Below are 228174 nucleotides of genomic sequence, written 5' to 3' on the forward strand. Positions count from 1 at the left end.
CGCCCTCGCCAGCGCCGCCGATGCCCAGAAGGCCGCCTGGACCAGCTTCTGCGCCAAGCCCGATGCCGCCGGCGTGCCGGCCCTGAAGGCGGCCTATGGCAAGACCGCGGATGCCTGGAACGCGGTGGAGTTCATCACCTTCGGCCCCATCAGCCAGAACCTGCGGGCCGACCGCTTCAGCTTCTTCCCAGACCGTCGCAACGGCATCGCCCGCGGCATGGCGGACGTGATCGCCGATGCCGACGCCGGCCGCCTCTCCCCCGAGCGCTTCGACCAGACCAGCGCCGCGGTGCAGGGCCTGCCGGCGCTGGAGCGGCTGCTGTTCGACAAGGAGGCGGAGACGGCGCTGGTGTCCGGCGCCGAGGCCGAGCGGCGCTGCGCCTTCGGCCGTGCCATCGCCACCAACCTGTCCACCATCGCCCATGATGTGCGGGGCGCCTGGGGTGATCGCAGCACCGGCCTGCTGGCCGCCCTGGCCGCCGGCAAGGGCGACCCGGCCCTGTTCCCCGATGCGGCGGCGCTGCCGGGCATGATCCTCACCGATCTCTCCGGCGCCTTCCAGCGGGTCACCGACACCAAGCTGCTGCCGGTTCTGGGCGCCGGGCCCGATGCGGCCAAGCCGGCCCTGGCCGACAGCTGGCGCTCCGGCCGCTCCGGCCGGGTGGTGGCCAACATGGTCAAGAGCGCCGACGATCTCCTGCGCGCCGTCGCCACCCAGATGCCGAGCCGACCGCAATATGTGGTGAACAAAGCCGCCGGTGCCGCCGACGCGGCCGCCGACAAGCTGCCGGCCGACCTCGGCACCGCCGCCGAGACCGCCGCCGGCGCCGCCGCCCTGCAGGCCGACATCAAGACCTTCAAGGCCGCCCAGCTCACCGTCTACCGGCCGATGGCCTCCTACTTCGGCATTTCCCTCGGCTTCAACGCCCTGGATGGCGACTGAGCCGATGCCGACGCGCCGGCACCATGATCCGCACCGGGCCGATTGACCCGCACCCCCTCGCCCTGCGGGAGACCCGTTCATGAGCCTTCTTTCTCGACGCAGCTTCACCCTCGGTGCCCTGCTCACCCTGCCGGCGTGGACACAGCTGGGCGCCGCCGAGGCGCGCGGCCCCACCGGCGGCTGGCTCTCCACCGCCGGCATCGACGACGGCTTCGCCGCCGTCTGCGTGGATGCCGCGAACACCGCCGATGTCCGCGCCCCGGCGCCGGCCCGCCTGCACGGGGTGGAAGCCAGCCCCACCGGTCCGCTGGCGGTGGCGGTGGGGCGGCGGCCCGGCCACGTGGCGGTGGTGTTCCGCTGGGACCAGGGCGGCGCCCCCGTCTCCACCTTCACCCCCGGCGCCGGGCGGGTGTTCTCCGGCCATGGCCGCTTCACGCCCGATGGGCGTTTCTTCCTGACCAACGAGATCGAGCGGCCGCAGGACGCGGACGGGCGGCGCACCATGGGCCGGGGCATCATCGCCCGGCGCGACGTGGCCGGAGGCTTCGCCATCATCGAGGAATGGCCGACCCAGGGCGACGGACCGCACGACCTGCTGCGCTCCGGCGACATGCTGGTGGTGGCCAATGGCGGCATCGAGCCTCACACGCCCGAAGCGCGGGCTGCGGAGGTCACCGGCTCCTCCATCACCGTGCTCGACCCCGCCTCCGGCGGCCAGCGCGGCGAGGGCCGCCTGTCGGACGACCTTGCCAGCCTGTCCCTGCGCCATCTGGCGCGCGACGGCGCGCGGAGCACGGTGGTGGCGGCGCAGGACCTGCTCAATGACGGCGTCGCCCGGCCGCTGCTGTTCGGCATCTATGCCGATGGCGCGCTGCGGCCCTTCGATGCCCCGGAGACCGCCTGGCGGGAGCTGCGCGGCTATGTGGGCTCGGTGGCCTATGATGCCTCGGGGCGCTATGTCGCCTGTTCCTCGCCGCGGGGCGGCCGGGTGGGGGTGTGGCGCGCCGACGGACGCTACATCGGCATGGTGCCGCTGGTGGACGGCTGCAGCCTCGCGTCCACCTATGAGGCCGGCACCTTCATCGCCGCCAGCGGCTATGGCGAGGTCATCCGCATCGCCGCCCATGACGACGGCGTCGGCATCACCGGCCGGCGCACCGGCGGCCCGCGGTTCGACAATCACATGGTGCGGATCGGCTGACCCGGCCCCGCGTGCAATCTGCAGACGCCTGACATGACCGCGGCTTTGTGCTCATGTTCCGTGTCGGCATCATGCCGGCGTGAGAGACAAGAGGTCGAACCATGAAATGGGTCGTTCTGGTGGGCAGCGTGCGCAAGGGATCCTTCAACGCGGCCGTCGCCCGCGCGCTCGCCGGCATCGCGCCCGAGGGCGTGAGCGTGGAGCTGCTGCCCTCCATCGCACAACTGCCCATCTATGACGGCGACATCGAAGCCGCCGGCATTCCCGACAGCGTCGCCCAGCTCGCCACCACCGTCGCCGCCGCTGATGCGCTGGTGATCGTCACACCTGAGTATAACTACTCGATTCCCGGCGGCCTCAAGAACGCCATCGACTGGCTGTCGCGGGTGCCCACCAAGCCGCTGAAGGGCAAGCCGGCCCTCATCCAGTCCGCCTCCATGGGCGTCATCGGCGGCGCCCGGGCCCAGTATCACCTGCGCCAGGTGTTGGTATGCCTCGACATGGCGGTGATGAACGTGCCCGAGGTGATGGTGGGCGGCGTCCACACCAAGGTCACCGACGGCGTGCTCACCGATCAGGGCACCTTGTCCTTCATCGAGGGGCAGCTGGCGGCATTCCACGACTTCGTGCGCAAGCACAAGCTGGCTGAAGGGGCCTGAGGCCCCCGTCCCGCGCCCACGGGGGATTGCAATCCCCCGTGGGCTCCGCCAGCATGCGTTCCCGAAAAGCGAGGCCGGTGCCAGCCGGAACCTCCATGCGCCGCAACCAAGACGGCGCCCCCGGGAAGGACATGCCGAATGCAGGGATTCGACCGGCGCGACGGGACTGTCGCGCCCGCTCATGGCCACGCCCCGGCCACCGCTTATGATGGGGCCGGCCTTCAGACCACCCCATCGACCGCCCCACCCGCCGCCAGCCTCCATTCCAGCGCCGCGCCCCCCTGGCAGGGCCCGCCGACGGCCCTGACGCGCCTCGCCGGCCGCATGGAGACCGTGCTCGGCCGCATGGTGGAGATCCCGGTGGCGCTGCTGGTGGCGGCGGAGATCGTCATCCTGTTCGCCGGCGTGCTGTCCCGCTACGTCTGGCACAGCCCGCTGATCTGGTCCGACGAGCTCGCCTCCATCCTGTTCCTGTGGCTCGCCATGCTGGGCGCGGCGGTGGCGTTCCGCCGCGGCGAGCACATGCGCATGAACATCGTCGCCGGCATGGTGGGACCGCAGGGCCGCGCCCTGCTGGAGGTGTGCGCGATCACCTTCGCCTTCGCCTTCTGCCTCATGGTGCTGCCCCATGCGCTGGACTATGCGGAGGAGGAAGCCTTCATCCGCACCCCGGCCCTGGACCTTGAGAATTCCTGGCGGGCCAGCGCCCTCGCCACCGGCCTCGCGCTGATGGTGGCGTTCGCGGTGCTCAAGCTCGTGAAGCTGGGCCGGCCGCTGCTGGTGGCGCAGGCGCTGCTCGTCACCTGTGCCATCATCGCCGGCTTCTGGCTGCTGGGGCCGAGCCTGAAAGGGCTTGGCAACTACAACCTCCTCATCTTCTTCGTCGGCGTGGTGGCGGTGTGCGTGCTCGCCGGGGTGCCCATCGCCTTCTCTTTCGGCCTGGCCACCTTCGGCTATCTGGCGCTCACCACCCGCACCCCCATGCTGACCCTGGTGGGCCGTATGGACGAGGGCATGAGCCACCTCATTCTGCTGGCGGTGCCGCTGTTCGTGTTCCTCGGCCAGCTCATCGAGATGACCGGCATGGCCAAGGCCATGGTGGCCTTTCTCGCCAGCCTGCTGGGCCATGTGCGCGGCGGCCTGCATTATGTGCTGGTGGGGGCCATGTATCTGGTCTCCGGCATCTCCGGCGCCAAGGCGGCGGACATGGCGGCGGTGGCCCCGGTGCTGTTCCCGGAAATGAAGGCGCGCGGCGCCAAGGAGGGCGACCTGGTGGCCCTGCTCTCGGCCACCGGCGCCCAGACCGAGACCATTCCCCCCTCCATCGTGCTCATCACCATCGGCTCGGTCACCGGCGTCTCCATCGCCGCTCTGTTCACCGGCGGCCTGCTGCCCGGCCTGGTGCTGGCGGTGACCCTGTGCCTGGTGGTGTGGTCGCGCTACCGGCACGAGGATCTGAGCCATGTGAAGAAGGCGGCCTGGGGCGAAATCGGCCGGGCCTTCGTCATCTCCGTGCCGGCGCTGGCGCTGCCGTTCGTGATCCGCGCGGCGGTGATCGAGGGGGTGGCCACCGCCACCGAGGTCTCCACCATCGGCATCGCCTATTCGGTGCTGGTGGGCCTCTTCGTCTATCGCCGGTTCGCGTGGCGGCGGCTTGTGCCCATGCTGGTGGAGACCGCCTCCCTGTCGGGCGCCATCTTGCTCATCATCGGCACCGCCACCGCCATGGCCTGGGGGCTCACCCAATCGGGCTTCTCGCGGGCGCTGGCCGACACCATGACCCATTTGCCGGGCGGCGCCATCACCTTCATGGCGGTGTCGGTGCTGGCCTTCATCGTGCTCGGCTCGCTGCTGGAGGGCATTCCCGCCATCGTGCTGTTCGGGCCGCTCTTGTTCCCCATCGCCCGGGCGGTGGGCATCCACGAGGTGCATTATGCCATGGTGGTGATCCTCGCCATGGGCATCGGCCTGTTCGCCCCGCCATTCGGGGTTGGCTATTACGCCGCCTGCGCCATTGGCCGGGTGGACCCGGTGGCCGGCATGCGCCCCATCCTCGCCTATCTCGTCGCTCTGTTCCTGGGCCTGGTGGTGGTCGCCGCCGTGCCCTGGTTCTCCATCGGCTTCCTGTGATCCCCAACATGAGAGACATGCCATGACGCGCGCCGCCATCGTGGGCTTTGCCCATTCCCCCTTCGGCAAGCTGGAGGATCCCGACACCGAGGCCCTCATGGGCCGCGTCACCGGCGCCGCTTTGGAGCATGCCGGCATCACCCCCGATCAGGTGGATGGCATCTTCGTCGGCGTGTTCAACGCCGGCTTCCAGAAGCAGGATTTCCAGGGCGCCATGCCGGCCCTGTCCGTGCCCGAGCTCGGCCCGGTGCCGGCGGTGCGGTTCGAGAATGCCTGCGCCACCGGATCGGCCGCCATCAATGGCGCCCTCGATTTCATCGAAAGCGGGCGCGGCCGCATCGCTTTGGTGGTGGGCGCGGAGAAGATGACCGCCAAGCCCAATGCGGAGGTGGGCGACATCCTGCTCAACGCCTCCTATCGCAAGGAAGAGGCGGATATCGCCGGCGGCTTTGCCGGGGTATTCGGCCGCATCACCGAGAACTACTTCCAGCGCTATGGCGACCGCTCGGCGGAGATCGCCCACATCGCCGCCAAGAACCACAGAAACGGCATGGCCAACCCGTTCGCCCAATTCCGCAAGGATCTCGGCTTCGAGTTCTGCAACACGGTGTCGGAGAAGAACCCCCTGGTGGCCGGGCCGCTGCGCCGCACCGACTGCTCGCTGGTGTCCGACGGCGCCGCCGCCCTCGTCATCGCCGATGAGGAAACCGCCCGCACCATGGCCCGCGCGGTGGCGTTCCGCGCCCGCGCCCAGGCCAACGACATCATGCCCATGTCGCGGCGCGATCCCATCGCCTTCGACGGTGCCCGCCGGGCCTGGGCCAAGGCCCTGGCCGACGCCGAGATGACCCTCGACGACCTGAGCCTGGTGGAAACCCACGACTGCTTCACCATTGCCGAATTGATCGAATACGAAGCCATGGGCCTCACCGCGCCGGGCGAAGGCTACAAGGCCATCCGCGAAGGCTGGACCCAGAAGGATGGCAAGCTGCCGGTGAATCCCTCCGGCGGGCTGAAGGCCAAGGGCCACCCCATCGGCGCCACCGGCGTGTCCATGCATGTGCTGGGCGCCATGCAGCTTCTGGGCGAAGCCGGCGACATGCAGATCAAGGATGCCGACACGGTGGGTATCTTCAACATGGGCGGCGCGGCGGTGGCCAATTACGTGTCGATCCTGGAACGGCTGAAGTGAGCCCCGCCCGCCGATAGCCGGCACCGCTTGGAGCGAAAACCCTGGCGCCGTCCCCGCTCCAAGAGCGAGGGACGTCGACAGGGGCGATCGCGACACATGCGCATGGAGCCGGAAGCCGCTCCGGTCAGACCTCGCCGCCGAGCCCCGGGGTCATCAAAGCAAAACGGCCCCGATGAAACATCGGGGCCGTTAATCTGAGGGGACAGGGGCCTCGCCCCCGCGCCCTGCAGCCACTCAGGCGGCCGCCACCAGGCCTCCGGCGTCGGTGACCCGGCGCTGGTGATATGGGGTGTCGCCGAACATCAGCTCAATCATGGCGAGGCGCCGGAAGTAATGGGCGCCGATATATTCCATGGTCATGCCGATGCCGCCGTGCAGCTGCACCGCGGTTTGCCCGACAAAGCGCGCCGAGCGGTTGATCTGCACCTTGGCGGCGGAGAGCGCCACGCGACGCTCGTCCGCGTCCTCGGCCGCCACCATCATGCCCCCGTAGAGCGCCATGGAGCGGGCCTGTTCCAGGGCGACGAACATGTCCACCGCCTTGTGCTGGAGCGACTGGAAGGCGCCGATGGCCACTCCGAACTGCTTGCGGGTCTTGAGATACTCCACCGTGAGATCGGTGAGCGCCTCCATCAGGCCCACCGCCTCGGCACAGACCGCGGCAATGGCGCCTTCCACCACCCGCTCCACCACCGGCAGGCCGCCATCCACGGCGCCGAGCACGGCATCGGCGGGCACGAACACGTCGGCCAGCACCACATCCGCCGCGCGCCCGCCATCCTGGGTGGGATAAGCGGTGAGCGAGACGCCCGCCGCATCCAAGGGCACCACGAACAGGGTGATGCCGGCGGCGTCGCGGCGGGCGCCGGCGGTGCGGGCGCTGACCACCAGGGTCTTCGCCGCATCGGCATTCAGCACCACGCTCTTGCGGCCATCGAGGCGGAAGCCGCCGTCCACCGCCCGGGCGGTGGTGGCCACGTCATTGAGATCGTAGCGGGCCTGCAATTCGGAATGGGCGAAGGCGAGGCGGGCCGAACCGTCGATCAGCCCCGGCAACAGCGCCGCGCGCTGGGCCTCGGTGCCGGCAAGCCGCACCGCGCCGCCACCGAGGATGACGCTGGCGAGGTAGGGCTCCGGCGCCAGCGCCCGGCCCAGCGCCTCCATCACCACCAGGGTCTCCACCGGTCCGCCGCCGAAGCCGCCATCGGCCTCCGCGAACGGCAGGCCGAGCAGGCCGAGCTCCGCCAGCTCCGCCCATTTCGCTTCCGCAAAGCCCAGGGGCTCGGCGCGGGCGGCGTCCAACGCCTCGATGCCCGCGTAGGTGTCGGCAGCCCAGCGCTGGGCGGTATCCTTGAGCAGGGACTGCTCGTCCGTGAGATCGAAATCCATCAGTTTCTCCTCACAGGCCGAGGATCGCCTTGGCGATCACATTGTGCTGGATCTCGTTGGACCCGCCATAGATGGACACCTTGCGGGTGTTGAAATAGACCGGCGCGGCGGTATCGGCCCAGGCGAACAGCGCCTCGGCGTCATTGTGGCCGGCCTCCGCGCGACCGGAGGCCAGCGCCTGCGGCCCAGCCAGCTCCAGCAGCAGCTCGGTCGTCGCCTGCTGCAGTTCCGAGCCCTTGATCTTCAGGATGGAGGAGGCCGGATCGGGCTTGGTGGGATCGCGCGTCGCCTGCGCCGCCACCACCCGCATCTGGGTGATCTCCAGCGCCTTCAGCTCGATCTCGACGGAGGCGAGACGGGAGCGGAAGTCGAGATCGTCCCACATGGTGCCGGCCCCGGCGGGGGCCGACTTGGCAAGCCGCTTGATGCGGGCGATGCGCTCCTTGGACATGCCGATGCGGGCGATGCCGGTGCGCTCGTTGGCGAGCAGGAACTTGGCATAGTCCCAGCCCTTATTCTCCTCGCCGACAAGGTTCTCCACCGGCACCTTCACGCTATCGAGGAACACCTCGTTCACCTCGTGCCGGCCGTCGATGGTGATGATGGGGCGCACGGTGACGCCCGGGCTCTTCATGTCGATGAGGATGAAGGAGATGCCCGCCTGCTTCTTGGCGGCGGGATCGGTGCGGGCGAGGCAGAACATCCAGTCGGCATACTGGCCAAGCGTGGTCCAGGTCTTCTGCCCGTCGATGATGTAATGGTCGCCCTCGCGCACCGCGCGGGTCTTGAGGGAGGCGAGGTCGGAACCGGCGCCGGGCTCGGAGAAGCCCTGGCACCACCAGTCCTCGAGGCTCTTGATGCGCGGCAGGAAGCGCGCCTTCTGCGCCTCGTTACCAAAGGTGGCGATCACCGGGCCCACCATGTGGCAGTTGAACTGCAGCGGCAGCGGCACCGCCGCCTGCATCAGCTCTTCCATGAAGATGTAGCGCTCAACGGCGCTCCAGTTCTGGCCGCCATGTTCCACCGGCCAGTGGGGCACGGCCCAGCCCTTGTCGTTCAGAATGCGCTGGGAGGACACATAGTCTTCCCGCGCCATCTTGCGGCCCTCGGAGACCTTGGCGCGGATCTCGGCGGGAATTTCGGTGCGGAAGAAGGTGCGCACCTCCTCGCGGAAGGCCACCTCTTCGGGGGTGAAGCGCAGATCCATGGCTCAGGCCTCCGGGTTGATTTCGATGAGGCCCGCGGCCCCCATGCCGCCGGCGATGCACATGGTGACCACCGCATAGCGCACGCCGCGCCGCCGGCCTTCCAGCACCGCATGGCCCACCAGGCGCGCCCCGCTCATGCCGAACGGATGGCCCACCGAGATGGCGCCGCCGTTGACGTTGCAGATCTCAGGATCGATGCCCAGCGTGTCGCGGCAATAGACCGACTGGGAGGCGAACGCCTCGTTCAGCTCCCACAGGCCGATGTCGGAGACCTTGAGGCCCTGGCGCGCCAGCAGCCGCGGCACCGCGTGCACCGGGCCGATGCCCATCTCGTCCGGCTCGCAGCCGGCGGTGGCATAGCCGCGGAAGATGCCGAGCACCGGCGCGCCGATGCGCGCCGCCTCGGTGGAGGACATGAGCACCGAGGCGGAGGCGCCATCGGAGAGCTGGGAGGCATTGCCGGCGGTCACGAATTCGCCCTCGCCGCGCACCGGCTTCAGCTTGGAAAGGCCCTCCAGGGTGGTCTCGGGCCGGTTGCCCTCGTCCTTGGCGAGGGTCACCGTTTCGCGGCGGGTCTCGCCGGTGTCCTTGTTGGTCAGCTCCTTCTCGACGGTGATCGGAACGATCTCATTGTCGAACACGCCAGACGCCTGGGCGGCGGCGGTGCGCTGCTGGCTGGCGAAGGAGAATTCATCCTGCGCCGCGCGGGTGACGCCATAGCGCTTGGCCACCGTGTCGCCGGTCTCGATCATGGAGACGTAGACGTCGGGCTTGTGGGCGGAAAGCCAGTCGTTGCGATAGAGCTCGCGATTGACCGGCTGCACCAGCGAGATGGATTCGACGCCCCCCGCCACGGCCACCGGCACGCCATCCATGACGATGCGCTTGGCGGCGTGGGCGATGGCCTCCAGGCCCGAGGCGCAGAAGCGGCTCACGGTGACGCCGGTGGCGGTCACCGGAATGCCGGCCACCAGCGCCCCGTGGCGGGCGACGTTGCCGCCGGTGGCCCCTTCCGGATAGCCGCAGCCCATGACCACTTCTTCCACGCTGGCCGGATCCACCGCGCCGCGGGCCAGGGCATGGCGGATGGCGTGGGCGGCCATGTCCGCCCCCTTGGTGATGTTGAGGGCTCCCCGCTGCGCCTTGCCGATGGGCGTGCGCGCGGTGGAGACGATGACGGCATCGACCATGAACGCTTCCTCGTCTTGATTTCAGTGTGTTTCGGGAGTGGTGCGGGCGATGGCGGCGGCGGCCGCGGCCTCGACGTCGGCGGCGACTTCCGCCATCAGCACCTTGGGCAGGAGCTTGCCCACCGGGCTGCGCGGCAGCGCCTCGCGGAATTCGAGGGCCCGCGGCATCTCGTGCCGGCCCAGGCGATCGGCCAGGAAGGTGGTGAGCTCGTCCAGCGTGAAGGGCGCCGCCCCCGCCTTCAGCTTCACATAGGCCTTGGCGGACTGGCCGCGATAGGCATCCGGCACGCCGATGACGATGACTTCCTCCACCGCCGGGTGCTCGTAGATGGCGTTCTCCACCGCCGCCGGATAGACGTTGAAGCCGGACGAGATGATCATGTTCTTGCGCCGGTCGACGATCTCGAACAGACCTTCCTCGTCCATGCGCCCCATGTCGCCGGTGAGGAACCAGCCGTCGTGGAAGGCGCCGGCGGTGCCCGCCGGATCGTCGAGATAGCCCTTGAACACGTTGGGGCCACGGATGGCGATCTCGCCCACCTCGCCCACCGGCAGGGTGCGGGCGGGGTCATCCATGGCGACGATGCGCAGGGCGAGGCCCGGCAGCGGCACGCCGATGAGGCCGGGCCGGCGCGGCACCCGCTCCGGCACCCGCGAGCCCGCCGGCGCCGTCTCGGTCATGCCCCAGCCATTGTTGAGCTGGAGGCCGACGAGCCGTTCGATGCGCGCCTGCACCTCGAACGGCAGCGGCGCGCCGCCGGAGACGCAGGATTTCAGCGACGAGAAATCCACCGCCTCCACCCCCGGCCGGTTCAAAAGCGCCACCCACATGGTGGGCACGCCGGAGAACTGGCTGGCCTTCAGCGCGCTCACGTCGTGGATCAGCGTCTCCACGTCGAACCGCTGGCGCAGCAGGATCTCGTTGCCGTCGCGCAGGTGGCGCAGCAGCACGGTGGTGAGGGCGTAGATGTGGAACAGGGGCAGCACCGCGATGATGCGCTCCTGGCCTGCCACCAGCGGCCGCCCACCATCGCGCCACAGCCGGTACATGGCGACGGCGGCGGTGAGGTTGCCGTGGCTCAGCATGGCCGCCTTGGGCAGTCCGGTGGTGCCGCCGGTGAATTGCAGCACGGCGATGTCGTCCACCGCCGGCAGGGGCGCGGTCAGCGGCGCATCCCGCGGCACGGCGCCAAGGTCGCGGACGCCGGGCTGGTCGGGCATGGGCAGAGCGGGCACCTCGCCGGCGCCGAAGCGGGCGTCGTCCCCCACCAGCACCGTGTCGACGACGCCTTCGGCCAGCATCTCCAGCGCGTGCGGCAGGAAGCCGGGCAGATTGGTGGTGATGAGCCGCCGCGCGCCGGTGACCTTCAGTTTGTGGACGATCTCCCGGCGCGCATCGAGCGCCGAGATGTGCACCACCCTGGCGCCCAGCCGGGTCAAGGCGAAGAAGGCGAGCGGGTGATAGGGCGTGTTCGGCAGCAGCAGGGCCACATTGTCCCCGAGCCCCACGCCCTCGGCGGCAAAGCCGCTGGCGAGGCGCTCCACCTCCCGGGCCAGGGCGCCATAGGTGATCTTGGCGCCGCGGAAATCCAGGGCCGGCTTGTCGGCCCCGGCGGCAACGCCGGCCGCCAGCAGCTCCGGCAGGGTGGTGATGTCGAGCGGCGCCGCCCAGTCGCAGACGTCCGGGAAATGCGCCTGCCAGGGCATCGCCTCCGCCCCGGCGCCGGGTGTTCCGGGGGCCTTCGCCCCTTCACCGGCCATCACGCCGCATCCCGGGCGGCGAAGGAGCCGGCGCCGGCGGCGAGCTGGCGCAGCAGGGCGCAGGGGGCGAGGCTCGCGTCGCCGGTCTCGGCCGCGAAGCGCTCCAGCCCGGCAACGATGGTCGCCAGCCCCACCTCCTCGGCCCATTGCATGGGGCCGCCGGTGAAGGCCGGCCAGTTGTAGCCGTTGACCCAGATGATATCGATGTCGCCGGAGCGGGCGGCGATCCCCTCTTCCAGGATCTTCGCCCCCTCGTTGACCATGGGATAGAACAGCCGGGCGAGGATTTCGTCGGGCGTGAAGCTGCGCCGGGCGATGCCGCGCGCCGCCGCCAGGGCGCCGATGAGCGCCTCGGTCTCCGGGTCCCGCGCGCCGGCGCGCGCGCCGTCCGGGTAGAGATAGAAGCCGCGGCCGGTCTTCTGGCCGAATCGGCCCTGCTCGGCCAGGGCATCGGCCACCGGCGCGTTCACCGCCTTGTCTCCGGCCGCCTTGCGGGCGCGCCAGCCGATGTCGAGGCCGGCCAGGTCCGCCATGGCGAACGGCCCCATGCGGAAGCCGAAATCGGTCACCGCCGCATCCACCTCATGGGGCAGCGCGCCGGCCAGCAGCAGGCGCTCGGCCGCCTCGGTGCGCTTGGCCAGCATGCGGTTGCCGACGAAGCCGTAGCACACGCCCACCACCACCGGCAGCTTGCCGAGGGTGCGGCCGAGCCCCATGGCGGTCACCAGAACGTCAGGCGCAGTCTGCGCCCCGCGCACCACTTCCAGCAGACGCATCACATTGGCCGGGCTGAAAAAATGCAGCCCCACCACATCCTGTGGCCGCCCGGTGGTGGCGGCGATGGCGTCCACGTCCAGATAAGAGGTGTTGGTAGCGAGGATGGTGCCGGGCTTCGTCAGCCTGTCGAGGGCGCCGAAGATCTCGGCCTTGACCCCCATGTCCTCGAACACGGCTTCCACCACGATGTCGGCATCGGCGGCAGCCTCGAGCCCCACCGCCGGCAGGATGCGCGACAGGCGCTCGGCCATGGCCTCCGCCGTGAGGGACCCGCGCTTCACCGAGGTTTCGTAATTGGCGCGGATGCGGGCCATGCCGACCTCCAGCGCCTCCGGCTTCACCTCGATCAGGGTGACCGGAATGCCGGCCTGGGCGAAGCACATGGCGATGCCGCCGCCCATGGTGCCGGCGCCGATCACCGCCGCCTTGGCGATGGGCCGCGCCTTCACCTCCTTGCCGATGCCGGGAATGCGCGCCGCCTCGCGCTCGGCGAAGAAGATATGGCGCAGGGCCCGGGCGCTCGGATCATTGACCAGAGCGGAAAAGCGGGCCCGCTCCACGGCGAGCGCCTCAGTGAACGGCTGATCGAGACAAGCCCGCACCGCGTCGATGAGGGCCGGCACATTGGGCACCCGGCCGGCGCGCTTCAGGGCGGCGGCGGCCGCCGCCTCGAAGGCGGCCCGATCCTCGGGGCTGAACTTGTCGGCCCGCGCACGGGTCTTGGTCCAGCCGCCGGCCGCCGCGAGGCGCACCGCCAACGCGATGGCGGCGGCCAGAAGATCACCTTCGGCGATCTCGTCGACCATGCCGAGGGCCAGGGCCTTGCGCGCGTCCACCGGATCCCCGGAGGACATGAGGGCAAAGGCCGGCCCCGCGCCGATGATGCGGGGCAGGCGCTGGGTGCCGCCGGCGCCGGGGATGAGCCCCAGCTTGATCTCGGGCAGGCCCAGCTTGGCGCCGGGCGCCGCCACCCGCCCATGACAGGCGAGAGCCAGCTCCAGGCCACCGCCCAAGGCCGCGCCATTGAGGGCGGCCACCACCGGCTTGGCGCAATCCTCGATCACCGCCACCACCTCGGGCAGCGACGGCGGCAGCGGCGGCTTGCCGAATTCGGAGATGTCGGCACCGGCCACAAACACCTTGCCCTCCGCCGCCAGCACCAGCGCGCGCACGGCGGAATCGGCGACGGCCGCGGCCACCGCCTCGACCAGGCCGGAACGAACGGCGACGCCCAGCGCATTGACGGGCGGATTGACGATGGTGAGCACGGCAACGCCGTCGGTGATCGCAGTATGGACCGAAGCCATCTTCCCTCCCCATGAATTCTGCATTGCGGAATTATGATCTGCAGTTTTCAAAGACGTGCCCCGCCGAACCCAGACTTGTCAAGGCCACAGACGGGCACAAGATGGTGCCATAGTACGATATGATATAAAAATGTTCCGACCTGCAGAATTCTAATCTGCAGAATTGACACCGCCGGTGTGACCATGCCATGCATCTCGGGCACCGCGGCACGCCAAAGCCGGGGCAAACAGAACGCGGGAGACACCTGCGCGATCGGGAGGAACTTCAGTGGCGGCTTGGTCCGTCACCCGGTGCATCGCCACCGGCCCTCATCCCATCGCCGGATCACCGCAGGAGGCGGACACCTCGGCCCCCGGCCGTGCGCGTTCGCCTTCCACTGCAGCAAGGGAGGCGGCCGCCACCGGAACCCCGGACGGCACCGGCTCCCGGCGTCGGACACGCTCTGGGAGGAAATTCATGGTCCGCAAGACACTCGCGTCCGCGACGTTCGCTCTCGCCCTGGCGGCGGGCAGCGCCGGCGCCCACGCCGAGGACGCCCCGAAAACCTTCACCATCGGGGCCCACATGCCGCTCACCGGCACGCTGGCGCGCTCCGGGCAGGCCTTCGACGAGGGCATGCAGGTGGCGGTGAAGATGTGCAATGCCATCTCCCCCAAGTACAAGGTGAAGGTCGAGGTCATCGACGACGAGAGCACGCCGGCGAAGGCGGTTTCCGCGGTCGAGAAGCTGGCCTCGAGCGGCGCCGTCGCCATCATCGGCGGCTACGGCTCCAACATCGTCGGCCCCGCCTCCGATGCATCCGACAAGCTGGGCAAGACCTACATCACCGCCGGCGCGGTCAGCGACGAGCTTACCGCCCGCGGGCTGAAGACCTTCTTCCGCATCAACAACAATGCCGGTTACGAACGGGGCATTGCCACGCTTCTCACCGATCTGAAGCCGAAGTCGGTGTCCATCATCGCCTCCACCAAGGAGGCGCCGGCGCTGCTGGCGGCAGGCCTCGACAAGGACCTCACGGCGGCCGGCATCAAGGTGACGGTGCACAAGTTCGATCCCGCCATCACCGATTTCAAGCCGATCATCAACAAGATCAAGCTGCAGGATAAGCCGGACATCATCATGATGTCGGCCTATGAGAACGACTATGTGGGCATCATCCGCGCCGCCAAGGTGCTGAAGCCCAACGTGAAGCTGATCGTCGGCACCTGGTCGCTGGCGACCCCCAAGATGTACACCGAATTCCCCGACCTCATGGGCAATGTGGTGGGCACCTCGTTCCTGCCGTTCCCGGTCGAGGTGAAGAGCGAGGAAGGCCAGACCTTCGCAAAGCTCTACAAGGAGATGTACAAGAAGGACATCGAGTATCTCTCCACCTTGAGCTTCGTGGAAACCATGGTGCTGTGCGACGGCATCTTCCGCGCCGCCGAGGCCGGCACCCTCGAAAGCGGCGGCCTGTCGGACGAGATGCGCAAGACCGACCGCGACAGCCTGCTCGGCCGCATCCAGTTCGACCAGACCGGCGACAACCCCAACTTCTCCCTCTCCATGGGCCAGCACCGCGACGGCAAGATCGTGCTGGTGTCGCCCAAGTCCGCCGCCACCGGCGAGATCGTCTACCCGGGCCTGCCCTGGTGACGTCCCTGCCGCGGGCCCATCCGTGCCCGCGGCCCCGCCCCCTTCCCCGACAGCTTGTGCTCCCGTCGAGGTGACATGACCGAACTCGTTCTGCAGGCGCTGTTTTCCGGCGTGCTGATCGGCGGCGTCTATGCGCTGGTGGCGCTCGGCCTCGCCCTCGCCTTCGGCGCTATGCGCATTATCAACCTGGCCCATGGCGAACTGGTGCTGCTGGCCGCCTACATGGCCTATCTGGTGGAATCCCGCACCGGGCTCGACCCCTATTTCGCCATTCCCCTGGCCCTGATCGTGGTCGGCGTGGCGAGCTGGATCCTGTTCCTGCTGGTGGACCGCATCAAGGACCACCGGGAGCTCAACTCCCTCATCCTCACCTTCGCCATTGGCATCATTCTCACCAATGCCATCCTGCTGCTGTTCGCCAGCGATGTGCGCACCACCAGCTCCGCCTTCCTGCAGGATGCGGTGTCGTTCGGCGACGTCTACGCCATGCGCGGCGAGCTGATCGCCTTCGTCCTGGCGCTGGTGCTCATGGGCGTGCTGTGGTGGTGGCTCAAGTCCAGCTGGTACGGGCGCGCGGTGCGCGCGGTGTCGTCCAATCGCGGCGCCGCCCAGCTCATGGGCATCAACCCCACCCGCATCGAAACCGTGTCGTTCCTGGTGGCCGGCGCCCTCGCATCGTTCGCCGGCATCGCCCTCTACACCATGAGCGTGGTGCAGCCGGCCACCGGCCATGCGCTCACCGTGAAGGCCTTCATCATCACCGTGCTGGCCGGCGTCGGCTCCATCCCCGGGGTGTTCCTGGGCGCGGTGCTGCTGGGCCTCACCGAGGCGCTCACCGTCACGTTCGCCAGCTCCGCCCTGCAGGAACTCGCCGGCATGGTGCTGTTCCTGCTCGTTCTGTTCTTCATGCCGAACGGCCTGTTCGGCGCGCGCGCCCGCCGCGGCTGAAAGGCGAGCCATGAGCCACTCTGCATCCCATCCCGCCGCCGGTTCCCCAGCCGGTTCCTCCACCGCCCGAGGCATCGCCCTCGGCGCCGGCCTCCTGGTGCTCGCGCTAGTGCCCCTCATGGTGGGCGCCAGCCCCTACATGCTGGGCCTTCTGATCTCCGCCCTGATCCTCGCCGGCCTTGCCTTGTCGTGGGCGCTGCTGGGCAATCTCGGCGGCATGGTCTCGTTCGGCCACGCCGCCTTCTTCGGCGTCGGCGCCTATGCCTCCGCCCTGCTGGCGGCCCGGCTCAACGTGCCGGTGCTGCTCGCCATTCCCATCGGCGGGCTGTTCGCCACCCTCTCCTCCCTCGCCATGCTGCCGGCGCTGCGATTGTCCGGGCCCTATTTCGCCCTGGCCATCCTCGCCTACGCGCAGATCTTCCGCATTCTCGCCACCGAGCTCGACTGGCTCACCGGCGGCGCCGCCGGCCTGCAGCGCTTCCCCAGCCTGCCCACCGTGTTCGGCCTCGACCTGTCCGAGCGCGCCGGCAGCTATGTGCTGGTTCTGGCCTGCGTGGTGCTGTTCGCGCTGGTCTATGTCGTCATCCGCCGCAGCCACGTGGGCACCGCCCTGCGCGCCATCGCCGAGAGCGAGGACGCCACCCGGGTGGTGGGCGTGAACGCCACCGTGCTGAAGACCTGGATGCTGCTGCTCTCCGCCTTCATCGCCGGCGTGTTCGGGGCCCTCAATGCCCACATCATCGGCTTTCTCGAACCCGATTATGCCTTCTCCGGCATCTGGAGCGTCATGCCCATCATCGCCGCGGTGTTCGGCGGATACCGCACCGTGCTCGGCCCCATCGTCGGGGCGGTGGTGATCTATCTGTTCGACCAGGTGGTGGCCAAGAGCCTGATCCCGGTGGGGCACCAGATCCTGCTCGGCATCGTGCTGGCGGTGATGGTGCTGGTGGCCCCCAACGGGCTCTCCGGCCTCGTCGCCCGCCTCTTCCCCCGCTCGGAGAAGCACCATGCTGAAGCTTGACGCCGTCACCGTCCGCTTCGGCGGCCTCACCGCCCTCTCGGACGTCTCCTTCGAGATCCCTCAGGGCGAGATCCTCGGCCTCGTCGGCCCCAATGGCGCCGGCAAGACCACCTTGTTCAACTCCATCTCGGGCCTGGTGAAGGCCCGGGGCCAGATCACCTTCGATGGCAAAAACGTCATCCGGCTACCGCTCCATCGCCGGGCGCGGGTGGGCATCGGCCGCACCTTCCAGATCCCCCAGCCCATGCACCATCTCTCGGTGCGGGAAAATCTCGCGGTGGCTCAAGTGTTTGGCGCCGGGCGCTACGACCCCAAGCGGATCGACGAGATCCTCACGGTGATGGAACTCTCCCACAAGGCCGACGCGGACGCCGCCTCCGCCCTCGCCCTGCAGGAGCTGAAGCGGCTGGAGATCGCCAAGGCCCTCGCCACCGAGCCCAAGCTGCTCCTCCTCGACGAGGTGCTGGCCGGCCTGGAGAGCAACGCCAAGCGCACATTCATGTTGAAGCTCAGGGAGTTGCACCGCCTGTTCGGGCTCACCATCGTGATCGTCGAGCACGACATCGAGACGATCTCGGAACTGTGCACCCGCGCCGTGGTGCTGAACTTCGGCCAGCTCATCGCCGACGGCACACCGGCCGAGGTGTTCGCCAATCCGGCGGTGATGGAAAGCTACACGGGGACCGCCCATGCTTGAGACCCGCAACCTCACCTCCGGCTATGGCGCCATCACCGTGCTGTGGGATGTGAACCTCACCTTCCGCGAAGGTGCGCTGACCGCCATCGTCGGCCCCAACGGCGCCGGAAAAACCACGCTGCTGCGGACGCTTACGGGCCTCCTGCCCTATCAGGGCGAGATCCTGCTGGGCGGCCAGCCGCTCAAGGGCAAGACCTGGGATCTCGCCGCGCAGGGCATCGTCATGGTCCCGGAAGGCCGGCTGGTGTTCCGCGACATGTCGGTGGAGGAAAACCTCTATCTGGGCGCCTATCCGGAGCGCTGCCGGGCCGACCTCGCCACCAATCTGGAGCGCATGTACACTTTCTTCCCCCGCCTCAAGGAGCGCCGCCACCAACTGGCCGGCTCGCTCTCCGGCGGCGAGGCGCAGATGGTGGCCATGGGCCGCGGGCTGATGGCGAAACCCCGCATCCTGCTCATCGACGAGCCTTCCCTGGGCCTCGCCCCGGTGATCGTCAACGAGGTGTTCGACATCATCCGCAAGCTGAAGGGTGAGGGCACCACCATCATCCTCATCGAGCAGAACACCCGCATGGCCTTGTCGGTGGCCGATGATCTCCACCTGATGCGCTCGGGCAAGGTGGTGATGTCGGAGCCCGCCGCCGGCGTCGACATCGACCGCCTCCACGACCTCTATTTCGCGCGGGAGGGACAGGCCCAGTGAGCACCGCGGAAAGCCGCCTGCCGCCGGCGCTGCGCGGCACCCTGTCCCTGCCCGTCATCGCCTCGCCCATGTTCATCCTCTCCGGTCCGGAGCTGGTGATCGCCGAGTGCCTGGCCGGCGTGGTCGGCGCCTTTCCCGCCCTCAACGCCCGCGCCCCGGAGACGCTCGACGACTGGCTCCGGCGCATTAAGACGGAACTTGCCGCCGCCCGCGCCCTGGACCCCACCCGGCGCATCGCGCCGTTCGCGGTCAACCAGATCGTCCATGCCTCCAACGACCGGCTGGCCCAGGACATGGAGACCTGCGTCGCCCATGAGGTGCCGCTGATCATCACCTCCCTGCGCGCCCCCGGCGAGGTGGTGCGCCAGGCCCATTCCTATGGCGGCGTGGTGTTCCATGACGTGACCACCGTGCGCCATGCGGAAAAGGCGCTGGAAGCGGGGGTGGATGGCCTCATCCTGGTGTGCGCGGGCGCCGGCGGCCATGCCGGCACCCTCAGCCCGTTCGCCCTGCTCAGCGAGGTGCGGCGCTTCTATGACGGCCCCATCGCTCTGGCCGGCGCCATCACCACCGGCGACGGCATCCTGGCGGCCCAGGCGCTGGGGGCCGACCTCGCTTATATGGGCACCCGCTTTATCGCCACCGCCGAATCCCGCGCGGTGCCCGCCTACAAGGAGATGATCGCCGGCTCGGCGGCCTCCGACATCCTCTACTCCCCCTTCTTCACCGGCGTTCCGGGGAACTACCTGAAGCCCTCGGTGGTCGCCGCCGGCCTCGACCCCGAGGCCTTGCCCCATGGGGACAAGAGCGCCATGAATTTCGGCTCGGGCCGGGTGAAGGCCTGGCGCGACGTGTGGGGGGCCGGCCAGGGGGTGGGCACCATATCCGACGCGCCGCCGGTGGCGAATATGGTCGCCCGCCTGGTGGACGAATATGCGCAGGCCCGCCAGCGCCTTGCCACCACGGCCGCAGCCTACGCGACCTGAAACACTTATCCCCAGCACCCAAACTCCAGGCGACGCGGCAGACGTCGCCGGAAACCACAGGAGACGCCCATGGCCCCGAGCCTCGTCATCAGCGATCCGCACCCGCGCGTACGCCAGCTCACCATCTCCCGCCCCGAGCGGCGCAACGCGCTCGATCGCGCGACCTATGGCGCCCTTGGCGCGGCGCTGAGCGCGGCGGCGGACGACGACGACGTGGGCGCGGTAGTGCTCACCGGCGCCCAGGGCTGCTTCACCGCCGGCAATGACCTTGCTGATTTCCAGGACACCTCGGACACTGGCGAGCCCAGCGCCGGGCTCACCTATCTCGGCGTGCTCTCCACCTTCCCCAAGCCCGTCATCGCGGCGGTCGAAGGCTTCGCGGTGGGCATCGGCACCACCATGCTGCTGCATTGCGATCTCGCCTATGCCGGTGGCGGCGCCCGCTTCCGGCTGCCGTTCGTCAATCTCGGCCTGTGCCCGGAAGGCGCCTCGAGCTATCTGCTGCCGCGGGTGGCGGGCACCAAGAAGGCAGCCGAGCTGCTGCTGCTGGGCGAGCTGTTCGGCGCCGAGACCGCCCGCGAGGCCGGCATCGTCAATGCCGTCACCGCCGAAGGCGGAGCGCTCGATCTCGCCTTGGAGAAAGCGCGCGCCCTGGCGGTGCTGCCGGCGGAATCGCTCATCGCCACCAAGCGCCTGCTGCGGGCAGCGACGGCCGCCCCGGTGACGCAGGCGCTGCACCTGGAGGCGGAGAGCTTCCATGCCCTGCGGCGCGGCCCGGCCGCCCAGGCGGCATTCGCGGCGTTCTTCAAGAAACAGCCATGAGTGGGGCCAGCGCGCCGAATCCACGATAATGGAGCCCGAGCAGCGGCCCCGCGCCGCCCGGCACGCCCCGGCACGCGGCGACACTGAGGTTTTCGCCATGACCCGGAATGAAACACCGGCCGACATCGAGGCCGACAGCGACGGCAAGGACGACCGTCACTTCATCACCGCCCTGGCCCGCGGCCTGGAGGTGCTTGCCTGCTTCAAGCGCGGCGAGACCTTCCTGGCCAATCACGAGATTGCCGAGCGCTGCAAGCTGCCGCGCTCCACGGTGTCGCGCCTCACCTACACGCTGACCAAGATGGGCTACCTGCACTTCGTGGAGGAGGTGGGCAAATATCGGCTCGGCACCCAATTGGTGGCGCTGAGCACAGTGGCCCTGGGCGGCCTCGATGTGCGCCAGATCGCCCGTCCGGCGATGCGGGACCTCGCCAATTTCTCCAGCGCCACCGTGGGGCTGGCGGTGCGGGACCGGCTGTCCATGCGCTATGTGGAATCGCTGCGGGGCCCGGCCGCCATCTCCCTCAATATCGATGTGGGCGTGCGCATGTCCATCGCCCGCTCGTCCATCGGCCGCGCGTTCATCGCCGTGCTGAACGAGGCGGAACGGGCGCCGCTGTTCGAGGAGCTGCGCATGCTCGATCCGTTGGCCTGGCCGCAGGTGCGCGACAGCCTCCACAAGGCCATGGACGATTATGCGAGGCTCGGGGTGTGCTGCTCGTTCGGCGACTGGCAGGAAAGCGTCAGCGCCATCGCCGTGGGCTTCCGGCCCGGCGGTGGCCTGCCGCCCATGGCCATCAATTGCGGTGCGCCCACCGTCATCTCTCCCCCCCAGTTCCTGCTCGACGAGGTGCGCCCGCGCCTGATCGAGATGGTGCGCCGCCTGGACGGCGTAATGGGGGCCTGAAGCCCGCCGCCCCTGAAGCGCCCCGTGAAGCGCGCGTTGAAGCGCCCCTTGTAGCGCCCGTTGGAGTTGCCGTTGATGACCCACACCCCCTCCACCCCGGATGCCGACCTGCCATTGGCCGGCGTGCGCGTGCTCGACCTGTCGCGCATCCTCGCCGGCCCCTGGTGCGCCATGGTGCTGGGCGATCTCGGCGCCGACGTGATCAAGGTGGAGCACCCCGGCCGCGGCGACGACACCCGCGACTGGGGCCTGAGAACCGGCACCAGCAACACCTCCTATTTCGACAGCGTCAATCGCAACAAGCGTTCCATCGGCATCGATCTCGCCACCGCCGAAGGGGTCGCCCTGGTGAAGGCGATGGCGCGCGAGGCCGACGTGGTGGTGCAGAATTTCAAGACCGGAGGCGCCGACAAGCTGGGCCTCGGCTATGCCGATCTCTGCGCCGTGAACCCCCGCCTCATCTATTGCTCCATCGCCGGCTACGGCTCCGATGGCCCAGAGGCGACGCGGCCCGGATACGACCTCGTGGTTCAGGGCGAGGCGGGGCTGATGGCGCTCAATGGCGAGGCCAGCCAGCCGCCGCTGAAATTCGGCGTCGCTGCTGTCGATCTCTTCACCGGCCAATATGCGGCCCAGGCGGTGCTGGCGGCGCTCTACCAGCGCGAGCGCACCGGGCGCGGCCGCCAGATCGAGCTGGCGCTCTTTGACTGCGGGCTCACCCTCACCAGCTATTACGGCCTGGAGGCTCTGGCCCAGCGGCAGGACCCGCCGCGCTATGGCAATGCTCACCCCTCCATCGTGCCCTATGGCGTGTTCCAGGCCGGCGATGGCCCGCTGGTGCTGACGGTGGGCAACAATGCCCAGTTCAAGCGCTTCTGCGAGGTCATCCTCGATCGTCCAGACCTACCGGCGGACCCACGTTTCGCCACCAATCTGGAACGCTCGCGCAACCGGGCGGCACTGCTGCCGATCCTGGAAGCGGAGCTTCTGAAGCATCGCCGCGCCGATCTGCTGGCGGCGCTGAAGGCCGCCGGCATCCCTGGCGGCGAGGTGCTGGGGCTGCTGGAGGCGCTCACCTCGGCGCGGGCCGAGGCCGCCGGCATGGTGGTCAGCGGCACCGCCGACACCGGGCAGCCGCGCCATGTGCTGGCGCCGCCCTACCGCATGGACGGGCAGCGCATGCCGGTGCGCCGCATGCCCCCCGCCCTGGCCGGCGACACCGCCGCCGTGCTCGGCGCGGAGCTGGGCCAGTCGCCCGAACAACTGGCCCAATTGCAGGCCCGCTCCGTCGTCCGCTGAGGCGGCAAAAGACGTTGTCCCGGCACGATCGGCTATCGTGCCGGGACTCCGGATCGCCGCCGACCGTCCCCCGAACCGGATCGCGACGATCATCCGTGACCGCCGCCTAGCCCAGCTCGGAGCCGACGCGACCAGCCCGGCGCCGCATCAGCGCCATGCCCACCGCCGTCAGCACCAGCACCAGCGCACCGGCGAGCTCGGTCTGCCGGATCGGCACCATCAGCAGCACCGCACCCACCAGCACCGCGCCACGCTCCAGCGTGCCGATGGTGCCCACCCGGTAGATGTAGCCTTCCACCGCGCAGCACAGGAGCACGGTCGCCACCACCGCGGTGCCCACCGAGACGACAATGTTGAAGACATCCCCCTGCAGCAGCAGACCCGGGTTGTAGACGAACATGAAGGGCAGGATGAACAGCACCAGCCCCAGCCGCATGGAGGCGAACCCCGTCTCCAGCCCGCGCGCCCCGGCGATCTGCGCAGCGGCGATGGAGGCCAGGGCCACCGGCGGCGTGATGTAGGAGAGCATGCCCCAATAGAGCACGAACAGGTGCGCGCCCAAGGGGTTGAGCCCGAGCCCCACCAGCGCCGGGGCCAGCACCGTGGCGAGGAAGATGTAGCAGGCGCTGACCGTCATCCCCATACCCAGCACGAAGCTGGTGAGCGCGCCGAGCAACAGCAGCAGCAGCACGTTGTTGCCGCCATAGAGCACCAGCTCGCGAGAGAAGGCGCTGCCCACCCCGGTCATGGCCAGCGACCCGACGATCAGGCCGATGCCGCACAGGGTCGCCACCAGATAGGCGATGTTGCCGGTCACATCGAGCAGCAGCTCGCGCACGGTGCGCAGCGGCAGCACGCGGCGGGTGGCCACCATGCCCAGCACCAGCATGATCGCCGTGGCGTAATAGGCGGCGCGATCGGGGCTGGAGACGAACAGGAGCACCACCAGCACCACCAGCGACGCCAGATGGTGCCAGCCGCCCCGCACCGTGGCCAGCAGCCTCGGCAGTTGGTCGCGCCCCACCCCGCGGATGCCGGTGCGTGCGGCGAACACATCGGCCTGGATGAACAGCGCCAGGTAATAGAGCAGCGAGGGCACCACCGCCGCCACCACGATGGTGGTGTAGGAGGTGTCGAGGAACGAGGCCATGATGAAGGCCACCGCCCCCATCACCGGCGGCATCAAAGTACCCCCGGTGGAGGCGCAGGCTTCCATCGCCGCGGCATAGGTGGGGGGATAGCCGGCCCGCTTCATGGCCGGAATGGTCAAGCGCCCGGTGGTGAGCACGTTGGAGATGACGCTGCCCGACAGCGAGCCGAACAAAGCGGAGGAGAGCACTGCCACCTTGGCCGGTCCGCCGCGGCTGCGGCCCATGAGGGCCATGGACAGATCCATGAAGAACTGCCCGCCGCCCATGACGCTGAGCACCGAGCCGAAGATGATGAAGCCCACCAGGGCATCGGCCACCACCCGCAACGGCATGCCGATGACGCTCTCCGCGCCCATCACATGGGCGGCCAGCGTTTCGGACAGGTTGAGCTGCGTGCCCCACAGAAAGCCGGGCATGGAGCCGGCGAACAGGGGATAGGCCGCGAACACCACGCAGATGGCGAGCAGCACCAGGCCGCCGGTGCGGCGCACCGCCTCCAGCGCCAGCAGCACCACGATGGCGCACACCGCCACGGCGAACGGCGGGGCCACCACCTCCCAGCCGCTGGTGATGATGGTTTCCGCCTCGAACGCCAGATAGCCACCGGTGAGCAAGGCGAGGACCGCGCAACCCCAGTCGAACGGCGTCACGTCGCCATCGCTGCCCCGGGCCGGCTGCAGCAGGAAGGCCGCCGCCAGGAACAGGCTCACGAGGACGTAATAATACCGGTTGGCGAGCAACGGCAGCACGCCGGCGATTTCAAGATTGAAGCTCTGCGCCGTGATGATGGCGAGGCCGGCGCCGCCAAGCAGCAGTAGCGCCGCCTTGACGGCACCGCGGACCCGTGGGGCCGGCGTGACCTCGGCCGCGGCGGCACGGACCTGCCCATTCTGGGATGGATCGGACATGGGGGTTCCTCCTGGACACACCCGTGCCGCGCGCGGCACGGGCCGGACCGCAAAGCTCAGTTCAGATGCTGCTTGCGATAGGTGTCCCAGAAGGCGGGCCAATCGGCATCGGCAACCTTCTTCTCGGCGGCCAGGGTGCGCGCGGTGCTCCAGGCGGCGCGCACCGCTTCGAGCCGGGCCAGGCGGGCCGTGTTCCAGGCCTCGTCCCGGTCCGTCCACACGCCGATCTCCTTCAGATAGCGGATGGCGCCGGAATGGAACGGCGCGTCCGACGGCGCGGTGCCGGCATCGGCGAGGCGCCACCCGGGCATGGCATTGGTGGCGCCGGAATAAAGGCCATAGGTCTTGTCCAGGGCCTTGAGGAACTCATAGACGTCCTCGTCCGAAGCGTTGGCATAGACGGAGATCATCGGGTAGCGCACGGCGAACAGCTCCGCCGGCTTCTCCGGCGACAAGCCGGCGCCGGCGGTGGCCGTCACGGGCGCGAAGAAGTCGGCCACCGAGGTGATCGCCTTCCAGCCCGCCGCATTGTCCTTCGGCAACGGCACCCAGGCGATGCCCCGCTGGGACTCCAGCTCGTAGAGCGCCGCCGCGGTGGGCGTGGTGCCGGCCACGTCGGCCTGGCCGTTCACCAGCGCCTGCAGCGCCGCGCCATAGGACGGCACCTCCACCACATGCACGTCGTCCCAGGTCAGCCCGCCGAAGGCCAGCATGGCCTCTACCTTGATGTTGATGGACGGGTTGGCCTTGATGCGCGGCACCCGTTTGCCACGCACGTCGGCGACGCTCTTGATGCCGCTGTCGGCAGCGGTGGCGAGGCCGAAGGTGGACGGGCGCCCCGCCAGCACCCGCAGATCCTGCGGACCCCAATCGGCGGCGGCAAAATCATAGGTGCCTTCGGTGGCGAAATAGAGCTCGTCGGCCAGCCACCCATATTGCGCGCGGCCGGTCTTGAGCGGCAGCAGGCGGGCGATGGAGGTGCCCGAGGGCATCAGCCGCACCCGCGTGCCATAGGCCTTGCCGAAGGCATCGGCGATGGCGGACGCTTCCACGAAGCCGCTGGAGCCCACGTCATAGGTGGCCCACACCATGCTCGACGGCAGCTTCGGCTCCGCCGCGCCCGCGGCACCCGCGCTGACGGCAAGCCCGATCGACAGGGCAAGCGCCCTGACATTGAAGTGCTTCATCATGTCCTCCCGACATCTGATCTGAATTGGCGTGATCAGTTCTGGTGGGTCCGTTGGCGCGGCACCACACCGTGTTGCGTCAGTTCTTCCGCCTCTTTCGCCTCGATCCCGGCCTCGGCCAGGATCTCCGCCGTCTGCGCACCGAAACCCGGCGGCGGACGGCGATAACTCGCCGCCGAGCGGCTGAGCCGGATCGGCGCCGCGAGGCCGCGATAGGCCCCCATTTCCACCACCATGCGCCGATGGGCCGTATGGGGATGGGCCAGGGCCTCGGCCACATCAAGAATGGCGCCGGCGGGCACGCCGGCGGCGATGAGGCGGGTGGCGAGTTCTTCCCCGTCGAACGCCGCCAGCGCGGCTTCCAGCGCGCCCTTCAGCGCCGCCCGGTTCTCCACCCGCGCGCCATTGGTGAGAAAGCGCGGATCCGTCGCGAGGTCAGGCGCGCCGATGGTGGCGCACAGCTTGCGGAACTGCCGGTCGTTGCCCACGGCGAGATAGATGGGGCGGGTGCCGGTGGCATAGGTGGAATAGGGCGCGATATTGGGATGGTCGTTGCCGGTGCGCTGCGGCAGCCGGCCGGAGAGGAAATAGTTCGCCGCATGGGGATGGAGCAGCGACAGGGCGGAGTCGAACAAGGTCGCCTCCACCGATTGGCCGCGCCCCGTCTGCACCCGGTTCTGCAGGGCAAGGAGAATGCCGAGAGCGGCGTTGAGCCCCGTCACCATATCCACCACCGGCAGGCCGACGCGGGTGGGCTCGCCACCGGCCACGCCATTGACGCTCATGATGCCGCCCATGGCCTGCAACACCGCATCGTAGCCCGGCAGCCCGCCAAGCGGGCCATCGGCGCCGAAGCCGCTCACCCGGCAGTGGATGAGGCGGGGAAAACGCGCGGCCAGAACCTCCTCATAGCCCAGCCCCCACTTCTCCAGGGTGCCGGTCTTGAAATTCTCCACCAGCACATCGGCCCCCTCCAGCAGCCGCAGCAGCACCTCGCGGCCAGCCGGCTGGGTGAGATCGAGGGCCATGGAGCGCTTGTTGCGGTTGACCCCGAGGAAATAGGAGGCTGTGCCATCGAGAAAGGGCGGGCCCCATTCCCGCGTCTCGTCGCCGCCCGGCGGCTCGATCTTGATAATGTCGGCGCCATGGTCACCGAGGATCTGGGTGGCGAAGGGGCCGCCGAGCACACGGCTCAGATCCACCACCTTCAGGCCGGCAAGGGCGCCGGTGGCGGGCGCAGCGGCGCTTTCCAGCGCCTCGATCGGGGCGTGGGCACTCATTCCGCCGCCTCCCGCGCGAGGGATTGGGCGTCGCCGATCAGGAGCTCGATCTCGGCGGCCTCGTCCGCGACGCGCCGCAGCGGATCGCTCGGCATCAGCTTGTGCCGCAGCACCGCGCCGGCGATGGCCTGGCGCAGGCCGGACCGGGCGTTGGTCTGGGCCTCAATGCGAGCGTTTTCCCAGCTCAGCACCGTGGCCGAGGTGGCGTTGTAGACAGCGGTCGCCGCCTCCCGCACCTGCGCCTCACGGCTCTTGTCGTGGGCGACCGCATGCAGCAAATCCACCGCCGCCTTCACCCGGTCGGCAAGGCCGTCCGGCAGACGCTGGGGACCGATCTCCCGCTGCAATTCATCAAGATAGCCGGAGAGCGCCTCCAGGGCGCCTTCGCGGCGGGTGGCGCGGGCCACGTCGAGGGCGACGATATTGCTGGTGCCCTCCCAGATGGACCCGAGATGGGCATCGCGCAGCACCCGGGCATCGGACCATTCCTCGATATAGCCGCAGCCCCCGCGCACCTCCATGGCATCCCCCGCCACCTTGCGGGCATCGCGGCAGGTGCGGAACTTGATCAGCGGCGTGAGGATGCGCAGCACCTTGGCCATGCGGGCATCGCCCGCGTCGGCCGCCTCCAGCACCCGGGCGGTGTGGAACACCATGGAGCGACCCTGCTCGGCGGTGACCTGCATCTTGGCCAATTGGCGCCGCATCAGCGGCAGGTCCGAAAGGCGCGCGCCGAAGGCGGTGCGGTTGCGGGCAACGAACAGCGCCTCGTTCACCGAGCGGCGCATCAGGCCCGCCGACCGCACGCCATTGGCGAGGCGCGACATGTTGATCATGTCGGTCATCTGCTTGAAGCCGGAATTGGGCTCGCCCACCAGATAGGCTTCCGCCCCCTCCAGCATGATCTCGCCAGAGGCCATGGAACGGGTGCCGAGCTTGTCCTTCAGCCGCAGGATCCGATAGGCGTTGCGCCGCCCGTCCGGGAGATGGCGGGGCAGCAGGAACAGGGACAGCCCGCGGGTGCCGGCTCCCGCCCCCTCGGGACGCGCCAGCACCATGCCGAGCGCGGCATCGGGATTGGAGCAGAACCACTTGTCGCCATAGAGGCGCCACACCCCGTCCTCGAGGCGCGCGGTGCACTCAATGGCCCCCACGTCGGAGCCGGCCACCTGCTCGGTCATGAACATGGAGCCCTGGGCCAGGGTCTCCAGATCTTGGCTGGTCAGCGCCTCGAAATAGCGCGACACCAGTTCCGGCGCGCCAAACTTCACCAGGGTGCGGGTGAGGGAGTCCGTCATGCTGAGGGGGCAGCACAGGCCGAACTCCGCCTGCACGAACAGATAGACCAGCGCATATTTCACCAGCGGCGGCAGCTTGTCCGGCGCCCCGAACACTCCCGGGCGATGGGACATGGCGGCCAGGCCGAAATCGCCGAAGGCCACCTGCTCCAGCTCCACATAGGCCGGATGCTTCACCACGCGCTCGTCGGCGACCCCATTGCGGGCGCGAATGACGAGGCTGGGCGGGTTCTTGTCGGCGGTCAGCGCCAGCTGCTCCAGCCGGTCGCCCACCAGCGCGCCCATGCGCTCCAGGCGCGGCAGCACCCGCTCCAGCATCTCGGGGGCGAGATAGACCCGCAGCAGATCGAGAAAACCGGGATCCGCATGAAACACATTCATGCCGGCACTGTCGGGGATGTTGCGGTGAACCGCAGCGGCCATGTCGTCCTCCCTGTCCGCCGAGTGTCTCGGTCGTGGTGCATTGGGGGGAGGATCAGCGCCTTGCGATTTGAAATCCAATATTGAGTTTGTATTCTGTGATAGCGAAATAGCTATGGATGGAGCCGATGGCCATCACCTTTCGGCAGTTGCAGCACTTCCTGGTGCTGTCCGAGCAGCTCCATTTCGGGCGCGCTGCCCGTGCCCTCCACATCTCCCAGCCGCCCCTGAGCGCCAGCCTCAAGCAGCTGGAGGAGCATCTGGGCTTCCAGCTCATCGAGCGCACCAGCAAGTCGGTGCGCCTCACCCCGGCCGGGGCGGTGTTCGCCAGCCACGCCGCGCGCATCCTCGGCCAGTTGCAGGCGGCCCAGGAGGTCGCCGGCCAGACCGCGCGGGGCACCGTGGGCAAGCTGACCGTGGCGTTCGTGCCCTCCATGCTCTACCGCCGCCTGCCGGTGCTGCTGAAGGGGTTCCAGGATCGCTTTCCGCAGGTGGAGCTGCACCTGCAGGAGATGAACTCCACCCGGCAGATCGAGCAGATCCTCAATCACAAGGTCGACGTGGGCTTCGTGCACGCGACGCCGTTTCCCGACACGGTGGCGACCCTGTCCCTGGAGGTGGAGCGGCTGGTGTGCTGCCTGCCTTTACGTCACCGGCTCGCCGGCCGCAGCCGGCTCTCGCTCCGGGAACTGGCAGGCGAGAAGATCCTGGTGTTCGCCCGCGACTTCGCCGCCCACTACCATGATCGGATCGTCGGCCTGCTGCGGGCGGCCCATGTGGAGCCGCACCTCAACTACCACATCCAGCACTGGTTCACGGTGGTGGCGCTGGTGAGCCAGGGCATGGGCGTCTCCATCGTGCCGCGCTCCCTCAGCACCAGCCATTTCGCCGATGTGGCCTATGTGGAACTGGACGAGGCCACCGCCGCCCACGAGGTGGCCCTCGCCTGGCGCGCCGATGGCGCCACCGATGCCTGCCGCGCCTTCGTGGCCAGCATCCGCGAGCAGTACCGACCCCTGCCCACCGAGCCCTGACAGGCGCCACGAAATGGCCGGGAAGCGGGTGCCTGCTCGCCGTCGCAGAAGGGGCGCGCCATGTCGCGGCCGCCCCCCGCGCGCCGGGATAGCGAGGATTGAAGCGCGGATGCTATTCACAGATACCACCACCCGATTCATCGTGCGCAGCGCCCCATCGGCCTGCGCGCGCCCCTGATGCCGGCCTGCTCCGCCCATGACCCTCATCACCACCATCCTGATCCTGCTGCTTGGTGTCGTCATCTCCGGCTCGCTCACCCGCGCGCTGCCCATTCCGGTGCCCCTGCCCCTGGTGCAGATCGCCCTCGGGTTCGCGGTGGCGGCGGTCGCCGACCTCGGGGTGGAGCTGCAGCCCGACATCTTCTTCCTGCTGTTCCTGCCACCGCTGCTGTTCCTGGACGGCTGGCGCATCCCAAAGGAAGGCCTGCTGAAGGACAAGGGCGCCATCATCGAGCTGGCATTCGGCCTGGTGGTGTTCACGGTGCTGGGCGTCGGGCTGTTCATCCATTGGATGATCCCCGCCATGCCGCTGGCGGTGGCGTTCGCGCTCGCCGCCATCCTCTCGCCCACCGACCCCATCGCCGTGTCCGCCATCGCCGCCCGCGTGCCCATCCCCAAGCGGCTCATGCACATCCTGGAAGGGGAATCCCTGCTCAACGATGCATCCGGCCTCGTGTGCATGCGGTTCGCGGTGGCGGCGGCGCTCACCGGCGCGTTTTCCCTGTTCGAGGCGGCCGGCACCTTCCTGTGGCTCGCCGCCGGCGGCATCGCCATCGGTGCGGCGGTCACCCTTGGCGTGACCATGACCAAGAACTGGATCTCGCGGCGTCTCGGCGAGGAGACCGGCGCCCAGATCCTCATCAGCCTGTTGATCCCGTTCGCCGCGTATCTCCTGGCGGAGCACCTGCACTGCTCTGGCATTCTCGCCGCCGTCTCCGCCGGCATCACCATGAGCTATGTGGAGCAGAGCGGCCAGGCGCTCGCCATCACCCGGGTCCAGCGCAGCGCCGTGTGGGACATGGTGCAGTTCGCCGCCAATGGCGTCATCTTCGTGCTGCTGGGTGAGCAACTGCCCTCCATTATCGCCGGCGCCGCCCGGGTGGTGCGCGAGGCGGGCCATCACGAGCCCATCTGGCTGGTGGTGTATGTGGTGGCCATCAACGTTGCCCTGGCGGCCCTGCGCTTCATCTGGGCCTGGGTCTCGCTGCGCTTCACGCTCTACCGCGCCGCCCAGCGGGGCATGCCCATGGAGCGGCCCAGCTGGCGGCTGGTGGCGGTGACGGCGCTGGCCGGCGTGCGCGGCGCCATCACCCTTGCCGGCGTGCTCACCTTGCCCATCTTCATGAACGACGGCTCGTTCTTCCCCGCCCGCGACCTCGCCATCTTCCTCGCCGCCGGCGTCATCATCGTCTCGCTGGTGGCGGCCTCCATCGGCCTGCCGATCCTGTTGAAGGGGCTGCAGCTGCCCGCGGAACCCACCCACCAGAAGGCCGAGGACCGGGCCCGGGTGGCCGCCGCCCAGGCCGCCATCAAGGCCATCGAGCAGGCCCAGCACGAGCTGGGCGAAGGCCGTCCCGATGCCGACCTGTACACCGAGGTCGGCGCCCGGGTCATGGACCTCTACCGCCAGCGCATCGACGGTCATTCCCGCACCGGGGCCGACGGCGATCGCTTCCGCACCGCCGAGAAGATCGAGCAGGACCTGCGCCTGGCGGCCCTCAGGGCCGAGCGGGTGGAATTCTATCGCCGCGGGCGCTCCAACCTGTTGTCCGACGAGATGGTGCGCAAGCTGGTGCGCGAGATCGATTTGGTGGAAGCCAAAATGATCTCCGACTGAGCTCAGCCCGCGCCCACGGCGCGGGACACGCTCACCAGATGCTCCCCCATCCACTGCGTGGCCGGCCCCAACGCATCGCGCACCCGGCGCACCACGCACATGGGCAGGCTCACCGCGGTGGCGCGCCCGTCCCAATCCTGCGGCGTGAGCCGCACCAAGGTTCCATCGGCGAGATCCGCAGCCACCAGGTGCAGCGGCATGCTGCCATAGCCCAGCCCCGCCCGCAGCATGGCGTGCTTGGCGCCCAGGTCGGCGATGCGCCACGTCTGAGTGGCGTGCACCCCCTGGTCGCGCGCGCCGCCGGGCCCCGAACGCTCGGTCAGCACCAACTGCACGTGATCCCGCAACACCTCGGCCGGGATGGCGCCCAGGCGCTGCGCCAGCGGATGGGAAGGCGCGGCCACCAGCGCCAGCTCCACGTCCAGCAGCGGCATCCGCGCCAGGCTCTCCACGTCGCGCGGCGCCGCCACCACGATGCCGAGGTTACAGACCCCGTCCATGACCAGTTGCGCGCTGGCGGAGAGGGTTTCCACGTAAAGCCGGGTCTGCACCGTGGGGAAATGGGCGCGGAAGCCTTTCAGCGCCTCCAACAGCACCGTCATGGGAAACATGGCATCCACCACCAGGGTCAGCTCCGCCTCGAGCCCACCGGCGATGCCACGGGCCTCCATGCGGAAGGCGCCCACCGCCTCGGCGATCCGCCGCGCCCGCGGCAGCAATGCCCGCCCCGCCTCGGTGAGCGCCGGCCGGTATTCGGCCCGGTCGAACAGCGCCGCGCCGGTCTGGTCCTCCAGGCGCCGGACCGCATAGGTGACCGCCGACTGGGCCCGGTTCAACGCCCGGGCGGCGGCCGAGAAGCTGCCGGTGTCCACCACCGCGAGAAACACCTGGATCTGGTCGAGGGTCAGGCCATCCATGAGACCATCTAAATTTCAGATCATGATGCTCTAAACTTTCCCAGTTTTTTCCGAGAAAGGCCAGTCCCATATTCCCCTCACGACAGCGGCCCCATAGGCCGCGTCACGAGAAAGGGACACGCCATGTCCACATCTTCCGCAACCACCGCGCGCCGGTGGCCCACCCTGTTCATCGCCCACGGCGGCGGCCCCTGGCCGTTCATGGCCAAGTCGCCCGATCCGGCGGCGCGCTGGGACGGGTTGGAGGCCTATCTGCGCGGTCTCGACGGCGCCCTCGGCGGCCGGCCCAAGGCGGTTCTGGTGATCTCGGGACATTGGGAGGAGAACAAGCCGACGGTCAACATCGGCGCCCATCCCGGGATGCTGTTCGACTATTACGGCTTTCCCGCCGACACCTACCGCCTCAGCTACCCGGCGCCGGGCGCGCCGGAGCTGGCGGCGCGGGTGCGGCAGGTGCTGGAAGGGGCCGGTATCGCCACCGGTGAGGAAACCACCCGCGGCTACGACCACGGCGTGTTCGTGCCCTTCATGCTCATCTATCCGCAGGCGGACGTGCCGCTGGTGCAGCTCTCCCTGGCCCACAGTCTCGATCCGAAGGCCCATCTCGCCCTCGGCCGGGCGCTGGCGCCGCTTCGGGATGAGGGGGTGCTGATCGTCGGCAGCGGCATGAGCTTCCACAATCTGCGCGCCTTCTTCACCCCCGATCGGCGGGTGAGCGATGCGGCCGAGGCGTTCGACAGCTGGCTGACCACGGCTGTGGAGGAGGAGCCCGCCCGCCGCGACGCGGCGCTCGCCGCCTGGGCGTCAGCCCCGGGCGCCCTCATGAGCCATCCGCGCAGCGAACATCTGGTGCCGCTGTTCGTGGCCGCCGGGGCGGCGGGAACCGATGCCGGACACCGGGTCTTCCACGACCATATCTTCGGCAAGGCCTATTCGGGCTTCCAGTTCGGCTGAGCGCCCGCCGCACGGCCCATCCACTTCCCCTCACCCTGACGGCGAGCAGGGCGTGAGCGGGCAGGCCCTCTCGCCGAGACAAGGACCAAGACTATGCTTTCCAACGACTTCTTTGAAACCTGGAGCCCCCGCCTTCTGTCGGTGCTGCGCATCGTGGCGGCGCTGCTGTTCCTCTCCCACGGCACGGCCAAGCTGTTCGGCTTTCCCCATGTGGCCATGTTCGACGGCGTGACCATCGGCTCGCTGTTCGGCCTCGCCGGCATCATCGAGATCGTCGGCGGCGTGCTGCTGGCGCTGGGCCTGTTCACGCGCCCGGTGGCCTTCATCCTGTCCGGCCAGATGGCGGTGGCCTATTTCATGATGCACGCGCCGCAGAACTTCTTCCCGCTGCTGAACGGCGGTGAGCTGGCGGCCCTCTACAGCTTCCTGTTCCTGTATTTCGCCGTTGCGGGCGGCGGCGCCTGGAGCCTCGACAAGCTGCGCTCCGCCACCGCCTGAGGCATCTGCGTCTCACAAGAAGGCCGCCCTGGCTGAGCCGGGGCGGCCTTCTTCGTTTGCGATCGGCGCGGCAGCGCGGAGCGGGAATCTCACGCGGTGCGGAACATCATGTCCATACGGGTCTCGCTGGCGCGGCGGATGTGGGCGCGCGCGGCCTCCTCCGCCCGCTCCGGCGCATGGGCGACGATGGCGTCCAGAATGCCCCGGTGCTCCTCCAGCGCCGCCGGCGAGCGGCCCTCCGCCTCGAAGGTGGTGCCCGGCAGCAGGGTCAGGGCATCGGAGAGCTGGGCCAGGGCCTGCGACAGGTAGCGGTTGCGCGCCGCCTCGTAGATGGCCTGGTGGAACAGGCGGTTGAAACGGCCGGTCTCGGCCGGGTCGTCCAGCACCTCGGCGCTCTGATCCAGCAGATCACCCATGGCCTTGATCTCGGACGGCGAGGCATATTGAGCCGCGCTGGACGCGGCCGCCCCCTCCAGCACCGCGCGCAGAAAGTAGATTTCCCGCACCTGCTGCATGCTGAACTGGGACACGGCGAGGCCCCGCCCCGGCACCAGTTCCAGGAGGCCGTCGGCGGTGATGCGCCGGATGGCCTCGCGAATGGGGGTCCGGCTCACCCGGAAATGCTCGGCGAGGTCGGCCTCGCGCAGCCGCTGGCCCGGCTGGAACTCGCCCGAGCGGATGGCCTCGCGGATCCGCTGATACGCGAACTCCGCGCGGGAAAGGTTGCTGTCGGAAGGCTCGTCCATGGTCTTTTGCCGTCGTATCCGCATGCCGCGACCGCATCCGCGGCACGTCGTATTCGCGCGTATACTGCGACTGTTCGCGGGCGGCACCAAGGCCTGTCTTCCCGCGCGTCCGCGCCCTCGTGTCGCGGCGCCGCCCGCGCGGCCACACCGCGGCCCCTCGGCCGGCGCTTGGATTTCGTGCAGGGTGCGCCTTCCACCGGCCCCTCACAAGCCCCGGCGCTCACGCGGCCGAAGCTACCCTTGCGTCACACCACCCGACGCGCCACGGGCGTGATCGACGGCTAGGGTCCCAGCCATACCCCCATCGCATGGATGGCGCATCGGCTCCCCTTTTCATGTCTTGGAAGGATGGGCTGCGAGCCCTTCATCCCACCCGTCGGAGCCGCTATAGGTCAGCGCCAGCTGCGCCGCCCCGACGCGGCCCGCTCCAAGACCTTCCAAGGAGGCTCCCATGACTGCCGCGCCCTATCCCGACGTCCAGCTCCATATCGATGGCGTGTGGCGTGATGCCGAAGGGTCCCGCCGCATTCCGGTGCTGAACCCGGCCACCGAGGAAGAGATCGGTACCGTCGCCCACGCCTCCATCAACGACCTCGACGCGGCGCTGGAGGCCACCACCCGCGGCTTTGCGGTGTGGCGCAACATCTCCGCTTATGAGCGCTCCAAGCTCATGCGCAAGGCCGCCGACATCCTGCGTGAGCGCGCCGACACCATCGCCCGGCTGATGACCCTGGAGCAGGGCAAGCCGCTCCCCGAGGCGCGCATGGAGACCCTGGCCGCCGCCGACATCATCGACTGGTTCGCCGAGGAAGGCCGTCGGGCCTATGGCCGCGTGGTGCCGGCCCGCGCGCCGGGCATCTACCAGCTGGTCATCAAGGAGCCCGTGGGCCCGGTGGCCGCCTTCACCCCCTGGAACTTCCCCATCAACCAGGTGGTGCGCAAGCTGTGCGGCGCGCTGGCGGCCGGCTGCTCCATCATCGTCAAGGCGCCCGAGGAGACCCCGGCCTCCCCGGCCGAGCTGATCCGCGCCTTTGTCGATGCCGGCGTGCCCAAGGGCGTGATCGGCCTCGTCTACGGCGTGCCGGCGGAAATCAGCGAATACCTCATTCCGCACCCGGTGATCCGCAAGATCACCTTCACCGGCTCCACCCCGGTGGGCAAGCAGCTGGCGGCGCTGGCCGGCGCCCACATGAAGCGGGCGACCATGGAACTCGGCGGCCATTCACCGGTGATCGTGTTCGAGGATGCCGACGTGAAGGCCGCCGCCAAGCAGATCGCCACCGCCAAGTTCCGCAATGCCGGTCAGGTCTGCGTCTCCCCCACCCGCTACCTGGTGCAGGAAAAGGTGTATGAGGAGTTCGTGGACGCCTTCGTGGCGGTGGCCAAGCAGGTGAAGGTGGGCAACGGCCTCGATGCCGACACCACCATGGGCCCGCTCGCCAACGCCCGCCGCATCCCAGCCATGGAGGCGCTCATCGCCGATGCCCGCCAGCAGGGCGCGACGGTGGCCACCGGCGGCGCCCGCATCGGCAACAAGGGCTATTTCTTCGAGCCCACCGTGGTCACCGGCGTGACCCGCGAAATGCGCATGATGAACGAGGAGCCGTTCGGCCCGCTCGCCATGATGCTGCCCTTCTCCGACTTCGACGAGGCCGTCACCGAGGCCAACCGCCTGCCCTACGGCCTTGCCTCCTACGCCTACACCCGCTCCGCCAAGACCGCCAATGCGGTGGCCAATGCGGTGGAAGCCGGCATGATGACGATCAACCACCTGGGCCTGGCCCTGCCGGAGGTGCCGTTCGGCGGCATCAAGGATTCCGGCTATGGCTCCGAGGGCGGTTCGGAGGCCATCGAGGCCTATCTGAACCCCAAGTTCGTCTCCCAGGCCGGCGTCTGAGCCTGCGGGCGCATCCGGGAGCGTCCCCCACCCCACATGAAGACGGCGGCCATGACGGCCGCCGTTTTTTTCGTTTCAGCTCCCGGGTCCCTATGGGTGCCTCAGCCGTCCAGCCGGTCCGTATCGGGGGCGATGCCTCTGGAGGTGGGCGCGCCATCGTCCAGTGCCGCCAGGTGCGCGACCACCAGCGGCCGGTAGCGGGTCATTCCCTTGTATTCCGCCAGGTCCGGATGGAGGTCCCGCAGCACCCGGTGCAGGCGCCGCCGCCATTTCGGCACTCGGGCGATATCGCTCACCGAGGTGAGATAGCAGCGGATGCCGAACAGGATGGCGTTGGAGCGCGGCAGCCGGAACAGGGTCTGCAGCTCCACCCGCAGATGAACCTTTTCGGCCACGTTGTCGGCGGTCACCGTGGTGCGGTCCGGACCCCACACCGGGTAGTTCTCCGGCGAGGTGTCGAGCCGCGGGTTGATGGTCATGGTCCAGTTGAGGCGGCGCACCGGCTGGCCATACTGCAGCCGCAGCAGATACTTCAGGGCGCGGTCGAACACCCCCCGGTCATGCGCCACCCCGGGCACCGGCCCATGCCATTCATGGAAGCTCATGCCGATGTTGAATTCCAGCGACCAGTCCGCCTGGGTGGTCACCATGCCACCGTCGACGAACAGATTGTCCTCGCGCTGATCCTGCAGCGTGAAGTCGCCCTGCACCTGACGGGTGATGTATTCAAACGGCGTGCAGGGCAGCGTTTCCGGCTTACCGAAGGTGAAGGTCTGGTGCAGGCCGAGAGGACGGTTGACCCAGGTCCACACGTCCCCCGCCTTGGACAGGGTGAAATGCGCGGGATAGTCCGCCGCCAGGCTCTCCATGATGAGCTCCAGCGTATCCCATTGCGCCGCCATCATATGGGGCAGCACCTGACAGCGCTTGGGGTCCTCCTTGAGCACCCGCTCGCGCTCCCGGCACTCGCCCACATAATGCTCATCGATGTCGAACACCGCCTGGAAGGCGGGGGTGGCACCTCCCTTCACATGAGGCTCGATGTTGACCGAATACATGTATTCATCTTCGGGGAACGGAAAGGGAAAGCGCAGAATGTCTTCCGGCGACTTCTTATAAGTGAAGGTGTCGCGGAAGGTTTCGGCGGGCTTGAACTGCACGGTCATCGGATCCCTCCACGGTTCACAGGTCGAGCACGAGGCGCGGCCCGCGGGCACGCGACACGCACGGCATGATGAGGGCGCCGGCCGCCTTCTCCGCATCGGAAAGGAAGTCGTCGCGGTGGTCCACCTCGCCCTCCTCCACCCGCGTCACGCATTCGCCGCAGGCGCCCCCCCGGCACAGGCAGCGCGCAGCCACGCCGGCCGCCTCGATCGCCTCCAAAAGGGTCTGGTTCTCGCCCACCATCACCTCCATGCCCGAGCGGGTGAGGACCGCCTTGAACGGCAGGCCGCCGGCAGCTGCGCCGAAGCTCTCCTTGTGCACACTGCCCCTGGGCCAGCCGAGGGCGAGCGCGGTGGTGCCCACCGCATCCATCAGGCTATGCGGCCCGCAGGTGTAGACATGGCTGCCGAGCGGCTGGCGCGACAGCAGCCCGGCGAGATCGAACGCCGCCCGGCCACCCCCATGCACGCGGATGTCGGCATCGACCGCATAGGGCGCCAGCAGGCGCTCGAACACCGGCACCTCCTCGGGGGAGGACAGATGGTGCAGCTCGAACCGGGCGCCCCGGGCCTGCAGTTCCGCCAGAAAGGACAGCATGGGCGTGATGCCGATGCCGCCGGCGATGAGCACGTGTTTGCGGGCGGTGGCCGCGAGCGGGAACAGGCTCACCGGCGGCGCCATCTCCAGCACGTCGCCGGCCGCCACATGGGCATGCAGGAAGGCCGAGCCACCGCGCGACTGCGCCACCTTGCGGACGATGATCTCGTAACGCCCACGCGCCCCGGGGGGCGAGACCAGCGAATAGGCATTCTTCATCACCCGCGCGCCATCGCGCAGGGTCAGCATCACATGCCCGCCCGCCGGCGCGGTGGGAAAGGCGCCCCCATGGGCCGGCTCGAAGGCGAAACGCTTGAGGGTGGGCGCCAGCGCGGTAATCTCGCGCACCCGCACAGGGATGGTTCCGGTCATCGGTAGATCTCCTCGGACGGCGGCACCTCGCCGGGCACCTCGGCATCGATCTGCACGGCCATGAAGGCGGCGAGACGCTTGGAGAAGTGATCGCGCACGAACAGCGACGCGCCGCAGCCGGCACAGGTGACGATGGAGGCGGTGATGCCTTCCGAGACGGTGCGGCAGTGAACGCAGAAGATCCGCCGGGCCTGCGGCCCCATCTGGGCGAATTGCATCTCCTGGCGGGTGAGGCCCGCCACCGCGCCGATGTTGAACACATCCCACAGAAACGGCTCGGTGCCGGCCGCGCACAGGCGCAGCCCCATGGTCTCGCGCGCCAGGCGCTCCTCCAGGGCCGAGAACAGCTGGCGGGCGGAGCGGAATGGCCGCACGGCCCCCGCAGCCTCGTCCATCACCGGCGCGCCAGGCACCGTGCTGGCATGGGCCACGGTCCATGTCTCGAAGGCGGAGGGGTCAACCCCCTCCGCCATCAGCTCGTCCGGAAGGCCGGCCCCTTCCACCACCAGCAGCGCGTGGCGCGCGGCCGGATCACCGGTGATCTTTCCGTAGGCGGGGCGGCTCTTGATCCCTTGGTCGCTCATCTCGTTCCCGTTCAGTAGACCGCGATGGAATGGGCGACGATGACCACCACCGCGCCCACGAGGAGCGCCAGGTAGGGCAGCAGCCCGGCGCGGGTTCCGGCCCCCGTTTCCGCCTTGAGGTGCATGTCTTCCAGCATGGCCGCCGGGAACTGGCCCTTGTCGGTCACGTAGTGGCGGAAGGCGAACACCGGCAGAATGAGGGCCGAGCACACGAGACCCGTCACCAGCGTGCCCGCGCCCCAGATGTCCGCGCCCATGCCGAGCAGGGCGAGGTTCACATATGCGAGCAGCGTGCCGAGACCGAGCAGCCAGCCGGGCGCCTTGTAGGGCCGCGCCCAGGACGGACGATCGATGCGATGGATCCAGGTGGCGTTGAGATTGAGGAAGTTGAACAGAATGTAGCAGACATTGGAGATGGCCAGGACAAAGACGTAGTCCGACATCATCAGCAGCACGAGATTGAAGGCGAGATCGGTCCACATGGCCCGGGTGGGCGCGCCGTTCTCGTTCACGTGCGACAAATACTTGGGCAGCCAGCCGTCCACCGAGGCCTGATAGAGGGTGCGCGAGGACCCGGCCATGGAGGTGATGATGGCCAGCATCAGGGCGAAGATCAGCATCACCACGATGACGGTGTGCACCAATGCCCCACCCTTGATCATGCTCGCCATGGCGCTCGCCACGCCCATGCCGGAATAGATGTCGGCATTGAGGATGCCATCATAGACGGCAGGGGTGACGATATTGCCCTGGGCATCGATCACCGCCGGCGTCACCATGTGGCCGAGGCCGAGCACGCCCTGGAAGGCGATAGGCACCAGGGTGAAGACGAAGATGCACAGCAGCCCCGAATAGAGGATCGCCTTGAAGGTATCCGTCTTCGGGTCCTTGAACTCGCGCGTGTAACAAACCGCGGTCTCGAACGCATAGGTGGACCACGCGGCGATGAACAGGCCGCCGGCCATCAGCGTGATGCCCGCCATGTTCCACTCACCCGCCACCACCTGGCCGGTGCCATCCTTGGCCAGCGGCGCGAACGGACCGAGGTTCGCCAGCAGCACATCACCGGTGACCAGCGGCACGAGGCCGATGAGGATGAGGGGCAGCAGCGCCGCCACCCCCAGGATGACCTGCACCCGCGCCGTCTGGCTGATGCCGCGATGCTGGATGGCGAAAGCCACCAGCAACAGCGCCGCCCCCAGGAAGAAGGTGGCGTTCACCCGCAAGGTGAGGCCGCTCTTCAGCCAATTGAGATCAAGCAGGGTCAACGACCAGCTGTTGATGGCGGCATCGGCCGGAAACAGGATGGAGAGCACATAGCCGGCGGCAAGGCCGGAACCGATGGAGAGCACCGGCGACCAGGCGAGCCAGTTGCACCAGACCGAGAACGGCGCCAGGAGCTTGGAATAGCGCACCCAGGCCACCGCGCCATAAACCGAGGCGCCGCCGGACTTGTGCGGAAACAGCCCGGCAATTTCCGCATAGGAAAATGCCTGTATGAAGCCGAACAGGATGGAGACGCTCCACACCACCCAGGCAGGCGCGCCCACGGTGGCGCCGATGGCGCCGATGGAAAACAGCACCAGCGCTGGAACGCCGCTGGCAATCCAGAATGCACCGGTCCAACTGATCTTGCGCTGGAGCGAGCCGGCGTCTGCCGACGGCTCCCCTTCAACCGCGGTTATGGTCATGTTTGATCCCCTCTTGATTGCGGGGAGTTTCTCCATAAGAAAAATTATTGTCAATGACGATATACATCTGACGCGAAGTCAGAGCGAGCATATTTTTTGCTCACATCGGCGCACATTCGGTGCGCACACAGATGAAAGCACACGCAATACATGCGTCAGAAAGACTGACCAAGTTGATCCAGCCTTACGCGCATGTGCCAGCGCCCCCGCGCGGCACTGGCCGGGCGGGGGTGAGCTTTCAAACGGGCCAGACGCCGGGCTCAGGCGCGCACGCGCGTCTTCTGCGGATCGAAGTGGGGAAACGGCACCACCTGCGCGCCGATCCGCTTCTGCAGCCCGTCGAGCTTGCCGATCTCCAGCCGGGTGCCCACCTCTGCCGCCGCCACGTCCACCCGGGCGAGCGCGATGCTCGCCTTGAGGATGGGCGAGCGGGTGGCGCTGGTGACGACCCCCACCTGCGCCCGGCCATTGTAGAGCGGATCGCCGTGGCCCACCGCCTCGTTCCCGTCGATCACGAGGCCCACCATCTTGCGCGCGGGATGCGCCTTCCGCCGCGCCAGCGCCTCCCGGCCCACGAAGTCCTCGTCCTTGTTGGCCACCGCAAAGCCGATGCCGGCCTCGTACGGGTCGGTCTGATCGCAGAAATCATAGCCCGCGAAGACGAGGCCCGCCTCGATGCGCAGCATGTCGAGGGCATCGAGGCCGAGCGGCTTCAGGCCTTTGGGCGCGCCCGCAGCCCACACCGCGTCCCAGACGGCGGCAGCGTCCTGCGGATGACACCAGATCTCGAACCCGAGCTCGCCCGTGTAGCCGGTGCGGGAGACCACCAGCGCCGGCCCCATGGGTCCGCCGAGCCGCGCCACAGCGAAGCGAAACCACTTCAGCTCCGCAATGGCCGGCTGGGTCGGCGCCGTCCAGATCACTTCCGAGAGGATCTCCCGCGAGAGCGGACCCTGCACGGCGATATTGTGCAATTGGTCAGTGGAGGATTTCACGAAGACCCTGAGGCCCCATTCCGCCGCGTTGTCGCGCAGCCACTTGCCGGTGAATTCCTCGCCGCACACCACGCGGAAATTGGCCGGCCCCAGCCGAAACACGGTGGCATCGTCGATCATGCCGCCATGGTCGTAGCACAGGGCCGTATAGACCACCTGCCCGACCGCGAGCTTGCGCATGTCGCGGGTCACCGTGCGCTGCAGCAGCAGCTCCGCATCCGGGCCCGTGACCTCGAATTTGCGCAGCGGCGAGAGGTCCATGATGGCCGCGCGCTCCCGGCAGGCCCAATATTCCGCCACCGGCCCCTCGCCGGTGAAACAGGTGGGCAGCCAGAAGCCGCGATACTCCACGAAATTGCGGGTCTTCTCAGCCACCCGCGGATGAAAAGCGGTCTCGCGCGTCAAACGCGGCTCGGCATCGGCGGTCATGCGGAAGGCGGTTCCCCTGGAAAAGTGCGCGGCACCATCATAGACGCGCACATGAATGTCGGTGGGCTCCCAGCCATTGGCGGGGTCGATGTCGTCCGCGCAGGACGAGGTGGCGCAGACGAGATCGGTCAGCGCCCGGAGCAGCACATAATCCCCCGGCCGCGACCAGGGCTCGTCCATGGTGAGCGCGTTGGCGTGGTCGATGCCGGTATTGTAGAAGAAATTGATGGCCGGCCAGCCCCGCTTCGGCCGCACGCCCAAAGGCGCCAGCACCACATTGAAATTGTCGGAGCAATTGGCGTGGCCGGGATAGCCCATGTCTTCATAATATTTGGCCGAGCAGGCCAGGGCGAACGTATCGTGCCGTCCCACCGTGTCACGGATCACCTCCACCAGCGGGATCTGTCGCTCGTCATAATATTTCGAGTGCAGGCCCGGCCCGGGATAGGCGGCGCCCATCAGCGTCCGCGTGGTGGTGGCGTCGAGGCCGAATTCCTCTCCCCGCACGAGCCCCGCCGCATCGAACGCGAGGAAATCGGAGCACTGGCGCCCGGCCACGTCGATGATCTGGATATAGTCGCCGGCCTTGACCCGATAGGCCTTGGCCTGCGCCGCCGGCACCCGCAGGTCCAGGATCACCGGCGCCAACGCGGGCGGCAGCGGCACCGGCGTGCCCGGCCCGCGCGCGATGCGCAGATGCAGCTCGGTGGGCGGGGTCTGCTGGTCCGGCGCCATGGGCGTCCCCGGTGCCGACACCACCAGGAGCAGCGCAACCGGGGCGGTGAAGCTGAGTGCGGCACCCGGCGCCGTGCCATCGGCCAGCACCAGGTGGCCAGGATGCGCCCGCGGATCCACGCCGCGCTCCGCCAGCACGCGCGCCACGTCGTCGGCCCCTTCTCCGCCACCCTGGCCGGCCAATGCCGCGCCGAGCGTCACCGTGCCGTCGGCCCCGAGCCCGAGCAGCGCTCCGGCAGCCATGCCATCGCAGGCGATGGGAAACAGCAGCGCCGGCTGGCCGCCCTCCGGATCGACCAGGGTGACATGATCGCCGGCGGCGAGCTCCACCACGCGGCAACCGCCGCCGCGCACCACCAGGTACTGGCCCGCAGACGCCCCCGCCGGGGCACCGATGGCAGAGGACGACACAAGAGGCACATTCATCACGATCCCATTTCGGCAGCGGGCCCATTGGCCCCGAGAAGGCGGCTCACGCAGCCGCCGCCAGCAGGCGATAGCGGCCGCGGTAGTACAGCAGGGGAGCGTCGTCGCCCTCGGCATGCATGTGCACCACGCGGCCCACGAAGATGATGTGGTCGCCCCCGTCGTAATGCGCGTAGGGCACGCACTCGAAGGTGGCATGGGCGGCGGTGAGCCGGGGCGCGCCGCTTCGGCCCGGATGCCAGTCGGTGCCGGCGAATTTGTCCTCTCCCGCCCGGGCGAAGCGGTTGGAAAGCTCCTGCTGGCTCTCCAGCAGGATGTTCACCGAATAGGCCTTCACCTGCTCCAGCCGGGCCAGGGAATTCAGGGTGCGGGCCATGCAGAACAGGATCAGCGGCGGATCGAGCGAGACGGCGGAGAAGGAATTCACCGTCACCCCCATCAGCCCCTCGTCGTCGCCGGCCATCACCACGGCGATGCCGGTGGCGAAACGGCCCAGCGCGTTGCGCAGCTCACGCGGATCAAGACCGGCGTCCAGATCAATCGTCGAAGTCGTCACCGTCGGCATGGGCAATGCTCTCTCGCAGCGGATAAGGACACGCCGCCCGCCCCACCGCCGCGCGTGGCGTGCGCGAGCGGCGGGACCGGCGGCGGTGTGCCGTTCAGGCCACCTTGGCGGTGGTCTGCACCTCGGCGAGCAGCTTTTCAGCGAAAGCGCGCTTTTCCAGATCGTCCATCTTCTTGATCTCGTTATTGAGAACACGCGTATTGATGGACTTGTTCCAGTAATCGAGGCTCTCGAACCCCAGCAAGGAGGCCTTGCCGACGAACTGGCGCAGCACCTCGTTGGTGGGCCCCATCACCCAGCCGGCCTTGCCATCGCGCAGATAGCGCTCGATCTGCAGGGCTGGGCGATAGCCGGTGCCACCGGTGGCATGCAGCATCTTGTCGACCACGTGGGCGACATTCTTGGATGCGGTGAACTTCACCTGCCACAGCCAGTGCAGCAGCGCCGAGCGCGGCAAGGCATTCACATCCTCATGGATCGACCAGTCGCAATTGCCGGTCACCTGGTCGAGCGCCGCCGCCATCTGGAAATCGAAGGCCCGGCAGGTGTTGGTGTCCATGATCGCCTCTCCCACATAATCCTGGATGGTGGGGTAGTCGGCGACACGCATGCCCACGTCATTGTGGGTCTTGCGGGTGGTGTGGCGCTTGGCGATGTCGATCACCGCCAGGGAGATACCGTTCCAGCAGGCGGAAGACAGGGTGAGGAAGAAGGGGTCCACCACCTCGTCATTGGACTTGGCGCCATCGCCGATGGGGCCCACCAGAGCCTCCTTGGGCAACACCGCGTTCTCGATCATGATGGGACCGGACTGGTTGCCGCGCAGACCCAGTCCATCCCATTCCGAGGGATTGGACTTCACCTCGTCCTTGGTGACGAGGAAGCACGACAGATCCGAATAGTCACCGGCGAAACCAGGGCTGGTGGTCTGGATGATGTACCAGTCGGCAAAGCCGCCGGAGGTGGTCCAGGAGGCCTTCTTGGTCACCTTCCAGCCATCGCCATGGGCTTCGGCCTTGGAGGAGATGGGATACCAGAAGTGCGAGCCGGTCTCGGGATCCGAATAGGACAGGGTGCCGATCAGCACGTCCGTGTCGAGCCGCTTCAGAATATCGGTGAGAATGAGGTTGTCGTGGTGCCGCAGCAGGGCGGCGGCGGTGGCGCCGAGGTGCATGGTGTAGCACATGGCGGTGGACGGACAGCCGTAGCGGGCGATGGTTTCCACCACCATGGCGGCACAGACATGGTTCTCACCGAGCCCGCCCAGCGCCTTGGGAACATTGAGGCCGAGCAGCCCCAGCGACGCCAGGGCCTCGAAATTCTTGCGCGGGTAGATGTATTTCGCGTCGCTTTCGATGGCATTGGCCCGCAACGTCTTCTCACACAGCGCGATGAGCTTGGATTGCAGCTCCTTCTGCGCCGGCGTCAGCAACCATTGCGGATCCCACTCGAAGCCGAGACCCCAAAAGTCTTCCCCACCCCACTTCTTGACATCGGACATGACATGAGCTCCGCCAGGCCGGCCCCCGACCGGACCAGACCGCTGTTGCGCCTTTCGCGACCCGTTCCCCTCAGTGAACTTTTTTGACGCCGCGGAAACACAGTGCCATCGAACGCTTCATGTGCAAGCCCATTGATTGAGCAAGTATTGACCAATTATGGGGCATTTCCTGTTCTGCAATGTTCAGAGACATACGAAGCGATCAAAGCGTATGCAGCAAAACAGAAATTTTCTTATCACGAAAATCAATTGACACAAAATGAGCGTGCTTTCAGGATGCGCCAGCGTCGCGACCGGCGGCGGGCGACCGGAACAGAAACGCCGGAGCGGCGGACAAGATCAGGCCCGCGGGGCCGGCAAGAGGGGATGAGGATGACTGAAACCGTTTGGCGCCAATCCGTTCTCAACGGGCGTCACCGCGAGCTCGGGTCCAAGCTCGAGGAATCCTGGAACAACATGGCGATTCCGCAGCATTATGCGACCTGCCCCGATGAGGAGACGGTGGCGGTGCGCACCCGTGCCGGCCTGATCGACGTTTCGGCGCTCAAGATCATCCACGTCACCGGCAAGGACGCGCTCGCCTTCCTCAACGCGCTGGTGACCGCCGATCTCGCCAAGGTGCCGGCCGGCCGCTCCATGATCGCTTCCATCGTCAATGACGACGGCGGCCTGATCGACGACGTGCTGGTTTATGTGGACGGGCCAGAGACCTTCCGCCTCTCCCATGGCGGCGGCGCCCTCGAAGAGGCCCTGCCGGTGGTGGCGAAGGGCTTCGACGTCTCCTATCAGCGCGACGACGATGTGCACATCCTCTCCCTGCAGGGGCCGAAGGCGCTCGACATCCTCGCCCCCCATACGCCCATGGATCTGAAGGCGCTGCCCTACTTCGGACATGGCAAGACCACCCTGTTCGGGGTGCCGGTCTCCCTCGCCCGGGGCGGCTATTCGGCCGAGCGCGGCTATGAAGTGTTCTGTGCCGCCAAGGATGCGGTGGCCCTGTGGGATCAGATTCTCGAAGCCGGAAAGCCGTTCGGTGCCATGGCCGTCTCGTGGGATTGCCTGGACATCGTTCGGGTGGAGGGTGCCCTGCTCTTCTTCCCGTTCGACATGCCCCATGCCGACACCACGCCCTGGGAAGTCCTCATGGACTGGTCCGTCGACCTCAACAAACCCTCCTTCCGGGGCAAGGAAGCGCTGATCCGCCGCAAGGGCACCGAGCGCACCCATCAGGCGGGCATGGAGGTGCTGGCTGCCACGGCGGTGACTCCCGGCGCCAAGATCCTTCGTGATGGTGTCGAGGTGGGCGTGGTGAACTCCGTCACCTACAGCCGCTACCTGATGAAGTCGCTGGCCCTGGTGTCCCTGAAGCCGGAGGCCACCGCGCTCGGCACCGCCCTCACCGTCGCTGACGGCGCGGCACGGCTTGAAGCCAATGTGGTGCGCACGCCCTTCTACGACCCCATGCGCCTGCGCACCCATCCCCTGGATGAGCGCGACTGAGCATCCGCTCAGCGCAACGCGGCCACGATGGCATCGAGCCCGTCGGTCAGCGCCGCCGGGCCGGGCTGCAGAATGAGCGGCGACTTGATCTCGGTGATGCGGCTGTGCCGCACCGCCGGGATCTCGCTCCAGCCCGGTCGCGCGCGGATCCGCTCGGGCACCACCTTCTTGCCGCACCAGGAGGCGAGGATCACATCCGGTGCGGCGGCGATCACCGCCTGCGACGTCACGCAGCGATCCTTGGCCGCCGGCGCGCCGGAGCGATCGGCAAACACATCGCACCCGCCGGCGATGGTGATGAGCTCCGAGACCCAGCCGATGGCGCTGAGCAGCGGCTCGTCCCATTCCTCGAAATAGACCCGAGGCCGTGGCCCCGGCGGCACCGCCGCGGCGATGGCGTCCAGACGTCGCTCATAGCTGGCGACCAGGTGTTCCGCCCGCGCCCGCGCGTCCACCAGCGCGCCCAGAAGCCGGATCATGGCCAGGATGCCGGCGATGTCCCGCTGGTTGAAGGCGTGCACCGCCACCCCGGCCCGCACCAGATCGGCGCAGATCTCAGCCTGCATGTCGGAGAACGTGAGCACCAGATCCGGCGCCAGCGCCACGATCTTCGGCAGGTCTGCGGAAGTGAAGGCGGACACCCGCGGCTTTTCCCGCCGCACCCGTGGCGGGCGGACCGCATAGCCCGATACGCCGACGATGCGATGGTCCTCTCCCAACAGATAAAGCGTCTCCACCGTTTCCTCGGTGAGACAGACGATCCGCTCGGGAGGAAAGCGACGCATGGAGCCTCCTTGGGGCGCCCCGGGGTTGCCGCGGTGCACGCCCGTGCTAACCTGCCGGCGATGACGCAAGGATCTTCCTGGTGGCAGGGGGCGGTGATCTACCAGATCTATCCGCGCTCCTTCAAGGACACCTCCGCCGACGGTGTCGGCGATCTCGAGGGCATCGTCGCAGCACTCGATCATGTGGTGGATCTCGGGGTGGACGCCCTGTGGATCTCCCCGTTCCAGAAATCCCCCATGCGGGACTTCGGATACGACGTCGAGGACTATCTCGCGGTGGATCCCCTGTTCGGCACCGTGGACGACGTGAAGCAGATCATCGCCGAAGCCCACAAGCGGGGCCTCAAGGTGCTGATGGACCAGGTGCTCAGCCACACCTCGGACCAGCACCCCTGGTTCCGCGAGAGCCGCGCCTCGCGCACCAATGCCAGGGCGGACTGGTATGTGTGGGCCGACCCCAAGGCCGACGGCACCGCCCCCAGCAACTGGCTCTCCCTGTTCGGTGGCCCCTCCTGGCAGTGGGAGCCGCGACGCGGCCAGTATTATCTGCACAACTTCCTGGGCAGCCAGCCGGACCTCAACTTTCACAATCCCGAGGTCCAGGATGCCCTGCTCGACATGTGCCGCTTCTGGTTCGACATCGGCGTGGATGGTTTCCGGCTCGATGCCTGCACCTTCTATTTCCATGACCGGCTGCTGACCGACAATCCACCCGCCGTCGACCGCGAGCCGCCTGGGCTGCTGCGCTTCAATCCTTATACGCTGCAGGCCCACATTCATGACGTGGACCAGCCGGAGACCCTCGGCTTCATGGCCCGCCTGCGCACCCTTGCCGAGAGCTACGACGGCCGGGTTCTGCTGGGCGAGTTGAACCAGATCGACGGCGTGCGCCTGCACAAGGCCTATACGGCGCCAGGGCGGCTGCAACTGGCCTATGGCTTCTTCCTGCTGAATGCCGAGCACGTGGATGGTGCGGTGCTCGGCGACCTGGTGGCCGAGTTGGGCGATCATCCCGGAGACGGCTGGCCGTGCTGGGCGCTCGACAACCATGACGTCATGCGCGCCGTCTCGCGGCTGCGGCAAGGCGCCCACCACCCCGGCTTCACCATCACCCTGCTCGCCGCCCTCTCCTGCCTGCGGGGCGCCCTATGCCTCTACCAGGGCAGCGAGCTCGCCCTGCCCCAGGCCGAAGTGCCGTTCGAGCGGCTGCGCGACCCCTATGGACGCGAATTCTACCCGGCCTATCAGGGACGCGACGGGGCCCGCACCCCCATGCCGTGGCAGGCCGACGCGCCCCATTGCGGCTTCAGCTCGGTGGAGCCCTGGCTACCCATCCCCGACGCCCACCGCCAGATGGCGGTGTCACAGCAGCTGCGCGAGCCCGGCTCGCCCCTCAATCGCCTGCGCCGGTTCCTCGCCTGGCGTCGGACACAGCCGGCCCTGCGCGGCACCTATGAGAAGATCCACGCGGCCGACGGTGGTCTCCTCGTCGTCGAGCGGCGGAGCTACGAAACCCATCAGGATGGGGTCCTGTGCCTTTTCAACCTTGCTGACGAGATCCGCGAGGTGCCCCTGGCGGATCTCCCCATGGGTGAGGATCTGACCGGCCACGGCTTCGGAGGGCTGCGGCTGGAGCACACCCTGCAGCTGCCCCCATGGAGCGCGCATTTCACGGCGCTGACCTGACGCACCGCCGCCGGCCTTGGCTCCAACATCCGGCGAGCAACTGGCCTCACCATCGAAAACCAGTTTGGCGGGACGGCAGGCAGCATCGGGCCGAGATCTCGTCCACGCGCCCAGCCGTCACGCGCCGACACTGCCGCCGCTCGAGCGCGACGCATTTTTCTCTTACACCACCATGACTTGCAGACCTGTTCCACGGACCGCCCGCCCCCCTTCCAGGGACGGCTGCGCGCCTTCCGCCAGCGGTATGGAGGTAATATAGAGCCGCCGCAACATTTGCCAAGGTAGACTTACGTTTAGCAACCCACAGATAAATGCCACAAACAAGGCGTTATACAACCAAAACGGAACGTCTTTTCGTTCCTGCGCATGTTGAACATTGCTATAGAGAAGCCATGTTCGCTGAGCACAGTGCTCAACCCGAGAATCGGACGCAGCAGCGGCTGATGATCAAATGCCCCGCGCGCCGCGCGGCACAGATACCCGTGCCAAGCCCTGACCGGCATGGGGAAGCGGGCCGGATGGTGGACCCCCCATGACACCGTCCGGCCCGTGCTTCATTGTGCATCTCGAGCCCGCCAGCCTCACGCATCACCGCAGCACAACCACCTGCCGGATCCCGCAATAGGCGCCAGACCCATACGGCCCTATGCCTCCGGTTCGGCGCCGCCGCTCAGGGTCCGCTTGGCGATGGCATAGCCTTCCGCCTGGTTGTTGCGGATCGCGAGATCGGAGAAATCATAGTCGCGGCTCGCGTGCTCACCGCTCTGGCCGGTGCGCACAATGCGGGTGATGGAGCTGTTGGCGCCATCGCCCATGAGCTGGATATAGGCCGGAATGCGCTTGATCTTGGCCGCTTCCGCATCGTCCAGGAAGCTCACCACATAGTCCACCAGCTTCCGATAGAGCTCGATCTTTTCCCGATAGTGCAGATCGCTCTGCACCCGCTCCGAATAGACGATCTCGTCGCGCCGGGCGAACACTTCCATCATGTTGGCCGGCAAGGCCCGCTTGCCCGAGAACAGATCGACGATGAAGACCCGCTTGCCATCAGGACCGCACCGCTCCAGCAGTAGATCCAGCGGCGAATTGCTGATGATACCGCCATCCCAATAGGCCTTGCCGTCAATGACAGTCCACGGAAACCCCGGCGGCAGGCTGCCGCTGGCGAGCACATGATCCGGCGTCAGATCATCCACATAACTATCGAAGACCTCCAAAGTGGCCGTCGTTACGTCGACAGCACTCATCAGAAGGCGGACCGGACTGTCCTTCAACGTTTTGAAGTCCACATATTTGCTCAACAGCGCGCGCATGGGCGAGGTGTCGTAATAGCTGGTCCAGTTGATCGGCCAGTCCCCCGGCCCCTTGGGTGGCATCACCCAGCGCGGGGTGAAGAAATTGGGCACGCCCAGCGACAAAATCTTGGTGGTGGCCGCGGCCCGTCGCAGATCCTCATAGGCCAGCTCCGGCGTGGTGACCGAGAGATCCGCCCAGAACGATTGCAGCGCTTCGGACGCATGGCCTGGATTGCCGGCAATCACCGCCCCGTTGAGGGCGCCGATAGAAACCCCGGCGACGATGTCGGGGAAGATCCCCCCCTCCTCCAGGGCCTTCACCACACCGCATTCAAATGCGCCAAGGGCGCCGCCCCCCTGCAGGATGAGGGCGGTCTGGGTGGGGATGTGGTCGAGCACGAAGCCCGGCTCCCGCAGGCGCTCCTTCACTGCGCCGAGCGCCACGCGATAGCGTATCAACCCTTCCGCCACCCGGATCTCATCCGGCGGCCGCCCCACTGAGAACAGCGCGCGCGGCACATCGCCCTTGAGATAGAATAAAGCGAACGAGCCCTTCTCCAGCGAGCCGCGGGTGATCCAGTTGTCCGCTTCCTCGGGCGATCCCAGCACGTTGAAGCCGATGTCCCCCACCTCGCAGAAGAAGTACGACACCTCGTCATAGCGCAGCCGCCGCCCCAGCATGTTGCGGGCGACCAGGCGGCCCTGCTTCTGGGCATTGTCCCAATGCTGCAAATGCCGGCGCCGTGCGAACACCGGATCATAGAAGGTGGTGACGTCGCCGGCGGCGAACACGGTCGGGACATTGGTGCGCAACTGGGCGTCGGCCACCACATATCCCTCGTCATCCAGGCTGATGCCGCTGCCCTTGAGGAAGTCGGTGGCCGGCGTGACGCCGATTGACACCACCACCAGGTCGCAGGGCACCAGCTGGCCGCCGATGGTGGCCACCTGTTCCACATGCCCACAGCCGCGCACCGCCGCCACCTGCTCGTTGAGCAGCAAGGTGGCGCCCCGCGATTCGGCATAACGCTCGAAATATTGCGACAGGCGCGGCGCCTCCAGATGCGGCAAGAGGCGGGGTCCCCGTTCGATGATGGTCACCTGCAGGCCCGCAGCCAGCAGCGACATGGCAATCTCGAGCCCGAGATAGCTCCCGCCCAGCACCACCGCCCGCTTGGCCTCGGACATGGCGCCGCGAATCGCCTCCGCATCGGAGCGTTGGCGCAGGCTGAACACGCCCGGCAGGTTGGCGCCGGGCGCCTTCAACGCCAGCGGCTTGGCCCCGGTGGCGATGAGCAACTGGCCATAGCCGATCTTTTCGCCCGTGCGGGTGACCACCACCTGGCGGGCCGCGTCCACCCGGTCCACGTGGGCACCCAGCACCAGATCGATGCCATTCTCCTCATAGAAGCTCATCGGATGGATGAGCAGGCGCTCATCCCCGTCGTCGCCGAGCAGCAGATGCTTGGAGAGGGCCGGGTGATGATAGGGCGGCACATCCTCCGCCGAGAGCATCATCACCGAGCCGGTGGCGCCCTCCGCCCTCAGGGTGGAGGCGGCGGCGGCGCTGGCGATGCCACCGCCAAGCAGCAGGAAATCGGCGTAGCGCGTGGCGCCGGTCTGGACCGCCTCAGGGGCGAGTGTGCCTGCGTTCATGCCATCTCCTCGCCGGCAGGCGTGATTGCCGTGCGCCCCGGCCTCTGGTGCGCTTCATGGCCCACCATAACGCAGCCTTCATGACGCGCGGCCGAAAAAGGTCACCCCGGCGACCCGGGCGGGGTCCGGCACAAACGAAAAAGCCCGCCCCGGCGCACCGGGGCGGGCTTTCAGGTGGCACTCCGGCCGAGACGACGCGCCGCCTCAGCCCGCCTTCTTGGTCCCGTAGTATTTCACGATGGCGATGATCTCACCGACGATGCCGCGGCGGAACAGGGACACGGCGGCGACGAAGATGACGCCCTGGATCACCAGCACCCACTCGCCGAGCCCGGCGAGATAGTTCTGCATGGTGACGATGACCGCCGCACCCACCACCGGGCCGAGGATGGTGCCCATGCCGCCCACCAGCGTCATCAGCACCACCTCGCCGGACATCTGCCAGGCGACGTCGGTGAGTGAAGCGAGCTGGAACACCATCACCTTGGTGGAGCCGGCAAGGCCCGCCAGCGCCGCCGAAAGCACGAAGGCCAGCAGCTTGTACTGGTTGGCCCGATAGCCCAGCGAGATGGCGCGCGGCTCATTCTCGCGGATCGCCTTCAGCACCTGGCCGAACGGCGAATGGATGGTGCGGTAGATGACCAGGAAGCCGAACAGGAAGATGGCCAGCACCATGTAGTAGAGGTGGATGTCCTGGCTGATGTCGATGAAGCCGAACAGCGGCCGGCGCGGCACCGATTGCAGGCCGTCCTCGCCGCCGGTGAAGGGCGCCTGGAGGCAGAAGAAGAAGAACATCTGCGCCAGCGCCAGGGTCACCATGGCGAAATAGATGCCCTGGCGGCGGATCGCCAGCAGCCCGGTGACGAAACCCAGCACCGCGGCGAACAGCACCCCGGAGAGGATGCCGAGCTCGGGGGTGAAGCCCAGCACCTTCACGGTGTGGGCGCAGATATAGGCCGAGCCGCCGAAGAACATGGCATGCCCGAACGACAGCAGCCCGGTGTAGCCCAGCATCAGGTTGAACGCGCACGCGAACAGCGCGAAGCACATCACCTTCATAAGGAACACAGGATAGACGCCGAACGGCGCCACCAGCAGCACGGCGACGGCCAGAATGCCGAGCACCGTCATCACCGAGGAGGACGCGGGCGCGGCGGCGGCCGGCAGGGTGGAGGAGGAAGAAGAGCTCATGGATGCCGCCTCACTTCGCGGTGCCGAACAGGCCGGCGGGCTTCACCATGAGCACGATGGCCATGATGACGAAGATCACCGTGGAGGAGGCCTCCGGGTAGAACACCTTGGTCAGGCCCTCCACCACACCGAGGCCGAAGCCGGTGACGATGGCGCCCATGATGGAGCCCATGCCGCCGATGACCACCACAGCGAACACCACGATGATGAGGTTGGAGCCCATGGTCGGGCTCACCTGGTAGGCGGGCGCGGCCAGCACACCGGCGAGCGCCGCAAGGCCGACACCGAAGCCGTAGGTGAGCGTGATCATGCGCGGCACGTCGATGCCGAAGGCCTGCACCAGGTCCGGCCGCTCGGTGGCGGCGCGCAGATAGGAGCCGAGCTTGGTGCGCTCGATCACGAACCAGGTGACAAGGCAGACCACCAGCGAGGCCACCACCACGAAGGCGCGGTAGTTGGGCAGGAACATGAAGCCGAGGTTGGTGCCGCCGGGCAGCGGATTGTTGTAGGGCAGGCCCGACGAGCCGTACTGCCGGCGGAACAGCCCCTCGATGATGAGGGCGAGGCCGAAGGTGAGCAAGAGGCCGTACAAGTGATCGAGACTGTACAATCGTCGCAACAGCACGCGCTCGATCACCATGCCGATGATGGCGACGATGATGGGCGAGAGCACCAATGCGCCCCAGAACGGAATGCCGAGATAGTTCAGCAGCATCCACGCCCCGAAGGCGCCCATCATGTACTGGGCGCCATGGGCGAAGTTGATGACGTTCAAAAGGCCGAAGATCACCGCGAGCCCGAGGCTCAGCATGGCGTAGAAGGCGCCGTTGATCAGCCCGAGCAGCAATTGCCCGAACAGCGCTTGGGGGGGAATGCCGAGGAGCTCGAACATTTGGGATCCGTCTCAATCAGGAGAGGCGGACCGATCCTGCCGCGCGGGCGGGATCGGTCCGTTTCGGGAGTGGGTCAGCCCTTCTTGACCAGCGGGCAGTCGCTCTCGCTCAGGGGCCGGAAGGCCTCGTTGGCGGGAATGGTGGCCTTGAGGGTGTAGTAATCCCACGGGCCCTTGGATTCGGACGGCTTCTTCACCTCATAAAGGAACATGGGGTGAATGTGCCGGCCGTCGATGCGCACCTCGCCCTTGCCGAACAGCGGGTCGTCGGTGGGCAGCTTCTTCATCTCCGCCACCACCGCGGCGCCGTCCTTGGCACTCTTGAGGGCCTCGACGGCCTTCAGATAGTGCAGCACGCCGGAATAGACGCCGGCCTGCACCATGGTGGGCCGCTTGCCGCCATTGGCCTTGGCGAACTCATCGGCGAACTTGCGGTTGGCGTCGGTCTGGTCCCAGTACCAGGCGCCGGTGAGGTTCAGCCCCTGCGCCGTCTTCAGGCCCAGGGAATGCACGTCGGTGAGGAAGATGAGCAGGCCAGCAAGCTTCTGGCCGCCATCGACGATGCCGTATTCCGACGCCTGCTTGATGGAGTTGATGGTGTCGCCGCCGGCATTGGCGAGGCCGACGATCTTGGCCTTGGAGCTCTGCGCCTGCAGCAGGAAGGAGGAGAAGTCCGCATTGTTGAGCGGCACCTTCACCGAGCCCACCACCTTGCCGCCGTTCTCCGTCACCACCTTGGAGGTGTCGCGCTCCAGCGCGTGGCCGAAGGCATAGTCGGCGGTGAGGAAGAACCAGGTGTCGCCCCCGTTCTTCACGATCGCCTTGCCGGTGCCGTTGGCGAGCGCCCAGGTGTCGTAGGTCCAGTGCACGGTGTTGGGCGTGCAGGCCTTGCCGGTGAGGTCCGAGGTGGCCGCGCCGGAATTGATGAAGACCTTGTTCTTTTCCTTGGTGACGCCGGACACCGCCAAGGCCACGCCGGAATTGGGCGTGTCGACGATCATGTCCACGCCATCGATGTCATACCACTGACGGGCGATGGAGGTGCCGACATCGGCCTTATTCTGGTGGTCGGCGAAGATGACATCCACCTTCAGGCCCTTGGCGGCGGCGCCGAAATCCTCGACCGCCTTCTTGGCGGCCCAGACCGAGCCCTGGCCACCCAGGTCGGCATAGAGGCCGGACTGGTCGTTGAGCACGCCGATCTTGACCGGAACCGGGTCGGCAGCCTGGGCCGCGCCGATACCGACGAGGCTCGAGGCCGCCAGAAAAATAGCAGCAAGACGCATGATGTTTCCTCCCGGCCGGACGTTGCCGGCCTTTTCTCTGTCAGGAACCGAAGTCTTCAGACGCCGAGAAGGGCTTCGAGACGCGCCGCGTTTTCTGCGATCTTGTCGTTTTCCACCATGTCCACCACACGGCCGTGCTCCACAACATAGTGGCGGTCCGCGACGGTGGAGGCGAAATGGAAGTTCTGTTCCACCAGAAGCACCGTGAACCCCTTCTTCTTGAGGTCGCGGATGATCTGGCCGATATGCTGCACGATCACCGGTGCAAGGCCTTCGGAAGGCTCGTCCAGGAGCAGGAGCTTGGCCCCCGTGCGCAGGATGCGGGCGATGGCCAGCATCTGCTGCTCGCCGCCCGAGAGCTTCGTGCCCTGGCTGTTGCGCCGCTCCTCCAGGCGCGGGAACAGCTCGTGGATCTCGTCCACGGAAAGGCCGCCCGGCAGCACCACCGGCGGCAGCAGCAGGTTTTCCCGCACCGAGAGCGAGGAGAAGATGCCGCGTTCTTCGGGACAGATGGCGATGCCGAGGCGGGCGATCTTGTTGGGCGCGAGGCCCACCGTCTCGGTGCCTTCATAGCGGATCGAGCCGGCGCGCTTGCGCAGAAGGCCCATGATCGCCCGCATGGTGGTGGTCTTGCCGGCGCCGTTACGGCCGAGAAGGGTCACCACCTCTCCGGGGCGGACATCGAAGGTCATGCCGTGCAGCACATGGCTTTCGCCATAATGGCCGTGCAGGTCCTTGACGCTGAGCAGGGGCGCCTTGGGGGGAACGTCGAGGGAAGCCTGGGTCTCAGCCATCTCAATGCGCTCCATGTCCGGTGCCCATATAGGCTTCGACCACCTGCGGATTCTTGGAGACTTCCGCATAGGGCCCTTCGGTGAGGATCTCACCGCGGGCCAGCACGGTGATCATGTCGGACAGGTCCGCCACCACCGAAAGATTGTGCTCCACCATCAGGATGGTGCGCTTGGCCGACACCCTTTTGATGAGCTCCGCCGTGCGGGCGATGTCCTCACGCCCCATGCCGGAGGTCGGCTCGTCGAGCAGCAACATTTCCGGATCGAGCGCCAGGGTGGTGGCGATCTCCAGCGCCCGCTTGCGGCCGTAGGGCAATTCCACCGCCAGATGCTGGGCATAGGAGGTGAGATCCACATCCTCCAGCAGCGCCATGGCGCGATCGTTCAGCGCGTTCAGCGAGGCCTCGGACTGCCAGAAGCGGAACGAGTTGCCGAGCGGACGCTGCAACGCAATGCGCACATTCTCCAGCACCGACAGGTGCGGGAAGGTGGCCGAGATCTGGAACGAGCGGACCATGCCCATCCGCGCCACATCCGCCGGCGGCGTGCGCGTGATGTCGCGCCCGTTCAGGCGGATGGTCCCCCGGGTGGGGTCCAGAAATTTCGTGATCAGATTGAAGCAGGTGGTCTTGCCGGCACCATTCGGCCCGATGAGGGCATGAATCGTGTGACGACGGATCTTGAGATTCACGTTCTTGACGGCCGCGAACCCCTTGAACTCCTTGGTAAGACCTGATGCTTCAACGATGTAGGGCACGTCTGAGACAGTGTCCATGACCGATGGGCGCCCTCATTGTCTGGGCCTTGGGGGCGCATGGCGCTCACCCGCGGCGATTTCCTCCGGATCGGCACTTTTGCAGTGCACTTGATCTTGCGACGCACCCTAACCACGGGGCGAGAGGCGCGTCAATCAGACCAGAAGTTGCGACGAGCTCAACCTCTAGCGCATACCTCATAGCACAAAAAGGAATAGAACGAGCGTACGCTCGGAAGATTTTTTCCACCCCGCGCCAGAACCCATCGGCGCGGGGTGGAACGGCCTTACGGGTGCCTCGCCTGGCTGTGATACGCGAGATTGGGGCGCATGTCCGTCGCCGCAGCGATCCTATTGGACATATTGAAGAATCCGGTGACTGCACCAATGTCCCAGATGTCGCGCTCGGAGAAGCCCGCGGCACGCAGGACGGCGCGGTCCGCCTCCTCGATCTCATGCGGACGTTCGGTGAGCTTCACGGCGAAATCCAGCATGGCTCGCTGGCGGGGCTCGAGCCGGGCGGCGCGATAATTCATCACCATCTGCTCGCCGAGAACCGGATCGCCGGACAGCTGCCGCACGGCCGCGCCATGGGCGGTGAGACAGTAATAGCAGCGGTTCACGCTCGACACCGCCACCGCGATCATCTCCCGCTCCAGCTTCGACAGGCCGGAGGGGGCCAGCATCAGATCGTTATACATGGCGGAGAACGCGCCGAGCTTCGCCATGTCGAATGCATAGGCCTGCAGCACGTTGGGAACGAAGCCGAGCTTCTCCTGGCATTTGTTGAAATAGGCCTCGGTCGCCGCGTCGAAGGGCGCCGGCGGAAGGGGCAGCGCGATGGCCGGCTGATCATCGGCCAGATGCGCCGCAGCGGCGGGAGACGCCGCCCGTTTCGCGGGCGTGCTGGTTTTTTCAGCGGTTGCGCTTTTGGACTTCCCGGCGCGGGAAGACGACTTCACTTTGAGCACCATGAGCGTTGCCTCGTCATCGTTGCGTCGTGGCCTTGTCCCCGAATGCCCGGGCAGTGGCGCACCGCACACACGGCACGGATGACAGCGAGCGGGGGCGTCCATTCGGGGAGTAGCCATGACCATTCAAGGCCTTCAAGCTGCCGAAACGCCGAGCGACCTGCAAGCGCGCATCGGCGCCATCGCCGCCCTGGTGGACGAGACGGCGCCGCAGGTGCCCCCCGCCTTCACCCACACCTTCCTGGACGCCCTCGCCCCCGAAGATCTCGCCCCCGGCGACCGGCCGCCGCTCGACCCGGCCTTCGTGGCCGAACGGATCGCGCAGGCCTGGACCCATCTGGCCCGCCGGCCGCGCGGCGTGAGCGACCTCACCTTGACGCCTGCCCAAGCCGGGGACCGCGCCCTCACAGTGATCGAGGCGGTGAACGATGACATGTCGTTCCTGTTCGATTCCCTGGCGAGCGAGCTGGCGGAGCGGCAGATCGAGGTGCAGCTCGCCGCCCACCCCATCTTTCACGTCATCCGCGATGCCGCCGGGCAGGTCACCGGCGTTGCGGCACCCCACGCCCGCGAAGACCGCGAGAGCCTCATCCACCTGGAAGTCCCGGCCCTCAACCCGGCAACCGCGGCGGACGTGACCGCGAGCCTCGCCGCGACCCTCGCCGATGTGCAGCGCGTCAATGCCGACTTTCATGCCATGCGCGATCGGGTGAGCGCCCTCGCCACCCAGCTCCAGGCGTCGCTGCCCGACATCGACCCGCGGCGCAGTGCCGAGGCGTCCGACCTGCTGACCTGGCTGACCGCCAACAATTTCATTTTCCTCGGCCTCATTCACGCGCAGGTGACCCCGGACGGCGGCCTGGCCACGGAGCCGGAGAGCGGCCTTGGGCTGCTGCGCGATGCTGCGGTCCGCGCTGAGGTCGCGGACACGGTGAGCCCGGCCGACGCCCACGCCTTCCTGGGCAGCCCCCAGCTCGTCACCTTCACCAAATCCACCCTGCGCGCCCGGGTGCATCGCCGCAGCGCCATGGACGACATCGCCATCAAGACCATCGGGCCCGATGGCGCGGTCACCGGCGTGCTGCGCATTCTCGGGCTGCTCGCCTCCACCGCCTATGTCCATTCGGTGCAGGATATTCCCGAGCTGCGCCGCAAGGCGGAAATGGTGATCAGCGGCGCCGGCCTGGAGCCGGACAGCCATTCCGCCCGCGCCCTGGAGATGGTGCTGGAGACCTATCCGCGCGACGATTTCTTCCAGCTCGACAGCGCCACCCTGGCCCGCCACGCACGGGCCATTCTCACCCTCTACGATCGCCCGCGGGTGCGGGTCCTGCCGGCCCTGGACCGCTTCGACCGGTTCGCCTCCATTCTCGTCTATGTGCCCAAGGAGCGCTTCGACAGCGCCGTGCGCGATCGCATTGCCGCGCTGCTGGTGGAGGCTTTTGACGGCACCACGGCGGCGCTCACCGAGACGTTTCTCACCGGAACCCCGCTGACGCGCATGCATGTCACCATCGCGCGCCGCCCCGGGCCCACGCCGCAGGTGGACATTGCGGATCTGGAGCGGCGGATCATCGAGGCCACCCAATCCTGGAGCGAGCGGCTGGCCGCCGCCCTGCCTGGCGCCGTCGCCACCCGCCCGGGCCTGGCGGGCGAAGACCCGCAAGCCCTCGCCTGGCGCTATGGCCGCGCCTTCGGCGTGGGCTACATGGATGCGTTCGATGTGACGACCGCGGTGGCGGACATCGAGCGGCTGGAGCGCCTTTCCCCCGAGCGGCCCATCGCCATCGATTTCTATCGCCGGGCCGGCGACAGCCCGGCCCGCATCGGTCTGCGTCTGTTGTCCTATGGCGCGCCGCTGGCGCTCTCCATCCGCGTGCCCATGCTGCAGAACATGGGCCTCAAGGCCATCAACGAGCGCACCTACCGCATCCAGCCCCGGGCCGACGATGGCGCCTTCTCCAGCGATGCCGACACCGGCGACATGGCGCGGAGCTGGCTGCACGACATGACGCTGGAGCGTGCCGACGGCGGCACCATCGCCATGGCCGGCTCGGAGGAACGCCTGGAGGATGGCCTCAACGCGGTGCTGCGCGGCGCCGCCGACAATGACGGCTTCAACGCCTTGGTGCTGGACGCCGGCCTGTCGTGGCGCGAGGCGGTGCTGGTGCGGACCCTGGCGCGCTATCTGCGCCAGGCGGGCCTGCCCTTCAGTCTCGACTACATGTGGCGCACCCTGGCTCGCCACGAGACCATCGCCCGCGATATCGTCGCGCTGTTCCACGCCCGCTTCGATCCCATGCTGGAGCCGGCGGCGGCGGCGCGCGAGGCCCGTGAGGCGCCCCCGCGCGAGCGGCTCGCCAGCGCACTCGCCGCCGTCTCCAGCCTCGATGAGGATCGGATCCTACGGCGCCTGGTCAATCTGGTCGATGCCGCCGTGCGCACCACCTTCTACCAGCGCGACGCCGAGGAGCGCCCGCGCGAGGCGGTGGCGCTGAAGTTCGAGAGCGCGCGCGTGGAGGGGCTACCCCTGCCCCGGCCGCTTTATGAGGTGTTCGTCCACGCGCCACGCATCGAAGGTGTGCACCTGCGCTTCGGCAAGGTGGCGCGCGGTGGCCTGCGATGGTCCGATCGCCCGCAGGATTTCCGCACCGAGATCCTGGGCCTCGTGAAAGCGCAGCAGGTCAAGAACGCGGTCATCGTGCCGGTGGGCGCCAAGGGCGGCTTCGTGCCCCGGCAACTGCCCGCCGACGGCAGCCGCGAGGCGACGCTGGCGGCCGGAACCGCCGCCTATGAGGTCTTCGTTTCCGCGCTGCTCGATCTCACCGACAATCTGAAGGCCGGCGCCGTGGTGCCACCCGCCGACACGGTCCGCCTGGATGGCGACGACCCCTATCTGGTGGTCGCCGCCGACAAGGGCACCGCCACCTTCTCCGACACCGCCAACGCCATTTCCGCCCGGCACGGCTTCTGGCTGGGCGATGCCTTCGCCTCCGGCGGCTCGGTGGGGTACGACCACAAGGCCATGGGCATCACCGCTCGCGGCGCCTGGGAGGCGGTGAAGCGCCATTTTCGGGAAATGGACATCGACATTCAGACCACGCCGGTGACGGTGATCGGCGTGGGCGACATGTCCGGCGACGTGTTCGGCAACGGCATGCTGCTGTCGTCCGCCATCAAACTCGTCGCCGCGTTCGATCACCGCCACATCTTCCTCGACCCCGATCCCGACCCGGTCCGCGCCCATGGGGAGCGGCAGCGGCTGTTCAACCTGCCCCGCTCCTCCTGGGCAGATTATGATCCTGCCCTCATCTCGCCCGGTGGCGGGGTATTCGCGCGCACGGCCAAGAGCATTCCGGTGTCGGGCGAGGTGCAGGCCCTGCTCCGCTTCCCCAAGCCCCACGCTACGCCGCCGGAGCTCATCAACGCCATCCTCAAGGCGTCGGCCGATCTCCTGTTCTTCGGCGGCATCGGCACCTATGTGCGTGCGTCCGGCGAGAGCGACGCGGCGGCGGGCGACCGCGCCAACGACGCGGTGCGCGTCAGCGCCGATGAGTTGAACGTGAAGGTGATCGGCGAAGGCGCCAACCTGGGCATGACCCAGCGCAGCCGCATCGAGGCGGCCCGCCGCGGCATCCGCCTCAACACCGATGCCATCGACAATTCGGCCGGCGTCAACACGTCCGACGTGGAGGTGAACATCAAGATCGCCCTCGCCCATCCCCTGGAGAGCGGCGCCCTCACGGCGCCGGCGCGGGCGGCGCTGCTGAAGGAGATGACCGACGACGTGGCGCAGCTGGTGCTGCGCAACAACTATGAGCAGACCCTCGCCCTCTCCCTCGCCCAGCGCGCCGGCGCGGCGGACCTGCCATTCCAGCAGCGGCTCATGCAGATGCTGGAAGCCCGTGGCGCCCTCGACCGCGCGGTGGAGGCGCTGCCCTCCGACAGCGAGATCGCCGACCGCCACTCGCGCGGTGAATTCCTCAGCCGGCCGGAACTCGCGGTGCTGCTGGCCTATGCGAAGCTGACCCTCGACGCCGACTTGACCGGCTCAAGCGTACCGGATGATCCCTATCTGGCGCGCGAGCTGATCACCTATTTCCCGCCGCAGATCGAAGCGCGCTTCCCCGCGGCCATCACCCACCACCGGCTGCGGCGCGAGATCATCGCCACGGCCCTTTCCAACGCCATCGTCAACCTGTGCGGTCCCTCGGCGCTTGCCCGCATCACCGACCAGACCGGAGCGGACGCGGCGGCCATCGCCCGCGCCTTCGCGGCAGTGCGCGACAGCTACCAGGTGCCGGCGCTGCTCGCCGCCATCGACGCGCTCGACAACAAGGTGTCCGGCGCGGCCCAGCTCGCCCTCTATGCGGGCGTCCAGGACCTGGTGCTCGGCCGCATCATTTGGTTCCTCGGCAATGTCTCGTTCGCCGATGGCATCGCCGCCGTGGTGGAGCGCTATCGCGCCGGCATCCAGGCGGTGGCGACGGCGCTGGACGAGAGCCTGCCCGAGGCCTGGCGCCTGCTGCGGCAGACCCGCATCACCGAGCTCACCACCCAGAATGTGCCGGAGGACCTCGCCCGGCGCATCGCCTCCAGCCAGGCGCTGGCGGCGGCGGCCGACATCGCCCTGCTGGCGCACACCAGCGGACGGCCGATTCCCGACGTGGCGAGCACCTTCTTCGCCGCAGGCCGCTATTTCGACGTCGACGACCTGGTGATGCAGGCCCGCAGCATCGTCGCTCCGGACTATTACGACCGCCTCGCCCTCGACCGCGCACTGGCGCAGCTCGAGAGCTTCCTGCGGCGCATCTGCGGCGAGATCCTCGCCTCCGGCGGGTCCGGCGAGGCGGCGCTCGAAGCCTATGTGAGCCGCCACCGGGACGCGGTGGAACGCATGCGCGCCACGGTGAAGGACATCGCCGCCTCGGGCCTCAGCCTGTCGAAGCTGACCCTGGCGGCGAGCCTGTTGGGAGACCTGATCCGAACCTGAAGCGGATCAGTAGCCGACGGTGAAACGGCGGCGGACGTGGGCCGGGGTCTCGATCTCGTCCAGCATCGCCACCGCGAAGTCTTCACCGGAAATGGCGCTGCGGCCGTCGGCCGCCACCAGCAACTGGTCGGTGCCCAGCCGGAAGGTGCCGGTGCGGGTGCCGGGCTCAAAGAAGAACGAGGGCGAGATGAAGGTCCATTCCAACTCGCTCTCGCCCTTCAACGCCGCCAGGAAGTCGAGACCTGGCCGGGCGTAGGGGCGCCACGCCTCCAGAAAGTCCGGCGTGTCGATCACCAGCACCCCCGGGGCGGCTTCCAGGCTGCCGGCACCGCCGACCACCAGCAGCCGCTTGATGCCGGCGGCCTTCACCGCCCCCACCAGTTGCGGTTCCGACAGGGTCTGGAAGTGCAGCGCGCTCACCACAACGTCATGGCCGCGCAGCCGATCCGCGAGGCGCCCCGCCTCCGCCTCTGCCGCCACGTCGGCGGCCACCTTCGTCAGCGCCGGATGATCGGCCAGGCCCTCGGGCTTGCGCGCGATGCCGGTGACCTGATGGCCCCGGGCCAGAGCCTCGGCGACGATGCGCGATCCAGCCATGCCGGTGGCGCCGAGAACGACGATCTTCATGCGATACTCCCGTTGGAGCGCGGCCGGCTGGCACGCGCAGATAAGCCCGGTGCGCGTGACACGCCCGCGCGCTTGGCGGTTCCTTTCCGGAACCATATGCTCAAAACGAACCTGGTTTGAAGAAGGCATCTTCCCCGCACCAGGGCACATGGGAGGAACCGATGACCGCGCCCTCGCGCCGCGCACCCGCAGGCCGCGCCCCGAAAGCCCCGGCGCCGGAGATTCCATCGCCGCAGGTGCTGACGCCACAGGTGCTGACGCCACAGGTGCTGGCGAGCGCGGTGCCCTGCCCCACCCGTCATGTGCTGGACCGCATCGGCGATGCCTGGAGCGTGCTGGTGGTGCTGAATCTCACCGCCGGCCCGTGTCGTTTCAACGCCCTGCGCCGGCAGATCGGGCCCATCTCGCAGCGCATGCTCACCGTCACCCTGCGCCATCTGGAGCGCGACGGCCTGGTGGCGCGCACGGTCTTTCCGACCACGCCGCCCCAGGTTCAATATGCGCTGACGCCCCTTGGCCGCTCACTGGCGGACGTGGTGGAGGTGCTGAACCGCTGGGCGTTCGACAATGCGCAGGCCATCACCGCGGCCCGCGCCCGCTTCGATGGCGAACCGGAGGCCACAGGGCCCCGGTGAGCCGCCGGCCCCTCACACCGGCGCCTCGGCCTCGACCTGCCATCCGGCGACCGTGGCGAGCTCCTCATCCAGGCGGTCCACCTCCACGCTGCCGCGACCGGTGAAGACCCGCCCGGCGCCGCCGTCCACCGAGAGCCAATCGCCCTCCCGCAGCACCGTCTCACCCACGAGGGCACAGCCGCGATCCACGTCCACCACGAGGTCGCGGCAGCCGGCCACGCAGGGCTTGCCCATCTGCCGCGCCACCAACGCCGCATGGGCGGTGCGGCCCCCCACGGCGGTGACGATGCCGGCGGAGACCGAGAAGCCCGCCACATCGGAGGTGGAGGTGTCCGGGCGCACCAGGATCACCGGCTCATGCCCGTCGGCATAGCGCTGGGCGCTCTGCGAGGAGAAGGCCACGCGCCCCACCGCCACCCCGGCCGACGCGCCGGTGCCCGTGGTCAGTGGGGTGCCGACACCGGTCAGGCGGCGTTCCACCAGGCTCGCCGGATCAAGGCCCGCGAGGCGCGCCACACCTTCCGCCGGCGCGATGAGGCCGCCGCGCACCAGGTCGATGGCGATCCGCAGGGCTGCCCGGGGGGTGCGCTTGGCAGAACGGGTCTGCAGCATCCACAGCCGGCCATCTTCAATGGTGAATTCCACGTCCTGCACATCGCGGAAGGCCCGTTCCAGGGTGACCAGGACATCACGCAGCTGGCGACCCGCCTCGGGCACGACGCGCATCAAAGCGTCTTCGGTCTGCGGCGAGCGGCTGCCGGAAACCACGTCTTCCCCCTGCGCCTCGAACAGCACATCGATCACCGGTACCGCGGCCCCCGTGGAGGGATCGCGCGAGAAGGCGACCCCCGAGCCGGAGGTGAGCCCCCGGTTGCCGAACACCATGGCCTGCACGGTTACCGCCGTGCCCTGCAGATGCTCCAGGTGTTCCAACTGGCGATAGGTCCGCGCCCGCTCGCCCATCCAGGAGCCATAGACGGCCTGCGCCGCGGCCTCCAGCTGGGCCACCGGCTCGGCGGGAATGGGATTGCCGTCGTCGTCGAGCGCCTCCACATAGGCCCGGGCGAGCCGCTCCAGGGCCTCTCCGTCCAGCTCCTCCACGCACCGCGCGCCCTCGCCCGCCAGCACCGATGCCCGCGGCGCATCCAGCACCCCCGGCGGCACCCCCAGCACCACGGTGCAGAAGCTCTCGAGGAAGCGGCGCCGACAGTCCCAGGCGAAGCGGGGATTGCCGGTGCTGCGGATCAATCCACGCACGGCGCTGGCGGTGCAGCCCACATCCAGCACCGTATCCAGCATGCCGGGCATGGAGCGGGCGGCGCCCGAGCGCACCGAGACCAATAGCGGCCGCCGCCGGTCCCCCAGGGTGCGGCCGGTGGCCTGCTCAAGGAAAGCAATGCCTTCCGCCAGCCCGGCCCGCAGCTTCTGCCGCGCATCCGCGTCGCCACGCACAATGGCCGCGCACAGGCTGACCGGCAGCACGAAAGCCGACGGCACCGGCAGGCCGAGGGCCGCCATCTGCGCCAGATTGGCCGCCTTCGCCCCCACCACATCCGCCGAGGGCAGCGGGCCGGCCGCGCCGGCGCCAATTCGCACGATCTTCATGGCAAGGCGTCCTATTTGGTGAGGTCGGCGAGAACCTGGGCATGCAGCAGGTGCCCGAAACCGGCCAGCTGATCGGTGCTGCGCTCCAGGGCGCGGGCGAGCTCCAGGGCGGCCAGGGCCGCCCGGAGATCGAAATCGCCGCGCAGCACCTGCGTGGTCACCGCGCGCTCGGCCACGTCGCCCTCATGCTCGATCTCGATCAGCCGGCCGAACGCCGCCAGCGCCGCCTCGCTGTCGATGCGGCTGCCCTCGGGAATTTCGGCGGTGGCGGCAACGCCCATGGCCGCCGCCTCGGTGCCCGCCACCGCAAGCCGGGCGAGGTGCCCGAGCGCCGCCAGCAACGCCCCGTCGAGCCCCTGCGGCGCCAGGGAAGCGATGAAGGCGGCCTGCTCCAGATCGTCGATCGCTTCCTCAATGCGGTTGACCAGTTGCGCCACCGCCGGATCCGCATCAAGCCGGGCGATCTCCCCGCGGGCTTCCAGGGCGATGCGATCCGCCTTCTGCTCAATGGCCCGGGCGCGGCGCGCCAGCTCGTCCGCATCACTGCCACGGCCGGCGGCCAGATCGTCCACGTGCTGGGCAATGGCCACGGCTACCTCGCGGGCGAGGCCGGCCTGGCGGATCACCACATCCAGCAGGGCCGTATCCACGCGCTCCAGCCGGCCGACCAGCTCAGCTTCGATGCGGTCACGCGCCAGCCGCAGTGCGCTGCCGTCCAACAGAGCCTCGGCGGAGATGCGCAGCACCGCTTCCAGGAACGAGACCGCGGCCTCGCGCCCCAGCACCCCGTCGAGCCGCTCGCCGAAGCCGATACGGGTGGGTGCGGCATGGTGCACGGCGGCCGCCACCAACTCGCTGCCGCCCATTTCAAGAAAGCCGCGATGACCGATGCGGTTGCGCGCCGCCCATTGCAGAATGCGCACCGCATCCGCCTTCGGCACCCAGGACCTCAGGGTCTTGCGCGCCTTGTTCCAATCAATGAGGAACACCAGCGCGGCGCCGAGCGCTTCAAGAAATGCTTCGCGCGCCACCCGGTCCGTATCGGTCAGCCGCCCGGTCACCAGGAAGAACACGCCGCCCTCGGCGAGCCCCTCCACGCTCTTGGTGCCGAGACCGCTCCACTGGGCGGGAAAATCATCGAAACACGCCACGAAGAACTTGGCTCGCGCACGATGAACATCCGAATAGGTGACGGTGATGGTGTCCGCCTCTTGCGTGATCACCACCACATGGGCATCGGTTTCGCCGATATCGTTCTGAATGGTGAGGCGATCGCCCGCGCGGGTGGCTACCGTGGCGAGGCCCGGGTGATCGAACTTGAGCCGCCGCGTGGCTTCCACCCCCCGCATGAAGGCTTCCACCGCCGGCCGGTCTTCGGCCTTGAGGCCATAGACATGCGCCCCCGCCAGGACCTCCTCGGCATGGCTGGCCGCCAGCCGGTTCAGATCCTTGTGCAGGTCCATGATCAGGCGGTGCAGGCTGTCGCGCCCCTCCGCAGAAAGGCTGGTGAGGGCCAGGATGTCCGCCGGCGCAAGGGCATCGCCGGAGCCGAGCGCGGTGCCCGCGCGCAAGGCTTCGAGCCGCCGGGCGGCCGTCGCGCCCGCATCTCCTGCCCCCGCATCTCCTGCCCCCGCATCGCCTGCCCCCGCATCGCCTGCGCCCGCATCGCCTGCACCGACCGCGTGGATCATGGCTTCGACATCCGCCCAGATCCCGGCACCAAGCGCCCCGAGACCCGGCGCGGTGACCTTGCCGGCAACCAACGTTGCATGGCCCGCCAGGGCCTCCATCGCCGCCACGTCCAGCCCCACCGCCCGGCATTCCTCGCCCAGGTCGAACGGCGCCACGCCCGATCCGTGCCCCCCGGTGGCCGAGGCCGCCCGCCGTCCGACCTCCTGCAGCATGCTGAGACGCGCCTTGACGCGATCGTTCGCCCGCAACCCGTCCGCGATGAGCGAAGGCAGCAGAACCTCCGCATTGCCAAGCTCTTCAACGATCTGAGACTTCATGGAACCCTCCCGACCGCGAATTTCACTAGCACGGCAAGAGAGTTATTTGTCTATAAATTTTAAGTACACGCCACACGACATGTCATAAAAGCGTCATATGCTACAGTTTAATGAATTTTATTATTTTATAGAAATAAAAGACATCCGCCACAGGAGCGGCAACAGCAAGCACATGCCGCCGCCCGGTCACCGCGGACCTCCACGCGCACCGTCACACCAGCGCCCGAAGGCCACGGACGACGGCCTGGTGCGGGAAAGCAACGGGAATCAAGGAGGATCGAGGCGGATCCGCATGGAGGCTAGGAGACGCGACGCGCGCCTTCCGGCTGATCGGAGTGGATCCGCACGCAATTGCGACCACTGTTCTTCGCCGCGTACATGGCCTGATCGGCGCGGGCGAACACCTGCTGTGGCGCGAGCGCTTCCAGCGCCCGGGCAACACCGATGGAGGCCCCAACCGCGAAGACCTGGCCGCCGTGCCGCATTGGGGCGGTGAGCGCCGCCAGGGCCGAGCGGACGCGGCTTTCCAAGGCACTCTCCAGCTGCGGCACCTCCATGAGCACCGCGAATTCGTCGCCGCCGATGCGGGCGATCAGCTCCGCCCCGGCGAGCTCCCGTTGCAGGCGGCGCGCCACTTCCACCAGGCAGGCATCGCCGGCCGAATGGCCATAGGTATCATTAACCGCCTTGAAGCCATCGAGATCGATCAACACCAGCGCCCTCTGCCGCGCACCAGCCAGACCGGGACGCCCGAGGCTGCGCTCGAACATGGCCCGGTTGGCAAGACCCGTGAGCGCGTCCCGCTCGGCGGTTACGCGCAGCTGCTCCAGCAGAATATGCTCCTGGGTAATGTCCTGCTTGAGGCCGAAAATCCGCACCGGCGCACCGTCTTCGACCTCAACCTCAGCGGTGAGGCGAATCCATTTCGGCGTCCCACCGGCAGCCCGCACACGCACCTCCAGGCTGAAGCCGCTGCAACGGTCGATGGCCTGCTGCCGCAGCTCCTCCATCTCCCGCCGCGAAGCGGGGTCGTAAAGGGCAAGAATCAGCTCCCGGGTCACCAGGCTGCCACGCGGCAGTTCGAACATGTCATAGACGCCATCGGTCCAGGTGAGACGCGAGGTGGCGAGATCACATTCCCACACGCCGATCTGCGCCTGCGCGGACGCGCGCTCATACATCTTCTTGTAGCGCAGCTCCGATGCCGCCCGTGCCCGCGCCTCGGCGGTGGCGCGCACCAGATCGGCTCCCAGACGGGCCACCGCATCCTCGCCCCGCTGGTAGCCGATCAGCGCCGCGAGCACCCGGCCGGCATCCTCCAGCCGCGCCAGATCCTCGCGCCCGAGCTGGCGCGGCACCGTATCGACAATGCACAGTGCACCAAGGGCGGTTCCGGACGCCGCGATCAACGGCACGCTGGCAAAAAAACGGAGCGAGGCGGGAGCCAATCCCCGCAACCCCTCACTGAACTTTCCGCTGGTCGCGAGATCGGCGATCGTCAGCCGCTGGCGCACCGCCGCGGCCATGCGCAGCAGCTCCGGCACCACAGACACGCGGCGACAAACGGGAGGAACACCTGGCTCCACACACAACAACGGCTGCCCGGGGCGGGCCAGCAGCACCTGGGGCACCTGCATCATGTGGGCGATGAGCGCCAGCTGGAGCTCGACCTCGCACCCGGAAACGGCCAGCGTCCGCGGGGGAACAAACGGCTGCATCAACGGCAGACCTCACGCATGATCAAAAGGCCCCGGCTCTTCGCTGGGAACCAACCGACCGCCGCCACGCCCCTGACACGCGCTCAGGCCATGAAACATTTTCATCCGCCCCCGATTAACATAGTGTCAAACAAGCATTCATTCAAGAAGAGAGCAAAAAGAGTGACGACACACGAGCAACAGCCTCAGGATGTGAAAACAATTGTGATAGGACCAAAAAAAGACACTTGCCCCGACCGCCACCGCTGCTGTCAGAATGGCTATAGAGATGCGTATGCCGATGCCGTCTGAGGCGTCAGACCGCGCCAGCCGGCGCGCCATCTTCGCCTGGATCCTGTTCGATCCGGCATGCCAGCCCTATTTCACCCTCATCACCACGTTCGTCTTCGCGCCGTATTTCGCCACGGCGGTAGCGGCGACACCGGCCGAAGGGCAGGCGCTCTGGGGCTTCGCCACCGGCGCCGCAGGCCTCGTGATCGCCCTGTGCTCGCCAGTGCTCGGCGCCATCGCCGACGCCTCTGGTCGCCGCAAGCCCTGGATCGTGCTGTTCGGCGCCATGCTCATGGGGGGTGCATCGCTGCTGTGGTTCGCCACGCCGGGGGACGCAAGCCGCATCCCCCTGATCCTGGCCGCGTTCGCCATCGGCACCATCGGCGTCGAGTTCGCCACCGTCTTCAATAACGCCATGATGCCGTCCCTGGTGCCGGCGGAGAAGCTCGGGCGCCTGTCCGGCACGGGCTGGGCCATGGGCTATCTCGGCGGCCTCGTCTCGCTGGCGATCATGCTCGGCTTCTTCGCCACCCAGCCGGACAGCGGCCTCACCCTCCTCGGCACGCCACCCGCCTTCGGCCTTGATGCGGCGAGCCGTGAAGGCGATCGCCTGTCCGGCCCCTTCACCGCCTTGTGGTTCGCCCTGCTCGTCTGGCCGCTGCTGCTCCTGGTACCGGATCCGCCCGCGGGGCTCCCACCGGGCGCCGCGATCAAGGTGGGCCTCGGCAATATCCGGGCGCTGCTGCCCCGCCTGCGGGCCCGCCCCACCCTCGCCCGCTTCCTCATCGCCAACATGCTTTACGCGGATGGTCTGGTGGCGCTGTTCGCCTTCGGGGGCATCTACGCCGCCGGCGTGTTCGGCTGGGGCGCCACCCAGATCGGCCTTTTTGGCATCGCCCTCACCATCACCGGCACCATCGGCGCGCTGGCGGGCGGGAGGCTGGACGACCGCCTGGGGGCCCGCACGGTCATCCGCGGCGCCCTGGCCTGCCTGATCCTCTCCTGTGTCGGCCTGTTGTCCCTGTCGCGGGACGCGCTGCTGTTCGGGCTGGTGCCCACAGCGCCGGCGCATGGGCTGTTCGCCACGCTGCCGGAGCGGTTCTATCTCGGCCTCGGCCTCCTCATCGGCCTGGTGGCCGGCCCGCTCCAGGCGGCCTCGCGCACCCTGCTGGTGCGGCTCGCGCCCGAGGCCCATCTCGCCGAGTGCTTCGGGCTGTTCGCCCTGTCCGGCAAGATTACCTCATTCGCCGCCCCCACCAGCGTCGCCATCGTCACCGCGGCAACCGGCAGCCAGAGGGCCGGCGTGGCGGTGCTGCTGGCCTTCTTCAGCGCCGGCGCACTCCTGATGCGACGCCAGGAGCCTCAGCGAGAAGGGGGTGGTGATTGACGGCCGCCGACTCGGCGGCATCGACCGCCTGCTTGCACCGGCCCGGATCCTCAGCCAAGGATGTCCAGTCTTTGCATCAGCCACTTGAGCCTGTCATGACGCTGCGCCCCATCCGATTTGATCCCAAGCCGCCGGTGGACCCCACGTCGGCGACGACCGTTCATGAGTGGTATCAGGATCGAACCGGCGCCTTCTCGGCGGGATTCTGGGCGTCGCAGGCCTCGACCCTGGCGGTGAAGTATGACGAGGATGAATTCTGCATGCTGCTGGAGGGCACGGTGGAGCTGACCGATGCCTCGGGGCACACGGAGACCTTCACCGCCGGCGACGCTTTCGTCATCCCCTCCGGCTTCACCGGCACCTGGAAAAGTGTCACCGCCGTGCGTAAGTTCTACGTGGTGCACTTGCCGAAGCCGACCGCCGACTGAACCGCCCCGCCCTGTCAGCGCAACCCCGGTCCGCGCACGAGGCCCTCGCCTTTGGCCGGGGCTGGTGCCATTTTGTTCTCTTCACAGAATCATGGGGCCATTGAGTCGACCGTTTTGAGCATGCCCTCCGATCCCTTCCGCAATGCCGGCGCGCCGGCTCCCGAGCTTCCGGCGCCGCGTCCCGGCGGCATCGCCGCGCGGGCGCGCGCCGCCATGGCGCCACCGGCAGCCGCCCCCGTGCCCTATCTCGACGGGCTCAATCCGGAGCAGCGGGCGGCGGTGGAAACCCTGGAGGGCCCGCTGCTGGTGCTGGCCGGTGCCGGCACCGGCAAGACCCGCGTGCTCACCACCCGCATCGCCCACATCCTGGCCACGGGCCGCGCCTATCCCTCGCAGATCCTGGCGGTGACCTTCACCAACAAGGCCGCGCGGGAGATGAAGGAGCGCATCGCCTCCATGGTGGGCGACCAGGTGGAAGGCATGCCCTGGCTCGGCACCTTCCATGCCATCGGCGTGCGGATCCTGCGGCGCCACCACGAGCTGGTGGGGCTGAAGAGCGGCTTCACCATTCTCGATACCGACGACCAGATCCGGCTGATGAAGCAGCAGCTGGCGGCGGAAGGCATCGACGAGAAGCGCTGGCCCGCCCGGCTGCTGGCCGCCACCATCGATGGCTGGAAGAACCGCGGCCTGTCCCCCAGGGACGTGCCCGCCGGCGAGGGCGCGGTGTTTGCCAATGGCAAGGGCGCGGCTCTTTACGCCGCCTACCAGGCCCGGCTGAAGGCGCTGAACGCGGTGGATTTCGGCGATCTGCTGTTGGAAGGCATCCGCCTGTTCCGCGAAAATCCCGATGTGCTCGCCGAATACCACCGCAAGTTCAAATATCTGCTGGTGGACGAGTACCAGGACACCAACGTCGCCCAATATCTGTGGCTGCGGCTTCTGGCCCAGGGCTCGCGCAACGTGTGCTGCGTGGGCGACGACGACCAGTCCATCTATGGCTGGCGCGGCGCCGAGGTGGACAACATCCTGCGCTTCGAGAGCGATTTTCCCGGCGCCACGGTGATCCGGCTGGAGCGCAACTATCGCTCCACCGGCCATATCCTGGCGGCGGCGTCCCACCTCATCGCCCACAACGAGGGGCGGCTCGGCAAGACCCTGTTCTCGGAAGGGGAGGATGGCGAGCGCGTCACCGTCACCGGCGCATGGGATTCCGGCGAGGAGGCCCGCGCCATCGGCGAGGAGATCGAGGCCCTGCAGCGGGCGGGCCATGCCCTCTCGCAGATCGCCATCCTGGTGCGCGCTTCGTTCCAGATGCGCGAGTTTGAAGACCGCTTCATCACGCTGGGGCTCAATTACAAGGTCATAGGCGGCCCGCGCTTCTATGAACGGGCGGAAATCCGCGATGCGCTGGCCTATCTGCGCTGCGTGAACTCCACCTCTGACGACCTCGCCTTCGAGCGCATCGTCAACGTGCCCAAGCGCGGCATTGGCGACGCCACCCTCAAGCAGATCCACGATGTCGCCCGCGCTGCCGGCGTGCCGCTGCAGGAGGCGGCCCGGGTGCTGACCGAGAGCGAGGAGCTGAAGCCCAAGGTGCGTGCCACCCTGCGCGGGCTGATGGAGGCGTTCGAACGCTGGCGCGAGCAGGCGCGCGTGTTGTCCCACACCGAGATGGCCGAGATCGTGCTCGACGAGAGCGGCTATACGGAGATGTGGCAGAAGGACCGCTCCGCCGAGGCTGCCGGCCGGCTGGAAAACCTGAAGGAGCTGGTGCGCTCCATGGAGCCGTTCGAGAATCTCGGCGGCTTCCTGGAGCACATCTCCCTTGTGATGGATACCGAGCAGGGCGCCGGCGAGGATGCGGTGCAGGTGATGACCCTGCATTCCGCCAAGGGCCTGGAGTTCGACACCGTCTTCCTCCCCGGCTGGGAGGAAGGCCTGTTCCCCCATCAGCGGGCCCTCGACGAGCAGGGCAAGGCGGGATTGGAGGAAGAGCGGCGGCTCGCTTATGTGGGCATCACCCGCGCGCGGGCCTCCGCCCGCATCTATTTCGCCTCCAACCGGCGCATTCACGGCCTGTGGAATTCCACGGTGCCGAGCCGCTTTCTGGACGAGTTGCCCGATGCCCATGTGCAGGTGGAGGAAAGCCGCGGCGGCTCCGGCTGGGGCGGCTCCAGCTATGGCGGCAGCTATGGGGCGAGCCGCTTCGACCGCGCCGGGGCGAGCCCCTTCTCGGGCTCGTCCTATGGCACCCCCGGCTGGCAGCGCGCCCAGAACCAGCGCAACGAGACGGAGGGCGGTTCTGGCGAGCGCAATGGCCGCTACAACGGGGGCCAGAACTGGGGGAGCGAGCGGCGTGGACCGAAGGTGATCGAGGGCACCCTGCTCGCCACCTCCACCACATCGAGCTCGGCCTTCACGACCGGCGAGCGGGTGTTCCACATCAAGTTCGGCTATGGCGAGGTGACCGGCATCGACGGCAACAAGCTCACCGTGCTGTTCGACAAGGCCGGCGAAAAGCGGGTGATCGAGACCTTCGTCGAGAAGGTTTAAGCCCCGCGCGCCGATGCTGTCGAAAAGGCGCGGAAGAGAGGCGCCGCCGCCGCGCGACAACTTGCGTTCACCGGGCGGAGATGGCTAGATCGACTTGGGCGTTGCAGCGGCAGCCACGCTCGCCTTGCAGCGCGACGCCCACCCGGTGGCGCGCACGAAATGGTTTTCCGCGCGCCCGGCTCGGCGGTGCCGCGGCCAGATGCGCAGCACCCATGCCTTTCGTCAACATCATGCTCCTGATCATCGGTCTGGTGCTTTACGTGGCCGCCATGCTGGGCCTGTTCCGCTGGCGGAACACCCTCGGCATTGGCACGTTCTTCTGCGCGCTCGGCAGCATCCATTTCATGGAGACCTATCTGGCGGCGAGCTTCTATGTCGCCCTGCCGCTGGGCGCCTCCCTCTCGCCGGGCTCGGTGGTGATGTTCTCGGGCAAGCTGGCGCTGCTGCTGCTGGTCTATATCCGCGAGGATGCGCAGGTGGCGCGCCAGCCCATTTATGGGCTGCTGTTCGGCAATCTCTTCCTCATCGCATTCGTCACGGTGCTGCGCCTGCACCGTGACGTGGGCGGACTGGCGGGTAGCGGCGAGCTCTCCTTTCTCGATCAGCTCGGTGGGCTGATGCTGTGGGGCACGGCGCTGCTGTTCCTCGACTGCATCGCCATGATCCTGCTTTACGAGCGCATCTCGCGGCCATTGCGACGCCTTCCGTTCCTGGCCATCTGGCTGACCCTGGCCTGTGTGCTCACCTTTGATCAGGCTGGCTTCTTCGCCATGCTGCATCTCGCCTTCGACGTGCCCTTCTCGGCGGGGATCGGCGGCTGGCTCGGCAAGCTGGCGGCGGCGGGATTGTGCGCGGCCATGCTGCTGTTCTACCTGGACCGGTTTGAGATGCGGGCTGACGGCCCGCCGCGCCGTCTGTCGGATGTTTTCGACATCCTGACGTATCGACAACGCTTCGAAGAGCTGACCCGCGCATCGCGCCGTGACCCACTGACCCAGTTGCTGCATCGCGGCCAACTGGAGCCGCTCGGCCGCGATCTCCTCGCGGTTTCGGCCACCACCAATCGACCGATGAGCCTGTTGCTCATCGACATCGACAATTTCAAGACGGTGAACGACCGCCACGGCCATCCGGTGGGAGACGCGGTGCTGCGCATCGTCGCCGACGCCATGACCGACGCCCTGCGCCAGTCCGATTATGTGGTGCGATATGGTGGCGACGAGTTCGTGGCATTCGCGCCCGGCGTCTCGCACCTGCAGGCCTTGCGCCTCGCCACCATGCTGCGGGAGCGGATCGCTCTGTTGTCCCTGCCCCCACATGTGGAGCCGCTCACCCTGTCCATTGGCGTCGCCACCGCCCCGCAGGATGCCGACACCATCAGCGGCCTGCTGACGGTGGCCGACCAGCGGCTCTATGCCTCCAAGGGCAGCGGACGCAACACGGTGACCGGCGCATTCGACTCCTGAGCGCGGCGTTCGGCCGGTTCGCATGCGTTTTTCATTGAAAGGGGAAAAGCCTCTCGGCTATGGAACCGCAACGGCGCCGGCATCCGTCGACGCGCCACATCATCAACGCTGCAGTCTCGCAGCGCTTTAGTCTCGCGCCGCCCTGCCGGGCCCGTGGCACCCGCCGCCGGCGGGCAGCCAGCACAACATATGGGCGGCCCCACCGGCGCATCGCTGCCGCGGGCCGCGTGATCCGGATATCGCTTCCATGCTCGAAGGCCTGCCTCCCAACGACGCCAGCCACGTGATGCGCGTCGCCGCCCCCCGCGCCTCCGCGCAGCGGATCGCCGATCTCATTTCAGAGACCTTCGATCCGGCCGAGGTGGCGGTGGCCAATTTCGAGCGCGGCGAAGACGACTGGGTGGTGGAGGTGTTCGCCGGCGAGGCGTTCGACGCCGATCGCCTGCGCGAATTGGTGGGCTTTGCCGCCGGCCCGGAGCTGGCCGCGGCCACCACCTTTTCAGCGGTGGAACAGAAGGACTGGGTGGCCGCCAGCCTGGAAGGACTGGCGCCGGTGAAGGTCGGCCCCTTCATGGTGCACGGGTCCCATGACCGCGGCCGGGTCCGGGGCAGCACCATCGGCATCGAGATCGAGGCGGCGCTGGCCTTCGGCACAGGGCACCATGGCACGACCCAGGGCTGCCTCGCCGCCATTGCCGATGTGGCCCGCCGGGCCTGCCCGGCGCGCGTGCTCGATATCGGCACCGGCACCGGGGTGCTGGCCATTGCGGCCGCCCGCCGCTTCCACACCCAGGTGGTGGCCAGCGATATCGACATCATCGCCGTGCGCACCGCCCGGGCCAATGCCCGTGCCAACCACGCGGGCACCGGCATCACCATGCTCCACGCCGCCGGCGCGGATGCCGCGTCCATCGCCGCGGGCGGTCCCTACGATCTGATCCTGGCGAATATTCTGTTGCCGCCGCTCAAGCGGCTGGCGCGGCCGCTGCGCAACCTGCTGGCCCCGGGCGGGCACATCGTGCTGTCGGGCCTGCTGGTGAGCCAGGTGCCGGCCGCCCTCGCCGCCTACCGCAGCCAGGGGCTTTATCTGGTCAAGCAGCGCCACATCGAAGGCTGGGCGACGCTGGAACTCTCCGCCGACGGCGCCGGCCGGCTCTGAAGCGGCGCCCGCGCGACGCCATCGCAGGCAACCGACGCCGGGTCGTAACCGATCCGGCGCGGGATCACATCGCCTGAAATATCCAAAGCATCAGCCCTCAGGCCAAAGCGCCCGCAGGGCCTGCCGCTGCGACTTGTGCTGCGACTTGCGCATGCGGCTTCGCACAGCCGCCACGTCGCGCCCGCAGTGCCGCACCGTGCGCGCCCGGACACCGTCCGCGCGCCACCCTGCGCACACCATTCCGAGCGCGCCTGCGCCAGGTGCCCTTCAGACCAGCGGACCCGCGGGACGGCCGGCCAGATAACGCGCCAGCTCCTTCTCAGCCTGCTCGGTCCGCGCGGCGATCACCGTGTCCAGCAGGCGCGCGAAGAAGCCCCGCGCCGGGCGGGCGTGGGCGGGCACACCCATGGCATGGGACGCCAAAAGGGTCTTTTCGGGATAGGTAGCAGCACTCATGGATGCCTCCTGTACCGGGCCATGTCGGCCGTGATGCGATGCAATATATGCTGCATTGCACCAGAAACGGAACAGATAGGTAAGCATAGCTGCCCTGCATTGCGCGCAATGAAGGCACGCCCCCGTGCCTCCGCCCGATGCAGAGTTCCACGAACCTTTGATTTTCGGAGATTGGCGGCGCATTGCCGAAAAAAACGGCGCCGTTGATGCGGGGGATACGCGCCCCCGCGTTCGGTGTCAATCCGGCGCGCCTCAGCAGCGCGCCATCATCGAGACCCGCCGCCCCACGCCATCTGGAGAGGGCAGCCCGGCATGGGCGGCCCGCATCATGGCGATGCGCTCCAGCACCTCGTCGGGAAACGGCGTGACCCGGCGCGACTTGAGGTCCACATGGACCGCGATCTGCTCGCAGGTGGCCGAGCTCCAGCCTTCGGAGGCATGGTGCAGGGTCTGGTAGAGATGGATGCGCTTCTCATCGTAATCCATCAGCCGCAAGGTCACCCGCACCGGGCTTTCGGGGGTGATCTCCCGCAGGTAGCGTACATGCGCCTCGGCGGTGAAGAAGGAGGCGCCACGCTGCTGCGCATATTGCTGGCCAAGGCCGAGCAGGGTCAGCGCCTCGCTCGCCGCATGGTCGAAGATGAGTTCATAATAGGCCATCTTCAGGTGGCCGTTATAGTCGATCCACGCCCGGTCCACCTGCATGGGAGACGAGACGAACGGGGCGAAGAAGACGGGTTCGAAGTCGATCAGGTCCAGCATGACACTCGTGCCCTGTCATGAGGAACGCGCACACCCGCCCCCGCGCGCGGGGCGGCGCGTTCACCGGTTGCCATTGAGGATCTTTTGGATCGGCCCTGCCGATCCCGTCGAGCGGTCCAAGGGGTCGGACGTGCTCTGTGCCTATTCACTGTGCCGCGAGATGCGGCATTCGTCACCACCGAAATGGATCGAAACTAGCCGCCGCGCCGAATCGGAAATAACACTGTCAAATTCAAAAGCATGGGAAACGGCCTTCTCATACCGTTTCGACACCCCTCCGAATCGCCAGACGCGTCCGGAGCGCGACAACAAAGTTAAGGAACAGTAAATGCTTCCCGCAGACGCGAAACCCGAGGCCCCCTCACGGAATCGTGTTATTTCCGCCACAGAGGAACTGAAAAGCGCGCTCGATCACAAGGTCGTGACAAACCCGACCGTTCGCGCGCAGCATGCCAATGTGACCACTTATCTGCCCAATGAACCGGCCGATCTGGTGGTGTTTGCGGAAAGCACGCAGGATGTGCAGACAGTGGTCCGCATCTGCGCGCGGCATGGCGTTCCGGTCATTCCCTGGGGTGCGGGCACCTCGCTGGAAGGCCATGTGAACGCGCCGCGCGGCGGCGTCTGTGTGGACCTGTCGCGCATGAACCGCATCCTGGCGGTGAACACCGCCGACCTCGATTGCGTCATCGAGCCGGGGGTCACGCGCAAGCGCCTCAATGAGGACCTGCGCGACCAGGGCCTGTTCTTCCCCATCGATCCCGGCGCCGATGCCTCCCTCGGCGGCATGGTCTCCACCCGCGCCTCGGGCACCAACGCGGTGCGCTACGGCACCATGAAGGACAATGTGCTGTCGCTGAAGGTGGTGACCGCCGACGGCGAGGTCGTCACCACCGCCACCCGTGCCCGCAAATCCTCCGCCGGCTATGATCTCACTCGCCTGTTCGTGGGCGCCGAGGGCACCCTCGGCATCATCACCGAGATCACCTTGAAGCTCTACGGCATCCCGGAGGCGATCTCCGCCGCCGTCTGCCCCTTCCCCAGCGTCGAGGCCGCCTGCGACACGGTCATCGCCACCATCCAGAACGGCATTCCGGTGGCCCGCATCGAGCTTCTGGACGAGGTGCAGGTGAAGGCCTCCAACGCCTATGCCAAGCTCGACCTGCAGGAGACCCCCACCCTGTTCCTGGAATTCCACGGCACCGAGGCAGGCGTGGCCGAGCAGGCCGAGCGGTTCGGGGCGCTGGCGGCGGAATTCGGCGGCGGCCCGGCCGCCTTCGCCCGCCATCCCGAGGATCGCAGCCGGCTGTGGCAGGCCCGGCATGATGCCTACTGGTCGGTCCTGCCCCTGCGCCCCGGCGCCAAGGCGGTGGCCACCGACGTCTGCGTGCCCATCTCGCGCCTGGCCGATTGCGTCATGGAAACCAAGCGCGACATCGAGGACATGGGGCTCATCGCACCCATCGTCGGCCATGTGGGCGACGGCAACTTCCACACCACCCTGATGGTGGACGTGGAGGACCCCGACGACCTCGCCAAGGCCAAGCACTATATGAGCAGGCTGGTGGAGCGGGCGCTGGCCATGGGCGGCACCTCGACCGGCGAGCACGGCGTGGGCCAGGGCAAGATGAAATATATGGAAGCCGAGCACGGCGCCCCGGCGCTGGCCGCCATGGCCGCCATCAAGCGGGCCCTCGACCCGCACAACATCATGAATCCGGGCAAGATCGTCGTCGTCTGATCGCAATCGCGCCCCATAGCTGAACACCCGTAGGGGCGGCCCGGACGGACCGCCGGCGGACTTTCCAGGAGACAGGCGTGCAGGGCATCCTCATCAGCCTCGCCACAGTGGTGACCCTCGCCATCGTCAGCGCCTTCGCGGCACCGCTGGTGGTGGACTGGAACGCCTGGCGCGGCCCGTTCGAGCGCGAGATCGCCCGCACCCTGGGCATTCCAGTGGTGATCCGCGGCGCCATCGATGCCGAACTGCTCCCGGCCCCCCGCCTGACCCTGCACGACGTGACCCTGGGCGATGTGGTCTCCACCGGTGGCACGGTGCGGGAATTCGAGGCCGAGCTCTCCCTCGGCGGGCTGCTGCGCGGCCAGGTGGAGGCCACCGGCCTCACCCTGGTCAATCCCCGCATGCGGTTGGTGCTCGACAGCAACGGCCGGGTGGTGGTGCCCACCGGCGCCGGCGGCGGCAGCGATGTGGCCATCGCCCGGCTGGAGGTGCGCGACGGTACCCTGGACCTGCTGGACCGCGCCTCGGACCGCACCCTCACCCTCACCGACATGGATCTCAAGGGCGAGGCCAAGTCCCTGTCCGGTCCCTTCCGCCTCGACGGCGAGGTGGAGGCGGATGGCGCCCGTTTCAATCTGCGCTCGACCCTTGCCAAGCTCGACGACAAGGGCGAAGGCCGCCTGCGGCTGATCCTCGACGGGCGCAACCGTCCCTATACGGTGGATCTCGACGGCGCCTTCGGCACCGCCGATGCCCTGCCCCGTTTCGACGGCCGCGCCAGCCTCACCCGCAAGGGCGCCGGCGGGCTCGAATCCTGGCAGTTGGCGGGCCACGTGAAGGCCTCCACCGAGCAGGTGCTGGCCGACAATTTCGCCCTCGCCCTCGGCGGCGATGCCACCCCGGCCCAGCTCAGCGGCTCCGCCCGCCTCACCCTGGGCCGCGCGGTGGCGCTCGATGCGGTGTTGAACGCCCGCAGCCTGGATCTCGACACCCTCGCGGCCACCGCTGGCGCGGAGGGCGGCAAGCCGGCGGTGATCCGGCCGGCCGAGGTGCTGCACCGCAGCCTGGCGGTGCTGGCGGGGCTGCCGGCGCCGGACATGGCCTCGCGGCTGGGCCTCTCCATCGAGCAATTGGTGCTCGGTGGCACGGTGGTGCGCGATGTGCGCCTGGATCTCAGTGGCGGGCAAAGCGGCTGGCGGGTGGACACCGCCGAGGCGCAACTGCCGGGCAAGGCCGCACTGCGCGCGTCCGGGGCCCCCACCAGCGCCCCCAGTGGCGGCGGCTTCAGCGGCGAGATGGCGCTGAGCGCCGAGGATCCGGCCGATTTCCTGCGCTGGGCCGCTCCCGAAGCCCCGCGCGAGCTGGCGAGCGTCCTGAAGGGGCCCGCCCGCATCGAAACCAGGCTGCAGCTGGCGCCGCAGCGCATCGCCCTCGACGGGCTCGATGCGCATTTCGATCGCAGCCGGCTGCAGGGCAGCCTCGCGGCGGCGCTGCCGCCCAACGCAGGCCCCAAGCTCGACCTCAACCTCGCCATGACCGGCTTCGCCATCGACCCCATGGTGGCGGCGCTGCAGCAGGCGGCCACCGCCGTGGGCGGCGGCGCCGACGCCACGCTGGTGCTGGACGGGCGCGACCTCACCCTGGCCGAGCAGCCGCTGCGCCATCTCACGCTGGAGGCCAGCGCCACCGGTGGCAACTGGCGGGTGAAGCGGGTGGTGCTGGAGGATCTCGGCGGCATCCACCTGGAAGGGGCGGGTTGGATGGAGAATTTCTCCACCACGCCCCGCGGCGAGTTCAACCTGGTGGTGAACGGCGGCAAGGCGGATGGCCTGGTGCCGGTGGCCCGTTTGGTGGCCGGGCCACGCACCGCCGACGTGATCGCCAAGCTCACCCCGGTGGGGGCCCCGGTGAAGCTCTCCACCAGCGTGGTCTGGCGCGAGGCCGGCGGCCGCAGCATCACCAGCGATGGCAGCCTGGGCCTGCTGTCCGGTCGCATCGCCTTCACCCGCACCAGCGAGGGGGTGCCGCTGGCCATCGCCCTCTCCGCGGACAGCCCGGACACGGCCAGGGTGCTGGGCGCCCTTGGCCTCGAAGGGCTCAATCCCAAGCTCGGCGCCGGCCACCTGGACTTCAACCTCGACCCCTTCACCGCCGACGACGGCCAGTTGCGGCTGCAGCTCGCCACCAGTGCCCTCACCATCGCCGGCGAGGGCCAGGCGCGCATCGTCAACGGGCAGTTGGTGCCCGATCTGAAGCTGCGTGCCGATGGGCCGGACCTGGGCCGGGTGCTGCCGCAGGTGGCGGCCGCCGCCGACAACGCGCCGATGCCGACGGCGCTCGCCTTCTCCCTCGGCCGGTCCGGCAATGCCTGGCGGTTCGCCGGCCTGCAGGGATCGGTGGGGGGTGCGCCCCTCAGCGGCGCGCTGGAGCTGGAACCGGGGGCGGTGCCACGGCTCACCGGCCAGCTCGCCCTCGACCGCGTGTCCGTCCCGGCCCTGGCGAGCCTGTTTGCCGCGCGGACGGCCAGCGACAGCACCGGAACCTGGAGCAATGCCCGCCTGCTGCCGGCGGCCGTGAGCGGCGTCGCCCTCGGCATCGACATCACCGCCCCCCGCCTCGAGCTCATCGGCCCGCTGGCGTTGAGCGAGGGACGCCTGCGCCTCGGCAGCGATGGCACCGGCGTGGATCTGCACGACATCTCCGGCGGCTTCGGCGGCGGGCAGGTGGCGGCCACCCTCCGGGTGCGGCGTCAGAATGACGTGGCCCAGGCGGAAGGCCGGCTGAGCCTGGACAAGGTGCAGAACGCGGCGCTGGCCGCCCTGGCCGGGGCGCGCAACGCGCCGGCCGGCACCACCAGCCTCGCCGTCGATCTCGGCGGCAGCGGCCGCAGCGTGCTGCAGCTGGTGCAGAATCTCTCCGGCCAAGGCACCATCAGCGGGCGCGACCTGCAAATCGCGGCCGCCGATCCCGCCGCGCTGCGCACGGTTCTGGCCGAAACCGCCGCTCTGCCCACGCCACCCGATGAACGGCAGACCAGCCAGTTGTTCGATCGCGCCCTGGCCCGCGGCCCGCTACTGCTGCCCACGGCCGAGTCCACCTTCAGCGTGGTGAACGGCCTCGCCAAGCTCTCGCCGACGCGGATCACCCTCGGCGACGTGCGCCTGGGCCTGTCCGGCAGCCTTGACCTTCCCCGCCTGCTGGCGGAGGCGAGCATCGACTTCGAGACCGAGGGCGGCCCCGGGCCCGCCGCCAGCGGGACCCTGGGCTGGAGCGGGCCCATCGCCGGACCGGAGCGGCGGATCCGGGCCACCGGCCTCACCAGCGCCATCGCCATGCGGGCCATCGAGCGCGAAACCCAGCGCCTGGAGCAGCAGCGCGCACCGGCGGCCACGCCGACCCCGGCGGCGGTCCCGGCGGCGCCTCGGATCGTTCCGCCCGTCGCCGCGCCCACGGCCTTGCCGCCGGTCGTGGCTCCCGCGCCGGCACCGGCCACCGCGCCGCAAGCTGCGCGTCCATCGGCCCGCGATCCCAGGCTCATCGAGCGGCGGGAGATTCCGGCCCCGACGATTCCCGCCCCGAGCTTTGGCACATCCACGGGCACGCTCGCGCCCAGCGCCGGCGGCGGCACCGCGCCATCGGCGCAGACCCGTCCTCCCGAGCCGCGACAGGACCAGCCCCCGGCCGCACCGCCGGCGACGGCACAACAGCCGGCCACGCCGCCGCGGGCCGCCCTGCCGCGCGTCCCTGCGGCCACCGCCGCACCGGCAGCGGCGCCCGAGACCCCGCGGGCGTCACGGCCGGACACGAGGCGGGACCCGCAAGCGGAAACCGCCAGCCGCGCCGCGCCACCGGCCGAAGTCCGTCGCCCGGCGCCGGCCACCACGCGGCGCCCGCCTGAACGGCTGCCCGCTTATGTGGTTCCCCCACCGCTGCCGCTGGAGCCCACCTTGCCGCCCACCCGTGGCTTCGGCGAAGTGCCGCGCCCGCCGGGACTGGTGGGAGACTGACCGCCGCATCGTGAGCGGTCACGATGCGGGAGAGAGGTGATCCCGCAGCCGGCTCCGTCAGCGGCGCGACAGGGTGATGTAGGTGAAGGGCGCGGTGTCCTTCGGCCCCTGGGCGGGGCCCTCCCGCGCGTCTTCGCGCCAGCCGGCGCGGTCGAAATCGGGAAACCGCACATCCCCCGGCGGCGCCGCATGCACCTGCGTCAGGTGCAGGGTCCGGGCCAGCGGCAGGGTGTCCGCAAACACCCGGCTGCCGCCGATCACCATGGCCTCACCAGCGGCCAAGGCCTGTGCCACATCGGCCGCGGCCGCGAGAGCGGCGGGCAGGTCCGCCACCTTCACCACCCCTTCGGGCACGGCAAAAGCCGGATCGGCGCTGATGACGATGGAGGTGCGGCCCGGCAGCGGCTTGCCGATGGACTGGAAGGTGCGCCGGCCCATGATCAGCGGCTTGCCCCAGGTCAGCGCCCGGAACCGCTTGAGATCAGAAGACAGATGCCACGGCATCGTCCCCTCATGGCCGATCACCCCATTCTCCGCGACAGCGACAATGAGCGCCAGCGGCACCGGCGCGATCATGGGGTCGACAGGCGCGGTCATGGCTGGCTCCTCAGGCGTTCGAGCACGGTTTCGGCAGCGGCGCGGCCCGACAGGTGAGCCCCATGGGCGGTGGAGAAAGCCGGCCCACCCAGCGCTTCACCGGCAAAGAGCACCCGCGTGCCAAGCCCCTGGTGCAGCCACGGGCGCAGGTGGCCGGCACCGGGCAGCGCGCAGGAATAGGCGCCACCGATATAAGGCGCATGGGTCCAGTTGGTGACCCGGGCCCGCCGCACACGGCCGCGCAGCCCGGCGCCGAACGCCTGGGCCAAGGCCGAGGTGGCGAAATCCACCATCGCCCCCTCGCCGGCCGCCACCAGCGCCGCCGCCTCCGGGCCGGCGATATGCACCACCGCCGCCGGCGCGCCACCGGGGCGCAGCAGCGCCGACACCGCAAGCCGCTGCGGGCGGTCGGTATCGAAGGCATCGAGACCGGTGCGCGGGGGAACACCGAAGACATCATCGTCGAACAGGAGGGCGATCTTTTCCGCGCAGCCGAGGGGCAGCGCCGCGAACGCCTCGCCCAGCTCCGGCGGCAGGCTCGGAGTGAAGGCCAGCTGGCCCCGCGCCACCACGGCGGTGGAGACCGCGACGATGGCGAAGCGCGCCGTCAATGTGCCGCGCGGGGTCTCCAGCCGCAGCCGCCGTCCGCCGTGATCGAGCCGCGTCACCGGGCAATCGAGGGTCACCGGCAGGGTGCCGGCATGGGCCTGGATCAGGGCGCCATAGCCGTCGAGCACCGGCCAATTGTCATCGGTATCGTGGTAGCGGCTGTAGTCGAGGGTGGAGATGCGCTCCGGCGCGGCGGCAGACATCAGGGCGAGCCAATGCCGCGCCAGCGGCAGCCAAGGGCCGAGCGGCCGCAGAGCCTCCACCGCCGCCACGTCCCGGCCGGCCCGCCCGGCCGCCGTCACCGCATCCATGGCCGCATCCACCGCCGCCTGAGCGGCCGTGGCCTCGTCCGCCGTGGCGAAACGGGCGCCCAGATGCAGCAGCCGCTGCCGCCGCGCCGGCCCGTCCGCATCGAACCGGAAACCGAGGCGCCGCGCGATGGGGACGAAGGGATTGGCGCGGGCGTCGTGCAGCCAATGACAGCCGAGATCGAACGGGGTGCCCAGGGTCTCGCGATCGGTGGCGGCGCGGCCACCGATGACCGACGCGGCTTCCAGGATGCGGAAGTCGACCCCCGCCGCCGCCAGGCTCGCGCCGGCGGCCAGCCCCGCGGCGCCCGCGCCAATCACCGCCACATCGGTTTCGCAGGTCACCGCTCGCGCTCCGCAAGGCGGGACACGGACAAACGTCGCCGCCGGTTCACCATGCCGGGCGCCTCGCGGCCATGGGCGCGAGCGTGCCTACTTCTTGTTGCGGAAGACGTCGAGCTGCACCACCTGGGCGCCGCTGGCGGGACGCTCAGCATCGGCGCCGCCGGCCTCATGGGGCTCGCCGGCTGCATCGCCGCTCACCTTCGCGGCGGACACCGCCGGCTCCGATGCGGCGCCACGCGACGGCTGCTTCAGCACCGTCGGCTTGCTGCCGGCCGGCCCGGTCGCGGCGTCATCGGCGGCCTCCTCGGGCTCATCGCCATTCCCCTCGTCCGGGGTCGCCAGCTCGAACTGGAGACCGAACTTCACGGACGGATCGAAGAAGCCCTTCAAGGCGGAGAACGGCACCAGCAGCTTCTCGGGAATGCCGCCAAACGACAGCCCCACCTCGAACGCCACATCGGAGACGATGAGGTCCCAAAACTGGTGCTGGAGCACAATGGTCATCTCTTCCGGATACTTCTCGCGCATGCGCTGCGAGAGCCGCACGCCCGGGGCGCGGGTGTCGAAGGAGACGTAGAAATGATGGTCGCCCGGCAGGCCATCCTTGGCCACATCCTGGAGCACGCGCCGCACCACGGAGCGCAGCGCTTCCTGAGCGAGAAGATCGTAGCGGATGTGATCGACCGACATGTGTCCGCTTGAGCCTTGTCCCAGCCGGACAAACAGATTCGCGCCGGCCATCTCGCCCCACGGACATCGCACCCCGAAGAGATCGCGCCCGAAGGACGTCGCGCCGAGAGCGGAGACGGAAAGCCTGACCCCTCCGCCGATCCGGCTGCGCCGGCGGAAAGTGGAGGCTTCTGTTGCCAGGTGCCTCCGAACCCCGCCTATCCAGAGCTACCCGGTAGGACTTTTATTTTGGTCTTTCAAACCGCTCACGCGGCCTGAGCAACCGGAGCATAGTTGTCGTTGGCAACTATAAGTTTAGCCCGATAACGGTGGTACAATGCCGAGCGAAAGACTGACCTTTACACCCTCGTCGATCCTATTTCGCCCCCGCCGGAACCCAACCGCTGGAGACAGGCTCCGCTGATGGGCTCGGGTGGAGGCGCCGGGTACCGCCCCCGGGTCCGAATGGTTTATTTCGACATCCATTTATCGCCATATCCGGCTTGCGCCGGCGCGCCGAATATAAGCACCCGCCCCGGCCGAGGAAAGGGGCGGCCCGCACAAAGTGGGGCGCACCCGGCGCCACACCCTGGGAAATTGCCGTTCCTAAGGCTCCGAAAGGGGGTGGAGATCCCGCACCATGCCTTTCAGGCGCTCGTCCAGCACGTGGGTATAGATCTGGGTTGTGGATACATCCGCATGACCCAGCAGGGTCTGCACCACCCTGAGGTCGGCGCCATGGGCCAGGAGGTGGCTGGCGAAGGCGTGGCGCAGCACGTGGGGCGACAGGCGGGCGGGATCGAGCCCGGCTGCCAGGGCCAGGCCCTTGAGGTCCCGCGCCGCTTGCTGGCGGCTCACCTGGCCGCTCTCGCCGGATGAGGGAAACAGCCAGCGAGAGGCTTCGAGGCCGGCCGCCTTGCGGGCGTCCAGCCAGGCGCTCATGGCCGCCTTGGCGGGCGCCGAAAGGGGCACCAGCCGCTCCTTGCGCCCCTTGCCCATGACCATGATGGCATCGGACCGGGCGCGGGCGGCGCTGGCTGGCAAGGTGATGAGCTCGGAAATGCGCAGCCCGCTCGCATAGAGCAGCTCGATGATGCACACCACGCGCAGGCGCCGCAGCGCCTCCCCGCGCCGGGCCGCCGGCCGTTCGGCCGGAACGCCGTCCGCCTCCGGCTCCACCGGACCGGCTGTGACCGGCACCTCGGCGGCGCGGGCGTGGGCGGTTTCGATGAGCCGCGTCACCTCCGCCACCGTCAGCACCTTGGGCAGCGGGCGGCCGCGCTTGGGGCCTTCCAGCACGGCGGCGGGATCATCCTCCCGGTGGCCTTCCGCGAACAGGAAGCGATAGAATTGGCGGATGGCCGAGAGGCGGCGGGCAATGGTGGTGCCCTTGAAGCCGCGGAGATCGAGATCGGCCAGATAGGCCCGCACGGCGGCGGTGTCGGCCTCCGCCAGACAGCCGCCGCGCGTGGCCACGAAGGCCCCGAAATCGTCCAGGTCGCGCCGATAGGCATCGAGCGTGTGCCGGCTGGCGCCCCGCTCCACCGCCTGCATGTCGAGGAACAATGCGAGCGGGCCGGAGGCGCTCATTTGCCGATGCGCTCCGGTGGCACGGTGAAGGAGATGTCGCGGGGCTGCGGCTCGACCATGGTGGCGAGCGCCCACAGGGCGCCGTAGCCAAGGCCGGCGAGGATGGCCAGCACCACGATCAATCGAAACAAGGTGGGCACTGCGGTTTCCCCTGCGCCACGGAATCGCTCAGTTCAAGCGTCAGGAGGAGAGGTGCCATGCCTGCCGGTCGGGTTCAACCGCATTGCCCGCCCTGCGCGCCGATGCTAGAGCCCGAACATGGCCGGCGGAACGCCTTCATGCCGGCAGCTTTCATCGGACAGGCGCGGCGCGCGGCGACCCCAGGCTCGGGATCCGCCGGGCCGGAGCCTAAGGACCGTGCGGGTGCAGTCGGAAAACATCGTGCCGCCAGCAAAGGACATGCGAACCATGAGCGCGGGGCAAGCGCACGGCCACCCGGATCATCCCGCCCCCCGGGATGTCCTGGCGCTTCTGGGCACGCGCTCGGTGGTGCTGGTGGGCATGCCCGGCGCCGGCAAGTCCTCGGTCGGCCGCCGTCTCGCCAAGCGCCTCGGACTGGCGTTCGTGGATGCGGACGAGGAGATCGAACGCGCCGCCTGCATGAGCATTCCGGAAATCTTCGCGCGCCGCGGCGAAGCCGAGTTCCGCGAAGGCGAAAAGCGCGTGGTGGCGCGGCTGCTGCAGTCCGGCCCTATGGTCATCGCCACCGGTGGCGGGGCCTTCATGAACGCGGAAACCCGCGCCAACGTAGCCGCCAAAGGCGTCTCGGTGTGGTTGCGAGCAGACCTCGCCACCCTGCTCAAGCGCGTCAAGAAACGCACCGACCGGCCGCTGCTCGCCCAGGGCGACCCTGCCGCCAAGCTCGCCCAGTTGCTCGCCCAGCGCGGCCCCACCTATGCCGAGGCCGACCTCGCCGTCGATTCGCGTGACGTGGTGCACGAAGTGGTGGTCGACGAGGTGGTGGCGGCGCTGGCCCGGCATCTCGCGGCGCCAGACCAAGGACCCTCCATGACCAGCCCCTCCCTTTCCGCCGTGTCCTCTTTCCCGGTCGGCGCCCAGCGCAGCACGGTGCGGGTGGACCTGGCCGGCAGGCCCTATGAAATCCTCATCGGTCCCGGGCTGCTGAGCGAGACGGGCCTGCACATCAAGGCCCTGCGCAAGGGGGCGCGGGTGGCCATCGTCACCGATCGCAACGTGGCGGCGGCGGGCCACCTCGCCACCATGGAAGCCTCCCTTGCGGAAGCCGGCATCGAGCACACCGCCATCGTGGTGGAGCCGGGCGAGAAGACCAAGTGCTGGGCCGGCCTGCAGCAGGTGGTGGAAGGGCTGATCTCCGCCCGCATCGAGCGGCGCGACCTGGTGCTGGCGCTGGGCGGCGGCGTGGTGGGCGATCTCGCCGGCTTCTCCGCCTCGGTGCTGCGGCGCGGGGTGGATGTGGTGCAGGCGCCGACCACCCTGCTCAGCCAGGTGGATTCCTCGGTGGGCGGCAAGACCGGCATCAACTCGCCCCAGGGCAAGAACCTGGTGGGCACCTTCCACCAGCCGGTGCTGGTGCTGGCCGATACCGCCGCCCTCGACACCCTGCCCGGCCGCGAGGTGAAGGCGGGCTATGCCGAGGTGGTCAAATACGGCCTTTTGGGCGACCGCCCGCTGTTCGACTGGCTGGAGCAACACGCCCCGGCGGTGCTCGGCGGCGGGCCAGAGCGGATCGAGGCGGTGGCGGCGAGCTGCCTTGCCAAGGCCGCCGTGGTGGCCCGCGACGAAAAGGAAACCGGCGACCGGGCGCTGCTGAACCTCGGCCACACCTTCGGCCACGCGCTGGAGGCGGGCGCCGGCTTCTCCGATCGCCTGCTGCATGGCGAGGGCGTGGCCATCGGCATGGCCCTCGCCTTCGCCTTTTCCGCCAAGCTCGGCCTGTGCCCCGGCCAGGACGTGACGCGGGTGGTGCGGCACCTGGAGGCCGTGGGTCTGCCCACCCGGATCGCCGACGTGCCCGGCGACCTGCCCGATACCGACGGGCTGATGCAGCTCATCGCCCAGGACAAGAAGGTGAGCCGTGGCGCTTTGACCTTCATCCTGGTGCGCGGCATCGGCGAAGCCTTCGTCGCCAAAGATGTGGATCCCGCCGCCGTGCGCGCCTTCCTCGCCGCGGTGCGCTGACGGGCGTCAGATCTTCAGGAAAGCCGCGGCGGCTTCCCGCACCCGCGCGAGCTGGGTGAACACGCCCATGTGCGTGCCGCCCTCCAGGGGCACGAGCCGGGCGCCGGCAATGGCCTCGGTCACCGCGCGGGCATGGGCGAACGGCACGATGCCATCCCTTGTGCCGTGCAGCGCCAGCAGCGGCGCCGCCACGCCATCGGCACAGCTCGCCGGCAAGGTGGCGAACTGGGCCACATCGCTCAGCGTGCCCGGCATGCGCCCGGCCATATCCAGGCAGGAGCTGAGCAGCAGCGCCGCCAGCAGCGGCCCGGCCGCCGGATCCGCCAGCACCCGCGTGCGCTCCGCCCCGTCGGGCACGAAGCCCTGCGCCGCCCAATGGGGCCAGCGCCGCACCACGAAGGCCGGCACCCGGTTGAGCCCCGGCAGGCGGGAGAACACCTCCGACCGTTCCAGCCCCACCCGCGAGGCGGGCGGCGCCACCAGCCGGCCGGTGCAGGCGCTCACCAGCACCAGCCCCCGGCAGCGCGCGGGATAAAGCCGCGCGAAGGCGAGGGCCGAAGGCCCGCCGCCGGAGAAGGCCGCCAGGAACGCGCTGTCCAGCCCCATCTGGTCCAGCAGTGCGGCGTAGGCATGAGCCTGCGCTTCGGCGGTGACACCGGTGGCAAGGGGGGAGCCAGGATAGCCCGGGCGGGCGATGGAGATGATGCGCCAGCCCGCCCAGTCAGGCAGCAAGGCCCGGGCCAGCAGCCACGACTGGTCAAGGCCGCCCATGATGCCGTGCAGCGCCAAGAGCGGCACCCCCTCCCCCTCGACCGTGCAGGCGAGGGCGCCGCCGGGGGTGGCGACCATGCGCGGGGTGGGGATGGCCGCCAAGAGGCGCTCCGCCGCCAGTGCCACGGGATGCATGGGCGCTCTCCTTCTGCGCTCGGGCGCGGGTCGCGCCCTTAGAGCGGTGCGAGAGTGCCGCGATTCGCCGTCTGTGGAACCGGCGCGGTATGGCGCAGGGCGAGCCGCCGCAGCACCGCCACCGCCTCCGCCGGCGGGCGCTGCTCGATGCGGCGATAGGCACGGCCATCGGCGGTGCGCCACACCATGCCCCGGTCCGCCATCTCCCGCCGTAGCAAAGCGTGATCGGCAAACAGGTGGCGGGCGTTGAGACGATCGTTGATCTCCCGCTCGGTCAAGGTCTCGCCCGCCGGCAGCGTGGACCACAGGGTCCACAGGCACAGGCGCCGCCAGCTCTCCTTGCCCGGCCAGCGGGTAAGCCGACCCTGCGGATCGAACAGGCCGGCGACCCGATCCACCCGCTTCAGATCAACGGGATCGGCGGCTGGCACGGGCGCAGGCTCGGCGGGCCCGCCCTCGGCAAGGGCGCGGAAATGCTGGAAATTGCGGTGGCCGCTCGCCCGGGCGAGCATGTTGAGCATCTCGAGATGGCTCGGCAGGTGATCACAGGCGGCAAGCTGGCCCCGCAGCGCGCGCGCCAAAGCGGAAATATCGTTTGCCGCAAAGGCAAAGACCGGTCTGGACATGACTTATCCTCGACAATGCGCCGCATTCCGATGAGGAGGTCGAGGGTCACCGGCTTGCGACGGGCGCAGGATAAGCGTTCGGTCTGAATTGAGACGCGCCGGCCTCAACACGAGACGGACGACGCGGCAGGTTTAGCTCCCCTTGCGGGGCGGTGACGCCTGGGTGAACTGCGGACCCTGCCGCCCGTTTAGCCCAGACGCCGGCGCACCTCAACTCAGAAGTGCTTTTCCGGCCAGAGGCACAGATCGGCGATGAGGCAGCGGCCGCACTCCGGCTGGCGCGCCTTGCAGATGTAGCGGCCGTGCAGGATCAGCCAGTGATGGGCGTGGAGCTTGAAGCGATCGGGAATGCGCGCCTCCAGCGCCTCCTCCACCGCCAGCGGGGTGGCGCCGGGAGCAAGGCCGGTGCGGTTGGCCACCCGGAACAGATGGGTGTCGACGGCGATGGTGGGCTCTCCGAAGGCAATGTTCAGCACCACGTTGGCGGTCTTGCGGCCCACCCCGGGCAGGCTCTCCAGCGCCTCGCGATCGCGCGGCACGTCGCCGTGGAAGCGCTCCAGCAGCAGGCGGGAGAGCTCCACCACATTCTTCGCCTTGTTCTTGTAGAGGCCGAGGGTGCGGATGAAATGCGCCACCTTCTCCTCCCCCAACGCCACCATGGCGGCGGGGGTGGAGGCGGCGGCGAACAGGCCCTTGGTGGCCTTGTTCACCCCGGAATCGGTGGCCTGGGCAGAGAGCACCACCGCCACCAGCAGGGTGTAGGGATCGCTGTGATCCAGTTCGCCCTTGGGCTCGGGATTTGCGGCCTCGAAGCGGGAGAAGGCCTCGGTGATCTCGGCGGCGCTCCAGCCGGTCACCGTCTTGCCGTAGGCGGCCGCCGCCGCATTGGCCACCGCCTTGTTGCGCCGGGCCGGCGGCTCGGGGGGCGCGGCTGCCGCGCGCCGCTTGCTCGCCTTGCCTTTGGCATCTGTCGCCTTGCGGCCGGGCTTTTTAGGAGCGGGGGGAGTGAGCAGTTCGGCCAGGGGATCGAAAGCCTCCGGCGCGGCTTCTGAAGCAACCTGGGCACGTGGCTTGGTGGTGCCCTTGGTCGCTCCCTTGGCTGTCGCCTTGGGCGAGACCTTGGGCGAGACTTTCGGCGCGGCGGGCGGGCGCGGGGCTGGCATCTTTCGCGGCATTTTTCCCCTATACTGCGCTCCCATGAGCGACGCCACCGATCCGAGCCGCGACGCATCTGAGACCACCGCCGATGACCCGGTGGTCTATGCGGTGACGCTCGCGCCCCATCGCTCCCTCTCCCCGCGTGGCTTCCTTCTGGTGATGGGCACCATCGCGGTGGTGAGCTTCGGCTCCGGCGCCCTGTTCGTGGCCATGGGGGCGTGGCCGGTGTTCGGCTTCTTCGGGCTCGACGTGCTGGTGCTCTATCTCGCCTTCCGCTCCAGCTTCCGCTCGGCACGGGCGCGGGAATATATCCGCGTCACCGCCAGCGCGATCGAGATCCGCGACGTCTCGGCCAAGGGCCGCACCAGCGTGGTGCGCCTCAACCCGTTCTGGACCCGCATCGCCCGCCGCGATGATGATGAGCTCGGCACCCTGGAACTCGCCCTGGTGTGCGGCCCCCGCCAGGTGCCGGTGGGTCGCTGCCTCGGCCCCATCGAGAAGGGCCGGCTCGCGGGCGAGCTCACCGCCGCTTTGAACCACGTGAAGAAAGGCGTGGTCCGCAGCCGGTTCTGAGCCCCTCAGGCGGCGTGGAGCCGGGCCAAGGCAGGGGCGAAGAACGGCTCGGCGATCATCTCTTCGGCCAGAGTGCGGATCTCCCGCGCCAGATCGTCCACCAAAGCGCTGCGCGGCACCCAGCTCGGCCGGATGAAGCCGTAGCGCAGGTCCAGTGCCGGCTTGAAGCGCTTGAGCACCAGCCCGCTGACCCCGCTCGACTGGGCCACGAACGGATCGGCGATGCAGCAGCCGAGATTGAGCGAGGCCAATTGGCAGGCGATGACGCCGTTGCGCGCCTCGATGCGGATATTGGCCTTGCGCCCGGTGCGGTGGGAGAGACTCTCCAGGTGCCGGCCCAGCAGCGAGCGGGGATGGGTGGAGATGATGTCGTGCTGGATGAGGTCCTCATAGGTCACCACCTCCAGCGCGGCGAGCGGGTGGCTCGGGTGCAGCGCCGCCACCGCCTTCACGGTCAACAGGGGCTCGATCTCATAGGCCCCGGTCTTGAGCGGCAGCACCACCACGCCGAGGTCGAAGGCCTCCGCCTCCATCCAGGTGTCGATATCGAGGCGCACCCGGGAATCCACCTGGGCGGTCAGGCCCGGGTGCCTGGCCATCATCCGCGCCAGCGCCTGGTTGATGAGGCCGTGGGAGATGAAGGGCGAGGAGAGGATGCGCACGTGATCGCGCCGGCCGCCACGGATCTGGGCTGCGAAGCGGTCCAGCTCGTCCTGGGCGGTCAGCAGTTGGTCCACCTGCTGGTAGAAGCGCCGACCCTCGGCGGTGAGGCTGAGGCTGCGGCCGCGCCGGTCGAAGATCGCAAAACCCGCCTCGTCCTCCAGCGCCGAGAGCAGGCGGCTCACCTGCGGCGCCGTCTTCAGCAGCCGATCCGCCGCCCGGGCCACCGAGCCACACTCCACGAATGCCCGCAGCGCCTCCAATCCCCGAACGTTCATGGTCGCTCCAAACCGTGCTAAAAACGCAAATATCGTTGAGAATTTTGAATTTGACGCAAGTATCACATTTTCGCAATCGTGAGCGGCAAGATCTCCCTGGACAGAGCTGATGCGCGTTTCTTCTTCAAAGCCCGCCTGGAACCAGTCTCCCGCCGACTATCTCGCCGGCCGGCCCGCCGTTCATACCCTCCCGAAGACGCCCCTCTCGCGCTACGTGACCATGCGCGACGGCTGCCGCCTGGCGGTGGATGTGCATCTGCCCGACGGCGATGCCGCCACCCCGCGCCCGGCGCTGCTGCTGTTCACCCCCTATTACCGGCGCTTCGCCCTCGCCGCCGGGTCCACCGCCGAGCCCAACCCGAACACCGGCAAGTTCCGGGATTTCTTCGTGCCGCGCGGCTATGCGGTGGTGATCATCGACGTGCGCGGCACCGGCGCCAGCTTCGGCACCCGCGATGGCTTCCGCTCGCCGGCCGAGCGCCTCGACAGCGCCGAGGTGGCCGATTGGGTGATCGGCCAGCCCTGGTCCAGCGGCATCGTCGGCGCCACCGGCATTTCCTATCTGGGCGCGGCGTCGGACTTCCTCGCCTCCACCGGCCATCCGGCGGTGAAGGCCATCGCTCCCCTGTTCTCGGTCTGGGATACCTATTCTGACAATTATTACCCCGGCGGCCTGCAGTGCGCCTCGCTGACACAGACCTATGACCGCCTGATGTTCGGTCTCGACCAGGACCGGCGCGACCTGCTCAAGGAATTCAAATATTACGCCGATCCCGATTTCCGCGGCCCGCAGCCGGTGGATGAGGATGAGGACGGCACCCTGCTTGCCGCGGCGCTCGCCGAGCATGCGGGCAATTTCCGCCAGACCGAATTCATGGCCGACCTGCGCTACCGGGAAGAGGGCCTGCCCTACGATCCCGCCTATTCCAGCGCCTCCTTCAGCCCCTATACCTATGCCGCCGGCGTGAAGAGTGATGTGGCGGTGCTGTCGGTTTCCGGCTGGATGGACGGGGCCGGCTATGCCAACGGCGCCATCGCCCGCTTCCTGAACCTCAAGGACAATCCCCGCCACCTGCTGCTCGGCCCCTGGGACCACGGCGCGCGCATCGACGTTTCCCCCTGGCGCGCCGACGAGACCCCGGTGTTCCCCTGGATGGCGGAGGTGCTGCGCTTCTTCGACACCTATCTCATGGGCGCCGACACCGGCCTCAAGGACGAAGCGCCGATCCATTTCTACGCGTTGCACGAGGAAGCCTGGCACGCCGCCGACCAGTGGCCGCCCTATGGCGCCGACCTGGTGCTCGCCGGCAGCGAGAGCGGCACGCTCAGTGCGACCGCTGTCGAGGGGACCCGCAGCTATCGGGTGGACCCGAACCTCGGCACCGGCCACGAGACCCGCTACGAGCGCATCGCCGGCCACGATTCCCGCAATTATTACTGCGACTGGCAGGGCCGCACCGCCCGCATGCTGAGCTGGGACAGCGCCCCGCTCCTCGCCCCCCTCGACCTCGCCGGCCATGCCCGGCTCGATCTCCGCTTCCGCCTGGATGCGCCCGACGCCGCTCTGTTCGTCTACCTCACCGAGGTGGAAGCGGACGGCACCGAGCGCTATGTGACGGAAGGCCTCCTGCGTGCCCTGCACCGGGCCGAGGCCACGCCCCCCGCCGGCCAGGCCACCGCCTGGCCCTGGCGCACCTTCCGCCGTGCCGACGCGCAGCCGGTGGTGCCGGGAGAACAGATGAGCGTGCGCATTCCCCTGCTGCCCACCGGCTGGCAGCTGAAGGCCGGCAGCCGGCTGCGCCTCTCCATTGCCGGCGCCGATGCCGACCATTTCGGCAAGGTGCCCCATGGCCGGCCGCCGGTGATCACAGTGGATCTTGCCGGCACCCGCCTGCACCTGCCCGCCCGCGACATCGCCGGCCGCCTGCCCACCGGGACCGACGACCGCGCCGGCGCTCAGCTTTCCGAAGCCCTCGGCGCCATCCAGGCGGCGAGCGGGGCGACGGTGGCCACCGCCCTCGCCTACCGGGGCGACCGCGCGGTGCGCATCGCCACCAGCCACGCCGCCTTCCCGGTGGGCGCGGCCAAGCGCTTCGCCGATGCCCCCGCCATGGCGCAGATGAAGGCGGAAGGCGCCTCCCAATTGTTCGATGGTGCGGCCGCCCTGGAGCGCATGTTCGGCGACTGGAGCGCCATTGCCGCGCTCGGCTGCGATGCGGTGCTCAACCTGCCGGTGCGCGCCGGCGATGGCCGGCTGGTGGGCCAGATCAACCTGCTCGGCCCCACCGGCGCCTTCTCCGGGGCGGACCTTGCGGTCCTGACCGGCCTGGCGAAGGCTGCGGCCGCCGCCTTCACCCCTCTCGACACCGGCGCGGAGGCCGCATGAGCCCGGGACGGCTGCTCTACCGCGGCGGCATCATCGCCGCTTATGTGCTGATGCTGGCGCCGGTGGCCGCCCTCGTGGCCATCTCGTTCTTCCGCGACGAGATCGTCTCCTTTCCGCCGTCGGGCTTCACGCTCCATTGGTATGCCAATGGCTTCGCCCGCTCGGAATTCATGTCCGGCTTCATCGTCTCGGCCAAGGTTGCGGTGCTGGCCTGCCTTATCGGCGTGCCGGCGGGCACCGCCGCCGCCCTCGGCATCGCCCGCTCGAACCTGCCGTTCAAGGGCGCCTTCACCACCTTCATGCTGTCGCCGCTGATCGTGCCCGGCATCGTCGCCGGCACCGCGCTTTATCTCACGTTCCTGATGGCGCAGAACCGGCTCGACATGGACATCACCGGCACCCTCGGCGGCCTCGTCGCTGCCCATGTGCTGCTGGCCATTCCGTGGACCGTGCGGGTGGTCACCGCCAGCCTCCAGGGCCTCGATGGCGCAGTGGAGGAAGCCGCCGCCAATCTCGGCGCCCGCCCCTGGCAGGTGTTCTGGCGGGTCACCCTGCCCATGCTGCGCCCGGGCATCGTGGCGGCGGTGATGTTCTCCTTCATCCAGAGCTTCGAGAATCTGGAGCTGACCTTGCTGCTGGTGGGCCCCGGCATGTCCACGCTGCCCATTGAAATGATCAATTACCTCGAATTCCGCATGGACCCGACCCTGGCGGCCGTCGCCACCGTGCAGGTGGTGCTCATCGCCGCGCTGATGCTGATAACCGACCGCTTCGTGAAGCTGTCCCGGGTGGTGTGAGAGCAGGAAAGAGCGAACAGATGGCCGCACTCGACATCCAGGGGCTGGAAAAGACCTACGCCAACGGCTTCACCGCCGTGGCCGGCCTCGACCTCAAGATCGGCAAGGGCGAACTGGTGTCCCTGCTCGGCCCCTCGGGCTGCGGCAAGACCACCACCCTGCGCATGGTGGCCGGCTTCATCGACCCCACCGCCGGGCGCATCACCATCGAGGGCCGCGAGGTGACGCACCTGCCCGCCCACGCCCGCGACACCGGCATGGTGTTCCAGTCCTACGCCCTGTTTCCCCATATGAGCGTGGCGCAGAACGTCGCCTTCGGCCTGGAGATGCGCAAGGTGGGCCGGGCCGAGCGGGAGGCGCGCACGGTGGAGGCGCTGAAGCGGGTGCAGCTCGACCATCTGGCAGAGCGCTATCCCCGCCAGCTCTCCGGCGGCCAGCAGCAGCGGGTGGCCCTGGCCCGCGCTCTGGTGGTGAATCCCGCCGTGTTCCTGCTCGACGAGCCCTTGTCCAACCTCGATGCCAAGCTGCGCGGCGAGGTGCGCTCGGAAATCCGCGCCCTGCAGCAGGCCCTCGGCCTCACCACCCTGATGGTGACCCACGACCAGGAAGAGGCCCTCACCATGTCCGACCGGCTGGTGGTGATGGAGGGCGGCCGGGTGCGCCAGGCCGGCACCGCCGAGGACCTCTACGAGCGCCCGGCCGATGCCTTCGTGGCGAATTTCGTGGGCCGCTCCAACCTCATCCGCGGCCGCCTGGCCGAGGGCGCCTTTGAGGCGGCCTCCGGCACCCGGCTCGCCTGCGTCCCGGGCGGCGCCGGCACCGGCCCGCTGGTGTTCGCCCTGCGGCCCGAACGCATCGGCCTGTCCGTGGGCGACGACGCCACCGGCGAGCCCGCGGTGCTGAAGGAGATCCTCTATCTGGGCGCCCAGACCGAATATGTGGTCGCCCTGGGCGCCGAGCGCCTCACCGTCATCCGCCCCACCCCCGCCGCCGGCGATCCGCTGCACGCGGCCCGCCCGGGCGACGGGGTGCGCGCCCGCTGGACCCCCGAGCACGTGCGGCTGCTGCCGGACACCTGACCCATTTCCAATAACAAGCCTGCCAGAGGACGATGAACATGACGGACACCTTTAGACTGACCCGCCGCGCCCTCCTTGCCGCCGGCGCCGGCGCCGCCCTCACCCCGGCCTTCTCCGCCTCGCGCCTGATGGCCGCCGAGGCCAATGAGGTGGTGGTGGGCACCTGGGGCGGCGACTTCGGCAACACGCTGAAGATGGCGGTGGACGACGCCATCATGAAGCCCATGGGCTACACGGTGCTGCAGGAGATTTCCGGCCCGGTGCCCCGCCGCACCAAGATCCTGGCCGAGCGCATGAACCGCCGCGGCAGCCTGGACGTGGCCTGCCTCGCCGATTTCGACACCTATGCCGCCAGCGCCGTGGGCGCGCTGGCCGACGTGACCCGCGAGCGGGTGCCCAACAGCGCCCATGTGCTGCCCTTCCTCCGGAAGAGCTATGCGATTCCGCAGATCTATTCGGCGCACACCATCGTCTACAACAAGGAGATGATCCCGACCCCGCCGGCTTCCATCCAGGAACTGTGGAACCCCAAGTACAAGGGCAAGATCGGCCTGTCGGACTTCCTCTACACCACCAACATGGCCTATGCGGCCATGGCCAATGGCGGCTCCATGTCGGACTTCGGCCCCGCCAAGAAGGGGCTGGAGGCCTGGAAAGCGCTCGACGCCAAGGTGCTGGCCTCCACCGAGGCGGTGGGCGCGGCGCTCAAATCCGGTGAGATCTGGATGACCATCATCGCCGCCGCCCGCGGCTACATGTGGAGCCAGCAGGGCATTCCGGTGGGCTGGTCCATCGCCGAGGAAGGCGCCTTCCCCACCACCTATGAAGCCTGCGTGCCGAAGAACGCCCGCAATCTCGACGGCGGCTTCGTCTACCTCAACGCCATGCTGGATCCCTCCGCGCAGACCGCCTTCTCCAAGAAGATGGGCTATCTGCCCACGGTGACCAACGCCAAGCTCGATCCCGATCTGGAAAAGCTCATCGGCTTCACCGAGGCCCAGCAGCAGCGGCTGTGGACGCCGGATCTCAGCTACATCATGAAGAACCAGGCCCAGCTGCTCGACACCTGGAACCGCGATTTCAAGGGCTGACCCATGGCAGCGCTCGTCCTTCCCGCCGGCCTTCTGGTTCTTCTCCTTCTGGGCGCGCCCATGGCGCTGATGGCGCGGTATTCCTTCAATACCTATGACCCGCTCTATCTGATGCAGGAGGCCTTCACCTGGGCCAACTACACCAAGGCGGTGACGGACGAGTTCTATCGCGACATCCTCTTCACCACCTTGTGGGTGTCGCTTCTGTCCACCTTCATCACCACCCTGCTCGCCTTCGGGCCGGCCTATTGGCTGGCCCGGATGGAGAGTTCGTGGAAGAGCAAGCTCACCATCCTCACCCTGTTTCCCCTGCTGGTGGGCGGGGTGGTGCGCTCGGCCGGCTATATCGCTTTGCTCGGCAATGAGGGCGCCATCAATGCGGCGCTGCGCGGGCTTGGGCTCATCTCCCACCCCATCGCCATGCTCTACACGCCGTTCGCGGTGGTGGTGGGCATCGTCGGCGTGGTGCTGCCCTATATGGTGCTGACCCTCGCCGCGGTGATCGAGGGCATCCCCCGCCAGGCGGAGGAAGCCGCCGCCAATCTCGGCGCCCGGCCCAGTACCGTCTTCTTCCGCGTGCTGCTGCCACTCTCCCTGCCGGGCGTGCTGGCCGGGGCGACGCTGGTGTTCATCTTGTGCATGAACGCCTATGCCACTCCGGTGCTGCTGGGTGGCCCCAAGTTCCACATGATGGCGCCAGCGGTCTACGACCAGTTCACCCGCGTCAGCAACTGGCCGTTCGGCGCGGCGCTGGCCTTCATCCTGCTGGTGGTGACCATCCTCATGACCAGCATCGGCAGCCTCCTGATCGGCCGCCGCGCCCGCCCGGCGTGAGGGCGGGCGCCGCATCCGCCTCAGGATGGATGCGGCGCTCAGCCATGACACCCCTCAGCCTTTGAGCTTCTGCAGGGCCTTGGCGCAGCCCACCGAGATGTCGTTGGGGTGTCCCTTGAGGCATTTCAGCATCCGTCCCTCGCCCAGCGGGACACCCGCGCACAGCCGCTCGATGTCGGCTTTGCAATACTTGACCAATTCGTTCTGCTGCGCCTGGGCACCGCCCGCAACCAGCACGCCCGCCAGAATGGCACCCGCCGCCAGGATCGAACGCATTCTCGTTCCCTCCGCTGTCATCGTGAGACTGCGAGCTTGCCATGATCGCCGCCGGCCCGAGCACCGGCACAATTTGACCGCAATACCCGGTGTCCTCCACCACAGCGGCGCGGCTTGACACCAACGGGGAGACTGTCAGTCTCGTCCCTCACGGGAGGCTGGGCCGCCCCAAGCTCCGGGAGCGAGCATGATCAAGCGCCGCGACCTGCTCAAAGCATCCGCCGTCCTGCCCGTCGCCGCCGGCTGCGGCGCGGCCTCCGCCCAGAGCGTGGGCGACGCCGGCCTGCAGGAGATGACGGCGCGGATCAGCGCGGCCCTGTTCGCGTCCGACGGGCTCGCCATTCCCGTCCCCGACACCCCCACCCCATCCGCCTTCGCCAAGGGGCTCGACCGCACCCTCGTGCTGGGCGGTGGTGGCGAATATTATGTCGCCTGGTATTGCGGCTTCTTCCACGGTTTGCTCGAGCTCGGCTTAGATCCGGGCGCAATGGCCGAAATGGTGGTCGGCACCTCGGCCGGCGCCTATGCGGGTTCCGCGCTCACCTCCGGCCACTTCCAGCGCCTGCGGGTCGAGTTCGACTTCTTCGGCGATTTCCCGAGCCTGTTCGCCCGCCTCGCCCCGGTCGCCACGCCGAATGCCAGCCAGAAGCGCGCGCAGGAGATCAATTTCAGCGTCAAGAACGGGGAGCCCGAGACCATCCGCGCCATCGGCCACGCTGCGCTTGCCGCCGACAACAAGGTGAATGGCGACGCCGTGGAGCGCCTCGCCTGGCTGCTCACCGGCGACAGCCGCAGCGGCTGGCCAGCGGCGCGGATGTTCACCACCGCCAACGACTGCTACACCGGCGAGCGTCTGGTGGTGCACCAGGACGTGGCGCGGAAGAACAACATTCCCCTCGCCCACGCCACCGGCGCCAGTTCGTCCCTGCCCGGCATCATCGGCCCCACCCTGCTCGGCCAGCGCTATTGCATGGATGGCGGCATCGCCAAGAGCTGGGCCCATACCGACCTCGTCGCCGGATCGAAGCGCGCCCTGGTCATCACCCTGACCAATGGCTATGAGGGCAGCCTTCTCAGCGGCATCCCCCACAACATCCACGATGAGATCAAGGCCCTGGAGGCCACCGGCACCAAGACCATGCTGATCATCGCTGGCACCCCGCCCGGCATCAGCCTGCTCGACCCGAAGCAGATCGCCCCCGCCATCAAGGCCGGCTACGATCGCGCCACGGTCGAGGCGCCGAAGATCCGCGCCTTCTGGGCCTAGCCTCCCGCATCGTCTTCAGGATCCGCCGCGCGGCCTGCACGCCGGCCCCCGCGCATGAGCCGTTCCGGCATGGGGCTGTCGTGGAACAGGCCCCACCGCCCGACACGGTAATATATAACCGTTAACCCGATGGAAACCTCCCTCCGCCAGACCTTCAGGAAGGCGGCGAGGTGACCGAGGCCGTGCCAGGCACGGTCACATGGATGGACACCAAGCAGAAGGAGACGCCGCAATGCGGATATTTGTGCCCCTGATCTCAGCGATTGCCATCGCTTCTCTCATGCCGGTCGCGGCGTTGGCCCAGCAGCCGCCACAGCAGAACCAGAGGCCGTCGCAGCAGGGTCCAGCGAAGAAGCAGCAACAGGGCGCCCCTAAAAGCACGTCTAAGAACACGCACGGCGGTGGGCAGCGCAAGGCGCCGGCCGGCAAGCCCGACCAGGCTCATACGGGACAGCCGGCACAGAAGCAGCCCGCAGCCCGGCCGCCCCAGAACGCGCCGGGCCATCACTCTCAGGGGCCCGGTCATGGCACCAACGACTGGCGGCGGCAGGGCGGCAGGTTGCCCGATGGTCGTGGCCGCGTGGTGAGCGACTATTCCCGCTACCACCTGGCGCCGCCCCCTGCAGGCTATCGTTGGGTGCAGGACGGCAACGATTTTCTGCTCGCCGCAGCGGCCACCGGCATCATCACCAGCATCATCATCGGCAGCCAGAACTGAAGTTGCGGCGGACCGGCGCGGGCCACAGGCGGCGCCGGTCCCCTCAAGGCCAGGCAGGGAGCCACAGATCAGGCGCTAGCGGCGCAATGCGCCACGCCTTTCTGTACACCCTGATGTTCGGGGAAATTATCAACCACGGTATCGTGGTGGAGCCGAGGGGAATCGAACCCCTGACCTCTGCAGTGCGATTGCAGCGCTCTCCCATCTGAGCTACGGCCCCGATCCATGGGAGGCGCCATTTAGGGTTTGCCTCCCCTCACTGTCAAGCGCGCGGCGATGGGTTTTCCACATCGTCGCGCGCGGTCCGCCGGCTAGCCGTGCGGCGCCTGTTCGGGTGCGGGCTTGTCGCCGCGCAGGGCCACGTAAATGGCCGGAATCACCAGCACCGTCAGCGCCGTCGAGGACAGGAGCCCAAAGAACAGCGAGATGGCGAGCCCCTGAAAGATGGGGTCGGTGAGGATCACCGCCGCGCCGATCATCGCCGCCAAAGCGGTGAGCAGGATCGGCTTGAAGCGGATGGCGCCCGCCTCCAGCAGCACCTCCTTCAGCGGCCGGCCCGGGGTACGGGCATGGCGGATGAAGTCCACCAGCAGGATCGAGTTGCGCACGATGATGCCGGCGAGCGCGATGAACCCGATCATGGACGGGGCCGAGAACGGCGCGTTGAACAGCCAGTGCCCCGCCAGGATGCCGATGAAGGTCAAGGGAATGGGGGTCAGGATCACCAGCGGCAGCTTGAACGAGCCGAACTGCGCCACCACCAGGATATAGATGCCCAGGATGGCGACGCCGAACGCCCCGCCCATGTCGCGGAAGGTCACCCAGGTCACCTCCCACTCGCCATCCCACAACAGGGTCGGCTGGCTCTCGTCCGCCGGCTGGCCATGCAGCGCGATCTTCGGCTTGGGCAGATCGCCCCAGTCCATGGCATCGAGGGCCTTGGAAACGGCGATCATGCCGTAGACGGGCGCCTCGTAGGCACCGGCGAGATCCGCCGTCACCATCTCCGCCGCCCGCCCGTTGTGGCGGAAGATGGGATAGGAGGACGGCTCGCGGGTGACATTCACCACATCCCCCAGCTCCATCACCCCGCGGCCGCCGGGCAGCGCATTGGCGGGCACCGGCGTCGACAGGCTGCGCGGGCTCACCTGCCGGTCGGCCTTGGAGAGGGAGAGGCGGATCGGAATGGGCGGGCGCCCTTCCCCGCGATGGGAATAGCCCACCGTGGTGCCACCGTAGAAGGCGCGGATGGCGTCATAAACGTCGCCCTGCTCCACCTTGTAGAATTCGAGATTGTCCTGGTCGATGGCAAGCCGCACCCGCTGCGAGAGCGTGCCGTAGCTGTCATCCACATCGACGATGAAGGGCACGCTCTCAAAGGCCTCGCGCACCTTGGCGGCCACCGCGCGGCGGGTCTTGGCATCCGGCCCGTAGATCTCCGCCAGAAGGGTGGCGAGCACCGGCGGCCCCGGCGGCGGCTCCACCACCTTGAGGGCACTGCCCGCCGGCAGCGGGATCGCCTTCAGCCGCTCGCGCAGCTCCAAGGCGATGTCGTGGCTGGTGCGATGGCGATCACCCTTGGGGGTGAGGTTCACCTGAATATCGCCCTGGCGTGGCGCGCTGCGCAGATTGTAATGGCGCACCAGGCCGTTGAAATTGAAGGGCGAAGCGGTGCCGGCATAGGTCTGGAACGAGACCACCTCCGGCACGCTGGCAAGCAGGTCCACCATCTGCTGCAGGGTGCGGTTGGTGTCTTCCACCGAGGCGCCCTGGGGCAGGTCCAGCACCACGTTGAGCTCGGTCTTGTTGTCGAACGGCAAGAGCTTCACCGTGACATGCTCGGTGTAGAACAGCGACAGGGAGGCCAGCGTCACCGCGCCCACCACCAGCAGGAAGGTCCAGGCGCGGGCCTTGGTGCGCAGGATGGGCTCGGCCACCTTCACATAGAAATGCCCGAGCTTGCCGCCTCCCGCCCCCTCATGGGCATGGGCCACCGCCGCCTTGGAGCTGGCCACCTTCAGCATCAACCAGGGGGTGAGCACCACCGCGACGAAGAAGGAGAACACCATGGCCGCCGAGGCATTGGCGGGGATGGGGCTCATATAGGGCCCCATCATGCCGGAGACGAACAGCATGGGCAGCAGCGCCGCCACCACCGTCAGGGTGGCGACGATGGTGGGGTTGCCCACCTCGGCCACCGCCAGCACGGCGGATTCGTCGCGCTTGCGGCCGTCCTTCATGGCCCAGTGGCGGGCGATGTTCTCGATGATGACGATGGCATCATCCACCAGGATGCCGATGGAGAAGATGAGCGCGAACAGGCTCACCCGGTTCAGGGTGTAGCCCATGAGCCGCGAGGCGAACAACGTGAGCAGGATGGTGGAGGGGATGACCACCGCCACCACCAGCGCCTCGCGCCAACCGATGGCCACCCCCACCAGAAGCACGATGGAGACGGTGGCGAGGCCGAGATGCAGCAGCAGCTCGTTGGCCTTCTCGTTGGCGCTCTCGCCGTAATTGCGGGTGATGCTCATCTCCACATCGGCGGGCACCATCTGGCCGCTGATCTGGTCGAGGCGCTTGAGCACCTCCTCGGCGATCAGCACCGCATTGGTGCCGGGCCTCTTGGCGATGGCGAGGGACACCGCCGGCACCCGCATCAGCGCGTCGCCGCCGGGCCCCTTGCGCACGTCGAACACGCGGGTGTCGTTGGGCTCGGTGGCCAGCGTCACGGTAGCGACATCGCGCACATAGACGGGGCGACCGTCGCGGGCGGTGAGCAGCAGGTTGCCGATCTCGGTGGGGGTCTGCAGGGTCTGGCCGGCCACCAGGGTGCGCTGCTGGCCCTTCTCCCGCACCGTGCCCGCCTGGAACGAGCGGTTGGCGCCGTCGATCTTGGCCGAAAGCTGGGCCAAAGTGATGCCATAGAGGGAGAGCTTCTCCGGATCAGGCTCGACCCGGATCTCCTCCGGCTGGTCGCCGACGATATAGGTCAGGCCGATGTCGGGAAGCTTGGCGATCTCCACCTGCAGCTCGCGGGCGATGCGGGTGAGGCCGTTGGCGGTCCAGCGGGCGGCGGCATCGGGCTTGGGGGTCAGCGTCACCACCAGGATCGCCACGTCGTCGATGGAGCGGCCGACGATCAGCGGCTCGGGAATGCCCACCGGCATGCGATCGTAATTGGCGCGGATCTTCTCGTGCACGCGCAGGATGGCGGCATCGGGATTGGTGCCCACCAGGAAGCGGGCGGTGACGAGCACGCCATCATCATTGGTGTTGGAATAGACGTGCTCCACCCCGTCGATGCTCTTGACGATGGTCTCCAGCGGCTCGGTGACGAGCTTCACCGCATCCTCGGCCTTCAGGCCGTTGGCCTCGATGTGGATATCCACCATCGGCACCGAGATCTGCGGCTCTTCCTCGCGCGGCAGGGTGACGAGGGCGATGATGCCGAAGGCGAAGGCCGCCATCAGCAGCAGCGGCGTCAGAGGCGAGGTGATGAAGATGCGGGTGAGGGTGCCGGCGATGCCGAGCTTGACCGGCGCCGGCGTTGGATTGTCCAGGCTCACGGCAGCACCACCTTGTCACCATCGGAAAGGCCGGTGAGCACCTCCACCCGGGGCTCGCCGTTCTCCGCGAAGCGCTCGCCCAGCACCACGGCCACGTCGAGCGGCCCCTGGGGCGCCTGGATGCGCACATAATCCACCCCGTGGCGGGTGGTGACCGCCGCCGGCGGCACCGCCAGCACGGCGCGGTTGCCAATCTCGATCCACACCAGGGTGCGCTCATTGACGAAATAATCGCCGAGCCCGGCCACATCCACGTCGGCCATCACCCGGCCGCCGGTGATCTCCGGATAGACTTTCACGATGCGCCCCGCCCGGGCGGTCTCGATGCTGCCGGCGGTCTGGGGCGAGATGCCGCGCCCGCCAATGCGCACGGTGCCGCCTTCTCGAATGTTGGCCGCGTAGCGCTCGGGCAGCGACAGCCGCAGATAATATTGGCCAGAGGCGATACGGGCGATCACGTCGCCCGCCAGCACCACCGAGCCGGGGGTCACCGGCACCGTCAGCACGCGCCCATCGGCGGGGGCCAGCACCGCGCCTTCGCGCACCCGCTGCACCACCACCGCGCGGTCGGCCTCGGCGGCGGCCACCTGGTTGGCCGCCACATCGAACTGGGTCTTGGCGGTATCCACCCGGCTCTGGCTGGCGACGCCCTTGGCCAGCAGCTGCTGGGCGCGGTCCAGCTCGGTCTTGGCGTTTTCGAGCTGGGAATTCAGCTCCTTGATCTTGGCCTCGGCCGCGTTGAGGGTGAGGGCGAGCTTGTCGTCCACCACCAAAGCGATCTCGTCGCCCTCCTTCACCTCGCTGCCCTCGGTGACCTTCACCTCGCGCACGGTGCCGCCGATGCGGGCGCGCGCCGGCACGATGGTGCGGCTTTCCACCTCGCCGAACACCGCCTTCATCTCGGGGATATCCTGGCTGCGCACCAGAAACAGCGCGCGCTCGGCCGGGCCGGTGACCAGCCTGGCCGGCGGTGCGGTTTCGGCGCGCAGGGGCAAGGCGCCGGCGAGCAGCGCCGCGGCGAGGACGGGCGCGAAGGTGCGGAAACGAGGCATCATGCTCTTTCTCCGGCGGCGCGCGGCCACCGCTGCGGACAGGCCGGGATCAGGAAAAGGCGCAGCCGACCTTGAGGCCGAGCTTCTTGAAAATCATGGCCGCCGGGCAGAAACCGGTGACCGACGCCTGCATGAGGTTCACGCCCACGAAGGCGGTGAGCCACAGCCAATAGGGGGAGACGAACACCCCGAGCGCCAGGGACAGAAGCACCATGAACCCGGCGAACATCATCACCGCACGATCAACCGACATCTCTTCATCCTCCATCCCGCCACACCGCCCGGGGGCGACCCGCGACCCGGCGGCCCGGGCTCTCAATTCCGACATGCTTGCAGGGCATGCCCCCGCGTCGGACGCCGGACGGACGGTCCGCGACCTCAGTTGCAGATAACATTCAGATATCATAAATTCAAGATCATGAATGTAGAAGAGATGATCCCGGCATCGGAGCGGGCGGCGGAGCTCATGCGCTCCCTGTCCCACCCTCAGCGCCTCCTGGTGCTCTGCGCCCTGGGCCGCGATGAGAAGTCCGTTGCCGAGCTCCGTGAGCTTCTGGGTATCGAGCAGGTGCCCATGTCGCAGCAGCTCATGCGCCTGCGCGCGGATGGTCTGGTGGAGGCGCGGCGCGAAGGCACCAGCGTCTTCTACCACATCGCCCGGCCGGAGGTTCTGCAAGTGGTGGAAGCGCTGCATGACGCATTCTGCGGCCGCCCCGGCTGCGCCGAGCCCGCGTGACACCCACGCAGGAGCGAATCACCGCACCGCTCGCGATTCCGCCAAGCAGCCAGCCCCCGGCGTCACCTGCCAGGCACGACATGCGAAACTGAACGGAGAAGATTAAAACGGAGAGGGGCGGGTCGCATTCCCACGCGGCAAAAGACGACGCGGAGAGGACCGGATCACCACCGGATCAGCTCAACTCAGTGCACCCGGGTGGGCGCTGAGCGTATCAGGGGATTTTATAAGGGGAGACTTGGTGGAGCCAGGCGGAATCGAACCGCCGACCTCTTGAATGCCATTCAAGCGCTCTCCCAACTGAGCTATGGCCCCACCGGAGTGCAGGCTTGATGCCACGCACGAACCGAAAGATCCAGATCTTCCTGCACCCTCAAGAGAGTTATCCAGAAGATCTCAACAGCCTTGCAAAACGACGAAAGTCATCGCCTGCCAAGCCAAAACAGCGCGCCGAACGAATACACGTTCCGGCAGATCTCAACCTGTGGACAAACCCGCTTGGGAGGCGGGCGACCGCAGATCTACGATCGGAAATTTGGTGGAGCCAGGCGGAATCGAACCGCCGACCTCTTGAATGCCATTCAAGCGCTCTCCCAACTGAGCTATGGCCCCACTGCGCCGCGGGCTGGCACTAAACTTTCCCGAAAACCTAAGTTTTGAGAAAGGCTTAGTGCAACGGGAGGTCCCGCGGCGGGGTGCCCGGCGACTCATGTCCGCCGAGCGAGAGCGGCCTTAAAGCACAGGCCGCTTCCGACTTCAAGTCTCTTCGTCGTCCTCGCGACCCTCGCCGATGAGGTCGCTCACATCGTCGCCGTCGTCCTCGTCTTCCTCCAGGAAGGCGTCGTCATCGCCGGCCTCGATATCGTCGTCCACATCCACGTCGCTGCCAGTCGTCACCTTGGCCGAAGCGGTCTTCTCCGCATCGGCCTCTTCCAGGCTGATCACCTCGGCGTCGGGCACTTCAGTCTCGTGCTCGTCGCTCTCGGTGGCCTCGGTACGGCTGGCTCCGCGCGCGGCGGGCTCGAAATAGGACCGCGGATAAGATTCGCCTGTAAAGGGCGAAACCACCGGGTCCTTGTTCAGGTCGTAAAACTTGCGCCCCGTAACAGGACAGATGCGCTTGGTGCCGAGTTCAGGCTTCGCCACGGCAAAGATCCTCGGTAGGGCTGTAAATGGAGCGTGCTCCATTGGAGCCTTGCCGGGTCAGTGTCAAGGCCCCAGCGCCGATCTCGACGGATCGGCCGCGTGGCAGCGCCCCGCCGGCTGTGTTAGACGGACCCCCACATCCGCACTCCGAGGGCGCACGAAGCAGCCGTGCCTGCCCCTCCGTCCGAGGTTTCGATCCCATGTCCGGCGCGCCGCTGAGCTCCTCCGCCCCCACGCCCTCCGGCCATCATGCCGCACCACAGCCGGCCACCGCCCGTCGCGGCGGGCCGCTGGCCGGCACCGTCCGGGTGCCTGGCGACAAATCGGTCTCTCACCGCGCCCTCATCTTTGGCCTGTTCGCCCACGGCCGCACCACCATCACCGGCCTGCTGGAAGGCGAAGACGTGCTCAACACCGCCGCCGCCTGCCGCGCCCTGGGGGCCGGCGTGGAGCGCCTGGGCGACGGCCATTGGCAAGTGGACGGCGTCGGTGCCAACGGCCTCTCCACACCGGCGGCACCGCTGGATTTCGGCAATTCGGGCACCGGCGTGCGGCTGATGATGGGCGCGGTGGCCGGCCAGGACGTGACCGCCACGTTCGATGGTGACGCCAGCCTGCGCCGTCGGCCTATGAAGCGGGTGCTGGATCCCCTCACCGCCATGGGCGCCGAGGTGGTGAGCGCCGCCGAGGGCGGCCGCCTGCCCCTCACCCTGAAAGGCCATTCGGGCCTCGCCGCCAGCACCTACACGACCCCCGTGCCCTCCGCCCAGGTCAAGTCGGCGGTGCTGCTCGCCGGCCTCGGGGCCGATGGCGAGACGGTGGTGATCGAGCAGGAAGCCACCCGCGACCACACCGAGCGCATGCTGGCGCATTTCGGCGCCACCGTGAGCGTGACGCCCCATGGCGCCCACGGGCGGCGCATCGCCCTCCGGGGCCGTCCGCATCTGGTGGCGGCGCCGGTGGACGTGCCGGCGGATCCCTCCTCGGCGGCCTTCCCGCTGGTGGCGGCGCTGCTGGTGCCCGGCTCCGACGTCGTGCTGACCGATCTCATGATGAATCCGCTGCGCACCGGCCTCGTCACCACCCTGCAGGAGATGGGGGCCGACATCGCCATCCTGAACCCGCGCACCGAGGGCGGCGAGACGGTGGCGGACCTGCGGGTGCGCCACACCCGCCTCAAGGGTGTGGAGGTCCCGGCCGAACGGGCGCCGGCCATGATCGACGAATATCCCATCCTCGCGGTGGCGGCGGCATGCGCCGAAGGCGACACCATCATGCGCGGGCTTGCCGAGCTGCGGGTGAAGGAGAGCGACCGGCTGGCCGCGGTGGCGGACGGCCTTGCCGCCTGTGGCATTGTCCACCGGGTGGAGGGCGATGATCTCATCGTCACCGGCAGCGCCGCGGTCCCCGGCGGCGGTCCGGTGAAGACCCACATGGATCACCGCATCGCCATGTCGTTCCTGGTGCTGGGGCTGGTGGCCGAACAGGGCGTCAGCGTCGACGACGTGGCCTTCATCGCCACCTCTTTCCCCAGCTTTCTGCCCATGATGCGTGGCCTTGGCGCGCAGATCGACTGACCACCCATGATTATCGCTATCGACGGTCCCGCCGCATCCGGCAAAGGCACCCTGGCCCGGCGACTCGCCGCCCATTACGGCCTGCCCCATCTGGACACCGGGCTGCTCTATCGTGCCGTGGGGGCCCGCTGCCTCGCGGCTGGCAACCTGGGCCAGGCGGATGCGGCGGCCGAGGCGGCCCGCACCCTGGATGTCTCCCAGCTCGATCCCGAGCACCTGCGCTCAGCCCCCATCGGCGAGGCGGCCTCGGTGGTGGCGGCGGTGCCGCAGGTGCGGGCGGCGCTGCTCGATCTGCAGCGGCGTTTTGCAGCCCACCCCCGCGGCGCGGTGCTGGACGGACGCGACATCGGCTCCATCATCTGCCCCGATGCCGACGCCAAACTGTTCGTCACCGCCACCCCGCACGTGCGGGCGGAGCGGCGCTATCGGGAGCTGGCGGGGCGCGGCGAAGCGATCACCTTCGAGAGCGTGCTGGACGACATCCGCCGGCGTGATGCGCGGGATTCCGGGCGCGCCTCGGCGCCGCTGGTGAAAGCCGGAGATGCCATGGAGCTGGACACCTCCAACCTCGGCATCGAAGAGGCCTACAGCGCGGCTTTGGAGCTGGTGGAACAGCGCCTGGGCGGACGCTGAGACCGCGCCACCGACACCCCATCCCAGCACTGAAAGTCTTCAGGCCCCGGACGGCGTTTCGGCCTGTGGCGCACTGTCCCGATGGCGACGGGTGCGCCAGGGCATCGCCAGGAAGGCGAGATCGTCCAGCATGCCCAGGAGCTTGCCGCCCCGGGTCAATTGCTCATCGAGGGCCGCCATGGTGCGGCCGAGGCCGGGATCGTCATCGGCCAGCCACACGTCCAGCACGCGCGCGAACAGCAGCGCCAGACCCTTGGCCCGGATGGCGCCGGCCGCCCCGGTGCAGTCGATGCCCGCCGCCGCCAGCATCCAGCGCTGCGAGCGCTCGGACAGCCGCAGCAGCCGGGCGGCCAGCAGCGGATCGCGCTTCGCGGAGCGCATGAGGGTGCGCACCGCATCACGATGGGGCTCCAGCGCGTCGAGACGCCGCATCAGCACCTCGAACAGACGCTCCTTGGGCCCCTCTTCCGAAAGCTCATCCGAATCCGGCCCGCCTTCCGCCAGCACCTTGCGATCGGTGACGCGGAAGAAGCTCGCCAGCAGGTCGTCGGTGGAGGAGAAGGAAGCCCGCATCTCGCCGAGCGCCACGCCACAGCGCGCCGCCACCTCGGCAAGATCGATCCGTGCCAGCGGCCGTTCCGCCAGCAGCTCCAGGAAACCGCGCAGGCACGCCTCGCGGGACATCTCCGAGGTCATGGCGTCACTCCTGAAACCGGGCCGCCACGCAAGGCGGGCCCGGGCTCTTGTCCATCGCTCACCGGCGCCGGGCCGAACCCGCGCACCGGCAAAGGTCGGCCTCAGCCGGCCAATTCTTTGCCCCGGCGGGTGGCGGCCGCAACCGCTTCTTCCATCAGCGGGCCGAAGCCGCGGGTCTCGTGCATGAGAACCGCCAGCGCCGCCGCGGTGGTTCCACCCGGAGACGTGACATTCTGCCGCAAGGTGGCGGCAGGCAGCGGCGAATCATCCAGCAGCGCGCCGGAGCCGGCCACGGTAGCGCGGGCGATGCGGGCGGCGAGATCCGCCGGCAGACCCGCGGCAAGGCCGGCCTCCGCCAGCACCTCGGCCAGCAGGAACACATAGGCCGGCCCGGAACCGGACACGGCGGTGGCCGCATCCATCAGTTCCTCATCCGCCACCCATTCAACGATGCCGATGGCACCGAGCAGGGTCGCGGCGAGATCGCGGTCGGCGGCGGAAACCGTGGCGCTCGGGACCGCCACGCTCACACCACGGCCGATGGCGGCCGGCGTATTGGGAATGGCGCGCACCAGCGGCGTGCCTTCGGGAAAGAAGCCGGAGAGGAAGGACAGGGTGCGCCCGGCCATGATGGACACCACCAGGGTGCCCGGCTTCACCACCGGTGAAACCTGAGGCAGCGCATCGGGCGCCACCTGCGGCTTCACCGCCAGCAGCACCACCGCCGGCGCCGCGATCTGATGCAGGGGCGGGTTCACCGCCACGCCCCTGGCCTTGAGGCGCGCAGCGGCATCGACGGGCAGATTCGGATCCAGCACCACCGCGAGATGGGCCGGCAAGCCCAGGTTGAGCCAGCCGTCCAGCATAGCTCCGCCCATCTTGCCCGCGCCCAGCAGCACCACCGGGCCCGACAGATCCTTCAACTCCACATCACTCATGATCGCCTCGCAAACGGGCGCGCCCCGGCGCGCCTCGAACCGAGGCCCAGATTTACGTCACGCCCGCGCCAGGGGAAACCCGCGCGGGACGTTTTCGCGCCGCCGCCGCGCCGTCAGGCCTCGCCCACGGTCTCGAACAAGGCGGTGTCCATGGCCTCGCGGGCGGTCTTGCCGGCCCACACCACGAACTGGAAGGCGGGGTAATAGCGCTCCACCGCATCGAGGGCGGCATCGACGATGGCCTCGCACTGGCGGTCGGAAGCGGTGGCGCCACCGGTCAGCACCAGCGCGTGGCGGAACATGATGACCCCCTCCTGGGCCCAGATGTCGAAATGGCCCAGCCACATCTGCTCATTGATGAGCGCCAGCAGCTTCACCACCTCAGCGCGGCGGTTCTCCGGCACCTTGAAATCGAACGCGCAGGCGAGATGCAGGGCCTCCAGCTCGTCCATCCACTGCACCGAGACATGGCAATCGGTCCAACGGCTGGCGAGCGCCAGGGTGATCTCGTCCTCGTCGGAGCGCTCGAAGGACCAGTCGTGAACAGCGGCGAGCTGCTCCATCAGGTCCACGGGGTTCGCCGGCGCTTCGGCTTCGATGTCGATGAGAGACATGGCCTCGACCTCGCGGTGTCTGGAACGCGGACAGGGTCGGACGGCACCGGGGCAATGTCACCAGAGGCCGGAACAGCCAAAGGCGGGGCAGCACCACGTGCCACACGTCGATGCAGTCTCCGGATGTGTGCATTCAGAAGCACGAACCGGCTCCCGCACCAGGCGAAGCTACGCCCCGTCGCCATCACCCCGCGACGAACCGGCTCCGAATCGCCCTGAAAATCAGTATATCGCGGGTCAAGATTGCCCCGCTACGACAGATTGTGTGCACGCTTTGAGCATGCACACGAAACAGGCGCGCAGGCGCCCCACCTCATGGCTGGGCGGTGCCGCCGAAGCTCTCGTCATACGGCTGCGCGGGGGTCTCGGTGGGGCTGACGCCCAGCTTGGCCTCGAGCGCGGCGATTCGCGCGGCGAGGCGCTCATTCTCCTCCCGCGCGGCGGCGGCCATGTCCTTCACGGCCTCAAATTCCTCGCGCTTGACGAGGTCCATGTCACGCAGGAAGCGCTCCAGCTGCGAGCGCATCACGGTTTCCGCCTCGCGGCGCACGCCTTGCGCGACACCGGCGGCATCGTTCACGAGGCGAGCCATCTCGTCGAAAATGCGGCCCGTGGTCTGGGTCATGACTATCTCCTTCGGCGGTCGATGCCGCTTGCAGCAGAACATGGCGAGGGGCGCCGGCAGACGCAAGGCCGAACGGCGTCGCCCCCACCGGTCCGTGCGGCACCTTGACGGCGGCGGCCCGGCCGCGCCACATGCCGCCCGCCTTCCGGCGCCGGCGCGCTCCATCCGGGATACCTCATCTGATGCTCGCCCTGCCCTTTCCCACCATCGACCCCGTGCTGATCCATGTGGGGCCGCTCGCCATCCGCTGGTACGCCCTCGCTTATATCGCCGGCCTGGTGCTCGGCTGGCAGCTGGGCCGCTGGCTGGTGGCGCGCCCCGCTCTGTGGGGCGGCACCTCGCCCATGCGGCCGCAGGATCTGGACGACGCTCTGTTCTGGGCCACCCTGGGCGTCATCCTGGGCGGGCGCATCGGCTATGTGCTGTTCTACAATCCGGCCTATTTCGCCGCCCATCCCGGCGACATCATCGCCGTCTGGAAGGGCGGCATGTCGTTCCACGGCGGCCTCACTGGCACCATCCTCGGCCTCATCCTCTTCGCCCGCGCCCGCGGCATCCGCATTCTTTCCCTGCTCGACGTGGCGGGCGTGGTGGCGCCCCTCGGCCTGCTGTTCGGCCGCATCGCCAATTTCATCAATTCGGAGCTGTGGGGCCGGCCCGCCGACGTGCCGTGGGCCGTCGTCTTCCCCAATGGCGGCGACCTGCCCCGCCATCCCAGCCAGCTGTACGAGGCCGGGCTCGAAGGAGTGTTGTTGTTCCTCATCATGCTGGTTGCGGTGCGCCTGGGCGCCCTGAAGCGGCCCGGGCTCGCCGCCGGCATCTTCGGCATGGGCTACGGCTGCGGGCGCATCATCGGCGAGTTCTTCCGCGAGCCGGACGTGCAGCTCGGCTATCTCGCCTTCGGCACCACCATGGGCATGTGGCTCTCGGTGCCGGTGGTGCTCGCCGGCGCCGGCCTCGTGGCTTATGCCCTGAAGCGCAAGGCCAAGGCGTGACCAGCCCGCTGGCGGCGGAGATCCGCGCCCTCATCGCCGCCGAGGGGCCGCTGCCGGTGAGCCGCTACATGGCGCTGTGCCTCGGCCATCCCCGCTACGGCTATTACATGACCCGCGACCCGCTCGGGGCCAAGGGCGACTTCACCACCGCCCCCGAGATCAGCCAGATGTTCGGCGAGCTTTTGGGCCTGTGGGCGGTGGCCCTGTGGCAGCAGATGGGCGCGCCCTCCGCTTTCAGCCTGGTGGAGCTCGGCCCCGGGCGCGGCACCCTGATGGCCGACGCCCTGCGGGCGGCGCGGCTGCTGCCCGCCTTCGGCGCCGCTGCCCGCGTGCATCTGGTGGAGACGAGCCCGGTGCTGCGCGCCGCCCAGCAGCGCACCCTGGACGCGTGCGGCGTCCCCCTCGCCTGGCACGGGCGCATCGAGGACTTGCCCGAAGGCCCCGCCATCGTGCTCGCCAACGAATTCTTCGATGCCCTGCCCGTCGATCAATATGTGCGGGCCGCCGATGGCTGGCACGAGCGCCGGGTGGGCCTTGATGCGGACGGCGCCCTCAGCTTCGGCCTCGACCCGCGCCCCTCGCCCCTGGCGGACGCTTTTGCGGCGTCCGCCGCGCCCGATGGGGCCGTGCTGGAACGCATGGACCCCGGCCCCGCCCTCGCCCTCGCCGCCCATCTCGCCCGCCATGGCGGCGCCGCGCTGGTGATTGATTACGGCCATGCGGGTGGCTTCGGCGATACCCTGCAGGCGCTCTCCCATCACCGCTTCGCCGATCCGCTGGCCGATCCCGGCGGCGCCGATCTCACGGCCCATGTGGATTTTGCCGCCCTCGCCCGCGTCGCCCTCGGCCAGGGGCTCGCCGCCTTTGGTCCCCTCGGCCAGGGGGATTTCCTCATCCGCCTCGGCCTCGGCGCACGGGCGGAACGGCTGATGCGGGAGGCGGAGCCAGCCGGGCAGGACGCCATCGAGGCCGCCGCCCTGCGCCTCGCCGGCAGCGGACCGGGACAGATGGGAGAGCTGTTCAAGGTGCTGGCCCTCAGTGCGCCCACCGTGGGCGTGCCCCCCGGCTTCGACCCGAGCGAGCGGCGCGGCCGCTGAGGCCCCGGGAAAAACGCGCCAGTCCCCTGCCCCCTCTGCCTCTCGTTAAGGAAAAGGCGTACAGGATCACCGAACGGAGCGGGCGCCGGAACGCGCACGCCGACGGATGGTGATGGGGATGACGATGAAGATCGAGGCCGCCTCTCTCAAGGGCTTGCCCGGCATCCGCCATGGCTTCTTCACCCGCCAGGGCGGGGTTTCCTCGGGCCTTTACGCCAGCCTCAACGGCGGCATGGGCTCCCGAGACGACCCCGCAGCGGTGGCCGAGAACCGCGCCCGCATGGCGGCGGAGATCGGTGTCGCGCCGGAGAAACTCCTGGCCTGCTGGCAGGTGCATTCCGCCGATGCGGTGCTCGCCACCACCCCCTGGACCCGGGACGATGCCCCCAAGGCGGACGCCATTGTCACCGCCACCATGGGCCTCGGCGCCGCAGTCTCCATCGCCGATTGCGGGCCGGTGCTGTTTGCCGACGCCGAGGCGCGGGTGGTCGCCGCCGCCCATTCGGGCTGGAAGGGGGCGCTCGGCGGCGTCATCGGCGCCACCGTGGCGCAGATGGAGAGCCAGGGTGCACGGCGCGGCGCCATCCGGGCGGTCATCGGTCCGCTGATCCGCCAGTCGAGCTACGAGGTGGGGGAGGATTTCGTCACCCGCTTCCTCAGCGTCGAACGAACCTATGCCCGCTTCTTCGCCCCGGCGGACCGCCCCCACCACGCCTGGTTCGACCTGCCGAGCTTCATCCGCTTCCGGCTGGAGGAAGCCGGCGTCGGCTTCATCGAGGACCTGGGGCTGGACACCTATACCGACCCGACGCGCTTCTATTCCTTCCGCCGCGCCACCCACCGCGGCGAAGCCGATTACGGCCGGCTGATCGCCGCCATCGCTCTGGCCCCCGAGGCGGCATGATGGGTCTGCGTCCTGTCCGGCCACGGCGCGTGGCCTTCGCCCTGCTGGCGGTGGTGGGGCTGAGCGCCCCGGCCATGGCCCTGGATTTCGCCGACGGGCTGATGGGCGGCCCCGATGTGTGGGCGGTGGCGGGCGTACCACCGGGCGATGCGCTGAACCTGCGGACGGAACCATCCGCCAAAAGCCCGATCCTCGCGCGGTTCGCCAACGGCACCCTTCTCACCAACCAGGGCTGCGTGCTGCGCGGCCGCCAGCGCTGGTGCAAAGTGAGCCGCCACGCGCCGCCGCCGGGCCAGCCGGCACCGGCGGTGGGCTGGGTGAATGGCCGCTACCTGCGCGAGGCCAGCTTCTGAGAGCACCGCTTTGAGGCCGCGCGCGCCTGGGTTACCAATAAGGTGATCCGGGACCTTGCCCACGACTTGGCCCTTGCCTCAAGACGTTGCCCATGAGCGGCTCATGAACGCCATCACCTCGTTGAAGTCCTATTTCATTGGCCGGGTCGCCAGCCTCGGCGCGCCGGTCTACGCCCGGGCCTCGCAGATCGTGGTGCCGGCCGACGACCCACACGACGAATGGGCGGACCACGCCCACGATCACGATCCGGCCGAGGGCCAGTCGTTCGTGATCGATTATGAGGACCATGCCGGCAATCTCAGCCACCGGCGCATTTCGGTCTGGGCGGTGCAGCGCAATGTGGAGGGCGTGCCCATCCTGCTGGCCCGCTGCCACGAGCGGCAGGCGGCCCGCGCGTTCCGGGTGGACCGCATCAAGGCCGTGAGCGATTTCGACGGGACCCGGCGCGAGCCGCTCAGCCGGTTCTTCCTGGACACCTTCGGCTTCACCTGGCCGCAGGATGCCATCCGCGTGCCGCCCGCGGAGCCGGCGGCGCCCCGCTGGGATCGCGTCCGCACCATCGTCAACGGTTCCGGCGTGGTGCTGCTGGTGGCCCTGGCGGTGGCCGATGGCGAGCTGGGGGCGGCGGAAATGGAGGAGATCCAGTTCTTCTGCGAGCGCGCCTGTGCCGCAGCTGACCTTGACCTCACCGGCGGCGAGCGTGAGCGCCTTGCCGCCTATCTCGGCCGCCTGCGGCCCACGCCGGAAAGCGTGGAGGCGGCGCTGGACACCCTGATGGCGGGGGATCGCGCCGCCATCGGCCCGTTGCTCAAAGCCGGCCTCAAGGTGATTGCCGCCGATGGGACCCTCAAGGAGCAGGAGGCGGTGCTGCTTGACCAGTTCTGCCACAGCCTGACCGGCCAGGGGCTGCTCTGAGGCGGCACAAATCTCGAGCTGCAGCGTTGTCCTCACGGATCAACCACGTGAGGACACCCGATGCCGCATTCCATCGTCCGCCCTGTTGCGCTGCTCCCGCTGCTGGTGATGGCGGCGCTCGCCGCAGCTCCCCGCGTCGCCTCCGCCGCGCCGGAGAAGGCGCCGGCAGCACCCGCCCCGGCCAGCCCGCAGCCCACAGCGGAAGCGGTGGCCCGCGAACAGGCCCTCGCCGCCGAACAGGCGCGGCATGTGGCGGATTGCAAGGCCCATGCACTGACCCGGCTGAAGGCGCAATCGCCCTCCATCGACGACATCTTCATCGACATGGACGGGCTCACCATCGCCAAGGGCGACCTGAAGGTCGGCAACACCCCCATCGACACGGTGATCATGGGCGAGGCCTATATCCAGCGCGACCGTAGCGACAAGGTGCACCGCTTCCTGTGCCTCACCGGTGCCGGGGGCGAGGTGTTGATGACCTTCTTCACCGAGCAATGACGCGGCCCCGCCGATTGCGACCAAAGTGCAGCAACAACCGGGCATTGACGGGGCACCCCCGGCTCGCCTAGGTTCGCCGGCGACGGTACTCCTCCCCGGAGGAATAAAAGGGAATGCGGTGCGAGGCGCTTGGCGCTTCTATTCCGCGGCTGCCCCCGCAACTGTAAGCGGCGAGTTTTCCGCAGCAACGCCACTGGGCACTCGGGGCCTGGGAAGGCAGCGGAAAATGGTGACCCGCGAGCCAGGAGACCTGCCGTCGACCGTGGTCACACGCGAGCTCGTCGGGCGGGGTGTTCCGATAGTGGGAGTGTTTCGGGTCAGGCGGCTGCGGCCGGCAACACGAAAGCCCTCGTTCGCGGTGACGTGCCACAGGCGTCCCGCCCGAGGTTGCAATGCTTGTCGTTTCGCCGTCTGCCACAGTGCCTGTTCGCCGCCCTCATCTGTCGTCCCGCGCCCTGAACCTGTCCGTAAGCCTGTCCGTGAGCCTCTTGGCTCTGGCCGCGGCCACGCCGGCCCTGGCGCAATCTGCCGACACCACCGGCACCGATGCCAGCCAGATCGAATTGCCCGACGTGGTGGTGAGCGCCACCGGCATCCCCACGCCGCTGCGCGAAGTGGCGAGCTCGGTGACTGTCATCACTGCTGAAGACCTGGCCAACACCCAGCAGCGTTCGGTGGCCGATGCGCTCGAATCGGTGCCCGGTCTCAATGTGGTGCAGACCGGAGGCCCCGGCGGGCTGACCTCCATCTTCATGCGCGGCACCAATTCCAATCACGTGAAGATGCTGCTCGACGGTGTCGACATCGGCGACCCCTCGGCCCCCAACGGCGCCTTCGACCTTGGCACCCTCTACACCAATGACTTCGCCCGCATGGAGGTGCTGCGCGGCCCGCAGTCCGGCCTTTATGGCTCGGACGCCATCGGCGGCGTCATTTCCATGACCACCCAGCGTGGCGAGGGCCCGGCCAAGGCCAGCGGCTATGTGGAAGCCGGCTCGCTCGGCACCTTCAACCAGGTGGCGAGCCTCAGCGGCGGCTATAACAACATCGGCTATGCCTTCAACGTCGGCCATTTCGCCAGCACGTCGATCCCGGTGACACCGGCCAACATCGCCCTGCCGGGCGAGCCCATCAACAACAACGCCAACGACAACTGGACCTATTCGGCCCGCCTCGATGCGGACGTGAGCGACAGTTTCTCGGTGAATGTGGTGGCGCGCTACATCGAGAGCCAGCTCGCCTACACCTCGGACCTCTACAACTACAGCACCGGCACCGGCTATCCCGCCCCCATGCAGGACACCAGCTATGGCCGCTTCTTCATCGGCAAGGCCGAGGGCCTGTGGAAGACCTTCGACGACCGGCTGGTGAGCACCTTCGGGGTATCCGCCACCGATTACAGCCGCACCAATGCCAGCCCCTATCCCGACAATGCCAGCACCTATGACGGCGACCGGCAAACCTATTACTGGCGCTCCAACTACACCTTCCTGCCCGGGCAGAACCTGCTCGCCGGCATCGAGCGCTATAATGAGAGCATGACCAGCGAAAGCGCCTGGTCCGCCATGGACGCGAACACCGGCGATACCGCCGGCTATCTGGAGCTGCAATCGGCCTTCGCCGAGCGCTTCTTCGTCGCCGCCAATGTGCGCTACGACAGCAATGACGATTTCGGCGATCACACCACCTGGCGCATCGCCCCGGCCCTGCTGTTTCCGGAAACCGGAACCAAGCTGAAGATGACCTACGGCACCGCCTTCAAGGCGCCGACCCTCTACCAGCTCTATGCCCCCTATTACGGCAATCCCGACCTGTCGCCGGAAGAAAGCACCGGCTGGGACGCCGGCTTCGAGCAGATGCTGTGGAGCGACCGGGTGGGCTTCGGTGCCACCTATTTCCACAATGACATCACCAACCTGATCGTCACCACCTACGACGCGGCAACCTACAGCTACAATTACGCCAACCTTTCCAGCGCCACGAGCCAAGGCGTGGAAGCCTATCTGGCCCTGAAGATCACCGATCGCCTCTCGGTGCGGACCGACTACACCTACACCAGCACCATCGGCTATTTCCCCTCCGGCGGCTCGTTCGGCGTGAGCTGCGCGCCGCGCGATGCCACCTCCTGCTATCCGCTGCGGCGGCCCAGCAACAAGGTGAGCGTGGGCGTGAACTGGCAGCCCATCGACCCGCTCACGGTCTCGGCCACCCTGGTCTATCTCTCCGACTGGTGGGACGTGGACCGCACCACCTTCGCCGTGGTGCGCCAGCCCGGCTACACCATCGTCAACCTCGCGGCGAACTACACCGTCAACCAGAACGTCGCGGTGTTCGGGCGGATCGACAACCTGTTCAACGAATCCTATGAGAACCCCAATGGTTGGCTGGCTCCAGGCTTCAGTGCCTTCGCCGGCCTGCGGCTGACCTATTGAGGGGGCGGACCCGCGCATGGACCACGACCAGAGGGCGCGACAGGCACGTGGGAGGCCCGCTCCGGCGGGCGGCCGGCGGCCGTTCGCCCCGGCGCGGCGGGTGCTGGGCGCCGCTATCCTCGCCCTTGGCCTCGCTCTCGGCCTCGCTCTCGGCCTCGCCGCCGGGAACGGGACGGCGCGCGGCGGTGAGCCTGCGGCGGACACCGCGCCGCGCCGCATCGTCTCGCTGAACCTGTGCGCCGATGAGCTGGTGCTGCGCCTCGTGCCGAAGGAGCGCGTGTTGTCCGTCACCCGCCTCGCCGCCGATCCGGTCGGTTCCACGGTGGCCGATCTGGCGACCGGGGTGCCGGCCAATCGGGGGCTGGCGGAAGAGGTGGTGCCCCTTGGCCCCGATCTGGTGATCGCCGGCGCCTTCACCACCCGCAATACGGTAGCAATGCTGCACCGCTTCGGCATTCCGGTGATGGAGCTTACCATTCCCCAGAATCTGGACGAGGCCTACGCGCAGATCCGCCTGGTGGCGCAGCGTCTGGGCGTGCCGGAGCGGGGCGAGGCCATGGTCGGCGAGATCGAGGCGGCCCTGGCGGCCGCGCCGCCCGCCCCCGCTCGCCCACCGCGCGCGGTGGTGATGCGCCCCAACGGCTTCACCGTAGGTCGCGACACCCTGGCCGACGACCTCATGCGGCGGGCCGGGCTCGACAATGTGGCCGCCCGCCTCTCGCCGGACAAACTCGGCCAGCTCTCCCTGGAAGAGATCGTCACCGCCAGGCCCGACGTGCTGGTGGTGGATGACGAGCCCGATGCCCCGCCCTCCCTGGCGCGCGAGATGATGGCCCACCCCGCGGTGGTGGATGCCATGGCCGCCGGCCGCATCGCCTCGGTGCCGACTCGGCTGTGGGCCTGCGTGGGGCCGCAGCTGGGCGAGGCCTTCATTCGCCTCTCCCGCGCCGCCCACGGCGCAGCGGTGGCGGTGGCACCCGCTCCATCGCCGGTGCGGACGCCGTGACGCGCGCCTCCTCGCCCATGACCGTCGCGGCGCCGCCGCACGCCTGGCCGCTGCCCCTGCTGGTGGGAGGTCTCGCCGCCCTGGTGCTGGCCCTGTTCGCCCTGTCGCTGGCCGTCGGCTACGCCCCACTCGACTGGCCGGCCGCCCTGCGCGAACTGATGGCCGGCCAGCGCGGCCTGTCCGCCCTGGTGCTGCTGGAACTGCGGCTGCCGCGCGCCCTGCTGGGGGTGATGGTGGGCTTCAGCCTCGGCCTCACCGGCGCCGCGCTGCAGGGGCTGATGCGCAACCCCCTGGCCGATCCCGGCGTGGTGGGCGTGTCCGGTGCCGCGGCCCTGGGCGCGGTGACCGCCTTCTATTTCGGCGCCGCCGCCCTGTTTCCCCTGGCCCTGCCGCTGGGAGGCCTGGTGGGCGCCGGGCTGGCCACGGCGGTGCTGCTGGCGCTGGCCCGCAACGGCGCCTCCACCACCGTGCTGATTCTCGCGGGCATCGCCGTCAACAGCCTCGCCGGCGCCCTCACCGCCCTCGCCCTCAACCTGTCCACCAGCCCCTATGCCACGCTCGAAATCGTGTTCTGGCTCATGGGCTCTTTGGCCGATCGCAGCCTTGACCACGTGCTGCTGGTGCTGCCCTTCATCACCGTCGGCACCGCCCTGGTGCTGGCCACCGCGCGCGGGCTCGATGCGCTGACCCTGGGCGAGGAGACCGCCGAAAGCCTCGGCTTCTCCCTGCGCCGGCTGCGGCTGCTGGCCATCGCCGGAACCGCCGCCATGGTGGGCGCGGCGGTCTCGGTATCGGGAACCATCGGCTTCGTCGGCCTGGTGGTGCCGCATCTGCTGCGACCGCTGGTGGGTCACCGGCCGGGCCGGCTGCTGCTGGTGAGCGGCCTGGCCGGCGCCGCGCTCACCCTTGGCGCCGACATTCTGGTGCGGCTCCTGCCCACGCGACCCGAGCTGAAGCTCGGCGTGGTGACGGCTCTGGTGGGCGCACCGTTCTTCCTGCTGCTGCTGCGGCGCCTGGGCACGGAGCGCGAATGATCATCGGTGCCGAAGGCATCACCGTCCAGCGGGGCGGCCGCGCCATCCTCGACCGGGTGGACATCACCGCCGAGCCCGGCCGGGTGCTGGGCCTGCTGGGCCCCAACGGCGCCGGCAAGACCACCCTGCTGCGGGTGATGGCCGGTCTCGAGCCGCCGCAGGGCGGCCAGCTCACCTATGATGGCACCCCCGCCGCCGAGATGGATCGGCGGGCCATGGGTCGGCGCCTCGCCTATCTCGCACAGGACGGGCGCATCCACTGGCCGATGACCGTGGCCCATGTGGTGGGGCTCGGCCGGCTGCCCCACGGCACCAGCCCGGCCGAGAACGCGGCGGCGGTGACCCGCGCCATGGCCGCCTGCGATGTCACGGCGTTGGCCACCCGCACCACCGGCAGCCTTTCCGGCGGCGAGCGGGTGCGGGTGCTGCTCGCCCGTGCCCTGGCGGTGGAAGGTGAAGCGCTGCTGGCCGACGAGCCGGTGGCGGCCCTCGACCCCTATCACCAACTGCATGTGATGGAGCTGTTGCGCCAGCAGGCGCGCCAGGGGCACACCGTAGTGGTGGTGCTGCACGACCTGACGCTGGCCGCCCGCTTCTGCGATACGCTGGCCCTGCTGCGCGAGGGCCGCATGCTGACCCGGGGCACACCGGAGCAGGTGCTGACCCCCGTGGCGCTGGAAGCGGCCTATGGCGTTCATGTGGAGACCGGCGAGCGCCACGGCCAGCGCTTCATTCTGCCCTGGTCCCGGCGGGACGCGCCCTCTTTGGAGGCGCCCCACCCCGACACATCGAGCTGAAGCCCGGCGCCGTCGCCCGGCGCCGGGCCTGGGCCCTCAGTGGGCCATCAGCACCGGCACGGTCATGGACGACAGGATCTCGCGGGTCACCCCGCCGAGCACCATCTCCTTGAGCCGGGAATGACCATAGCCGCCCATCACCACCAGATCGGCGCCCTGGTCGGACACCTCATTGAGGATGACCGAGGCGATGGGCTCGGAGCCGGATACCGGCAGGCGGCGCACCTTCGCATCCAGATTGTGGCGGGCGAGGTGGCGGGCCACTTCCAGCCCTTCCTCATCCACTTCCTCGGTGCTGTCGGTGACCACCCGGAAGATCTCGACGCTCTTGGTGCGGTGCAGCAGCGGCAGGGCCTCGGCGAGCGCACGGGCGGCGGCGCGGCCGCCATCCCAGGCCACCACCGTGTGCTCGGCGGAAAAGCCCTTCTGCTGCACATACGGCACCATCAGCACGGAGCGGCCGGCTTCCAGAAGCACCGTTTCCGCCAGGACTTCCTCCGGTCCCGGCTTGTCGGGATCGGGCTGGCCCACCACCGTGAGGTCGAACAGGCGGGACATGCGGGCGAAGCTGTTGGCGGCCACCCCGAGCGAAGCGGAGATGGAGCGGGTCTCGTGCGGCACGCCGGCCGCATCGGCGAGAGCGCGGAAGGTCTCCGCGGCTTTCTCCGCCGAGGCCTGGTTCTCCAGCACCTGGGCATCGATGAAGTCGGTGGGCAGGGCGCCCATGTAGAAGGGCGGAACGTCGATCTCGTAAGCCACCGAAAGCCCGGTCAGGTGCGCGCCGAACTCCTTGGCGAGGCTCACGGCATATTCCAGGGCAGCGTCCTTTTCGACGCCTTGCGCCAGGTTGACCAGAATGTCACGAATCATGAACGAAGGCCCTCGTTAAGCCGTTTCACCGTCGCGACATTACCCTAAACTCGCCCAAAGTCTCATGTCTTGATGTAGCGCAAGCGCGCCGAAGCCCCGTGTTCCACGCGGAGGGTGCCGCGACGCCGGGTCCGCAGGGTCCGAGGCGGCGCGGCCATCCTGGGGGAAGACAGCCGCGCCGCTGACACGGCCTGGTGGGGTATGACCGTGCTGCAAGGACAAGGCCCCAAGGGACCGACAGGTTCCCACGCCATGAAGAAAATTCCGTACACTTTCTCCCCGGCCGGACTTACACCCGTTCCTCCCGCCGCCAGCTGCGACAGTGGCCGAGCCATGACACCCGATCTGAGCATTGTCGTCCCCCTTTATAACGAGGCCGCCGGCCTCGGGGCCTTCCACCAGCGGCTGTGCCGGGCCGCCCAGGCCGAGGCCGACGCCCGAAGGCTGCGGCTGGAGATCGTCTATGTGGACGACGGCAGCCGGGACGGCAGCGCCGAGGTGGCGCGCGGCCTGCCCGCCGCGGGGGTGGATGTCCAGGTGGTGGCCCTGTCGCGCAATTTCGGCAAGGAAGCCGCGCTGATGGCCGGGCTCGACCACGCCCGCGGCGACGCCATCCTGTTCATGGACGGAGATGGGCAGCACCCGCCGGAGATGATCGCGACCTTTCTGCGCCTCTGGAAGGACGAGGGGTATGACGTGGCCTATGCGGTGAAGGCGAACCGCATGGATGAGCCGTTCGCCCGCCGCACCTTCGTGCGCATGTTCTATTGGTTGCTCAATTATGGCGCAGCCAGCACCATTCCCGAGGACGGAGCCGACTTCCGCATCCTGTCGCCACGGGCCGCCGCGGCGCTGCGGCGGATGCCCGAGCGCAACCGCTTCTTCAAGGGCCTGTCGAGCTGGGTGGGCTTCCGGCAGGTGGCAGTGCCCTACCAGCCCGAAGCCCGCGCCCACGGCACCAGCTCCTTCAATTTCCTGCGCCTGCTCGGCCTGTCCATGGAGGCGCTGACCTCGTTCTCGCCGGCGCCCCTGCGGCTCGCCGCCCTCACCGGCGCCATGCTCGCCGGCCTCGCCCTGTTCTACGGCCTGTGGATCGTGCTCGAACGCCTCATCTGGGGCATCCCGCTGCCGGGCTATCCGTCGCTGGTGGTGGGCGTCATGGTCATCGGCGGCGCCCAGCTGCTGGTCATGGGGCTGGTGGGCGAGTACATCGCCCGCATCTTGTCGGAGATCAAAGCGCGCCCGGTCTATTTCGTCGCCGAGCACATGCTCCATGAGGCGAGCCGAGGTGAGGCCGATGCCGCCCCGCTCACCGGGGAAGGCCACGCCGCAGCGCCGCTGGATCGCGAGCTGGGAGCCGCCCGGTGAAGAGCATCACCATCTGCGCCGACGATTATGCCATCGCCCCCGGCGTCTCCGCCGCCATCCGCCGGCTGATCGACGAGCGGCGCATCAACGCCACCTCGGTCATGACCCTGTTTCCGGATCTGGCGCCTGAGGCAGCCGCGCTCGATGCGGTGGCGGGCAGCGCCGCGGTGAGCGTCGGCCTTCACCTCACCCTCACCGGCGGCTATGCCCCGCTGGCGGCGGGAACCGGCAACGGGACCCTGCCGGGACTGAACGACCTTATCCTCCAAGCCTTCACCCGCCGCCTCGACACCCGCGCCGTAGCGGCGGAGGTGGAAGCGCAGTTCCTGGCCTTCGAGGCCGCCTTCGGCCGGCCGCCCAGCCATGTGGACGGCCACCAGCATGTGCACGTCCTGCCGGGGGTGCGCCCGGCGGTGCTGGCGGCCACCCGACGTCACGCCCCCAATGCCTGGCTGCGGGACGTGACCCCGGCCCCGGCGGCGCTCCATGGACTGGACCTCAAGGGCCGGCTCATCGGCCTGTTCGGGCGCGGCTTCGCGCGGGATGCGGCGCGTCTGGGCCTGGCCACCAACACTGGCTTCGCCGGCGCCTATGACTTCAGCGCCGACCATGATTTCGCGACCCTGCTCACCCATTTTCTCAGCGGCGTGCCCGATGGCGCGGTGGTGATGGTGCATCCCGGCCATGTGGATGATCCGTTGACCGCCCGCGACCCCGTCACCCATCAGCGCGAAGTGGAATTCGAGGTGCTGCACGGCCCGCAATTGCCGGAGATCCTCGCCGAGACACAGACCCGCCTGTTCTGACCCCAGCCATCGGCTCCCGCAGCGCAGGCGGTAAAGCGCCCGCGCGCGGTTCCAGGCTCACACCGGCTGCAGCTGCGGCGCGGTGGCCGGGCGCAGCAGGCGCGGCGCGCTCTCGCCATCGAGATGCAGCACCCGGTCGTGCAGCCCCACCAGGGTGCTGCGGTGGCCGATGGAGATGAAGGTGGCCTTGGGCAGGCGCGCCCGCAGCAGGTGATAGAGGCCGGCTTCCGACGCCTCATCGAGGGCGGAGGTGGCTTCGTCCAGCAGCAGCACGTCCGGCGCCTCCAGAAGGGCACGGGCCACGGACAGTCGCTGCTGCTCGCCCAGGGAGAGCACATGGGGCCACAGCGCCGTCTCCTCCAGGCGCGGCACCAGAGCGCCGAGCCCCACCGCCTCCAGCACCTCGACGGCCTTGTCGCGCGGCAAGGTTTCAGCGGCGCCGGGATAGGCGAGCGCGGCATCGAGCCGGCCCACTGGCACATAGGGCTTTTGCGGCAGCACCATCACCTTCTGCCCGGCCTTGCGGGCGATGCGCCCCTTGCCATGGGGCCAGATGCCCGCCACCGCCCGTAGCAGGGTGCTCTTGCCCGCCCCCGAGGGGCCGGTGATGAGCACGCATTCGCCGTGGCCGATCTCCAGTTCGCCGGTGGCGATCAGCGGCGCCCCGCCGGGCAGGCGCACCTCCAGTTGCGACAGGCCGAGGGCGGGCCCCTCCTCATGGGTGGCGGCGGTGAAGGCGGGCGCCTGCGCCTGGGTGCGGGCCGCCACCATGGCCGCCTCGAAGCCGGTGAGCCGCTGCACCACCGAGGCCCATTCCGCCAGCGACACATAGCTCGACACGAAAAAGGAGAAGGAACCCTGCACCGAGCCGAAGGCGGATGCGGTCTGCATCAATTGCCCAAGCTGGATCTGGCCGGCGAAGTAAGCCGGTGCCACCACCACATAAGGGAAGATCGTCGAGATCTGATTGTAGCCGGCCGTGAACCAGGTGAGACGCTTCTGCGCCTTCATGAGATCGAAGAAATTGCCCCACACCCGGGTGAAGCGGCCTTCGAGCTTGCGATCCTCCGCGGCCTCGCCGTGCAGCAGGGCGATCTGCTCGCCATTCTCGCGCACCCGCACGAGATCCACGCGGAAATCCGCCTCGTAGCGCTGCTGGTCATAATTGAGCCGCACCAGCGGCCGGCCGATGAGATGGGCGATCCAGGTGCCGGCCATGGCATAGACCAGCGCCGCCCAGAACAGATAACCGGGCACCGAGAGATCATGGCCGAACAGGCTGAAGGCGAGCGGGCCGGACAGGTTCCACAGGATCACCGAGAAGGAGATCAGTGACACGATGGTGCCGAGCAGGCCGACGCCGACGCCGATGGTGCGCCCGACGAACAATTGCACATCCTCGGCGATGCGCTGGTCGGGGTTGTCGGCGCTGTCGCCGGCGAGGCGCAGGCGATAGTGCACCTCGTCGCTCAGCCAGGCGTGGAGATAGCGCTGGGTGAGCCAGCGCCGCCAGCGGATCTCGAGCCACTGCTTGAGATAGACCTGATACACCGCCACGAAGATGGCCCCGGCGGCAATGGCGCAGAACACCAGGAGTTGCGTCTTGAAGGCCGGAAAGTCCTTTTCCTGGATGGCATTGTAGAAGGCGACGTTCCACTCGTTCAGCAGCACCGTGGCAAAGACCCAGGCGAGCTCCAGCGCGATCACCGCCGCCAGCAGGCCAATGGCGATCCAGCGCTCCTCACTCTTGAAATAGGGCACGGCAAGGCGACGGATGTCGCCGAGAAGGGACAGAAGGGCGCGCACCGGCATCGTCTCCGCAAGGGGTCCGCTCGCCTTGTGACGCCTCGAACCTGACCGCACCATGGCGGCCACATGAACGATTGGAAAGGTGGCGCTGGGGAAGGCGGAAGCGATGCGCGCCGCCCCTTACAGACAGAATTGAAATTTCTGTCTGTAAGGCATAAAAATACAGACAGTTTCTCAAGATCCGTCTGTAACCATGAAACCCATCCCGCTCCCGCTGCAGACCCTTTACGCGGAACTGGCGCAGCAGCTCCAGGCCAGCATGGAGCGCCCTGCCTCGCTCTATCATCGCGAGATCAAGGGCATGTCCTATGTCTATGGCAAGCGGCCGGTCGGCAGCGTGCGGCGCGACATTTTCATCGGCCGCGCCGATGATCCCCTCGTGGTGGCACGGGTGGCCCTCATCGAAGAGGAGAATGCGCGGGCGGCGGAGCGGCGGCAGATCGTCTCCACCCTCCGGCGCGCCCATGTGCCCGCCCCGGTGCAGGCTCTCTCGCAGGTGCTCGATACCATGAGCGACGCCGGCCTGCTCCGGCAGGCGGTCCTGGTCGGCACGGCCGCCTATCAATGCTATCCGGCCCCCCTGGGGCACAGGCTGCCCGCCGCCGGTCTCATCTCCCAGGACGAGGACCCTGCTACCGCCAGCCTCGCCGTCATGGCGGACGAGGCGGGAGAGACGATGGAGACCATCCTGAAACGGGCGGATCCGACCTTTCGCGGCGTTCCCGGCCTCGATCCGGCGGCGCTGCCGTCTCATTTCCGATCCGCTTCAGGCTTCGTGGTGGACCTGCTGACGCCGCAACGCCGACGGACGGACACCAACCCGATGGCGCTCCCGGCCCTGGCCGCAGGCGCCGTGCCGCTCCAGCATCTCGACTGGCTGATTGCCGATCCCATGCCCGCGGCGGTCCTCTACCGCAGCGGCATCGCCGTGCGGATTCCCCAACCGGCGCGCTTCGCCGTGCATAAGCTGATCATCGCCCAGAAGCGCGGAGGCGACACCACCAAGCGCCGCAAGGACCTTGCCCAGGCCGAGGCCCTGATCACCGCGCTGAAGAGCGCCGATCCCTTCGCCTTGTCCGATGCCTTCGAGGACGCCGCGGCCAAGGGAACCACCGGCTGGGAGCGCCCCATGGTGCGCTCCCTCACCGAACTCGGACTCACGCCCGCGCACCTCGTGGCCTGAGCCGGAGCTCAGGCCTTCTTCACGAACTCGGTGCGCAGCACCAAGCCCTTCACCTTCTCGACCTTGCAGTCGATCTCCTCGGGATCGCCGGTGAGGCGGATGCCCTTCACCAGGGTGCCGCGCTTCAGGGTCACAGACGTGCCCTTCACCTTGAGATCCTTGATGAGGGTGACGTTGTCACCGTCCTTCAGCACGGCGCCATTGGCGTCGCGCACCTCGATGTCGGACATGTCTGCTCCTTCAGCGCCCGCCCGCTCAGACCTCCTTCGCCATATCGCGCAGGCGGAACTTCTGGATCTTGCCGGTGGAGGTCTTCGGGATGGGCTCGAACACGATGTAGCGGGGGCACTTGTAACCGGCGAGGTGGGTCTTGCAATGGGCAAGGAGTTCCTCCGCCGTGGCGCTCATGCCGTCGCGCAGTTCCACGAACGCCACCGGGGTCTCGCCCCACTTCTCGTCGGGCTTGGCCACCACCGCCGCCGCGCTCACCGCCGGATGCTTGTAAAGGGCATCTTCCACCTCGATGGAGGAGATGTTCTCGCCGCCGGAAATGATGATGTCCTTGGAGCGGTCCTTGAGCTGCACGTAGCCATCGGGATGCTTCACCCCAAGGTCGCCCGAGTGGAACCAGCCGCCGGCGAAGGCGGCATCGGTGGCGGTGGGGTTCTTGAGATAGCCCTTCATCACCGTATTGCCGCGGAACATCACCTCGCCCATGGTCGCGCCGTCGGCCGGCACCGGCTGCATGGTCTCGGGATCGAGCACGTCGAGAGCTTCCAGCGCCGCATAGCGCACGCCCTGGCGCGCCTTCTTCATGGCCCGCTCGGCGGCGGGCAGCGCATCCCATTCCTCGTGCCAGTCGTTCACCACCGACGGGCCATAGACCTCGGTGAGGCCGTAGACGTGCACCACGTTGAAGCCGGCATCCTGCATGGCGGCCAGCACCGCTTCCGGCGGCGGGGCCGCGGCGGTGATGAATTCCACCTTGCCCGGCAGCGGCCGCTTGTCGGCCTCCGGCGCGCCGAGCAGGGTCGACATGACGATGGGCGCGCCGCACATGTGGGTGACGCCATAATCGGCGATGGCATCGAACATGGCCTTCGCCCGCACCTGCCGCAGGCACACGTGGGTGCCCGCCACCAGGGTGATGGACCAGGGGAAGCACCAGCCGTTGCAGTGGAACATGGGCAGCGTCCACAGATAGACGGGGTGCTTGCCCAGCGCGCAGGTCACCGCATTGCCCACCGCCAAGAGGTGAGCGCCACGATGGTGGTAGACCACGCCCTTGGGATCGCCGGTGGTGCCGGAGGTGTAGTTGAGGGCGATGGCGTCCCACTCGTCAGCGGGCCCGGTCCAGGCGAATTCCGGATCGCCGGTCTCCAGGAAGGCCTCATATTCGGTGCCGCCGATGAGGTCGCCCTTGCCGGTATATTCCGGGTCGTCATAGTCGATGACGATGGGCTTCTTCACCGCCATGGCGAGGGCCGCCTTCATCACCGGCGAGAACTCGCGATCGGTGATCAGCACCTTGGCCTCGCCATGGTCGATGGTGAAGGCGAGAATGGCGGCATCGAGCCGGGTGTTGAGGGAGTTCAGCACCGCCCCGGTCATGGGCACGCCGTAGTGGGCTTCCAGCATGGCCGGCGCATTGGGCAACATCACCGCCACCGTGTCGCCCTTGCCCACGCCCAGCTTGGTGAGCGCCGAGGCGAGCCGCCGGCTGCGATCATAGAATTCGCGATAGGTGCGGCGGGTGGAGCCATGGATGATGGCGGTGCGATCGGGGAACACCCGCGCCGCCCGTTCGAGGAAGCCAAGCGGGGTCAGCGGCTGGTAATTCGCCTGATTGCGGTCGAGATGCAGGTCGTAGATGCTACCGGCCATGGAACTCCCCATCATCCTTATCGCTCCCGGCCACGTGACGGGCACGGGAGACCAGCCAACAATGCCCGTTCGACGGGCAAGAACCTAGCAGGGCTTAAGGGAGGCGCAATCCAAGGCCAAGATAGAACAAGGCGTTTATCCATCCAACCAAGGTCGTACGCAGTTATGCGTACTTGCTCTGTAAAATAACGATCGGCACTAACCACACCAACGATTATGCCGACGAGGGAGACGTCCATGGGTGAGATGAGCAGCAGCCGCTACGGCGAAACCTATGCCCGCTGGCGCGAAGATCCGTCCGCTTTCTGGGGCGAGGCGGCCAGGAAGATCGACTGGACGACCCCGGCCACCAAGGTCTTCGATCCCGATGCCGGCGTCTATGGCCGCTGGTTCGAGGGCGCCACCGGCAACACCTGCTTCAATGCGGTGGACCGCCACGTGGCCGCCGGCCGCGGCGATCAGCCCGCCATCATCTATGACAGCCCCGTGACAGATACCAAGCGCTCGCTCACCTATGCCGAGCTGAAGCGCGACGTGGAGACCCTGGCGGCGGTGCTGCGCGACCTCGGTGTGACCAAGGGCGATCGCGTGCTCGTCTACATGCCCATGGTGCCCGAGGCCCTGGTGGGCATGCTGGCCTGCGCCCGCATCGGCGCCATCCATTCGGTGGTGTTCGGCGGGTTCGCCGCCAAGGAGCTCGCCACCCGCATCGAGGATGCCGAGCCCAAGGTCATCCTGGCCGCCTCCTGCGGCATCGAGCCGAACCGGGTCGTACCCTATAAGCCCCTGCTCGACCTTGCCATTTCCATGTCGGCGGTGAAGCCGGAGCATTGCGTGGTGCTGCAGCGCCCGCAGGGCCCGGCGAGCCTCAGCGAAGGCCGCGACATCGACTGGATGGAGGCCTGCAACGACGCGATCCAGGCTGGCCGCACCGCCCCTTGCGTGGACGTGGCGGCCACCGATCCCCTCTACATCCTCTATACCTCCGGCACCACGGGCAAGCCGAAGGGCGTGGTGCGCGACACCGGCGGCCACATGGTGGCGCTCACCTGGACCATGGAGAATCTCTACGGCATCAAGCCCGGCGAGGTGTTCTGGGCGGCCTCCGACATCGGCTGGGTGGTGGGCCATTCCTATATTGTCTATGCCCCGCTTTTGGCCGGCTGCACCACCCTCGTCTACGAGGGCAAGCCGGTGGGCACGCCTGACCCCGGCGCCTTCTGGCGGGTGGTGGAGGAGCACAAGGTGGTGGCCCTGTTCACCGCCCCCACCGCGCTGCGGGCCATCAAGAAGGAAGACCCGGACTGCACCTTCAAGACCGGGCGCGACATGAGCCACTTCCGCACCCTGTTCCTGGCCGGCGAGCGGGCCGATCCGGACACGGTGCAATGGGCCGAGGACAAGCTGGGCGTGCCGGTGGTGGACCATTGGTGGCAGACCGAAACCGGCTGGGCCATCGCCGCCAATCCGGTGGGCCTCGGCCTTCTGCCCATCAAGCTCGGCTCGCCCACCGTGCCCATGCCCGGCTTCGACGTGCAGATCGTGGACGAGGCGGCCAAGCCGGTACCGGCCGGCACCATGGGCTCCATCGTGGTGAAGCTGCCGCTGCCTCCCGGCTGCCTGCCCACCCTGTGGCAGCAGGACGAGCGCTTCAGGGAAAGCTACCTCGCCGACTATCCCGGCTACTACAAGACCGCCGACGCCGGCTTCATGGATGACGACGGCTATGTGTTCGTCATGGGCCGCACCGACGACATCATCAATGTCGCCGGCCACCGCCTCTCCACCGGTGGCATGGAAGAGGTGATCGCCTCCCACCCGGACGTGGCCGAATGCGCCGTGATCGGCGTCAAGGACTCCCTGAAGGGCGAAGTGCCGTGCGGCTTCGTGGTGCTGAAGGCGGGCGAGCGCCGGCCGCCGGAGGTGATCGAGAAGGAGCTGGTGGGCCTGGTGCGCGATCGAATCGGCCCGGTGGCGGCGTTCAAGCTGGCGGTCACCGTGAACCGCCTGCCCAAGACCCGCTCCGGCAAGATTCTGCGCGGCACCATGAAGAAGATCGCCGATCACGACCCGTGGTCGATCCCCGCCACCATCGACGATCCGGTGGTGCTGGAGGAGATCGAAGACATCCTGAAGGATCGTGGCATCGGCTGAGCGCCCCGCGCGGGCACGAATGCGACGGCCCGACCGGGCCCCACCCGGGGGGCCGGCCGGGCCGTCGGGTCTTGTGGCATCCGCCTCAATTGCCCTTCTCGCCAGCTCCCATCCGCTCCTGGCAGACATAGCCGACGAAGCATTGCGGCGCGTCGCGGGTGGGCACCCATTCCGGCCGCAGCAATTGGTCATGCAGGCAGAAATTCAGATCGCGCACATAGCGGTCGTAGAGTGTCGGCGAGGTAGCCATGACCACGACGCCCTTGTCCTGAACCAGCCCGGCCGCCTGCGCGCAGGTGAGCGTGCGACTCTGCACCAGAGGATCCGACGCGGTTGCCTCCAGGGACTTGGCCGCGGCCGGCGTCGCCAGCCCCAGTGCCGCCATAGCCAGACCGCTGAAAAACGGGCCGCTCGGACCCCTGCCCCGCCGGCTGTTGCCGGCGTGTCTCGGCCGCCGGCCGCTCCATCTGCCCATCATGACTCACCTCACCCGTCTCCGCGCCCCGTGTCCGCGGGATGCTCGGAGCATCCCGACACCCGCGGCGGCCGCGCCTCACATGAGCTGCCGGGGCGGCCCGCGCAAGCGGCAGCGGCTCCGGCGGCGGCCCCGGCGGCCCCGGCGGCCGCCTCAATGCCCCGGATGCCCTTCGCGCGACGGGATGAAACAGGTGTAGCCGATGAAGCACTGGCGCACGTCGCGGGTGGGCACCCACTCCGGCTTGAGATCCTCGCCGCCGGCGCAATAGCGAATCTGCGACACGTAACGGTCATAGGTATTGGGACCCGTGGCCATGACCACCGCGCCCTGCCGGGCCACCAGGGCCGCCGCATCGCGGCAGCTCATGGCCGTCGAATCGGGCCGCGCAAGAGCGACACCGGGCGCAACGAGACCGAGCAGCAGCGCCAGCGGCATCCCATACCACCCGCGATGGATGCGACCGACCCGCATACCATTTACCTTCGGTTGCATCTTACCCTCTCCTCTCCGCCAGTCTTGCCTTTCCTCGCCGACGGCTTCACGGCGCCCAGGGCGAGGCTCGGGAAGTGGTGTCTAACTGCCTTTATTTACTATTCTTTTACCATATTCTTATCGGATAGGCCGCAGGGGTGCCGCTTCACAACCCGGCAACCCCGAAATAGAGGTAGCATCATATACCTAGGGTAATGAACAGGCTTCGATTTCAATGCAGTGTGGCATGAAAGCTACGGCACCCGCCACGGAACTCTGCTAGAACCACCTCACTGAGCGGCGCGAGACGATTTTTGCTCTCGCCTGTCTCACGACCAAGGACAACCCAAACAAGGGGGTTAGTTATGAAGCGGTTTCTTCTCGCCACTGTCGCGCTGGCGGCGCTCTCGGCTCCGGCCGCGGCTGCTGACCTGGCGACGAAGTACCCGGTGAAGGCCATTCCTGCTCCGGTGTTCTCCTGGACCGGTTTCTACATCGGTGCCAACGTCGGCTTCGGCGGTGACAAGTTCTCCTACGACGCCTACACCGTCGGCCTCCCGGTCGCCAGCGCCGACGTGAACTCCTCCGGCTGGTTCGCTGGTGGTCAGCTGGGCTACAACTATCAGTTCGCCAACAACGTGGTGGTCGGTCTCGAGACCGATATCCAGTGGTCGAACATCGAAGGCAACGTCAGCCTGACCTCGGGCGGCACCGGCATCACCGCTGGCTCCACCGTTGACTACTTCGGCACCATCCGCGCCCGCCTCGGCTATGCGTTCGATCGGTTCCTGCCCTACATCACCGGTGGTGCTGCCTACGGCAAGACCTCGAACAACGCCTGGTTCGGCGTGCCGGCCTGGGCCGTGTCGACCTCTTCGACCGATTGGGGTTGGACCATCGGCGGCGGCGCCGAGTATGCCATCACCAACAACTGGACGTTCAAGGCTGAATACCTGTACGTCGACCTGGGCAGCCACGACGTGGCCGTCATCGGCCCGATCGCCGTGGACGGCGACACCAAGTTCCACACCATCAAGGCTGGTGTGAACTACAAGTTCTGATCCAACGATCAGGGTTTGACGGGAAAGGCCCGCCGCAAGGCGGGCCTTTTCTTTTGTCCCTTTCCGACTCGTGCGGCCGCCCGGATACGCCATGCGCTGCCGCCGCACGGGCGACGGTCTGCGTCTGCCCGCTTCGGCGCCCGAGCTGCGCTGTCCCTGATGCCCTTTCGCGGGAACTGCGCTAGCCTGGGGGCATGAGCGCAGACATCCCCTTCGATCGCGATTTCAACGTCCCGGCCGGCCGGCTGGACCAGGTCACGCCGCTGGTGCGGCGGATCGTGGCGCCGAATCCCTCGCCGTTCACCTTCACCGGCACCTGCAGCTACATCATCGGCCAGGGTTCGGTGGCCATTCTGGATCCCGGCCCCGACAGCCCCGAGCATATCGACGCTCTGCTCCAGGCCGTCGCGGGAGAGACGGTGTCCCACATCGTCGTCACCCATACCCACCGCGATCACTCCCCCGCCGCCACCGCCATCAAGGCGGCCACCGGCGCGCCCATCGTCGGCGCCGCGCCGCACCGCGCCGCACGCCCACTACATATCGGCGAGATCAACCCGCTCGACGCCAGCGCCGACACCGACTACCAGCCCGACCACATGCTGGCCGACGGCGAGGCCGTAGAAGGGCGTGGCTGGACGCTGAACACCGTCGCCACCCCCGGCCATACCGCCAATCATCTGGCCTTTGCCCTGCGCGAGGAGGAGGTGCTGTTTTCCGGCGATCATGTGATGGCCTGGGCCACCTCCATCGTCGCACCGCCGGATGGCGCCATGGGCGATTACATCCGCTCGCTGGAACTGCTCGGCACGCGGCCCGAGCGAACCTACCTGCCGGGCCACGGCGGCCCGGTGCGCGATGCCCCGGCCTTCGTGCGCGACTATCTCGATCATCGCATCGCCCGCGAGCTCGCCATCCTGCGCGGGCTGGAACGCACGGCGGAAACCGTGCCGGACCTGGTGCGCGGCATCTATATCGGGCTCGACCCACGGCTCGTAGGCGCCGCCTCCCTCACCGTGCTCGCCCATCTCGAGCACCTCGTGGAAAGCGGACGGGTGACAACCGATGGCCCGGCGGCCATCGACGGGCGGTTCCGGATCGCCTCGTAGGGCGGGCTCGGGGTTTCTGAGCGGAGGTTCCCGCATGTGCGGCCGTTTCGTCCAGCATCGCGCACCGCTCGCCTATGCCGAGCATTTCGGGCTCGACGTGGCGGCGATCCAGCTGCCCAATGCGCCGGCACGGTACAATGCGGCCCCCACCCAGGACCTGATGGTGATCCGCCTCAACCCGCACACCGGCCGGCTCGACCTGTCGCTGCTGCGCTGGGGGCTGGTGCCGGTGTGGTCGAAGGATGCGAGCGGGGGCGCCCGCCTCATCAACGCCCGCTCGGAAGGGGTGGCCCACACCGCGACCTTCGCCGACGCCTGGCGCAAGAAGCGGCGCTGCATCATTCCGGCGGATGGTTTCTACGAATGGCAGACTCGCCCCGCCGGCAAGCAGCCCTATTACATCTCACCGGCGAACGGAGCGCCGCTGGCCTTCGCCGGCCTGTGGGAGGGGTGGAAGGACCCGCACACGGGCCAGTGGCTGCGCACCTTCACCATTCTCACCTGCGCCGCCAACGGGCGGCTGGCGCCTTTGCACGCGCGCATGCCGGTGATTCTCGACGCGGCAGCCATTCCCATATTCCTCGGCGCCGACGATCCCCATGCCCTGCTCACCCCCTGCGCCGATGATCTTCTCACCTTCTGGCCGGTCTCGACCGCCGTCAATGCAGTGCGCAACGACGATCCGGCACTGCTCGCGCCGCTGCAGGAACACCCGCCGCAGCCGGGCTGAGCGGGTGCCCGGCCCCTCTAAAGGGCCTCGCCGCGCAGCAGCTTCGGCAGCGCTCCGGTGAGCCCGGCGGCGTCGCGGATGAACAGGCCCTTGAGGCGCGGCAGCCGATCCACCAGCCCCAGGCCCACGTCGCGCAGCGCCCGCAGGGCGTCGGAATGATTGGAGAACAGGCGGTTGAGGCTGTCCGTCGCGACGCCCATGGCCAGAGTGTCGAAGCGGCGCCAGCGCTGGTAACGCTCCAGCACCTGGGGCGATGCGAAATCGAGCCCCACCCGCGCCGCGTCGGTCACCGCCTCGGCCAGGGCCGCCACATCACGCAGCCCCATGTTCAGCCCCTGCCCCGCAATGGGGTGGATGAGATGGGCCGCATCACCCACCAAAGCGAGCCGCTCGCCGATGAAGCTGCGCGCCATGGAGAAGCCCAGCGGATAGGCCCGCGGCCGCGTCACCGGCTTCACCCAGCCCAACTTGTGGCCGAAGCGCTGCTCCAACTCGTCCTGGAACAGCAGCGCCGGCAGATGGGCCAGCCGCTCGGCATCGGCGTTGCGCTCGGCCCAGACGATGGATGAGCGGTTGCCCGGCAGCGGCAGGGTGGCGAACGGGCCCGCCGGCAGGAAATGCTCTTCCGCCCGCCCCTCATGGGGGCGTTCATGTTCCACCGTGAAGGTCAGCGCGCTCTGGCCATAGGCCCAGGAGACGGTGTCGATGCCCGCCATGGCGCGCAGGCGCGAGCGTGCCCCGTCGCAGGCCACCAGCAGCTGCGCGCGCACCGGCCCGCCGTCGCCGGCGGTGAGCGACACGCCCTGGCCCTCCGGGGTGAAGGCCGAGACCCCCTCCGGGGTCAGGGCGATGCCCGCCGCCGCGGCCGCCTCGATAAGCGCCTGTTGCAGCACCGCATTCGGTACCATGTGCGCGAACGCCTCGCCCGGCTGCACCTCGCCATCGAAGGTGAGGAACACCGGCCGCGCCACGTCCTTGGTGCGGCTGTCGGTGACCACCATGGAGCGGATGGGCTCGGCCGCCGCGCCCACCTTGTCCCAGACGCCGATGGTGGTGAGCAGCCGCCGGGCGCCGGCGGCGATGGCCGAGCAGCGCTCGTCGTCGATCACCGGCCGCGCCAAGGCGGGGTCGAACAGGATGATGCGCGCATCGGCGCCGAGCCCCTGCCGCAGCGCCAGCGCCAGGCTGAGCCCCGCCAGCCCGCCGCCGACGATGGCCACATCCCACCGCTCCGCATCGGGGCGGACAAAGCCCGCAGACTCACCCGTATAGGGGGAAGGCGCCACATCGGGCTCGTTCAGGCCAGTCAACGTCCGTCTCCTTCACGCGGCGGTCACGGTGCACCCTTGCGGCACGCCGTTCACGCATAGGTCTTGACGCCACCGCATGTGCCATGGCGTGTTCGTGCACCCTTTGTCCAACGTCCCCGGCGCCGGCTTCGGCAGAGATCCGGGTTGCCTGAGGCCGATCCGCATGAGCGACATGATGACCGACACGCCGTCGTCCGACGTTGAAGCACTTTTGTCCATCCTCGACCTGGAGCAATTGGAGATCAATCTGTTCCGCGGTCGCAGCGGCAACCCCGGCGGCGGGCGCGTGTTCGGCGGCCAGGTGGTGGCCCAGGCGCTGGTGGCGGCGCGCCGCACCGTGCCGCCGGAACGGGTCTCCCACTCCCTGCACGGCTATTTCCTGCTGGGTGGCGACCCCACCATCCCCATTATTTATGACGTGGAGCGCATCCGCGACGGCCGCACCTTCACCACCCGGCGGGTGGTGGCGATCCAGCACGGCCGCGCCATTTTCTCCATGGCGGTCTCGTTCCACGAGGACGAAGACGGCATGCAGCACCAGATCACCATGCCCGAAGTGCCCATGCCGGAGGACCTGCCGCCGGACGACGTGTGGCGCGAGCGGCTGCTGAAGCGCTTTCCCGAGGCGGCGACCCGGGGCTGGATGACCATGCGGCCGCTGGAGGTGCGCCCCACCGGCCTGGACCCCACCTATCTCGGCACCGCCGCCGAGGCCTCGCCCAGCGTCTGGGTGCGGGCCCGCGGCCCCCTGCCGGACGACCTGCCCACCCACCAGGCGGTGCTCGCCTTCGCCTCGGACTTCTCGCTGCTGCAGGCGGCGCTGCTGCGCCACGGCCGCTCGGTGTTCGATCGCGACCTGCAGGTGGCGAGCCTCGACCACGCCTTGTGGTTCCACCGGGCGTTCCGGGCCGACGAATGGCTGCTCTACAGCCAGGAGAGCCCCGCGGCCTTCGGTGCGCGCGGCTTCTGCCGCGGCGAGTTCTTCACCCGCGATGGCGTGCTGGTGGCTTCGGCGGCGCAAGAGGGATTGATGCGGCGCACCCAGAAGAAATGACGCCGTTTGAGGCGATGCGTCTAAAATTTAGGCATCAAAAGCGGCAGTCCTTGGGCATCGCCATTCCCTTGCCCGGCATGGCGAGAAAATAAGCAACGAGTCTCCCACTCTTCTTTACTTGGCACGGTAATTGATTCCGCTTTGTTCAGGCTTGCCTGCCGCAGCGCGGAACTCCCCGGTCCCGCACGGCGAAGCCGCGAGAAAACACCGGATGGACGGCGCGTGGGGGTGAGCCCCGCGCGACCGCATCCACGGGCATCAGGGGACAGGGACCGATCCATGAAGATCGTCATGGCCATCATCAAGCCATTCAAGCTGGAGGAGGTGCGCGACGCCCTCACCGGTATCGGCGTGCACGGACTCACCGTTACTGAAGTGAAGGGCTACGGGCGTCAGAAGGGCCACACCGAGATCTATCGCGGCGCCGAATACGCCGTCAGCTTCCTGCCGAAGCTGAAGATCGAGGTGGCGGTTCCCGCTGACCAGGTTTCGAAGGTGGTCGAGGCCATCACCGCCTCCGCCAAGACCGGCCAGATCGGCGACGGCAAGATCTTCGTCTTCGCCATCGATCACGCCGTGCGCATCCGCACCGGCGAGACCGACGCCGACGCGCTTTGAGCCATCCTCTTTTCACGGAGCTTTCATCCATGACGTTCAAGACGTGGACTCGCGCGGGGCTCCCTGCGCTTCTGGCCGCAGCGGCGCTCGCCCTGCCGGCGCTCGGCCAGCCGGTCGAAGCCCCCGCCGCCGCCTCCCCGGCCGTGGCCGCGGCGGTTTCGACCGTCAACAAGGGTGACGTGTCCTGGATGATGACCTCCACGGTCCTCGTCCTGCTGATGACCGTTCCCGGCCTCGCCCTGTTCTACGGCGGCCTGGTGCGCGCCAAGAACATGCTCTCCGTGCTCATGCAGGTGCTCACCATCACCGCGGTGATGATGCTGGTGTGGGCCCTCTACGGCTACTCGCTGGCCTTCACCTCGGGCAACGCCTTCATCGGCGGCTTCGAGAAGGCGTTCCTGGCCGGCATCACCGCCGACAGCCTCGCCGACACCTTCACCAAGGGCGTACAGATCCCCGAATTCGTGTTCATCGCCTTCCAGATGACGTTCGCGGCCATCACCCCGGCCCTGGCCATCGGCGCCTTCGCCGAGCGCATGAAGTTCCCGGCGGTGATCCTGTTCGCCATCCTGTGGGGCACCTTCGTCTACTTCCCGATCGCCCACATGGTGTGGTTCTCGGAAGGCTACCTGTTCACCCTGGGCGCCCTCGACTTCGCCGGCGGCACCGTGGTGCACATCAATGCCGGTATCGCCGGCCTGGTCGGCTGCATCATCGTCGGCAAGCGCATCGGCTACGGCAAGGAGCAGCTTCCGCCCCACTCGCTGGCCTTCACCATGGTCGGCGCCTCCCTGCTGTGGGTCGGCTGGTTCGGCTTCAACGTGGGCTCGAACCTCGAAGCCAACGGCCTCGCCACCCTGGTGATGGTGAACACCTTCCTGGCCACCGCGGGCGCGGTCGTCGGCTGGCTGGTCATCGAGTGGATCGTGCGCGGCAAGCCCTCCATGCTGGGTGGTGCGTCGGGTGCGGTGGCCGGCCTCGTGGCCATCACCCCGGCCTGCGGCGCCTCCGGCCCCATGGGCGCCATCGTGCTCGGCATCGTCGCAGCGCTGGTGTGCTTCTTCTTCTGCACCGCGGTGAAGAATGCCCTCGGCTATGACGACAGCCTGGACGTGTTCGGTGTCCACGGCGTGGGCGGCATCATCGGCGCCATCGGCACCGGCATCCTGGTGTCTCCCGCCCTCGGCGGCGCCGGCGTGGCCGACTATTCCATGGGTCACCAGGTGTGGGTGCAGACCCAGGCCACCATCGTGACGCTGGTGTGGTCGGGCGTGGTCTCCGCCATCATCTTCTTCGTGCTCAACATCGTCGTGGGCCTGCGCCCGTCGGTCGAAGTGGAGCGCGAGGGCCTCGACATCAACGAGCACGGCGAGCGCGCGTATCACTCGTGAGCTCAAGCGGGGGCGCACGCCGCCCCCGCATTCCGGCATTGTCCGGACAGTTTAAAAAGAGGGGAACCAAATGGCCCCGGCGCCTCGTGTGCCGGGGCCAAATCTTTGTCTGCCGCCCCGCGGCGGGGCCGCCAACACCCCTCCAGACGCCCGCCGACCGTGGCGCGATGCATCGCCGGCCTTTTCCCCGCCCGCCGCGCCTGCTAGAAGCCGGCCTTCGGATTTCCATCGAACGGCCCGAGGATGACCGCAGACATGCAGGGCGGAAGCTCAGCGCCGCGCGCGCCCCTGGCGACGCCGCGGCCGCTTCAGGCGCGAATTACCGGCCCGGTTCCCCGCCGGCGCAGCTGAGCGCGCCGGGGAGCCGGGACGTTTTCGCATCGCCCTTCCGGCCGCCTGACGGCCCTGATTTTCCGAGCCTTTCATGACCGACACCACCGACAAGACCGCAGCCGCCGACTATTCCAAGACGCTGCTGCTGCCGGAAACCGAATTCCCCATGCGCGGCGGCCTGCCGAAGAAGGAGCCGGAGCTGCTGGAGCGCTGGAAGCGCCTCGGCCTCTATTCCCGCCTGCGCGAGGTGGGGCGCGGCCGCCCGCGTTTCGTGCTGCACGACGGCCCGCCCTATGCCAACGGCAACATCCACATCGGCCACGCGCTGAACAAGATCCTGAAGGACGTGGTGACCCGCTCCCAGCAGATGCTGGGCCACGATTCCAACTATGTGCCCGGCTGGGACTGCCACGGCCTGCCCATCGAATGGAAGATCGAGGAAGAGAACTACCGCAAGAAGGGCAAGGCCAAGCCGGACTTCTCCGATGCCGAAGCCATGGTGGCCTTCCGCCAGGAATGCCGCGCCTTCGCCCAGCACTGGCTGGACACCCAGCGCGAGGAGTTCAAGCGGCTCGGCGTGGAAGGCGACTGGGATCACCCCTACACCACCATGGCGTTCGCCGCCGAGGCGCAGATCGCCCGCGAGATCATGAAGTTCGCGGAAAACGGCCTGCTCTATCGCGGCTCCAAGCCGGTGATGTGGTCGGTGGTGGAAAAGACCGCCTTGGCCGAGGCCGAGGTGGAATACCACGACTTCACCAGCGACACCGTATGGGTGAAGTTCCCGGTGATGTCCGGCGTCAAGGATGACCTCGGCGGCGCCTGTGTGGTGATCTGGACCACCACCCCCTGGACCATGCCTGGCAACCGGGCCATCTCCTATTCTTCCAAGATCGCCTATGGCGTTTATGAGGTGACCGAGGCCCCCGCCGACAATTGGGCCAAGGTCGGCGACCGGCTGATCCTCTCCGACACCTTGGCAGAGGACGTCTTCCGGCAGGCCCGCGTCACCGGGTTCACCAAGGAGCGCGCGCTGGAACCGCGGGAACTGGCGGAGCTCGTATGCTTCCACCCGCTCGCTCAGCTCGGCCTTGGCGGCTATGACTTCAAGGTGCCGCTTATCGAGTCCGACCACGTCACGGACGACGCCGGCACCGGCTTCGTCCACACGGCCCCGGGGCACGGCCGCGAAGACTTCGAGGCCTGGGTGGCCCATCGCCGCTGGCTGGAGGAGCGCGGCATCAACCCCGCCATCCCCTATACAGTGGATGAGGACAGCTTCTACACCGCCCAGGCGCCCGGCTTTGCCGGCAAGCGCGTCATCACCGAGAAGGGCGAGAAGGGCGACGCCAATGGCGCCGTCATCGAGGCCCTGGTGGCGGCCGGCAACCTGCTCGCGCGCGGGCGGGTGAAGCACCAGTATCCCCATTCCTGGCGCTCCAAGAAGCCGGTCATCTTCCGCAACACGCCCCAATGGTTCATCGCCATGGACCAGGACATCCGCAAGGGTGACGGCACCGCGGCGGTCCGCCCGGCCACCCTCAACGGCAACGTGCCCGACACCCTGCGCGAGCGGGCGCTGGCCGGCATCAAGACCGTGGAATGGGTGCCGGCGGCGGGTGAGAACCGCATCACCGGCATGATCGCCAACCGGCCCGACTGGGTGGTGTCGCGCCAGCGCGCCTGGGGCGTGCCCATTGCCGTGTTCGTCAAGGAGAAGGGCGACGGGGCGGTGGAGATCCTGCGCGATCCCGCCGTCAACGCCCGCATCGCCGAAGCGTTCGAGGCGGAGGGCGCCGACGCCTGGTTCAAGGAGGGGGCCAGCGCCCGCTTCCTGGGCGAACGCGCGGATGAAAGCTGGGTCAAGGTCAACGACGTGCTCGACGTGTGGTTCGACAGCGGCTCCACCCACACCTTCACCCTGGAGGTGCGCCCGGACCTGAAGGCGGTGCGGCCGCCGGAGGGCGATGACCGGGTGATGTATCTGGAAGGCTCGGACCAGCATCGCGGCTGGTTCCATTCCTCGCTGCTCGAGAGCTGCGGCACCCGCGGCCGCCCGCCCTATGATGCAGTGTTGACCCACGGCTTCGTGCTCGACGAGGACGGGCGCAAGATGTCCAAGTCCCTGGGCAACGTCACCGCCCCGCAGGAGGTCATCAAGGCCTCCGGCGCCGACATCCTGCGCCTGTGGGTGTGCGCTTCCGACTATTCGGACGATCTGCGCATCGGCCCGGAGATCCTGAAGACCACCGCCGACACCTATCGCAAGCTGCGCAACACCCTGCGCTGGCTTTTGGGCTCGCTGCACCATTACCGGCCGGACGAGCGGGTGGCGTTTGCCGAGATGCCGTCGCTGGAGCGTTTTATCCTCAACCGCCTCAGCGAGCTCGATGGGGAGATCCGCGCCGCCTACCGCGCCTTCGATTACAAGAAGGTGCATGCGCTGCTCACCCAGTTCATGAACATCGAGCTGTCGGCCTTCTATTTCGACGTGCGCAAGGACGCGCTCTATTGCGATCCGTTGTCCTCACTCACCCGCAAGGCCTGCCTGACGGTGCTGGACGAGACCTTCAACCGGCTCGTCACCTGGCTCGCGCCCATCATGCCCTTCACCACGGAAGAGGCGTTCATCGCCCGCACCGGGGATGAAGAGGGCTCGGTGCATCTGCTCACCTTCCCCGAAACGCCAGAGAGCTGGCGTGATCCGGCCCTGGCGGAGCAGTGGCGCAAGGTGCGGCTGGTGCGCCGGGTGGTGCTGGGCGCGCTGGAGGTGGAGCGGGCGCAAAAGCGCATGGGCTCGTCCCTGGAGGCGGCGCCCGAGGTCTATGTGACCGACGAGGCGCTGGCCGATGCCTTTGCCGGGCTCGATCTTGCGGAAATCTGCATCACCTCCGCGGCGACCCTGATCCGCGGTGAAGGCCCCGCCGAGGCGTTCCGGCTGCCGGAGGTGCCCGGCGTCGCCGTAGTGCCGGCCCGGGCCGAGGGCCGCAAGTGCGCCCGCTCGTGGAAGATCTCTCCCGAGGTGGGCGCCGATCCCGAATTTCCCGATGTGACCCCGCGCGATGCGGCGGCGCTGCGGGAATTCTACGCCCGATAGGCCGAGGAGCCCTGTCCATGACCCGCGCCTCCAACCGCATCATTCTCGGACTGCTGGTCGCCTTGCTGGTGCTGGTGGCCGATCAGGTGTCGAAGACCTGGGTGATGGGCTTCACCCAGGACATGGGGCCGGCGCTCTACCCCGTCGCCCCATTCATGGACGTGGTGGCGCTGTGGAATCGCGGCATCAGCTATGGCCTGTTCCAGCAGGGCGACACCGGGCGCTGGGTGCTAGTGGGGGTGAAAGTGGTGGCGGCGCTGTTGTTCACCGTCTGGCTCACCCGCTCCCATCGCACCCTGGAGGCCCTGGCCCTCGGCCTGCTGATCGGCGGTGCGCTGGGCAATGCGGTGGACCGGGTGGTCTATGGGGCGGTGTTCGACTTCATCTCGCTGCACGCCTTCGGCTACCGCTGGTATGTGTTCAACATCGCCGATGTGGCGGTGGTCGTCGGTGTTGCGCTACTGTTGTACGATGCGTTTTTTGGGCGTGCCTCAAAAACGCCGCCCTCAGCGACGCCAATGTCGCCGAAATCCTGAAACCGAGCGCGAGCCACGGAGGGAGCATCATGCGCCTGTGCCCGACATCCCGACCCGCCGTCGCGACCCGAGTGAGATCCATGTCCCGTTCCGCTGCCACGCGCCTGCCTTTCAAGCTGCTCTGCGGTGCCGCGGCACTCGGTGCGGTGATGGCCGGTCCGCTGGCCCCCCGCCCGGCGGCCGCCCAAAGCGACGAATTCACGCCCAACCCTCTGGACAGCGCCATGGAGCTGTTCGGCCTCAAGGAAGAAAAGCCGAAGCCGGAGATCGACTATCGCGAGCGCGCGCCGCTGGTGGTGCCTCCCGCGGCCGCCACCGAGCAGTTGCCTACCCCGGAGCAGCAGGCCTATCGCAACAATCCCGCCTGGCCGAACGATCCCGACGTGGCGCGCCGCAAGCGTGAGGCGGAGGCCGCCAATGCCCCGGTCACCCGCGATGATCCCGGCCGGCCGCTGATGCCGTCCGAGCTGGGACGCGGCCGAAAGAAGATTCTCGGCGTGATCAACCAGCCGAACACCGGCACCCCTGGCGACAGCACCCGCGACGTCGTTTCTCCAAGCGAGCTGGGGTTCACCGGCTGGGCCAGCGGCTTGGGATTCGCCCAGGAAAAGCCGCTGACCTTCAACGGCGAGCCGGAGCGGGAAACCCTGCTGCAGCCGCCCGCGGGCTACCAGACCCCGGCGCCGAACGCCCCCTATGGCGTGGTCGAGAAGAAGAACGAGCCCTTCAAGCTGCCGAACTATTTCGATCGGCAGGACCAGCAGAAGAACTGACGGCCCGGGGCACCGGACCGGGTGGCCTGCGGCCCCGCGCCCCGGCGGCGGGCGACGATGCCCTGTGCGCGCATGACCATGTGGCGCGCTGGAACCCTTCAAATCGCCGACCGGCCCCTGGCCCCGGGGCCGCGACGCCCTATCTATCCTTGACGAGCGTGCCTGCGGGCGCGTGCAATGTCGGAAGATCCTTCACGTGAAGATGAGCCATATCGCCATGGTTGCCATTCTTGCCGCGAGCGCGGCCGCGCTCGCGTCCCGTTCCGCCGCTGCGGCCGGGCCCGATATTTCCCAATTCAAGCTCGACAATGGCCTCGAGGTCATGGTGATCCCCGACCACCGCACCCCGGTGGTGACCCACATGGTGTGGTACAAGGTGGGGTCGGCCGACGAGCAGCCCGGCAAATCGGGCATCGCCCATTTTCTCGAGCACCTGATGTTCAAGGGCACAGAGGCCCACCCCCAGGGTGAGTTCTCGGCCGAGGTGGCGCGCCTGGGCGGCCAGGAAAATGCCTTCACCTCCCACGACTACACCGCCTATTTCCAGCGGGTGGCCAAGGAACACCTGGAAAAGGTGATGGGCTTCGAGGCCGATCGCATGACCGGGCTCAAGCTTTCCGACGAGGTGGTGCTGCCGGAGCGCGACGTGGTGCTGGAAGAGCGCCGCATGCGCACCGACAACGAGCCCAGCGCCCGGCTGGGCGAGATCATGCAGGCCACCAGCTACGTCAACCACCCCTACCAGCACCCCATCATCGGCTGGGAACACGAGATCAAGCAGCTGAACCGCGAGGACGCCCTCGCCTTCTATCAGCGCTATTACGCCCCCAACAACGCGCTGCTGGTGGTGGCGGGCGACGTGGACCCGAACGAGGTGCGCGCGCTGGCCGAGAAGACCTATGGCAAGGTCGCCCGCGCCGACACGCCGCCCCGCAACCGCCCGCAGGAACCGGAGCCGGAAGCCGAGCGCCGGGTCTCCCTGGCCGATGCCCGGGTGGCCCAGCCGAGCGTGCAGCGCTCCTATCTGGTGCCATCCGACCGCACCGCCGCCCCCGGCGAGGCGGAAGCGCTGGAAGTGCTGGCGCAGATTCTCGGCGGCGGTCAGACCGGCCGCCTCTACCGCACCCTCGCGGTGGAGAAGGGCCTCGCAGCCGGCACCGGCGCCTGGTATCAAGGCACCGCCTATGATGCGACCCGCTTCGTCGTCTACGGCACCCCGCGCCCGGAGGTGACGCTGGAGGCCCTGGAAGCGGCCATCGACGCGGTGATCGCCGAAGTGGCCGAAAAGGGCGTGGACGATCTGGAGCTGGCGCGCGCCAAGACCCGGCTGACCGCCGACATGGTCTATGCCCAGGACAATCAGGCCACCCTCGCCCGCATCTATGGCGCCGCCTGGGCCACCGGCATGAGCGCCGACGCGGTGCGCGCCTGGCCGGAGCGGGTGAAGGCGGTTTCCGCAGCCGATGTCCAGGCCGCCGCAAAGCGCTATCTCACGACCAATCGCGCCGTGACGGGACAGCTCAAGCCGGCTCCGGCCGCCGCCGCTGACGCCCCCGCCGGCCCGGGCAAGGCGGGGGATCGCTCGTGACGGGCGCTTCCACCACTGCCGGCCAGACCGCCGGCCGGCCTTTTTCGAGCGCCGGTTGGCTTTTTTTCATGATGGTGACGATGGCTCTCTCCCTCATTTCCACGCCCGCGGCCCAGGCCCAGTCCAGCCGCATCACCGAGGTGACGAGCCCCGGCGGCATCAAGGCCTGGCTGGTGCACGACACCACTTTGCCGCTGATTGCCATGGAGTTCGCTTTCCTCGGCGGCGCCGCCCAGGACGGCCCGCAGAAGATGGGCCTCGCCAACCTTACAGCGGCACTGCTGGACGAGGGCGCCGGCGATCTCGACGCCCAGGCGTTCCAGCGCAAGCTGGCCGACCACGCGGTGGAGCTGCATTTCGATGCCGGCCGCGACGACATGCGCGGCTCTCTGCGCACCCTGTCCGAGAACGCGGATGTGGCGTTCGACCTGCTGCGCCTGTCGGTGAATGCCCCACGCTTCGATGACGAGGCGATCGAGCGGGTGCGGGCGGCGCTGATGGCCTCCCTGCGCCGCCGCTCCACCGAACCCAACGCCATCGCCAACGAGCGCTGGTATGCCCGCGCCTTCCCCGGCCATCCCTATGGCCGGCCGGTGGACGGCACCCTGGAGAGCGTGCCCACCCTCACCCGGGCCGACATCGTTCAGTTCGCTCACAAGACCCTGGCGCGCTCCAACCTGCGGGTGGCGGTGGTGGGCGACATCACCGCCGAGGAGCTGGGCCGGCGGCTGGATGCGGTGTTCGGTGCCCTGCCGGAAGCCGCCGAGCTCGCGCCCATCGCCAACGTCACGCCGCAGCATCTCGGCACCGTCGACATCGTGCCGCTCAACGTGCCGCAGTCGGTGGTGGTGATGGGCACCGTGGGCCTGGAGCGCCAGGACCCGGACTTCATGGCCGCCTACGTCCTCAACCACATTCTCGGCGGCAGTGCCTTCTCCTCACGCCTGTTCAAGGAAGTGCGGGAAGCCCGCGGGCTCGCCTATTCCGTCTATTCCTACCAGGTGGCCCTCGATCATGTGGGCCTGTGGTTCGCCGGCACCGCCACCAAGAACGAGCGGGCGGCCGAATCCATCTCGCTCATCACCTCCGAGTTCCAGCGCATCCTCGATCACGGCCCGACCGCCGAGGAGCTGGCCGAGGCCAAGAGCTACCTGACCGGAAGCTATGCCCTGCGCTTCGACACCTCCTCCAAGGTGGCGGGACAGCTGCTGCAGATCCAGCTCGACAAGCTCGGCATTGATTATATCGACCGCCGCAACGCGCTGGTGGAGGCGGTGACCCTCGACGACATCAAGCGCGTGGCCGGCCGCCTGGCCGATGCCCGCAAGGCGCTGGTGGTGGTGGTGGGCAAGCCGGTCGGCCTCTCCGGCGGCTGAGCGCGGGCCGGTACCGCCGGCGCGGTTCACCATGCCGTCGGCTTTTCAAGACCCGTGGCGGGAATTCCGCCGCCAGGCGGTGCCGCTGCGCCGCCGCTTTGCTATAACCTCGCCCGATCAGGGCAGGCCAAGGAGTTGAGCAACATGGCTCTTGCGCAAGCAGCCACCTCCGCACGCAGCATTGCCGGCATGGCATTGGCGCTGGCAATGGCGGGATGCGCCGCAGGCGAGAACCTGGATGGAGCCTTCGGCGCCCAGGATACCGGCGTGGCCACCGGTCGCGCCGCCGGCGTGTCCAGCGCGGCCACTCCCTCCCTCACCGTGGGGACCGGCGCCGACGCGGTCACCTACAGCTGCCCCTCCGTGACCGTGCGCACCGGCGCCGGCGTGTGGCAGGTGGGCGATGCCAACGGCCTGCGCTACCAGGGCAATGTGGGCCAGCTGGCGCGGGAATGCGCCATCGCCGGCCAGACCATGACCGTGAAGGTGGGCATCGAGGGACGGGTGATCCTTGGCGAGAAGGGCACCCCCGGCACCATCAACGTGCCGGTGCGGATCGCCGTGGTCGAGGAAGGCCCCACCCCGAAGACCATCACCACCAAATTCTTCAAGGTGCCGGTTCAGGTGGCACAGGGCCAGCAACAGGCGCCCTACACGGTGATCGAGGACCAGCTCTCCTTCCCCCTTCCCAAGGTAGACGAGCTTGAGCGCTACGTGATCTACGTGGGTTATGACGCGCAGGGCGAAAAGCCGGCGCCGGCTGCCAGCCGGCCGCGCCGCACCCGCCCGGCCGCGCCCGCCCAGCCCAAGCCGGAGGCCAGCGCGCCCGCCGCGAGCACGCGGGCGACCACCCCCAAGCCCGATCGCGGCCCGCCGGCCGATGACGTGTTCGGACCGCCGCCCTCCGGCCCCACCAGCACCAGTGGCACCAGCAGCAGCGGCGGCGGCTTCACCGCGCCGCCGTCGGGCAACGCCTTCGATCCGCCGCCGAACTGAGTCGCCCCCAGCGGGGCCGCCGTCGGGCGCGACGGCGGAAAGCGTGGGCGGGTGTCAGCCAGCAGTTGACGCCCGCTGCCGATTGCCTATTGTCACCGCCGATACGCTGACCCTGCGGATTCGTGCTTTACGCCGCATCGCCGGGCATCGTTTCGGATGATCCCTGCGGGAGAGACCGGCTGCACCGTTCAAACGGATGCGACGCCGGCGCCGAAGGCGCAACCGCCCCGGAACCGCTCAGGCCAAAGGACCGCAGGGGGACGACGCTCTGGAAAGCAGCCTTGGGGCCTCGTGAAGAGGCGCCGGCTCACCGAAGGAGTAAGCCGCGCCGGTCCACACGGCACGGTGAAATCTCTCAGGTCTCGCAGACAGAGGGGGCGCCGCTGGAACCTTCACGGGTTCTGAGTTTTGGCGCCCTGCTCAGGAGCTGCGATGACAGACGCCGTCGATCCGTTCATAAAAACCCTTCTCCATACCACGCCGCTGTTCGCGGCCCATGTCGCCCTCGGGGCCCGCATCGTGCCGTTCGCCGGCTATGAGATGCCGGTGCAATATCCCGATGGCATCCTCGCCGAGCACCATTGGACGCGCGCCCATGCGGGCCTGTTTGATGTCTCCCACATGGGTCAGGCCCTGCTGGAGGGGCCCGATCACGCCACCACCGCCCGCGCCCTGGAAGCCCTGCTGCCGGCGGACATCCTCAATCTGAAGCCCGGCCAGCAGCGCTATTCCCAGCTGCTGGACGACGCCGGCGGCATCCTTGACGATCTGATGGTCACCCGACCGGTGGATCCGGCAGAGGACGGCCGGCTGCTGCTGGTGGTGAATGCCGCCGGCAAGGCCGCCGATTTCGCCCACATCGCCCGCCACCTGCCCGAGAACGTGCGGCTGACGCCGCAGCCGGATCGGGCGCTCATCGCCATCCAGGGGCCAGAGGCGGTCATCGCGCTGGCGCGCCATTGCGCTGAGGCGGAAGGCCTCGCCTTCATGACGGCGACCCCCGCCCGGTTCGACGGTCTGCCGGTGCACATCTCCCGTTCCGGCTATACCGGCGAGGACGGCTTCGAGATCTCCATGGCGGAGGGGGACGCCCCCGCCATCTGGACCGCGCTCCTCGGCGAGCCGGAGGTGAAGCCCATCGGCCTTGGCGCCCGCGACAGCCTGCGCCTGGAAGCGGGCCTGTGCCTCTACGGCCATGACATCGACACCACCACCTCGCCGGTGGAAGCCGCCCTGGTGTGGTCGATCCAGAAGCGCCGCCGCACCGAGGGCGGCTTCCCCGGCGCCGCGCGCATCCAACAAGAGCTGGCCGAAGGACCGAGCCGGGTGCGGGTGGGCCTGAAGTTGGAAGGCCGCGCCCCCGCCCGTGAAGGCGCCGAGATCGTCCATGACGGCGCGGTGGTGGGCATCGTCACCTCCGGCGGCTTCGCCCCGAGCCTGAACGCGCCCATCGCCATGGGCTATGTGCCCCCCGCCCTCGCGGCGCCCGGCACCGCCCTTCACCTCCTAATGCGCGGCAAGCCGCTTGCCGCCACCGTCACCACCCTTCCCTTCATTCCGGCGCGCTATGCCCGCGCCGCCAAAGCCAATCCCGTGGGGGCCTGAGCCATGAGCAGCGTGCGTTACAGCAAGGACCATGAATATGTGCGCGTCGAGGGCGACACCGGGGTGGTGGGCATTTCCGCCTATGCCCAGAGCCAGCTCGGCGACGTGGTGTTCGTGGAGCTGCCCGAGGTGGGCAAGACCGTGGCCCTGGGCAAGGAAGCCGCGGTGGTGGAGAGCGTGAAGGCGGCGAGTGAGGTCTATGCCCCGGTTTCCGGCGAGGTGGTGGAGGTCAACACCGAGCTGGAAGGCAATCCGGCCCTGGTGAACGAAGAGCCGGAAGGCTCGGGCTGGTTCCTTAAGCTCAAGATCACCAACCCCGCCGAGCTCGACACCCTGATGGACGAGGCCGCCTACAAGGCCTTCCTCGAAACCCTCTGAGGCGCCCCCATGGCACATGATTTCCATGCCACCATAAGGTGGAGCCGGGACGGCGCCGTCTTCACCGACGGCCGTTACTCCCGCGCCCATGTGTGGGCGTTCGATGGGCTGGAGGTGCCTGGCTCCTCCGCGCCCTCCTCGGTGCGGCTGCCCCTCTCCCGCGAGGACGCGGTGGATCCGGAGGAGGCGCTGGTGGCGGCCGCCTCCAGCTGCCACATGCTGTTCGCCCTCGATTTCGCCCGCAAGGCCGGGCTCACCGTGGACAGCTATGAGGATGCGGCCGTGGGAGAATTGACCCCCAACGCCGCCGGCAAGCTGTTCCTGTCCCGCGTCACCCTCACTCCGGTGATGACGGTTTCCGGCGAGACAATCCCCACCGAGGAAGAGCTCGCCGCCATCCACCACAAGGCACATGCGGAATGCTACGTGGCCCATTCCCTGCGCGCCGAGATGGTCATCCTTCCGCGCGTCGTGAAGGCCTGAGGGACCCCCATGCGTTATCTTCCCCTCACCGCCGAGGACCGCGCCGAGATGCTGGCGCGCATCGGCGTTCCCACCGTCGACGACCTGTTCGTCGATATTCCCGCCGACAAGCGCATGAGCGCTTTGCCCGACCTGCCGCCCGCCAAGGGTGAGCTGGAGGTGGAACGGCAGCTGGCGCGCCTTGCCGGGCGCAACATGACGGCCGGCTCCGTGCCCTTCTTCCTGGGCGCCGGCGCCTATCGCCACCATGTGCCCGCCACCGTCGATCACCTGATCCAGCGCTCGGAGTTCCTCACCTCCTACACGCCCTATCAGCCCGAGATCGCCCAGGGCACGCTGCAATATCTGTTCGAGTTCCAGACCCAGGTGGCCGCCCTCACCGCCATGGAGGTGGCCAACGCCTCCATGTATGACGGCTCCACCGCCGCCGCCGAGGCGGTGCTGATGGCCCACCGGGTCACCCGCCGCCGCAAGGCGGTGCTGGCGGGCAATCTCAATCCCCAGTATCGCGCCACCATCGAGACCGTCTCGCGTTATGCGGACGACATGGTCACGGCACTGCCGGCCCGGCCGGAGGGGGGCGAGGACCTCATCGCCGGCATCGACAAGGACACCTCCTGCATCGTGGTGCAGAGCCCGGACGTGTTCGGCAACCTGGTGGACCTGAAGCCCATCGCGGAAGCGGCCCATGCCGCCGGCGCGCTGCTGGTGGCGGTGTTCACCGAGGCGGTCGCCCTCGGCCTGGTGGAGCCCCCCGGTGCCCAGGGCGCGGACATCGTGGTGGGCGAGGGCCAGTCCATCGGCAACGCCCTCAATTTCGGCGGGCCCTATGTGGGCCTGTTCGCCACCCGCCAGAAATATGTGCGGCAGATGCCCGGCCGCCTCGCCGGCGAGACGGTGGATGCCGAGGGCCGGCGCGGCTTCGTGCTCACCCTCTCCACCCGCGAGCAGCATATCCGCCGCGAGAAGGCGACGTCCAACATCTGCACCAATTCGGGGCTGTGCGCGCTCGCCTTCACCATCCACATGTCCCTGCTCGGCGAACAGGGCCTCACCAAGCTCGCCCGGCTCAACCATGAAGCCGCCTGCGATCTCGCCGAACAGCTCGCGGCAGTGCCCGGCGTGAGCCTCGTCAACACCAGCTTCTTCAACGAATTCACCGTGCGCCTGCCGCGCCCGGCGGTGGATGTGGTGGAGGAGCTGGCGCGGAAGGGCATTCTGGCCGGCGTGCCCTATGCCCGCCTCGCCCCGGCTGCGGGGCTCGACAATTTGCTGCTGGTGGCGGCCACCGAGGTGACCACCGCAGAGGACCGCGCCGCGTTCGCCGCGGCCCTCAAGGAGGTGCTGTGATGAACCGCGAAGGCCGGGGCGCCACCGCGCCCGCTCCCCTCTCCACCCCTGCCCCCACCCCTGCCCCCGAAACCTTCACCGGCAACCGGGCCCTCGATCTCGAGGAAGGCCTGCTGTTCGAGGTGGGCCGCCCGGAAGTGTCCGGCGTCGACCTGCCCGCGCCCAAGGGCGGCGCCGACCGCCTGGGCGGCCACGGCCGCACCGCCGCGCTCGGCCTGCCGGGGCTGAGCGAACCGGAGGCCATGCGCCATTACGTGCGCCTGTCGCGCATGAATTACGGCATCGACAGCGGCCTCTTCCCGCTCGGCTCGTGCACCATGAAGCACAACCCGCGCCTCAATGAAAAGATGGCGCGGCTGCCCGGCTTTGCCGACATCCACCCGCTGCAGCCGGTCTCCACCGTGCAGGGGGCGCTGGCGCTCATGGCAGAGCTGTCGCGCTATCTGCTGGCGCTCACCGGCATGGCGGCGGTGGCCCTGCCGCCCAAGGCCGGGGCCCATGGCGAGCTCACCGGCATGATGGCCATCAAGGCCGCGCACATGGCGGCGGGCTCCAGCCGCCATGTGGTGCTGGTGCCCGAAAGCGCCCATGGCACCAACCCGGCCACCGCCGCCCTCATCGGCTATGAGGTGCGGGCCATCCCCGCCCGTGCCGATGGCACGGTGGACCCGGAGGCGGTGCGCGCGGCGCTCTCCCCTGAAGTCGCGGCGCTGATGCTCACCAACCCCAACACCTGCGGCCTGTTCGAGCGGGACGTGGTGGAGATCGCCGCCGCCGTGCACGCGGCGGGCGCCTATTTCTACTGCGACGGCGCGAACTTCAACGCCATCCTGGGCAAGGTGAAGGTGGCCGACCTCGGGGTCGATGCCATGCACATCAACCTGCACAAGACCTTCTCCACACCCCACGGCGGCGGCGGTCCCGGCGCCGGACCGGTGGTGCTGTCCCAGGCGCTGGCGCCGTTCGCCCCGGTGCCGGCCCTTGTGGAGACCGACGGCACCCTGACCCTGGCGGAAGAGCGGGGCGACACCGGCGCAGAACAGGCGCTCGGCCGCATGAGCGCATTCCACGGGCAGATGGGCATGTTCGTGCGGGCTCTCGCCTGGATGCTCTCCCATGGCGCCGACGGCATGCGCCAGGCGTCGGAAGATGCGGTGCTGGCCGCCAATTACGTGCGCGCCAGCCTCATGGACCTGCTCTCGGCCCCGTTCGCCGAGCGCCCGGCCATGCATGAGGCGCTGTTCGACGACACCTGGCTCGCCGGCACCGGCATCAGCACCTTGGACGTGGCGAAGGCACTCATCGACGAGGGCTATCACCCGATGACGGTGTATTTCCCGCTGGTGGTGCACGGGGCCATGCTCATCGAGCCCACCGAGAGCGAATCGAAGGCGTCCCTCGACCTGTTCATCGCCGCCTTGCGAGACCTCGCCATGGCGGCCAAGGCCGGAGACACCGAGCGCTTCCTCGGCGCGCCGCACTATGCCCCGCGTCGGCGGCTGGACGAGACCCGCGCCGCCCGTGCCCCAGTGCTGCGCTGGACCGCACCGGAGCCCCTGCCCGACGCGGCGGAGTAGCACCGGCCCGCGGACAAGCCCCTGAAACGCAAACGCCCCGGTCGGATCAGCTCCGGCCGGGGCGTTGTGTTTCACACTGGTGCAGGCCGTCAGGAGGATAGGACGGCGTCAGGCGAACGCGCCGGGCCCGCGGCAAGACCCGCGAGAGAGAACACCCGTGCGAAGCCGACCGGCGCACAGGGCGGACCGCGCCGCTCCGGCGTTCACCGTGTGCCGCGCCTCGCGACACACGGGACCCACCCGCTCAGCTGCCCTGGGGCCCGTTGCCGGGCTTGGCGGTCAGGGCCAGGATGCGCTTGGCCACGAAGATGGAAGCGGGAATCGCCAGCACCGCGCCGATGGCCGCGGCGATTGGAATGGCCCGCATGTCCTCCTGCGCCGGGGTCGGAACGTTCAGCACGACCATCACCAGAATGCCGGCAAACGCCACCGCCAGAACCGACCAGATGAGAACTGCAACTTTCAGCACGGCACACCTCCTCCTTGGAAGCGCTCAATATATTTCCAAAACATCACTTTCGCTTGACCTCGATCAAGGGAAAGCGACCCCTGCGTCACCTCGCCCCAGGATGGCAGCGCCGGCCACGAACGCCCTTAAGGTGCCGCCGACCGGTGTGATGCTGCAACCCGCAGCCACACGGCTCAGAACCGCGTTCCCGTTTCGGGCCGCGGAGCACGCCGCACCCGCACCGCGGGCGTTACGTTGGGCGAAGGTGAGAGTGGATATGACGGCATTCTGGAATGAACGCTATACGCGCGAGGATTATCTCTTCGGCGTTGCCCCCAATGCGTTTCTGGCCCGGCAGGCGCCGCGGCTCACCGCCGGCGGCCGGGCCCTGGCCATTGCCGACGGCGAAGGCCGCAACGGCATCTGGCTAGCCGAGCAGGGCCTTTCGGTGCATGCGGTGGATGCCTCCAGCGTCGCCCAGGACAAGGCCCGCCGCCTCGCCGCCGAACGGGGGGTGAGCCTCGAGCTGGAGCTGGTGGACCTCGCCGATTGGACCTGGCCCGAGGCCGCCTATGACGTGATTGCCGGCATCTTCATCCAGTTTCTCGGCCCGGAGCCGCGGGCGAAGATGTTCGAAGGCATTCGCCGCGCCCTCAAGCCCGGCGGCCTGCTCCTGCTGGAGGGCTATGGCCCCAAGCAGCTGGAGTATCGCACCGGCGGACCGGGTCAGCGCGACAATCTTTATACGGAAGAGCTGCTGCGCGATGCCTTTGCCGACCTGGAGATCGTGGAGCTGGTGAGCTACGACGCCGAGATCGCCGAGGGCGCCGCCCACAACGGCCTGTCGGCGCTGGTGGACCTGGTGGCCCGCAAGCCGGCCTGAACGCCGACACCAGCGGCGACGCGATAGCCGCCACGCCGGTGCATCACGAACACCTCCCCGTCGTGCGCCTTTCGTCTTATATGAGCGGGGCGCGCCCTGCCGCGCCGCCGCAACGTCCCAAGGAGCCCGTCATGGCCGCATCCCAGCCTCTTGCGCACACGCCCACGCCCGCCTTCACCCTTCTGCGCGAGAAAATGCTGATTGGCGGCCAATGGGTGGACGCGGACGATGGCGCGACCATCGCCGTTCACAATCCCGCCACCGGCGCCCTCATCGGCTCCATCCCCAAGGCCGGCGCCGCCGAGACCCGGCGCGCCATCGAGGCCGCCTCAGCCGCCTTCCGGCTCTGGAAGGCGCTGACCGCCGCCGAGCGGGCCGCCAAGCTGCACAAGCTGGCCGACCTCATCATCGCCCATACCGAGGAACTGGCGGTGCTGCTCACCACCGAGCAGGGCAAGCCGCTGGCCGAGGCCCGTGGCGAAATCGGCGCCTCCGCCGCCTATGTGCGCTGGTTCGCCGAGGAAGCCCGGCGCATCTATGGCGATGTCATCCCCTCCCCCTGGGCCAACCGCCGCATCATGGTGACCAAGGAGCCGGTGGGCGTCTGCGCCGCCGTGACACCCTGGAACTTCCCCTCCTCCATGCTCTCGCGCAAGATCGGCGCGGCGCTGGCCGCGGGCTGCACGGTGGTGGCGAAGCCCTCCGAGCTCACCCCCTATTCGGGCCTGGCCTGGGGCGTGCTGGCGGAGATGGCGGGCATTCCGTCCGGCGTCGTCAACATCGTGGTGGGCGATGCCCCGGCCATCGGCGCCGAAATGACCGCCAACCCGCTGGTGAAGAAGGTGACGTTCACCGGCTCCACCCCGGTGGGCAAGCTGCTCATGAAGCAGTCGGCGGACACCATGAAGAAGATCTCCATGGAGCTCGGCGGCAACGCCCCCTTCCTGGTGTTCGACGATGCCGACCTCGACCTCGCCGTGGAGCAGGCCATTGCTTCCAAGTTCCGCAACGTGGGCCAGACCTGCGTGTGCGCCAACCGCTTCTATGTGCAGGCCGGCATTTATGACGCCTTCGCCGCCAGATTCGCCGAGGCTGCCAAAAAGCTGAAGATCGGCAATGGCCTGGATGAGGGCGTCACCGCCGGTCCGCTGATCGACGACCGGGCGCTCGCCAAGGTGAACCGGCTGTTGAAGGACGCCCTGGACAAGGGCGCCAAGGTCGTCACCGGCGGCCAGCAGCCGGCCCAGGGCGGCACCTTCTTCGAGCCCACGGTGCTCACCGGCGCCACCCAGGACATGGCGTTCGCCCGCGATGAGATCTTCGGCCCGCTGGCGCCGCTGTTCAAGTTTGAGACCGAGGAAGAGGCGGTCTCCTACGCCAACGCCACGGAATACGGCCTCGCCTGCTATTTCTTCACCAAGGACCTCGGCCGCGCCTTCCGCGTGTCCGAGCAGCTGGAATATGGCCAGGTGGGCGTCAATGCCGGCGTGCTCACCACCGAAGTCGCCCCGTTCGGCGGCGTGAAGGAGAGCGGCATGGGCCGCGAGGGCTCCAAATACGGCTGCGACGACTATCTCAACATCAAGTATGTGTGCGTCGGCGGCATCTGAGCCCCGCCAGAATCAAAGCCCCCACCCATGGTGGGGGCTTTTTTTGCGTCACGCCGGCGGGGCGAAGCGGAGGCCGACGCCGATGCGGTTCCAGGCGTTGATGGTGGCGATGGAAACCGTGAGATAGGTGGCCTCCGCCTCGCTGAACACCACCCGCAGCGCCGCCCAGGCGGCTTCGGAGGCGGCGCCTTCACCCAGCTCCGTCAGCGCCTCGGCCCAGGCCAGGGCCGCGCTCTCGCGCTCCGAATAGAGGCCGGCATCACGCCAGGCGGCGACGAGATCGAGCTTCTGCCCGCTCACTCCCACCTTGCGGGCGAGACCCACATGGAACTTGAGGCAGAAGGCGCAGCCGTTGATCTGCGACACCCGCACCTTGACCAGCTCGGTCAGACCCTTCTCCAGGCCGGAGGCATCCACCCCCTTGGTGAGGGCGGCGAGGCCCGCATAAATGTCGGGCGCGCTGTCGATGAAGCTCTTGTAATCGGGACGGGGCAGACTTTCGCTCATGGCGAGACCCTTTCGATGGCGCCGCTCAGCTCTTGAGCCGATAGCCGGTGCGGAACATCCAGCTGACAATGAACAGGCAGGCGGCGAGGAACAGCAGCGTCATGCCGAAGCTGATGCCCACTCCCACATCCGACAGGCCGAAGAAGCTCCAGCGGAAGCCGGAGACCAGATAGACCACCGGGTTGAACAGGGTGATGGTGCGCCACAGCGGCGGCAGCATATCCAGGGAATAGAAGGTGCCGCCCAAGAAGGTCAGGGGTGTCACCACCAGCATGGGAATGAGCTGCAGCCGCTCGAAGCCATCGGCCCAGATGCCGATGATGAAGCCGAACAGCGAGAAGGTCACTGCGGTGAGCACCAGGAACGCCAGCATCCAGAACGGATGGCGGATCTCCATGGGCACGAACAGCGCGGCGGTGCCAAGGATGATGAGCCCCACCACCACCGATTTGGTTGCCGACGCCCCCACATAGCCGCACACGATCTCGAACGGCGACACCGGCGCCGACAGGATCTCGTAGATGGTGCCCGAGAAGCGCGGGAAATAGATCGCGAACGAGGCGTTGGAGATGGATTGGGTGAGCAGGGTCAACATCATGAGACCCGGCACGATGAAGGCCCCATAGGGCACATGCTCCACCTGGGTCATGCGGCTGCCGATGGCGGAGCCGAACACCACGAAATAGAGCGAGGTGGAAATCACCGGCGAGACCACGCTCTGCAGCACAGTGCGCAGGGTGCGGGCCATCTCGAACCGGTAGATGGCGCTGATGGCTTGAAGATTCACGACGCGGGCCTCACCAGGCTGACGAAGATGTCCTCCAGCGAGCTCTGCTCGGTGCGCAGATCGTTGAAGGCGATGCCCTGGGCGGACAGGTCCGCCAGCAGCGCGGCAATGGGCGCCTCGCCCGGCCGGTCGGCGCTGCCATAGCTGTAGGTCAGCATCTGCCCGTCGCCGGACAGGACGAGGCCATAGGGCGCCAGCAGTTCGGGCACCTCGGCGAGGGGCGCGGCCAGCTCGATGAGAAGCTGCTTTTGCCCCAGCTTGCGCATGAGGGTGGCCTTCTCCTCCACCAGGATGATCTCACCCCGGTTGATCACCCCCACCCGGTCGGCCATCTCCTCGGCCTCCTCGATATAATGGGTGGTGAGGATGATGGTGACGCCTTGCTCTTTCAGCCGACGCACCAGCCGCCACATGTCGCGGCGCAGTTCCACGTCGACGCCGGCGCTGGGCTCGTCCAGGAACAGCACCTCGGGCTCGTGGGCCAAAGCCTTGGCGATGAGCACACGCCGCTTCATGCCGCCCGAGAGCGTCATGATGCGGGCATCCTTCTTTTCCCACAAAGACAGGCTGCGCAGCACGGTCTCGATATAAGCGGGGTTCGCCTTGCGGCCGAACAGGCCACGGGAGAAGCTCACGGTGGCCCAGACGGTCTCGAAGGAATCCGTCGACAGCTCCTGCGGCACCAGGCCGATGCGGGCGCGGGCGGCGCGATAGTCGACGACGATGTCGTGGCCGGCCACCTGGACGGTGCCCGATGTCGCCTTCACCAGGCCGCAGATGGTGGAGATGAGGGTGGTCTTGCCGGCGCCATTGGGGCCGAGCAATGCGAAGATCTCCCCCGGCACGATGTCGAGGGTGATGTCTTTCAGGGCGCTGTGGCCGGTGGCGTAGGTCTTGGAGAGATGGCGGACGCTGACGATGCCGGGAGCCGGCGGATCAGCTGTGCGCGGAGCGGAGGGGGCAGCGATCATGGTCCGCGGTTAGACCACGGACCGTCGACGGCGGGAAGCCCCGCCGGCGATGGGATGCCGGCGCACGGAGCCGTTCAGGATCCCTGCGCCGCAGCCTCAGGCCCCCGCGCGCGCCTCCTGCATGGCGGACAGGCGCCAGGGGCCACCCGCCTCGCGCACGAAGGTCCAGACCTCGGTGCCTTCACCCGGCCGGTCACGATCACCCGAGATGAAGCGACCGGTGGCGCGATCCACCATCACGTCGCGGCTCTCGAAGCGCATGGCGACGGTAGCGTATTCCAGGGACCCCTCGCGCCACGATTCGGCAAGGTCGCCCTGCAGCAGCTTCACGTCGGAGACTTCGTTGCGCACGCCGCGGGCAGCGTTGTCACGCCATTCCTCGGCCATGGCCTCGAACACCTCCGGGGTGGTCACCGCCTTGAGCGCCGCGGCGTCTTCCCGGCCGAAAGCGGTCTCGACTTCCTGGAGCAGCCGTTCGAAAGTGTCGAGATCCGCCGGCGTGATGCCCAGCACGTCCACCGGCCCGCGCGCGGCGGCGGCCGCAGGCTGGGCTGTGCCGGTCCCGCCCCCCAATCCGCTCCCCATTCCGCGCCCCATGGCCCCCCCGAGGGAGCCCCCCAGGGCACCGCCCAAGGCGCCACCGAGCGGGCCACCGTTGCCCGATGCCGGGCCGGTGGCGGAGCGGCCATAGGCCGTCGCGCCGGCGGGAGCCGGCTGCGGGCGGCGGAAGAAGCGCAGCACCAGCATCACCACCAGCGCCAGCAGCGCGCCCTGCAGCAGCAGGCCGAGGAAGCCGGCAAGGCCACCCAGGCCGTGCCCCATGAGCATGCCGATGAGGCCGCCGATGAGCAGGCCGCGCATGAGGCTGCCGCCGAGGCCGCTGCCGAACATGGAAGGCCGCGCCGCCTGCGGCCGCATGGCGGATGCATTGGGCGTGGACGAGGCCGCCGGCTGGGGCGTGGTGGAGCGCTGGATGGGCGCGGCGGGCGTCGGCGCCGTCTGGGTCGTGGGGGTGCCTGATAGGTGCGCGAGCCGCGGCTGCCCACCGACATGCCCCGTCGCGCCTCGGCGCTGTCCACCACCATAACGCCCAACGCGGCGACGATGCCGAGCATCGCCAGAACCGGCCTCATGCCCACGGATAACCCTCCATCCCAAATGACGTTGCTACCGTGATACCAAAAGCCGGCACCACCTTTCCGCAACGGAATATGACGCATATGGGGAGCCGCGTCAGCGATTGCGAGGGGGCTTTCGGCATTTGATGTCAATTGGCCGCGGCTGCTACTGTGCCGTGACCTTCCAGAATGAACCGCACATGGCCCCGCCCCGGGGACCTTGGATGGGACCTTGCATGGGACCTCGCATGCCCACCCCCGTTCCGCTCCCGCCGCGCCGCACGCTGCTGAAAGCGCTGCTCGCCGCCCCGTTCACGCCCTTCATGGCCCCGGTGCTGGCGACGCCTGCCGGCGCCCAGCCATCCATCGGCCCGCGCGCGGCGTCTGCCCTGGGCGTGCTGGTGCGCAACCAGAGCACGGCGCCGAGCTGCGCGGGGCCGGAGAACCTGGTTCTCACCTTCGTTTCGGAAGCGGTGCGCCGGCTGCATGTGGAGGCGCGCCACCCCGCCTTCACCACGGCTCTGGCCTCCGACGCGGACGTGCCGTCCTATCTCGGCTGTCCCACCGATCCCGCCGCCCCGATGCCCCCGGTGGCACAGGGGGCGGATGGACAGGTGCTGCTGGAAACCGCCGAGCTGCGGGTGAGCGGCCACGGGGCGCCGGATTTCTGGCGGCCGGCGACGGTTCCCGTGCGGGTGGGAGACAAGAGGTTCGAGGGCTTCGGCCGGGTGGAGCTCGCCGTCAAGCGCGACGGCGCGGTGGTGCCGGTGCTGGACCTGTTTCCCGGTGACGGCTCCTGGCGCCTGCGTCCCCTGCCGCCGCCCCACCTCGGCCACACCGCCTTTGGCGCGGCGGTGCTGATCGGCCCGGTGGCGCAGGAACGGCAGGTTCTGGTGAAGCTGGCATCGGTGGCCATCGCACCGGACGGACGCGGCTTCACCCTGCGCTTCGCGGACGGCGGCAGCGCGCAAGTGACCCTGGCGGGCGCCGACCGGCAGCGTCTGGCCCTCGACGCCACCTTCGCGCAGCCGGTGACAGCGCCGTTCGCGGCCCTCAGGGCCCATTATGTGATGCAGGGGGAAGCGGACATCACGCGGCTGGCCTGGCGCACGGGCACATCGGCCCCGCTCGGCGAGGCGCCGGTGATGAGCTTCACCGACACGCCGGATGTCACTTTATTGTGGGCGGGCCGCCTGACGCCCACCCGTCCGGCGCCCACGGCGCCGGATCTCGTCTTCTCCGGCTTCGCCGGGGGCTGAGCGGCGGATCACTCCTCCGGCTCTTCCTCGCCCTTCTTGGAACCACCGAGCTTGGCGAACACCGTCTCGAGATCGAGGGATTCGCGGCCACGGCCGCGGGCCGGCTCTTCGGCCTCCTCGCCGGTGGTGACATCGGCCGGCAGCAGGGTGGCGCCGCGATCGTCCTGCACCATGTCGGCGGGCCGATCCTTGGCCGCGCGCTGCACCTCGAGGTCAAGGTCGATCTGGCTGCACAGGCCCAGCGTCACCGGATCCATCGGGGTGAGCTGCGCCGCATTCCAGTGGGTGCGCTCCTTGATGGACTGGATGGTGGACTTGGTGGTGCCCACCAGGCGGATGACCTGGGCATCCTTCAATTCGGGGTGGTTGCGCAGCAGCCACAGGATGGCGTTGGGCCGGTCCTGACGGCGCGACACGGGGGTATAGCGCGGGCCGCGGCGCTTCTTCTGCTCCGGCAGGCGCACCTTGGATTCCTGCAGCTTCAGGCGGCGGTTGGGATCCTTCTCGGCGAGGGTGATCTCGTCACGGGTCAGCTGGCCGGAAGAAATGGGGTCGAGCCCCTTGATGCCCTGCGCCACCTCGCCATCGGCAATGCCCTTCACCTCCAGCGGGTGCAGCTTGCAGAAATCGCCGATCTGCTCGAACGAGAGTGCCGTATTGTCCACCAGCCAAACGGCGGTGGCCTTGGGCATCAAAGGAGTATTCGTCGACATGGCGGCCTCGGGGGCTGGGGTTCGTGTTCTGAAATTCGTCGGTTCGGCCCGTTTTCCTCATTGCGGCACAGCCAACGCCACAGCAAGGGCAGAGCGCCCGATACCGAAGGACATGTGCGGGTTCGCTGGCGCCCCCGTTCCCGAGGGCGGACCGCGAAGCACATCGCAATGTCCGGAATAGACGTAGCATAGTCGCCTCGACTGCGACTTGCAAATACCCAGGCTTGGAAAAGCCGCCGTGCGTGAGGTGGCCGGAGGCCAAAACGCGGACGTCATCGACGATGGCCCGCGCACAGGCGCGGGCCATCCTGCTTGCAAGGAGCCTCAGAAGCGCAGGGAAAACGTCCCCTTGAAGGCATTGTCGACCGCCGGGCCGGCCAATTGGCCAAGGTAGGTGAGATCGAGCCGCGCAACCGGACTGAAGCGCACGCCAAGCCCCGCTTCCACCAACGCGGCATCCTCGGCGATGGGCGCGCCCTCGGTGGCGAACGGCAGGGAGCCGGCGGCAAAAGCCATGGTCGCGGTCGGGTTCACATCCCCGAAGGCATGTCGCCAACCGAGCCCAACCAAGGCGCGATAGGTCGCCTCGCCGAACACCACCTCCGTCGACGTCCGCAGGCCCAGCGTGGTGAACGTCACATCCGTATCCACTGACCCACCCTTGAGCGCGGCTCCGCCGAAACTTTCGACGAAATCGCCCCCAGACAGGTTCACATAAGCAAGAGCCGCGAACGGTTCAAAGGCGAAAGCACCGACAACCACATCATAGCCCACATCGGCGAACAGCTGCGCGGTGCCCAGGTCGCTGGTGGAATGCAGGCTTTCCATAAGTCCGGAGATGGCCACCGAGCGCGAGGTGGAGACATCGTTCCAGGTATAGGCACCACCCAGCCGCAAGGCGAGGTCGCCGAAGCGTGCGGCCGCATAAAGCGCCGCCGTGATGTTGTCGCTGCTCGCGGACGAAGCCCGATCATCCACATCGATGGAGGTGTTGGAATAGCCCCCGGCCACGCCCACCAGCCAATGGCTGCCGAGCTGGGCATCGACACCGGTCAGGAAGCCGCCAGTGCTCTGCGAGACGGTCGCCGCGTTGCCATTGGCCCAGCCCCGCCCGAAATTGCCATAGCCCTGGCCCCAGAAGGTATACGCCGGCGCAGGTGCCGCCACCGCATCGGTGATGGCCGCAGTGGCGGCGCCAGTCCCCCCCGGCTCTGCATAGGAAGCCACAAGCTGCCCGCGAGAGAGCGCCGCAGCGGCGCCCGCACCCACAGTCGATGCGTTGCGCATCCGGTCCACCAGCGTGTCACGCACATCCGAGCTTCGCTCGATCAGCACGCCGCGCGTGGAGGCATAGACCTCGCCGGAAAGAGCGTTGAAGGCCGCATTCGCGGACGAAGCGTCGCTCTGGTCGACCACGGCCGTCCACGCGGAATTGTCGGGGCCCAGACGGTCAAGGGCCGCGGCGACGGCCGCAGTATTGGCGCTGCGCGCCACATCCGCGAAAGCGACGTCGTTGCGGTCGAGGCTCAGATATGCGGCATCCGCGTCATAGGAGAGCTTCGTGTCGAGGAACAGCAGGGACTGGTCCCAAGCGGCGCCATCAAAAGTCCCGATCCTGCCGCCATCGGTGGCGACGATGGCGTAGCGCTTGCCGATCTCGAAATCGCTGCGCGCGCCAAAAACGTGGACCACGCCAGCCAGCTCCGCCGTCCCCGAGACGGTCACCGCATCGGCAACACCGCCGACCACCTCGATCTCGGTGGTGACCCCCGACGCCAGCTTCAGGTTGCCATCGATGGCGAGTGTTCCGACGGCGCCATTGCCAGGCGCGAGGATGCCTCCGGCATGCACGCTCACCGGCGCCGAGATGGTGCCAGAACCCATCAGTACGCCCTTGTCGTGCACGTCCAGGGCAGCGGTCGCAAGGGTGCCGGAAACGATGAGGCCCGCGGTGGCCCCTGCCCCGCCAACACGGCTTGCTCCCGTGAGGACATTCCCGCCGGTGAGCCCCAGCAGACCGCCATCCACGCTGACCCCGCCGAAGCTGTTGGCACCCACCAGGAACAGGGTCCCGCTGCCGGCCTTGGTGAGGCGCCCGGCGCCGGAGATGTCGTTCAGCCAACTGTCGACCGCGTTGAAGCCCCCAAGGCTGGCATCCATGGTCACCGTGGTGTCGTTACGGAAAGCGCCATAGCCACCGCTGGCCGCGAACAGATTGAGCCGCGCCCAGCCGGAGCCATCGTCGAGCGCGCTGCCGGAAGCGATCTCGGTGGTGGCCAAGACCTCACGCCTCTGCTCGGCGGAAAGATAGGGGAAGCGCGTGACCAGCAGGATCTCCGCGCCCACCGGCACCACCGGCGCCAGATCCGTGGGGCCGGTGGGCGCCAGCCCGTAGGTCAGCCGATATTCGTAATCCGCCTTGTTCTTGGCATAGTTGGAGAAACGGTTGGGCGCCTGATTGGCGACACAGGTTGCGATATCGGTGCCGCAGCCGTCCGCCAGCACGGAGCGGAATTGTGAGGTGGCCGCCTCAAACAGCGACCAGAAGTCTGAGGTCACGGTGATGACCTGGCCGCCACCGAGATTGATGGACTGCCCGGCATAATCGGGGTTGTTGTTGAGCAGTTGCACGAGATCATGAGTGGCGGTGATGCGACCACCGATCACGTCAAGCGCATAGTGGGCGCCCAGCACGATCCGGCTGTCGCCGAACTCGGAACCGCGCGTCACCATCTCCTGGTACATTTCCGGAACCATCATCGCGAACAGCAGCGATGTGGTGTAGCCATAGGCCGTATGTCCGCTGGGAAACGCGGCGCTGGCATAGAGATCGGCGTTGAGTTCCGCGCTGGAAGTGCCCGGACCGACGGTATCGGCCATGGTGCCACCCACCACGGGCGCCACGAACGCGGGCGCGGAGAACACATCAATGGCGTCCGGCGCCACCTGATAAGGACGCGAATTGCCAGACAGGTTGGTCTGCTGCGGCGGCGCCAGCGGGCCATAGGCCGTGTCATAGACATTGTATTGGCCATCCGCCGGCAGCGACACGCCGTTCGCCGGCGTGAAATGGGGATAGCCGTCCACCGTACCGCTACCGAAGAAGTTCTTCGCGGCGTTCGCATCGAGAACCGAAACCAGATTGGCCTGGGTGAGCACCCCCATCAGGGCACTGCTGCTGTTGGAGGTGGTTCGCGGATCACCGGCGAAAATGGAATTGAAATAAACGCTCTGCAGCTTGGTTCCCAGGCCGTCGGCCAAGGTTGTGCCGCGATAAAGATCGATGGTGTAGTCGTGGACGGCTTGCGCACGACGGGCTGTATCGGCCTCATTGTTCACGGCGATGGAGGTGGCCAGATTCTGCGCCAGCACGCTGCGCCCGGCCTCAGTCGAAAGCAGCTGACTGAACGGCATCAGTACATTGACGACATCAATGTTGCTGGCCGTCTGCGCGTGTGCCGGCAGCGATAAACACGCGGTCGTGCACAGGAGTGCCGCCGCAGCCTTGGTGTGAATGGTCATGATCCAGCCCTGATCTGCAGCAGCCGACACCCGATTGGCGCGTCGCATCCGTCTGCACGGTCCCTATGGCGTGGAAGCGTGACAGTTTTTTAATACCTCCAAACGGTGGACAACCGATGCGCCTGCAGGGCGCTGGCTTAAAATGACCGCATCGCCGTGGCGGCATGCCGTCCGAGCACGGAGAAGAACCGCTTATGGCGCATGGCTTTGAAAGCACAGCGGCACGGCGATAGCAGTGCGCCTGCCGGCGACATCTGCGGCGACACATGCCGCAAGGCGATCGTTTTGCTTCCGGGTTGTTGCAGAAGCGCGACACACCTTGCGGACCATGCCCGCCCGCCGCACCCTTGACATGCCGCAGCCAGCGCCCCCTTCTGCGAGAATGTCTCGACTGGACTTCCCGACCATGGATGGCACCATTCCGCTTGCGGCCCACCCCCATCAAAAGCCGCCGCTTCGCATTCTCCTGTGCGCGCCGCGCGGTTTCTGCGCCGGCGTGGTGCGGGCCATCGATGCCGTGGAGCAGGCCCTCGCCCGCTATGGGGCGCCGGTTTATGTGCGGCACGAGATCGTGCACAATAAATTCGTGGTGGATGCCCTGCGCGCCAAGGGCGCCGTCTTCGTCGAGGAGCTGGACGAAGTGCCCGATACCGGCGCGCCGGTCATCTTCTCCGCCCACGGGGTGCCGAAATCCGTTCCGGAAGAGGCGTCCGGCCGCCGGCTGTTCGCCATTGACGCCACCTGCCCCCTGGTCACCAAGGTGCATCGCGAGGCCCTGCTGCATCACAAGAAGGGCCGTCATATCCTGCTCATCGGCCATCGCGGCCATCCGGAAGTGGTGGGCACCATGGGCCAATTGCCCGACGGCGCCATCACGCTGGTGGAGACGGTGGACGACGCCGCGCGCATCACGCCCCCCACCGGCGGCCAGCTCGCTTATGTGACGCAGACCACCTTGTCGGTGGACGACACGGCGCAGATCGTCGCGGCCCTGCGTGCCCGCTTCCCCGACCTCGCCGAGCCGCACAAGGAAGACATCTGCTATGCCACCACCAACCGCCAGGAGGCGGTGAAGAAGGTGGCGCCGCAGGTGGATGCGCTGATCGTGGTGGGTGCACCCAATTCCTCCAATTCCCAGCGCCTGCGCGAAGCGGCCGAGCGGGCCGGCTGCGCCAAGGCGCTGCTGCTGCAGCGCGCCGCCGACATCGACTGGGACAGCCTCGGCGCGATCTCCACCCTCGGCCTCACCGCCGGCGCCTCGGCGCCCGAGGTTCTGGTGGAGGAGATCGTCGATGCCTTCTCCACCCGCTACCAGGTGAGCGTGGAGACGGTGCTCTCCACCGAGGAGGATGTGTTCTTCCCCCTGCCCCGGGCCCTGCGCCCGGACGCCGCGGAGTAGATCGTGGCCGTTTATACCGACGTTTCCCCCGCCGCTCTGGCGGACTTCATCGCCACCTATGACGTGGGCACCCTCACCTCCTTCCACGGCATCGCCGAGGGGGTGGAGAATTCCAACTTCCTGGTGCAGACCACCAGCGGCACCTACATCCTCACCCTTTATGAAAAGCGGGTGGAGCGCGCCGATCTGCCGTTCTTCATCGGCCTCATGCAGCATCTGGCGGCCCGCGGCCTCTCCTGCCCGCAGCCAGTGGCGCGGCGCGACGGCACCATGCTGAGCGAGCTTGCCGGCCGGCCGGCGGCCATGGTCACCTTCCTGCCCGGGGTCTCGGTGCGCCGCCCCACCGCCCACCATTGCGCCGAGCTCGGCCATGGCCTCGCCCAGTTGCATCTGGCCGGCGCCGACTTCGCCATGCGCCGGGCCAATGCGCTCTCCGTCTCCGGCTGGCGCCCCCTGTTCGAGGCCGCCCACGGCGCTGCGGACACCGTCGCGCCCGGGCTGGGCGCCGCCATCAGCTCGGAATTGGCGCAGCTGGAGGCCGATTGGCCGCGCAATCTGCCCACCGGCGTCATCCACGCCGACCTGTTCCCGGACAACGCCTTCTTCCTCGATGAGAGCCTGTCCGGCATCATCGATTTCTATTTCGCCTGCACCGATGCCTTGGCTTATGACGTGGCCATCTGCCTCAACGCCTGGTGCTTCGAGGCGGATGGCTCCTACAACATCACCAAGGGCCGGGCGCTGCTTGCCGGCTATGAGCGGCTGCGGCCGCTGACGGCGGCGGAGACCGCGGCCCTGCCCCGGCTCGCCCGCGGCGCCGCTCTGCGCTTCCTGCTGACCCGGCTGGTGGACTGGCTGAACGTGCCGGAAGGCGCTTTGGTGCGGCCGAAGGACCCGCTGGAATATCTGCGCAAGCTGCGCTTCCACCAAGCGGTGGACAGCGCCACCGCCTATGGACTCGCGGCATGAAGAAAACGGTCGAGATCTTCACCGACGGGGCTTGTTCCGGCAATCCCGGCCCCGGCGGCTGGGGCGCGCTGCTGCGCTTCGGCGCCCATGAGAGGCCGCTCAATGGCGGCGAGCAGCTCACCACAAACAACCGCATGGAGATGACCGCCGCCATCAGCGCCCTAGAGGCGCTGAAGGAATCCTGCGCCGTGGAACTGCACACCGACAGCCAGTATTTGAAGGACGGCATCACCAAATGGGTGCACGGCTGGAAGCGCAACGGTTGGCGCACCGCCGACAAGAAGCCGGTGAAGAACCAGGATCTGTGGGAGCGGCTGGACGCGGCGCTGAAGCGCCACGAAGTGCAGTGGCACTGGGTGAAGGGCCACGCCGGCCACCCGGAGAACGAACGCGCCGACGAGCTGGCCCGCGAGGGCATGGCCCCCTACAAGCTGAAGGGTCGCATCGGCGGCTGAGGAAGTCCTCCCGGCCATGGCCGGGAGGGATCACGCAGCGCCGGACCCGAAGGCGCACCCCGCACAACGTTGACGGCGCCGTTCTCACGGCGCCGCTTGCACGTTCTGCTTCACAGTTTGCTTCGCTTGTTGCTCCACCTGCGGGGCCCCTTGCGGGTCACTTGCGGGTCACTTGCCGCGCTTGAAGCTGTTCCACGTCTTGGTGACCACGCGCTGCACCTTCGGATCATTCGTGGTCACGATGAACAGCCGCGAGAACACGTCCTTGTCCGGATAGATGGCCGGATTGTCGAGGATCTCTTTGCTGATGTACTTCTGGGATTCCAGATTGCCATTGGCATAGGAGATATAATCGGTGTTCTTCGCCGCCACCTCCGGACGCATCATGTAGTTGATGAAGGTGAGTGCCTCATCCACATGCTTGGCATCCTTGGGGATGGCGAAATTGTCGAACCACATCAGGGCGCCCTGCTGGGGAATGACATAAGCGATGTTGACCGGATCCGTCTTGGTCTTCTCCGCGGCCTCGACGGCGCGGGTCTTGGCCTGGAACACGTCACCGGACCACCCCACCGCCAGACAGATGTCGCCACGGGCCAGAGCATTGATATAGCCCGAGGAATCGAACTTGCGGATATACGGGCGGATCTTCATCAGCATCTCGCCGGCCTTCTGGATATCCTCCGGATTCTTGGAATCGGGATCGAGACCCAGATACTTCATGGCCGAGGGGATGACCTCTTCCGGCCCGTCCAGCATGTAAACGCCGCAATCCTTGAGCTTGGAGAGGATTTCCGGCTTGAACACGATGTCCCATGTATTCATGGGAATATCGCCGAGCCGTTCCTTCACCTTGTCCACATTGTAGCCGATGCCGGTGGTGCCCCACATGTAGTTCACGGCATGGGCATTGCCCGGATCATAGGCGGCGAGCCGCTTCTCGATCTCCGGCCAGACATATTTCAGGTTCGGGATCTTCGCCTTGTCGAGGGGCATGAAGATGCCGGCCTTGATCTGGCGCTGCAGGAAGGAGTTGGAGGGCACCACCACGTCATAGCCGGTTTTGCCGGCGAGCAGCTTGGTCTCCAGCACCTCGTTGCTGTCGAAGACGTCGTAGCGGACCTTGATGCCCGTCTCCTTGGTGAAGTCCTCGAGCACGGTCGGGTCGATATAGTCCGACCAGTTGAAGACGTTCAGCACCTTGTCCTGGGCGAACGCCGGCCCGGTCAGGCCGGCGGTGGCGGCGAGCGCAACCCCCAGTCCCAGCCCCAGGACAGCCGCAGTAACAGCGCGACGCATCCGCTCTTCTCCTCTGAGAAACGGCGAGATTTTCCACCTCGCCCGCGACCTGAGGCTATTGCGTTGCGACGCAACCCTCAACCGGAAACGTCAAAGGTAGGTTTCATACTCCAGTGGAAGAATGACACGGGTAAAGGCCGCCAGTTCTTCCCGTTTCATCACCCCATAGACGCGCCGGTATTCCTCTCCGAACGCCTGGGCGATGAAGGGAGACGAAGAAAAGCGCGCCACCGCGTCGGCCATGGAGGGGCTGAGCTTGGGCGCATCCCGGTCATAGGCATTTCCGGACAAGGCCGGCGGCGGCTCGATCTTCGCCTCCAACCCTTCCAGCATGCCGGCGAGAATGGCCGCGAGCACCAAATGGGGGTGGGCCTCCGCCCCGGCGATGCGATGCTCCAGCCGCCGCGCCGCCGGCGGGCCATTGGGCACCCGCACCGCCACCGAGCGGTTGTCATAGCCCCAGGTCACCGAAACCGGCGCATAGCTGCCGGGCACCAGGCGGCGGTAGCCGTTGTAGCTGGGCACGAACATCAAGGTGGCGTCGGCCATGGTGGCGAGCAGGCCACCGGCGGCATGGCGCAGCGCCGCATCGCCCCCATCCGGGCGGGCGAACAGGTTGCCGCCCCCCTGCTCCAGCAGGCTCACGTGCACATGCATGCCGTTGCCGGCGAAATCCGCCAGCGGCTTGGCCATGAAGGTGGCGCGCAGGCCATTGCGGCGGGCCACACCCTCGATGAGCCGGCGCAGCAGCAGCGCTTCATCCGCCGCCTTCAGGGGATCGGCCCGGTGGTAGAGATTGACCTCGAACTGGCCGGGCGCCGCCTCCGAAATCACCGTATCGGCGGGCAGCCCCTGGGCCGCGCAGGCCTCGCGCACCTCGTGCAGCACCGGCGCGAAGGCGTCGAGGTCCGACATGGAATACATGTTCTGCCGCGGCTGGCCGGTGGCGCGGAACACCGGCTCCGGCGCCGTTCCCGGCTCGCCCGGCTTCAGGAGATAGAATTCGAGCTCGAAAGCGACGCACGGCGTCAGCCCGAGGGCCGTGAAGCGGTCGACGATCTTGGTGAGCTGCTGGCGCGGATCGAGCCGCCAGGGGCGCCCGCGCGGCGAGCCATCGGGCTCGAACATGGTGATCAGCACCTGGGCGGTGGGGCGCGAGGCCCAGGGCACCGGCGTCAGCGTGCCCGGCACCGGCCAGCACAGGCCGTCCTTGTCGCCGGTCTCCAGGTGGATCTCGGTGGCCTCCACCTCGCAGCCCCACACATCGAGGCCGAAGATGGAGAGGGGAATGGCGACGCCGTCGGTCCAGACCTTGGCCAGCGAGGTCCCCGGCAGCCATTTGCCTCGAAAGACGCCGGAGGTGTCCGGCAGCAGGACCTCCACCACATCGGGGGAGCCGAAGGTGCTGAGATAGGCCGCAACCTCGTCGGTGGCGGCCCCTTGAGCCGCGGCGTCGAGAGGCTGGCCGGGCGGGGATGCCGGCATGATGCTCCAGTCAGAACGTTGAGCGCGGCATCCATCCAAGCGCGAAGCCGCGCAACCTTCAAGCGCGACGATCAGCGGGGGCGTGGCCGCGGCACCGGATGGCCCGCGGCCGCATGGTCAGCCGCGCTCCACGGCGAACCCGGCGGCGCGCCAGCCCAGGATGCCGCCCTTCATATGTTCCTCATAGGCAAGGCCGGCCCGCTGCGCGGCGGCCGCCGCCTGCATGGAGCGCTGGCCCGAGCGACAGGAGAACACCAGGCGCTTGCCCTGTGCATCGGGCAGGGCCGCGAGATCGAAGCGGCTGAGCGGCAGGTTATAGGCGCCGGGAATGCGCTCCGCGGCCACCTCATTGGGCTCGCGCACGTCCACCAGGACGATGCTGCCGTTGTCCATGCCGGCCTTCACGTCGGCCGGCTCCAGATTGACGATGGTCCCACCGAAGGGGTTCTTCTCGCTCATGAATGCGACGTCCTCGAAAGAAGGCGCAAACCCTGCACCAGACCCTTGTTGCAACGCAAGCAAATTGCAGCGTCCCTAAGGGAGCGCGCGCAACACGATCACGCCGCTTTTTGCCGCCACTCACGGGGATGGAAGTGGCGGATGGCGGCCGTGGCCGGGTGGGCACCTCAACCGGAGCGGAACGATCCGCTCATCTGGCGTTCATCTTGGGCTTGCTAAACCCGCTGCCACGTCGGGCTTCGGTCGCCACGGCAGCCGGAGCTGAAAGGGAAACAACATGTGGATCCGTAGCGGAATTCTCGCTGCCGCTCTGCTCAGCCTGGCCCCCGCCGCGCAGGCGCAGAACAACACCGCCGCCGGCGCGCTGATCGGCGGCGCCACGGGCGCCATCATCGGCGGCGCGGTCACCGGCCGGGCCGGCGGCGCGGCGGCCGGCGCGGTCATCGGCGGCGCCACCGGCGCCATCATCGGCTCCCAGGCCGATCGCCAGCAGCCCCGCTATCTGTGGGGACGCGACGGGCGCTGCTACCTGCAGCAGCCCAATGGCGACCTGATCCGGGTCTCCCGCGCCAACTGCGGCTGAGGGGCACCCACACAGATTCGAACTGTTGATCGGTTCCGTTCCCCCGCACGGTTCCGATCAATGGGAAGGCGCCGGCGCAAGCCGGCGCCTTTTCCCTTTGCCCCGGCCGCACCCCTGCGGGCGCAAAGCGTTGGCAGAGACGCAGCAAAGCTGCTCAGATGGGACATCTTGGTCTGCCCGATTCCCGCTGATGCCGCCGCACTCCTCTCCTCTGCCCGCTCTCGACACCCTCACCTCCGGCGCCAAGCGGCCGGTGGCGCAGGCCCTAGCCGCCATCGAGACCGCCCGCGGCACCGCCGCGCTAGTGGCCCTGCTCGATGCGGCCGCCCGCGCCGGCAAGGCCCAGGTGCTGGGGCTGACCGGCCCGCCCGGCGTCGGCAAGTCCACCCTCACCAATGCGCTGGTGCAGCGCGCCCGCCAGCAGGGGCGGACCGTGGCGGTGCTGGCCGTCGACCCGTCCTCGCGGCGCACCAAGGGCGCGCTGCTGGGCGATCGCGCCCGCATCCAGACCGATCCCGAGGATCGCGGCGTGTTCGTGCGCTCCATGGCCGCGCGCGACCGGCTCGGCGGCCTCTCCGACGACGCCATCGCCGCCGTGGTGCTGCTGCGGGCGGTCTACGACCTGGTGATCGTGGAGACGGTGGGGGTCGGCCAGTCGGAAGCCGACATCTCACTGGTCGCCGATACGGTGGTGCTGTGCATCCAGCCGGCATCTGGCGACAGCCTGCAGTTCATGAAGGCGGGCGTCATGGAGCTGCCCGACATCATCGTCGTCACCAAGGCCGACATGGTGGAGGTGTCGCGGCGCGCCGCCTCCGAGGTGGCCGGCGCCCTCTCCCTGTCCGGCGACGGCGGCGACAGCTGGCAGGTGCCGGTGATCCGCCTATCGGCCACTACTGGCGAGGGGCTCGATGCCTTCGAGGCGGCGGTGGGCAGCCACCAGCACCATCTGGCCGAAGGGGGGCGCCGCGACCATTTGCGCGCCACCCAGGAGCGCAAATGGGTGGAGGAGGCCATCAAGGTGCGATTCGGCACCCACGGCCTCGGCCGCGCCCGCGCCATGGGCACCGTCGCCACGACCCCGTTCGCCCGCGAGGCGGAATTGGCGGCCCGGTTAACCTCCACGCAAGGGTAAACGGACAATGCTCTTGCCTGTCGCCGGCACGACACAGCCGGCTGGTGGCGCGTCAGCGGACAGGCAGAGGGCAGAGCTATGGCATCATCGAACAGCTTGCGGCACCCGCTGCCGCTTCTGGTCGCCGCCGTCGCCATCTGCACGGCGCCGGCGCGGCTGAGCGCCGGCGAGATGGACCGGCTCGACGCCCCCGGCGCCGCGCTGATCTCGGCGCCGCTGACGGTTCCCCTGCGCACCCTGAAGGTCGCGACCCTCGATCTGCCCCGGCCCCTGGGCGCCATGCCCGAGGGCCCGCCGGTGGCCCGCGCCGCGCTGGAGAGCGAGGCGCCCACCGCCGCGCCGATCGTCGTCGCGGCCCTGCCCCCAGCGTCGCCGGCCGCGGCCGACCGCGCCTTCCAATATCCCCCGCCGCTGGTGCTGGGCGGCCCGAGCCTCGCGGCCGCCGCGGCGCCCGCCGCCAGCGCACCGCTGCATCCCTATCTGGAGGTCGCCCTCGACGCGCTGCTGGAGCTGCCGGTGATCCAGGACGAGGCGGAACCGGTCACCGCCGGTGATTTCGGCCCCGATTTCGATGGCCAGGAAGCTGCCGCCCTCACCCTGCCGGATGCCCCCGAACAGGTACCGGAGGAGGCGCCGGACGAGCTGCCGCCCGACAATGCCCTGGCCGGTGTCTCCGCCACCGAGGTCGCCCATCCCCCGGTCATCGGCCACGACAGCCTCACGGTGTTCGGCAGCGATCCCAAGCTGTTTCCGCCCCTGGCGTTCCAGTATCACGCGCTGGCCGATCAGGGCTTCGTGCCGGCGCCGTTGCAGCCACCGGCCGAAGCCCCGGCGCTGACCACCGCCGGCAACGCCGAGCAGAGTCCCGAGCGCGACGGCATCTGGCCCTCGCCGGCGCAGCGCCTGGGTCTGGAAGGCCCGCCCCTCGCCCGCGCCCAGAAATGCCTGGCCGAGGCCATCTATTTTGAGAGCCGCGGCGAGCCCAAGCGCGGCCAGATCGCCGTGGCGCAGGTGGTGGTGAACCGGGTGTTCTCCGGCTACTACCCGGCGGACGTGTGCGGCACGGTCTACCAGAACGCCCACCGGCATCTGGCCTGCCAGTTCACCTTCGCCTGCGACAATGTGAAGGACGTCATCCGCGAGCCCGACATGTGGGTGCAGGCCAAGGAGATCGCCGCCGACATGCTGGACGGCAAGCTCTGGCTCGACAGTGTCGGCCGCGCCACCCATTACCATGCCTATTGGGTGCATCCGCGCTGGGTGCGGGAGATGCGCAAGCTCGACCGCATCGGCGTGCACACCTTCTACCGGCCGCGCCGCTGGCAGGGCTGAGAGCGCATCGGGCGGGGGAGCCATGACCGCGAACAGCTACCTCGCCCGCCCCCACGCCGTGTTCCGGCCGAGCTATGTGGCAGCCCTGCGCGAAGGCTTCGTGTGGGCCACGCGCACGGCGCCGGACGCCGACGCCATCGCCTTCATCGACAGCCATTTCGACGACTACCTGCGCCAGCTGGACGAAGACGGCCAAACGCCCCAGGGCGGCGCGCCCCGCCTGTCCGGCGTGCCGGCCAATACCTTCTGGCTGGTGGAGGACGGTGATTTCATCGGCGCCGTCAACATCCGTGCCCGCATCGACACGCCGGCGCTCGCCCATTTCGGCGGCCATGTGGGCTATGCGGTGCGCCCCTCCCGCCAGGGGCGTGGCCATGGGCGGCGGGCGCTGGCGCTGGCGCTGGACATCTGCCGCGGCATGGGGCTGGGCGTGGTGCGGCTGAGCTGCGCCACCGACAACGTGGCCTCGCGGCGGGTGATCGAGGCCAATGGCGGGCTGCTGCTGCGGGCCGGCGCGCCGGCCTGGTACAGCCCCGCCCCCTTCCTGCTGTACGAAATCGTGCTGCTGTAGCCGCGGCGTCCCGCCGAAGCGGAACGCCGCAGGGTCAACGGTTTGGCCCGCTCAGCAGTTGGTCTGGGCTTCCACCACCGCCACCGCCGTCATGTTGACGATGCCACGGGCGGTGATGGAGGGGCTCAGGATGTGGGCAGGCTTGGCGGTGCCCATCAGGATGGGCCCCACCGGCAGGCTGTCGCCCAGCACCTTCAGCATGTTGTAGGCGATGTTCGCCGCATCGAGGTCGGGCATCACCAGCACGTTGGCGACGCCGCTGAGCCCCGAATGGGGCAGCGCGCGCCGGCGGATGTCTTCCACCAGGGCGTTGTCCGCCTGCATCTCACCATCCACCTCCAGGTCCGGTGCCCGCTCGCGGACGATGGACAGGGCCGAGCGCACGCGCCGGGCCGAGATGGTCTCATGGCTGCCGAAGTTGGAGTGGGACAGAAGCGCCACCCGCGGCTCCAGGCCGAAGCGGCGCACATGCGCCGCCGCCAGAATGGTCATCTCGGCGAGATCGGGCGCGGTCGGCTCGGTCTGGATCTGGGTGTCGCAGATGAACAGGTTGCCCTTGGGGGTGATGAGCAGCGACATGGCCGCCAGCTCCTTCACCCCATCGGCACGGCCGATGATGTCGCGGACGTGGCGCAGATGGCGGCTGAAGCGGCCCTCGATGCCGCACAGCATGGCGTCGGCCTCGCCGCGATGCACCGCCAGCGCGGCGATGACCGTGGAATTGGTGCGCACCAGGGTGCGGGCCACATCGGGGGTCACGCCGCGACGGCCGGCCACCTCGATGTAATCGCGCACATAATCGCGATAGCGCGGATCGTCCTCGGGATTGACCAGCTCGAAGTCGACGCCGGGCCGGATGGACAGACCAAAGCGCTTGATGCGGGTTTCCACCACCGAGGGGCGGGCCACCACCACCGGAATGGCGATGCCCTCCTCCACCACCGCCTGCACGGCGCGCAGCGTGCGCTCGTCCTCGCCCTCGGCATAAATGACGCGCTTCTTGTCCTGCTTCGCGCGGGCGAACAGCGGGCGCATGATGAAGCCGGAGCGGAACACGAAATCATCCAGCTGGACGAGGTAATGCTCGAAATCGGCGATGGGCCGGGTGGCGATACCGGTCTCCATGGCCGCCTTCGCCACCGCCGGCGCGATGCGCAGGATGAGGCGCGGATCAAACGGCGAGGGGATCAGCGAATCGGCGCCAAAGGCGCGGGTCTCACCGCCATAGGCCCGGGCCACCACGTCCGAGGGGGTCTCGCGCGCCAGCGCGGCGATGGCCTCCACCGCAGCCATCTTCATCTCGTCATTGATGTCGGTGGCGCCTACATCCAGCGCCCCGCGGAAGATGTAGGGGAAGCACAGGACGTTATTGACCTGGTTGGGGAAATCCGACCGGCCGGTGCAGATCATGGCATCGGGCCGCGCCTCGCGGGCGAGCTCCGGCATGATCTCGGGGGTAGGGTTGGCGAGGGCCATGATGAGCGGATGATCCGCCATCTTCTTCACCATCTCCGGCTTCAGCACGCCGCCGGCGGACAGGCCGAGGAAGATGTGCGCGCCCTCGATCACCTCTTCCAGGGTGCGCTTGTCGGTCTTCTGGGCGAACTTTTCCTTGTAGGGATCCATGAGGGTGTTGCGGCCCTCATAGACCAGCCCCTCAATGTCGCAGACCCAGATGTTCTCCGGCTTGGCGCCGAGCTTCACCAGCAGGTTCAGCGAGGCGAGCGCGGCGGCGCCGGCGCCGGAAGCGACGATCTTCAGATCCCCGATCTTGCGCTTGCCCACTTCCATGGCGTTGCGCACGGCGGCGGCGACGATGATGGCGGTGCCATGCTGGTCGTCATGGAACACCGGGATCTTCATGCGCTCGCGCAGCTGGCGCTCCACCTCGAAGCACTCGGGCGCCTTGATGTCCTCAAGGTTGATGCCGCCGAAGGTGGGTTCCAGCGCGCTGATGACATCCACCATGCGCTCGACGGTCGAGGCGTCGATCTCAATGTCGAACACGTCGATGCCGGAGAACTTCTTGAACAGGACCGCCTTGCCCTCCATCACCGGCTTGCCGGCGAGAGGACCGATGGCGCCCAGGCCCAGCACCGCGGTGCCGTTGGAGACCACGCCCACCAGATTGGCGCGGATGGTGAGCTCGGCCGCCTGCAGGGGATCGGCGGCGATCGCCTCGCAGGCCGCCGCCACGCCGGGCGAATAGGCCAGCGCGAGATCCCGCTGGTTGCCGAGGGGCTTGGTGGCCTGGATCTCCAGCTTCCCGGGTTTCGGCAGACGATGGTAGACGAGTGCTCCGGAACGCAGATCCTCGGAAATATTCGACGCCATACCCTCCCCCAACCTTTTTCCGTTCGTGCCCGCTCCGAGACCCAATGCCACGCGCGGGCGCGGTTGACGCTCCATCCCGCCGGCAATATCGCCGAAGGACATGGGCTCGCGCTAATGGGAAATCGCGGCCGAAACGTAGCGGGGCGATTCTCTTATGTCACGGCCAACTACAAAATATGAGTTATGTTGCGCGCGCATGATCGCCCTGCAACCCACAGATGTCCGCGGCGAGGCCCTCTCCCGATGAAGAAAATCGTTGTCGTCAGCGTGCTTGCGCTGCTCCTTGTGGGCATCGGCGGCTATTTCGGCATGTCCTATTGGGCGCGCCACCAGGTGGATGCGCAGATCGAGCAGGCGCTGGCCAGCATCCGCGCCACCGGCGCCCGCGCGGCGGTGGGCAAGACCGAGGTCTCGGTGGGCGAGCGCAGCCTCGTGCTCACCGACCTTTCCTTCGTCAGCGCCGATGGAAACGTGACCCTCACCGTGGGGAAGATCGCCGCCCGTGACGCCGCCCCGCCGCGGGGCGAGCGAATCACCGCGGGCAGCGTGGCGGTGGACGACCTCAAGGTCAGCCTCAAGGGCACCGCCGCCGGCGCCGTGGCCCACCAGGTGCCCCACCTCGCCATCACCGGCTATTCCGGGCCGCTGCTGCCGGCGGTGCGCGGCGACGGCACCGACCTCATGAACGTGCTCATGGCGCAGCTCGCCGGCATGAGCGCCGAAACGATAGCCGCACCGCGTACCGTCACCCGCATCAGCCCGCCCGCCGATGCGGTGGATGAGGCGCCGCGGGAAATCACCGCCGAGACCCTCAGCCTCACCGGGGTGGATGAAGGGCGGGTGGCCAAGCTCGCCATCGCCCGCCTCGCCGCCGCGCCGCTGCCGGACGCGGCGGCCGTGCGCGAGGGCCAGGGCAGTGGCCTCCACGCGCAGGTCAGCGACATCGCCGTCACCGGCATCGACCTCAAGCCGCTGCTCCAGGGCGCGGCCGCCGGCACCGGCTTCGTCCAGGTGCTGCAGGAGGCCACCACCGGCCAGATGGTGGTGGAGGAAGAGGACGGCCGCACCGAGCTCGCCGGCGTGCGCTTCACCGGCCTCGCCATCGCGCCGGAGGCTTTCACCCCGGCCCGCATCGCCGCCCTCAACGCCATCAATGATGCCGCGGACGACGCCGTCGCCAGCGACCAGCAGATCACCGATGCGCTCGCCGTCATCTCGGCGGTGCGCTTCACCCGCTTCGAGGCGCGCGAGCTGCGCAGCACCGAGCCCAGCGGCAACGGCCATGTGGCGGTGCTGACCCTCGAGGGGCTCGACGCCGGCGTGCTGGCCCAGCTCGCCCTGGAGGGCGTGGACGGCGATGAGGACGGCCGCAGCGCCCGGGTTGGCCGCATCGCCCTCACCGGTCTCGATCTCGGCCGCGCCTTCCGCTTCGCCCATAGCGCCGAGGACCTGACCCCCGATGCCGCGCTCGGTGCCTTCCGCCTGCTCTCCGGCGTTACGGTGAACAATGTGGAGGTGCCCACCGGTGGCGAGGGCGCCCCCAGCGCGCCCATCCGCATCGGCACCTTCGCCCTGTCGTGGGGGGATCTGGCCGGCGACCTGCCCACCCGCATCCGGCTCGATTTCACCGATGTCTCCGGCCCCATCGGCGCCGATGATGGCGAACCCTTCACCACCCTGGCCGCCGCCGGCCTCACCCGCGCCACGGTCTCGCTGGCGTTCGGCGCCGCCTATGACGCCGCCGCCTCCAGCGTGCGCGTGGCGCCGATGGAGATGGAGGTGAAGGACGCCTTCCGCCTGAAACTGGACACCACCCTCACCCAGCTGCCGGCCGCCGCCCTCGCCAGCGAAGAGGCGATGACCGAGGCGCTGCCGGGCGTGAACCTCGGCCCCACCACGCTCACAATCACCGACCTCGGCCTCGCCCGGCTGGTGATGCAGCGCATGGCGGAGGCGGAGGGCGTGAGCGTCGATGAGTATCGCGCCGCGTTGGTGCAGCTCCTGCAGCAGCTCGCCGGCGACCTGGCGAAGACCAATCCCGAGGCGGCGGACGTGGGGGCGGCGCTCGCCGCCTTCATCGAAAATCCCCACACCCTGACGCTCACCGCCACCCCCAAGGGGCCGGTGCCGCTGCTGGCGCTGATGAATTCCGACGATCCGGAAGTGCCGCTGCAGCTGTTCACCTTCTCCGTCACCAACACGCCCTGAGCGCCACGGCCGCCGCGCCCACGCGCGGCGGCCCGCTTCTCTGCGCAGAGCTGTCAGGGACGGGCTGCGCGGCTCAGCCGCCGGCCTTCTCCAGGGCCGCCAGATCGATGGCGGACAGGAAGGCGCGCTTGTCCGCATCCGGGGCGGACCCCTCAATGGTGATGAAGGTGCCCCCGCTCATGAGCTGCACCGCCCCTTCGCGGGTGGCCACGGCGACCCGGCCCTGGTGGCGGAACACCTTGCCCATGGCCCCCAGCATCTGCGCGTTGGCGAACATGGCGCCCATCTGGGAGATGAAAGGCGACTGGGCGATGATCTGCACCGTGACGGTATCGTCGCCCTTGCGATACTCGCGCTTGGCGATCAGCCCGCCACCGAACATGGCCGCCGCTGCGGCATCGGTCTCCGTCTCGCCCGCGGTCCAGCCGGCTGGCGCCGGCGGCAGGAACTTGGCGAGGCCCTCGGCATTGCGCTGCGCGAGCAGCTGGGAAGCGATATCCAGCGCCTGCTTGGCGCCGGTCAGATCGCCGGCGCCATAGGCCTTCTGGGCATCGGCGATGGCATCGGAAATATCATCGGCGCGCGCCAGCCCCGGCAGGAGCAACGATGCGGCGACGATGGAGGTGATGAGGGTGCGGTTCAACGGGGATGTCTCCGGAAAGAGGCACGGCGCCGGTCCCACTGCGGAGGTACGGCGGCAATTGCCCGTCGCGCCCGGCTGTCTTCCCGCCCCGCACGGGAACCGCAGCGCACAGAATCAATTGCGCGGGCAGATTGCCGCAACGGCAATGCCCGCGCAACTTGTCGTCCCATCGACCGGCGCAATCTCCGGACCCTGACGGCCCGGCGCACCTCACTTCTGCGGCGGCACCGGGCGGATGTGGAGCTCGCGCAGCTGCTTGGGGGTCGCCTCGTTGGGGGCGCCCATGAGCAGGTCCAGGGCCTGCTGGTTCATGGGGAAGATGGAGATCTCGCGCAGGTTCTCGGTGCCGCACAGGAGCATGACGATGCGGTCCACGCCCGCCGCCATGCCGCCATGGGGCGGCGCGCCATACTGGAAGGCGCGATACATGCCGCCGAAGCGCTCGATCACCGTCGCCTCGTCATAGCCGGCCAATTCGAACGCCTTCACCATGGCTTCCGGCTTGTGATTGCGGATGCCACCGGAGGCGATCTCATAGCCGTTGCAGGCGATGTCGTACTGGAACGCCTTGATGGTGAGCGGATCCTGCGTCTGCAACGCCTCCAGCCCGCCCTGGGGCATGGAGAAGGGATTGTGGGAGAAGTCCACCTTCTTCTCGTCCTCGTCCCACTCATAGAAGGGGAAGTCGACGATCCAGGCCAGTTCGAAGCGCTCGGTATCGATGAGGTTCAGGTCCTCGCCCACCTTGGTGCGGGCGGCGCCGGCGAACTTCACGAACTTCGAGGGGTCACCTGCCACGAAGAAAGCGGCATCGTCCGCCTGAAGCCCCAGTTGCTGGCGGATGGCCTCGGTGCGCTCGGGGCCGATGTTCTTGGCCAGCGGGCCGGCGCCCTCATTCCCCTCGCGCCACATGATGTAGCCGAGGCCGGGCTGGCCCTCGCCCTGGGCCCAGGCATTCATGCGGTCGCAGAAGGCGCGCGAGCCGCCCTTGGGGGCGGGAATGGCCCACACCTCGTTCTTCTCCACCTCCAGGAGGCGGGCGAACACCTTGAAGCCGGAACCCCGGAAATGCTCGGACACCTCCTGCATTTCCAGCGGGTTACGCAGGTCCGGCTTGTCGGTGCCATATTTGCGCATGGACACGGCATAGGGAATGCGCGGCCAGTTCTGGGTGACCGGCTTGCCGTTCGCAAACTGTTCGAACACGCCGCGAATGACCGGCTCCACCGCCGCGAAGATGTCCTCCTGCTCGACGAAGCTCATCTCCAGGTCGAGCTGGTAGAACTCGCCCGGCAGGCGATCGGCGCGGGGATCCTCGTCGCGGAAGCAGGGGGCGATCTGGAAGTAGCGGTCGAAGCCGCTCATCATGATCAGCTGCTTATACTGCTGCGGCGCCTGGGGCAGCGCATAGAACTTGCCGGGATGCAGGCGGGACGGCACCAGGAAGTCGCGCGCGCCCTCGGGGGAGGAGGCGGTGAGGATGGGGGTCTGGAACTCGAAGAAGCCCTGGCCCTTCATGCGGGCGCGCATGGCGTCGATGATGGCGCCACGGGTCATGATGTTCTGGTGCAGCTTCTCCCGGCGCAGGTCCAGGAAGCGGTACTTGAGGCGGGTTTCCTCGGGATATTCCACATCACCGAACACCGGCATGGGCAGCTCGGCGGCGGCGCCCAGCACCTCCAGCTCGGCGGCGTAGACCTCCACGGCACCGGTGGCGAGGTCGGGGTTCTGCGTGCCCTCGGGGCGCAGGCGCACCTTGCCGTCGATGCGGATCACCCATTCCGAGCGCGCCTTCTCGGCGTCCTTGAAGGCGGCGCTGTCGGGGTCCACCACCACCTGGGTGAGGCCGTAATGGTCGCGCAGGTCGATGAACAGCACGCCGCCGTGGTCGCGGATGCGGTGGCACCAGCCGGAGAGCCGAACGTGCTCGCCGACCTCGGCGGTGGTGAGCGCGCCGCAGGTATGGGAGCGATAGCGGTGCATCGAGATTGCCCTTTCAAGGCTCAAATGGGTGGTCCGCGAAGGCAGGACACCTTTCCGGCGAGCTCCTGCGCAGGCCTTGCGGCGCGCCCGGAGCCCGGCGGAGATGGTTCGCCCCCGGCGCCAGCGAACGCGCGCCGCGGCGCGGACCGTCCGCGTCTAAAGCCGGGGAAAGGGCATGCGCCCTAGCCCTTGTCAAGCGGACAGTCCTGGTTCCTTCCCCCCAAAGCGTGCTATCAGCACCTCTCGGCGAGAGCGATGCAACGGGGGGACCGTCGTCTCGGGACCGACAACCACGAGACGCGCAGTGAGCCAAGGCCCGATTTCACCCGAGACCCCGACCGCCTGCGCCCCCTCGTCCGCCTCCGAAGCCACCGGGCCCATGTTTGTCGACGAGGCCGTGTCCGCGGCGCAGCGCCGTGGCGCCCCGCTGTTCTTCATCGCCATCGGCGTGCTGATCGTCATCTGCGTGCTTGCCGGCGCCTCGTGGCTCACCCACTCACTCTATGTCCAGAGCCATGAGGAGCACCGCAGGGAGCTGCGCAACCTCGCGCTCACCCTCGCCAACCAGACCGAGCGTAGCCTGCAGGGGCTCGAGCTGGTGCAGCGCTCCATGGCCGAGCGCATCGCCGCGGCGGAGATCTCCACCCAGCAGCAGTTGCGGTCCCTGATGGGAACCCCCGAGATCCACCAGCTCATGCGGGAGAAGATCTCCGGCCTGCCGCAGGTGGATGCGGTGACCATCATCGACCGCAACGGCGATCTCGTCAGCTTCTCACGCCGCTGGCCGACGCCGATGATCAATGTCGCCATGCGCGACTATTTCACCGCTCTCTCGGCCGAGCCTGCGCCCACCAGCTTCATCAGCACGCCGGTGCGCAGCATCGCCAGTGGCGCCATCACGATCTATGTCGCGCACCGCCTCAACGGGCCGGATGGCCGGTTCCTCGGCCTGGTGCTGGGCGCCATGCAGCAGGCCTCGTTCGAGCACGATTTCAGCACCATCGAGCTCGGCGCCTCCGGCCTGATCGCCCTGGTGCGCAACGATGGCACGGTGCTGGCGCGGGTCCCGGCCAGCGTCGGCAGCACGCCGCAGCCCGATGCGGGCCGCGCGCGCATCGCCGCGCTGCTGCAGAACCTGCCGGACGACGGCGCGGTGCCCGAAAACGTGCTGGATGCCCAGAAGCGGGTCGTCGCGGTGCAGCCGCTCGCGCACCACCCACTGGCGGTGGTGGTGAGCGACACCGCCGACGGAATCGACCATCAGGCCTGGAAGGCCATTCTGCCCATCGGCATCGCCGCCCTGCTGGTGTGCTGGGTGGTGGGGCTCATCGTGTTCCTGGTGGTGCGCCAGATCGCCCGCGAGCGCGCGTTCGCCGAACAGGAGCGGGTGCGCGCCTGCACCGATGCCCTCACCGGACTGCCCAACCGCCTCGCCTTCACCGAGGAGCTGACCCGCCGGCTGAAAGGCGAGGCCCCGACCCTGGCCCTGCTGTTCATCGACCTCGATTATTTCAAGACCATCAACGATACGCTGGGCCATGACGTGGGCGACACGCTGCTCCAGGGCGTGGCCCAGCGGCTACGGGGGGTGATGCCGGCGCAGAGCATGGTGGCGCGCCTGGGCGGAGACGAATTCGCAGTGGTCTGCCGCCAGTGCGCCGACGAGACGGAGGCCAAGCGCGCCGCGCAGCGCCTGATCGAGGCCCTGCGGGAGCCATTCGACCTCACCGAGCACAAGATCCTGACCGGCTGCAGCGTGGGTATCGCGCTGGCCCCGCGCGACGGCAGCGATGTGGCCACCCTGTTCAAGTGCGCCGACCTGGCCCTCTACCAGGCTAAAGGCGAGGGACGTGGCAACGCCCAGCACTTCCACCCCGACCTCAGCATTTCCGCGCAGGCCCGGCGCCAATTGGAGATCGACCTCGACACGGCCTGGCGGGAGCACGAGTTCAGCGTCGTCTACCAGCCGATCTTCGCCGCCACCACGGGCCGCCTCGCCGGCTTCGAGGCGCTGCTGCGCTGGCACCATCTCACCCGGGGCGACGTGCCGCCCGAGCAGTTCATTCCGGTGATCGAGGAATCCGGCCTCATCCTCCAGATCGGCAAGTGGATCCTGGAAGAAGCCTGCCAGGCCGCCACCGCATGGCCGGAAGATGTCTTCATCTCGGTGAATGTCTCGCCGGCCCAGTTCCGCGGCGGCCGGGCGGAGCAGGATGTGGAGGCCGCCCTGGCGCACAGCGGCCTCGCGCCCCAGCGGCTCGAGCTGGAAATCACCGAATCGCTGCTGCTGCAGGCCGATGCGCCGCTGCGGCGCATCCTCGACCGGTTCCGCGCCCGCGGCCTCTCTCTCGCCCTCGATGACTTCGGCACCGGCTATTCCTCGCTGCGCTACCTGCGCGACCTGAATGTCAGCCGCCTGAAGATCGACCAGGGGTTCATCGCCCATGTGGTGGAGGACCGGCACACCTTCGCGGTGGTGCGCGCCATCATCAGCCTCGGTCTGGCCCTCGATCTGGAGATCACCGCAGAGGGCATCGAAACCCAGGCGCAGGCCCAGCTGCTGCGCGAGGAGGGCTGCACCCATCTGCAGGGCTTCCTGCTGGGGCCGCCCATGTCGGCAGACAGCGCGCGGGCCCTTGCCACCGGCACGCGCACCGGCCCATGAAGCAGGACGGATGACGATACACGGGGCGTGACGACACCAACGCCCATGACAAAATCACGCCACAATCCCTTTCGTCGGGCCAAGGGCCCGGATATGGTCAAGTTTATGGATCTCATCACCTCGAACGACGCGCTGGCGGCCGCCTGCGAGCGTCTTGCCCGTCATCCCTTCGTCACCGTCGATACGGAGTTTCTCCGCGAGACCACCTTCTGGCCGAAGCTCTGCGTCGTGCAGCTGGCCTCGACCGAAGAGGCCATCGTGGTGGACGCGCTGGCCGAAGGCCTCGACCTCGCGCCCGTCTATCACCTCATGGCCAACGAGCGGGTCATGAAGGTGTTCCACGCCGGCCGGCAGGATATCGAGATCATCTGGCACCAGGCGCGCCTCATTCCCCATCCGGTGTTCGACACACAGGTGGCGGCGATGGTGCTGGGCTATGGCGACAGCGTCTCCTACGACCAGCTGGTGCAGCGGGTGTGCGGGGAAGCCATCGACAAGTCGTCCCGCTTCACCGACTGGTCGCGCCGGCCCCTCAGCCCCGCGCAGCTCACCTATGCGGTGGCCGATGTCACCCACCTGCGGGACATCTATGTGAAGCTCACCACCGACCTGGATGCGCGTGGGCGCGGCGAATGGGTCGGCGAGGAGATGCACACCCTCACCTCCCCCACCACCTATGAGCAGGATCCCGACAGCGCCTGGGAGCGCCTGAAATCGCGGGTGCGCAAGCCGCGCGAACTGGCGGTCCTGGTGGAGCTGGCGGCCTGGCGCGAGCGCGAGGCCCAGAGCCGCGACCTGCCGCGCGGGCGGGTGCTCAAGGATGACGTGATCGGCGAGATCGCCGTCCAGCAGCCGCAGACCCCCGACCGTCTCTCCGAACTGCGCTCGCTACCCAAGGGCTTCGAGCGCTCCCGCTATGGCGAGTCGGTGCTGGAGGCGGTGAAGCGCGGCCTCGCCCGCGATCCGCGCACCCTGCCGCGCATCGAGCGCAGCAAGGCGCTGCCCAACGGCGCCAGCGCCACCGTCGAGCTGCTCAAGGTGCTGCTGCGCATGACCGCCGAGCAGAACGCCGTGGCCGCCAAGGTGATCGCCACCACCGAGGACCTGGAGCGCATTGCCGTCGACGATGACGCCGACGTGCCGGCCCTCAAGGGCTGGCGGCGCGAGCTGTTCGGCGAACGGGCCCTCGCCCTCAAGGCCGGCCGGCTGGCGCTGGCGGTGGAAAAAGGGCGCGTGGTGGCGGTGGAGCCATCCGCCGGGGACGCCCAGGCCTGACGCGCGTCTCCACGCCGCGTGCGACGCACCGCAAACCGGCCCTCCCGAGAGCCCCGGTCGCAGGTTCAAAGGATCCTGCGCGGAACGTCCCCCGCAGGCGGGACGTGGCTCAGTCCACCATTTCCGTCAAAGGTTCGCGGCCGATCAGGCGGGCCAGCTGCCGCAGGCGCGAGAGCACCCGCTCGTTGACCAGGGCGGCGAGCGCGCGGGGCACGCTCAGCACCAGCTGATCCCCGCGCACCTGCAACGGCACGCGCGGCAGGATGCCCGGCATGGCGGCGGACAGCAGATAAGCCACCCGCATGGCGCCGCCGAGGATGCGGGCGCGGTCCAGCATGCCGGTGGTCACCAGTTCCAGCAGCCGCGTCTCCGCATCGTCGGCACCGATGCCCACATGGCGGAAATAGACCGACAGGGCCACATAGGCGCGCCCGGCGTGGTCGAGCCCGGCGAACGCCGCATGGGCGATCATGTTGAGGCTCTGCTCGCCGCGATAATCGGGATGGGCCCGCCAGCCCACGTCGGAGAGCAGGCAGGCGGCCCGGCGCAGGCGGGTTTCGTCCTCCGCCTCTTCCAGCACCGCGGAGGAGGCGAAGAAGGCGTCGGTCCAGGCCACCAGCTCCTCGCCATGGCGCGGCGAGCGCGAACGCAGCACGTTGAGCTCAGCGGCCGCCACCAGCAGCGGATCTTCCGCCCGCATCTCAGGCGCCATCAGCGCATAGAGCAGGCCCTCGCGCACACCGAGGGCGGAGATGACCACCTCGGACGCGCGGCCCTGGCGCACCAGGTTTTCCAGCACCAGCGCACCATAGGCGAGCAGCGGCCGGCGGGCATCGGAAATCACGTCGATATGGGCGAGGGTCTCGGTATCGGCCCGGTGCACGATGCGGGTGAAGTCCAGCGCCTCGCGGGCGGGGATCACATAGCCGTGCATCACGTGCAGCGGATACCCCTTCTGGAACATGTGCAGGCGCGCCAGCGCCCGCCAGGTGCCGCCCACCGCGTAGAAGGTGCGCCCGGCCATGTCGTCCAGCACCCCGGCGTCGGACATGGTCTCCTTGATGATCTTCTCGGCCCGGCGCGGCGAGCGCGAGGAGCGATCCTGCAGGGCGAGGCCGCCGAGTGGCAGGGTGATGCCGGTGCCGATCTGTCCGCCCTTCACCTCCACCAGCTCCAGGGACCCGCCGCCGAGGTCGCCGACGATGCCGTCGGGTCGATGGATGCCGGCGAGGATGCCGCTGGCGGCCAGTTCCGCCTCGCGCCGCCCGGTGAGCAGCTCGATGGGCGCGCCGCAGATGGCCTCACATTCGGCGATGAAGGCGGGGCCGTTCTCGGCGTCGCGCGCGGCCGCCGTGGCCAGCGGATAGACCGCCCCCACCTGCATGGCGTCGCACAGGGCGCGGAAGCGCTTGAGGGCGGACAGGGCCCGCACCACCGCATCTTCCGCCAGACGGCCGGTGGACAGCACCTCCCGACCGAGGCCGCACAGGGCCTTTTCGTTGAAGATGGGCGTCAGCGCCCGGTTGAGCCCTTCATAGACCACCAGCCGCACGGAATTGGAGCCGATGTCGATGACCGCCACCGGCGCCCCATCGCCCAGGCGACCAGGGGCGCGATGGGCCGCGTCGGCCGGCTCAGCGGCGGACGAGAAGGCTGCGCGGCGAAGAATCCTTGAGAGATTTTCCACGTCCAGACAAGCTCGGGTTGGTCATGAAATACTGATGGGCGTTGAACGGCTCTTCGCCCGGCGCCGGGACTATGCGTTCCGACGAGCCATCCGGCAACACCCGCCAGCTCTGCTGGTTGTCGATAAGGTTGGCAACCATGATCTGGTCGAGCACCTGCTCGTGCACCGTCGGGTTGGTGATGGGGCACAAGGTCTCCACCCGGCGGTCGAGATTGCGCGGCATCAGGTCGGCCGAGGAGATGTAGACGATGGCCTGCGGGCTGGGCAGCCCATGGCCGGCGCCAAAGCAGTAGATGCGCGAATGCTCCAGGAAGCGCCCGACGATGGATTTCACCCGGATGTTCTCGGAGAGGCCGGGGATGCCGGGGCGGAGGCAGCAGATGCCGCGGATGACACAATCCACCTGCACCCCCGCCCCGCTCGCCTCATAGAGCGCGTCGATGATCTCGGGGTGCACCAGGGAATTGCACTTCAGCCAGATGGCCGCCGGCCGGCCGGCCTTGGCGTGCTCGATCTCCTCGCGGATGTTGTCGAGCAGCCGCGCCTTGAGGCCGATGGGCGACACCGCCATGGCGTCCAGCTCGCCGGGGGCGGCATAGCCGGTGATGAAGTTGAAGATGCGCGCCACGTCCTGGGCGATCACCGGATCGGCGGTGAAGAAGGAGAGGTCGGTATAGATGCGCGCGGTAATGGGGTGGTAGTTGCCGGTCCCCACGTGCACGTAGGTGGCCAGCGAGCCGCCCTCCCGGCGCACCGCCATGGAGAGCTTGCCGTGGGTTTTCAGCTCGATGAAGCCGAACACCACCTGCACGCCGGCCCGTTCCAGATCCCGGGCCCAGCGGATATTGGCCTCCTCGTCGAAGCGGGCCTTCAGCTCCACCAGCGCGGTCACCGACTTGCCGGCCTCCGCCGCTTCCGCCAGCGCCTTCACGATGGGGCTGTCGGAGGAGGTGCGGTAGAGGGTCTGCTTGATGGCGACGACATTGGGGTCGCGGGCGGCCTGACGGAGAAACTGCACCACCACGTCAAAGGATTCATAAGGGTGGTGAACAAGAATGTCCTTCTCGCGAATGGCCAGAAAGCAGTCGCCGCCGTTTTCACGAATGCGCTCGGGAAATCGCGCATTGTAGGACTTGAACTTGAGGTCCGGCCGATCCACCGAGACCAGCTGGGAAAACTCGTTCAGCGACAGCACCCCGTTCACCACGAAGATCTCGTCGTCATGGACGCCGAGCTCGCGGGCGACGAAATTGCGCAGCTCTTCCGGCATCAAGGCATCGGCCTCCATGCGGATCACCTCGCCATAGCGGCGCTGCTTCAGCGCAGTCTCGAACAGGCGGACGAGGTCTTCCGCCTCTTCCTCGATTTCGAGGTCGCTGTCGCGCACCACCCGGAACACCCCCTGCCCCTTCACCTCATAGCCGGGGAAGAGCGAGGAGATGAACAGGCCGATCATCTGCTCCAGGGTCATGAAGCGCATGCCGGGCGTGACCGCATGGTCGGGCAGGCGGATGAAGCGCTCCACCTTGGCCGGCACGCGGATGAGCGCGTTCATGCCGCGCCCGTCGCCCTGGCGCGCCAGCTGCAGCGCCAGCGAGAAGCCGAGATTGGGGATGAACGGAAACGGGTGGGCCGGGTCGATGGCGAGCGGCGTCAGCACCGGAAATACGTGATTGAGGAAATGGGTTTCCAGCGCCGCCCGGTCCGCGGCGGTGGCGTCGGCCCCGTCCACCAGCACCACGCCGGCGGCGGCCAGGTCGCCGCGCAGCTCGCGCCAGCGCACCTGCTGGTCGGCGATCAGCTGGGCGGCGCTCGCCATGATCTTGGTGAGCTGCTCGGAGGGGGTGAGGCCATCCGGGCTCTGGGTCTGCACCCCCTCGCGAATCTGCTCCTTCAGGCCGGCGACGCGGACCATGAAGAACTCATCGAGATTGTTGGCGGAAATGGAGAGGAAGCGCAGCTGCTCCAGCAGCGGGTGGCTGCGGTTGGAGGCCTCCTCCAGCACCCGGCGATTGAAGTGCAGCCAGGAAATCTCACGGTTGATGAAGCGATGGGGCGAGTGCGCCAGAGCCAGCACCGCCTCCGAACCGTCGGCCCCTTCCGGGAGGATCTCGTCTTCCACCACAGCTGCGGCCTCTCTTGCGCTCATCGTCGGCTCCATCGGTTCGGGCGGACCATGGCCATGTTAGATGACTACTCTATGACGCGGCGGCATTCAGCCCCGCCGCTTCTCTCCACCGCCGGAAGCCTCGTCCTCCGGGCCGTCTTCTTGCGGGCCGTCTTCTTGCGGGCCGTCTTCTTGCGGGCCGCCTTCTTCCGGGCCGTCCACCTCCCCGCCATCGTCCTCCCCGCCGTCCTCGGTGCCGTCCTCTTGGGCCGCAAGGTCGGGATGGTCGCGCAGCACCTGCGCGGCCAGGCTGCGGGTGACCGGACGATGGGCCGCCAGCGCGGTCCGGTCCAGCGCCTCCACCACCCGCTGCGCCCCCGCCACCGTACGGGGAATGCGCAGCAGCAGATAGCTCACCGTGGCTTCATCCACCGCCACCTGGCGGTCGGCGAACAGCTTCACCAGCACCGCCGCCAGCAGGGCATCGTCGGCGGCGGCGATCTCGAACAGCGGCACCGCCCGCAGCCGCGAGGCGAGGTCCTTGGTGGCCAGCACCAGTTGCGAGGGCGGCAGGCGCGCGGTCATCAGCAGGAAGGCATGCTGCTCGCGGGCGAGGTTGAGCAGATGGAACAGCGCCGCCTCCTCGAACGGCGCCGCGTCGAGATCCTCCAGCACCAGCGCGCCGGACGCCAGCGCCTCGGGCACCTGCGCCCGCGTCAGGTCGCTCGCCCGCATCACCCGCGCATGGGCGCGCTCGGCGAAGATGGCGGCCAGATGGCTCTTGCCCGCCGCTTGCGGGCCGATCAGGCACACCACCCGGGCCGGCCAGTGCGGGAAGGCATCAATGAGGGCAAGCGCCGCCGCATTGCCCGGCGCGGCCAGGAAATCCTCCCGCCGCAGGGCCGGTTCGGCGGGCAACAGGAGCGGCAATTGCCGGACTGGAGGGTGTCCAGCCATGGCGTCACCGGGGTTCCGGCGTCTCACCCGGGCCTCGATAGAGGGTCGAGTTGAGATATTTGCCAACGGCGAAGCGCGCCGCCACGCCCACCACCGCCGTCAGCGGCACCGCCAGCAGCAGGCCGACGAAGCCGAACAGGTAGCCGAAGGCGAACAGGGCGAACATCAGCCACACCGGATGCACGCCGATACTGTCGCCCACCAGCTTGGGATACAGCACATAGCCTTCGATGGTCTGGCCGAAGATGAAGATGGCGAACACCGTGGCGATCATCCCCCAATCGGGAAAGAACTGGACGATGGCGACGCCCATCGCCAGCACCAGGCCGGTGAGCGAGCCCACATAGGGAATGAACGACACCGCCCCCGACACCAGGCCGATGAGCAGGCCGAAGTTGAGCCCGGTCATGGACAAGGCGATGGCGTAATAAAGGCCCAGCAGCAGGCACACCAGCGCCTGGCCGCGCACGAAGCCGGCCACGGCACCATCCATCTCCCGCGCCAGGTCGCGCAGCACCGGCCGCTGCTGCAGCGGCAGCAGCCGGTCCACGAAATCCAACATATTGTCCCAGTCGCACAGGATGTAGAACATCACCACCGGGGTCACCACCATCAGCGCGAACATGGAGACCAGGGCCTGCCCCCCCGCCCACACCGAGGACAGAAGCCCCAGCAGATAGGTGACGCCCTGGGTCATCAGCTCCGAGATGGAGCGCTGCATGTCCGGCAGCCGATCGCCCACAATATGGCTCAGCCATTCGCGGTTCTCCTCGGTGAACAGGCCCTGCAGGCGCGCCACGTAGGACGGCAGGCGCTGGGCGAACTCGAACAGCTGCGAGGTCAGGATCGGCAGCACCACCAGGAAGAACAGCACCACCCCCAGCAGCATCACCACCACCACCGCCAGCGAGGCGATGGTTCGGCCAATGCCGATACGGCGCAGCCGCATCACCACCGGGTTGAGGAAATAGGCCAGCACCAGGCCCACCACGAACGGCAGAAGGATGCCGCTGAGCAGCCACAGGCACAGCACCAGCACCACCAGGGCGCCGATCCAGAACCGCAGCTGAATGCGTCCCAGCATGGTGCCTTCCGGCACGGGCTCATGCGCCGACGCCTCCGGGGCCGCCGGGACGCGGCCGGTCGAAGCAGGATCTGCCGGAGCCCGATCGGCCGGCCCCATCAACTCGCCATGTGACGCATCCATGCGGCGAGATAGGCAGCGGCGGAAAGACCCGTCAAGAGGCCAACCGCCGTCAGGCCCAGCGCGAACGCCTGCGGCAGATGGATGGCGAAGCCGGAGCTCGCCAGCACGAAGGCCGCAAAGGCGATCTGCGCAGCGGTGTTCACCTTGGACACCAGAAGCGGCGCGATGGTGACCGGTTTCGCCATCACCAGCGACAACACCACGGCGCCGATGATCATCACATCCCGCGACACGACGGCGATGGCCACCCACCGCGGAATGAGCTCCACCACCGCCAGCGCCACATAGATGGAGATGAGCAGCGCCTTGTCGGCCAGCGGATCGAGATAGGCCCCGAGCTCCGTCTGCATGTGGAAGCGCTTGGCGATGAAGCCGTCGAGGCCATCGGAGATGCCGGCGGCCAGGAACAGCCAGAACGCCAGCTGGGTCTCCCCCACGCCGATGGCCCAGACCACCGCCGGCACCAGCAGGATCCGCACCACGGTGATGGCATTGGGCAGGCTGACGCTGCTCATGCCCGCTCTCCACACGCACCCGACACCGGACACACCCTCTTCACCGCCACGCACCCCGACGCCCTGAACCCGGCAACCGACTCAGGCCGGCCTGCGCTTCAGCGCCAGCGGGCCGAAGCCCTGCTGCGCCGCCATCGCCTGGATGCGGGTGATGTTCACATGGCGCGGCTGGCTGCACGCGAACAGCACCTGCTCGGCGATGTCATCGCCGCTCATGGGCGTGGCGCCGGCATAGACATTGTCCGCCTTGCCCTGGTCGCCATGGAAGCGGACCACCGAGAATTCGGTCTCCGTCAGCCCGGGCTCGATATTGGTCACCCGCACGCCGCTGCCATGCACATCGGCCAGCAGGTTAAGGGCGAACTGCTTCACGAACGCCTTGCTGGCCCCATACACATTGGCACCGGGATAGGCATAGTCGCCGGCGATGGAGCCGGTGAGCACAACATGGCCCTCGCCGCGCGCGATCATCGCCGGCAGGGTGGCCCGCACCGTGTAGAGCATGCCGTTGATGTTGGTGGCCACCATGGTATCCCAATCCTCGACCTTCGCCGCGTAGGCGGGCTCGAGGCCCATGGCGAGGCCGGCATTGGCGAACACCACGTTGAAATCGCGGAACGGCGCCGGCAGCTCCGCCACCAGGCGCTCGGTGGCGGCCAGGTCGCGGGTGTCCAGCACCGCCGTGTGCACCCGCGCACCGAATTCCGCCTGCAGGTCCGCCAGCCGCTCGGCGCGCCGGCCGACCGCGATCACCCGCGCGCCAGCCCGCGCGAAGCGACGGGCGGTGGCGGCGCCGATGCCGGACGTGGCGCCGGTGACCAGCAAAGTGAGGGTCTTCGGGTCGAGCATGGAGGTCATGGCCATCTCCCAGAGGGACCGCGCGGCCCCTGCCGCGCCGATCCGACCAAAGGCGGATACCGTCCCGGGTGGATAACGCGGCTTAACCATGGCGTCCATCCGCACCGGTGATATGGTATCACGGTAATCCAACAGCCATGGTCCTGCCATGTTCTGCGGGAAGTGTGGCCGGATGCGCGACGGGTGACGGCTGCGACAGCGCCGCGACAGGTTGCGATCCGAACGTCAGCGGGAACCAAGGGCCATCGTGCGCCGCAGCGGGGGCGAATCGATGGGCCGGGGTCGTCGTGTTGCGGAACACGTCCGGAGAGGAGTGGATGCAGTTGGTTTCTGAACGGGTGCGATCGAGCACCGCGACCACCGTGGCGGCGGGTGGGTTGGCGGCAGCTCTCGTGATGGTCCTGGCGGGATGCAGCACCGAGCTCGACGGCTTCGGCAGCAAAACTTCGGCTGTGGAGGCCAATCGGGTGATGGCGGCGCCTTCCGGCGCGGTGGAGACCTCGCCGGCGCCGTCCCCGGCGACCACCAGCGCCAGCGTCGCCAGCGTGCCCGCCGCCACCTCGGCGGCCGAAGCCATCACCCCCCGCGCCACCGCCAACGCCGTTCCCCTCACCCCGCCACCGGCCAATCCCGGCGCCACCGCTTATGCCCCCAGCGCCGCCAAGGAGCAGCTCTCCGGTGCCTGGAGCTTCAGCTGGGACAATGGCCGCTACAGCTGCCCGGTCACCCTCTCCACCACCCGCGGCCTCAGCGGCATGGCGGCACAGGCGGATGTCTCCTGCCCCAGCGAAATCTTCATGACCAAGGGCTGGGACACCATGGGGCCGGATCTGGTGCTGCAGAATCATCAGGGCAAGGTCACCGCGCGGCTGCAGCCCGATGGACCCAATCGCTATACCGGCATCATCGCCGACACCAATCAGCAGGTGACCCTGGCGCGCTGAGCCGCCCTCCCCGCGCACAAACACGAACCGCCGCAACCCCTCCGGGTGCGGCGGTTCGTGTTTGTGCGCGCGGTCGTCAGCCGAAAATCACCGCGACCACGATCACCCCGTAGGACAAAGCGAACAGCACGGTATCGCGGAACAGAGGGTGGCGCAGGAGCGTCATGTTCATAGATCCTGTAATTTCTATGAACATTATCGGATTAATAGACTTCAGTCAACGCAACCCGGCAAGCCCGCGCGATCGCGCCCTAGCGCCCCTCAAATTGGGGTGGGCGCTTGGCGACGAAGGCGGCGACGCCCTCGGCGAAATCCGCCGTGCCGGCGCTGGCGATGAAGGCCTCACGCTCGGCGTGCAACTGCTCCGACAAGGTGTGGCGGAAGGCGGCGCGCAGCAGGTGCTTGATGCGCCCATAGGCCTCGGTGGGGCCAGCGGCGAGCCGGCGGGCCAGAAGGTCGGTCTCGTGGGCGAGCGCGGCCACCGGCACCACCTTGTTGACGAGGCCGAGGCGCAGCGCCTCGGCGGCATCCACCGTATCGGACAGCAGCGCCAGTTCCATGGCCTTGCGCAGACCCACCACCCGCGGCAGCGAGAAGGTGCCGGAGCCGTCCGGCGTGGTGCCGATGCGGGTGTAGGCCATGGTGAACACCGCATCCTCGGCGGCGATCGCCAGGTCGGCGGCCAAGGCTACCGAAAGCCCGGCCCCGGCCGCCGCCCCGTGCACCGAGGCGATCACCGGCGCCGGCATGCCGGCCAGCGCCAGGATGGCCTGGTGGAACGGATCGATGATGGCCGCCACCACCTTGGGCGCGTCGGGCCCGGCGGTGTGGAAGCGGCCCACGTCGCCGCCGGCGAGAAAGGCGCGCCCTTCGCCCGAGAGCACCACCACCCGCACGGTCGAATCCGCCGCCACCTCGTCCACCGCCGCCTTGAAGGCGAGGATGGTGGCCTCGTCCAAAGCATTGAGCACCTTGGGGCGGTTGAAGCGGATGCGGGCGATGCCGTCGGTGATGTCGAGCAGGATCGGGGACGGCGAGACGACAGCGAGTTCGGGCATCGGATTCCCCCCGGGGTTCCCGTGACATGGAGCAGGGTTGCGCGCGCGGATGAAGGTGCACGAGGCAGGAGCCAGCCTGCACCGGGCCTGCTCGTTCCCGCAAGGGGCGTCTGGAGAGGGAATCCCAGCACGCTTGGTGACCCGCACGCCCCTTTCCACACGCACGTCCCGTTTAATTTTACATATTGCACGTGAGATGATGTTATTTTACATTTAGAAATACGATAGCCTGTTATTTACACATCATCTGACCGTTGTTTAGGGCGTAAGGAGTGCCAGAATGACCTCGCCGCTGCAGCGCAAGCTGAAGATTTCCGGCCCCACCGCCATCACCGCCAACCGCCTTGCCGACGGCGTGGTGGTCTGGCTCACCGCTTCCGGCCGGTGGAGCGAGCGCCTTGCCGACGCGGCGGTGCGTGACACCGGCGAGGGGGTGCAGGCGCTGCTCGCCGTCGCCCATGGGGACGAGAACACCGCGGTGGGCGCCTATCCCGCCCCGGTCCGCCGCACCGCGGACGGCCGCATCGCCCCCGCCAACCTGCGCGAACGCATCCGCGTCGAGGGCCCCACCGTGGCCCTGCCGACCGCCATCGCCCTGCCCGGCGCCGCCTGAGGAAAGCGCAGTCCCATGTATGTGTATGACGAGTTCGACCGCACCTTCCTCAAGGAGCGGGTCGCCGAGTTCCGGGACCAGGTGGCGCGCCGCCTGTCGGGGGCGCTGAACGAGGAAGAGTTCAAGCCCCTGCGGCTGATGAACGGGGTCTATCTGCAGCTGCACGCCTATATGCTGCGGGTGTGCATTCCCTATGGCACCCTGAGTGCCCCCCAGTTGCGCGCCCTTGCCCGGGTGGCCCGGCGCTATGACCGGGGCTATGGCCACTTCACCACCCGCCAGAACATCCAGTTCAACTGGATCAAGCTCGCCGAGCTGCCGGACGCCATGGCCGAGCTGGCCGAAGTGGGCATCCACGGCATCCAGACCTCGGGCAATTGCATCCGCAACACCACCACCGACGCCTGGGCCGGCGCCGCGCCCGACGAGATCGAGGACCCGCGCCTCTATGCGGAGATCATCCGCCAGTGGTCGACCCTCCACCCCGAGTTCACCTATCTGCCGCGCAAGTTCAAGATCGCCATCACCGCCGCCACCCATGATCGCGCGGCCATCCGCGTCCATGACGTGGGGCTGCGCCTGCACAAGCGCGACGGCGCCATCGGCTTCGAGGTGCTGGTGGGCGGCGGGCTCGGCCGCACCCCCTATATCGGCAAGACCATCCGTGAGTTTCTGCCGAAGGAGGACCTGCTCTCCTATCTGGAAGCGATCCTGCGCACCTACAATCTGGGCGGCCGGCGCGACAATATCTACAAGGCCCGCATCAAGATCCAGGTGCATGAGATGGGCGCCGAGGCCTTCGCCGAGAAGGTGGAGGCGGAATGGCGCGCCCTCAAGGACGGCGCCTTAAGGCTCGACGACGCCGCCTTCGCCGACATCGCCAGCCGCTTCGCCGTGCCGGATTTCGAGACGCTGCCCGACCGGCCGGCGGGGCTCACCGGCGCCCTCGCCGATCCCGCCTTCGCCCGCTGGCACGCCAATGCGGTGGCCCCGCACAAGGTGCCGGGCCATGCCATCGTCACCCTCTCGCTGAAGCCGGTGGGCGCCCCGCCCGGGGATTGCACCGCCGACCAAATGGACGCCATCGCCGATCTCGCCGAGCGCTATGGCTATGGCGAGATCCGCGTCGCCCACGAGCAGAACCTCACCTTCCCCCATGTGCGGCAGAAGGATCTGCCCGCTTTGTGGAAGGCGCTCGATGCCATCGGCGTCGCCACCCCCAATGTGGGCCTCGTCACCGACATCATCGCCTGCCCGGGCCTCGACTATTGCTCTTTGGCCAACACCCGCTCCATTCCCATCGCCCAGCGCCTGTCGGAGCGGTTCGCCGATCACGCCAAGGCGGCGGAAATCGGCCGGCTGCATGTCAACATCTCCGGCTGCATCAATGCCTGCGGCCATCACCATGTGGGCCATATCGGCATTCTCGGGGTGGAGAAGAAGGACGAGGAGTTCTTCCAGATCACCTTGGGCGGCAAGGCCAATTCCAAGGCCCGCATCGGCGAGCTGATCGGCCCGGCGATCCCCGAGAGCGAGATCGCCGATGCGGTGGAGCGGCTCATCGAGACCTATCTCGCGCTGCGCACCTCGCCCCAGGAAACCTTCATCGCCGCGGTGGACCGCCTCGGCGTCGAGCCGTTCAAGGAGCGCGCCTATGCCCCTCGTTAAGTCCGGGGCCGTGACGGCCGATCCGTTCGTGCCCACCGCCGACGACGCGCCGTTGCCACAGGGTCCGGCGCTCATCTCCGCCGATCGCCTGCTGCGCGAGGGTGAAGCCCCGGCCGGCCGCAACGGCGCCCTGGGGGTGGTGTGGCCCAATGCCCGCGACGTGGCCGAGCTCGCGCCGCTGCTGTCGCGCCTCTCCCTCATCGCTCTGGTGTTCCCGAAGTTCCGGGATGGCCGGGCGTTCAGCCAGGCGCGGCTGCTGCGCGAGCGTTATGGCTTCACCGGCGAGCTGCGGGCCACCGGCAACGTGCTGCGGGACCAGGTGCTGATGATGGCCCGCGCCGGCTTCGATGCCTTCGAGGTGGAAAAGCCGGCCGATGCGGAGGCCTTCGCCGCCGCGCTCGGCAGCTACAGCGTGTTCTACCAGCCCACCGGCGACGGCCGGCCGACCGCCGCCGCCATCCGCCGCGCCGCAAGGGGATAGGCCATGAACGCCGTGAACCGCGCGCCGCTGCCCGTGGATGTGTTCGCCCTCGATGCCCGCCTCAGGGCGGCCGAGCCCCGCGACATCCTCAAGGTGGCGCTCACCACCTTTCCCGGCCGCATCGCCGCCGTGTCGTCCTTCGGCACGGAATCGGTGGTGCTGCTGCACCTGATCGCCCAGCTTGATCCGGCCACGCCGATCCTGTTCCTGGATACCGGCCACCTGTTTCCCGAAACCCTCGCCTATCGCGACGAACTGATCGCCCTCCTGGGCCTGACCGGGGTTATCACCCTCGCCCCCGATCCGGCGGCGCTGGCGGCGCGCGACGGTGACAGCGGCCTGTGGTCCACCGATCCCGACGCCTGCTGCGCGGTGCGCAAGGTGGAGCCCCTGGCCCGCGGCCTTGCGCCCTATGCGGCCTGGATCAACGGCCGCAAGCGTTACCAGGCGCAGACCCGCGCCGCCATCGCCGTGGTGGAAGGCGACGGCGCCCGGGTGAAGTTCAACCCGCTGGCCGCCATGGGGCGTGAGGATCTCCTCGCTTATATGGACGCCCATGCCTTGCCCCACCATCCGCTGGAGAAGCACGGCTTCGCCTCCATCGGCTGCATGCCCTGCACCTCGCGGGTGAAGCCCGGAGAGGATCCCCGGGCCGGACGCTGGCGCGGCCGCGCCAAGACCGAGTGCGGCATCCACCTCGGTGAAGGCATTTGAGGCCAAGGCATTTTACACTGATAACGCGTTGAAATCAGGTTTAAACTTTATTTCTATGGATTTTGTAGAATTACGCATTGACCGGCGGTGAAAGGGATGCCATCGTCTGCTGCATTCCTGGAAGAGCCCCATTCGGGGGTTCCCTTTGGGCCCCGCTCCCGGGGCCCCACCGATCACCGGAGGCTGTCATGCCCATTCGTTCCGCGCGCCGCTCCGCTCTGACCCGCCGCCTTTCGCGCCGGAGCTTCGGCGCCTGCCTCGGTGGCGCGGCGCTGGCCATGGGACTAGGCATGGGTCTGGGTTCCGCGCCAGCCCGGGCGGCGGAGACCACCCTGCTCAACGTCTCCTATGACCCCACCCGCGAGCTTTATTCGGCCGTCAACAAAGCCTTCATCGCCGAATGGGAGAAGGCCCACCCCGGCGATCACCTCACCATCCGCCAGTCCCACGGCGGCTCCGGCAAGCAGGCCCGCTCGGTAATCGACGGCCTGGATGCGGACGTGGTAACGCTGGCCCTCGCCTATGACATCGACGCCATCGCCGAGCGCGGTGCCCTGGCCAAGGACTGGCAGAAGCGCCTGCCCGACAACTCCTCCCCTTATACCTCCACCATCGTGTTCCTGGTGCGCAAGGGCAATCCCAAGGGCATCAAGGATTGGGACGACCTGGTGAAGCCGGGCATCAAGGTGGTGACGCCGAACCCCAAGACCTCCGGCGGCGCCCGCTGGAACTATCTGGCGGCCTGGGGCTATGCCCTGCAGAAGACCGGCGGCGACGAGGCCAAGGCCAGGGACTTCGTGAAGGCGCTGTTCAAGAACGCGCCGGTGCTCGACACCGGTGCCCGCGGCTCCACCGTCACCTTTGTGGAGCGCGGCATCGGCGACGTGCTCATCGCCTGGGAGAACGAGGCCTATCTCTCGGTCAACGAGCTCGGCCCCGATAAGTTCGACATCATCACCCCCTCCCTCTCCATCCTGGCCGAGCCGCCGGTGGCGGTGGTGGACAAGGTGGTGGACAAGAAGGGCACCCGCGCCATCGCCGAGGAGTATCTCAAGTTCCTCTACACCCCCGCCGGCCAGGAGATCGCCGCCAAGAACTACTATCGCCCGCGCGATGAGCAGGTGGCGGCCAAGTTCAAGGACACCTTTGCCCCGGTGAAGCTGTTCACCATCGACGAGGTGTTCGGCGGCTGGCAGAAGGCCCAGAAGACCCACTTCTCCGATGGCGGCGTGTTCGACGAGATCTATGCCAACTGAGACGACCTCACCGGCGGGCCGTTGCGCCCGCCCCCTTCGACCGCGTGCCGGCCCGGCCGGCGCGCGGTCTGGCCCGGCCTTCCACAGGCGGCCGCCGCAAACACCCCTTCCCCTTGATCGAGCGCACGACGTTCCCCCTGGTGAGGCGCTATAATTCCACAATGACCGCGTCCCGCCTCACCCTGCGCCATCCGAGCGTCATTCCCGGCTTCGGGCTCACCCTCGGGCTCACCCTCACCTGGCTGAGCCTGATCGTGCTGCTGCCGTTGTCGGCGCTGTTCATCAAGACCAGCGAGATCAGCTTCGCCCGCTTCCTCACCATCGTCACCAGCGAGCGCACCCTGCACGCGCTGCAGATCTCCTTCGGCCTGTCGCTGGCGGCGGCGGCGGTGAACGTGGTGTTCGGCGCCATCGTGGTGTGGGTGCTGGTGCGCTATGACTTTCCCCTGAAGCGGGTGGTGGATGCGCTCATCGACATCCCCTTCGCTCTGCCCACCGCCGTCGCCGGCATCGCCCTGACCGCGCTCTATGCGGAAAACGGCTGGATCGGCAGCCTGCTGGCGCCGCTCGGCATCCAAGTGTCGTTCACCCCCCTCGGCATTCTGGTGGCGCTCATCTTCATCGGCCTGCCGTTCGTGGTGCGCACGGTGCAGCCGGTGCTGGCCGATCTCGACGCGGAGCTGGAGGAGGCCGCCGCCAGCCTCGGCGCGGTGCGCAGCCAGACCATCTGGCGGGTCATCGTGCCCTCGGTCTGGCCCGCCCTGCTCACCGGCTTCGCCCTGGCCTTCGCCCGGGCGGTGGGTGAATACGGCTCCGTCATCTTCATCGCCGGCAATCTGCCCGGCATCTCCGAAATCGCCCCGCTGCTCATCGTGATCCGGCTGGAGGAGTTCCGCTATGCGGATGCCACCGCCATCGCCGTGGTGATGCTCCTGGCCTCGTTTGCCCTGCTGCTGGTCATCAACCGCCTGCAGCGCTGGAGCGAGCTGCGGGGAGGCAAAGCGTCGTGACCGGAACTGTCGTGACCTTGACCGAACCCCATCCCGTCCGCGGCGCCAGCGAGGGCCTGCCCAGCGCGGTGGCGGAGGCCCCGGCCTACACCGCCCGCGCGCCCCGCCCGGTCAACACCGAGCCCGTCGCGGTACGGGTCGCCCTCACCGCGGTGGCGCTGGCCTTTCTCGGCCTGTTCATCGGCCTGCCGCTGGTGGTGGTGTTCGTCGAGGCGTTCAAGCATGGCCTCGGCGCCTATCTCGACGCCCTCGTCGACCCCGACGCCCTCGCCGCGATCCGCCTCACCCTCCTCGTCGCGCTGATCTCGGTGAGCGCCAACCTGGTATTCGGCCTGGTGGCCTCCTGGGCCATCGCCAAGTTCGACTTCGCCGGCAAGACCTTCCTCATCACCTTGATCGACCTGCCGTTTTCCGTGTCCCCGGTGGTCGCTGGCCTGGTCTATGTGCTGCTGTTCGGCGCCCAGGGCCTGTTCGGATCGTGGCTGCAGGACTGGGACATCAAGATCATCTTCGCCCTGCCCGGAATCGTCCTCGCCACCATCTTCGTGACCTTCCCCTTCGTCGCCCGGGAGCTGATTCCCCTGATGCAGGAACAAGGTACGGCGGAGGAGGAAGCCGCGGTGTCGCTCGGCGCCTCCGGGCTGTCCACCTTCTTCCGGGTCACTTTGCCCAATGTGAAATGGGCGCTGCTCTATGGCGTCCTGCTCTGCAACGCCCGCGCCATGGGCGAGTTCGGGGCGGTGTCGGTGGTGTCCGGCCACATCCGCGGCCTCACCAACACCATGCCGCTGCATATCGAAATCCTGTACAATGAGTATCAGTTCGTCGCCTCCTTCGCGGTGGCGTCCCTCCTGGCCTTGCTCGCGCTCGTGACGCTGATCGCCAAGACCATTCTTGAACACCGCCTTGCAGAGGAAGAGCGATGAGCATCGACGTCGTCGGCGTCACCAAGCGCTTCAAGTCCTTTACCGCGCTGGATAATGTCAGCCTGGAGATCCGCTCCGGCGAGCTGGTGGCGCTGCTCGGCCCGTCCGGCTCCGGCAAGACCACCCTCCTGCGCATCATCGCCGGGCTCGACTGGCCCGATGCCGGCGCCGTGCGGTTCGACGGCGAGGACGCGCTCGACCGCTCAGTGCGCGAGCGCAACGTGGGCTTCGTGTTCCAGCATTATGCCTTGTTCCGGCACATGAGCGTGTTCGAGAACGTGGCCTTCGGCCTCCGGGTCCGGCGCGGCGCCGACAAGCTGCCGGAGGCCGCCATCCGCGCCAAGGTCAACGAGCTGTTGTCCCTGGTACAGATCGACTGGCTGGCCGAGCGCTATCCCGCCCAACTCTCCGGCGGCCAGCGCCAGCGGGTGGCACTGGCGCGGGCGCTCGCCATCTCGCCCCGGGTGCTGCTGCTGGACGAGCCGTTCGGCGCCCTCGACGCCAAGGTGCGCAAGGAGCTGCGCCGCTGGCTGCGCCACCTGCACGAGGAGTTGCCGGTGACCTCGGTGCTCGTCACCCACGACCAGGAAGAAGCCCTGGAGCTGGCCGACCGGGTGGTGGTGATGGGCCGTGGCAAGATCGAGCAGGTGGGCACGCCGGCCGATGTCTATGATGATCCGGCCACCGCCTTTGTCCATGATTTCATTGGCGAAACCATCGCCTTCCCCGGCCTCGCGCGGTCCGGCAGCCTGTATCTCGGCGATCGGGCGCTGGGGCTCGATGCCCAGGGGCTGGGCGATGGCCCGGCCCGCATCCTCGCCCGCCCGCACGATGTCGAGATCGCCGACCCGGCGGCGAGCCCGTTCGCCGGCCGGGTGCTGGCGGTGCGCACCTTCGGCCCCAACCGCCGGGCGGACGTGGAAATCGCCAACGACGGCGGCCCGCTGGTGATCGAGGCCGCCGTGCCGCGCGACCAGAGCCTGGATGTCGGCACGAAGGTCGGCCTCAAGCCCCATCGCTACAAGGTGTTCGCCGCCTGAGGCCGATCCGGCGGCTTCGACCCTTTTTCGCCATGAGCGCATGGTGAATGATGCCCAAGGTTCTTGAGCTTTCTCATGAACCTTGGGACAAGCTCGCGCGGCGCTTGAGCGAAGCCACTTGGGCCCGGTCGAAGACCGGGACCGATGGCAGATGGCGTCCACGCGTGATGCGTCGCAACCGTTAGAGCGTTCTCGCGCGACAAGCGAGAGGTGAGGAGACCCGCCCGTGCCGCCGCTGTTCATTGTCGCCCTGGGCGCCCTCGGCGCCGCCGCTCTGGTGAAGGTGATCGCGGCGGAGAGCCGGCGGGTCAACGACACCCTCAAGCGCCAGCAGGCCGCCGACGCGGGCGAGTTGAAGACCATTCCCCTGGAGCGGGACCCCAAGACCGGCGACTACCGTCCCCGCCAGGGCTAATCGCCAGCCCGGATCAGCGTTCACTGATCCGCTTGGCCCCACCGGCCTCAGGACAGGCCGGCGATGACGCCCTCCGGCGTGACGAAGATGTGCTCCGCCGCCGGATGGGACGGCAGGCCCGGCATGGTCATGATGTCGCCGGCCAGCGCCACCACGAAGCCTGCGCCGGCGGACAGCCGCACATCGCGGATCGGCAGCACATGGCCCGTGGGCGCATTGCGCAAAGCGGGATCGGCCGAGAAGGAATATTGCGTCTTGGCCATGCAGACCGGCAGCTTGCCGAAGCCCGCCGCCTCGAATTCCTTGAGCCGATTGAGGGCGGCGGAGGAGAATTCCACCCGGCCCGCGGCATAGATCTCCCGCGCCACGGTCTCGATCTTCTCCTTCAGCGGCATCGCATCGGGATAAAGATATGTGAAGCGGCTCGGCCGGGCTGCGAGGGTGCGCACCGCGCGGGCCAGTGCCTCGGCGCCGGCGCCGCCATCGGCCCAGTGCGAGCACACGAACACCTCGATGCCCAGTTCGGCGAGCGCCGTGCGCACCGCCTCCACCTCGGCCGGCGTATCGGAGGTGAAGCGGTTCAGCGCCACCACCACCGGCAGGCCGAACTTGCCCATATTCTCCACGTGGCGCTTCAGATTTTCGGTGCCCAGGGTCACCGCCGCCACATTCTCCGGCCCCAGCTCCTTCACCGGCACGCCGCCGTGCATCTTCAGGGCGCGCACGGTGGCCACCACCACCGCCGCGGAGGGGGTGAGGCCGGCCTGCCGGCACTTGATGTCGAGGAACTTCTCGGCGCCGAGATCGGCGCCGAAGCCGGCCTCAGTCACCACATAATCCGCCAGCGCCAGGGCGCTCTTGGTGGCCATCACCGAATTGCAGCCATGGGCGATGTTGGCGAACGGGCCGCCATGCACCAGCGCCGGCGTGCCTTCCATGGTCTGCACCAGATTCGGCTGGAAGGCGTCGCGCAGCAGCGCCACCATGGAGCCGATGCCTTCCAGCTCCTCCGCCCGCACCATGCGGCGCGACCGGGTCTGGCCGATCACCATGCGCGACAGGCGCGCTTCCAGATCCGCCAGGCTGTCGGCGAGGCAGAAAATGGCCATTACCTCGCTCGCCACGGTGATGTCGAACCCGTCCTCACGGGCAAAGCCGTTGGCCGGCCCGCCGAGGCCGACGGTGATGGCGCGCAGGGCCCGGTCGTTGAGGTCCATCACCCGCCGCCAGGCGATGCGGCGGCTGTCGAGATCGAGCCCGTTGCCCCAATAGATGTGGTTGTCGATGAGGGCGGACAGCAGATTGTGGGCGGCGGTGATGGCGTGGATGTCGCCGGTGAAATGCAGGTTGATGTCCTGCATGGGGATGATCTGCGCATGGCCGCCGCCGGTGGCGCCGCCCTTGGCGCCGAACACCGGGCCGAGGGACGGCTCGCGCAGGCACACGGCGGTCTTCTCGCCGAGCCGCGAGAGCGCGTCGCCGAGGCCGATGGTGGTGGTGGTCTTGCCCTCCCCCGCCGGGGTGGGGCTGATGGCGGTGACCAGGATCAGCCGGCCCTGCGGCGCATCGGCAGGGCGGTCCTCCAGCTCGCGCAGGAACTCGAGGCCGAGCTTGGCCTTGTGCGGGCCGTAGCGATAGAGCGCATCGGCGGGAATGGCGAGCTTCGCCGCAATGTCGGCGATGGGCGCCGGCGTCACGCTCGCCGCAATGGCCGCATCGGAGGACGGGTCAATGGCGCGGGCGGTTCGCTGGTGCATCGGACAACTTCCCTCAGGCGGCGCGACGGGCAGCATCGCGTGGACAGATATGCGAGTGCTTCCGACCTAGAGCATCTGCCCGGCCCATTGGAAGGCGAAAGCGCGCCGAAGCGACGCCTGCCCCGCTTTTCCCACACCAACCGTGGCAGAATCGCCGCGCTTGCGCCTCAGCCCTCGTCGCGGAACCGGTTGGTGATGGGGTAGCGGCGGTCGCGTCCGAAATTGCGGCCGGTGACCTTCACGCCCGGCGCCGCCTGCCGGCGCTTGTATTCGGCGATGGCCAGCATGCGCTCCACCCGCTTCACCAGCGCCGCATCGAACCCCTCGGCGATGACACTCGCCACCGGCGCCTCCATCTCCACCAGCCGGAACAGGATGGCATCGAGAGTGGCATAGGGCGGCAACGAATCCTCGTCCTTCTGGTTCTCGCGCAGCTCAGCGGTGGGCGGCTTGTCGATGAGGGCATCGGGGATGACGATGCCGTCCGGCCCCAGCGCACCCTCCGGCTTCCACTGGTTGCGCAGGCGCGAGAGGCGGAACACTTCGGTCTTGTACAGATCCTTGATGGGATTGTAGCCGCCGTTCATGTCGCCATAGAGGGTGGCATAGCCGGTGGACATCTCCGACTTGTTGCCGGTGGTCACCACCATGCCGCCGAACTTGTTGGAAATGGACATCAAAAGCGTGCCGCGAGCGCGCGACTGGAGGTTCTCCTCCGTCACGTCCTTGGGGTGATTGGCGAACAGGGGATGCAGCACGCTCTCCAACCCTTCCACCGCCGGAGCGATGGGCAGGATGTCGTAGCGCACGCCCAGCTTTTCGGCCATCACGGCCGCATCGGACAGGCTCTCCTCCGAGGTGTAGCGATAGGGCATCATGATGCAGTGGACGCGGTCCGGCCCCAGCGCATCCACTGCCATGGCCGCGCACAGGGCGCTGTCGATGCCGCCGGACAGGCCGATGACCACTCCCGGAAAGCGGTTCTTGTTCACGTAGTCCTTCAACCCCAGCACGCAGGCGGCATAGTCCGCCGCCTCGTCCTCGGTGCGGATGCCGATAGCCCCCTCGGTCATGGCCCAGCCGCCGGCGAGCCGCTCCCAGCGGGTCACCCGCACCCGTTCCTGGAAGCTCGGGAACTGCAGGGCCAGGAACCGGTCGGCATTGAGGGCGAAGGAGGCGCCATCGAACACCAGTTCGTCCTGGCCACCCACCTGGTTCACATAGAGCAGCGGCAGGTGGCTCTCCACCACCCGCGCCACCGCCACATTGTCCCGCTCCTCATAGACCGAGCGGCGATAGGGCGAACCGTTGGGCACGATGAGGATCTCGGCGCCAGTCTCGGCGAGGCACTCCACCACGTCGGGGCCCCAGATGTCTTCGCAGATCGGCACCCCGAGCCGCACCCCCTTGAACGGGATGGGCCCCGGCATGGGGCCGGGCTGGAAGACGCGCTTTTCGTCGAACACGCCGTAATTGGGCAGGTCCACCTTGTGGCGGACCGCGCTGATGGCACCATTTTCCAGCAGCAGCACCGAATTGTGGAGCTTGCCCCCCTCCACCCAGGGCGCGCCCACCAGCAGCGCCGGCCCGTCGGCGCTCTCCGCCGCCAGTTCCTCCACCGCCTTGCGGCAGGCGGCCTGGAAGGCGGGCTTCAACACCAGATCCTCCGGCGGGTAGCCGGCGATGAACAGCTCGGAGAACACCACGAGGTCGGCGCCGGAGAGGCGCGCGGCATCGCGGGTGCGGCGCACCAGCTCCAGATTGCCGGCCACGTCGCCGACGATGGGATTGAGCTGGGCGACGGCGATATGGAGGGTGTTGGCGGGCGTATTCATGGGGCGGTGCTTACATCCAGTCGGCGCAGCGGCGGCCGGGGCTAAGAGCTTCGGCGACGCTCAAGAAGCTGTAGCGGAGCGCGGGCCCCAGGGCCAGCGGAGCGGGGCCATCACAGCCCGAGGCGAGCCCAGAGGGCGCGCTCCTCCGACGCGGCCATGGCGCCGGATGCGGCCTGATGGGCGAGCCCCGCACCAACCCCACCCGTGAACCCGCCAGGCTTGCGCAGAAAGAAGGGCGACGGCCCCTGGATCAGCGGCATCCGGACATCATCCCCGTAGCGGGCTTTCAGGATGCCGCGCACATCGCCGAGCCCGTCCAGGAGCCCGAGGCCGAGGGCCTGGGTGGCGAGCCAGAATTCACCGGAGAACACGGTGGCCTCGTCGACGGTGAGGGCGCTGCCGCGGCGCGACCGCACCAGATCGGCGAACACCACATGCAGTTCCTTCAGCAGGCCGTCGAGGCGCTCCACATCCTCGGCCCGCTCCGGCTGGAACGGATCGAGCGTCACCTTGCGCTCGCCGGCGGTATAGACCCGCCGCTCAACGCCGAACCGGGCGATGGCCTTGTCGAAGCCGAAGCCGGCGCTCACCACGCCGATGGAGCCCACCACCGAGCAGGGATCCGCGAAGATCTCGTCGGCGGCACAGGCGATCATGTAGCCGCCGGAGGCCGCCGCATCCTCCACGAAGGCGAAGACGTGCTTGTCCTTCTCCTCCGCCAGCGCCCGGATGCGCTTGAAGATGAGGTGGGACTGCACCGGCGCGCCGCCAGGGGAATTGATGAGCAGCGCCACCGCCGGCGCCTCCTTCACCGCGAACGCCTTCTCCAGGGTCCGGGCGCAGCCGGCGAGGGTGAGGCTCTGGGAGAAGGGCGAGTTCATGCCGATGGCACCGGCAAGGCGCACCACCGGCACCACCGGCACATCCCTGCGCCAGCGGGAGGGGATGAGGCTGCGGAGGCGGCGGGGCAGGAAGAAGAAGGGATCGGCCATAGTGAAGATGTAGGCGCGCGAGACGACGGCCTCAAGGCGGCGCAAGCGCGTCCCCCGCGCGCAGCACCGCTGCCGCCTCGGGCGTCGGTGCGCCGGCCGCATCCGTCAGCACCAGCCCGGGCAGAATCCGCGGCGCGGTGCGCCGGCCCTTCCGTGCACGCACCAGCAGCCGCACGGCGGCGGCGCCCGGCTTACCACCCGGCCTGCCATACACCGGCAGCAGCTCGGCGGCGCCGAACCGGCCCTGGAGGGCGGCAAGGATCGCCCCCGCCTCCTCCGGCCGATGGATGAGGCACAGCACGCCGTCGGCGTTGAGGCAGCGGTGGGCCGCCTTCACCCACGCCTCCAGCAGATCCTCCCCCGCCATATGGGCCTGGGCCCGACCGGGGTGGGGCGAAACCTGGTGCGCGGCGGCGGGATTGAACGGCGGGTTCATCAGCACCAGATCGGCGGCATGGGCGACCGGTTCCGGCGCGCCGCCGGGCCGGCCGAGGGTCAGCACGTCGGCTGCCACCACCTGGCAACGCGCCGCGAGGCCATTCGCCTCGGCATTTTCTGCCGCAAGACGCGCCAGATCGGGATCGATCTCCACTAGCGTACCGCGCGCCTCGGGGCAGCGGGTGAGAAAGGCAAGGCCGGCGCTGCCGACCCCGGCGCCCAGATCCACCATGGCGCGGCAAGAGGCGGGCGCCAGAGCCGCCAGCAACAGCGCATCATGCCCCACCCGATGGCCGCGCACCGGCTGCCGCAGGGTAAGACGTCCGCCCAGCACGGCGTCCTCAGTGGTTTCGGCGGTGGTGATCGCCATCGGTGCTCACTCGGGATCGCGCAGCGCCTGCGCGAAGCCTGCATCCACCAACAACCGGCGCGCACGCGCCGCGTCATCGTCGATCACCAGCAGGCGGCGCGGCAGAATGCCGATGGAGCCTTCCAGGGCGCTGATATGAGCATCCGCGACCAAATGGCCGATCTCCGCCGCATCCAGCAGCGCGGTGATGGCGCCAAGCAGCACCACGTCGTTGGTTCGCACCAGCTCCCGCATTCCCGGCTGCTCCCTCGCGCCTGCCCGATGGCCTTCCCAATCGGGCATTTTCGTGCCGCAGCGCTTGCGTCAGGCCCATGGGCATCCCTATGGTGCGCCCGAAAGAAAGACAAGCGGGAGCGTGTTTCTTGGCCCTCGTCCTTCCGTTCGAGCCCAATGAACCGTCCATCGAGGCGCTGGTCGCCCTGGTGAAAGCGGATATGGAGCGCGTCAATGCCGCCATTCTGGCGCGCACTGGCTCCGATGTGGCGATGATCCCCGAGGTGGCCAACCACCTCATCTCCTCCGGTGGCAAGCGCCTGCGGCCGATGCTGACTCTCGCCTGCGCCGCACTGTGCGGTTACGCGGGCGACGGCCACGTGAAGCTCGCCGCCTCGGTGGAGTTCATGCACACGGCCACCCTCCTCCACGACGACGTGGTGGATGAAAGCGACATGCGCCGCGGCAAGCTCGCCGCCCGCAAGCTGTGGGGCAACGAGGCCTCGGTGCTGGTGGGCGACTTCCTGCTGGGCCAGGCGTTCAAGATGATGGTGGAGGTGGGCTCGCTCACCTGCCTCGACATCCTGTCCAACGCCGCCTGCGTCATCGCCGAGGGCGAGGTGATGCAGCTGGCCGCCGCCAAGAACACCCAGACCTCCGAGGACGATTATCTGGCCGTCATCCGCGGCAAGACGGCGGAGCTGTTCGCCGCCGCGTGCGAGGTGGGTGCGGTGCTCGGTGACCGCGCAAAGGCGGAGATCGTCGCCTGCCGCTCCTATGGCATGAATCTGGGCATCGCCTTCCAGCTGGTGGACGACGCCCTGGACTATGGGGGCAACCAGGCCAAGCTCGGCAAGAATGTGGGCGACGACTTCCGCGAGGGCAAACTGACCCTGCCGGTGCTGCTCGCCTTCCGCCGCGGCGATGCCACCGAGCGGGCGTTTTGGCAGAAGTGCCTGGAGCGCGGCGAGGCGGACGATGCCGATCTCGCCACCGCCATCGGCCTGCTCACCAAGCACCGCGCCATCGCCGACACGGTCGAGCGCGCCCGCCACTATGGCGCCATGGCCAAGGATGCCCTGGCCCTGTTCCCGGCGAGCCCGGCCAAGGACGCGCTGATGGAAGCCGTGGACTTCTGCCTCTCCCGCGCCCACTGAGCGCGGGTGACGCGGCTCAGCCGCGCGGCCCGAACACGATGACGGCCGCGCCAGCAAGGCACAAAAGGGCGCCGGTCGCGTCCCACCGGTCGGGCCGCACGCCTTCCACGGCCCACATCCAGGCCAGCGACGCGACGATATAGATGCCGCCATAGGCGGCAAAGGCGCGCCCGGCCGCTTCCGCGTCCACGAAGGTCAATGCGTAGGCGAAGGCGGCGAGGCTGGCCAACCCCGGCACCAGCCACAGTGGCGAGCCGCCGAGGCGCACCACGTGCCACATGGCGAAGCACCCTGCGATCTCGCCGAGCGCGGCGAGCAGAAAAGCCGGCAGCGTCATCCCCATCACTCCATCACCCGCCGAGCCCCCCGCAGTTGCGGTGCAAGGGTCCGACGCGAATCGAAAAAGGCACGCGACGCGCTCGGCGAAGACACGCGACGCGCGCGCAATCACCGCAGAACGGTGGGCCGAACCCACCAGCCGGGGTACTCGGCCTTCAGCCGCCGGGCCAAGACGGCGGCCGCCCGGCAGTCATCGGTGAGAGCAAACACGGTGGCACCCGAGCCGGACATGCGCACCAGCCGGGCCTCCGGCGCCGCGGCCAGCGCGCCCATCGCGGTGCCAACCACCGGCGCCACCGCCCGCGCCGGCGGTTCGAGGTCGTTGGGCAGACCAGCCAGAACCCCGCGCAAGGCAACGACATCCGCCGGCAGTTCACGCGGATGCTCGGGGCCGGGCAGCAACTCCCCCGCCCGCAGGCCCAGGGCGCGGAAGACATCGGCCGTAGGCACGGCGACACCGCAATTCACCAGCACGGCGAACAGCGGCGGCAGCCGCAACGGTGCCGAAAGCTGCTCGCCGATTCCCCGCATGAGGCGCGGGCGCGGATCGAGGCACACCGGCACGTCAGCGCCGGTCTCCCGCGCCGCCGCCAGCAGGCGCGCGTCATCCAGGGTGAGAGCGTTGAGACGGGCCAGCAGGCGCAGGGCCGCGGCGGCATCGGCCGAGCCGCCCCCCATGCCGGCGGCCACCGGCAGGCGCTTCACCAGACGGAAATCGCCGAGGCGTAGCCCCGGCACGCGATCGGCCAACGCCCGCGCCGCCTTGAGCACCAGATTGTCGGCGTCGGGCCCCGCCGCGGCGGCGGTCGGCCCTTCCACCGTCAGCGCCAGCGGACGATCGGGCGTGAGCGCCACGAGATCGCCGACACCGGCGAACATCACCAGGCTGACGAGCTCATGGAAACCATCCCCACGCCGGCCGGTGACCCTGAGGGTCAGGTTGATTTTGGCGGGTGCCTTGGCCAGAGAGGTCTCCATGGGCGCCTTATGGCCCGGGGTCATGGCGCCGGCAAGGCCACGCCACGGCCCGGCCTGCGGCGCGGGGCTCCGACGCTGCAGTGCCCCTGCGCGGGTGGAAACTTGCGACCCACCGGGAAAGCGGCCATCCTCCCGCCATCTCCTCGCGTATGAATGGCGCGGTGCAACAGCCGTCCAGGCTCTTCAGGATTCTTGATCGGTGAAGATTTCTCGCCCCACTTCCTCCCTGGCGCTCGTCGCCGGGTTCGCCGCGGTGTTGCATCTGGCCCTGCCGGCAACAGCCCGCGCGGAGGCCCCCGCAGAGTTTGATCCCACCATCGCCGGCAGCTATCTGGCTGCGCGCTTCGCCACCACGGAACGCGACACCGACGCCGCGGTGACCTATCTGCGCAATCTGCTGGAGCTTGATTCGCGCAATGAAGAGGTGATGGAACGCACCTTCTTCGCCACCCTGGTGGACGGCCAGATGGCCGAGGCCATGAAGCTGGCCGAACGGCTGGTGAAGGTGGACAACGGCCACCGCATCGCCCGGCTCGCACTGGCGGTGAAGGCCATCAAGAAGGGCCGGTTCCAGACCGCGCGCACCAACCTCGCCCTTTCGGTGCGTGGCCCCATCGGCGATCTCACCGCCACGCTGCTGGCCGCCTGGACCTTCTACGGCTCGGGCAACACCAAGGGGGCCGTCAGCCTCATCGACCAGCTCAAGGGGCCCGAGTGGTATGCGCCGCTGAAGGCGCTGCAGGCCGGGCTGATCCTGGATGCCGCCGGCAACAAGAAGGAAGCCGGCAAGCGCCTGGCGGAAGCCGTGAAGCTCGATCCCGGCTCGCTGCGGACCATTGAGGCCTATGCCCGCTGGGCCTCGCGCAACGACAGCACCGAAGCGGCCATCGCCGCTTATGCGGATTTCGAGAAGGCGATGCCCAACCATCCGGTGGTGCTCGCCGAAATGAAGGAATTGAAGGCCGGCAAGCCGCTGCCGCCTCTGGTGACCACCGCCCAGGAAGGCGCCGCCGAGGTTCTCTATGGGCTCGGCTCCACCCTGGCCCGCCAGGGTGGTGAGGACCTCGCCCTCGTCTATCTCCAGCTCGCCATCTGGCTTGATCCCGAACATCCGTTCGCGCGGCTGACCCTGGCTGACCTCTACGAGCAGCTCAAGCAGCCGCAGAAGGCCATCTCCGTCTATGAGCTGGTACCGGACTCCTCGCCGCTGAAGCGCAATGCCGAAGTGCAGATGGCCATCAATCTCGATGCCACCGACAAGTTCGACGAGGCGCAGAAGCATCTGAAGGACATCATCGCCGCCAATCCCAAGGATCTGGAGGCCATCGTCGCCCTCGGCCGCATCCAGCAGGCGCGCAAGATGTTCTCCGAATGCGCCGACACCTATTCACAAGCCATCGCGCTCATTCCCGAGCCCACCAAGGCCAACTGGGCGCTGTTCTATTTCCGCGGCATCTGCAATGAGCGCAGCAAGAACTGGGCGGGGGCCGAGGCCGACCTGAAGAAGGCGCTGGCCCTCAATCCGGACCAGCCCCACGTGCTGAACTATCTCGGCTATTCCTGGGTCGACCAGGGCACCAACCTGGATGCCGGCCTGGACATGATCCGCAAGGCGGTGGCCCTGCGCCCGGACGACGGCCCCATCGTCGACAGCCTGGGCTGGGCCTACTTCCGGCTCGGCCGCTATGAGGAGGCGGTCTCCGAGCTGGAGCGCGCGGTGGAGCTCATGCCGCAGGATCCGGTGATCAACGATCACCTGGGTGATGCCTATTGGAAGGTCGGGCGCAAGCTCGAAGCCGGCTTCCAGTGGAACCATGCCCGTGATCTGAAGCCGGAACCGGATGATCTCGCCAAGATCGTCAAGAAGATCGACAAGGGCCTCGACGCCGTCGATGCTCCCCCGCCGGTGAAGAAGGCCGAGGAGCAGAAGGGCGGCTGACCCCGCCCCTGCTGCCCCACCCTGCCGCTGCGCGGCCCGCCGCCGCGCGCCATCGCCGGCGGCGGACCATGGCGGCCTCCAGGCCGCGACCGCGCCGGCGGATGCGGCCGCGCCAGTGTCACGCCGCCCCACCGGCGCCATCCCCTTCTTCCGGCCCACGCGCCCTTGCGGATCCACACCGCCCTTGTGGACCCACCAGCGCGCCGGATCGCCCGTCTCACTGGGGCCCAACGTCCCCCATCGACCGGCGCCTGACCCGCCCCTGCCTCCCGAGGACTGAGAATGGATGAAGTGGCCTGGCTGGTGCTGCTGGCACTGGCCTTCCCCGTGATGGCGCTGGTGGCGCTCATCCTCGCCCTGCGTCAGCGCGGGCGCCTGCAGACCTTGGAACAGCGTGTGCAGGCCCTTGAGCTCGCCCTGGCGCAGTTCCGGGCGACACCCACGGCGGCAGAAGGGATAACCGCGCACCGTCCGCCGGACATGGACCTCACGGAACCGGCGCCACGCCCCCACGCGACACCCGCCCCGCACGCCCCCGAGCGGCCCGCCCCCGGCCCCCTCCCCTCCACGCCACAAGCCGAACCAACGCCGACCAGGGGCTGGAGCATCGGGCGGCTGCGGGAGGGCCTGTCGGGGTTCGAGGAGCGCGTGGGCGCCCGCTGGACCGTATGGGTCGGCGGCCTCGCCCTGGCACTGGGCGGCGTCTTCCTGGTGCGCTTCGCGGTCGAGCAGAACCTCATCGGTCCGGCCGGCCGCATTGCCCTCGGGCTGCTGCTGGCGGCGGCGCTGCTGGCGGGGGGCGAAGCCCTGCGCCGGCTGGATCGCCGCGACGGCTTCGCCGGCCTGCCCGCCGCGCAGGTGCCCGCGGTGCTGACGGCGGTGGGCACCATGACCGCCTTCGGCAGTCTCTATGCGGCCTATGAGCTTTACCACCTGCTCCCGCCGGCCGCCGCATTCCTGCTGCTGGGCCTGACCGGTGTCGCGACGCTGCTGGCGGCGCTGCTGCATGGCCCGGCACTGGCGGCACTGGGGTTCGTCGGCGCGGCGGTGACGCCCCTGCTCATCAGCTCCGACACGCCCAATGCCTGGGGCGTCGTGCTGCTGATCTCCATGGTCGGGGCCAGCGCGCTCGCCGTGGCGCGCATCCGGCTGTGGCGCTGGCTGGCGCTGCTGGCCCTGCTGGGCGGGGCCGCCTGGGGTGTCGCCCTCCTCCTCTTCGCGCTGCCGCAGGCCGTGCCGGCGGCGGGCGCCCTGGCCGCCGTGCTGCTGGTGCTGACCGCCCTGCTGATCGCTCCCGGGTTGGCGTGGGGCCCGCCGGCCGATCCGCGGCCGGATCCGATCACCACTCTCGGCTGCGCCCTCGCTCTGCTGGTGGCGGTGCTGGCTGCCAATTCTGACGCCGTCGCCGGCCTGCCGCTGGCGGTGTTCGTGGGGCTGAGCCTGGGCACGCTGGCGCTCGCCTGGCGGGTGGAGGCCGCCACCTTCGGGGCGGTGGCGGTGGCCTTCGCCGCACCGGCGATCCTGATGGCCTGGGCCTTTCCACCGGAGCCGGGCAGCGCCGTGGCGCCGGCGGGCCCCCTGGCCGGCGTCGCGCCGGAGCCCGCGCGGCTCTCCGTCGGTCACTTCGCCACCTACGGCCTGATGATGGGCGCCGGATTGCTGGGCCTCGGCCTTGCCGGCGCCCTGCGCGCCCAGCGGCGCCTCACCGCGCTGGGCTGGGCGCTGACCGCCACCGTCGGCCCGCTGCTGCTGCTCCTCGCCGCCTATGGACGGCTGACCGAGCTCGATCGCAACCTGCCGTTCGCCGCCCTCGCCCTGCTGCTGGCGGCCCTGTTCACCGCCGGCGCCGAGCTGCTGACCCGACGGGGCCGCGAGGTCCCGGCAGCGGTCTTTGCCGCCGCTGGCGTCATCGGCCTGGGCCTTGCCCTGGCGTTCGCCCTGGAGAAGGGATGGCTCACCGTGGGCCTCGCCCTGGCGGCCCTGGGCGTCGCCTGGGTCGCCACCCAGCGGCCCCTGCCCGGACTGCGGCAGCTCGCGGCCGCCCTCGGCATGGTGGTGCTGGCGCGGATCGGCTGGGATCCCACCATCGCCGGCGCCGATCTCGGAACCACGCCCATCTTCAACTGGCTCTTGTGGGGCTATGGCGTGCCGGCCCTGGCCTTCGCTGCCGCCGCATGGCTGCTGCGGGCGCAGGACGACTGGAGCCGGCGGGTGCTGGAGAGCCTGGCGCTAGTGTTCGCGGTGCTGCTGGCGGCCCTGGAAATCCGCCATCTGGCCCATGGGGGCGACGTCTATGCCGTCGGCTCCCGGCTGTGGGAGAGCGGGCTCCTGGCTGCCATCTATGCAGCCTATGCGGTAGGCCTCGCCCGGATCGCCCGCGCCACCGGCCGCCGTCTCTACCGCTTCTTCTCCGATGGCGTGGCGGTTCTGGCCGCCCTGTGTGCCCTTGACGCCCTCATCGCCGGCAATCCCTTCCTCACCGGCGCCAATGTGGGCGGGGTGGTCTTCAACGACCTGCTGGTGGCCTATGCCCTCCCGGCGGTGCTGGCCTTGGCCTACGCGGCCAACCTGCCGCCGCATCGTCCGCGGCTGCGGCTCGCGGCCGGGGCGCTCGCCACCGTGCTGGCCCTCGCCTACCTGACGTTCCAGGTGTCGCGCCTGTTCCAGGGGCCAGTGCTGGATGCGGACCGGATCAGCTCCATGGAATGGTACACCTATTCCGCGGTGTGGCTAGCGTTCGGCATCGCCCTGCTGGGGCTCGGGCTGGCCCGCGGCTCCCGCGCCCTGCGCCTCGGCTCCGCCGCCGTGGTGGGCGCGACGGTGGTGAAGGTCTTCCTTTCCGACATGTCGGACCTGGAGGGCGTATTGCGCGCCATGTCCTTCATCGGCCTCGGGCTGGTGCTGGTGGCCATGGGGTGGCTCTACCAAAGGCTGCTGCCGCGCCGAGGCGGGCCGCCGCAGGGTTAGGGGCTCGCCTCCTCACCGCCGCAATGCAATAGTGAGCGCAGGCCACTCTCATTTGCGCGGACGCATAGGAACATGATCGCGTGGGATGACTTCCGCCTGGTCCGGGCCATCGCCCAAACGGGGTCCCTGGCCGGGGCCGCCGACCTCCTGACCGTCAACCACTCCACCGTGTTCCGCCGGCTCGGAGCCCTTGAAGAGCTGATCGGCAGCCGCCTGTTCGAGCGGGCCCGCTCCGGTTATGTGCCCACCACCACCGGCGAGGAGATGGTCCGGCTGGCGGAGCGCATGGGCGAGGAGGTGGCGGCCGTGGAACGGCGCATCACCGGCCGCGACCTGCGCCCCTCCGGCGACCTGCGGGTGACCACCAACGATTCCATGCTGGTGCACATGCTGACGCCGGTCTTCGCCAGCTTCCGCGCCGCCTTCCCCGAGATCCGCCTGGATGTGGTGGTCTCCAACCAGCCGCTGAGCCTGTCGAAGCGCGATGCGGACGTGGCCATCCGCGCCAGCGATCGCCCCGGCGACATCCTGGTGGGCCGGCGGATCGCCGGCATTGCCTGGGGCGTCTATGGCCGGCCGGATGTGATTGGCGCGGGGCGATTGGAGCCGGGCGACCTGCGCAGGCACGACTGGATCGGCTTTTCCGACACCCTCGGCTCCATCAAGCCGGCCAAGTGGCTGCGCGAGCGGGTGGGCGACGACCGGCAGGTCTATCGGCTCAACTCGGTGCTGGGGCTGGCCGAGGCGGCGGTGGCGGGGATCGGGCTGACGGTGCTGCCCTGCTTCATCGGCGCCAGCACGCCCGGGCTGGTGCGCGTGATGGGCCCCGAACCGGAAATGGAATCCGGCCTGTGGCTGCTGACCCATCCGGATATCAAGGCCACCGCCCGCGTCCGCTCCTTCATGGAGCACGTGGGCCGGGAACTGTCGCGGCGCAAGGCGTGGATCGAAGGGCAGCACGACCACCCGCCAGCGGCCTGAAGCTGCGCCCAACCCGCCCCGACGCTGCGGACTGATCAGAACAAGCGAGAGCGCACCGCGCGCCTTACTGGGCCGAAGCCTCTTCGGCGACGTGGCTGCGGCTGCGGCGCCGCGAGGCCACCTGGGGCCGTTCGCCGCCGACCCGGTCGAAATCGCACCACATGGTCTGCACGCCGGCCAGAGAGCCACGGAACGAGCCCGGCCCGGTCTTCACCACATCGAAGCAGGGCTCGAACGTCATGCCCTTGACGAAGCCGCAGACGGCATCGCCGCGCACCCGCAGGGTGTTGGGCGGCAGCCGCACGAAGCGGGCGGGGTTTTCCCGCAGGGAGATGATGCCCGCCACCGAACCGTCGGCATAGACCCGGCCCGAGCCCTTCGAGCCTTCGAAGCAGGAGAAGGAGAACGAGCGCCCGATCACGAAGGCCCGCGCCTGTTCCGCCGAAAGCTGCTCACCGGCACGGGCGGCGCTCGTCGCTCCGGAGAGCACGGTGGCGACACCGATGGCCGCGAGAAAAGTCCTGCGCATGGCTGCTTCACAACTGCCTGTTGATCAAGCTCGAAGATGCACAGACGCACCCCCCGACTGTCAAGCGCAGCACCCCCCGGGAATGGCGGAAAATGCAGCAATGACGCCGTTTTTCCGCGCAGTGTGACCCTGCGGCCGCAACAAATTAACCCCCTGTTCAGGGTCTGTTAAGGGCTCGTTTACGCCACGCTCACCACCGGCCGGTGCACCGGCTCTTCGCGGATCGGCAGGTTGATGGCCGCCGAGGCGAACGACAGGGCGACCGACAGCCACCAGATGAGGTCATAGGAGCCGACGGCCTCATAGAGCTCGCCGCCCAGATAGACGCCGAGGAAGCCGCCCACCTGGTGGGAGAAGAAGGCGAAGCCGTAGAGCATGGCCATGTAGCGCGTGCCGAACATCAGCATCACCAGGCTCGACGTGGGCGGCACGGTGGAGAGCCACAGCAGCCCCATGGCGGCACCGAACACGTAGCAGCTCAAGGGCGTGACCGGCAGCATGATGAACACGGCGATGGCCACCCCGCGACCGGCATAGATCCAGGCCAGCAGATACTTGCGGGAGACCCGCGCGGTCAGGTAGCCGGCGGCGATGGAGCCGATGATGTTGAACAGGCCGATGAGCGCCAGGGTCGCCGCCCCGACCGACAGGCCGATGCCGCGATCCACCAGAAAGGCCGGCATGTGCACGGTGATGAAGGCCAGCTGGAAGCCGCAGGTGAAGAAGCCCAGCACCAGCAGCACATAGCTGCGGTGACGGAAAGCCTCCGACAGGGCGCCCGCCACGCTCTGCTGCGGCAGGGCTGGCGCCGCCGCCGCACCTGGTGCTCCCGCGCGCATGCCACGGGTGGCGAGGGCGATCGAGAACGGCATCACCACCAGCATGGCAAAGCCGAACACGATCAGCGTTTCCTGCCACCCCACGCTGTCGATCAGCCCGGTGGTGAGCGGCGGAAACAGGAATTGCCCGAACGACCCGGCCGCGGTGGCCGCGCCGAAGCCCAGCCCCTTCAGCCGGTCGGGCAACAGCTTGCCGAACGCCGCCAGCACGAGATTGAACGAGGCCGCCGACAGGCCGAAGCCCACCAGGACACCGGCACTGATCTGCAGCATCGCCGGTGTGGTGGCGTAGGCCATGAGAATCAGGCCCGCCGCGTAGAGCAAGGCGCCCGCGCACAGGACCCGCACCGTGCCGAAGCGATCGGCCACCGCCCCGGCGAAGGGCGAACCCAGTCCCCATAAGAGGTTCTGCAACGCAACCGCGAGGCCGAAGACGTCGCGACCCCAGCCGAGGTCACTCGACATGGGCACCAGGAACAGGCCGAACACCGAACGCGGCCCGAAGGTGATCATGGCGATCACGCAGCCGGCAATGATGATCAGCACAGCAGGGAGATGGCGCCCAGGAGCCGCCGGCGGGCGCATCGTCTCAGAAGGGATCGACATGAAACACTCGCTCTGCGGCACCCAAGACGCACGCCCAAGGCGCACCGGCCGCTTCGCGGGCATGTTAATCCGCCGACGCGCCATCAGAAAAATCAATATTGATCACGTGATCCATGAAATCTCGTCATGGATCCGCGCGCATCAGGCGCTGCTTTGCAGGAATGTCTGGGAGCGTTTGCGCAGAGGAAGACCGGCCGGAGTTCCCCTCCGGCCGGAACGGGGCAGCGACGCGACGCCGCCCGTCGTCAGATCAGCCGCGACGCGGCGCTTCCGGGCGCGGCGGCCGGGCGGGACCGCCGAAGAACGCCCGCAGATTGTCGCGCGCGAGCACCTGGAAGGTCTTCTGCTGCTCCGGGGTCAGCGCCTTGTAGAGCGGGTCGAGGGCGTCGGCCACCTTGGTCATCTCACCCGCAGTGGTGGTCATCCGCGTGGCCCCGGCGCGCAGCCGCGCCACCGGATCGACCATCGGCGGCTTCTCGCCCTGCTTGGCGGCGGCGCGGGCGGCCTGGCGCTCGGCACGGCGCTGCTCCATGAGGGCGGAGCGCTGCTTGGCCACATCGCGCAGCGCGGTCTCGAAGGCCGGCCACAGCTTTTCCTGGTCGGGGGTGAGCTTCAGCCCGCCCTTCACCGCGGCGATGCGCGCATCGGACAGGACTTCCCGCTGCTCGGCGGTGGGCCGCGGCCCCTGCGGGCCGGCCCCCACGGGCGGCGCCGCATAGCTGGCCACGGAACCAGCGACAAGGGCAGCCGCGACGGCGGCAAGAACGGTCTTCTTCATCAACGGTCCTCCTTAAAGGATGGCCGCACCATGCGCGGAGACGCCCCGCCCCTCAACTTAAAGTTCGGTAATCCTGCCCCCCGATGACGACAGGGAAACGGCATCAAAACACCACATTTCTGAGCGGTCAGGCGGCCGAACCAAACGGCGCCAGAAGCTGCACCTCGCGGGCCCGCACCGTTGCATCGCCAGCGGCATAGCCCCGCCTTTCCATCTCGCAGCGCCATGCTCCGGGCTCCCCGGAAATCCGGTACAGGGCATAGGCACCGGCCCCACGGTCATCGTCCGGCCCGGCGGATGCCGAGGGCACGCCAACCACGGGCACCACGCCACCGGCCGGCGTGGGAATGACTCCGAACTCAGTGCGGTGGTCGTGCCCGTGCATCACCAATTCCGCACCGGCCTCAGCGAGCACCGCCCGCACCGCTGCCGCGTCCCGCAGATCGCGATGGAAGGGGCGGGTGCCCACCGGTGGATGGTGGATCATCACCGCCCGGAACAGTCCCTCCTCCTTCAACTGCAGCAGCAGCGTCCGCAGCCGCGCGAGCTGTCCCCGCCCGGCTTCGCCGCTGGCCAGGAAAATGGCGGTGGGAATGGCGGTGGAGACGCCGACCACGGCCACCGGCCCGCGCCGGCGCACATAGGGAAAGGCATCCACATCCACCGGCGTGTGCGGATGGGTGTCGTCACCCGAAAGGAAGGGGGCCCAATGCTCCAGATGGTAATGCATGGCGGAGCGCACATAGGCGTCGTGGTTGCCAGGCACCACGCTGACGCGGTCAGGCTCCCCGAGGGAGGTCAGGAAGGTGGCGCCGGTATCGAATTCCTCCGGCAGGGAGAGGTTCACCAGATCGCCGGTGACACAGATATGGTCCGGCGCCTGCGCCATCAGATCCGTGAGCAGCGGCCCCAGGGTGGATGCCCCGAAATTGCGGCGGCGCGCACCGATCCAGTTCATCATTCCAAAGAAGCGCTTGCCGAGCAGCTCGGAGACGCGCGCCTCGGGAATGGGGCCCAGGTGGGGGTCGGAAAGATGGGCAAGCACGAACATGTCGGCAGCAGGCCTCCAGTTGAGCCCTTGGAGCGAGCCCGTGTGGCACATCCCCTTGATACGTCCCGATGCCGCGCCTGTGCGGATCGCGCATCCCGCGCGGGACGCAAGCGCAGGCCGGGGGCCATGCGGGCGGATCGGTTGATGTCGCCGCCCTCCTCTCGCAAGATTCCGCGGCTACTGCAACGAGCGAGTCGGTGCCGCCCGCGGCCCGATGGCGATCGAACCCCGATCGATCTGTCTGGAGTCCTGCATTGGTGCGCGCTGTCCTTCCCCTTCCCCTGCTCGCTCTCGCGCTGTGCGCCGGCGGGCCGGCCCTCGTCACCGCGGCTGCCGCCGCCCAGGTCAGCGTGCGCGGCACCAGCCTGCTGGTGGATGGCCAGCCCTTCGTGGCCCGGGGCGCCAGCGGCGAAACCCGTCTTCCCGAGCTGAAGGCCCTGGGGGCCAATGTGGTGCGGACCTATGGCCAGGAGCCCGGCGCCGTGCTGGATGCCGCCCAGCGCGCCGGGCTCAAGGTCATCGTCGGCTTCTGGATGGGCCATCCGCGCCTCGGCTTCGATTATCGCAACCGCGCCGCCGTGGAGACGCAGCTGGACGCCCTGCGTCACATGGTGGAACGCTACCGCAACCACCCGGCCCTGCTCATGTGGGGCATCGGCAACGAGGTGGAGGTGGAACTGCCACCGGAGGAAACGGAGCTGGTCTGGCCGGCCATCGAGCAGGCGGCGCAACTGGTGAAGACCCTCGACCCCAGCCACCCCACCATGGCGGTGGTGGCGGAGGTGGGCACCGACAAGGCCGCGCAGATCAAGCGCCTGGCGCCCTCCATCGACGTGCTCGGCATCAATGGCTATGGCGATGGCCTGCTCACCTCGGCCACCCGCGCCCGGGCCCAGGGCTGGAGCGGGCCGGTGCTGCTGACCGAGATGGGCAGCCTTGGCCATTGGGAAGCGATCAAGACGCCCTGGGGCGCGCGACCGGAGCTGACCTCCAGCGTGAAGGCCGATCGCATGCGCCGCTACCTCACCGCCGCCAAGCAGGCGGACATCGGCACCATCGCCTTCCTGTGGGGCCAGAAGCAGGAGGTGACCCCCACCTGGTATTCCCTGCTGCTTCCCACCGGGGAATGGACGGAAACGGTGGAGGTGATGGCCGAGCTGTGGGACGGCACGCCGCCCGGCGGCGCCAACCATGCCCCCCGCATCCGCTCGCTGCGCCTCGACGGTCCGGCCGAAGTGCCGCCGGGCGGACACGCCTTGGTGCGTTTGGCCGCCACCGATCCCGATGGTGATCCCCTCAAGGTGGAATGGCAGGTGATGGCGGAAAGCACGGCCCCCAGCATCGGCGGCGATCCCGAGCCCATTCCCCCGAGCTTTCCGCAGGCCATCCACGAGCCTTCGGCGAGCAGCGTGCGGGTGGGTCCGCTGCCCCCCGGCGCCTACCGGGTGTTCGTCACCGTGCGCGACGGGCGGGGCGCGGCCGCCACGGGCAACATCCCCATCCTCATGCGCTGAGGGCGCTGGCACCGTTTTCGCTTGATGCGTCCAACGCGGCCGACGCGGCGCATGGCGTGTGCGGTTGCCGCCGTTTGTCGGGTTCCCCCGCAGCGCAGAGGAATGCCATGGCCGAGATCGTGCCGCAGCAGCCGGGTCGGCTTCTGGTGGGCGCCGCCCAGGTGGGCGATGGCGCGGAGGTGGCGCATGTCCAGGTGCTCGCCGGGGCCCGCGGCTCCAGCGCCGAACAGGCGTTCGTGCGCGCCCTGACCAGCCCGGACGACGGCTTTACGGCGGTGCTGGCCATCCCCGCCCCCGCCTCACTCGCGGCACCGCGGACCGTGCTGTTCAACAAGCTGGCCATCCGCGACGCCCGCCAGGCCGCGCAAGTGTTCGGTCCCGCCCAGCGCGCCGTCGCGCAGGCGGTCGCCGACTGCGTGCGCGACGGCACCATTGGCCAGGCGGACGCCACCAACCTGTTCATCTGCGTCGGCGTCTTCATCCATGGATTGGCGCGCGACGAGGCGCGGATCTGGCGGTTCAACCACCTGGCCACCCGCGCGGCCCTGCGGCGCGCGGTCTTCGGCTGGCCCTCCGCCGGGCAAACGATAACGCCCGCAGCTGAGATCGATCCTGCCGGACCGCCGTTCGCCGCGGCCTGATCGCGCACGCTTACAGCGGCGGCCGAACGTCCGGCGGCACGTCGTCGAGCTGCCCCGAGGGCGCCAGATAGTCGATGAGACGCACCGCCCGGTCACCGGGACCGGCGAGCTTGGCGATGATGGAGCGCAGGGTCTTGAACTCCTGGGCCGACAACCCCTCGAACAGGGCGTCGTTGGCCGGCACCTGGACCCGCACCAGCTCCGTCAGGCGGCGCTCGGCCTCCGGCGTCACCGCCAGCACCACCCGCCGGCGGTCCTCGGGATTGACCGCCTTGGTCACCAGGCCGGCGCTGACCAGCTTGTTGACCTCCAGGGTGATGAACGCCCCGGACAGATGCAGGTGCTCCGCCACCTGGTTGACGCCAAGATCAGGGGTGAGCGCGCGCAGATGGGCGATGGCGGTGAGGATCGTGTATTGGGTGCCGGACAGGCCGATGAGCGCGCCCAGCCGGTCGCGCACTTCCTCGATCACCGCGGCGAAGGCCAGCATGTCGTGCAGCACATCGCGGAACACGAGATCGGAGCCGTCCACCAGGAGGGCGGGCCGGGATACGGTGAGCGGCAAGGCATTGCGGCGACGGCCGAGCTTCGACGACATCAAGCGGTAACTCCCCTGACCCGAGCGCCCCGGGCCCGCGGCCGGACCCGCGCCACGGC

190 protein-coding genes, 3 tRNA genes, 1 other RNA gene, 1 pseudogene and 3 riboswitches (1 of these 198 running past the window's edge) are annotated in these 228174 nt (G+C 68.5%); of the genes and pseudogenes, 102 read left to right on the forward strand and 93 right to left on the reverse strand.

Annotation, left to right across the window (positions count from 1 at the left end):
* From MEU52_RS02610 to MEU52_RS02630, 5 genes are all read left to right on the forward strand, one after another.
* Positions 1-943, forward strand: partial view of an imelysin family protein gene (locus MEU52_RS02610; protein WP_238121492.1) — the 3' portion only. It extends 173 nt beyond the left edge of the window; only the last 943 of its 1116 coding nucleotides appear in the window; its start codon lies beyond the left edge, outside the window; the stop codon is at positions 941-943.
* Positions 944-1022: 79 nt separating this feature from the next.
* A complete protein-coding gene (locus MEU52_RS02615; RefSeq protein ID WP_238121490.1) occupies positions 1023-2144 on the forward strand; it encodes a DUF1513 domain-containing protein in 1122 nt (373 codons plus the stop codon).
* 101 nt (positions 2145-2245) lie between these two features.
* Positions 2246-2803 (forward strand): NADPH-dependent FMN reductase, encoded by a 558-nt coding sequence (locus tag MEU52_RS02620; protein WP_238121488.1) that lies wholly within the window; start codon positions 2246-2248, stop codon positions 2801-2803.
* Between the two features lie 324 nt (positions 2804-3127).
* On the forward strand, positions 3128-4933 hold the full coding sequence (locus MEU52_RS02625; RefSeq protein WP_238122011.1) for a TRAP transporter large permease: 1806 nt from the start codon (positions 3128-3130) through the stop codon (positions 4931-4933).
* 22 nt (positions 4934-4955) lie between these two features.
* Complete coding sequence (locus MEU52_RS02630; RefSeq protein WP_238121486.1) at positions 4956-6125, forward strand: acetyl-CoA acetyltransferase; 1170 nt, start codon at positions 4956-4958, stop codon at positions 6123-6125.
* A gap of 234 nt (positions 6126-6359) precedes the next feature.
* On the opposite strand, the gene MEU52_RS02635 is transcribed toward MEU52_RS02630, so the two are convergent.
* The 5 genes from MEU52_RS02635 to MEU52_RS02655 are packed head-to-tail and all read right to left on the reverse strand — an operon-like array spanning position 6360 to position 13757.
* Positions 6360-7514 (reverse strand): acyl-CoA dehydrogenase family protein, encoded by a 1155-nt coding sequence (locus MEU52_RS02635; protein WP_238121484.1) that lies wholly within the window; start codon positions 7512-7514, stop codon positions 6360-6362.
* A 10-nt stretch (positions 7515-7524) separates the two neighbouring features.
* The gene (locus MEU52_RS02640) at positions 7525-8721 is read right to left on the reverse strand and encodes an acyl-CoA dehydrogenase family protein (protein ID WP_238121483.1); all 1197 of its coding nucleotides are present in this window, start codon (positions 8719-8721) and stop codon (positions 7525-7527) included.
* A gap of 3 nt (positions 8722-8724) precedes the next feature.
* The gene (locus MEU52_RS02645; RefSeq protein ID WP_238121481.1) at positions 8725-9912 is read right to left on the reverse strand and encodes an acetyl-CoA C-acyltransferase; all 1188 of its coding nucleotides are present in this window, start codon (positions 9910-9912) and stop codon (positions 8725-8727) included.
* A 21-nt stretch (positions 9913-9933) separates the two neighbouring features.
* Positions 9934-11673, reverse strand: coding sequence for an AMP-binding protein (locus MEU52_RS02650; protein WP_238121479.1), 1740 nt, complete (start codon positions 11671-11673; stop codon positions 9934-9936).
* Positions 11673-13757, reverse strand: a complete 2085-nt coding sequence (locus MEU52_RS02655) for a 3-hydroxyacyl-CoA dehydrogenase NAD-binding domain-containing protein (RefSeq protein WP_238121477.1) — start codon at positions 13755-13757, stop codon at positions 11673-11675. Before MEU52_RS02655 ends, MEU52_RS02650 begins: the two co-directional genes overlap by 1 nt.
* 457 nt (positions 13758-14214) lie before the next feature.
* On the opposite strand from MEU52_RS02655, the gene MEU52_RS02660 reads away from it, so the two are divergent.
* The 9 genes from MEU52_RS02660 to MEU52_RS02700 all read left to right on the forward strand — a co-directional run bounded on the left by MEU52_RS02660 (position 14215) and on the right by MEU52_RS02700 (position 22776).
* On the forward strand, positions 14215-15393 hold the full coding sequence (locus MEU52_RS02660) for an ABC transporter substrate-binding protein (protein ID WP_238121475.1): 1179 nt from the start codon (positions 14215-14217) through the stop codon (positions 15391-15393).
* Between the two features lie 75 nt (positions 15394-15468).
* Positions 15469-16341 (forward strand): branched-chain amino acid ABC transporter permease, encoded by an 873-nt coding sequence (locus MEU52_RS02665; RefSeq protein ID WP_238121473.1) that lies wholly within the window; start codon positions 15469-15471, stop codon positions 16339-16341.
* A gap of 10 nt (positions 16342-16351) precedes the next feature.
* Entirely contained in the window at positions 16352-17362 is a 1011-nt protein-coding gene (locus MEU52_RS02670; protein WP_238121470.1) for a branched-chain amino acid ABC transporter permease, read from the forward strand.
* On the forward strand, positions 17349-18059 hold the full coding sequence (locus MEU52_RS02675) for an ABC transporter ATP-binding protein (RefSeq protein ID WP_238121469.1): 711 nt from the start codon (positions 17349-17351) through the stop codon (positions 18057-18059). The genes MEU52_RS02670 and MEU52_RS02675 overlap by 14 nt, the downstream gene beginning before the upstream one ends.
* The gene (locus MEU52_RS02680; protein WP_238121467.1) at positions 18052-18762 is read left to right on the forward strand and encodes an ABC transporter ATP-binding protein; all 711 of its coding nucleotides are present in this window, start codon (positions 18052-18054) and stop codon (positions 18760-18762) included. Before MEU52_RS02675 ends, MEU52_RS02680 begins: the two co-directional genes overlap by 8 nt.
* A 68-nt stretch (positions 18763-18830) precedes the next feature.
* On the forward strand, positions 18831-19748 hold the full coding sequence (locus tag MEU52_RS02685) for an NAD(P)H-dependent flavin oxidoreductase (RefSeq protein ID WP_238122010.1): 918 nt from the start codon (positions 18831-18833) through the stop codon (positions 19746-19748).
* A 69-nt stretch (positions 19749-19817) separates the two neighbouring features.
* Positions 19818-20570 carry an enoyl-CoA hydratase-related protein gene (locus MEU52_RS02690; protein WP_238121466.1) on the forward strand — a complete coding sequence of 251 codons (753 nt, stop codon included), beginning with the start codon at positions 19818-19820 and terminating at the stop codon, positions 20568-20570.
* Positions 20571-20667: 97 nt separating this feature from the next.
* Positions 20668-21477, forward strand: coding sequence for an IclR family transcriptional regulator (locus MEU52_RS02695; protein WP_238121463.1), 810 nt, complete (start codon positions 20668-20670; stop codon positions 21475-21477).
* Between the two features lie 75 nt (positions 21478-21552).
* Positions 21553-22776, forward strand: coding sequence for a CaiB/BaiF CoA transferase family protein (locus MEU52_RS02700; protein WP_238121461.1), 1224 nt, complete (start codon positions 21553-21555; stop codon positions 22774-22776).
* A 106-nt stretch (positions 22777-22882) separates the two neighbouring features.
* Here the strand turns inward: MEU52_RS02700 and MEU52_RS02705 are convergent, their stop codons facing one another.
* The 4 genes from MEU52_RS02705 to MEU52_RS02720 are packed head-to-tail and all read right to left on the reverse strand — an operon-like array spanning position 22883 to position 29023.
* Entirely contained in the window at positions 22883-24835 is a 1953-nt protein-coding gene (locus MEU52_RS02705; protein ID WP_238121460.1) for a TRAP transporter permease, read from the reverse strand.
* 56 nt (positions 24836-24891) lie between these two features.
* A complete protein-coding gene (locus MEU52_RS02710) occupies positions 24892-26025 on the reverse strand; it encodes a TAXI family TRAP transporter solute-binding subunit (protein ID WP_238121458.1) in 1134 nt (377 codons plus the stop codon).
* Between the two features lie 32 nt (positions 26026-26057).
* A complete protein-coding gene (locus MEU52_RS02715) occupies positions 26058-27302 on the reverse strand; it encodes a CaiB/BaiF CoA transferase family protein (RefSeq protein WP_238121456.1) in 1245 nt (414 codons plus the stop codon).
* The gene (locus MEU52_RS02720) at positions 27299-29023 is read right to left on the reverse strand and encodes an acyl-CoA dehydrogenase family protein (protein ID WP_238121454.1); all 1725 of its coding nucleotides are present in this window, start codon (positions 29021-29023) and stop codon (positions 27299-27301) included. The genes MEU52_RS02715 and MEU52_RS02720 overlap by 4 nt, the downstream gene beginning before the upstream one ends.
* 125 nt (positions 29024-29148) lie before the next feature.
* Here MEU52_RS02720 and MEU52_RS02725 point away from each other — a divergent pair, with 125 nt between their 5' ends.
* Positions 29149-30054 (forward strand): LysR family transcriptional regulator, encoded by a 906-nt coding sequence (locus MEU52_RS02725; protein ID WP_238121453.1) that lies wholly within the window; start codon positions 29149-29151, stop codon positions 30052-30054.
* 196 nt (positions 30055-30250) lie between these two features.
* On the forward strand, positions 30251-31891 hold the full coding sequence (locus MEU52_RS02730) for a Na+/H+ antiporter (protein WP_238121451.1): 1641 nt from the start codon (positions 30251-30253) through the stop codon (positions 31889-31891).
* 2 nt (positions 31892-31893) lie between these two features.
* On the opposite strand, the gene MEU52_RS02735 is transcribed toward MEU52_RS02730, so the two are convergent.
* Entirely contained in the window at positions 31894-32808 is a 915-nt protein-coding gene (locus tag MEU52_RS02735; protein ID WP_238121449.1) for a LysR family transcriptional regulator, read from the reverse strand.
* A 123-nt stretch (positions 32809-32931) separates the two neighbouring features.
* Between MEU52_RS02735 and MEU52_RS02740 the strand changes: the two genes are divergently transcribed.
* Positions 32932-33762, forward strand: a complete 831-nt coding sequence (locus MEU52_RS02740) for a DODA-type extradiol aromatic ring-opening family dioxygenase (protein ID WP_238121448.1) — start codon at positions 32932-32934, stop codon at positions 33760-33762.
* A gap of 93 nt (positions 33763-33855) precedes the next feature.
* A complete protein-coding gene (locus MEU52_RS02745; RefSeq protein WP_238121446.1) occupies positions 33856-34260 on the forward strand; it encodes a DoxX family protein in 405 nt (134 codons plus the stop codon).
* A gap of 89 nt (positions 34261-34349) precedes the next feature.
* On the opposite strand, the gene MEU52_RS02750 is transcribed toward MEU52_RS02745, so the two are convergent.
* Complete coding sequence (locus tag MEU52_RS02750; RefSeq protein WP_238121445.1) at positions 34350-35006, reverse strand: GntR family transcriptional regulator; 657 nt, start codon at positions 35004-35006, stop codon at positions 34350-34352.
* A gap of 451 nt (positions 35007-35457) precedes the next feature.
* Here MEU52_RS02750 and MEU52_RS02755 point away from each other — a divergent pair, with 451 nt between their 5' ends.
* Complete coding sequence (locus MEU52_RS02755; protein ID WP_238121444.1) at positions 35458-36903, forward strand: NAD-dependent succinate-semialdehyde dehydrogenase; 1446 nt, start codon at positions 35458-35460, stop codon at positions 36901-36903.
* Between the two features lie 101 nt (positions 36904-37004).
* Here the strand turns inward: MEU52_RS02755 and MEU52_RS02760 are convergent, their stop codons facing one another.
* The 7 genes from MEU52_RS02760 to MEU52_RS02790 all read right to left on the reverse strand — a co-directional run bounded on the left by MEU52_RS02760 (position 37005) and on the right by MEU52_RS02790 (position 45962).
* Positions 37005-38069: a heme-dependent oxidative N-demethylase family protein gene (locus tag MEU52_RS02760; protein ID WP_238121443.1), complete on the reverse strand. Its 1065-nt coding sequence runs from the start codon at positions 38067-38069 to the stop codon at positions 37005-37007.
* 16 nt (positions 38070-38085) lie between these two features.
* The gene (locus MEU52_RS02765; RefSeq protein ID WP_238121441.1) at positions 38086-39036 is read right to left on the reverse strand and encodes a PDR/VanB family oxidoreductase; all 951 of its coding nucleotides are present in this window, start codon (positions 39034-39036) and stop codon (positions 38086-38088) included.
* Entirely contained in the window at positions 39033-39620 is a 588-nt protein-coding gene (locus MEU52_RS02770; RefSeq protein WP_238121440.1) for a dimethylamine monooxygenase subunit DmmA family protein, read from the reverse strand. Before MEU52_RS02770 ends, MEU52_RS02765 begins: the two co-directional genes overlap by 4 nt.
* Before the next feature lie 11 nt (positions 39621-39631).
* Positions 39632-41311 carry an APC family permease gene (locus tag MEU52_RS02775; protein WP_238121439.1) on the reverse strand — a complete coding sequence of 560 codons (1680 nt, stop codon included), beginning with the start codon at positions 41309-41311 and terminating at the stop codon, positions 39632-39634.
* A 260-nt stretch (positions 41312-41571) separates the two neighbouring features.
* Positions 41572-43896, reverse strand: a complete 2325-nt coding sequence (locus tag MEU52_RS02780) for a DUF1989 domain-containing protein (RefSeq protein WP_238121438.1) — start codon at positions 43894-43896, stop codon at positions 41572-41574.
* Between the two features lie 46 nt (positions 43897-43942).
* Positions 43943-44461, reverse strand: coding sequence for a flavin reductase family protein (locus MEU52_RS02785; RefSeq protein WP_238124998.1), 519 nt, complete (start codon positions 44459-44461; stop codon positions 43943-43945).
* A 94-nt stretch (positions 44462-44555) separates the two neighbouring features.
* Positions 44556-45962: an acyl-CoA dehydrogenase family protein gene (locus tag MEU52_RS02790; protein ID WP_238120274.1), complete on the reverse strand. Its 1407-nt coding sequence runs from the start codon at positions 45960-45962 to the stop codon at positions 44556-44558.
* 372 nt (positions 45963-46334) lie between these two features.
* Between MEU52_RS02790 and MEU52_RS02795 the strand changes: the two genes are divergently transcribed.
* Positions 46335-47462, forward strand: coding sequence for an aminomethyltransferase family protein (locus MEU52_RS02795; RefSeq protein ID WP_238120272.1), 1128 nt, complete (start codon positions 46335-46337; stop codon positions 47460-47462).
* Between the two features lie 8 nt (positions 47463-47470).
* On the opposite strand, the gene MEU52_RS02800 is transcribed toward MEU52_RS02795, so the two are convergent.
* Complete coding sequence (locus tag MEU52_RS02800; protein WP_238120270.1) at positions 47471-48247, reverse strand: cobalamin-binding protein; 777 nt, start codon at positions 48245-48247, stop codon at positions 47471-47473.
* Positions 48248-48307: 60 nt separating this feature from the next.
* Here MEU52_RS02800 and MEU52_RS02805 point away from each other — a divergent pair, with 60 nt between their 5' ends.
* Entirely contained in the window at positions 48308-49933 is a 1626-nt protein-coding gene (locus MEU52_RS02805) for an alpha-amylase family glycosyl hydrolase (protein WP_238120268.1), read from the forward strand.
* A gap of 644 nt (positions 49934-50577) precedes the next feature.
* Here the strand turns inward: MEU52_RS02805 and MEU52_RS02810 are convergent.
* The 7 genes from MEU52_RS02810 to MEU52_RS02840 all read right to left on the reverse strand — a co-directional run bounded on the left by MEU52_RS02810 (position 50578) and on the right by MEU52_RS02840 (position 58664).
* Positions 50578-52884 carry an FAD-dependent oxidoreductase gene (locus MEU52_RS02810; RefSeq protein WP_238120266.1) on the reverse strand — a complete coding sequence of 769 codons (2307 nt, stop codon included), beginning with the start codon at positions 52882-52884 and terminating at the stop codon, positions 50578-50580.
* Between the two features lie 204 nt (positions 52885-53088).
* Positions 53089-54075: a branched-chain amino acid ABC transporter permease gene (locus tag MEU52_RS02815; protein ID WP_443265861.1), complete on the reverse strand. Its 987-nt coding sequence runs from the start codon at positions 54073-54075 to the stop codon at positions 53089-53091.
* Between the two features lie 10 nt (positions 54076-54085).
* A complete protein-coding gene (locus tag MEU52_RS02820; RefSeq protein ID WP_238120264.1) occupies positions 54086-54967 on the reverse strand; it encodes a branched-chain amino acid ABC transporter permease in 882 nt (293 codons plus the stop codon).
* A gap of 74 nt (positions 54968-55041) precedes the next feature.
* On the reverse strand, positions 55042-56253 hold the full coding sequence (locus tag MEU52_RS02825; RefSeq protein ID WP_238120263.1) for an ABC transporter substrate-binding protein: 1212 nt from the start codon (positions 56251-56253) through the stop codon (positions 55042-55044).
* A 56-nt stretch (positions 56254-56309) separates the two neighbouring features.
* Complete coding sequence (locus tag MEU52_RS02830) at positions 56310-57047, reverse strand: ABC transporter ATP-binding protein (protein WP_238120262.1); 738 nt, start codon at positions 57045-57047, stop codon at positions 56310-56312.
* 1 nt (position 57048) lies between these two features.
* The gene (locus MEU52_RS02835; protein WP_238120261.1) at positions 57049-57822 is read right to left on the reverse strand and encodes an ABC transporter ATP-binding protein; all 774 of its coding nucleotides are present in this window, start codon (positions 57820-57822) and stop codon (positions 57049-57051) included.
* A 266-nt stretch (positions 57823-58088) separates the two neighbouring features.
* Positions 58089-58664 (reverse strand): peroxidase-related enzyme, encoded by a 576-nt coding sequence (locus MEU52_RS02840; RefSeq protein WP_443266051.1) that lies wholly within the window; start codon positions 58662-58664, stop codon positions 58089-58091.
* A 226-nt stretch (positions 58665-58890) separates the two neighbouring features.
* Between MEU52_RS02840 and MEU52_RS02845 the strand changes: the two genes are divergently transcribed.
* Complete coding sequence (locus MEU52_RS02845; RefSeq protein ID WP_238120260.1) at positions 58891-63765, forward strand: NAD-glutamate dehydrogenase; 4875 nt, start codon at positions 58891-58893, stop codon at positions 63763-63765.
* Between the two features lie 6 nt (positions 63766-63771).
* Here MEU52_RS02845 and MEU52_RS02850 read toward each other — a convergent pair whose 3' ends face one another.
* A complete protein-coding gene (locus MEU52_RS02850; protein ID WP_238120259.1) occupies positions 63772-64392 on the reverse strand; it encodes an NAD(P)-dependent oxidoreductase in 621 nt (206 codons plus the stop codon).
* Positions 64393-64553: 161 nt separating this feature from the next.
* Between MEU52_RS02850 and MEU52_RS02855 the strand changes: the two genes are divergently transcribed.
* Positions 64554-65027 carry a winged helix-turn-helix transcriptional regulator gene (locus MEU52_RS02855; RefSeq protein WP_238120258.1) on the forward strand — a complete coding sequence of 158 codons (474 nt, stop codon included), beginning with the start codon at positions 64554-64556 and terminating at the stop codon, positions 65025-65027.
* A gap of 12 nt (positions 65028-65039) precedes the next feature.
* On the opposite strand, the gene MEU52_RS02860 is transcribed toward MEU52_RS02855, so the two are convergent.
* The 3 genes from MEU52_RS02860 to MEU52_RS02870 all read right to left on the reverse strand — a co-directional run bounded on the left by MEU52_RS02860 (position 65040) and on the right by MEU52_RS02870 (position 70359).
* Entirely contained in the window at positions 65040-66632 is a 1593-nt protein-coding gene (locus MEU52_RS02860; protein ID WP_238120257.1) for a PEP/pyruvate-binding domain-containing protein, read from the reverse strand.
* An 11-nt stretch (positions 66633-66643) separates the two neighbouring features.
* Positions 66644-68641, reverse strand: coding sequence for a hypothetical protein (locus MEU52_RS02865; RefSeq protein WP_238120256.1), 1998 nt, complete (start codon positions 68639-68641; stop codon positions 66644-66646).
* A 299-nt stretch (positions 68642-68940) separates the two neighbouring features.
* Positions 68941-70359 carry a diguanylate cyclase domain-containing protein gene (locus tag MEU52_RS02870; RefSeq protein WP_238120255.1) on the reverse strand — a complete coding sequence of 473 codons (1419 nt, stop codon included), beginning with the start codon at positions 70357-70359 and terminating at the stop codon, positions 68941-68943.
* A gap of 268 nt (positions 70360-70627) precedes the next feature.
* Between MEU52_RS02870 and MEU52_RS02875 the strand changes: the two genes are divergently transcribed.
* From MEU52_RS02875 to MEU52_RS02895, 5 genes are all read left to right on the forward strand, one after another.
* The gene (locus tag MEU52_RS02875) at positions 70628-72016 is read left to right on the forward strand and encodes an MFS transporter (protein WP_443265867.1); all 1389 of its coding nucleotides are present in this window, start codon (positions 70628-70630) and stop codon (positions 72014-72016) included.
* A gap of 95 nt (positions 72017-72111) precedes the next feature.
* Entirely contained in the window at positions 72112-72444 is a 333-nt protein-coding gene (locus MEU52_RS02880) for a cupin domain-containing protein (protein WP_238120253.1), read from the forward strand.
* Positions 72445-72564: 120 nt separating this feature from the next.
* Positions 72565-75000: an ATP-dependent helicase gene (locus MEU52_RS02885; protein ID WP_238120252.1), complete on the forward strand. Its 2436-nt coding sequence runs from the start codon at positions 72565-72567 to the stop codon at positions 74998-75000.
* Positions 75001-75212: 212 nt separating this feature from the next.
* The gene (locus tag MEU52_RS02890) at positions 75213-76466 is read left to right on the forward strand and encodes a GGDEF domain-containing protein (protein WP_238120251.1); all 1254 of its coding nucleotides are present in this window, start codon (positions 75213-75215) and stop codon (positions 76464-76466) included.
* A 247-nt stretch (positions 76467-76713) separates the two neighbouring features.
* Positions 76714-77625, forward strand: a complete 912-nt coding sequence (locus MEU52_RS02895) for a 50S ribosomal protein L11 methyltransferase (protein WP_238120250.1) — start codon at positions 76714-76716, stop codon at positions 77623-77625.
* Between the two features lie 267 nt (positions 77626-77892).
* Here the strand turns inward: MEU52_RS02895 and MEU52_RS02900 are convergent, their stop codons facing one another.
* A complete protein-coding gene (locus MEU52_RS02900) occupies positions 77893-78081 on the reverse strand; it encodes a hypothetical protein (protein WP_238120248.1) in 189 nt (62 codons plus the stop codon).
* Between the two features lie 252 nt (positions 78082-78333).
* On the reverse strand, positions 78334-78843 hold the full coding sequence (locus MEU52_RS02905; protein WP_238120247.1) for a thioesterase family protein: 510 nt from the start codon (positions 78841-78843) through the stop codon (positions 78334-78336).
* Positions 78844-79171: 328 nt separating this feature from the next.
* Between MEU52_RS02905 and MEU52_RS02910 the strand changes: the two genes are divergently transcribed.
* Both MEU52_RS02910 and MEU52_RS21920 read left to right on the forward strand, forming a co-directional pair.
* Entirely contained in the window at positions 79172-80584 is a 1413-nt protein-coding gene (locus tag MEU52_RS02910; RefSeq protein WP_238120245.1) for an FAD-binding oxidoreductase, read from the forward strand.
* A 77-nt stretch (positions 80585-80661) separates the two neighbouring features.
* A complete protein-coding gene (locus MEU52_RS21920; RefSeq protein ID WP_238120244.1) occupies positions 80662-84591 on the forward strand; it encodes an AsmA family protein in 3930 nt (1309 codons plus the stop codon).
* A 57-nt stretch (positions 84592-84648) separates the two neighbouring features.
* Here MEU52_RS21920 and MEU52_RS02920 read toward each other — a convergent pair whose 3' ends face one another.
* The 6 genes from MEU52_RS02920 to MEU52_RS02945 all read right to left on the reverse strand — a co-directional run bounded on the left by MEU52_RS02920 (position 84649) and on the right by MEU52_RS02945 (position 88849).
* Entirely contained in the window at positions 84649-85188 is a 540-nt protein-coding gene (locus MEU52_RS02920; protein WP_238120242.1) for a dihydrofolate reductase, read from the reverse strand.
* On the reverse strand, positions 85185-86450 hold the full coding sequence (locus MEU52_RS21925; protein WP_238120240.1) for a flavin monoamine oxidase family protein: 1266 nt from the start codon (positions 86448-86450) through the stop codon (positions 85185-85187). The genes MEU52_RS02920 and MEU52_RS21925 overlap by 4 nt, the downstream gene beginning before the upstream one ends.
* A gap of 87 nt (positions 86451-86537) precedes the next feature.
* Positions 86538-87140, reverse strand: coding sequence for an SspB family protein (locus tag MEU52_RS02930; protein WP_238120239.1), 603 nt, complete (start codon positions 87138-87140; stop codon positions 86538-86540).
* Positions 87141-87299: 159 nt separating this feature from the next.
* Positions 87300-87671, reverse strand: a transfer-messenger RNA (tmRNA) gene (ssrA, locus tag MEU52_RS02935).
* Between the two features lie 54 nt (positions 87672-87725).
* Positions 87726-88709, reverse strand: a complete 984-nt coding sequence (locus tag MEU52_RS02940) for a site-specific tyrosine recombinase XerD (RefSeq protein ID WP_238120238.1) — start codon at positions 88707-88709, stop codon at positions 87726-87728.
* Complete coding sequence (locus tag MEU52_RS02945) at positions 88706-88849, reverse strand: hypothetical protein (RefSeq protein WP_238120237.1); 144 nt, start codon at positions 88847-88849, stop codon at positions 88706-88708. Before MEU52_RS02945 ends, MEU52_RS02940 begins: the two co-directional genes overlap by 4 nt.
* 268 nt (positions 88850-89117) lie before the next feature.
* Between MEU52_RS02945 and aroB the strand changes: the two genes are divergently transcribed.
* Positions 89118-90869, forward strand: coding sequence for a 3-dehydroquinate synthase (gene aroB / locus MEU52_RS02950; RefSeq protein ID WP_238120236.1), 1752 nt, complete (start codon positions 89118-89120; stop codon positions 90867-90869).
* A gap of 6 nt (positions 90870-90875) precedes the next feature.
* Here aroB and MEU52_RS02955 read toward each other — a convergent pair whose 3' ends face one another.
* The 3 genes from MEU52_RS02955 to nth form a co-directional block, all read right to left on the reverse strand.
* Positions 90876-91775 carry an alpha/beta fold hydrolase gene (locus MEU52_RS02955; RefSeq protein WP_238120235.1) on the reverse strand — a complete coding sequence of 300 codons (900 nt, stop codon included), beginning with the start codon at positions 91773-91775 and terminating at the stop codon, positions 90876-90878.
* A 38-nt stretch (positions 91776-91813) separates the two neighbouring features.
* Complete coding sequence (locus MEU52_RS02960; protein WP_238120234.1) at positions 91814-92401, reverse strand: DUF2087 domain-containing protein; 588 nt, start codon at positions 92399-92401, stop codon at positions 91814-91816.
* Positions 92402-92616: 215 nt separating this feature from the next.
* Positions 92617-93564, reverse strand: a complete 948-nt coding sequence (nth, locus tag MEU52_RS02965) for an endonuclease III (protein WP_238120233.1) — start codon at positions 93562-93564, stop codon at positions 92617-92619.
* Between the two features lie 34 nt (positions 93565-93598).
* Between nth and MEU52_RS02970 the strand changes: the two genes are divergently transcribed.
* Positions 93599-94132 carry a DUF2244 domain-containing protein gene (locus MEU52_RS02970; protein WP_238120232.1) on the forward strand — a complete coding sequence of 178 codons (534 nt, stop codon included), beginning with the start codon at positions 93599-93601 and terminating at the stop codon, positions 94130-94132.
* 5 nt (positions 94133-94137) lie between these two features.
* On the opposite strand, the gene MEU52_RS02975 is transcribed toward MEU52_RS02970, so the two are convergent.
* Positions 94138-95070 (reverse strand): LysR family transcriptional regulator, encoded by a 933-nt coding sequence (locus MEU52_RS02975; RefSeq protein ID WP_238120231.1) that lies wholly within the window; start codon positions 95068-95070, stop codon positions 94138-94140.
* A 109-nt stretch (positions 95071-95179) separates the two neighbouring features.
* Here MEU52_RS02975 and MEU52_RS02980 point away from each other — a divergent pair, with 109 nt between their 5' ends.
* Genes MEU52_RS02980 through MEU52_RS03000 form a run of 5 tightly spaced genes read left to right on the forward strand, consistent with a single transcriptional unit; the run spans position 95180 to position 101257 of the window.
* A complete protein-coding gene (locus tag MEU52_RS02980) occupies positions 95180-97456 on the forward strand; it encodes a CocE/NonD family hydrolase (RefSeq protein WP_238120230.1) in 2277 nt (758 codons plus the stop codon).
* Positions 97453-98253, forward strand: coding sequence for an ABC transporter permease (locus tag MEU52_RS02985; protein WP_238120229.1), 801 nt, complete (start codon positions 97453-97455; stop codon positions 98251-98253). The genes MEU52_RS02980 and MEU52_RS02985 overlap by 4 nt, the downstream gene beginning before the upstream one ends.
* Positions 98254-98273: 20 nt before the next feature.
* Positions 98274-99332, forward strand: a complete 1059-nt coding sequence (locus tag MEU52_RS02990; RefSeq protein WP_238120228.1) for an ABC transporter ATP-binding protein — start codon at positions 98274-98276, stop codon at positions 99330-99332.
* Between the two features lie 38 nt (positions 99333-99370).
* Positions 99371-100423 (forward strand): extracellular solute-binding protein, encoded by a 1053-nt coding sequence (locus MEU52_RS02995; protein ID WP_238120227.1) that lies wholly within the window; start codon positions 99371-99373, stop codon positions 100421-100423.
* Between the two features lie 3 nt (positions 100424-100426).
* Complete coding sequence (locus MEU52_RS03000; protein WP_238120226.1) at positions 100427-101257, forward strand: ABC transporter permease; 831 nt, start codon at positions 100427-100429, stop codon at positions 101255-101257.
* A 54-nt stretch (positions 101258-101311) separates the two neighbouring features.
* On the opposite strand, the gene MEU52_RS03005 is transcribed toward MEU52_RS03000, so the two are convergent.
* The gene (locus MEU52_RS03005; protein ID WP_238120225.1) at positions 101312-101533 is read right to left on the reverse strand and encodes a cysteine rich repeat-containing protein; all 222 of its coding nucleotides are present in this window, start codon (positions 101531-101533) and stop codon (positions 101312-101314) included.
* Positions 101534-101720: 187 nt separating this feature from the next.
* Between MEU52_RS03005 and MEU52_RS03010 the strand changes: the two genes are divergently transcribed.
* Entirely contained in the window at positions 101721-102800 is a 1080-nt protein-coding gene (locus MEU52_RS03010; RefSeq protein ID WP_238120224.1) for a patatin-like phospholipase family protein, read from the forward strand.
* Positions 102801-103032: 232 nt separating this feature from the next.
* Positions 103033-103518: an RcnB family protein gene (locus MEU52_RS03015; protein WP_238120223.1), complete on the forward strand. Its 486-nt coding sequence runs from the start codon at positions 103033-103035 to the stop codon at positions 103516-103518.
* Between the two features lie 144 nt (positions 103519-103662).
* Here MEU52_RS03015 and MEU52_RS03020 read toward each other — a convergent pair.
* The 4 genes from MEU52_RS03020 to MEU52_RS03035 all read right to left on the reverse strand — a co-directional run bounded on the left by MEU52_RS03020 (position 103663) and on the right by MEU52_RS03035 (position 108392).
* Positions 103663-103738: transfer RNA gene (locus tag MEU52_RS03020), tRNA-Ala, on the reverse strand.
* A gap of 91 nt (positions 103739-103829) precedes the next feature.
* Positions 103830-107087 carry an efflux RND transporter permease subunit gene (locus tag MEU52_RS03025; RefSeq protein ID WP_238120222.1) on the reverse strand — a complete coding sequence of 1086 codons (3258 nt, stop codon included), beginning with the start codon at positions 107085-107087 and terminating at the stop codon, positions 103830-103832.
* Positions 107084-108139, reverse strand: a complete 1056-nt coding sequence (locus MEU52_RS03030; protein ID WP_238120309.1) for an efflux RND transporter periplasmic adaptor subunit — start codon at positions 108137-108139, stop codon at positions 107084-107086. Before MEU52_RS03030 ends, MEU52_RS03025 begins: the two co-directional genes overlap by 4 nt.
* Positions 108140-108188: 49 nt before the next feature.
* Positions 108189-108392 carry a YgaP family membrane protein gene (locus tag MEU52_RS03035; protein WP_238120221.1) on the reverse strand — a complete coding sequence of 68 codons (204 nt, stop codon included), beginning with the start codon at positions 108390-108392 and terminating at the stop codon, positions 108189-108191.
* Positions 108393-108572: 180 nt separating this feature from the next.
* Here MEU52_RS03035 and MEU52_RS03040 point away from each other — a divergent pair, with 180 nt between their 5' ends.
* Positions 108573-108875: an ArsR/SmtB family transcription factor gene (locus MEU52_RS03040; protein WP_238120220.1), complete on the forward strand. Its 303-nt coding sequence runs from the start codon at positions 108573-108575 to the stop codon at positions 108873-108875.
* A 239-nt stretch (positions 108876-109114) separates the two neighbouring features.
* Here the strand turns inward: MEU52_RS03040 and MEU52_RS03045 are convergent.
* The 3 genes from MEU52_RS03045 to MEU52_RS03055 all read right to left on the reverse strand — a co-directional run bounded on the left by MEU52_RS03045 (position 109115) and on the right by MEU52_RS03055 (position 110021).
* Positions 109115-109190: transfer RNA gene (locus MEU52_RS03045), tRNA-Ala, on the reverse strand.
* A 221-nt stretch (positions 109191-109411) separates the two neighbouring features.
* Positions 109412-109487 (reverse strand) — tRNA-Ala (locus MEU52_RS03050).
* Between the two features lie 144 nt (positions 109488-109631).
* On the reverse strand, positions 109632-110021 hold the full coding sequence (locus tag MEU52_RS03055; protein WP_238120219.1) for a TIGR02300 family protein: 390 nt from the start codon (positions 110019-110021) through the stop codon (positions 109632-109634).
* 200 nt (positions 110022-110221) lie between these two features.
* On the opposite strand from MEU52_RS03055, the gene aroA reads away from it, so the two are divergent.
* Both aroA and cmk read left to right on the forward strand, forming a co-directional pair.
* Positions 110222-111598 (forward strand): 3-phosphoshikimate 1-carboxyvinyltransferase, encoded by a 1377-nt coding sequence (gene aroA / locus MEU52_RS03060; protein WP_238120218.1) that lies wholly within the window; start codon positions 110222-110224, stop codon positions 111596-111598.
* A 6-nt stretch (positions 111599-111604) separates the two neighbouring features.
* Positions 111605-112231: a (d)CMP kinase gene (gene cmk, locus MEU52_RS03065; protein ID WP_238120215.1), complete on the forward strand. Its 627-nt coding sequence runs from the start codon at positions 111605-111607 to the stop codon at positions 112229-112231.
* A 39-nt stretch (positions 112232-112270) separates the two neighbouring features.
* Here the strand turns inward: cmk and MEU52_RS03070 are convergent, their stop codons facing one another.
* From MEU52_RS03070 to MEU52_RS03085, 4 genes are all read right to left on the reverse strand, one after another.
* Positions 112271-112927, reverse strand: coding sequence for a TetR/AcrR family transcriptional regulator (locus MEU52_RS03070; protein WP_238120213.1), 657 nt, complete (start codon positions 112925-112927; stop codon positions 112271-112273).
* Between the two features lie 101 nt (positions 112928-113028).
* The gene (gene proC, locus MEU52_RS03075) at positions 113029-113865 is read right to left on the reverse strand and encodes a pyrroline-5-carboxylate reductase (RefSeq protein WP_238120212.1); all 837 of its coding nucleotides are present in this window, start codon (positions 113863-113865) and stop codon (positions 113029-113031) included.
* Between the two features lie 113 nt (positions 113866-113978).
* The gene (locus MEU52_RS03080; RefSeq protein WP_238120211.1) at positions 113979-114479 is read right to left on the reverse strand and encodes a YbjN domain-containing protein; all 501 of its coding nucleotides are present in this window, start codon (positions 114477-114479) and stop codon (positions 113979-113981) included.
* Positions 114480-114792: 313 nt separating this feature from the next.
* The gene (locus MEU52_RS03085; protein ID WP_238120210.1) at positions 114793-115104 is read right to left on the reverse strand and encodes an accessory factor UbiK family protein; all 312 of its coding nucleotides are present in this window, start codon (positions 115102-115104) and stop codon (positions 114793-114795) included.
* Between the two features lie 182 nt (positions 115105-115286).
* On the opposite strand from MEU52_RS03085, the gene lgt reads away from it, so the two are divergent.
* From lgt to MEU52_RS03135, 10 genes are all read left to right on the forward strand, one after another.
* Positions 115287-116099 (forward strand): prolipoprotein diacylglyceryl transferase, encoded by an 813-nt coding sequence (gene lgt, locus MEU52_RS03090; RefSeq protein ID WP_238120209.1) that lies wholly within the window; start codon positions 115287-115289, stop codon positions 116097-116099.
* Positions 116096-117196, forward strand: a complete 1101-nt coding sequence (locus MEU52_RS03095) for a class I SAM-dependent methyltransferase (protein WP_238120208.1) — start codon at positions 116096-116098, stop codon at positions 117194-117196. The genes lgt and MEU52_RS03095 overlap by 4 nt, the downstream gene beginning before the upstream one ends.
* 124 nt (positions 117197-117320) lie before the next feature.
* A complete protein-coding gene (gene pgeF / locus MEU52_RS03100; RefSeq protein WP_238120308.1) occupies positions 117321-118100 on the forward strand; it encodes a peptidoglycan editing factor PgeF in 780 nt (259 codons plus the stop codon).
* On the forward strand, positions 118097-118453 hold the full coding sequence (locus tag MEU52_RS03105; RefSeq protein ID WP_238120206.1) for an SH3 domain-containing protein: 357 nt from the start codon (positions 118097-118099) through the stop codon (positions 118451-118453). The genes pgeF and MEU52_RS03105 overlap by 4 nt, the downstream gene beginning before the upstream one ends.
* A 103-nt stretch (positions 118454-118556) precedes the next feature.
* Positions 118557-119369: a WYL domain-containing protein gene (locus MEU52_RS03110; RefSeq protein ID WP_238120204.1), complete on the forward strand. Its 813-nt coding sequence runs from the start codon at positions 118557-118559 to the stop codon at positions 119367-119369.
* Between the two features lie 60 nt (positions 119370-119429).
* The gene (locus tag MEU52_RS03115) at positions 119430-119867 is read left to right on the forward strand and encodes a hypothetical protein (RefSeq protein ID WP_238120192.1); all 438 of its coding nucleotides are present in this window, start codon (positions 119430-119432) and stop codon (positions 119865-119867) included.
* A gap of 66 nt (positions 119868-119933) precedes the next feature.
* Positions 119934-120139, forward strand: a riboswitch (cobalamin riboswitch).
* A gap of 207 nt (positions 120140-120346) precedes the next feature.
* Positions 120347-122299, forward strand: a complete 1953-nt coding sequence (locus MEU52_RS03120; protein ID WP_238120189.1) for a TonB-dependent receptor plug domain-containing protein — start codon at positions 120347-120349, stop codon at positions 122297-122299.
* A gap of 100 nt (positions 122300-122399) precedes the next feature.
* Positions 122400-123305, forward strand: coding sequence for an ABC transporter substrate-binding protein (locus MEU52_RS03125; RefSeq protein ID WP_238120188.1), 906 nt, complete (start codon positions 122400-122402; stop codon positions 123303-123305).
* Between the two features lie 17 nt (positions 123306-123322).
* Complete coding sequence (locus MEU52_RS03130) at positions 123323-124339, forward strand: FecCD family ABC transporter permease (RefSeq protein ID WP_238120307.1); 1017 nt, start codon at positions 123323-123325, stop codon at positions 124337-124339.
* A complete protein-coding gene (locus tag MEU52_RS03135) occupies positions 124336-125136 on the forward strand; it encodes an ABC transporter ATP-binding protein (RefSeq protein WP_238120187.1) in 801 nt (266 codons plus the stop codon). Before MEU52_RS03130 ends, MEU52_RS03135 begins: the two co-directional genes overlap by 4 nt.
* Positions 125137-125172: 36 nt before the next feature.
* On the opposite strand, the gene MEU52_RS03140 is transcribed toward MEU52_RS03135, so the two are convergent.
* Positions 125173-126006 (reverse strand): universal stress protein, encoded by an 834-nt coding sequence (locus MEU52_RS03140; protein WP_238120186.1) that lies wholly within the window; start codon positions 126004-126006, stop codon positions 125173-125175.
* Between the two features lie 333 nt (positions 126007-126339).
* On the opposite strand from MEU52_RS03140, the gene MEU52_RS03145 reads away from it, so the two are divergent.
* Positions 126340-127374 carry a glycosyltransferase family 2 protein gene (locus tag MEU52_RS03145; protein WP_238120185.1) on the forward strand — a complete coding sequence of 345 codons (1035 nt, stop codon included), beginning with the start codon at positions 126340-126342 and terminating at the stop codon, positions 127372-127374.
* Positions 127371-128180: a ChbG/HpnK family deacetylase gene (locus MEU52_RS03150; protein ID WP_238120184.1), complete on the forward strand. Its 810-nt coding sequence runs from the start codon at positions 127371-127373 to the stop codon at positions 128178-128180. Before MEU52_RS03145 ends, MEU52_RS03150 begins: the two co-directional genes overlap by 4 nt.
* 57 nt (positions 128181-128237) lie before the next feature.
* Here the strand turns inward: MEU52_RS03150 and MEU52_RS03155 are convergent, their stop codons facing one another.
* Positions 128238-129992, reverse strand: coding sequence for an ABC transporter ATP-binding protein/permease (locus MEU52_RS03155; protein ID WP_238124999.1), 1755 nt, complete (start codon positions 129990-129992; stop codon positions 128238-128240).
* Positions 129993-130182: 190 nt separating this feature from the next.
* Here MEU52_RS03155 and MEU52_RS03160 point away from each other — a divergent pair, with 190 nt between their 5' ends.
* Positions 130183-131172, forward strand: coding sequence for a GSU2403 family nucleotidyltransferase fold protein (locus tag MEU52_RS03160; protein WP_238120182.1), 990 nt, complete (start codon positions 130183-130185; stop codon positions 131170-131172).
* Positions 131173-131180: 8 nt separating this feature from the next.
* On the opposite strand, the gene MEU52_RS03165 is transcribed toward MEU52_RS03160, so the two are convergent.
* Complete coding sequence (locus MEU52_RS03165; RefSeq protein ID WP_024280870.1) at positions 131181-131393, reverse strand: alkylphosphonate utilization protein; 213 nt, start codon at positions 131391-131393, stop codon at positions 131181-131183.
* A 34-nt stretch (positions 131394-131427) separates the two neighbouring features.
* Positions 131428-133056, reverse strand: coding sequence for an acyl-CoA synthetase (locus MEU52_RS03170; protein ID WP_238120181.1), 1629 nt, complete (start codon positions 133054-133056; stop codon positions 131428-131430).
* A 237-nt stretch (positions 133057-133293) separates the two neighbouring features.
* Here MEU52_RS03170 and MEU52_RS03175 point away from each other — a divergent pair, with 237 nt between their 5' ends.
* The gene (locus MEU52_RS03175) at positions 133294-135210 is read left to right on the forward strand and encodes a propionyl-CoA synthetase (protein ID WP_238120180.1); all 1917 of its coding nucleotides are present in this window, start codon (positions 133294-133296) and stop codon (positions 135208-135210) included.
* A gap of 85 nt (positions 135211-135295) precedes the next feature.
* On the opposite strand, the gene MEU52_RS03180 is transcribed toward MEU52_RS03175, so the two are convergent.
* Together MEU52_RS03180 and MEU52_RS03185 are read right to left on the reverse strand one after the other, a co-directional pair.
* A complete protein-coding gene (locus tag MEU52_RS03180; RefSeq protein WP_238120179.1) occupies positions 135296-135526 on the reverse strand; it encodes a hypothetical protein in 231 nt (76 codons plus the stop codon).
* A 312-nt stretch (positions 135527-135838) separates the two neighbouring features.
* Positions 135839-136180, reverse strand: coding sequence for a hypothetical protein (locus MEU52_RS03185; RefSeq protein ID WP_238120178.1), 342 nt, complete (start codon positions 136178-136180; stop codon positions 135839-135841).
* Positions 136181-136524: 344 nt separating this feature from the next.
* Here MEU52_RS03185 and MEU52_RS03190 point away from each other — a divergent pair, with 344 nt between their 5' ends.
* The 3 genes from MEU52_RS03190 to MEU52_RS03200 all read left to right on the forward strand — a co-directional run bounded on the left by MEU52_RS03190 (position 136525) and on the right by MEU52_RS03200 (position 139059).
* Positions 136525-137220 (forward strand): outer membrane protein, encoded by a 696-nt coding sequence (locus tag MEU52_RS03190; RefSeq protein ID WP_238120177.1) that lies wholly within the window; start codon positions 136525-136527, stop codon positions 137218-137220.
* Positions 137221-137414: 194 nt separating this feature from the next.
* Positions 137415-138329, forward strand: a complete 915-nt coding sequence (locus MEU52_RS03195; RefSeq protein WP_238120176.1) for an MBL fold metallo-hydrolase — start codon at positions 137415-137417, stop codon at positions 138327-138329.
* 34 nt (positions 138330-138363) lie between these two features.
* Positions 138364-139059: an SOS response-associated peptidase gene (locus tag MEU52_RS03200; RefSeq protein WP_238120175.1), complete on the forward strand. Its 696-nt coding sequence runs from the start codon at positions 138364-138366 to the stop codon at positions 139057-139059.
* Positions 139060-139076: 17 nt separating this feature from the next.
* Here MEU52_RS03200 and MEU52_RS03205 read toward each other — a convergent pair whose 3' ends face one another.
* Positions 139077-140369 carry a ubiquinone biosynthesis hydroxylase gene (locus tag MEU52_RS03205; protein ID WP_273546043.1) on the reverse strand — a complete coding sequence of 431 codons (1293 nt, stop codon included), beginning with the start codon at positions 140367-140369 and terminating at the stop codon, positions 139077-139079.
* 163 nt (positions 140370-140532) lie between these two features.
* Between MEU52_RS03205 and tesB the strand changes: the two genes are divergently transcribed.
* The 14 genes from tesB (at position 140533) to gcvPB (ending at position 157524) form a co-directional block, all read left to right on the forward strand.
* Complete coding sequence (gene tesB, locus MEU52_RS03210) at positions 140533-141423, forward strand: acyl-CoA thioesterase II (RefSeq protein ID WP_238120174.1); 891 nt, start codon at positions 140533-140535, stop codon at positions 141421-141423.
* A 279-nt stretch (positions 141424-141702) separates the two neighbouring features.
* A complete protein-coding gene (locus MEU52_RS03215) occupies positions 141703-142041 on the forward strand; it encodes a P-II family nitrogen regulator (protein ID WP_238120173.1) in 339 nt (112 codons plus the stop codon).
* A gap of 29 nt (positions 142042-142070) precedes the next feature.
* On the forward strand, positions 142071-143432 hold the full coding sequence (locus MEU52_RS03220) for an ammonium transporter (protein ID WP_238120172.1): 1362 nt from the start codon (positions 142071-142073) through the stop codon (positions 143430-143432).
* A 424-nt stretch (positions 143433-143856) separates the two neighbouring features.
* Entirely contained in the window at positions 143857-146862 is a 3006-nt protein-coding gene (gene ileS / locus MEU52_RS03225) for an isoleucine--tRNA ligase (RefSeq protein ID WP_238120171.1), read from the forward strand.
* A gap of 17 nt (positions 146863-146879) precedes the next feature.
* Positions 146880-147398, forward strand: a complete 519-nt coding sequence (lspA, locus tag MEU52_RS03230; protein ID WP_238120170.1) for a signal peptidase II — start codon at positions 146880-146882, stop codon at positions 147396-147398.
* Positions 147399-147478: 80 nt separating this feature from the next.
* Positions 147479-148171: a hypothetical protein gene (locus MEU52_RS03235; RefSeq protein ID WP_238120169.1), complete on the forward strand. Its 693-nt coding sequence runs from the start codon at positions 147479-147481 to the stop codon at positions 148169-148171.
* Between the two features lie 202 nt (positions 148172-148373).
* Positions 148374-149759: a M16 family metallopeptidase gene (locus MEU52_RS03240; RefSeq protein WP_238120305.1), complete on the forward strand. Its 1386-nt coding sequence runs from the start codon at positions 148374-148376 to the stop codon at positions 149757-149759.
* A gap of 80 nt (positions 149760-149839) precedes the next feature.
* Entirely contained in the window at positions 149840-151135 is a 1296-nt protein-coding gene (locus MEU52_RS03245; RefSeq protein WP_238120168.1) for a M16 family metallopeptidase, read from the forward strand.
* 144 nt (positions 151136-151279) lie between these two features.
* Complete coding sequence (locus MEU52_RS03250; RefSeq protein ID WP_238120167.1) at positions 151280-152131, forward strand: hypothetical protein; 852 nt, start codon at positions 151280-151282, stop codon at positions 152129-152131.
* 156 nt (positions 152132-152287) lie between these two features.
* Positions 152288-152394: riboswitch (glycine riboswitch) on the forward strand.
* 3 nt (positions 152395-152397) lie between these two features.
* Positions 152398-152505: riboswitch (glycine riboswitch) on the forward strand.
* A 58-nt stretch (positions 152506-152563) separates the two neighbouring features.
* Positions 152564-153736: a glycine cleavage system aminomethyltransferase GcvT gene (gene gcvT, locus MEU52_RS03255; protein ID WP_238120166.1), complete on the forward strand. Its 1173-nt coding sequence runs from the start codon at positions 152564-152566 to the stop codon at positions 153734-153736.
* 3 nt (positions 153737-153739) lie between these two features.
* Positions 153740-154114, forward strand: coding sequence for a glycine cleavage system protein GcvH (gene gcvH, locus MEU52_RS03260; RefSeq protein WP_238120165.1), 375 nt, complete (start codon positions 153740-153742; stop codon positions 154112-154114).
* A 9-nt stretch (positions 154115-154123) separates the two neighbouring features.
* Entirely contained in the window at positions 154124-154597 is a 474-nt protein-coding gene (locus tag MEU52_RS03265) for an OsmC family protein (RefSeq protein WP_238120164.1), read from the forward strand.
* A gap of 9 nt (positions 154598-154606) precedes the next feature.
* A complete protein-coding gene (gcvPA, locus tag MEU52_RS03270; RefSeq protein ID WP_238120163.1) occupies positions 154607-155947 on the forward strand; it encodes an aminomethyl-transferring glycine dehydrogenase subunit GcvPA in 1341 nt (446 codons plus the stop codon).
* Complete coding sequence (gene gcvPB / locus MEU52_RS03275; protein ID WP_238120162.1) at positions 155947-157524, forward strand: aminomethyl-transferring glycine dehydrogenase subunit GcvPB; 1578 nt, start codon at positions 155947-155949, stop codon at positions 157522-157524. Before gcvPA ends, gcvPB begins: the two co-directional genes overlap by 1 nt.
* 244 nt (positions 157525-157768) lie before the next feature.
* Here the strand turns inward: gcvPB and MEU52_RS03280 are convergent, their stop codons facing one another.
* Positions 157769-157993, reverse strand: coding sequence for a hypothetical protein (locus MEU52_RS03280; RefSeq protein ID WP_238120161.1), 225 nt, complete (start codon positions 157991-157993; stop codon positions 157769-157771).
* Positions 157994-158249: 256 nt separating this feature from the next.
* Here MEU52_RS03280 and MEU52_RS03285 point away from each other — a divergent pair, with 256 nt between their 5' ends.
* Together MEU52_RS03285 and MEU52_RS03290 are read left to right on the forward strand one after the other, a co-directional pair.
* Positions 158250-158855, forward strand: coding sequence for an SAM-dependent methyltransferase (locus MEU52_RS03285; protein WP_238120160.1), 606 nt, complete (start codon positions 158250-158252; stop codon positions 158853-158855).
* A gap of 131 nt (positions 158856-158986) precedes the next feature.
* A complete protein-coding gene (locus MEU52_RS03290; RefSeq protein ID WP_273546042.1) occupies positions 158987-160465 on the forward strand; it encodes an NAD-dependent succinate-semialdehyde dehydrogenase in 1479 nt (492 codons plus the stop codon).
* 48 nt (positions 160466-160513) lie between these two features.
* Here MEU52_RS03290 and MEU52_RS03295 read toward each other — a convergent pair whose 3' ends face one another.
* From MEU52_RS03295 to MEU52_RS03310, 4 genes and pseudogenes are all read right to left on the reverse strand, one after another.
* On the reverse strand, positions 160514-160972 hold the full coding sequence (locus tag MEU52_RS03295; protein ID WP_238120159.1) for a carboxymuconolactone decarboxylase family protein: 459 nt from the start codon (positions 160970-160972) through the stop codon (positions 160514-160516).
* Between the two features lie 25 nt (positions 160973-160997).
* Complete coding sequence (locus MEU52_RS03300) at positions 160998-161759, reverse strand: ABC transporter permease (RefSeq protein ID WP_238120158.1); 762 nt, start codon at positions 161757-161759, stop codon at positions 160998-161000.
* Positions 161756-162730, reverse strand: coding sequence for an ABC transporter ATP-binding protein (locus tag MEU52_RS03305; protein WP_238120157.1), 975 nt, complete (start codon positions 162728-162730; stop codon positions 161756-161758). The genes MEU52_RS03300 and MEU52_RS03305 overlap by 4 nt, the downstream gene beginning before the upstream one ends.
* A 96-nt stretch (positions 162731-162826) precedes the next feature.
* A pseudogene (locus tag MEU52_RS03310) lies at positions 162827-163863 on the reverse strand (TIM44-like domain-containing protein).
* 233 nt (positions 163864-164096) lie between these two features.
* Between MEU52_RS03310 and MEU52_RS03315 the strand changes: the two are divergent.
* The gene (locus MEU52_RS03315) at positions 164097-165107 is read left to right on the forward strand and encodes a hypothetical protein (RefSeq protein ID WP_238120156.1); all 1011 of its coding nucleotides are present in this window, start codon (positions 164097-164099) and stop codon (positions 165105-165107) included.
* An 8-nt stretch (positions 165108-165115) separates the two neighbouring features.
* Here MEU52_RS03315 and MEU52_RS03320 read toward each other — a convergent pair whose 3' ends face one another.
* Together MEU52_RS03320 and MEU52_RS03325 are read right to left on the reverse strand one after the other, a co-directional pair.
* Positions 165116-165820: a DUF1013 domain-containing protein gene (locus tag MEU52_RS03320; RefSeq protein WP_238120155.1), complete on the reverse strand. Its 705-nt coding sequence runs from the start codon at positions 165818-165820 to the stop codon at positions 165116-165118.
* Between the two features lie 324 nt (positions 165821-166144).
* A complete protein-coding gene (locus tag MEU52_RS03325; RefSeq protein ID WP_238120154.1) occupies positions 166145-169342 on the reverse strand; it encodes an autotransporter family protein in 3198 nt (1065 codons plus the stop codon).
* A 406-nt stretch (positions 169343-169748) separates the two neighbouring features.
* On the opposite strand from MEU52_RS03325, the gene ispH reads away from it, so the two are divergent.
* The 3 genes from ispH to rnhA are packed head-to-tail and all read left to right on the forward strand — an operon-like array spanning position 169749 to position 172165.
* Positions 169749-170741 carry a 4-hydroxy-3-methylbut-2-enyl diphosphate reductase gene (ispH, locus tag MEU52_RS03330; RefSeq protein WP_238120153.1) on the forward strand — a complete coding sequence of 331 codons (993 nt, stop codon included), beginning with the start codon at positions 169749-169751 and terminating at the stop codon, positions 170739-170741.
* A 3-nt stretch (positions 170742-170744) separates the two neighbouring features.
* On the forward strand, positions 170745-171710 hold the full coding sequence (gene thrB, locus MEU52_RS03335; protein WP_238120152.1) for a homoserine kinase: 966 nt from the start codon (positions 170745-170747) through the stop codon (positions 171708-171710).
* Entirely contained in the window at positions 171707-172165 is a 459-nt protein-coding gene (gene rnhA, locus MEU52_RS03340) for a ribonuclease HI (RefSeq protein ID WP_238120151.1), read from the forward strand. The genes thrB and rnhA overlap by 4 nt, the downstream gene beginning before the upstream one ends.
* A 168-nt stretch (positions 172166-172333) precedes the next feature.
* On the opposite strand, the gene MEU52_RS03345 is transcribed toward rnhA, so the two are convergent.
* The 3 genes from MEU52_RS03345 to MEU52_RS03355 all read right to left on the reverse strand — a co-directional run bounded on the left by MEU52_RS03345 (position 172334) and on the right by MEU52_RS03355 (position 175408).
* Positions 172334-173464 (reverse strand): polyamine ABC transporter substrate-binding protein, encoded by a 1131-nt coding sequence (locus MEU52_RS03345; protein ID WP_238120150.1) that lies wholly within the window; start codon positions 173462-173464, stop codon positions 172334-172336.
* A gap of 90 nt (positions 173465-173554) precedes the next feature.
* Positions 173555-174949, reverse strand: a complete 1395-nt coding sequence (locus MEU52_RS03350) for a glutamine synthetase family protein (RefSeq protein WP_238120149.1) — start codon at positions 174947-174949, stop codon at positions 173555-173557.
* A gap of 117 nt (positions 174950-175066) precedes the next feature.
* Positions 175067-175408, reverse strand: coding sequence for a rhodanese-like domain-containing protein (locus MEU52_RS03355; RefSeq protein ID WP_238120148.1), 342 nt, complete (start codon positions 175406-175408; stop codon positions 175067-175069).
* 277 nt (positions 175409-175685) lie between these two features.
* On the opposite strand from MEU52_RS03355, the gene MEU52_RS03360 reads away from it, so the two are divergent.
* The 4 genes from MEU52_RS03360 (at position 175686) to MEU52_RS03375 (ending at position 179029) form a co-directional block, all read left to right on the forward strand.
* Positions 175686-175991, forward strand: a complete 306-nt coding sequence (locus tag MEU52_RS03360) for a glycine zipper domain-containing protein (RefSeq protein ID WP_238120147.1) — start codon at positions 175686-175688, stop codon at positions 175989-175991.
* 190 nt (positions 175992-176181) lie between these two features.
* The gene (gene meaB, locus MEU52_RS03365; RefSeq protein WP_238120146.1) at positions 176182-177126 is read left to right on the forward strand and encodes a methylmalonyl Co-A mutase-associated GTPase MeaB; all 945 of its coding nucleotides are present in this window, start codon (positions 176182-176184) and stop codon (positions 177124-177126) included.
* 78 nt (positions 177127-177204) lie between these two features.
* Complete coding sequence (locus tag MEU52_RS03370) at positions 177205-178458, forward strand: cell wall hydrolase (protein WP_238120145.1); 1254 nt, start codon at positions 177205-177207, stop codon at positions 178456-178458.
* A 22-nt stretch (positions 178459-178480) separates the two neighbouring features.
* Positions 178481-179029, forward strand: coding sequence for a GNAT family N-acetyltransferase (locus MEU52_RS03375; protein WP_238120144.1), 549 nt, complete (start codon positions 178481-178483; stop codon positions 179027-179029).
* 51 nt (positions 179030-179080) lie between these two features.
* Here MEU52_RS03375 and MEU52_RS03380 read toward each other — a convergent pair whose 3' ends face one another.
* Positions 179081-181363: an NADP-dependent malic enzyme gene (locus MEU52_RS03380; protein ID WP_238120143.1), complete on the reverse strand. Its 2283-nt coding sequence runs from the start codon at positions 181361-181363 to the stop codon at positions 179081-179083.
* A 243-nt stretch (positions 181364-181606) separates the two neighbouring features.
* Between MEU52_RS03380 and MEU52_RS03385 the strand changes: the two genes are divergently transcribed.
* Entirely contained in the window at positions 181607-183571 is a 1965-nt protein-coding gene (locus MEU52_RS03385) for a hypothetical protein (protein ID WP_238120142.1), read from the forward strand.
* Positions 183572-183644: 73 nt separating this feature from the next.
* Here the strand turns inward: MEU52_RS03385 and MEU52_RS03390 are convergent, their stop codons facing one another.
* Together MEU52_RS03390 and aspS are read right to left on the reverse strand one after the other, a co-directional pair.
* Positions 183645-184214 carry a hypothetical protein gene (locus tag MEU52_RS03390; protein WP_238120141.1) on the reverse strand — a complete coding sequence of 190 codons (570 nt, stop codon included), beginning with the start codon at positions 184212-184214 and terminating at the stop codon, positions 183645-183647.
* A 210-nt stretch (positions 184215-184424) separates the two neighbouring features.
* Positions 184425-186197 carry an aspartate--tRNA ligase gene (gene aspS, locus MEU52_RS03395; RefSeq protein WP_238120140.1) on the reverse strand — a complete coding sequence of 591 codons (1773 nt, stop codon included), beginning with the start codon at positions 186195-186197 and terminating at the stop codon, positions 184425-184427.
* A gap of 304 nt (positions 186198-186501) precedes the next feature.
* Between aspS and MEU52_RS03400 the strand changes: the two genes are divergently transcribed.
* Both MEU52_RS03400 and rnd read left to right on the forward strand, forming a co-directional pair.
* Entirely contained in the window at positions 186502-188862 is a 2361-nt protein-coding gene (locus tag MEU52_RS03400; protein WP_238120139.1) for a putative bifunctional diguanylate cyclase/phosphodiesterase, read from the forward strand.
* A 105-nt stretch (positions 188863-188967) separates the two neighbouring features.
* Complete coding sequence (gene rnd, locus MEU52_RS03405) at positions 188968-190137, forward strand: ribonuclease D (RefSeq protein ID WP_238120303.1); 1170 nt, start codon at positions 188968-188970, stop codon at positions 190135-190137.
* A gap of 109 nt (positions 190138-190246) precedes the next feature.
* On the opposite strand, the gene ppx is transcribed toward rnd, so the two are convergent.
* The 6 genes from ppx to MEU52_RS03435 form a co-directional block, all read right to left on the reverse strand.
* The gene (gene ppx / locus MEU52_RS03410) at positions 190247-191719 is read right to left on the reverse strand and encodes an exopolyphosphatase (RefSeq protein ID WP_238120138.1); all 1473 of its coding nucleotides are present in this window, start codon (positions 191717-191719) and stop codon (positions 190247-190249) included.
* A gap of 52 nt (positions 191720-191771) precedes the next feature.
* Positions 191772-193973 carry an RNA degradosome polyphosphate kinase gene (locus MEU52_RS03415; RefSeq protein WP_238120137.1) on the reverse strand — a complete coding sequence of 734 codons (2202 nt, stop codon included), beginning with the start codon at positions 193971-193973 and terminating at the stop codon, positions 191772-191774.
* A 66-nt stretch (positions 193974-194039) separates the two neighbouring features.
* Positions 194040-194888, reverse strand: coding sequence for a chromosomal replication initiator DnaA (locus tag MEU52_RS03420; protein WP_337927086.1), 849 nt, complete (start codon positions 194886-194888; stop codon positions 194040-194042).
* Between the two features lie 4 nt (positions 194889-194892).
* Complete coding sequence (locus MEU52_RS03425) at positions 194893-195972, reverse strand: AI-2E family transporter (protein WP_238120136.1); 1080 nt, start codon at positions 195970-195972, stop codon at positions 194893-194895.
* Between the two features lie 98 nt (positions 195973-196070).
* Positions 196071-196610 carry a CDP-alcohol phosphatidyltransferase family protein gene (locus MEU52_RS03430; protein ID WP_238120135.1) on the reverse strand — a complete coding sequence of 180 codons (540 nt, stop codon included), beginning with the start codon at positions 196608-196610 and terminating at the stop codon, positions 196071-196073.
* 81 nt (positions 196611-196691) lie between these two features.
* The gene (locus MEU52_RS03435) at positions 196692-197468 is read right to left on the reverse strand and encodes an SDR family NAD(P)-dependent oxidoreductase (RefSeq protein ID WP_238120134.1); all 777 of its coding nucleotides are present in this window, start codon (positions 197466-197468) and stop codon (positions 196692-196694) included.
* 317 nt (positions 197469-197785) lie between these two features.
* Here MEU52_RS03435 and MEU52_RS03440 point away from each other — a divergent pair, with 317 nt between their 5' ends.
* Positions 197786-198412, forward strand: a complete 627-nt coding sequence (locus MEU52_RS03440) for a protease inhibitor Inh/omp19 family protein (protein WP_238120133.1) — start codon at positions 197786-197788, stop codon at positions 198410-198412.
* A gap of 251 nt (positions 198413-198663) precedes the next feature.
* On the opposite strand, the gene MEU52_RS03445 is transcribed toward MEU52_RS03440, so the two are convergent.
* A complete protein-coding gene (locus tag MEU52_RS03445) occupies positions 198664-199470 on the reverse strand; it encodes an enoyl-CoA hydratase/isomerase family protein (RefSeq protein ID WP_238120132.1) in 807 nt (268 codons plus the stop codon).
* Positions 199471-199750: 280 nt separating this feature from the next.
* Between MEU52_RS03445 and MEU52_RS03450 the strand changes: the two genes are divergently transcribed.
* The 9 genes from MEU52_RS03450 to MEU52_RS03490 all read left to right on the forward strand — a co-directional run bounded on the left by MEU52_RS03450 (position 199751) and on the right by MEU52_RS03490 (position 207593).
* Positions 199751-200083, forward strand: a complete 333-nt coding sequence (locus MEU52_RS03450) for a DUF2849 domain-containing protein (RefSeq protein WP_238120131.1) — start codon at positions 199751-199753, stop codon at positions 200081-200083.
* A 15-nt stretch (positions 200084-200098) separates the two neighbouring features.
* Positions 200099-201751 carry a nitrite/sulfite reductase gene (locus tag MEU52_RS03455; protein ID WP_238120130.1) on the forward strand — a complete coding sequence of 551 codons (1653 nt, stop codon included), beginning with the start codon at positions 200099-200101 and terminating at the stop codon, positions 201749-201751.
* Entirely contained in the window at positions 201738-202232 is a 495-nt protein-coding gene (locus MEU52_RS03460) for a DUF934 domain-containing protein (protein ID WP_238120129.1), read from the forward strand. Before MEU52_RS03455 ends, MEU52_RS03460 begins: the two co-directional genes overlap by 14 nt.
* A 3-nt stretch (positions 202233-202235) precedes the next feature.
* A complete protein-coding gene (locus MEU52_RS03465; protein WP_238120128.1) occupies positions 202236-202946 on the forward strand; it encodes a phosphoadenylyl-sulfate reductase in 711 nt (236 codons plus the stop codon).
* Positions 202947-203224: 278 nt separating this feature from the next.
* Complete coding sequence (locus tag MEU52_RS03470) at positions 203225-204202, forward strand: sulfate ABC transporter substrate-binding protein (RefSeq protein WP_238120302.1); 978 nt, start codon at positions 203225-203227, stop codon at positions 204200-204202.
* Between the two features lie 161 nt (positions 204203-204363).
* The gene (gene cysT / locus MEU52_RS03475) at positions 204364-205212 is read left to right on the forward strand and encodes a sulfate ABC transporter permease subunit CysT (RefSeq protein ID WP_238120127.1); all 849 of its coding nucleotides are present in this window, start codon (positions 204364-204366) and stop codon (positions 205210-205212) included.
* A gap of 68 nt (positions 205213-205280) precedes the next feature.
* Positions 205281-206138 (forward strand): sulfate ABC transporter permease subunit CysW, encoded by an 858-nt coding sequence (gene cysW / locus MEU52_RS03480; RefSeq protein WP_238120301.1) that lies wholly within the window; start codon positions 205281-205283, stop codon positions 206136-206138.
* Positions 206135-207178, forward strand: coding sequence for a sulfate/molybdate ABC transporter ATP-binding protein (locus MEU52_RS03485; protein ID WP_238120126.1), 1044 nt, complete (start codon positions 206135-206137; stop codon positions 207176-207178). Before cysW ends, MEU52_RS03485 begins: the two co-directional genes overlap by 4 nt.
* A gap of 226 nt (positions 207179-207404) precedes the next feature.
* Positions 207405-207593, forward strand: a complete 189-nt coding sequence (locus MEU52_RS03490; protein WP_238120125.1) for a hypothetical protein — start codon at positions 207405-207407, stop codon at positions 207591-207593.
* Between the two features lie 47 nt (positions 207594-207640).
* Here the strand turns inward: MEU52_RS03490 and MEU52_RS03495 are convergent, their stop codons facing one another.
* From MEU52_RS03495 to MEU52_RS03515, 5 genes are all read right to left on the reverse strand, one after another.
* Complete coding sequence (locus tag MEU52_RS03495) at positions 207641-209350, reverse strand: formate--tetrahydrofolate ligase (RefSeq protein WP_238120124.1); 1710 nt, start codon at positions 209348-209350, stop codon at positions 207641-207643.
* A gap of 167 nt (positions 209351-209517) precedes the next feature.
* On the reverse strand, positions 209518-211185 hold the full coding sequence (locus MEU52_RS03500) for an NAD+ synthase (RefSeq protein WP_238120123.1): 1668 nt from the start codon (positions 211183-211185) through the stop codon (positions 209518-209520).
* 110 nt (positions 211186-211295) lie between these two features.
* The gene (locus MEU52_RS03505) at positions 211296-212177 is read right to left on the reverse strand and encodes a S49 family peptidase (protein ID WP_238120299.1); all 882 of its coding nucleotides are present in this window, start codon (positions 212175-212177) and stop codon (positions 211296-211298) included.
* A 31-nt stretch (positions 212178-212208) separates the two neighbouring features.
* The gene (locus MEU52_RS03510) at positions 212209-212985 is read right to left on the reverse strand and encodes a tRNA1(Val) (adenine(37)-N6)-methyltransferase (RefSeq protein WP_238120122.1); all 777 of its coding nucleotides are present in this window, start codon (positions 212983-212985) and stop codon (positions 212209-212211) included.
* A gap of 6 nt (positions 212986-212991) precedes the next feature.
* Entirely contained in the window at positions 212992-213219 is a 228-nt protein-coding gene (locus MEU52_RS03515; protein ID WP_238120121.1) for a putative signal transducing protein, read from the reverse strand.
* A 128-nt stretch (positions 213220-213347) separates the two neighbouring features.
* Between MEU52_RS03515 and MEU52_RS03520 the strand changes: the two genes are divergently transcribed.
* Complete coding sequence (locus MEU52_RS03520) at positions 213348-214355, forward strand: polyprenyl synthetase family protein (RefSeq protein ID WP_238120120.1); 1008 nt, start codon at positions 213348-213350, stop codon at positions 214353-214355.
* A 16-nt stretch (positions 214356-214371) separates the two neighbouring features.
* Here the strand turns inward: MEU52_RS03520 and MEU52_RS03525 are convergent, their stop codons facing one another.
* Both MEU52_RS03525 and MEU52_RS03530 read right to left on the reverse strand, forming a co-directional pair.
* Positions 214372-214692, reverse strand: coding sequence for a YnfA family protein (locus MEU52_RS03525; protein WP_238120119.1), 321 nt, complete (start codon positions 214690-214692; stop codon positions 214372-214374).
* A 110-nt stretch (positions 214693-214802) separates the two neighbouring features.
* Positions 214803-215672 (reverse strand): 4-(cytidine 5'-diphospho)-2-C-methyl-D-erythritol kinase, encoded by an 870-nt coding sequence (locus MEU52_RS03530; RefSeq protein WP_238120118.1) that lies wholly within the window; start codon positions 215670-215672, stop codon positions 214803-214805.
* 199 nt (positions 215673-215871) lie between these two features.
* Here MEU52_RS03530 and MEU52_RS03535 point away from each other — a divergent pair, with 199 nt between their 5' ends.
* The 3 genes from MEU52_RS03535 (at position 215872) to MEU52_RS03545 (ending at position 221559) form a co-directional block, all read left to right on the forward strand.
* A complete protein-coding gene (locus MEU52_RS03535; protein WP_238120117.1) occupies positions 215872-217611 on the forward strand; it encodes a tetratricopeptide repeat protein in 1740 nt (579 codons plus the stop codon).
* 282 nt (positions 217612-217893) lie between these two features.
* A complete protein-coding gene (locus MEU52_RS03540) occupies positions 217894-220578 on the forward strand; it encodes a DUF2339 domain-containing protein (protein WP_238120116.1) in 2685 nt (894 codons plus the stop codon).
* Positions 220579-220650: 72 nt separating this feature from the next.
* Positions 220651-221559 carry a LysR family transcriptional regulator gene (locus MEU52_RS03545; RefSeq protein ID WP_238120115.1) on the forward strand — a complete coding sequence of 303 codons (909 nt, stop codon included), beginning with the start codon at positions 220651-220653 and terminating at the stop codon, positions 221557-221559.
* A 64-nt stretch (positions 221560-221623) separates the two neighbouring features.
* Here MEU52_RS03545 and MEU52_RS03550 read toward each other — a convergent pair whose 3' ends face one another.
* The 4 genes from MEU52_RS03550 to MEU52_RS03565 all read right to left on the reverse strand — a co-directional run bounded on the left by MEU52_RS03550 (position 221624) and on the right by MEU52_RS03565 (position 225362).
* Positions 221624-222088, reverse strand: coding sequence for a hypothetical protein (locus MEU52_RS03550; RefSeq protein ID WP_238120114.1), 465 nt, complete (start codon positions 222086-222088; stop codon positions 221624-221626).
* Between the two features lie 179 nt (positions 222089-222267).
* The gene (locus MEU52_RS03555; protein ID WP_443265907.1) at positions 222268-223533 is read right to left on the reverse strand and encodes an MFS transporter; all 1266 of its coding nucleotides are present in this window, start codon (positions 223531-223533) and stop codon (positions 222268-222270) included.
* Positions 223534-223783: 250 nt separating this feature from the next.
* Entirely contained in the window at positions 223784-224311 is a 528-nt protein-coding gene (locus MEU52_RS03560; RefSeq protein WP_238120113.1) for a Spy/CpxP family protein refolding chaperone, read from the reverse strand.
* Between the two features lie 127 nt (positions 224312-224438).
* Complete coding sequence (locus tag MEU52_RS03565) at positions 224439-225362, reverse strand: metallophosphoesterase family protein (protein ID WP_238120112.1); 924 nt, start codon at positions 225360-225362, stop codon at positions 224439-224441.
* Between the two features lie 257 nt (positions 225363-225619).
* On the opposite strand from MEU52_RS03565, the gene MEU52_RS03570 reads away from it, so the two are divergent.
* Positions 225620-226876, forward strand: a complete 1257-nt coding sequence (locus MEU52_RS03570) for a glycoside hydrolase family 2 TIM barrel-domain containing protein (protein WP_238120111.1) — start codon at positions 225620-225622, stop codon at positions 226874-226876.
* Between the two features lie 107 nt (positions 226877-226983).
* The gene (gene fae / locus MEU52_RS03575; protein ID WP_238120106.1) at positions 226984-227517 is read left to right on the forward strand and encodes a formaldehyde-activating enzyme; all 534 of its coding nucleotides are present in this window, start codon (positions 226984-226986) and stop codon (positions 227515-227517) included.
* Positions 227518-227527: 10 nt separating this feature from the next.
* Here the strand turns inward: fae and MEU52_RS03580 are convergent, their stop codons facing one another.
* Positions 227528-228115, reverse strand: coding sequence for a MarR family winged helix-turn-helix transcriptional regulator (locus MEU52_RS03580; protein WP_238120103.1), 588 nt, complete (start codon positions 228113-228115; stop codon positions 227528-227530).
* Positions 228116-228174: the final 59 nt, after the last annotated feature.

It is taken from the genome of Xanthobacter sp. NM-25 (assembly GCF_022138605.1).
Lineage (GTDB): Bacteria > Pseudomonadota > Alphaproteobacteria > Rhizobiales > Xanthobacteraceae > Xanthobacter.

Excerpts from the sequence above, each read along its gene's own strand:
- MEU52_RS03085 (WP_238120210.1), bottom strand. The coding sequence starts at position 115,104 with ATGACCCAGACCACGGGCCGCATTTTCGACGAGATGGCTCGCCTCGTG.
- MEU52_RS03485 (WP_238120126.1), top strand. The coding sequence starts at position 206,135 with ATGAGCATCGACGTCGTCGGCGTCACCAAGCGCTTCAAGTCCTTTACC.
- meaB (WP_238120146.1), top strand. The coding sequence starts at position 176,182 with ATGCCGCCGCACTCCTCTCCTCTGCCCGCTCTCGACACCCTCACCTCC.
- MEU52_RS03510 (WP_238120122.1), bottom strand. The coding sequence starts at position 212,985 with ATGGCGATCACCACCGCCGAAACCACTGAGGACGCCGTGCTGGGCGGA.
- MEU52_RS03285 (WP_238120160.1), top strand. The coding sequence starts at position 158,250 with ATGACGGCATTCTGGAATGAACGCTATACGCGCGAGGATTATCTCTTC.
- MEU52_RS03415 (WP_238120137.1), bottom strand. The coding sequence starts at position 193,973 with ATGAGCGCAAGAGAGGCCGCAGCTGTGGTGGAAGACGAGATCCTCCCG.
- MEU52_RS02660 (WP_238121475.1), top strand. The coding sequence starts at position 14,215 with ATGGTCCGCAAGACACTCGCGTCCGCGACGTTCGCTCTCGCCCTGGCG.
- MEU52_RS03505 (WP_238120299.1), bottom strand. The coding sequence starts at position 212,177 with ATGGCCGATCCCTTCTTCTTCCTGCCCCGCCGCCTCCGCAGCCTCATC.
- MEU52_RS03015 (WP_238120223.1), top strand. The coding sequence starts at position 103,033 with ATGCGGATATTTGTGCCCCTGATCTCAGCGATTGCCATCGCTTCTCTC.
- MEU52_RS03430 (WP_238120135.1), bottom strand. The coding sequence starts at position 196,610 with ATGAGCAGCGTCAGCCTGCCCAATGCCATCACCGTGGTGCGGATCCTG.
- MEU52_RS02995 (WP_238120227.1), top strand. The coding sequence starts at position 99,371 with ATGACGGACACCTTTAGACTGACCCGCCGCGCCCTCCTTGCCGCCGGC.
- tesB (WP_238120174.1), top strand. The coding sequence starts at position 140,533 with ATGAGCGACATGATGACCGACACGCCGTCGTCCGACGTTGAAGCACTT.
- MEU52_RS02875 (WP_443265867.1), top strand. The coding sequence starts at position 70,628 with ATGCGTATGCCGATGCCGTCTGAGGCGTCAGACCGCGCCAGCCGGCGC.
- MEU52_RS03560 (WP_238120113.1), bottom strand. The coding sequence starts at position 224,311 with ATGAAGAAGACCGTTCTTGCCGCCGTCGCGGCTGCCCTTGTCGCTGGT.
- MEU52_RS03135 (WP_238120187.1), top strand. The coding sequence starts at position 124,336 with ATGATCATCGGTGCCGAAGGCATCACCGTCCAGCGGGGCGGCCGCGCC.
- MEU52_RS03370 (WP_238120145.1), top strand. The coding sequence starts at position 177,205 with ATGGCATCATCGAACAGCTTGCGGCACCCGCTGCCGCTTCTGGTCGCC.
- MEU52_RS02850 (WP_238120259.1), bottom strand. The coding sequence starts at position 64,392 with ATGAAGATCGTCGTTCTCGGCGCCACCGGCATGGCTGGATCGCGCATC.
- MEU52_RS03375 (WP_238120144.1), top strand. The coding sequence starts at position 178,481 with ATGACCGCGAACAGCTACCTCGCCCGCCCCCACGCCGTGTTCCGGCCG.
- MEU52_RS02695 (WP_238121463.1), top strand. The coding sequence starts at position 20,668 with ATGACCCGGAATGAAACACCGGCCGACATCGAGGCCGACAGCGACGGC.
- MEU52_RS03540 (WP_238120116.1), top strand. The coding sequence starts at position 217,894 with ATGGATGAAGTGGCCTGGCTGGTGCTGCTGGCACTGGCCTTCCCCGTG.
- aroB (WP_238120236.1), top strand. The coding sequence starts at position 89,118 with ATGAGCGCGGGGCAAGCGCACGGCCACCCGGATCATCCCGCCCCCCGG.
- fae (WP_238120106.1), top strand. The coding sequence starts at position 226,984 with ATGGCCGAGATCGTGCCGCAGCAGCCGGGTCGGCTTCTGGTGGGCGCC.
- MEU52_RS03190 (WP_238120177.1), top strand. The coding sequence starts at position 136,525 with ATGAAGCGGTTTCTTCTCGCCACTGTCGCGCTGGCGGCGCTCTCGGCT.
- MEU52_RS02725 (WP_238121453.1), top strand. The coding sequence starts at position 29,149 with ATGGCCATCACCTTTCGGCAGTTGCAGCACTTCCTGGTGCTGTCCGAG.
- MEU52_RS02860 (WP_238120257.1), bottom strand. The coding sequence starts at position 66,632 with ATGAAGATCGTGCGAATTGGCGCCGGCGCGGCCGGCCCGCTGCCCTCG.
- MEU52_RS02985 (WP_238120229.1), top strand. The coding sequence starts at position 97,453 with ATGAGCCCGGGACGGCTGCTCTACCGCGGCGGCATCATCGCCGCTTAT.
- MEU52_RS02615 (WP_238121490.1), top strand. The coding sequence starts at position 1,023 with ATGAGCCTTCTTTCTCGACGCAGCTTCACCCTCGGTGCCCTGCTCACC.
- MEU52_RS02805 (WP_238120268.1), top strand. The coding sequence starts at position 48,308 with ATGACGCAAGGATCTTCCTGGTGGCAGGGGGCGGTGATCTACCAGATC.
- MEU52_RS02880 (WP_238120253.1), top strand. The coding sequence starts at position 72,112 with ATGACGCTGCGCCCCATCCGATTTGATCCCAAGCCGCCGGTGGACCCC.
- MEU52_RS02975 (WP_238120231.1), bottom strand. The coding sequence starts at position 95,070 with ATGAACGTTCGGGGATTGGAGGCGCTGCGGGCATTCGTGGAGTGTGGC.
- MEU52_RS02905 (WP_238120247.1), bottom strand. The coding sequence starts at position 78,843 with ATGCTGGACCTGATCGACTTCGAACCCGTCTTCTTCGCCCCGTTCGTC.
- MEU52_RS02795 (WP_238120272.1), top strand. The coding sequence starts at position 46,335 with ATGACTGAAACCGTTTGGCGCCAATCCGTTCTCAACGGGCGTCACCGC.
- MEU52_RS02955 (WP_238120235.1), bottom strand. The coding sequence starts at position 91,775 with ATGCATCCCGTGGCACTGGCGGCGGAGCGCCTCTTGGCGGCCATCCCC.
- MEU52_RS03040 (WP_238120220.1), top strand. The coding sequence starts at position 108,573 with ATGATCCCGGCATCGGAGCGGGCGGCGGAGCTCATGCGCTCCCTGTCC.
- MEU52_RS03345 (WP_238120150.1), bottom strand. The coding sequence starts at position 173,464 with ATGCGTCGCGCTGTTACTGCGGCTGTCCTGGGGCTGGGACTGGGGGTT.
- MEU52_RS03250 (WP_238120167.1), top strand. The coding sequence starts at position 151,280 with ATGGCTCTTGCGCAAGCAGCCACCTCCGCACGCAGCATTGCCGGCATG.
- MEU52_RS03070 (WP_238120213.1), bottom strand. The coding sequence starts at position 112,927 with ATGACCTCGGAGATGTCCCGCGAGGCGTGCCTGCGCGGTTTCCTGGAG.
- MEU52_RS02620 (WP_238121488.1), top strand. The coding sequence starts at position 2,246 with ATGAAATGGGTCGTTCTGGTGGGCAGCGTGCGCAAGGGATCCTTCAAC.
- ispH (WP_238120153.1), top strand. The coding sequence starts at position 169,749 with ATGGATGGCACCATTCCGCTTGCGGCCCACCCCCATCAAAAGCCGCCG.
- MEU52_RS03450 (WP_238120131.1), top strand. The coding sequence starts at position 199,751 with ATGACCTCGCCGCTGCAGCGCAAGCTGAAGATTTCCGGCCCCACCGCC.
- MEU52_RS03030 (WP_238120309.1), bottom strand. The coding sequence starts at position 108,139 with ATGCCTCGTTTCCGCACCTTCGCGCCCGTCCTCGCCGCGGCGCTGCTC.
- MEU52_RS03305 (WP_238120157.1), bottom strand. The coding sequence starts at position 162,730 with ATGATCGCTGCCCCCTCCGCTCCGCGCACAGCTGATCCGCCGGCTCCC.
- MEU52_RS03000 (WP_238120226.1), top strand. The coding sequence starts at position 100,427 with ATGGCAGCGCTCGTCCTTCCCGCCGGCCTTCTGGTTCTTCTCCTTCTG.
- MEU52_RS02665 (WP_238121473.1), top strand. The coding sequence starts at position 15,469 with ATGACCGAACTCGTTCTGCAGGCGCTGTTTTCCGGCGTGCTGATCGGC.
- MEU52_RS02625 (WP_238122011.1), top strand. The coding sequence starts at position 3,128 with ATGGAGACCGTGCTCGGCCGCATGGTGGAGATCCCGGTGGCGCTGCTG.
- MEU52_RS03290 (WP_273546042.1), top strand. The coding sequence starts at position 158,987 with ATGGCCGCATCCCAGCCTCTTGCGCACACGCCCACGCCCGCCTTCACC.
- MEU52_RS03215 (WP_238120173.1), top strand. The coding sequence starts at position 141,703 with ATGAAGATCGTCATGGCCATCATCAAGCCATTCAAGCTGGAGGAGGTG.
- MEU52_RS02825 (WP_238120263.1), bottom strand. The coding sequence starts at position 56,253 with ATGCGTCTTGCTGCTATTTTTCTGGCGGCCTCGAGCCTCGTCGGTATC.
- lspA (WP_238120170.1), top strand. The coding sequence starts at position 146,880 with ATGACCCGCGCCTCCAACCGCATCATTCTCGGACTGCTGGTCGCCTTG.
- MEU52_RS03360 (WP_238120147.1), top strand. The coding sequence starts at position 175,686 with ATGTGGATCCGTAGCGGAATTCTCGCTGCCGCTCTGCTCAGCCTGGCC.
- MEU52_RS02680 (WP_238121467.1), top strand. The coding sequence starts at position 18,052 with ATGCTTGAGACCCGCAACCTCACCTCCGGCTATGGCGCCATCACCGTG.
- MEU52_RS03565 (WP_238120112.1), bottom strand. The coding sequence starts at position 225,362 with ATGTTCGTGCTTGCCCATCTTTCCGACCCCCACCTGGGCCCCATTCCC.
- MEU52_RS02655 (WP_238121477.1), bottom strand. The coding sequence starts at position 13,757 with ATGGCTTCGGTCCATACTGCGATCACCGACGGCGTTGCCGTGCTCACC.
- MEU52_RS02870 (WP_238120255.1), bottom strand. The coding sequence starts at position 70,359 with ATGCAGCCGTTTGTTCCCCCGCGGACGCTGGCCGTTTCCGGGTGCGAG.
- MEU52_RS02750 (WP_238121445.1), bottom strand. The coding sequence starts at position 35,006 with ATGGACGAGCCTTCCGACAGCAACCTTTCCCGCGCGGAGTTCGCGTAT.
- MEU52_RS03425 (WP_238120136.1), bottom strand. The coding sequence starts at position 195,972 with ATGCTGGGACGCATTCAGCTGCGGTTCTGGATCGGCGCCCTGGTGGTG.
- aroA (WP_238120218.1), top strand. The coding sequence starts at position 110,222 with ATGTCCGGCGCGCCGCTGAGCTCCTCCGCCCCCACGCCCTCCGGCCAT.
- aspS (WP_238120140.1), bottom strand. The coding sequence starts at position 186,197 with ATGCACCGCTATCGCTCCCATACCTGCGGCGCGCTCACCACCGCCGAG.
- MEU52_RS03160 (WP_238120182.1), top strand. The coding sequence starts at position 130,183 with ATGAAACCCATCCCGCTCCCGCTGCAGACCCTTTACGCGGAACTGGCG.
- MEU52_RS03245 (WP_238120168.1), top strand. The coding sequence starts at position 149,840 with ATGGCTCTCTCCCTCATTTCCACGCCCGCGGCCCAGGCCCAGTCCAGC.
- MEU52_RS03105 (WP_238120206.1), top strand. The coding sequence starts at position 118,097 with ATGATGGGTCTGCGTCCTGTCCGGCCACGGCGCGTGGCCTTCGCCCTG.
- proC (WP_238120212.1), bottom strand. The coding sequence starts at position 113,865 with ATGAGTGATGTGGAGTTGAAGGATCTGTCGGGCCCGGTGGTGCTGCTG.
- MEU52_RS03515 (WP_238120121.1), bottom strand. The coding sequence starts at position 213,219 with ATGCGGGAGCTGGTGCGAACCAACGACGTGGTGCTGCTTGGCGCCATC.
- gcvPB (WP_238120162.1), top strand. The coding sequence starts at position 155,947 with ATGAACCGCGAAGGCCGGGGCGCCACCGCGCCCGCTCCCCTCTCCACC.
- MEU52_RS02635 (WP_238121484.1), bottom strand. The coding sequence starts at position 7,514 with ATGGATTTCGATCTCACGGACGAGCAGTCCCTGCTCAAGGATACCGCC.
- MEU52_RS03200 (WP_238120175.1), top strand. The coding sequence starts at position 138,364 with ATGTGCGGCCGTTTCGTCCAGCATCGCGCACCGCTCGCCTATGCCGAG.
- MEU52_RS03295 (WP_238120159.1), bottom strand. The coding sequence starts at position 160,972 with ATGAGCGAAAGTCTGCCCCGTCCCGATTACAAGAGCTTCATCGACAGC.
- MEU52_RS02745 (WP_238121446.1), top strand. The coding sequence starts at position 33,856 with ATGCTTTCCAACGACTTCTTTGAAACCTGGAGCCCCCGCCTTCTGTCG.
- gcvT (WP_238120166.1), top strand. The coding sequence starts at position 152,564 with ATGACAGACGCCGTCGATCCGTTCATAAAAACCCTTCTCCATACCACG.
- cysT (WP_238120127.1), top strand. The coding sequence starts at position 204,364 with ATGACCGCGTCCCGCCTCACCCTGCGCCATCCGAGCGTCATTCCCGGC.
- MEU52_RS02830 (WP_238120262.1), bottom strand. The coding sequence starts at position 57,047 with ATGGCTGAGACCCAGGCTTCCCTCGACGTTCCCCCCAAGGCGCCCCTG.
- rnhA (WP_238120151.1), top strand. The coding sequence starts at position 171,707 with ATGAAGAAAACGGTCGAGATCTTCACCGACGGGGCTTGTTCCGGCAAT.
- MEU52_RS03110 (WP_238120204.1), top strand. The coding sequence starts at position 118,557 with ATGAACGCCATCACCTCGTTGAAGTCCTATTTCATTGGCCGGGTCGCC.
- rnd (WP_238120303.1), top strand. The coding sequence starts at position 188,968 with ATGGATCTCATCACCTCGAACGACGCGCTGGCGGCCGCCTGCGAGCGT.
- MEU52_RS02675 (WP_238121469.1), top strand. The coding sequence starts at position 17,349 with ATGCTGAAGCTTGACGCCGTCACCGTCCGCTTCGGCGGCCTCACCGCC.
- MEU52_RS03175 (WP_238120180.1), top strand. The coding sequence starts at position 133,294 with ATGGGTGAGATGAGCAGCAGCCGCTACGGCGAAACCTATGCCCGCTGG.
- MEU52_RS03130 (WP_238120307.1), top strand. The coding sequence starts at position 123,323 with ATGACCGTCGCGGCGCCGCCGCACGCCTGGCCGCTGCCCCTGCTGGTG.
- MEU52_RS02630 (WP_238121486.1), top strand. The coding sequence starts at position 4,956 with ATGACGCGCGCCGCCATCGTGGGCTTTGCCCATTCCCCCTTCGGCAAG.
- MEU52_RS02990 (WP_238120228.1), top strand. The coding sequence starts at position 98,274 with ATGGCCGCACTCGACATCCAGGGGCTGGAAAAGACCTACGCCAACGGC.
- MEU52_RS03380 (WP_238120143.1), bottom strand. The coding sequence starts at position 181,363 with ATGGCGTCGAATATTTCCGAGGATCTGCGTTCCGGAGCACTCGTCTAC.
- MEU52_RS02820 (WP_238120264.1), bottom strand. The coding sequence starts at position 54,967 with ATGTTCGAGCTCCTCGGCATTCCCCCCCAAGCGCTGTTCGGGCAATTG.
- cmk (WP_238120215.1), top strand. The coding sequence starts at position 111,605 with ATGATTATCGCTATCGACGGTCCCGCCGCATCCGGCAAAGGCACCCTG.
- MEU52_RS03265 (WP_238120164.1), top strand. The coding sequence starts at position 154,124 with ATGGCACATGATTTCCATGCCACCATAAGGTGGAGCCGGGACGGCGCC.
- MEU52_RS03235 (WP_238120169.1), top strand. The coding sequence starts at position 147,479 with ATGTCCCGTTCCGCTGCCACGCGCCTGCCTTTCAAGCTGCTCTGCGGT.
- MEU52_RS03220 (WP_238120172.1), top strand. The coding sequence starts at position 142,071 with ATGACGTTCAAGACGTGGACTCGCGCGGGGCTCCCTGCGCTTCTGGCC.
- MEU52_RS03080 (WP_238120211.1), bottom strand. The coding sequence starts at position 114,479 with ATGTCTCTCATCGACATCGAAGCCGAAGCGCCGGCGAACCCCGTGGAC.
- MEU52_RS02760 (WP_238121443.1), bottom strand. The coding sequence starts at position 38,069 with ATGACCGTGCAGTTCAAGCCCGCCGAAACCTTCCGCGACACCTTCACT.
- MEU52_RS02910 (WP_238120245.1), top strand. The coding sequence starts at position 79,172 with ATGCTTCCCGCAGACGCGAAACCCGAGGCCCCCTCACGGAATCGTGTT.
- MEU52_RS02940 (WP_238120238.1), bottom strand. The coding sequence starts at position 88,709 with ATGAGCGCCTCCGGCCCGCTCGCATTGTTCCTCGACATGCAGGCGGTG.
- MEU52_RS03010 (WP_238120224.1), top strand. The coding sequence starts at position 101,721 with ATGATCAAGCGCCGCGACCTGCTCAAAGCATCCGCCGTCCTGCCCGTC.
- MEU52_RS02835 (WP_238120261.1), bottom strand. The coding sequence starts at position 57,822 with ATGGACACTGTCTCAGACGTGCCCTACATCGTTGAAGCATCAGGTCTT.
- MEU52_RS03035 (WP_238120221.1), bottom strand. The coding sequence starts at position 108,392 with ATGTCGGTTGATCGTGCGGTGATGATGTTCGCCGGGTTCATGGTGCTT.
- MEU52_RS02705 (WP_238121460.1), bottom strand. The coding sequence starts at position 24,835 with ATGTCCGATCCATCCCAGAATGGGCAGGTCCGTGCCGCCGCGGCCGAG.
- MEU52_RS03155 (WP_238124999.1), bottom strand. The coding sequence starts at position 129,992 with ATGCCGGTGCGCGCCCTTCTGTCCCTTCTCGGCGACATCCGTCGCCTT.
- MEU52_RS02640 (WP_238121483.1), bottom strand. The coding sequence starts at position 8,721 with ATGGATCTGCGCTTCACCCCCGAAGAGGTGGCCTTCCGCGAGGAGGTG.
- MEU52_RS03185 (WP_238120178.1), bottom strand. The coding sequence starts at position 136,180 with ATGCAACCGAAGGTAAATGGTATGCGGGTCGGTCGCATCCATCGCGGG.
- MEU52_RS02770 (WP_238121440.1), bottom strand. The coding sequence starts at position 39,620 with ATGAGCGACCAAGGGATCAAGAGCCGCCCCGCCTACGGAAAGATCACC.
- MEU52_RS03445 (WP_238120132.1), bottom strand. The coding sequence starts at position 199,470 with ATGCCCGAACTCGCTGTCGTCTCGCCGTCCCCGATCCTGCTCGACATC.
- MEU52_RS02855 (WP_238120258.1), top strand. The coding sequence starts at position 64,554 with ATGACCGCGCCCTCGCGCCGCGCACCCGCAGGCCGCGCCCCGAAAGCC.
- MEU52_RS02900 (WP_238120248.1), bottom strand. The coding sequence starts at position 78,081 with ATGAGTGCTGCTACCTATCCCGAAAAGACCCTTTTGGCGTCCCATGCC.
- MEU52_RS03555 (WP_443265907.1), bottom strand. The coding sequence starts at position 223,533 with ATGTCGATCCCTTCTGAGACGATGCGCCCGCCGGCGGCTCCTGGGCGC.
- MEU52_RS03355 (WP_238120148.1), bottom strand. The coding sequence starts at position 175,408 with ATGAGCGAGAAGAACCCCTTCGGTGGGACCATCGTCAATCTGGAGCCG.
- MEU52_RS02645 (WP_238121481.1), bottom strand. The coding sequence starts at position 9,912 with ATGGTCGATGCCGTCATCGTCTCCACCGCGCGCACGCCCATCGGCAAG.
- MEU52_RS03315 (WP_238120156.1), top strand. The coding sequence starts at position 164,097 with ATGCCCACCCCCGTTCCGCTCCCGCCGCGCCGCACGCTGCTGAAAGCG.
- MEU52_RS03115 (WP_238120192.1), top strand. The coding sequence starts at position 119,430 with ATGCCGCATTCCATCGTCCGCCCTGTTGCGCTGCTCCCGCTGCTGGTG.
- MEU52_RS02670 (WP_238121470.1), top strand. The coding sequence starts at position 16,352 with ATGAGCCACTCTGCATCCCATCCCGCCGCCGGTTCCCCAGCCGGTTCC.
- MEU52_RS03525 (WP_238120119.1), bottom strand. The coding sequence starts at position 214,692 with ATGACGCTGCCGGCTTTTCTGCTCGCCGCGCTCGGCGAGATCGCAGGG.
- MEU52_RS02800 (WP_238120270.1), bottom strand. The coding sequence starts at position 48,247 with ATGCGTCGCTTTCCTCCCGAGCGGATCGTCTGTCTCACCGAGGAAACG.
- MEU52_RS03145 (WP_238120185.1), top strand. The coding sequence starts at position 126,340 with ATGACACCCGATCTGAGCATTGTCGTCCCCCTTTATAACGAGGCCGCC.
- MEU52_RS03170 (WP_238120181.1), bottom strand. The coding sequence starts at position 133,056 with ATGGCCGGTAGCATCTACGACCTGCATCTCGACCGCAATCAGGCGAAT.
- MEU52_RS03240 (WP_238120305.1), top strand. The coding sequence starts at position 148,374 with ATGAGCCATATCGCCATGGTTGCCATTCTTGCCGCGAGCGCGGCCGCG.
- gcvPA (WP_238120163.1), top strand. The coding sequence starts at position 154,607 with ATGCGTTATCTTCCCCTCACCGCCGAGGACCGCGCCGAGATGCTGGCG.
- MEU52_RS02810 (WP_238120266.1), bottom strand. The coding sequence starts at position 52,884 with ATGAACGCAGGCACACTCGCCCCTGAGGCGGTCCAGACCGGCGCCACG.
- MEU52_RS02895 (WP_238120250.1), top strand. The coding sequence starts at position 76,714 with ATGCTCGAAGGCCTGCCTCCCAACGACGCCAGCCACGTGATGCGCGTC.
- MEU52_RS03440 (WP_238120133.1), top strand. The coding sequence starts at position 197,786 with ATGCAGTTGGTTTCTGAACGGGTGCGATCGAGCACCGCGACCACCGTG.
- MEU52_RS03140 (WP_238120186.1), bottom strand. The coding sequence starts at position 126,006 with ATGATTCGTGACATTCTGGTCAACCTGGCGCAAGGCGTCGAAAAGGAC.
- MEU52_RS02815 (WP_443265861.1), bottom strand. The coding sequence starts at position 54,075 with ATGAGCTCTTCTTCCTCCTCCACCCTGCCGGCCGCCGCCGCGCCCGCG.
- MEU52_RS02700 (WP_238121461.1), top strand. The coding sequence starts at position 21,553 with ATGACCCACACCCCCTCCACCCCGGATGCCGACCTGCCATTGGCCGGC.
- MEU52_RS02790 (WP_238120274.1), bottom strand. The coding sequence starts at position 45,962 with ATGTCCGATGTCAAGAAGTGGGGTGGGGAAGACTTTTGGGGTCTCGGC.
- ileS (WP_238120171.1), top strand. The coding sequence starts at position 143,857 with ATGACCGACACCACCGACAAGACCGCAGCCGCCGACTATTCCAAGACG.
- MEU52_RS03500 (WP_238120123.1), bottom strand. The coding sequence starts at position 211,185 with ATGAATACGCCCGCCAACACCCTCCATATCGCCGTCGCCCAGCTCAAT.
- MEU52_RS02690 (WP_238121466.1), top strand. The coding sequence starts at position 19,818 with ATGGCCCCGAGCCTCGTCATCAGCGATCCGCACCCGCGCGTACGCCAG.
- MEU52_RS03495 (WP_238120124.1), bottom strand. The coding sequence starts at position 209,350 with ATGCACCAGCGAACCGCCCGCGCCATTGACCCGTCCTCCGATGCGGCC.
- MEU52_RS02775 (WP_238121439.1), bottom strand. The coding sequence starts at position 41,311 with ATGACCATAACCGCGGTTGAAGGGGAGCCGTCGGCAGACGCCGGCTCG.
- MEU52_RS02715 (WP_238121456.1), bottom strand. The coding sequence starts at position 27,302 with ATGAGTGCCCACGCCCCGATCGAGGCGCTGGAAAGCGCCGCTGCGCCC.
- MEU52_RS02710 (WP_238121458.1), bottom strand. The coding sequence starts at position 26,025 with ATGATGAAGCACTTCAATGTCAGGGCGCTTGCCCTGTCGATCGGGCTT.
- nth (WP_238120233.1), bottom strand. The coding sequence starts at position 93,564 with ATGCCAGCCCCGCGCCCGCCCGCCGCGCCGAAAGTCTCGCCCAAGGTC.
- gcvH (WP_238120165.1), top strand. The coding sequence starts at position 153,740 with ATGAGCAGCGTGCGTTACAGCAAGGACCATGAATATGTGCGCGTCGAG.
- pgeF (WP_238120308.1), top strand. The coding sequence starts at position 117,321 with ATGAAGATCGAGGCCGCCTCTCTCAAGGGCTTGCCCGGCATCCGCCAT.
- MEU52_RS02885 (WP_238120252.1), top strand. The coding sequence starts at position 72,565 with ATGCCCTCCGATCCCTTCCGCAATGCCGGCGCGCCGGCTCCCGAGCTT.
- MEU52_RS02785 (WP_238124998.1), bottom strand. The coding sequence starts at position 44,461 with ATGCCGACGGTGACGACTTCGACGATTGATCTGGACGCCGGTCTTGAT.
- MEU52_RS02685 (WP_238122010.1), top strand. The coding sequence starts at position 18,831 with ATGTTCATCCTCTCCGGTCCGGAGCTGGTGATCGCCGAGTGCCTGGCC.
- MEU52_RS03455 (WP_238120130.1), top strand. The coding sequence starts at position 200,099 with ATGTATGTGTATGACGAGTTCGACCGCACCTTCCTCAAGGAGCGGGTC.
- MEU52_RS03545 (WP_238120115.1), top strand. The coding sequence starts at position 220,651 with ATGATCGCGTGGGATGACTTCCGCCTGGTCCGGGCCATCGCCCAAACG.
- MEU52_RS02780 (WP_238121438.1), bottom strand. The coding sequence starts at position 43,896 with ATGAATGTGCCTCTTGTGTCGTCCTCTGCCATCGGTGCCCCGGCGGGG.
- MEU52_RS02890 (WP_238120251.1), top strand. The coding sequence starts at position 75,213 with ATGCCTTTCGTCAACATCATGCTCCTGATCATCGGTCTGGTGCTTTAC.
- MEU52_RS02735 (WP_238121449.1), bottom strand. The coding sequence starts at position 32,808 with ATGGATGGCCTGACCCTCGACCAGATCCAGGTGTTTCTCGCGGTGGTG.
- lgt (WP_238120209.1), top strand. The coding sequence starts at position 115,287 with ATGCTCGCCCTGCCCTTTCCCACCATCGACCCCGTGCTGATCCATGTG.
- MEU52_RS02650 (WP_238121479.1), bottom strand. The coding sequence starts at position 11,673 with ATGGCCGGTGAAGGGGCGAAGGCCCCCGGAACACCCGGCGCCGGGGCG.
- MEU52_RS03005 (WP_238120225.1), bottom strand. The coding sequence starts at position 101,533 with ATGCGTTCGATCCTGGCGGCGGGTGCCATTCTGGCGGGCGTGCTGGTT.
- MEU52_RS02755 (WP_238121444.1), top strand. The coding sequence starts at position 35,458 with ATGACTGCCGCGCCCTATCCCGACGTCCAGCTCCATATCGATGGCGTG.
- MEU52_RS03350 (WP_238120149.1), bottom strand. The coding sequence starts at position 174,949 with ATGCCGGCATCCCCGCCCGGCCAGCCTCTCGACGCCGCGGCTCAAGGG.
- MEU52_RS02960 (WP_238120234.1), bottom strand. The coding sequence starts at position 92,401 with ATGTCCAGACCGGTCTTTGCCTTTGCGGCAAACGATATTTCCGCTTTG.
- MEU52_RS03420 (WP_337927086.1), bottom strand. The coding sequence starts at position 194,888 with ATGGCTGGACACCCTCCAGTCCGGCAATTGCCGCTCCTGTTGCCCGCC.
- MEU52_RS03460 (WP_238120129.1), top strand. The coding sequence starts at position 201,738 with ATGCCCCTCGTTAAGTCCGGGGCCGTGACGGCCGATCCGTTCGTGCCC.
- MEU52_RS02865 (WP_238120256.1), bottom strand. The coding sequence starts at position 68,641 with ATGAAGTCTCAGATCGTTGAAGAGCTTGGCAATGCGGAGGTTCTGCTG.
- MEU52_RS03325 (WP_238120154.1), bottom strand. The coding sequence starts at position 169,342 with ATGACCATTCACACCAAGGCTGCGGCGGCACTCCTGTGCACGACCGCG.
- MEU52_RS02845 (WP_238120260.1), top strand. The coding sequence starts at position 58,891 with ATGACCATTCAAGGCCTTCAAGCTGCCGAAACGCCGAGCGACCTGCAA.
- MEU52_RS03465 (WP_238120128.1), top strand. The coding sequence starts at position 202,236 with ATGAACGCCGTGAACCGCGCGCCGCTGCCCGTGGATGTGTTCGCCCTC.
- MEU52_RS03530 (WP_238120118.1), bottom strand. The coding sequence starts at position 215,672 with ATGGAGACCTCTCTGGCCAAGGCACCCGCCAAAATCAACCTGACCCTC.
- MEU52_RS02980 (WP_238120230.1), top strand. The coding sequence starts at position 95,180 with ATGCGCGTTTCTTCTTCAAAGCCCGCCTGGAACCAGTCTCCCGCCGAC.
- MEU52_RS03435 (WP_238120134.1), bottom strand. The coding sequence starts at position 197,468 with ATGACCTCCATGCTCGACCCGAAGACCCTCACTTTGCTGGTCACCGGC.
- MEU52_RS03580 (WP_238120103.1), bottom strand. The coding sequence starts at position 228,115 with ATGTCGTCGAAGCTCGGCCGTCGCCGCAATGCCTTGCCGCTCACCGTA.
- MEU52_RS02920 (WP_238120242.1), bottom strand. The coding sequence starts at position 85,188 with ATGACCGCGCCTGTCGACCCCATGATCGCGCCGGTGCCGCTGGCGCTC.
- MEU52_RS03320 (WP_238120155.1), bottom strand. The coding sequence starts at position 165,820 with ATGTCGACGAATACTCCTTTGATGCCCAAGGCCACCGCCGTTTGGCTG.
- MEU52_RS03470 (WP_238120302.1), top strand. The coding sequence starts at position 203,225 with ATGGGACTAGGCATGGGTCTGGGTTCCGCGCCAGCCCGGGCGGCGGAG.
- MEU52_RS03550 (WP_238120114.1), bottom strand. The coding sequence starts at position 222,088 with ATGCGCAGGACTTTTCTCGCGGCCATCGGTGTCGCCACCGTGCTCTCC.
- MEU52_RS02720 (WP_238121454.1), bottom strand. The coding sequence starts at position 29,023 with ATGGCCGCTGCGGTTCACCGCAACATCCCCGACAGTGCCGGCATGAAT.
- MEU52_RS02970 (WP_238120232.1), top strand. The coding sequence starts at position 93,599 with ATGAGCGACGCCACCGATCCGAGCCGCGACGCATCTGAGACCACCGCC.
- MEU52_RS02930 (WP_238120239.1), bottom strand. The coding sequence starts at position 87,140 with ATGTCGGTCGATCACATCCGCTACGATCTTCTCGCTCAGGAAGCGCTG.
- MEU52_RS02730 (WP_238121451.1), top strand. The coding sequence starts at position 30,251 with ATGACCCTCATCACCACCATCCTGATCCTGCTGCTTGGTGTCGTCATC.
- MEU52_RS02740 (WP_238121448.1), top strand. The coding sequence starts at position 32,932 with ATGTCCACATCTTCCGCAACCACCGCGCGCCGGTGGCCCACCCTGTTC.
- MEU52_RS03385 (WP_238120142.1), top strand. The coding sequence starts at position 181,607 with ATGAAGAAAATCGTTGTCGTCAGCGTGCTTGCGCTGCTCCTTGTGGGC.
- MEU52_RS02765 (WP_238121441.1), bottom strand. The coding sequence starts at position 39,036 with ATGACCGGAACCATCCCTGTGCGGGTGCGCGAGATTACCGCGCTGGCG.
- MEU52_RS03195 (WP_238120176.1), top strand. The coding sequence starts at position 137,415 with ATGAGCGCAGACATCCCCTTCGATCGCGATTTCAACGTCCCGGCCGGC.